We start from the raw sequence: 229,811 nt of genomic DNA, 5'->3' as shown, positions 1-229,811 counted from the left end.
TCATGCTTTAAATCTAAACTTGCTTCCACAGAAAATTCGCAAAGAAAAAGCCAGTGTACTTGCAGAAAAGCTCTGTTATGTAATCAATAAGAGGGTAAATATAAATTGGGACAATTTGCCAGATAGACCTGATGGGCAAGTCAATCAAAGTAGTGTAGGAAATAAATCTATTGCAGGAAAAGCACAGAAAAGTATTCGTTTTGGCTCTCTCAATTTAGAAGGAAGAACTATCTCTCTGCGTTTAGACCGTGTAAAAGTAAAAGATGAATCTCCTGTTTGGGTAATTTCTGCTAATACAGTTGAAAATATTGAACTTTTATATGATGCTAATGCTCCCTCTAAATTAAACCGTCTTATTCCAGAGTGGGGAGAGTTTGAGTTTTTGGGTATTCAAGTTTGGAAAATAATAGGGTTAATAATCTTTGCTATTGCTTGTTATTTTCTTGGAAAACTGATTGCTTATATTATAAACTGGTTTGTACGTAAATCTGACAAACATTGGGTAGATGAAATAGGAGATAAAATAGCTACTCCGATTGCTCTAGCGATAGGTGTTTTGACTTTTTACTTTGTAATGAATAAGTTTCTTTCTATTTCAGGTTCTTTCTCGCCCATTTTTTATGCAATCATGTTAGTTATTGTGATTGGTGCTTTTACTTGGCTTATTTTGAGAGTAATTGAATATGTAATAGATAGAATTGCAGAAACACAAGTAGGTGATATTTCAGAGGAAGAAAATTTGGATTCTAGACGTTATTTGACTCATATTTCAGTTGCTCGTAGGGTCTTTACTTTTATTATTATTATTGTAGGAGTAGGACTAGTTCTTTCTCAATTCGAATTTCTTCAAAATTTAGGTATTTCTCTAATGGCTTCTGCTGGTGTAGCTACTGTTGTTTTGGGTATTGCAGCACAGAGTACACTCGGGAATATTATTGCAGGAATGCAGATTGCTATTACAAAACCAGCCCGAATAGGAGATACTATTTATTTTGAAAATCAATATGGAACAGTAGAAGATATTCGTTTTACCTATCTAATTATTAAAACGTGGGACGAAAGAAGAGTAGTTGTTCCTTTAAAACACTTTATAACAGAACCTTTTGAAAATTGGTCTATGAATGATGCTCATCTTATGAAGCCAATAATGATTTATGCAGATTATAATATTAATGTAGAAAATATAAGAACAAAATTTTCAGAATTGCTGAAAGAGTCTGACAATTATGATGAAAAACAACCACCAAAATTACAAGTCGTTGGAAGTTCGAAAGAAGGAATTGAAATGCGTGCTTTATGTAGTGCAAAAGATCCTTCAACAGCTTGGGATTTGCATTGTGATATTCGTGAAAAGCTAATGAAATATATTGCAGAACTAGAAAATGGAATTTATTTATCTAAAGAAAGAATTCTTATTCAAGAAAATGACAACATTCAAGAGTCTAAAGATAAGTCTGAGGTAAATCCTAAAACGGCTACTAATGGAGTTTTGAAAAAAGATGAAGAAGAATTTGAAGAGAAAGAGGAAAAATAGGTTTATTTAAAAAGCTATTTTTTATAAAAAATTTAAAATAGCTTTTTTCCAAACATTTGGTTCTGCCATAACATAGGATTCGTGTCCTGCATTTATCCAAACTAATTCTTTTTTATCATTTTTAGTAGCTAGATTTTCATATATTTTATCTATTTCCCAGTTCTTTACTCGTAAATCATTTTTCCCTCCTATCAGTAAAGTTGGAGTAATTACTTTTTTAGAATAATGTTGGGGATTATGAGTAAATGCCCAAAAACCGTGTTGTAGTCCTCCCCAAAACATCAACCATTCAGCTAATCCTTTTGAAGGAACTCCCATCACTTCAAAACGACCTTTTACTGTTTGTTTCATCGTTGCAAACGGACATTCTAAAATTAATTTATTTGCTTTGAGCTGATAAACAGCTATTGCTCTCAAAATTGAAGCTGCTCCCATTGATGAACCATACAAAATAACATTTTCTGTATTTTGATTCTTTTTTATATAATCAAAGGTTGCTTTCACATCGTCGGCCTCGTGATAACCCAATGAAATTTCTTGTCCTTCTGAACCTCCGTGTCCTACAAAGTCTACTAGCAGCGTAGAATAACCGATTTGTCTGAAATAATCAGCTTCCAACTCATAAGATGACTTACAACCTCCATAACCATGAAAAAGAATGACTGTTCCTTTTGAATTTTCAACTTTATCATACCAACACTCTAAATTATATTCATTTTTTCGTGTGGGAACAAGAATAGTTTCTCTTGTAGAAGTAGTAAAAGGAGAAGTGATATTTTGAGATTTAGGCAAGGAAATTCCTCCTAAAAGTATTTTGAGTTTTTGAGAAAACGACAAACTCTCTGGAGAAAGTGAACGCTCACCATCTTTAACATGCGTAAAATGATAAGCATGTTTATAAACCATTACATTAGCAGCTACAAAGCCTCCCAAGAGCGTCCAAAAAATTGTCTTTTTAGTGTTTTTGTTCATCAAAATGAGTTCAAATAATTTATTTACCAATCAGAATAAAGGCAGCCCAATAGTAAGGAGCAGCAAATTTTTCACTTTCCAATAATGACAATTTAGCTTTTTGAAGAGACTTAGAATAATCTATTTTTTGAAAAGACGAAGTTGAAGATGTATTTGTTTTTAAATTTTCTAAATTACTTTCATAAAAAGCAGTAGCTAATTTGTTGGTAGCTTCATCACTTACTTGCCAAAGCGAAACGTTAAGGTTTTTAGCTCCTGCATAAAACCATGCTCTTGTAAGTCCTACAATTCCTTCTCCTTTCGAAGTTTTTCCTAAACCTGTCTCACAGGCTGACATCATCACCAACTCTGCACCTACTTCTAAAGCATAAATATCAGAAGCAAAAAGACTTCCTGTACTTCCATCAGCATTAGTTAGAAATATTTGAGATAAATCTGGATTTTCTTCATTTACCTTTCCGTGTGTAGCCAAATGAATGAATCGATAATTTTTTAAGGAGTCGGAAAATAAAATTGATTTATCAGCTTTTTCGTAAGTATGAAGGGAAGTAGAAATATTTTTTTGATTAAAAATAGAATTAATCTGTTTTATTTCCTCTGCTGTACCGTTCAAATTTGGAAGTGCATTGCTTTGAAAATTAATAGGAGCAAAAAGAAAAATTGATGGGTTGGTAGATTGATTAATTTCACTTTCTTCTATAAAAAGAGTTGCTGAATAGCTATAACTAACCTTATGCTTTTTGATAAGAAAAGGTAATTTAGAGTAATCTTCACTTTCTATATTTGTATTTTTGTCTGTAATTTGTTCTGTAAACAACGCTTCAAAAGGAATTTTGCCCATATTTCCTTCTGGAATAATAACTACTTTTTGAATCATGGAAGGAATATCAAAAAATAAAAGTTGATTACTTAGTAAAGAAGAAGACTCTATAAAATCGCCGTAGCTTTGGAATTCAATGCTATTTCTAAAATAAATCAAATCACTTTCTAAATCCTTTTCAGCAATTGTGTTTACTTCTAGTTTATTTTTGGTAATAAGAAAGGCATAAATTTGTGGATTGTTTCCTTGATTATAGGTTTGAGCATATAATAATAAAGCTGTTTTTTCATCTAGTTTTTCTTGAATTTTTGCAACATCAGCTATTTGTGTATTATATTTTAAAGAAAAATAATTTGGATATTGCTTTTCTAAAAGACTTGTAAATTCTTTGGCTTGGCTTTGATAATAAATAAGCTGTGAACGCAAATGAAGCAAAACAGAATCTTTAACTGTATTATCTGAGATAGGATAAGTTTGAATTTGCTGCTCAAAATAAGTGATTTGAGTCTGAATATCTTGTTCTTTTTCTAAAAGTGAATCTGGAATTCCTGCAAAATGTTTGGCTTTTGTATCAGCAATAGCAGCTAACAAAACAGAGGCTTTATTTCTTTCAGCAAAATAAAAAGCCTGTTCTTTATATTTTTGTTTTTGTAAAGGAAACTCGCTAATTGTATACGAAATTCGCAAACCTGTTTTATAAATTTCTGTTGCACGGTTTCCTAATGCAATTTTATCTTGTTTGTTGGTTCTAAGATTACGAATAGTCGAAATAAGTTCATCAGCTACTAATAAAGTTTCAATAGCATCTTTCAAATCATTTAATAAAAGTGTCTTTTCATTGTATTTTCGTTCTAAAGAGCGAGCTTTCAAAGAAAGAGAAAGCAATAAAACATCAGCATTTAGATAATCGGTTGGAAGAGGATTTTCATCTATTTTTTTTGATTGAAATTGTAATGTATTTGCTTGAATAGCTTTTTGATAAAAGTGTAATGCTTTTGAAAATTTTTCTTTGGCTTCATAAATTGTTCCTAATTGATTATAAACTGTAGCAATATCTGGATGTTTTTGTCCATAATTATTTTGATAAATTTTGAGTGCCTGCATTTCATAGTCCTCTGCTTGCTCAAAATAATTTTGCAAAAAAGAATTTTGACCTAAATTATTCATTACAAATGCTTTAGCAAGTTCATTATGAGAGTTTTCAAAAGAATTCAATGCTTTTTTAAAATAATCTTCTGCCAAAACATAACTTTCTTGTTCTCTCAAAATTATTCCCAAATTAATCCATGTATAGGCTAGTTTATTATTTAATTCTTTGCTGGTAGGATTTTCTTTTTGAAGTTTATCATAAATATACTGACTCATTTTGTAGTACTCTTTTGCATTTTCAGGAAGCTGGCTGGTAAGAATCAAACCAAAGTTATTGTAAGCATCTGCTACTTCTTCTGTATTTTCACCTATTCTATTTTGTGCTATCAGAACTGACTGTTCGGCAAAAGAACGTGCTCTCGTCAAATTCCCAGATTGCCAAAGTGCAATACTCATACTTTTATTAAGTTGTAGAGCTTGCTTTGCAGACAAACTCTCAGTATTATTTAATTTTTGAGAATTTGTATAGGCTTCTTCAAAAAATTCTAGCGCTTTACTTATATCTCCTTCATACAATGCAAATTCACCTTTTGTATGGGTGGCTTGAATAGCCAAAGTAGGTTGTTGTTGATAAACAGATTTTGGAATCTCATTTAACTTTGAGAGCCGTTTTTTAGCTTTATCAATATTTCCATTTTGAATATAAAAACGAACTAACTCAGCGTGTGTATCTAAAAATTCTTTCCAAGAATTGGACTCCTGATATGTTATTAGATTATTTTCCAGACTTGAAATTACGTTTTGTGTAGAATCTATTGTAGTAATTTGAGCAAAAAGGTTATTTGAAAATACTATTCCTGTTGAAAGGAGTAAAGAAAACACAAAAGAAAGAGCTAATTTCATAAGTTAAGTTATTTTTCAATTTATAATAATCTTTTTCTAAGATAAAAGTAATAATTTCTATACTAATTACTATTTACTCTAAATAAACAGAATAGTTTGTAAAACTAGCAAAATACTTTATTATTTTATTAAATTAATTATAAAAAAAGTCATTCAAATTAAATTGAATGACTTTTTGAAATTTTTAAATTATATTTTCTTATTCTTCTATTTCTTCCTCCATCACTTCCTCATTTTCATCATTGAGACCTTCTTCTGCTGCTGTATTTGGATCTTCTACCGAAATACTAGCAATTTCGTACTTGGAAGCAGGACTAAATGCTGGACTCAAAATAGCAGCTTTCTTGAGATTTTTAACAGATAAAGCATATTGTTTACCTCTATGTTGGAAAATACCCAACGCAAAAGCAGCCATAGCACGAGCGTTTCTATTAATTTGAGGTGTACTACTAATTGCCAAAAGCAATGATTCAGCTTCGACATCATCACCTACTTTTTGTAAGGCAAGAGCTTGATAGAATAAAACCAATGGGTTTTTAGGGTTAAAAGCAGAGTATTGACGAGAATATTCTAAAGCATCATCATAATTAGCAACTTCTAAATATGTTTTGGTAAGTTTGAAATACACCTCTAACTTTTGAGAAGTATTAAGCATGAATTTTCTTGGATCTTGATCTCCTTCTAACTTACCTGTACGTGCTTTTTCATCCATTTCTAAACGAAAATTTAGTTTTTGTATCAAAGTATCTTTTGCAGCTTTATCTTCGATATAAACTTTCAATTCTTGTGCATCTGGAAAAGGATCTTTCATCGCAATTACTTTTTCTAAAAGAATTTTTGCATCATTAAACTCATATACTTTTGAATAGCCATCAGCTACTTTCATCAAAAACTCTGGACTAAACTCTTTAGAACGAGCTGAAAACTGACTTCCTTTTGTAATTTTGCTAAAAGCTCTCTCTGCCTCGGCATAATTACCTAATTGAAAATGAGTATAACCTAATTCATAGAAATCTTTATCATAACCAATTCCTGTTTCACCTCCTGTAATATCCATGAGTTGACTCATTAGGTCAAGAGCTTTTTCATGATTACCTATTGTATTCTCATAACGAGCTTGTAAATAAAATAAATCAGGCATCCCTGGAAATAATTCGTTTGCACTTTTTATATATTTTCCTGCTCCTTCTATATTTCCTGTACGAAAAAGAAGATCAATAGTACGGAACTGATAAGCAAACTTTTCTCCGTCATCTTCTGCAAGAGCTATAATTTTCTCATACATACTAACTGCTTTATCATAATCCTTTTTTTGCTTATATGTATTAGCAAGCATTTCATAAGCAGGGATATAATTTTCTTTTCTCTCTAAAACAGATTGAAAACAAGTTTCGGCTGCTGGATAATTACGACCTTCATAATAACACATACATTTATTGTACAGATATTCTAAATTATTAGGTTCTTTAGCAATCGCTTTGTCATAGAAAGGAATCGCTTGTGGAAATTTTTGAGTCATACGCAATTGTTCGGCTACAACATACTCATCTAATCCTTCCCCTTTATTAGAACGAGGCAAAGTATGTGTTTCATCCACATCAGTAGTATCTGTTTCGTCTTGTGCTTCTACAACACTAACTGAAATAAAGAAAAAACTACATAAAATAGCTAAAAATAAACAGCCTTTTGACAGCTTGTTTGGGGTTTGTTTGAGTGTTTTCATAAAAGTTAAATTTGGTTTCTTTGATTTTTATATATCGTTTTATTTTGTACTACTTCATTTATATAAAAAATAGTCATTATTATAATGGTAATGAATTCTATACCAGTATAGACAAAAACTTTACCTAATTAGTTTACAGTGTGATTTAGTACAAACACATTTAAAAAAATTAATATACACAAATATAAGAAAAGGCTTTTCGAAAACATCGAAAAGCCTTTACAAAAGTATTTATTTATTCTTATTTTTCTTTTCTAGTATTTTTTATTCTTGTGGTTCGATTTTGACCACAAAAGGAGTAGAAAGTCTATTTTTATTATCTTTGAAGCGCACGTATAAAGTCTTTGTATTTGAGCGTAACTTTTCTTCTGTCATAAGTGCTGGCTCATAGGTGTTCCATTTGCTACCTTTAAATTCTTCTGTATCTGAAACCATATATTCTGTTGCACCTACTGCATAAATACGCATTTGTGCAGTACCTTCTTCTATTTTCGCAGGATTAACTGATACACCAACAGCAAGAGGCTGACGATCTAATGTATCTGTCATACTTGCCCAAGAATACATAACTAAATTATTTACCATAGAATAAGTAGCACTTTTAAGGTTTTCTCCTTTTTCCATAGTACGCAAATACTGAATGTAGTTTTCCACAGCATCTTCATGTTTGCCCAACACTTGATATACATCTCCTAATGTATATAAAATACTTGCTACTTCTGGGTTTTCTAACCCTACTGCTTCAATAGTTTGTAGAGATAGCTCTTCTGCCTCTACATAATTACCAATGTTTAGGTTGAGTTGAATCTGGCTTCCTAAGGCATCTAAATATTCTTTTGACTGAGTACCTTCTGCTTTTACTACTTGATCAATATACATATTCAAATATTTTTGAGCACTTTCATAATCATATTGTTGCTCATAATGTTTGGCCAAAAACTTTTGATATTTAGAGTCTCCTGCTTTGGCTTTTTTTGTAGCTTCTTCTAAGTTAGAAAGTAATACATTTTCAAAATATAAATCAGATTCACTACGGTCTCCTTCTTGAAGATTAATTACTTCTGTTCCTTCAGGAAGAGCTTCAAAAACTAAATGAAAATATTGTACACTCATCATTTTACATTGAATTACACCTGGTTCTGCTGCTGTAATTCTTAATAATGGATATTTTGTATCATCAACCATCATCTTAAAGGCATGAATAGACCCTTTTTCGTGTAAAGTATATTCTAAACCTTCATAACAAGTCAATTCCATCTGAAAGACAGTGCTATCTGATGAGGTTTCGATTTTAGAAATTGTAATATATTCGCTGTTTGTACCTGCAACAATAGGGGTTTCTATTGTTTTTTGTGCAGAAACAAAAGGCACTATTGCAGTAGTAGCAATGAGAGTAAAACTTAAGGCGAAATAGCGTAAAATATTATTCATAAAAAAGGCGTGTAAAATACTGTAAAAGTGTATTAGTTTTGAGAGAGTAGAATGATAATGTTTAACTTAGATTAAAATCTAATCATAAAACAAATATAAGATACTAAAATTTCAATTAAAAGTAATGTTTTGAGAATGGTTCTAATAAAGAGTAGAAAAGTTTTCTCGTTCAATTAACAAGATAATCGTTTAGTTGCAAATTGGCAAACATTAAGCCATTATTTATTTGCTAATTTGCTTTTATATAAAAGTAGTAGCGTCTTAGCAATTAAAAATGTAGTTTGGTTTTTATTATCTTTGTTAGATTTTGGGATTCAATTTCGAATCTAAGCTACTCTTAATCCCAACAGTTGTTTTGACTTTATCATTGTACAAAAAATAAATACAGAAAATCCGTTTATGTTTAATTTATTCTTAAAAGAAATACGCTCTTTTTTTAGCTCATTAATTGGCTACATTGTACTAATTATTTTTTTGGTAGCCATGGGACTTTTTGTGTGGGTTTTTCCTCAGACAAGTATTTTAGAATATGGCTTTGCTGATTTATATCCACTTTTTTCGGTTGCACCTTATATTTTTTTGTTTCTGATTCCTGCCATTACAATGCGCTGTTTTGCAGAAGAAAAACGTGCAGGAACAATGGAACTGCTCTTTACTCGTCCTATTTCTGACTGGGAAATTATCTTAGGAAAATATTTAGCTGCTTGGGTTTTGGTTTTGTTTGCACTTCTTCCTACATTGATTTATTATTATAGTGTTTATCAGCTTGGAAATCCTGTCGGAAACTTAGATAGTGCTGCTTTTGCAGGTTCTTTTATAGGACTTATTTTATTGGGTGCAGTTTTTACAGCAATTGGCGTTTTCGCTTCTTCGCTTACCGAAAATCAAATTGTAGCTTTTATTATTGCTGTATTTCTGTGTTTCTTTTTATATGAAGGTTTTACGTCGCTTTCTGGTCTGAATGTTTGGTCTGATACAGCTTATTTTATTAGTCAGTTGGGTATAGACTTTCATTATCAGTCACTTAGCAAAGGATTAATAGATTCTCGTAACTTGTTATATTTCTTTTCGTTGATTATCTTAATGCTTGGTTCTACACAACTAGTTTTGAGTAGCCGAAAATGGTAAAGTTCAGTTATCAGTAAGTAGTAATCAGTTACCAGTTTTATGAAAATGAAATAATCAGTGTAGGGAAAATGGCTTGCCTTTTCCTGTATTTGTTATGATTGATGATGAAAAAGTTAAATTAAAAAACCAAATTATGAGTTACGAAATTATTTTAATAAGTGATGAAGAAAAAATAGATTTCTGTAAATATTATCCTCAATTAAGATTAGATGAAGAACAAAACTTTTACATTTCAACTAGAAATAAATTTTTAAATATTTTTGCTGCTGATGCTAAAATAGAAGATTTTTATTCAAAAGAAGAATTGACTGCTGTGAAAAGTATTTTAAATAAAACGTATTATTATTTAATTGATAGCAACTCATTTGAATTAGTAAAAGTTTTTTTTGGAAGCATTCCTGAAAACTTAAACTTTATTATAGACAATGACCATGGAGGATTAATGAGAAGGGAAAGAATATTAAAATTAAAAAGTTTTCATGAGTTTATAGCAATAGAAGAAAATGAAATATCTGCCAGTTAAATAACCTTTAACTTTTGTCGGTATCCCACCAACGATTTTGTACTCTAAAAATCTTTTAACTCACCATTCATAATTCACCATTCAATAAATTATGCTCCGTTTCATTGATTACGTATTTTTTCTTACCACTTACAAAGAAGCAGGTTCTATCAACCGAGTTGAAGATGTGAGTTATGTTATTCAAGGTTATTTGATGGCAATGCAAGACGAAAAATTGAACGAATTTATGTTCAATTTTAGTTCTTTTATGTGTGCAAAACTAGGGATTGGCGATAGAATAGAATGGAGTAAAGTTATTCGTTTCAATGCCCATTCTGATATTCATTCTTTAGAGCTTTTTGAAAACTTTTTTAGAGATTATGTAAATAGTGTAAATTAAAAACACCAAATTAACTTTGAGAAGACAAACTCACCAAAAATAATATAATTTTTGTTACTAAATTGCGTATCTATTATTTTATAGAACAAAATCATACATTATATTTTTTACAATACAGACAAACAATCACTACAAAATCAATTATCATTTTATTATATCTTTATGCAAAATAAATCTATGAAAAAAATAATCTTCTTACTCTTAACAGTAAGTTTTATTTTACCTACTTATTCCCAAGCACAAAATAAAACAGGTTGGGAGTTTATACAACAAAATGACCATCAAAAAGCTCGTCAAGCCTTCCAACAGACACTAGAAAAAGATAGCACTGATGCAGAAGCCAACAAAGGAATGATTTTTCTTTCAGAAGTAGAAGGAGACACACAAGGATATTATTTGCACCTCAATAGATTGATGCGTCATCATTGGGATGAAAATTATTATGATGTTTTTAAAAGACAAATTTCAATTTCCTATTCTGATTTAAAGAAAAAAATGTATGATAAAAATGGAAATCAAAAAATGTCTTCTCGTTTTTATGTAAGTCCTTCACTTTTTGAAGCCTACAAAGAATTTACAAGAAGAGAATTTGAGAAAAGTAAAGCCTCTTTTGCCAAAATTCATAATCGTTTGTATTGGGCAACAATAAATGGCTTTCCAAATATAAATGGCTACGGCTACACAGTTGAATATCCTGTTGAAAAAGAAGCCTTTAACCCAAACGGTAGCTATAAAATCATTACAGATGAAAAACTATCATGGGAAATATTACCTTATTTTCAATATGATGGTGATATTTATCTTGACCAAACAGAAGGAGTACATTATGCCAATACTTTTTTTAGTGTAGACAAAGAACAAGAAATTGATTTTCGTATTACTCGTTCCTATCCAATCAAAATTTGGTTAGATGGAAAAGAAATTTTTGCTTCTCCAAAAACAATTTCAGCACATTATGATGCCGAACGCATTTCTATGAAATTACCTGCTGGAAATCACAGAATTTTGATAAAATATGCTGTAGCAAGATATTTTAAAGGAGGTTCAGGTTCTTCTGAATTAGACTTTGATGGCATGAAAAGTATAGATTACAACTATGAGGCAGAAGAGGAAGATGATAAAAACAAGAAAAGCACTATCGAAAGACTAGAAGAAGAAGAAGATAATTATTATCCATATTATCAAAGAAATCTTTTTATTCGTTTGACAGACAAAAATGGCATCGCTATTCCGTTACAGGCTTATAAAGACCCAGTTACCTATTCGGTAGCAACAAATTTTGAAAACTCTACAACAACAAGTTTAGAAACATTAGAATACTTCAAAAATTTAGTAACTAAAAATGATAGTGAAAATATAAATTCATTTTTTGATTATTATATGTTGATTCAGTCTCATTTATATTATTCAAGAGGAGAAGAGTTAGAAGAGTTTTTTGCTAAAAAAGTAGAGCAAAATCCAAATTCAGTTTATTTCAAATATTTGGCTGCAAAAGTCTATAATGAAAATAACAAGACGGAAAAGAGTTTTGATTTAATGGGAACATTTGACCAACAAAAAACACCTATTTTCACCCTTCTTTACAAAGATTTGAAAGAAATTGATGCAGAAAATCAAAGCGAAGAATACGAAGAAAAATTAGATCAACTAGACCAAATTAGTCGTTCTAACTTTGATGTCATTCAAAGAAAACTTCGTTTTTATGACCAAAAAGGACGTAAAGATGAGCGAATTGCGTATGCTAAAAAAATGGTAAAAGAATATCCTCTTTACTCTCAAAGTCTGCAAAGATACATTGATGATAAAGACAATCGTCCAGAAGATTATTATCAAAATCAGCAAAAAGACAAAAAAGATGATGACAAAGCTAAAGAGAAAGATTATAAAAAAGCTCTCAAAAAATACTTTGATGTAGGAACTTACAAAAAGCTAATTGCACTCTACAAAAAAGATAAAGAAGTAGAGAAAGTATTAGAGCTTTATGATGAAATGATTGTTGTTAAGCCTAATGAAAGTTGGTTGTTATATCAAAAAGCAAATTACTTGTACTCAAAGGAACGTTATGATGAGGCAATGACAACTATCAAACAAGCGATTCCGATTGACCCAAATTCAGGTGGAATTTATGAAATGATAGGCGATATTCATAGTGATAAAGGTGACAAACAAACTGCTCTTACCTATTATAAAAAAGCGCAACAATTATCAACTAGTCAAAATTCGTATGAATTAGATAATAAAATTGAAAAAATTGAAGGTGAAAAGCAGTATAAAAACAAATTCGAAACTCCTTCTTTTGACGAGTACAAAGCCAACTACGAAAAAGTATCTAAAACGGAGGCTTTCAAAAAAGAATACAAAGATGCCGAATCAATTATTTTAGGTTACAATCGTGATGTAATTTGGAACGATACTGCAAGAGCCACTTATTTTTATAGCAATATTATGATAAAAATATTGACTGAATCGGGTGCAAAACTTTGGACACAATCTAACTTTGACCTCTTAGGCAGAGTTACAAGTGCAAAAGTAATTCGTGAAAATGGCACAGAAACTCGTCCAGATGTACAAGGTTCATTTATTATCTTTAAAAACTTAAAAGTAGGCGATATTATTCAAGTAGAAGGAATGGCAAGTTGGAGTACAGTTTCCGAACTTGGAAATAATTTAGGAATTAGTAGCTACATTCCTTTCCCTGCTCCAATTTTATCAGCTAAATTAGAGTTTTTGATTCCTCAAAATAGAAATCTTTTTTATGAAAGTCATAAATTAGACGGAAAATTAAAAGTCAGTAATCGTGAAGATGGATTAGCTTCTTATCGTTGGGATTACGAAAACATTCCGATTCCGATAGCAGAAAATGCAATGGTTGATGATTTGGAATACTATCCTGTTTTGAGAGTTTCAACAACAGAAGACTGGGGAATTATTGTAGATTGGTACAAAGCCAAAACTTACCAAAAATTAGAATCAAATTATATCATTGATGATATTTTGAAAGATATTATTAAAGATGGAATGACTGACAAACAGAAAATTGAAACTATCTTCAATTACATTTCTCAAAACATCAATTATTCTTCTACAAGTCTTTTGCAGTCGGGTTATATTCCAAAAGATAGCGACCTTACGTGTTCTTCAAAAATTGGAGATTGTAAAGATGTGGCAACCATTATGATTACGATGCTTAGAAAAATAGGTATAGAATCATATTATGTTTTGGTAAAAGTAAACGAAAATACACAACCGTTTATGCCATTAGAAATGGAATTTAATCACGCTATTGTAGCCTATTATTTAGATGGAAAAATAAATTATTCTGACCCAACAACTGATTTTTATCCATACTATTCACTCAATGAAGGTGATACTGAAGCGTGGGCATTGCTTATAAAAGATGGTCAAAACAAAGCATTTCGTTTACCTCCTAATCATACCGATTCTACCAAAACATTTACACAGTATAATGTAACGGCAGCTTTAGATGAATTCAATACACTTGATTTGGAAGTAAAAACCACTTATACAGGTCTTGTAGCTGGAAGATGGCGTTCGACAATGGAATTAGAATCAAAGGATAATTTGCCAAATCATATCATTTCTAGTTTGGGAAGTAGTGCATTTAGAAATCTTGAATTAGATGAATATGATTTTGATAAAGTAGAGAATATTTCTGTTCCTTTAGAAGCAAATTATCAGTTTCATGCTAGAGAATTTACAGACGATGTAACAGGGATTTATTTTATGCGTTTGCCTTTTGTCAAAACGGTTGAAGCTGATGTAGCAATTTATGGAAGTGAGCGAACCAACGCAATGGATATAAAAACATTTACATTTGCACAACCTCATATTCAGCGCATTACTGTAAAAATGAACAAGAATTTTGCTGTCAAAAAATTACCTCAAAATGTAAATTATGATACAAAATTTGGAACTTATACACTCAAATTAAAGCAAACAGCAGAAGGATTATACATTGAGCGTTTTGTTCACTTCAAACAAACTCGTATTGAACCATCTGAATTTAAAGCCTTCAAAGAATTTTATTTGCAACTTTTGAAATACGATAATTTGAAAGTGCTTTTACAGCAAAAATAATTGATAGCGATTTGTCGGTGGTATCGCCATAGCTGTAAGGTTAAAAACTTAGGCTCTTCCGACAATTTAGCGAAATTATAAAAGGGTGTGCGTTCGTTTTAGCTTCGCTGAGGGTTACACCGTTCTCAAAAACAAACGAAATGCTTCCTCAGAAGCGTGATTTAAGCAATATCACGCTTCTGAGGAAGCGTTTTTTTCAGTTCTGAGGAACTGAACACACAATGTTTCGCTAAAAAATCGGAAGAGCCAATTATTTTAGTTTTGCAAAAGCCCAAATTCTAAATCATCTTTAAAAAGTCATCTTCACTAATTACAGCTACACCTGCTTTTTCGGCTTTTTCAATTTTAGAACTTCCTGCTTTGTCGCCAGCCAATAAATAATCTAATTTTTTAGAAACCGAACTTGAAATTTTTCCTCCCAAACCTTTGATTTTTTCTTTTAGTTCTTCTCGCTCAAAATTTTGAAAAGTACCAGAAACTACAAATGTTTTTCCACTCAAAATTCCGTCTGTAATGACTGCTTTTTTCTCTGCTTGCTCAAACTGCAAGCCTGCTTTTCTGAGCCTTTCTATAGTTTCTATATTTTTTGGTTCATCAAAATAGGCTTTTACAGCTTCGGCTATTCGTTCTCCAATTCCAAATACAGCAGATATTTCTTCTTTACTTGCTTTGATGATATTATCAATAGTTGAAAACTCATCAGTTAATATTTCCGAAACTCCTCTTCCAACATATTTAATTCCTAAAGAATACAATACATTTTTAAAAGGTCTTTTTTTAGAATTTTCTATTCCAATAAATACATTATTTACTGATTTTTCTTTAAAATTAGGTAAAGCCAGTAGCTTTTCTTTGTCTAACTCATACAAATCAGCAAATCCCTTAATTATATCAGCATTCAAAAATGTTTGGGCTGTTTTGCTTCCAATACTGTCTATATCCATTCCATTCTTTCCAACAAAATGCTCTATTTTTCCTAAAATCTGTGGAGGACAACCATCTTCATTTGGACAATAATAAGCAGCTTCGCCTTCTTCTCTCACTAATTTAGTTGCACATTCTGGACAGTTTTCTATAAAAATAATCGGTTTTGCATTTTTTTCTCTAAGCTCCAAAACTACTCTAGTTACTTTTGGAATAATCTCACCACTTTTTTCTACAAAAACCGTATCGCCTTCGTGCAAATCTAAACGTTTTATTTCTCCTTCGTTATGCAGAGTAGCACGTTTTACAGTTGTTCCAGAAAGCTGCACAGGCGTAAGATTTGCAACTGGCGTAATTGCTCCCGTTCTACCTACTTGAAACACTACACTTTTGAGTTTTGATTGTGCTTCTTCTGCTTTGTACTTATAGGCAATTGCCCAACGTGGACTTTTTGAGGTAAAACCAAGTTCTTCTCTTTGATTTAAATCATTGATTTTGATAACCACTCCGTCGGTTTCATACGGCAAAGTAAAGCGTTTTTCTTCCCATTCTTTTATAAACTCTAAAACTTCTTGAATTCCATTTGCTTTTTTGTGGAAAGGAGAAACGGCAAAATTCCATTTTTCTAAATTTTCTAAAATACTGGTATGTGAAGTAAAAGATGTTCCGTAGGCATCATACACAAAACAAGAAAGTTTGCGTTTTGCCATTTCCTTCGAATCCTTCATTTTGATTGCGCCAGAAGCTGCATTTCTTGGGTTTTTCAAGAGTAAATCAGGAATTTTTCCTTCCTCCACTTCTTTTTCTTTTGCTCTTTCTACAATTTCTTGATTAAGAACTTCAAATTGAGTTTTGCTCAAATATACTTCTCCTCGTAATTCAAAATCAGTTGGTAAGTCGTTTGAATTTTCTATTTTTAAAGGAATATCACGAATTGTTCTGACATTTGAAGTTACATCATCGCCTTGTGTTCCGTCCCCACGAGTAACGCCCTGCGTAAAAATTCCATTTTCATAACGCAGCGAAATAGCCACACCATCAAATTTGAGTTCACAAACATAAACAGGATTATCAACAGTTTTTCGGATTCGCTCATCAAAATCTAGAAGTTCTTCTTCACTATATGTGTTTGAAAGTGAAAGCATTGGATAGCGATGAACTACCGTTTCAAAATTACTTGTAATATCTCCACCCACACGCAAAGTAGGCGAATCTTGACGCTTAAATTGTGGATTTTCTTCTTCTAATTTTTTTAATTCTTCTAATAATTTATCAAATTCAAAATCAGAAATTTCTGAAATATCATTTTGATAATATTGAGTATTGTAATGATTGAGCTTTTCAACAAGGAAATTTATTCTGTCTTCTATAAGTAACAAATCCATATATTCTAGTGTAGGTATTTTTGGGAAATTTGGCAATAAATAGACAACGTAGGTCAAAACATACGTTATCATTGCTCACTCTAAAGAGTAAGACATATTTTCCCAAATTTACGATTTTTTTATTGCTTTTTTACTGATTTAGAAGCCATTTTTCGCCTTCTTCTAATTTTTTAAAAAAAGATATATGAATTGTTTTATAAATTTTCTGAACTGAAGAGGTGATGAGAGAAGTTGTCATTTTTTGAAATAAATTTTGAGATTCTAATAATGCCAAATAACATTCTCTTTCTTTGAGTTCTCTTCCATAACGAGGGACATAATTTGTTACAAACCAAGCTCTTGATTGAGGTGGGTCATATTCCAATTTTAAATAGTCAAAAATAGCGTGGCTATAATTTCCATCTTTGAACAATTCTAAATAGGTTTCGAAACCTTCTCTGTGTTCTTCAACAGTCAGTCGTCCGATTAGATAGAGTTTCAATACTTTTTGTTGTTTTGCTTCTTGACTTTCTGATGTAGTCTTGTCTGTTAGTATAACTTCTTCAATTAAAAATGTTTTGCGAGTATTTTGATAGAGCATAAATTTTGATTTAGAAAAGGGAAAAAGGGATATCTGATTTAAAACTTCTTTTTTTTGAAAAAGGTTTTATAACTCAATTATACTCTTTCAAAAACCAGTCTATTTCATTGATGTTTTGATATTCTTTTGGTAAAAAATCTAAGATTTCTCCTTGACTATGTTTAGGTAAATGAATTTCTTTTTTAGTGCGAATGAATTTTTTAAAATCACTTTCTTTCGTTCTGTAAATGTATTCTACTGTATCTAGTTTTGTTCCACTCCATTTATATTTATACAAACCTACTTCTGGAAAATAACCATATCCCAAACCACGAACTATTTTTTCTTTTGGGCTAAAAGTAGGATTGATAAAATTGTATTTTACAAAATTCTTGTCTTTATAAAGAAACACAATTTTGCTTTGTCTTGGACAGCAGCCAGAAGAAGGAGAATAAGGAATAACAAAGTCTATGTTTTCATCTCCATTAATTTCCATAAAAATAGGTTGTTCTCCATGATTAGTATATTCTTCTACTAGCAGTTTAAAACTATCAGATTCTTTCAAATATACTCTATAATATTTGTCATCAGATAGTTTATGGTACTCACAAGTTAAAATCAAAAACTTATCATTTTTATTGAAAAAAGCACCATAATCTATATTGACTTTTATAGAATTATAATTACCTTTTTCTAAATCATCTTCAAAATAATAAGTAAAGTGAGGTTTGTCTTTTTTTTGTTTTGCAAAATCTAAAGCTTTCTCAAAAGCTTTTTCTACTTCTTTTGGTAAGCCTGAATTTTGTTGTAAAGACTTAAAAGAAGCAATAAGCAGAAAAATAGAAAAGACTATTAAAAATGATAAGATATTTTTCATAAGGATAAATAAAATCAGAAGATTATTCAATCATACTACAATTTTAATTTTTAGGCAAACTATTTGCCTTTTTTGTCTAAAAAACATCTAAAATTCAAACTATATTCTATTATGAATCATCAAAATTTCAAGTTTTATTCTCTTTTTGCTTTTCTCTTATTTGGTGCTTTTGGCTGTCAAAATCAAGAGGAGGAAATAGCACCAAATCAAGATAATTTTAATGTAGATGCCCAAGAGCTAGTAAAACTAGTAAATGAATACAGAACACAGGGTTGTACGTGTGGAAATGAACAAATGCCACCTGTAGGAATAATTACTTGGAATGAAACACTTGCCAAAACGGCTTATCTTCATAGCAAAGATATGAATGATAAAAACTATTTTTCACACACAGGAAAAGATGGTTCAAGTGCAGGAGAAAGACTAGAAAGACAAGGTTATGATTGGAGAACTTATGGAGAAAATATTGCAGAAGGTTACACCACCGAAAAATCAGTTATTGAAGGATGGATAGATAGTGAAGGACATTGTAGAAATATCATGAATCCAAATTTTCAAGAAATGGGTTTGGGTAGAGAAAGCAATTATTGGACACAAGTTTTTGGAGCGCAATAATGATGATAGGATATGGAATTTAGGAAATGGAGATGATAAATTAGAAACAAATATAGAAATTACGCACTCTAATATTACGTAAGGTTTGTTTTGATAGTTTGATATGTGATTTTGTTTTTAAATTGATACCAATTTTTATATATTTTAGTTGTTACATATTCTTCTAGTGTTACTGTACCCTAATAGGGTTTTAACCCTGTTTTATAGATAGCTAAAAATGTAAATTTATTTTTTAGTCTTCTAAAAATAATCTATTTATGAAAAACCCACTTCTTATTTTTGATTTTAAGGAAAATGCTAATATTTCCAACTGGAAAATTGTTGATGATGTAGTAATGGGTGGTAATTCAAATGGAAATTTTTATCTTAATAAAGCAGGAAATGGTATTTTTGAGGGAAAAATTTCTTTAGAAAATAATGGAGGGTTTTCTTCGCTTCGTTATACATTTGATAGAGAAAAAATAGCAGGTTATAAAAAAGTAAATATTCATCTAAAAGGAGATAAAAAACGCTATCAGTTTAGAGTAAAATCTAATGGAAGCGAAAAATACTCGTATATTTCTTACTTTAAACCAACTGGAGAATGGGAAACTATTGTACTTGATTTATCAGATATGATTCCTGCTTTTAGAGGAAAACGACTTACAGAACTACCCAATTATCAAGCAGAAGAGTTAGCAGAAATCAGATTTCTGATTGGAAACAAAAAAGAACAAAATTTTAAGTTAGAAATAGATAAAATAGAATTGGTTGAGTAAAAAATGTTTTGCAACGATTTAGAAATAGATAACGTCTTGAATAAAAGGGTTAAAAAAACACAAAAAATAGATATAAATCTACATTTGAATTTTTAATCTTTCATTTCACTTTGCAAGTAACCAACTTTTATTTATCTAAAAATGAAAAATCCCATATTCTTTATCCATTTTATTCCACAAAAGATACTTCAATCAGTATTATTTGGAATGTTGCTTTTTAGCTTGACTAGCTGTTTTTATGTAGAAGAACCTTCACAACCTGTTTATGAAACAGAATATAGCCCTGTTTATATCAGTCGTCAAGACTTGAATAATTCTGTAAAATTTGAGAATGCACGTCCACTCAAAAAAACAGGCAAAATTTTTATGAAAGGCTCGTATGTATTTGTTGGAGAGCGTTATGAAGGAGTTCATGTTATTGATAATCGTAATCCTAGAGAACCTAAAAATGTTGGTTTTATTAAGATTGCAGGAAATGTAGATGTATCAACAAAAGGAAATGTTTTGTATGCTGATAATGCTGTTGATTTGGTAGCAATAGATATTTCAAATCTACCAGTTATTAAAATAGTGAAACGTATAGAAGGTGTTTTTTCAGAAGCAAACCAAGTTCTTCCACCCGACGGAGGAAACTTTGAATATGATGCCAGCAAAGGGTATATTATTAATTGGATAAAGAACGAATAATTGATAATTTACTTTTTTAGTATAAAAAATAATCTAATTTATAAAAAAATGAAAAATAATATATATATACTCTTTGCTTTTTTAGCACTTTCTCTTACTAGTTGTAATGAAGATAGTAATTTTTCTTCTGATGAATCAGCAGCAATTGGTAATGGAGGAAAAGGGGGTTCGTTAGCTCGTTTTACAGTGGTAGGAGACAAACTCTACACAATAAGTAATAATCAAATGCGAGTTTTTGATGTCCAAGACAACACAGATCCAACATTCGAACAAACAGTTGAATTGATAAATGGAGTCGAAACTGTTTTTCCTTATGGCGACTATCTGTACTTAGGAACTCAAACAGGAATGTTGATTTATGATATTTCAAATCCTTCAGCCCCTGCTTATACTTCTATGTACGAACATGTTCAGGCTTGTGATCCTGTTGTTGTGCAAGGAAACTATGCTTATGTAACTGTGCGTTCAGGAACTAGCTGTCGTAATACAACACAAATAGACCAACTGGAAGTAATTAATGTAAGTGATCCTACTCAACCTTTTGCAGTCAATCAATATTCATTAGAAAATCCGTATGGATTGGGAATAGATAATGATTTGCTTTTTGTATGTGATGGTAATTCAGGATTAAAGGTTTTTGATATTGCTTTTACGCCTGACCAAATTCAACTTTTACATGAATTTAAAGATATAAAAGCCAGAGATGTAATTCCTTTTAATGGTTTACTTTTACTTATTGCAGAGGAAGGTTTTTATCAGTATCAATACAAGCCTTCTGGAGAAATGGAGTTACTTAGTCTTATTGAAGTAGAGAAAGAATAAGATGTATTAGAAATTTATTTAAGTAATAATTATTTTCCATAATAGTAGATTTATAAATCTATTGTTATGGAAAATTTAGTTTATTATTAGTAGTATTTTTTGTACATTTAGGTTTATACTTTACATTGTTAAAGTTTGAATAATTTTATTTTCATCAAATTTACTATAACTATTTATGAGCCATTTTCAGTTTCCACTTCATCTTACTTTCAAAATTGCAACTTTTGCAAATGATTTTATTGCTACTGATGCAAACGGACAAACACTTGCCTATGTGCGCCAAAAAATATTTAAGCTAAAAGAAGAAGTCAATCTTTTTACAGATGATTCAAAATCTGAATTAAAATATTCTATTAAAGCAGACAGATGGTTAGACTTTTCAGCTTCTTACAGATTTGAAGACGCTAATGGTAAAAATCTAGGTCGTGTAGCTCGTAAAGGCTGGCGTTCTATTTGGAAAGCAAAATACGAAATATATGATATTGAAGACAATCAAGATTTGATTATCGAAGAAGCCAATGCTTGGATAAAAGTAGCTGATTCGGCTCTAGGAGAAGTCCCTGTTTTAAACATGCTAACAGGCTATTTTTTCAATCCTAGTTATAATGTTAGTCGTCCGAATGGAGAAATTGTAGCCAAACTCAAAAAAGAACCTTCTTTTTTTGGAAGACGATTTAAAGTAGAAAAATTAATGGAAATGGAAGAAATAGAAGAAGAAAGAATACTTTTAGGCTTAATGATGATGATTCTTTTGGAGCGTAGAAGAGGATAAAAAAGAATTGTGAATGGTAAATTTGATTCATTAACAATAAACCTTTTATAATTTGAAGTTTTTAAATTAGAAATAAGTAATTAAAACCTCGTTGAGCGTTGCATTTGAACCTCAATGAAGGTTTTTGTTTCAAAATTGTAAGAATATGAAATCAAAAATCTTAGTTTTATTTGTCTTGTTTGTTTGTAGTTCTTTTGCTAGACCTATCGTTTTTGATTTTCAGAATGAAATTAAGAATGCTAAAAAAATTGTGGAAGTAACTGTTTTAAGATATGAAAACAATACATTGACTTTTAGAAATAACGCAACAAGTATCATAGATTCTGCAAATGTTCGTTGTTGCAAACAACTTGAAAAAAGTGTGCAGGAAGTAGATATAATCAATAACAGTAATGGTAGAGGGCAATTTCTAACTATGTCAATTCCTGCAATTAATGAGAATGTTTTAATAATAATTGATAATCGAAATGAAGTAAGATTATTTGCTTATAAAAGAGATAAATATTATAGATTTTGGACACCAATATCTTCCAATAGTCTAACTTTATTCAAATATGAATTTCCTGCTTTACCTATTACTGACAAAAAAAGTTATAATGTAGGATATGGTTGCTTTGACGGCTGCTTATACCCAATAGACCAACTAGAATTAAGACAATAAAAAATAACATGAACGAAAAAATATTAGTATTCTCAACTCAAAAATATGCTTATTTTCAAGAAGCATTTATTAAAGAAAAAACTATTTTTGAAAAAGGAGAATTAGAATACAAACTTTTTCCAGATGGAGAATCGTATTACAGAATTTTATCAAAATTACAGTCAAAAGAAGCTGTTTTGATTGGTGGAACAGTTTCCGAACAAGACACTATGGAACTCTACGACCTTGCTTCTGGACTAGTAGATGAAGGTATAAAAAAACTAACAATTATTATTCCTTTTTATGGTTATTCCACTATGGAAAGAACTGTAAAGTCTGGCGAAATCGTTACTGCCAAAACTCGTGCAAGATTGCTTTCTGCTATTCCTCAATCCTATTCAGGAAACAGAATCATTATGGTAGATTTGCATGTTTCAGGTCTTCAATATTACTTTGAAAGAGGAGTTCATACTGTTCATCTGTATGCAAAACCCTTGATTTTGGAAGCTGCTAGAAAATTAGGAGGAAAGGATTTTGTGTTGGCTTCTGCTGATGCTGGTCGTGCAAAATGGGTAGAATCTTTAGCTTTTGATTTGGGAGTGGATGCAGCCTTTGTGTATAAGCGTCGTTCTTCTGGAAGTGATACAGAAATTACAGGAATAAATGCTGATGTGAGAGGAAAAAAAGTAGTTTTGTATGATGATATGATTAGGACGGGTGGTTCACTAGTCAATGCAGCTAAGGTTTATAAAGAAGCAGGCGCAGAACAAATTTTTGTGGTTGCTACCCATGGCGTTTTTCCAAATGGTAGCGTCAAAAGATTAGAAGAATCTAAATTGATAGAAAAAATTATTGTTACAGATACGCATCCAAATGCAAGAGCAGCAGCTCAAAAAACCGATTTTATAGAAATATCATCTATTTCAGACTTATTGATACAAGCTGTAACTTCATTTTAATACCTTTTTACCCACGAATTTATTCGTGGGTTTTATTATAGCTCTAATTTATTACTTCAAAAATTATCTTTGATAGTTCTGCAATAAGCGCATTATTTACATCATTGCTTTCATTCGAATTTTTAATAAAAATGGCTATTGCATAACTTTTTGTTGGTGTTACTACAATTCCAATATCATTTTCGGCTGCTTTAAGTCCAAACTCTTGCCCTTCTATTGGTTCTTTTCTAAATGAGCTTCCAGTTTTGTGTCCTAAAAGTATTTTTTGATTGTCTTGTGGCAAACCTGCTTTTATTTTATTTGCTCCTGTCTGAGTTTCTACCATTATCTTCCACAAAAAATCGTGGGTTTCTTTTTCTAGAATATTTTCTTGATAGAAATGTTTTAATAAAAGGACAGCATCAGTTGGAGTTGTTGTATTAAGATATTGATTATCAAAAGTTTCATGCATTTTTTCTTCACTGGCTGCGAGGGTTGTATATTTTAGACCTAATTTTTTGACAAATTTATTCGTTTTTTCTACTCCCTTTTGATTGTATTTTTGTCTAAGTTCTATGCTTTCAGATGCCGAAAGTTCATGCTTTGGCTTTTTTTCTTTGATTCTTTGCTCAGTTATATAGGCTTTTCCTCCTAAAAAACGAAACAGAATATCACAAACATTATTATCACTTTTCGAAACCATATAAGAAAGGAGTTCACTCAGTTTTATCGAAAAACCTATTTTTGTTTCATACTGTTCTGCATATTGTTTTTTCAAATCTTCTCGTAAAGGCGAATAGGTTTCTTCTAATAAATCCCATTTGGTAATAAATAATTCATCATTCAAATCAAATTTTCCTTTATCAACCTCTTTCAAAATAGCTAGAGCTAGATGAAATTTGTAAACACTCATTGTTGGGAATTTTTCTAAATTATTTCTATATAAATCATCTTCTGTTTTGTTATTTGAGTAAAAACTATACAATCCTTCTATATAATAATCTGAATGGCTCAAATCTACTACTGCAATTCCGATAGTCAGATTTAAGTTTTTCTCTTTTAAAATTGCATCAATAGAATCTTGATAACTACTAAACTGCTTAGTAATTATTTTATCATACTTTATTTTCTGCCCAAAACAAGCCTGAGAGCCAAATAAAAACAGCAAACAAAAAAATAACGCTTGAAAATACATCTTCATAATTGAAATCAAATAAAAAGGAAATAAATTTTAATACAATTTTACGGCTTTTTTTTAAAATACCAGTAAAATTAACTATCTTAACTATACCAAATTAAAAATCTACTCTTATGAAAAATACTTTACTCTTATTCTCTTTATTGAGTTTCAGTTGCTTTTCTTCTTTTGCTCAAATAGATTCTCTTCAAAGTGAACTTTACAAATTTTCTTTAGATGAGCTTACCGAAACCGAAGAGAACCAAACAGCTATCAGTGTTGCATCAAATGTTAGCACCGATGAAAACAAACAGCCTGCTGCTGTAACTACAATTACTCGTGAGCAATTGCAACTCAGTTCTGCTCGTACACTTGCTGAGGCTTTAATGCTTTTTGTCCCTGGATTTTTTCTTGTTGAAGATCAAGATGACATGATTATGGGTTTTCGTGGTCTTGCCCCTGATAATAACTCAAAGGTAATGCTTCTCATAAATGGACATAATGTAAATACAGAATTTTTTTGGGGTCCTGCTGATGCAATTCTTAATAATACAAACTATGATTACATAGAAAGAGTAGAAGTCATTCGTGGTGCTGGGTCGGTTACACTCGGACAGGGGGCACTTTTAGGGGTAATAAATATTGTAACCAAACAAGGTGAGTTTGGAAAAACAGAAGGTCTTGCAAGAGCAAATATGACGGCTGGTGTTGGTTTGAATGGATATTTGAATGGCAGCTTTGATGCTCAACTTCGCTCTGGAGATTTAAAAAGTTATTTTTATATTTCTACAAGTCGTTATCAAGGACAAGAACTTAGAGATGATGGTTGGGCAGCACAACAAGGAAATCAAGGTTTTGCAGGTGGGTCAGTAAAAGATGTTGGTCTTCGTCTTCGCAAATCAGAAAGTGTTTTGATGACTGGAAATATTGAGTATAAAAACTTCAAAATTGAAGCTACTTATACTGACCAAATACGTGATTTGTATAATTTTTATAGAGATAGAAATGTTTTTAATCAGACACTTACAACTATTACAGGTTCGTATAATTTTAATTTGAGCCAACACGCAGTTTTGAAAGCAGAAATGAGTTATGCTCAAGATAATTTTGCTCTTTTTTCTGTTATCGGAACGGCAATGGGAGGTACTCGTGAAGATCGTTTGGGAGGAAAACTACTTTTAAACCTCAATGAATTAGTTCCAAATAACAAATTAGCAATAGGAGTAGAAGCACGAGTTTTTCAGATGGGAAAAACTAATAATCAAAACAATAATTTTATAGCAAATAAAATTGGAGCTTTCGACCCAACAACAGCAAATCAAGTTTTGACAATGGGTTTTAGAAAAGACATACAAGTTTTTAGTTTTTTTGCAGAAGATTATTATACAGTTTCTGATAAACTAGAAGTCTTTGGAGCTTTTCGTTATGATAACCATCCTTTTTGGGGAAATAATATTTCACCTCGTGTAGGTGCTATTTATTCTCCTACTGAAAAATTTATTACTCGTCTTTCATATCAAACAGGTTTTAGAGGTGCAGTAGGTTTGCATTACACAGGAGGATATAATGGTGATGGATTTTTGCGTGCTGATAATTATGGTCGTGTAAATGGTGCAGATATTCCAGTTTTTGATGCTAATGGAAATCCAACAAGTGATACAGAGAGAAATATTCCAACTGTTTTACCTGAAAGAATAAATGGAATTGAGGGTTCATTTACGTTCCTTCCTTCCAAAAAATTAAAATTTAATGCTGTTGCTTTTTATAATAGCATTACCAATGTAATTGATGTAGGAGTAATTTATCGTGATCCTAATGATGTTATTTTAGATGAAATTGGCACAGACAAAGCAGGAGATTGGAATGGGTTTTGGTATTTCAAAAATACCCCAGGAAGTTTTAATCAAGTAGGTTTAGAAACTTCAATGACCTATTCGCAGGATATTTTTAACTTAATTTTGTCGCATTCATTAGTTAAAGTTTTGGGAGCAACTGATGAACAAAAACAAATTGCACAAGGAGGAAATAGTATGTATTTGGCAGATGATGGCAATGAAAATTTGCATTTTAAAGCCTATCCAGAAAGTGTATTTCGTACCAATTTTATTGTAACTCCTATTTCTTCATTTTCTATTGGAATGAATGCACTTTATTATAGCAAGTGGTATTCACCTATTGGAACAGTTGCAGATGGAGGATTGATTGTAAATCTTTCTACACAATGGAACATAACAAAAACAGTTCAATGGGGAGTTTCTATAAAGAATTTACTTAATGAAAAAAATCTTTCGCCTATGAATAGTAATGCAGGAGGAGAAGATATTTCATCTGGCACGCCAGCTTGGGAAACCACAACAGGTTGGACTACCATTCGTTTGAATTTTTAGAGAATTACTTTTTTTCTTAAAAAATATTGAAATAGATTGATAATATTTGTCTGTTGGAATAATCAAACTCTTACTTTTTTAGTTTAATAGTAGACCAATACAAAAAACATTTGCTTTTAAAACTGCTCTAATTTTAGTATCTTGCTAAGAATAAAAGCAGAGTTCTGTTTTTACTTTGTTTTAAAGAAAAAAATGAAACCTGTTTTGTTCAAGATTCTAAATTACCATGTTTTCAAAAACTTTTTCACATAGAAATAAAATTAAAATTTGTTAATAAAAAAATATCAAAATTTTATTCTGTTTCATTGTGTATCGTTTTAGAAATTCAATTTTGTATTACCCTATTTCACTAAATAAAAATCACAAAAATTTATACAAATATGCTCTCTACCGACACAAGTATTTATATTGATGTTCAGCCAACAGCACATTCACGCATTACAGAATTAGACCAAGATAATATTCCTTTTGGTCGTGTTTTTTCTGACCACATGTTTATTGCTGATTATAAAGATGGAGCTTGGACAGATTTTAAAATTGTGCCTTATGGTAACCTTTCATTGAGTCCAGCAGCTTCGACTCTTCATTATTCTCAAACTATTTTTGAAGGAATGAAAGCGTTCTATAATAAAAAAGATGAAGTTGTTCTTTTCCGTCCAGAAGAAAATTATGAGCGTTTAATGCGTTCTTGTGAGCGTATGTGTATTCCTAAAATGAACAAGGAAATTTTTATGCAAGGACTAAAAAAATTGATAGATGTAGATAGAAAATGGGTTCCTAAATCAGAAGGAAGTTCACTTTATATTCGTCCATTTATCTTTGCATCTGAAGGTTTTTTGGGAGTTCGTCCTGCCGAAGAGTATAAATTTATCATTTTTACATGTCCTGTGGGCGCATACTATACACAACCTGTACGTGTAAAAGTAGAAACTAAATTTGTTCGTGCTGCAAGTGGAGGCACAGGAAATGCCAAAACGGGAGGAAATTATGCAGCAGCTTTATATCCTGCCAAACTAGCACAACAAGAAGGGTATCATCAACTTATCTGGACAGATGCAAAAGAACACAAATACATTGAGGAGTCTGGAACAATGAATATTATGTTTGTCATTGACGATGGAAGCAAAGGAAAAATACTTACGCCACCCGTAGGAGATACTATTTTGAATGGAATTACTCGCAAAAGTTTGGTTCTCTTAGCAAAAGATTTGGGCTATGAAGTAGAAGAACGACCTGTGACTGTTGCAGAGATAGAAGGAGCTATGAAAAATGGTAACCTAACTGAAGCCTTTGGAGTAGGAACGGCAGCCGTAATTTCTCAAATTGCAGCCATTGGAATAGAAGGAACAGATTATGAACTCCCTGCCATAGAAACTCGTAAAATAAGTAATCATATTTTGAAAGAATTAAAAGCTATTCGTTCAGCAGAAAGTGAAGACCGTTTTGGGTGGATGGAAAAAGTTTAATCTGAAATTATGAATGGTAAATTGTGAACGCATTGTTTTATTAGTTTAATTCAATGCGTTTTTTTATTTGTTTCTAAAAATCACTTATCTTTAAAGCAATAACATTTGTTTACTACTTTATTTAGAAAGATATACGAAAGTTTTTTAAAATAATTGAACGCTATTGCGTTTATAAACAAGTTGCTGCCATTTTAGTAGAAATCATTCACAGAAAACTATGAACAAGTCTGACGACAACACATTATTTGAATTATTTTTTCATAAAAGCAAAGAATACTATATTGACAAATTGATAAGCTATCAAAAAGGTCAAAAATTTACCTTTAATGTTTTTGCATTTTTGTTCGGACTTTTTTGGTTTATATATAGGAAAATGTATCTACAAGCATTTGTGATTTTACTTATCGTAGTAGGAGAAGGTTTTTTAGAAGTATTGTTTTTCCCTGATATGGACGAATCTACTATTAACACTGTTAATGTTGTTATGACAATCTTAATAGCTACAATTACAGGGTTCATGGGAAATTATTTGTATATAAAACACGCAGAAAGAGTAATAACAAATGCTCAACAAAAATATAATGACACAGAACAAATACATAAAATAGTCAAGCGCAAAGGAGGCGTTAGTTACTTAGTTTTTATTATATTAGCAGGTATAATCGCTTTAATTTTCCTTTATAATAACTTTATCCCATAGAAAACCACACTAACCAATGAAAAAATTTTTCCAACTAATTTTTATTTTGATGACCTTGACCATTTTGTTGACAAGTTGTAATCAAACTAAATTTAACTCCGAAGAATGGAGAAATTGGGAAGAATCAGAAGTAGATTTGTCTTTACGTTGGGATATGACAGAAGACTTGATTGACGAATATGACTTAAAAGGAATGTCGATTGAACAAGTAATAAAACTGCTTGGTCAACCAGACAAAAAAACTAAAAAACAACTTGAGTACTTTCTTGGACATACTAGAGAAGGAATTAATATGGGTTATTTGATTTTAACAATTGAGAATAACACGATTACCGAGTATATAATCTATAACGGATAGAAAAAAAACTACCACTAACATCAGTTTAGCAAAAATAGACTTAATATTTTGACACAGACTTTTGAACATAAAATAAACTTTTAGAGGTTTAGCGAGGGAAGGAGCTAAGAAATCCCACTTTCGCCAAGCCATACCGTTGGCAAACATTAAAACGAACCTCTGTACTAAATCGAAAAATTGTAGTCAATAAAAAATGAACATTGAAAAAATATTAAATGAAATTGGAGAAATTTATTCACCAATATCCAATGAATGCCAGCAGGAATTTATTGCCAATTCAAAAATTAGCACGTTTAAAAAAGGAGAAATTGTGGTTCGTGAAGGACAATTTTCTAAAAAAGGATATCTAATTGTACAAGGCTGTTCTAGAGCCTATTACCTGAAAGACGGAAAGGACATTTCTGACTGGTTTACTTTTGAAAATCAGATTATGGCTTCTATAGTAAGTTTTTTCAGCAAAGAGCCGAGTCCTCATTATGTTGAGTTTATTGAAGATTCAACAGTTATTGAGTTTACAAAAGACACTGTAGATATACTTACTAATAAATATCACGATTTTGAACGCTTTATAAGCAAAGTGATAACCGAAACTATGTTAGGTTTGTGCGAAAGATTGTATACCATTCAATTCAATAAAGCGGAGGAACGGTACAAGCACCTTTTAACAATTTATCCTGACATAACAAACAGAATTCCGCTCACTCATATTGCTTCTTATTTGGGAATTACACTTGAAACTTTGAGTAGAATAAGAAACCCTAAAAACCGAATTTGATCTATATCAAATGATACCACTTCCATTAGTTTGACCTTTGTAATAAATAATTACAAATGGAATAACTAAAATTAATTACAAATGGAAGAACAAAATTTACAACTAAAATCAATTTGGGGAAAATGGTGGGAACCTATTAGAAAATGGTTTTATCCTGCTTGGCTTATCTACGAAACCACCGTTCGCTTTTATGACTATTCAGAAGTCATCTATCTTTTTTTTATCGCACAAAATTACTTGGGAGAACTTGGCTCACAAATCTTAGCTGTGCTTTGTAGCATTACTACTTTTGCAATTTGTAGCTTCTTTTTGACTGTTCCTACCACTTTCATACTCTATAAATTCTTCAAAATAGAAACTTTATCAGGAACACAATTTGAATCAAAAATCAAAAAATATTTCTAAGTAGATGAAGAAAATACTAATTATAAACGGACATCCTGACAAGGAAAGCTTCAGTTTTGGACTTTCAGAAGCCTATAAAATAGGTGCTGAAAAATCAAATGCTGAAATAAAAGAAATTAATATCCGAGAATTGAACTTCAACCCAAACCTAGAATTTGGATATAGAAAACGGACTGAACTAGAACCAGATTTACTAGCTGCACAGGATAAATTAAAATGGGCAGACCATATAGTTTGGGTATATCCTGTTTGGTGGAGCTCTGTCCCTGCAATGATGAAAGGCTTTTTAGACCGGATTTTACTTCCTGGATTTGCTTTTAATAAAAGAGAAAACTCATTGCTTTCGGATAAGTGCCTGACAGGTAAATCTGCCAGAATAATTTGCACAATGGATCAACCAACTTGGTTTTACAAATTTGTTTATAGAAGCCCTAGCCACAATGCAATGAAAAAAGGAACATTGCATTATATTGGTGTGAAAAAAGTGCGAATTACAGCCATTGGACCTATACGCCTTTCTACAGAAGAGTTTAGAGCTAAATGGTTGAATAAAGTTAAAAAATTGGGGCAGATGAATAAGTAATACCCACCTGTTCGTAATGTCCACTACGAACCTACAAATCTATTTAAGTGTCACGCTTTGTATTTCATACTAATACAAGCACACCACTAAGAACAACAATGAAAATAAAATTTTATCTACTGCTTTTTAGGATTTCTTTGTAACTTTGAGAGAACCTAAATTTATAATTATGAACAAATTGTTCCTAAGCCATATAAGTTGTGTGACATTTAATAAAAACTATTGAATTTTAAAAATGAAGAAAGATGTATTTCTAATTAAACAGGCTTTTATTATCCCTGTCTTAGCTGTAATAAATATAATACTTGGTCTATTTGTTTCTGGCTATGATGTTGCTTCACAAAGAATAAGTGAATTGGCTCTAGAAACTCCTTTTATTGCATACACTCACAGAATTTTAGATATAATTATTGGTATTTCTATGTGTATTTTTGCTGTGCAAGTTTTCAAGTTAGTAAAAGCTTATTTTTCATTATTAACCATTTTTGCCTTTGGTTTGACTTGGATTTTTGCAGGAGTATTTATATTAACTAGCCCATTACACGATATATATGGACTAACAAATGTTCTGATAATCATTCCTCTAATTTTTGTGATTGAATATAGAGAGGTTTTGAAATCTAAATATTTCGTGACCTATTCAATATTAACATCGCTTATACATATCATATTTTTTTGGTTTTTTGATTATGGCTTCTTTTCACAAGATTATGTGGGTATTACTCAACGCATTTGGGTATTTATAACATTAATTTGGTTTGGAATTGCAGCTCAAAATAGTATATTGATGATAAAAGAACAACCACACATGGACACAGACCTTTGAACAATTATAGGTTTACTAACGAATCATCTAATAAATCCTACTTTCTCTAAGCCACACACGTTAGTAGCAATATTAGTGTAGAGTAGAATAAAAATCTAGCAATGAACGAAATAGCAAAAAAATATTTACTTAAGTTTAATAGATTTAGTTCAGATGAAATTGACCTAATCATAAAAAACACATCCGTTGAAACCTTTAAAAAAGGAGATATTCTGATTCAAGAGGGGAATATTTGCAAGAAATGTTATTTTGTTCTAAAAGGTTGTCTTCGTCAATTTAAAGTTGTAGATGGAGTTGAAAAAACTACAGAATTTTTTCTTGATGGCGAACCTGTGGTTTTATATTCAAGTTATTTGAATGGTAAGCCATCTGAATACACTATTCAATTTATTGAAAATTCCACACTAATCAGTGGTACGAGAGAACAAGAGCTTGTAATGCATAATTCCAATCCATCCATTGAACATTTAACCCATAATCTTATGTTTGAGGATTATAAAAAAGCTGAAAATTACATCACACTTCTTAACTGTTTTAATGCCGAGAAAAGATATTTGATGTTAATGAAATCAAGACCTGAAATTTTAAATAGAATTCCACTTATATATATATCAAGTTACATTGGTGTAACTCCAGAATCGCTAAGTAGAATTAGAAAAAGGATTTTGAAAAATAGGGATTAGTATCAATACTATCAGTAAAAAATAATTCAAATATACCGAAGTCTAATAATTTAAAACCATAATAAGACTTCCTCTTTTTACATTTTTAAATCACTACTAGTCTTTTTTCTCAATCTATAATATACAATATAAGCTACAAGACCTATAGTGATTTCAGAGATAGTTACAATCACTAATGATTGGTTAGGAATGCCATCAACGATAATACCGTACACTCGTGATAAACCGTAAGACAAATAAAATAAAATAGCAAGGAAAAGTGCCGAACTACTTAGAGAATGTCTGAATGCACCCCAAAACATTATAATCCCTGCAATTAATAAAGTACCACCAGCAGCTCTTATTTCACTTAACAAACTAACTTCCCCTTCTACGTTTATACCAGCAGATGCTTCAAATGCAATAGGAAAAAACATTTGACCGATACCAACTGAAATACCAATAACACCTGCAAAAATTAGAATTGCTTTTAAATAAATTGACTGTTTCATAATAACTAAAATATTGATTTGTATTAAATTTGTAATGACACAAAGATAAATGAAGCAAATAACAGTCTACTTGACTTAAGATAAGAAATGAAATTATTACAAAAAAGTAAGAACTTTCGTTACCGATACTTCTTCTCAATATTACTGGATATATATACAAAAACATCTGTCTTACAGTAAGACTTCGCAAAAGAAGATTTAAAATATTTTTATTATTCCCAAGGATTGAAAAATATAGATTTAACACCTTTTCCATCTCTTTGTTTTGACCCAAGAAGAATGAAAATGTTTAAAATGGCTAATTCAAATAGACTTAAAAAGGCAAAAAATATTGGAATGAAACTAATTCAAGAAAATCCATTTGATTTAGGAACATTGATTTATCTTTCTATGTGTTTAGGTAAGTTAGAAGGCAATACTGAGAATAAGTATTACTTGCGTATGAAAGCAATTGTACAATCCATATTATATACTGGAGATGGAAATACTTCTGAGTCATCTATTAAAATCTCTAATATAGGAGATGATGGATTACTAGTTGGCTTTCTGGGATTCAATGGAAAACGAATAGAAGATTCGAATATTGATGGAAAAATGTTTTCTCTTTGGGAAAGCTCCTCAGGCAGAAAGTTGTATTTTGAGTATGTATTTATTTTCTTATAAAATAAAGGTTATCACGGTTATTTTTGTATAACAGTCTTCCAGACTGTTGAATTTGATAAAGTACTGTTTTTGATGTTCAGGCTGGAAGTCTGAAATACCTTAATACAAACCGTGATAAGGTTTAATGATTACTCTCCTCTTTTATACTCAAGATTAATCAGTTTTTGTTACTCCACCTAACGGTCTTAAAGATTCTTAGGATTTAAATAAGGAATTTTTTGAGTGAAAATTTAGTTATTATTTGTCGAAAACCAATTATGAATGAGTATATACAGAGAATGAAAAAAACTAAGCAAAAACATAAAATAACAAAAAAACACAAACATTTTATACAAACTTCCGTAAATCTAAACTTGTTGTGGAACTGTTGATTTCATTTTACGATTGATAGCCAACAACAAAAAGTGTTTTTTATTTCTATTTTACTTACTACACATTTGCTTATATGAAATTAATTAAACCAATACTTAAAATAGTATTATTCTTAATCATAATTGTAAGTTTAGTCATCGGTACTATGATATGGAGTTTATCATATATAGATGAAGATATTTTAACTGATACAGTTTCTGAAACTAAGATAAAATTTGGCGATTTTAAAGAAGGGGAAATATTAAAAAAGCAAAAGTTAGACGGATTTAAGTATTGGTTTTTAGAAACATCAGGTGTGTTTTTTTCTAAATTTAAGCCTTTAAAAAACACGATACACTATTCCATAGCCTACAAAAGTGATGGTTTGATTGTAACAGGTAGTATGGTAACACCCAAGAAAGAAGGAGTTTATCCATGTATTATCTTTAATAGAGGTGGAAATAAAGATTATGGAAGACTTAACTTTAGAATGGTTAATATATATATGACTGCATTAGCAGAACAAGGCTATGTAGTTATAGCTTCTAATTATAGAGGAAATAGTGGTAGTGAAGGAAAAGAAGAGTTTGGGGGGGCAGATGTAAATGATGTATTAAATTTAGTACCAGCACTTTCAGAAGAGCCTATGGCAAATACTTCTAAAATAGGTTTATATGGTCATAGTAGAGGGGGTATGATGACTTATAAAGCTCTGCAAAACTCAGAGATATTCAAAACAGCTGTTGTAATGGCAGGTTCTGCTAATGAGTTTACATCAATAAAAGATCGTCCAGCATTAGAAAAAAATGTACATGCTGAGTTAATTCCCAATTATTATGAAAATAAGGAGGAAGAATTAAAAGCTAGATCTGTATGTTTTTGGGCAGAAGAGCTTAGTAAAACTCCCTTACTTTTATTACATGGTATTGATGATAAGAGAGTTAATTATGATGAAGTAGTAGAATTGACCACTAAACTTGATAGTTTAAATTTTCCCTATCAATTACTATCTTTTACAAAAGGGGATCATACTCTATCTAAAAATAAGAAGCAAGCAAATGCAAGAATTATTAATTGGTTCAATAAATATTTACGAGAAGAGCAAAGCTACAATGAAACTCAAAATAAAGTAACTATACCACTTCTTTAAGCATACTTTGATTACGATTTATCAAAAAAATAATTCCTTGTTTTTGTTAAATGAAATTTTAAGCTACAAAATAAAAAGTTACTCTTGATTTGAGTTTTCTGCAATTTCATCTAAAAAATCTTCGGCTTGTTGTTCTGTGTTGAAGTGTTTGACAGAAAGCTCAGTACGATTGACAGTTCTCTGAACTTGCAAAACAGCAATATCATCTGCTGAAATAACTGAGGCTGAATACAAGAAACCATTCTCTAATTGATACTGTTGTAATTCTTCCATTATTTTTTGAAACTTATTAGGCATAGGTTGCATAAGTTTTAAATCTGCTAAGACAGTAAATTTTTTTTGCATACTATCTACTGCTTTTATCCAATCAGAGCGAAATTGTTCGAAAATCGCATCATTTCTCCATTTTGCTTTTAAGTGGATATAATAAATCCTGTTTTTAGAGTAATCTGCTGATAAGGAATAGAATTCTGTTACATTTATTTCTGTTTTCATTTATCTGAAATATAATAAACGTTGTAAGTAGTTTTAAGTAGTGATTTTTTATACGAATATAAAAAAAAATACGTTTCAAAACAACATACAAGAGAGTGTGCTTATTTAAATTGATAGTACTAAATCGTCGGTGAGGACACCGACAATGGCGATTGTTTTACGAAAAAGTGCTTTTTTTGCCGTTGTTGGTGTCCTACAAATTTAATTAAAGTCCAAATTACTTTTCAGATAGATAATTTTCAAACTTTTTCTTGTAAAAACTCTTTTCTTATTGTAGATTGCTATATAACAACGTCCTCAACGATGGCAAAGTCTCGTTGAGGATTTAAAAAACATTTTCTCGCCGTTGTTGGTCTGCTGACCAACAACACAAGCACCATTTATTTTATGCCAAAAAAAATTCTTATCATAGACGATGAAGCTGCCATTCGTCATACACTCCGAGATATTTTGGAGTACGAAAAGTACGAAATAGATGAAGCCAAAGACGGACAGCAAGGTCTTGATATGTTGCTTATTAATAATTATGATGTGGTTTTGTGTGATATCAAAATGCCAAAAATGGACGGCATAGAAGTACTACAAAAATCTACCGAGCTAGGTAGAGAAAACGCTTTTATCATGATTTCGGCACACGGAAACATCGAAACTGCTGTTGAATGTACTAAAAAAGGAGCATTTGATTTTATCGAAAAACCACCCGATTTGAATCGTCTTTTGGTTACAATTCGTAATGCAATGGAAAAAACCCAGCTCGTTACAGAAACCAAAACATTAAAGAAAAAAGTACCTAAAACGATTGATATTATTGGAGAATCACAAGCTATCCATGATGTAAAAGAAACTATCGAAAAAGTTGCGCCTACAGATGCTCGTGTTATGATTACAGGACCTAACGGTTCAGGTAAAGAGTTAGTTGCTAAGTGGTTACACGAAAAAAGTGAGCGTTCGGCGCATCTTTTAGTAGAGGTAAACTGTGCTGCTATTCCTTCTGAGCTTATAGAAAGTGAGCTTTTCGGACACGAAAAAGGCTCTTTTACATCAGCTATCAAACAACGTATTGGTAAGTTTGAATTGGCAGATAAAGGTACTTTATTTCTTGATGAAATTGGCGACATGAGTCTTTCGGCACAAGCAAAAGTTTTACGTGCTTTGCAAGAACACAAAATTACTCGTGTGGGTGGTGATAAAGAAATTAAAGTTGATGTTCGTGTAGTGGCTGCAACCAATAAAAATCTAAAAGAAGAAATAAAAAATGGAAATTTTAGAGAAGACTTGTACCATCGTTTGGGTGTTATTTTGATAAAAGTTCCTGCTCTCAATGATCGTAGAGATGATATTCCTCTTTTGGTGGAACATTTTTTAGATCAAATTGCTACTGAATATGGTGAGCCTAAAAAGAAAATTGATGCAGCAGCATTGAAAGAACTTCAAAAACACGACTGGACAGGAAATATTCGTGAACTCAGAAATGTAGTAGAAAGACTTATCATCATGAGTGGAAAAGCAATCACAGCTGATGATGTAAAAAAACATGCTTAGTTTGATAATCCTTATTTTCATTAAATGAAGAAAAACCCATTATATTAGTTTTCAAAACTTATACAATGGGTTTTTATCGGACTAAATTATGTCCAAAAATTAATTGAAATTAAATTTTTAAGTCAAAATTATCGTATATAATTGTTTTCCTACAAACTTCCCTCCCAAGAAAAATAATAAAGACAAGGAACAAGCCAAGATAAAACCCAAAATAGCAAAGCGATTTTTTTATAATTACTCCAAAAAACTAAATAATTGGTATTTAATTTATCCTTTACTAACGCAAAAATTAATTTATTTACTAGAAAAAGACCCACAAAAAATAGATTGAAGAAAAGTAAATAACCTACATAGTTATATTTCTGAAAGAAAATATCAAATAAACACAGATGAGAAGGCAAACCGTAAATATATTTTACAAAAAAGAATTTCAAAACATAAACACTCAAAACGATATACAAAATACCATCTATGAAAAGTAGAAAATTAGATAGGAAAGATGTATTCTTTGATTTATCTGATTTATTATTTTTGAATAGATTTCTAATTAAGTAAATTCCTAAAATACTTCCAGTAAAAATCCAAGCAAAAATTCCTTCATTGAGAAAACCTGAAGAGTTTAGAAAATTAGTAGCATCTATTTCTTGACTAAAAAAACTTACACTACAACAAGTCGCAATCAAATCAGGATTTATATTCCAAAAATAAAGAGACATCAATATAAGTTCGGTACTTACACATAAAAAAGCAGGAAAAACAAGATAGTATTTTTGAGGATTAAGAGGGTAAGTAGGTTCTTTTTTATCCAAAAAGTGTAAAAATAAAAAACTACTATAGACAAACAAACTTCCTATTTTAAAATATAAAAGAGGATAACCAAACTTATTTGCTTCAAGCGCACCTGTGGCACACATTGCTCCACGTAAAAGAGATGGAATATGTTCATTGATTGTAACCAAAAAAGCAATCAAGGAAAAACTCTGAAATAATAGCACCAATTCCAAAACTGCACCTACTAAAAAAGTACGCCTTTCAAGGTCAATTTGATTTTCATCATTACTAGAAATATTCCATTTTATGATAATCTTAAAAACGGTCTTTAAGACCATCAAAAGTAAGAAAAAACAACAGCTTTGAGCAAGAAGTTGAGCAATTATCCATGTATCAGTCATAATTTCAGTTATCAGTTACTATTTATCAATTATCAGGAAAGTCATTTTTTATCCTAATAGTTTACATAAAAAATATTATGCCGCATTATTTTTTTCTCCTACCAAAACAGCTACACCAAGAAGTGCAATAGTGAGCAGAATGCCTCCTAATTCGAAAAATAGAATGTAATCTGTTAGAAAAAGACGTGCAATCTGATCAAGTGTAGAAATATCTGTATTAGATAAAAACTCTTTTTTTGTACTACTAGTTGAAGCAAATTCTATTAAATTTCCTCTCAAAATCCAGCTTGAAATCAATAAAGTAAACAAAACTGAAAGCACAGTTCCAGAAAGTTTGTACTGTTTGTCAGATATAATTTTTTCATCTGAAATTTTATGCACAAACATAATCCCAAATAAAAGCAACACCACAACACCACCAACATAAATAGCCAAATGCGTTGCAGCCACAAAATCAGCACCTTCCAAAACAAAAAGGGCAGCCACTCCAAGCATGGTAGCCAAAAATGAAAAAGCTGATTTTATCACTTCTTTTTGATACCAAACATTCAATGCACTTAGAATAACGATTATTCCAAAGACAATCTGTAAAATTTTTATGTATTCCATTATATGACTTTTTCTAACTTTTTTAGATTCCTTCTTTTATTTTTTTAACTAAAATAGCATTTTAAACACCAAGTAGTTAAACAGAATTAGCGAGTGCTTTCACTTCACCGAGTTATCAGTTTTATCCATTACTATAATAGTCAGTTCTAGTCGTTTTTATTTTTTTGAAAATAATTTAATAAGAAACTTGAAAATCATAAGCTACGCCTCATAAACTAGATTTTTCTTGGTAAATTGCACACTAATTTTAAAATTAAAAACAAAGATAGTAAAGCACTCACAAATCACACTACCCAGATTTCATACTTTTTATTATCTACATAAACTTGAAATTTCTTTTGTCATAAAACTTTTTACAGAAAAATAGTGTTAAGGCGCAAGTCCATAAAAAAAATGTTTTACTATCAAATAAAACCTTCAAATCTGTATTTTTTGTGAAAATACAGATTTTATCAATTATGAAAAACGCAGAACAACAACTCACACACCTTCAAGAACTTTTACGCATAGAAAAACGAGAAGATGCAGCACAGTACCAACTCAAAATTGTACAAGCACCACTAGCCAAACGTCGAAAAGATGGATTGTGTTGGTTTCCTGTCGGAATAAATGACGAGTTTGTCGGTTTGGGAGGAAGATGGAATATTGATATTGAAAGAACAAATGATAAAGGACAACCTCATCAGCTCAATGTTGGAAGTATAGTTACTGTTTTTGAGCAAAAAAATGGCTTAGAAGGCGAGAAAGTAAATGGCGTTATTAGTAAAGTAGAGAATAACAAAATGCGTATTGCTCTTAGTAATGATGAACTTCCAGATTTTTTGGAAAATCAAAGTAATAGTATTGGTGTTTACTTGGCTTTTGATGATTCTACGTATCGTGAAATGAATTATACGATAGATAAAGTAAAAGATGCCAAAAATGATAGATTATCAGAGTTTAGAGAAGTTTTTTTAGGCGAAAAAGCTCCACGTTTTAATACAAAACTAAAAGAAAATGAATATGCACTTCAAGATTTAAACGAATCACAAAAAAATGCTGTTCAGAAAATTCTACAAGCTGAAGATATAGCCATCATCCATGGGCCTCCAGGAACAGGAAAAACAACTACTTTAGTTGCCTCAATTATTGAAACATTAAAAACAGAAAGACAAGTCTTGGTTTGCGCTCCAAGTAATACGGCTGTCGATTGGCTTACTGAAAAATTAAATGCAAAAGAGGTAAAAGTAACACGTTTAGGACACCCTGCACGAGTAAGTGATACATTAGAACACATAACTTTAGATGGGAAAATAGAAAACCATCCTGATTACAAGTATTATAAAAAGCTATTAAAACAGTCGGAGCAAATGCGAAAAAAAGCACTAAAGTTCAAACGAAATTTTGGAAAACAAGAGCGAAACGAACGTCAGAATATGCTTCGTGATGCAAAACGATTGAAACAAGATGCTTTAAAACTAGAAGAATATATTTCAAAACATATCTTAGAAAACTCACAGGTTCTGACTTGTACACTTGCTGGTTCGGCAGGATACATTCTCAAACATCGTACTTTTTCAACACTTTTTATAGACGAAGCTGCACAGGCTTTAGAAGGTGCAACTTGGATTCCGATTTTGAAAGCAAATCGTGTAGTTATGGCAGGTGATCATCAACAGCTACCACCAACAATAAAATCGTTTGAAGCTGCAAAATCAGGTTTAGAAAATACATTATTTGAGAAAATAATAAAAAAACATCCTCAATCAGCGCAAATGTTAAGTGTACAATATCGTATGAATGAACAGATTATGGAATTTTCTAATCAAAAATTTTATAAAGGAAATTTAAAGGCTTATGAGACAAATAAAAATCATATTCTTTATGAAAATCTAGCACCAGTAGAATTTGTCGATACAGCAGGCTGTGGTTTTTCAGAAGTTCAGGATGAAGAAACATTGAGTCGTTATAATCCAGAGGAAGCAAAGTTAGTAGTTTCTCATTTAGAACGACTTTTTGAGGAAATTCTACAAAAAATAGAAAGTAAAGAAATCAAAAATCCGAAAGAATTTATTGATATTTTTTCAGTTGGTGTTCTCTCCACTTATAAATCACAAGTTTATTTATTACGTGATTTGATTCGAAATAATGATTTGCTTGCTAACTACTCCAATCAAATTACAATTCATACTGTCGATGGTTTTCAAGGACAAGAAAGAGAAGTAATGTATATTTCTTTAGTTCGTTCGAATGAAAAAGGCGAAATTGGTTTTTTGAAAGATTTGCGTAGATTCAATGTGGCTATTACACGAGCTAAAAAAAGATTAGTAGTTTTTGGAGATTCAGCTACGTTGGGTTCTGATGAATTTTATAAAGACTTTTTAGATTATGCAGAATCTATTGAGGCTTACAAAAGCGCATGGGAATATATGGTTTAGTTTTTTAATTCTTTCCAAACATTGTTCTGGACAAACTAACCATGTCTAAAGATAAGATAATGCATTGAGACAAAGAGTAGGCAGATTTGTATGAAAAACATTATTTTTTTAAAAATCTTATTATAAGCATTTCTTCTTTACCTACTATTTTATCATCAACTATAATAACGATACTGAGAGAAAATATTTAAAATCATTCAAAATGTAACACTACCTATACTTTATATTTTATTTTTCGGTTCGAATTTTGCAAACTCATTAGAGTTAGATTAATTTTAGATAAATTATTTCTTAATGAAGTTTTTTATCAAAATTATACTCTTTAAAATAACTTAATTTCTCTTTCTATTATAATTATCAAACACAAAAATATGATTCGTATTACAAAAATTTTCGCTCTTATCTTCTGCATTGGTCTTTTATCTGCTTTTGTACCACAAGATAGTCCAAACGCTAAAGTATTAGGAAAATGGAAAACGATTGACGATGAAACTAAAAAAGAAAAGTCTATCATCCAAATCTATGAAGTAAATGGAAAAGTACATGGAAAAATCGTTGAACTTTTAAATGGTGTAAGTCAGGATAAAGTATGTACTGAATGTACAGGCAAACGCAAAGGACAAAAACTTGTAGGAATGGATATTATGTACGGACTAGAAAAAGATGGTGACAACGAATGGGAAGACGGCAAAATCTATGACCCATCTAAAGGAAAAGAATATAGCTGTGAAATCAAACTTGTTTCGGCTGACAAGCTAGAAGTAAGAGGATATGTAGGTTTCTCTTTCGTAGGACGTTCTCAAAACTGGTTTAGAGTCAAATAAGCATTCTTTGCTAGATGTAAAATTGGAAATGGATAATTCATGTTGAATGGGTTATCCATTTTTTTGTTATTTTGTGTATTATTATTTCAAATTTAAAAATATAAAGATGACAACAGAAGAAGAATGTAAACCACAAGAAAAATATTTATTTACAGCTGAATTATTTTCTGATGAATCTATTTCTATTTGGAAAAATGAATGTGTAGAAAGATGTGAAAATAGAGATGATAAAGGAGAAGAGTATGAAAGATATATAAATTGGAAACGAAAAGATAACGAAGTTGCTTTATTTATTTTATACGCCTATGCTGATATTAAAATCCCTAAACAATTTGATTGCATTTTTGAGTTAAAAAATCCTTCTAATTTCATAGTTACTAAGTTTACTTTAACACAAGCAATTTGGGAAGCATGGTTTCCTTTAGGTTCGCTTGACCACGGACACAAACATTTATGTGTATTTGAGTTTGAAGATGAGATTCCCCAAATACTTAAAAAATTACATATTATAAAGAATAAATTTTCAGATGCTCCTAGAGGGTCTTTACTATTAGGAATATGTCAAAGAAATAATTTTGAAGAAATAAAGACTGCGAGAGAATTAATTAACTCAAGAGGCTTTTAAAAAAAGATAATTTCTTTTCTCTAAAAAACAATCCACTACAAAACACTTCATTCACAGTTATTTAGTTATTCAAAAAAGAATAAATCCCTAATATTCTCTCTAATTTTGATTTCTGTCTTTTAAATGTTATTTTTTTGGTAAATTTGTAAAATGTAGCTTACTCTTCAGAGTGAGTAAAGTTGTACTGAATGCTTTAGCTTTCTGTTCAAACAAATACTACCCTATAAAACTAAAAACACTTCCGTTATTGGTGTCTCCACCAATGACTTATCAGACCTAACAAAAAATAACTCATAAAAAATATATCACTATGGCTAAAATAGAAATGGTAATGCCCAAAATGGGCGAAAGCGTAATGGAAGGCACAATCCTAACTTGGCTCAAAAGTGTAGGAGATACAATCGAACAAGATGAATCTGTTTTGGAAGTAGCTACTGATAAAGTAGATACAGAAGTTCCTGCAACACACGCAGGTACTCTTGTCGAAATATTGGCAGAAGAAGGTGATGTAGTACAAGTAGGTGCAACAATTGCCATTATAGAAACAGAAGTAGATGCAGAAGGTGGAAGCACTCCAAGTTCTCAAGCACCTGTTCAAGAAACAAAAGTAGAAGAAAAAGAACCAGTTTTGGAAACTGCATCTTCAAATGGTAGCAGTCATGTAAATGGAAACGTTCATCAGCAAAATGATTTTGCTACAGCTACTCGTTTTTATTCTCCTTTAGTGATGTCTATTGCAAAAGAAGAAAAAGTTTCTGTTTCTGAACTGGAAACTATCGAAGGAACAGGTTTGGAAGGACGTGTTACCAAAAATGACATGTTCAGTTTCCTTGAAAACAGAAAAAATAATAATGGAAATGGCTCTCAAACTGCTGTTGCTGCTCCTAAAATAGAAGTAAAAGAACAAAGACAACAATCAACTGCTCAATCAAATCAGAAAATAGAGCAATTACAACCTGTAAAATCATACAGCAATGATATTGAGGTGGTAGAAATGGACAGAATGCGTAAAATGATTGCCCAAAGAATGGTCGATTCAAAACGTATTTCTCCTCACGTAACTTCATTTATCGAAGCTGATGTTACTAACTTAGTAAATTGGAGAAACAAATGGAAAAGAGTAGTAAAAGACCGTGATGGTGTTGCACTTACTTTTACGCCTATTTTTGTAGAAGCTGTTGCAAAGGCAATTCAAGATTTCCCAAAAATCAACTGTTCAGTAGATGGCGACAAAATTTTGATGAAAAAAGGAATTCATGTAGGAATTGCTGTTGCTCTTTCAAATGATAATTTGATTGTTCCTGTCATCAAAAATACAAACGAACTCAACCTTTTAGGAATTACTAAAAAGGTATCAGAGCTTGTCGATAAAGCAAGAAATAACAAACTTTCTCCAGATGATTTGTCTGGTGGAACATATACGCTTTCAAATATTGGTTCTTTCGGAAATATGTTAGGAACACCAATCATTATGCAGCCACAAGTAGCAATTATGTCTGTCGGTGCGATTGTCAAAAAACCTGCTGTTGTGGAAACAGAACATGGTGATATGATTGGAATTCGTCACATGATGTATCTTTCTCACTCTTACGACCACAGAGTTGTAGATGGTGGACTAGGTGGTAAATTTGTAAGACGAGTAGCCGATTATTTAGAGAATTTTGATGTAAATACAACGATTTAGTGATAAGTTGTAAGTAATAAATTATAAGTGAAATAAAAACACATTTGACTTAGAAAATTAGAAAGGCATTGAATGAAATTTTATTCAATGCCTTTTTTTGCATAATTTCATGGAAAATCTAGTGTTTCAAATAGCAAAGTTTCATTCTAAAGACCAACAAGAACATACTCTTATTTTATAGTTACTCTATCAATAATTTATTCAAATCTTTTACAAAAAACACTTTATCTAAAGGATTTTTTAAGAAATTAAGAGGTAATTCATTTTCCAAAATTTCTCTAAATCCATTTTTTTTATAGAAAGTTTGAGCTGCTTTAAATTGGTTCATTGTTCCAAGATAGATTTTAGAAATTTGATTTTCCTTAGTCCATTCAATAACAGTTTCAAGCAATAGTTTTGAGAGTCCAAATTCTTTTCCACGAAACTCTTTTTTTAACATCATTTTTTTTAATACTCCAAACTCATTTTGTACAACAACGACTCCGACTGCTCCAACCACTTTTCCATTATGTAGTACAACCCAATATTTATCAGGAACTCTAGGAGTTTCAACTGTTATTTTTGGAAATATTTGTTCCTCAAATTCCACTGCAATTTCATTCATCATCTCATCAATTCCATTTTGATGAACGCTTTCATAAACAACAACTTTTGTCATGCGTTAGATTTTTAAGATTTCTTTCTACTCAAGTATTCTTCCTTATCTTCCAACTGAAAGACAGGAAACTTACCTATTTTCAAAGAAATTTCTAGTATTTTTTCCAAACTAAAATCATTGCCTTCTCCATTTAATAGTTGAGAAGCCTGTTTTTTGCTAATTTCTAAATCTACTGCTAATTGAGTTTTATTGAAGTTCTTTTCCTTCATATAAACTAAAATGGCATCGTATAGCATACCATTTATTTCATCAATCCAATAATCAGGTTGATTTAAAGTTTGTATTGGAACACCTGTTTTGTTTTTCATTTTGTTAGTTTTTGGTTATTGCTCATTTGTAGTGAGTGAGTAGTACATATTTCTAGTCTGATACTTCACAAACGTACCCAAACAAAATTACAAATCTAAAAAATGACCTCCAAAACAATCCAAGAAATATAAAATTTTGCTTGAATCTTTTCCTATTTTTAAAACTTATTTGTCCAGTAACAACAAATACAAAAACCACGGCTACAAGCCGAATACATATAAATCACTCGTTAAAAACGAGCGATAGCCATAAAAAAGCCGAGCTAGGGCTAGGGGATAACCATATAACTACTTATTTCTATGCCTTTGTATCTGATTTCTGAACCATTCCATCACTCTTGTAGGAAGTTTAAAAGAGTATCGTTCTATCGTAATTTCTAAAAGCATAAAAGTATCCCTATCATCCATATAAGCCCTTATAATATTCCTCAATCCTTCTATTTCCTTATTAGTTCCTAGAATATAGCTAGAGTTATCGAAACGATACCAAGAAGCTACATACTGTTTAATTTCATTTAATAAAAGCTCTTTACTTTTATTGTTTCCTTTGTAAGTAAATATATACATTTTATAATTAGACATAATTTTCTATTTTTTTTTAAAACTAACTTTAACGTGATCTTTCATTTCTAGAACTCTATTCTGCCATTTCCCATCCCAATCTAATGATATAGTAAATTCATCGTGTCTATTATTGTCATAGGAAATGAGATATGTTATTTCCAATTTAATTTCACTAGTATATTCAATATCATTTGTTAATTTAAGTTTAGGAGGAATAGTAGTATTACTTCTAGGGGCACTATCAAACTCATCATTTTCTTCCAATTCTTGAGAAGAAGCAATGGAAAATAGTGTAAAATGCCTACAACCTTTTATTGGAATTCTAGTTGATGTTTGGTTATTTTCCCAAACTAATGGAATATCATACTTTACAGTATTATCAGATACACGTTTAGTTGTAATGTTTTGCATAGAAATTTCTGCATTTTTTTCGGCAACATTTCCAGTATTTTTAAATTCTAATCTGCAAATATATTCTTTAACAACTGTATTATCTGTTTCTCCTTCAGTATCTGTTATTTCTGTTATCTTATTAGTTTCATCTATAAAAGATATGGATATATCATGTTTTTCTAGAAATATACGTCTTAGCTCGTCTCTGAATAAAGCTACAAAAGCTGACGTAAAAGTGGCTACGGCAGCTCCTGATTGTACCAATCTAGTTATTAAATCATTCACACTTAAATCTTTATTTATTAGGTGTGGTATAAATGATTTATGAACTGGAAAAAAAATTCCCGCAAGATAAGCTGGTATTAATAGTAAAACCAAAACAGTAATTATAAGATTTTTCTTCATGTTCACTTTTTTTAATAAAATTTTGAATATAAAATTATTACTATTCTAAACCCTCCTAAACCGTTTCTCATACGTTTCAATAACTTTCCAATAGACGACAGGAATTTCCTGTATCAAATCGGCTGCAATGGCAAAAAGAGAAGCGTCTTTTGAAAGTGTGATGCTGTATTGTCCTGCATTTTCTTCCCAGTTTTCGGCTGTCAGTATTTCGTTTGCACCAAAAAAATCGCCTTTTTGTAGGGTTTCTACTCGTGTTCCGTTTCGTTTTATGGTTACGCTGCCTTCTTCTATGATGTAGAGAATGTACTTTTGAGAAAGTTCTACTTCTTGCCCTTTGGTTTGAGTCATCGCCTTTGCTATGCGTGTAAGGATAGGAAAAGAAACCACCTCGCCAAAAAGCCACGTATTTTCTAAAAACAAAATGTTTTTTTCTACTCGTTTGAGTTCGCTATACAAATCATTGCGTTCTACAAAATCGTGATACGATTGTAAAGGAATTTGAATAACGGTAATATTACTAGCTGCTCGGTAGGTTTCAAGAGCTTTTCCACCCAAATAACCCGAATAAAAACCTATCAAAGAACCTGCTGGCAAAACGTGTTGATTGCCTCGCTGTGAATCTATAAACTCCACCGAACCTGTGATAAGCAAATAAACATACTCGCTATTTTGTCCTTTTTTGAATAAAATCGTTCCTGCATTGAAATGCCTAACCGAATGATTGAGCAAATAATTGACTTCGTGCTGTGGTGCGCTAGGAAAATAAAACTGTAAATACTTACTAGCAAAATCAAATAAATAATCATGACTGGCAGGAATAAGCGTATCAATCATTCCAAAAGCTGCCGAAGAACCAATTTCACGCTCTTTAAAAGTGAGTGGTTTGTGTGTGTGTGCCAAAACGATTTTCTTTGAGTCGTCTTTTCGGTAATCTTCTGCTTGTCCGTGAATCATTCCACCACCAATATCAATTTTTTTGAGGTTGGTAGGAATGAGATAATTCTGTGTGATTTTTTCGTACCATTCCTTCGAAACTTTCAAATCATCGCCTTCTTCTCGTTCAGTCATTTTTTTGAAGACATCAAAAGAAACTACATCGGCTAAATGTCCATACGTTTTGTAGGTATCATTCCATTTTGCTCTAAAATAAAATAAATTCGTTTCTACAGGATGAGGAGAATACAAAGGCATCACTTCCAGTCCGTCGACATCGTTCCATTCATCAAAATTAAGGTCGTGAATATCAAAAAAGTTAGAAAAATTATTTTCTGCAATAGACATCAAAGCACATAATTTTTTGGTAATGGCAGAACGAACCAAAGGCGTTGCATAATATTTAAAACGTCTATCTGTTCGGATAAGCGTAGTAAGTCCTGCAAAATGGTCGTCGTGAGCGTGTGTATGAAAAATACCTTCAATTTCATTGACACTAATTCCTAAATAATTTAGACTTGTAAGAATATTTGGCCCTGCATCCACTAAATAAATCTTTCCTTGAAAAATCAGAATACTAGCCATACAAGGACGGTTTATATCCCAACCATCGCCCTCGCCAGAATGAACGACAGCAAAATATTCTCTATTCAAATAATGATAACCGAGTTGATAGGGAGCTTCATAACGGTCTTCTGCACCTAAGTTTAGATTTACTTCTACACTTTCATCTTGATAACTAATCTCATAAACATTAAAATCTTTTCGTTCAATAAAAACACCATTTCGGATTTCTGTTTTTTTGTTTTCTGTTTCTATTTCATCATTATTTTCTGATTCTTCTATTACTCTTTTATCCAAAATTGCATCGGTAGGATTTATTTTTCCAAACGCAAAATTGAGTTTTATACGCATCATTTGTTCGGCAGTTTCGCCAGTTATTCCTGCTGCTGCGTACTCTTCTTTATTTATCAAACCATAATTTCCACGATAAAAATATTTCATCTGTGCTTCGATTTGCTCATCTGTTCCTATAATCATCGGACGAATTCCTGTATTATTCGGATGGTTTGGGATTCCCATTCCTTGCAAATAAAGCATTTGCATAGCAGGAAATTCTATCAAATTAGAAAAACTTCCGTTTTGCATCAAGACTTCGGAAAGTAGAATGCAGTTTGGACCCGATTCGTAGGAAACTATTTTTTTGTCTATTTTTTTATCGATAGTTTCGATAAGCCCACGTTTTTTCAAATGTTTGACAGCATCAGCAGGACAGCCACAAAGCATAAAAACATTTGCTTTTGGTACTTCTACCCAAAAAATTCCTGTACTGACACTCAATTTTTTTACCAACATATAATTGAAATTTATGCTCTAAATTATTCTGCTTTTCAACCGTCAACGAGGCTTTGCCGTCGTTGAGGATTATGTTTGAAACCTCGTTGACGGCAAAGCCTCAACGACGGTTATAAATATTTAACTGATAACTGTATTTACAAAGTACATATCAATTTCACCTTTATTTTTCGCTGTAATTTTTCCTCTATACTCACACTCAAAATCATTTTTGATATGATTGTACGTTGTTTCAGAAATATTTACTTTTCCTACTTGTCCACTAGATTCCATTCTTGCAGCCAAGTTTACAGCATCTCCCCAAATGTCATACGCAAACTTATTTTTACCAATAACGCCAGCTACAACAGAACCTGTATGAATCCCCAAACGAAGTTCGAAAGTTGGTTCTCCTAATTTTTCTTGATAATCTTTCCATTCTTTCATAAACTTTTGCATTTCTAATCCTGCTTTTACGGCATCTTTTGGGTTGGAAGTATTAGCAACAGGAACACCACCAGCACACATATAAGCATCGCCTATGGTTTTGATTTTTTCAAGGTTATTATTCTCACAAATCTTATCAAACTCGGTAAAGCAATATTCTAACTTCTTGACTAAATCTTCAGGTGATAGTTTTTCAGAAATTTGCGTAAAGCCTTTAAAATCTGTAAACATAACTGTCACAAGTTCGTAAGAATGTGGTTGTGCATGCCCTGTTTCTTTGAGTTCTTGTGCTGTTTCTTCTGGCAGGATATTGAGTAAAAGTGTATCTGATTTTTGACGCTCTAATTCAATTTCTTTGTTTTTAGAATTGAGTTTACGGTTACTATTAAACTTCTGTACAAAAGCAATTACAGAAAGAAGAAGAACAATTCCACCTCCAATCAGACCTATTAAAAATTGATTGTTTCTTGCTCGTTGAGTGGCAGCTTCTGCTTTTTGTTTTTCAGCTTCTGCTTTTTGTTCTTTTGCAATGGCTTCTTGTTTCTGACGGTCAGATTCTTTAATTTTTAAATCCAGGTTTTTAAGTTGAAGCTCCAAGCCTTGTTTTTCAATGACATATTTTTGCGAATCTATATCTAATGTTAGTTCTTTCTTTTGGGTACGTAAAAATTCCAATTCTCTTTGAGAAAGAAGCATTGGGTCAATCTGCATCGCCTCAGCTAACTCTCGTTTTTTATCTCTTGGGTCAGGTTTTTGGTTGCGTGCTTGTTCCCACATAAGTTCAAAGAGCTTTACTTTTTCTTCGCTTCCTTGTTTTGTATGTGCTTCCATCAGAACAGTAGAAAGATTTATTCTATCCTGACGAGTAACTTGAAATGTATCAGGTTTTGATAAAAGTAGCTCTGCTGTCGGAATTAGATTTTCATAATCTCTTTCTTTATGAGTGATTTTGACAATTTTTCGAAGAACATTTCCTTCTTTTTCAAATTCATTTATTTCATTATAAAGAGTTGCAGCTTCTTGATATTGACTATTCTTTTTGGTAAAATAATCAGGCATTTCATATTTATCCCCTAATTTTTCGTGACTTCTTGCTTCTAAGAGTTTGTCATTTTGCTTTTCGGCTGCATAAATTGCACGTTCGTAATAGCGCACCATCAAACCTGTTTGTTTGATAAGATGATAGCTTTCAGCAATTTGCCAACTCAAACTAATTGCTGTTTTGTAATCACCATTTTTTAAAGCTCGTTTTCGTTTCACCTCATAATCTCTAATTTTAGAAATTACTTGACGACGATTATAATTTTGTGCTTTTCCCCAGTCGTAAGGAACAAAAAGCAACAAAATAAGTGAAACAATAAGAATAAGGTACTTTTTTTTCATAATAAATGCTCTGTTTTTTGGATAGAATTTTCTTAAAAGTTCTTTTGAATGAATAGTTTTATTGAAACCGTCTAAATAAATTTTGTTTAAGAATTCAGTTTTGTTAGAATTTAGAAACGACAAAATACATATCTACTTCCCCTTTATTTTTAGCCTGAATTTTTCCACGATAGGAACAGAAAAAATAATCTCTAACAAGCGAATACGTATATTCTGAAATATTTACTCTGCCTATTTCTCCACTAGATTCCATTCGGGCAGCTAAATTAACTGTATCTCCCCAAATATCATAGGCAAAGCGTTTTTTACCCACAACACCAGCCACCACTGCACCTGTATGAATCCCCAAACGCATATCAAAATAAGGTTTTCCTTGCAAAATTTTCTTTTGTTTTAGTTGTTCGATGACTTCTTGCATTTCCATAGCAGCACTTACTGCATCTACAGGATTAGTATAGTTTGGAGTCGGAACACCACCAGCACACATATAAGCATCGCCAATTGTCTTGATTCGTTCCAAATTCCAACGTTCACAAATAGTATCAAATTCAGAAAAACATTCTGCAAGTTCATTAATAAGTTCTTCTGGGCTAAGCAACTCAGCAGCCTTTGTAAAACCTTTAAAATCGGTAAAAATAACAGTTACTTGGTCGTAAGAACGTGGTTTTAGCTCTACATTATGTTTGAGTTCTTCGGCTACTTCTCGTGGAAGGATGTTTAAGAGTAATGCTTCCGAACGTTCTTTTTCTCGCTCTATCATCTCTTTTTGCTGCTCAATTTCTTCATTTTTAGCTTCTAATTCGTGGTTTGCTGTAGCAAGTTCTTTATTTGCTTTTTTCTTTGCTCTTACTGTATTACTTTGGATAATGATAAAAACAATTAATAGAACAGCAATTAAAGCCACACCACTAACAATAAACATAAATAACTTTTCACCTGCTTTTTTTTCTGTTTCTAGTGCCTCAATGTGGGCAAAAACTTCTTTTAAACTGTCTGCCTTTATGGTGTTTTCTGCTAATAAGGCATCTATTTGTTCTTGGGTAATGAGTTTTTGTTTATTAGTAAGTACAGCAACTTCTTCCTTTTTTTGTTTTAATTCTGTAGGTGAGAAATTCAATGAATCTTCTAACACTTTATCTTTTTTCTCTTCTAAATTAATTACTTCTTCGGCAGGATTTCTAATTTTTTCAGTCAGATTTGCATATAGTTGAGCATTCGAATAATCTCCTTTTGCTCTATGTACTTTTGATAAATATTCAGTACTTTGTAAAATTAGTTTTGCATCATTTGCTTGTCTTGCAATACGTATCGTTTCTTCAAAATTGTAAATGGCTCTATTATATTGTTTTGTCTCAGCATACATAATCCCTCCTAAATAATAAGAACTGGCAACTTTCTTCTTGTCTCCTAACCTATCATAGACTTTTGATGCTTTTTCATAATTCTGAATAGCTAAATCATAATTTTTTTGACCTTTATAAACTCCCCCTAATAAAGAATACGTTTTACCCAAATTATCATAATCTTTTACAGAAGCTGAATATCTAACAGCCTCATTTAGATAATCAATAGCTTGTCTTGTATTTCCTTCTCTATAATAGCCTTGTGCTATTTGATAAGCTAGTTTTCCTGCTTTATTTGGACGTCCTTTATTAATAGCTGATTTGTACTGTGTTTCTAAATTTTGAGCAAAGCTATTTTGAGGAATAAAAAATAGACACACTATAAAGAGTAAGAAAATAAAAAACAGTTTATTTTGAGAGGTAAATTTTTTCATACATTTATTTTTGTTGTGCTTTTTCATTTTGAAAAATAGCTATAAAATGACCAAAGAAAGAGTAAAAAATAAAACACTTAAATTAGATTGATTCTAGTAGAAATACAAATTTTTTCAAAAAAAGTTAAATTTAAAAGCAAAAATAGGTATGCTAAATGGCAGAAGCAACCTATATATTTAATATTCTTCATTATCGACATAAGTTTCTAAATAAATTGTATCATTCTCCTTGACAGATGATGTCCAGCTCACATAGCCTTCTTTATAAAAATCTATCATATAATCGCTACAATAGTCGTGTGCAAGTTTGTAAATTCCATTTTTATCTGTAAAAATTGGAGTTTTTAGGCTGTCTTTATGAATCATTGATAAATAAATACTTACCTCTACATTTTCTAAAGGTTGTTTGGTTTGGCTATCCATCACAATTCCATTTGCCTCTGTATGACAATCACAACTACAAAAAATAAAAGCAAACAGAACAAAAAACAAACAAAACCAATAAGAGAATTCTTTTTGCATAAAGGTAGAGATTTAAAATAAAGTAATTTTGTATTTGATAGCCATAAGTATTGTTCTTTCTTAGTACCTTTGTGGATCAATTTACTAATTTATTTTGCTTTATGATTAGATAAAATAGTCAATCTCTACTTTTTCTCATTTATAAAATAGATTTTTAATACAATAAATCCTTTTATTACAAATTAATTATGTTGGTTCTACTAACTTTTAATTCGTAATTTTTAATTCGTAATTCGTAATTGGTTTAGCTATATGATAAAGTTTGTAAAATTTATTTGGATGCTCTCTATGCTTGCTGTGATGGGTGTTCTTTTATATGAAAATGTAATTCTTCAACCTCCTGTTACTATCAAAATTGATGATGTAGGAGGCGTTTTTAATCTTAGCAAAAATGGTTTTTTCTATCTTTTTTTAGCTGCCATTGTTGTTTTTAATGGAATTCTTCTGATTTTAGGAACTGTTATTCCTACCTTACCTGAAAAGTTTTTGCCAATTCCGAAACGTAATTTTTGGGCAAAAAATCAGACTACACGTCGTATGCTTCTAAATAATTTTAAACTTTGGATAAAAGGAGTAGGAATTTTTATCAATCTTTTCATAATGATTTATTTAGTGGCTATTCAGATTGAAAATGGCGCAACTCCTAAATTTCCTTTCGATGCTTCTATTTTATCCACTATAGTTTTGGTACTTTTAGTAGGTTGGTTACTCTTATTTTTTGCTTGGTTTGGAATGAATAAAACGGCTGCTGAAAAGGTAAGAGTAGAAAAACAAAATTAAAAGCGATAAAAGACTAGAATTAGATTTGATTTCGTTTTGGCACAATAATTTGATTATAGATTCCATATAATCAAATTATTTCCTATCAAAATCATTATTAAAATCAACTATGAAAATTAGAAACACTAAAACAATTAGAGAAAACGCATTAAAAACAACTTCATTTGCTTTCTTATTATTAATCATTTTTTCAGCATTCAATTTTGCAGGACAAATGCCTGATAAATACAAAAGAAAACGAATTGGCGAAGGTGTAACTCTTCTAATTCCTGATAATTTTGTAGAAATGTCTGATGAAGAAATTGCAACAAAATATTTTACTCCAAAGAGACCTTTAGCTATTTTTAGAAGTCCAGACCGAAAAGCTGAATTAGGTATCAACTCAAGTATTTTTGAGTGGGGAGAAGTAGGCTTGGAAAGTGAAATAAATATGGAACTTTTGAAAGGTTTTTATAAAGGAGCGATTGCAAATTCGTTTTATGAGAAAATAAAATTCTTAAACGAAGGTGAAATTATCAATATTGGAGACCGAGAAGGTGTTTTGTTTGAGTTTATTGGAGCAATTCCAGAAGACCCAAATGCTATTATTAACAAAGGTGGAAAATCTCGTTATCATCAAGTTTTGTACAGTGTTTATAACGGAAAAGTGCTTATCGTTAATTTTAGCGTTACTGGAACAGATTATACCTACTGGCAAGAACACGCTACAAAAATGGTAACTTCTGTGAAGATTTAATTTTCTAAATAATTTTGAATGAAGACCAATTTTAAAGCTGTTGCTGAAGAAATTTTAGGCAGAACAATTTCTACTGAGGAAGGTATAGAGATTTCAAAAATTGAAGCTCAAGAAAAAAACATTGAAATTTCTATTCCTTCCTCTCTAAAAGAATTTTATGCTACTTTAGGGAATATTCCTTTATTTGTAGATGGATATCAGCATTTTGCAACTATTGAAAAACTGTTTGTAAAAGATGATAAATTAGTTTTTTTGGAGGAACATCAGTCTGTTGTATATTGGGCTGTGGATTTGAAAAATGATTTTACTATTCTTCAAACAACAAATCAAGATTTTACAAAAGACATAGAATGGTTTGAAATGGATTTTGAACTAGATACATTTCTACTGATGAATCTTTTTTTTCAATGTGTTATGTCTGATGAAAGTTATCACATAAAAGCAAAAGGTGGATTTGAATATGCAGCTTCTTTAGATAGTGAAGAATATAATCGAAATAAAGTCTCTAAAAATTTCATTGATACTTTGAGTATTCATTGGGAAGAAGTTATTAATCAAGATAATATGACTATTTATTGGAATAAAAAGCTAAATGAAGAATCTATAATTATGTATTTTTCTAATTCTGAAAATAAAGAACTTGAAATAACTGCTTGTACAAAGAGTGAACATTTTTTAGATAAATTAATTGATGACTATGGATTTTATCAATTATAGAAATATAAAAAAATATTCTCTGATTCCTAATACTGTGTAACGAAAATTTGTTTGTATTCTCTTGTGTGTTCAGTTCCTCAGAACTGAACAGAACGCTTCCTCAGAAGCGTGATTCAAACAAACAAATCACGCTTCTGAGGAAGCATTTCATTCAACTCTGAGGAGTTAAACGCACAAAAAAACATTGCAAAACTTTTGAAGTAGTGTAATAATTTATAATCCAGAAAAAAATGACAAAACCTTTTTCAGTAGCCAGTATGCAAGAAGTGCTTTTAGCACAAGAAAGTCGAACTATTTTTCAAAATGTGAATTTGGAAGTAGCTAGTGGCGAATTTGTTTATTTAATAGGAAAAACAGGAAGTGGAAAATCTACTATTTTGAAGGCGTTGTATGCTGATTTGCCTGTCGAAAATGGAGAAATTGTAGTGGCTGGCTATCGTGTCAATCATTTAGAGTCTTCTGAAATTCCGTTTCTTAGACGAAAAATAGGAATTGTTTTTCAAGATTTTCAATTATTTACAGACCGTAGTGTTTTTGAAAATCTAGCATTTGTAATGCAGGCAACAGGTTGGACAGATAAAGTAGCCATTCAGCACCGAATAGACCAAATTTTGAAACAAGTAGGCATCGACGAACTTATGTACAAAATGCCTCATCAGCTTTCAGGAGGAGAACAGCAACGTGTTGCCATTGCTAGGGCATTACTCAACGACCCTTTAATTGTTTTGGCAGACGAACCCACAGGAAATCTTGACCCAACTATTGCAAATGATATTTTGAATGTTTTTGTTGAAATCAATAAAACAGGAACAGCCGTTCTTATGGCAACACATCATCACAATTTCTTAAAAAAACACCCTGCACGAGTTTTTTATTGCGAAGAAGGAGAAGTAAAAGATATTGATAAAAGTTTAGTTATCAAGAAAATGACCGATTAGAAGCTTTTTTTCGATAAACTCATTGTTTTCTTTCTCAAAAGTGAGTATTTTCAAAAAAAACAAAACTTACTTATGAGCAATATTACTCCTCCAACTACTTTAGATAAATTAGAAGATAGCCTAGATACTCGTTTTAATGATGTTTTTATTTCGTATGGAAGAGCCGAATCAAAGGCTTTTGCTACTAAATTATGCGAACAGCTTACTGAAAAGGGCTATAAAGTTTGGTTTGACCAAAATAACATTCCTTTAGGTGTAGATTTTCAACATCAAATCGATGAAGGTATAGAAACGGCTCACAACTTTATTTTTGTGATTGCTCCTCATGCTGTAAAATCTCCTTATTGCCGAAAAGAAATTGATTTGGCTCTAAAAAGAGGAAAACGAATTATTCCAATTCTTCATATCGAACCTACTACAAAAGAAGTTTGGGACAGGATGCACCCTGCTATTGGAAAAATAAATTGGGTGTATATGCGTCAAAAATGGGAAGAAAATAAAGACCAAACAGAATATGAAAACATTGATGATTTTGATACAGGTTTTAAAGGTGTGCTTTCTTTATTAGAGCAGGAAAAAGAATATGTACAAAGGCATACAGAAATTCTTTTTAGAGCCATTGAATGGGAAAAGAATCATCACAATTCGATGCACTTATTGGTAGCCAATGAAAGAAAACAAGCTGAAGAATGGCTATTTAATCGTTTTGATTCTACTCAACCTCCTTGTTTTCCTTCTGATTTACATGCTCGTTTTATTTCAGAAGCGAAAAAGAATGCAAATAACCTTCAAACGGATGTTTTTATTGCTTCTGCCGAAAAAGAAAAAGAAGGCAACAGCGTGACAAGAGGGCAAGTTATTTATATGCTTGCTTTGTATGGATATACCTCTTGGACACACGTAAACGACCTAAATTCAGGTGTTGATTTTCATAAAGCTATCAAAAAAGGAGTAGAAGGAGCTGATAATTTAATTTTTCTGATTACAAAAGAATCTTTGGAGTCAAAATATTGTATAGAAGAATTGGAATACGCTATTTCTTTGAATAAGAGAATTATTCCTTTACGTTTAGAAAAAATAGATGAAAGTGAGTTTCCTCTCATTTTGAAAGATATTCAATACATAGATTTGACAGATAATAGGGAGGGTATAACTCTTTCTAAAAATGAAAAAACTGATTTTGAAAAAGATATAGATGAACTTTTAGAAATTCTTGACAACGACAAAGAATATATAGAGCGTCATAAAATTTTGCTTACGCAGGCTTTAAAATGGGAGCGTCAAGATAAAAATGCTTCTATGCTTTTGCGTGGACATAACTTAGAACAAGCTAAAATATGGCTAAAGATTGGTCAAAAAAGAGAAACACAATTGCCTCTATCTATTCACGAAGATTTTATAAAGGAAAGTCAAGCCAAAAGTAGTTCTGAGCGAACAGATGTGTTTGTTTCATATTCCAGAACAGATGGAGATATTGCCAGAAAGATAAATGAGAGTTTACAGATTGCAGGAAAAACAACGTGGTTTGACCAAGAAAGTATTGCATCAGGAGCAGATTTTCAAAAAGAAATTTATGAAGGAATACAAAATGCTGATAACATAGTCTTTATTCTTTCGCCTGAATCTATTTTATCGCCTTATTGTGCTGACGAGGTAGAATATGCTCAAAAATTAGGAAAGCGTTTTGTCACTTTATTATATAGAGAAATAAATACGGACGAATTACATGGTGCACTTTCGGCTGTTCAATGGATAGATTTTAGAACAAATACTACAAAATTTGATAATCAGTTTACCGAAATTTTGCGCACCCTTGATACAGATAGAGAACACGTACAGGCGCATACAAAATGGCAAAATGAAGCAATGGAATGGGCTTATTTTGATAAAAACAATGATTTTTTATTGCGTGGAAATGAGCTGCTACTTGCAAATGAATGGATAGAAGGAGCAAAAGAAAATCAAAAAATTCCTTTAGTTACTCAACTGCAAGAAGAGTTTCTAAAAGAAAGCCTAAATCAAGAGGGAAAAGTTAAACGAGCTATTGAAAGAAACAAGCAAATTGCTATTGCAGCAGTAGCAATTATATTGGCTGTGGCAATGCTTGCAGGTTCTCAGTGGTACAAATCCTACAAACATCAACAAGAGTTAGCTATCAAAAATTTAGTTTTTGAGTCTAAGGATATGTTAGAAACTTCGCCTGATAGAGCCTTACAACTTGCCCATGAAGCCTATAAAGTAAATGAAAAAGTTTCATTAGTAGCAGTAAAAAACCTATATCATATAATAGAAGACGCAAATATTTTTCCTACTGATGAGCCTATTTTTACAGAACTAAAAGCAGAGGATTCTATACTATCAGTCGTTTGGGCTACAAATAAATCTCGTTTTATTACAGTGGGTCATGATGGGTTAAGTTTGTTTAATGGACAGGGACAGTTTATCAAAACTATTACAGATAATAAATCAAATGACTATCAAAGCAAAATCAATAATCTTTCTCTATTAAATGCAGAATTAGAGGGAGATTATACTCATCATCAAAATATTATAGAACCTTGTTTTGTAGCCATATCAGATGATGGAAATTATATCATAACTCATTCTGATGATGATAAAATTAGTTCTTTTGACAAAAACGGCAATAAAATCAGAACTATTCGAAAAGATAACATAACACAACAAGACATTAAGCTAAGTTTTATAGAATTGAATGATAGTCTTTTTAGTGTAGCAATAGAAGGAGGAATAAATACTTATTACCCAACAGGATTTACACTTTTCGATACATTAGGAAACAAAATCAGTTATTATAATGGAAATGATATTGATTGGGATTCTCAAGACAAACTCTATAAAAAGATAAAAAATATATGGCAACAAAAAAGAGGAATAAAGTACCTTGAGAAAACTATTATTGATAGAAAGACAAGTTTTATACTTGAAGAGCATGTTTTGATAAATGACGAAGATGATGCTTGGAGACTCGTAAAAGATAAAAAGAAGGATTCTACTATTATCACTTATGGCTTTCCTAAATACACTCGTTTTTCATACCTTGACTCTAATTATGCAGTAGCTTATAATTATAATACAGCCTATATTTTTGCTTTTCCTAGTAAAATACAATCTACTTTAGAAAAAATACCTCCCTTGTCTGCTGAAGAAAAAATACATTATCAAGTAGCTAAATTAGATGATTATAGACAAGTACCAGCAGAGGTAGCTGATATGATAGCTAAAGGAATTTTATTTTTGACTGTCTTTTTAATGAGTATTTTGGTATTAAACTATATGAATATGCTCTTTTTAGCGCAAAAATATTTCAAAATTATTATTTACTTATTTGTTGGTTTCTTTATTGGAGTAGGATGGTTTTTCTTTATTATGACGGATAATTATATTATTCCTGTGGCATTTTCTTCTGGAATTTCTTTAATTATTGCAGGAGCATTTTTTGGAATACAATATTTAAAAGGAAAACTCTACTTCAATGGCATTCTTTATACAATAGTAACTGTTTTTTTAGCTATATTTTTACTCTTACTATTTCATTATACAAATCGTGCTGAAGGCTTTACCAATACGCTTTCTAAGGCTTTTGGAGGAGTAAATATTTTTATATGGTTAGTGGTAGGTATTACGTGGTTTGCCACTGAAAAAGCAGCTAAAGAATTTTCTCAACGCAACTTCAACTATTTTGCTGATTGGATAGGAATTTTAGTTTCCACAATTTCATTTTTTATTGTTTTTTCTATAACAAAATTATCCTTTGAAAGTGATTTATCTACTTATTTTGTTTTATTAATTTTTCCGTTTATCTATCTTTTAAGAACTTTAATTCATCAATATGTATTATATACCTATCAAAAAGCCAAATATAGCCTAACTATTTTGAAAATGTACATTCCTGCTATTATCCTAGGAGGTTTCTTTTTGGTGGGAGTAGTTATAGAACTAAATGGAGGAACTGGAGGAGGTTCAAATTATTTCCTTATAATTTCTAGTTTTTTATTACTGTTTTATATCTTTATTTTATATATATTTACTATTTTTGTTGCATTTAAGCAAAAAGACAAATTAAATTTAATTACTAATTTCTTCTTTTGGTGGACGGTACTATTACTTATTTTTGTAGTGCCTTTCGGTGATTTAATAGACACACCTCTATTTTATATCTTGTTTTTTATTATTTGGCTTACTCCTCTTGTTTGGCAGTTATACAAATTTTTCAAAAATATAAACATCAAAAAGAAACAGTCATATTAGAATAAAAAGGCTATTTCACAAAGTATGATATTTTGTATCATGTTTTATTTTTTTGGTAAATTATCGTTGGGGAAAACACGGGGAGAACACCAAGAATGACAATACTTAGCTGTTGTCAGTGTCTCTGCCAACGACAAATAAACCTATCCTACTTTTTACAACACCACCAAAATAAATAATAAGATAATCTTAAAAATGAGCAAAGAAAGCAAAAACACCTACTGGAAAGACCTAAAAGAAGCCACTCAAACAACAGCAAAAGGTTTGAGTATGACATGGGAGCATTTTCAAAAATCTATACAAAGTTTAGCTAAAACAGAAAACAACACAAGTGGAAATGCAAATGCTGCCAAAAATCAACCTTTTGATGCTACTGATAGTTCAAATCTAGGAATTGTAACAAATTTGTATCCTCACGAGATGATGCCGATTCCTGATAACGGAAGATATAAACTGCATAATGAAATTGAGGATTGTATTGTCTGTAACAAATGTGTGGAAGTGTGTCCTGTAAATTGCATCGAAATTGATGCTATTCGTGGAACTGAGCAAGTGGGAAGAGCTTCTGATGGTTCGCCCATTCGTTTTTATGCTGCCAAGTTTGATATTGATATGGCAAAATGTTGTTTTTGTGGATTGTGTACAGTTGTTTGTCCGACAGAATGCCTAACCATGACCAAAGAATTTGATTTTAGTGAAACTGATATAACTAAGATGAATTATGAATTTGGAAATCTTACTCAAGAAGAAGCGACTCAAAAACAAAGAGAATGGGACGATTTTCAAGCTGAAAAGGCAATTAAAAAAGTAGTCAAAACAACTGTTTCTAAACCTGCTCAAAAAATAAAAATAACTCCAACAGTTCAGTCAGAAGAAGATAAAGCAATTAAAAAACCTACTATTAAAATTAAAAAAATTGCTGCACCATTAAAAACAGAACAACAAAAAGAAGAGAAAAACACAAGCGATAAAGCTAAGATAAAACCAATTAAGATAAAATTACCTATAAAAAAGCAATCCACAGAAAACCAAAATCTATCTTCTCAAAATGAAGCAAAAAAAGAAAAAGAGAAGCAAGAACCAAAAATTGAGCAAAAAAAAATAATCAAGATAAAAATTCCCAAATCTACAAATTCAAATAAGCCAACAAATGAAACTCAAAAGTCTTTGGAAAGCAAAAAAAACATCATAAAGATTAAATTACCCAAACAAAAATCTAAAAATCAAGTTACTAAAATAGATACAGAAAAAAAATTACCAAAATTAGAAGACCCTTCTGAAAACGGTAATAATTCTGATTTGGAAAAAGAATAAGACTTCATTTTTTATGTAAATTTGTCACAATTAAAATTTGCGTCAAAGCCTATACATTTATTACTTATATTAAATAATTATGCTTTTTAGTTATTATTTTTTTATAATATAAGTTAACAAATATTTTTTTTTCTAAATATATACCAATACAAACTATATTTATATACTCTATACATTATATCAAAACAGTTCGCTTTTAGAACAGTAACCTATAAAAGATATTGTACGTTATCAGAACTAAAATAGATGGCTCTTCCGACTTTTTAGCGAAACATTGTGTGTTCAGTTCCTCAGAACTAAAAAAAACGCTTCCTCAGAAGCGTTTCATTCGTTTTTGAGAACGGTGTAACCCTCAGCGAAGCTAAAACGAACGCACACCCTTTTATAATTTCGCTAAATTGTCGGAAGAGCCAAATAGATTTTATTATATATAATTGGTATGCTTTCTTTCTCTATCTATTTTTTTACTATCATTTTATTTCTATTATTTTATGAACACATCTACTATTTACAGGATTTATCTCCTCATTTTTTTTACTTTTTGTGTACATATTGACTTTTGTTATTCTCAAAACACATTCCAACAACCTGCTAGTGTAGTATCTGGAGGAGGAGAAGCAAGCAGTTCGGGTAACTTTCAAAACTTTGGTGTACTAGGTGAAGCAATTGTTTCTCCTCAAATTGGGAATGATACTTTTTCTGGTCAGTTAGGTTATATTTACATGACAGGTGCAAATGAGCCTTATTATATTGGCAGAAACGACTCGCTTATTTTAGTCGATATTTATACTAGAACTGGAGGAGATAATTGGTTTGTTTTGTGGGATTTGACTACTCCAGTTTCTACTTGGCAAGGTGTTGAGATAGCTTATGGTTCTGTTGTTACATTAAATTTAAATGATAATAATTTAACAGGAACACTTCCTAATTCAGTTCGTAATTTTTCTAGAATCAATGAATCTAATTTTCAGATGAATATTGGAAGTAATAGATTAGATTTTGGGTCAGCAGAAGGCTTTATCAATATAATTCCTTCCTTTATATATTCTCCTCAAGCAAAAATCTATGCTCCAAAAGACACTACTATTCTACAAGGTGAATCAGTTACATTTTATTCAGAAACTGCAGGGAATTTTAATCGCTATCAATGGTTTAAGGACAATACAATTTTAGCAGGACAAACAAACTCTACTCTAACAGTCACAAATGTAACTCCAAATGATGCAGGAGCATATTATTGTAGAATAACAAATACACAAGCTACACAACTGATTTTGCAACGTCATACAATTAGCCTAAATGTAGAAGGTTTTGTAGATATATTTGATTCATTAGCATTAGTAGAAATTCACGACCAAACAGGAGGAACAAATTGGATAAACCCTTGGAACTTAAATAATCCAGTTGCTACTTGGGAAGGTGTAACACTAAGAGGAAATAAAGTAAGAGAATTAGATTTATCGAAACGTAACCTTACAGGAAATCTCCCAGAGGTTTTTGATGCAAATTTATTTTCAGAACTACGCTACTTGAGCTTTTTTGATAATAAACTGGAGGGACAAATTCCTATCACAATAGGAGAACTTGCCCAACTTACTTATCTAGACCTAGATAAAAACAACTTTGAAGGTGCTGTTCCATCTTCTTTTGGCAAACTCACTACTCTTCAAGCTCTTTGGCTTTCAAGAAATAATTTAGATGCTTTACCTACTGAAATTGGTAATTTGTCTAGTCTACAAAATCTTTATATCAATGATAATAAATTTAGCTCACTTCCTATTACTTTAGGAAATTTGAGTGAATTATTAGTTCTTAATGTTAGTGATAATGACCTTTCAGAACTTCCAAACTCTATTACAAACCTTGTAAAACTGAGAGAATTGTATGCTAATCGTAATTTTATTGCTAATTTACCAATAGCAATGAATAATATGAGTGCTATTACTATTTTAGAAGTAAATACAAACCAACTAACATCTCTTCCTACTGAGATTACACAGTTATCTAATTTAGGTGTACTGCGTGTGTCTGAAAACAGCTTAGAATTTGATGATTTATTGCCTTACGCAAATCGTAATTTACAATTTTTTGATTATGCTCCTCAAGCTCTTATCAATGAAGAACAAGATATTTTAGCAACTGTCAATCAATCTATTTCTTTTAGTGTCCAGACATTAGGAAATGGAAATGAATATCAATGGTTAAAAGATGGACAAGATATTTCTACACTTCAAATGCTAACACTAAATAGAGTACAAATTTCAGATGCAGGAATTTATACTGCCTTTGTTACCAATCCAGCTCTACCAAAACTTACACTTCAAAGAAGAAAAGTTGTTTTGAATGTAGAATGTGTTGAAAATGCAACTTTTGAATTGAACCAACCTCAACAAACTGTTTTTTGTGAAGCTCAACCGTTTGGATTACAACTAGAAATTAATTCAGATTTTGCAGGAAGTCCAAAAATTCGTTGGAGAAAAGATGGTGTTATCTTAGCTTTTGCTAATGAAAAAAATTATACTGTAACCCAAGCAGGAAAATACACAGCGGAAGTTACAACAGCAGCAGGCTGTACAGCTCGTTCGAATGAAATAGAAATCATAACACTACCACAACCTATATTATCCATTGAATTAGTGGATAATACTTTCTTTACCAGCTCTGTAACAAGCACAGAATCAATAAGCTACCAATGGTTAAAAGATGGAGAAGCTATCGAAAATGCTTTTGAAGAAACATATAAACCAACAGAAGACGGAGAATATAGTCTTTTAGTTATTTCCGAAGTAGGTTGTAGTTCAATTTCTTCTAGTATAATTTTCAATCGACAAATTACTGCTATAGAAGAACCTATCGAACTTCGTAGTCTTACTTTATTTCCAAATCCCAATAATGGTATTTTCTTTGTAGATTTTGGAACTACTTATCCAAATGGAACGCCTAAATTTACATTAATTGATGCTATTGGAAGAGAAATTGATTTAAAAGTAGAATATATATCTTCTAGTCGTTATAAAATTTATGTAGATAAACTGACAGGAGGAATGTATCAGCTTAAAATAGAAACTGTAGATGGTGCAGCTTTAAGAAAATTTATTCTTTCTGAATAATTTTGACTAAAATTAGAAATATATAGGCTATAAAATAAGCCATTCTATCAAAAAGATAAAATGGCTTATTATAATTTCTCAGAGTCTAAAATGACAAGATTAGTGAGCCATTTCTTTCTCAAATACAGTATTTACATCTACATAAGGTAGCTCAAATGCTTCTGCTACACCTTCATATACTACATCGCCTTTAACGATATTAAGTCCTAATAATAATTCTTTATTTTCTTGACATGCTTTTACCCAGCCTTTATTTGCCAATTGAATAGCATAAGGGAAAGTTGCATTTGTAAGACCAACAGTAGAAGTATAAGGAACAGCACCAGGCATATTGGCTACACAATAATGAACTACATCATCAATAATATAAGTAGGGTCACGGTGTGTAGTTGCTTTAGTAGTTTCGAAACAACCACCTTGATCAACAGCTACATCTACAAGTACAGTTCCTGGACGCATAAGTTTAAGCATTTCACGAGTAACTAAGCGAGGAGCTTTTCTACCAGGAATCAAAACAGCACCAATAATCAAATCAGATTCTTGAACTGCTTGTTCGATATTATATTGATTTGACATGATAGTTGTTACATTCTCAGCCATAATATCATCAAGATGACGCATACGAGGCAAACTAACATCCATAATAGTAACACTTGCACCCAAACCAGCAGCCATTTTTGCAGCCTGTGTTCCTACAATTCCACCACCCAAAACGAGCACTTTTGCAGGCTGAACACCAGGTATTCCACCCAAAAGAATACCACGACCTTTAATTGGTTTCTCTAAATATTTTGCACCTTGTTGAACCGACATACGACCAGCTACTTCAGACATTGGAATAAGAAGAGGTAAAGAACGGTCAGCTTGTTCTACTGTTTCGTAAGCAATACAAACAGCCTTTGCTTCTATCATTGCTTTTGTAAGAGGTTCAGAAGAGGCAAAATGAAAATAAGTAAATACAACTTGATTCTCTTTAATCAGTTTGTATTCAGGCTCAATTGGCTCTTTTACCTTCATTATCATATCTGCAATTGCATATACTTCTTCGATAGTAGGCAATATTTTTCCACCTACACTCTCATACAAAGCATCAGGAAAACCACTTCCAATACCTGCCCCTTTTTGGATATAAACAGTATGTCCGTGATGAATAAGTTCGGCTACTCCACCGACAGTAAGAGCTACACGACTCTCGTCGGTCTTGATTTCCATTGGAACACCAATAATCATAATTTTGTGTGTTTTTATAAATGTGTTGTAATTAGTCTTTGAATCAGAGTTTGAATAAACAAAGGATTAAAAATTCGAATTACTAAAATAAATTTCAGGTTTTTTCTAACTTAGCACAAATATAATTTTTTGAAAGCAAATAATCCCTCTTTTTCTAAGTTGCTGTTTAAAAAAAATCAAAAAGATAATTTCTATAAATGATTTTATCGTTGAAGTGGTTTTTGAAATTGGTTAAGGATAGGCTTTTTACACATTTTTTTTGTTGGGGTCACTACGATAAAACACCAACAAAAGATCCGTATATGACAATTGCTACTACCAAGTTCACATTAATCTATCAAAGGCAAATTATTTCCTTTTGCAGAAACTACATATATTTTCGAATTTTCTATTTTTGCAATCATTATTTCTTTTCCAGATTCAATAAAACCACCATTGAGTGAACGCACTTCAAATATTTCTCCATCAATATTTACTCTTCCATTTGGACGCAAACTAGAAATTGTCTTTCCTATTTGTTCAGGGTAAAGTAATAGTTTTCTTTCTGTATCTTTATCATCATGTTTGCCTTCTATTGCTTGTTTTTGACTAAACTTTTCCCAAGATTTGGAACGAACACTATAGGCAATTGCACCAATATTAAAGATAGAAGCAATAAAAAGTGTCCAAACAGAAGCATCTATTCCAAAAAAGAAGTAGGTCAGTGCAGTCCCTAAAAGAGTCATAAAAAGACTGATTACCCCAAATTTTATAGTTCCCGAAAGAATTTCTATAGTAAGGGTAATCATTGCAACAAAAAATAGAAAGCCAATTAAAAATAGTTCCACTAGTAAATTGATGTTAGATTGAAGTTTTATTTCAAATACGAATAAAATCGTGCTTTTGTTAGTGTTACAGGTTCTTTTTTAGTTAAACAGTAGAAACACGAATATTAGAGTTGCCATTAGCAACCATTCTCTGAACGTGGTGCAGTGTATTTTCTTGATTAATTTCTATCTCTACTGAAATATTTTGCTTTTTAGATAAAGCATTAAGAGCAGGAAAAAGAATAGTTCCAGTTTGCAATATTTCACTATCTACATTAAATTTCATTGATGTATTGATGCCATTACTTTTATAATAAACCATACAATAACTATTTGAAGAAAGATTGTTTTTTTCGTAAAAAACGATATTTGTTATATTTTCTGCTGGTAAAATAAATTCTTCAAATCCATATCTACTTGCAAAACCGATTGTTTTTTTAGTAATGTAAAATGTATTATCTGTAAAATCTTTATAAGTAGATTTTACTCTTTGTCCATAGTACCAGTCATATAGTGGATAAATACCTAGTATAACAATAAAAGGAATATAAATTGCTAAAGCTTTAATAATTGCTGCTGATGCAAACAGGAATATACAAAGAGTAAACAAACAAAGACCTACAGGTATAAAAGGATTATAAACAGTAGGGTGGTTTTTTTGAGAAGCCTGAATCCAAGGGATTTTATTGGTTTCACTAGGAATATTGTCTTGTATTTCATCCAGTTTTGGATGTGAAGTATATTTTGGAAGTGAAGTATAAAACAAAATATCATTCTCTAGCTCTAATCGTATCGCTTTTTGGACAGGAAATTTAGATAATGTTTCATTCTGCTCACAATGTCTTTTTCCTAAATACTCCCACGTATCTTTTAAAAAAACAGATTTACAACCTACACAAAAAACCACTTCATCGCCTTCTAAAATAGAATCGCCTGTAATTGGGTCTTTTCTATTTTGGGCTAGGAAATTTTGATGTTCGGATAAGGTAGAATTTATTTTATGAATGTGCATTATTTCAATTATTTACCCTTTAAGATTATTTCAGATACGAATAAAATCGTGCTTTTGTTAGTGTCACAGGTTCTTTTTTGATTTCAGACAATACAAAATTATTTTGCTGTAAAGTCAATGGAAAAGTTTGGGTTTTGTCATGAATTTTTTCGTAAATCTCTATATCAATGGCTTGACGAAATTTTAGAGTAGAAAAAAGATTGAATTTTTCTATAATTTCTTTTGCACCTGATTGTAAGACACCCTCAAAAACCTTTGACTTTGAACCACTTCCATAGGCACAAAAACCTATTTTTTGATTTTCTAAATTATCTTTTTCATTCCCTTTGGATAATTTCATTTCCAAACAGCTCATCAAAGCCATAAAAATAGAAGCTGTGTACATATTTCCAATTTCGGAAGAAGCTAATTGACTATCAGCAATTTTTTGATTTACAAAATCTCTATATAAATCTGTTTTGGAAACAAGTTTGACCAATTGACTTAAATCTATATTTATATCTTCTTGACTCAGATTCAATCTTTCTAAAAACTCTTTTCTTGTTTCCTCATTATCTGCTAAAATTCTTTCTTCAGTAAAAAGCTGACTAAACATTCGCTTTCCATGAAAAGCATACGGTAAATGAAAAATCAAGCTATTCCATTGTTCGGAAAGAATATCGTTTTGAGTGTATAAATTTTCTTTAACAGCCTGTTTTTTGAACGAAAAATAAGCATCACGCAGACGATTTTGATAACAAGAATTCGAAAATTGTCCATCAAAAACAGGAGTTTCGCTAAAATCAGGCTTAAAAAAATCGTGTTCACTTTTTGTAGAAACTCCCCAAACATCATGAATGGCAAGTAACCTAGGAGATTGTTTAATCAACATAGCAACTGCGCCAGCTCCTTGTGTATACTCTCCACCTGAATGTTTTTCATACTTGGCATAATCTGTACAGACGACAATACCAATACGGTTTTTATTATTTCTACTCCAATCTAATGTATTTTGAAGCGCATCAACACCACCAATACAAGCAAAAGTCATATCTATGGCATCACAATTTTCAAAGAATTCTTCTTCTACATTATTCTCTTCTTGTAATTTTTTGGTAAGCATTCCCAAAACATAAGTAGCAATAGGTTTTGCGCCATCAAGTCCTGATTCTGTACCTACATAAAGTCTTCCAATATCTTTTGGATTTATCTTATAATCTGTTATCAATTTCAAAACGGCATTGGCTGCCATACTTGCAGCATCTTCATTGACATCTAGAAGAGCCATTTTCAAAACGCCTAGCCCTTTACTCAATTTATCATAATCAAGATTTCTTGAAGGAGCTAACGTTTTTAAATCTAAATAAATAGAAGGAACATAAAAAGACATGGCATCAATGCCAACTTGTACTGTATTTTGATTCATCAAAAAGTAAGATCATAAGTAAATAATATAAATAATTCTTTGTGTGTTTTTATTAGTTTATTTTGTCTGTTCACAAATCTATAAAAATATCATTAGAAAATGTTAGTATTACTTTTTGCATATTTATTTTGATTGGTCGTCGGTGGGACACCGACAATGGCTATAAGTTTCTTATTTTGACGAAATTGATGTGCATTAATCTTTAAATTTACTTCAATTCTAAAACGACCACATCTTTGTTAATCTCTTCAAAAGAATAGATTTTTTTGCCGTTATGTTCTTGCATAAAACTTTGGGCATCTTCTTGTTTAGAAAAAGGAACAAAATCCTTCCCCATTGGACTTGTTTTATCACTTCCTGTTACATAAAAAGCAGTTGTCCCATCTATCTTTTGAGTGGTATAATAGTCTGTAACTTCCATTTTTTCAATAGAAGTAGCCACATTATTTGAAGAATCAGCTAAGTGAATAAACATACAACGAGGTGCGCAAAAGGCTAAATTTTTAGAATTGGCTTTTAGCATTACCTGCCAATTTGGAAAGTCATTAGTAGGCATCCCACAATTTTGGCAGTCTGTCCACTCATATTTTTGCTCTGTTGATTCTATATTTTGCTCATCTTTCTTTGTAGTAGTTGTGCAAGAGTAAAAGAACATGCTTGCACTAATAAAAACAAAAAAAGTTAGTTTCAAAGATTTAAACATTTTTTTTAGATTTACTAGGTTATTTTCTTCCAATAAGAATACAATACTCTTCGGGTTTTTCGACACGAAATTGCAATATATTTTGTGATTCTAAATAATCACGGATGAGCTTTTGATTAAATTTTTCTGGAAAAGTAAGAATAATAAAGCGTTTAGTAACACGAGTTAGTTCGGGTAAGGCTTCCATTAATTCTTTTTCAGTTTCAAAACCATCTGTACTTGTAACCACATCAAACTGATTACTAGGATAGCCTTGAAGTTTTGGAAAAGGTAGATTTTCTTTTGTAGAAAGTGTAGTAAAGCCTCCTTTGTGTAAATTCTTGATTCTATCAACTTGCTTTTTGTCCATAGACAGTGCAATTGTAGGCAAATAATGAAACTCATCAACTAATTGCCAAACAAAATCGGTTTGTTTTTTTTCTAAATTAAGCACTTGGTCAGGCTGAACACCACGTAAGACTCCAAAAAGTTTGTCTAAATAAGGTGCAGGAGCTTCTTTTTTTAAGAAATCTAATTCTAGCTTTTTTTCTTCTCCTAATTTCACTAATTCATGGTTTTCTTCATGAATCAAATCTTCTAACGGTTTTTTGAAATAAGTTTGAGTAGCTGAAGGAGTGCTAAGTTTTCCACGAACAAAAGCAGCTGTTAGTTGAAGATAATAGGAAGACGGTATTTGGTCTGGAGTTGATGAAAACGGATTTTCCACGTAATACTATTGTTATGTAATTAATTCTAAAGGATAGGTAATATTAAGAAGTAGACTTATATTTTTATATTTATTCAGAATAAATTTATACTTCTTCTATAAAACAATAAAATAATTTTATCAATTTTGAGACAGGGCATTCTGAATTTAGTTGCTTCAAATATACTCTCTTTTTGTAAGTTGTCCTAATAAAAGATAAATCAAAGTAGAATATTTAGATTTAGAAATTAGTTGTAGACAAGATATATGTTTTGATATTATTAGGTTGTGATTAATAGTAATTATTTCTCTAAGACTTGATTATTAACTCGCTTAGATAAAAATAGTGTCTTCTAAAAAGCTTTATTTTACAGTTTTCAGAGCAGAATTACATCAAATTTATATGAACTTAATCTATTGACTGAATCAAGAAATTATAAATATCTGTATTTATTACTATCTAACTCTCAAAAGTTCATAAAAAGAATGTATTTTTGTGTCTTAATTAAAATTGGTCTAATTTTGCCTCTTTAAAATTGGTCTTTTTTCTATGTCTTATTATTCAGTTGTATTAATTTGACCATAAAAAAACTGAAAATTTATTTATTCTATCAATTTGATTATTGATAGTTATTACTGTTATTTAATGAGAAATACTATTGTTTTTTCAGCAAAAATCATTTTTTCTTTGCTCTTATTGTCTTCTTTATTTTCTTGTGCAGGCTATCAAAACAATATTCTTTTTCGTACAGGAGAAGATTTTGATAATAGTGCTTTCGATAAAGTAAAAGCAGAAGCAGAACAAAATTATAGACTTGCTCCTTTTGATTATATTACTATTCAGGTTTTTACCAATGATGGAGAAATTATGATTGATCCTTCTGGAGATTTTAGTGAAGAAGTAAAAGATGGAGGAGGTGTTGTAGTTGCCAATCCAAATCAGTTTGAAACAGATATATCTGGCATTCCTACTGGCAACTCTGGTACAGTAAATACAGGAGGAGGTGGAGGAAGAGGAGGTTTTTTGCGTAGATATTTAATACAAGAAACAGGAGCAATAGTTTTACCAATGATTGGACAAACTACATTGGCAGGACTTACCTTATATCAAGCTGATAGTTTACTAGCAAAAAAATTCAGTAAGTTTTATGAAGAGCCTTATATTATCACTCGTTATATCAATAAGCGAGTTATGATTATGGGTGCAATGGGTAATAAAGTCCTTACACTGACTAATGAAAATATGACTTTGTTAGAAGTACTAACTTTGGCTGGAAATTTTGACAATAATACTAGAGCAAACAAAATTCGTTTAATTCGTAATGCCAATACAGGAAATCCTGTTATGAAAAATATTGATTTGAGTACATGGGAAGGATTGAAAAATGCTGAGCTTATTATTCAACCTAATGATGTTGTGTATGTAGAACCTCGTCGTCGTGCAGGTTCAGAGTTTTTGGCAGATTTTGCACAAGTAGCATCTGCTATTGGTAGCTCAGTAACACTTATCCTTACCGTCCTTTTATTACAAGATAGATTTAGTGGCAATTAGAAAAACACTTTCGAATAAAAATTTCATAGACAAAGTTATATATAAATATTAAATGAGCGACTTCGAAGAAAATCCATTTATAAATCCTTCTCAAGCAGCAGAAATTTCTAATGAAGAAAATTTTTTAGCTGATTTTGATGTTTCTAAGCTGATTAGAGTATTCAAAAAGAAAGTTATTTATATTATACTTTTACTTATTATTTGTATAACAGGCTCTTGGATATTGTTACGCTATACAAAAAGGGTATATAGCTCTTCTTCTACTTTAAAATTAGAAGTAAAGGGAACTTCTGAAGTATTAGGTAGAGGTATTTTTTCAAGTGAGGAAAGTGTAACCAACTTTCTAGTAGGAGAAATTGAACTTATCCTTTCTCGTTCTGTATATCAAGAAGTTGCACAAAGACTTGATTTGAGTGTAAGTTATTTTGTAAAAGGTAGATGGTGGTTCAATTATTTCGAACGTTTTCAAGATAATCCTTTTGAAGTTAGTGAATATGAGGTTTATAATAATGAATTTTATAATCGTCCTTTAGATATACAAATTATTGATGAGGAAGAGTTTGTACTTTCTTATCAAACTCCTACTGGAGATAGTTTTAGTAAAATATATAAATTTAATACTCGCATAAAAAATCAATATTTTTCCCTTATTGTTTCTTTAACTAATAATTTTAATAAATTAAGGTCTCCTTCAGATAATTATTTTTTTACCATCAATAGTGAAGAATATCAGATAAACTATATAAAATCTTCCCTTAGATCTAATATATTAAATCCTAAGGCATATACTATACAAGTTGTATTTACAGACAATAATCCTTATAAAGCATCTATTATTACAAATACAGTAGTAGATATTTATTTTGAAAAAACATTAGAGAATAAAAACAAAGTCTACAAGCAAACCATAAATTACTTGGAAGACCAAGTCAGAGTAGTTCAAGATAGTTTAGAAACTATAGAAAAAAGTATTAATGATTATAGAAGAGAAAATGGAATTACAAATCAAAATCCTGATGAATATCAAAACTTAGTACAAAATATTTTCAATAGTATTAGAGATTTGCAAGAGAAAAGAATAAATATGGATAATGAGTTGAAGATATACAGGGAAATATCTACTCTTTTGGAGAATGACTCTACTCTTTTAGTTGCTCTTACTTACTCCAATCTTTTAAATAACCCTTCTTTGGAGACTAAGCTAGGAAAAGTATATGATGAAGAAAAGCAGAAAAAATTTATGCTTGATAGAGTGACCAAAGAAACAGGAGCTTATCAACAAAAGGAAAAAAGAATAGACTTTCTTAAAGACGAGATAGAAAAACTCATTACACTTAATCAACGTATTATTTACGAACAATTGAGCGAGCTGAATATAAATATTTACAAATTACAAAGCTCAATTCCCTCTTCTGCAAATGAAATAGATTTAGCCCTCAAAAAAATGCTACGCTATCAAGATTCTTATCAGAAAAATTATAATATTTTGTTAGGCAAACTTATAGAAACAAATATTACAATGTCTGGAACAGTTACTAACTATCAACGACTTTCCACAGCCGTTCCTAGTATTAAACCTATTTATCCAGAACCACAACTTTTTTATATTTATGGAGTAGGAGTTTGGCTATTTTTATCTTTTTCATTGCTAGGACTGACTTACATAAGACAAAATAAAATAGACTCTCTGCCCGAACTTGAGAAACTATCTAGTGTTCCTATTTTGGGTATGGTACCAAAGTATGATAAAACAATGGATTATTCGCAACTTGTTATCCATAAAAGACCTAAATCTGCCATCAGTGAATCATTCCGTTCGCTGCGTACTAATTTAGATTTCATGGGTAATATTTCCAATGATTCTATTATTTCTGTTACCTCAACAACTTCTGGAGAAGGAAAAACTTTCATTGCTGTTAATTTAGGTGGAATTATTGCTCTATCTCAAACAAAAGTTGTACTCTTAGATTTAGACCTCAGAAAGCCAAAGGTACATTTAGCTTTTGGAGTAGAAAATACAAGAGGAATAAGTACACTTTTAATAGGCAAAACCTCTATTGATGAAGCTATAAATCACAGTGAAATTCCTAACTTTGACTTTATTACAGCAGGTGCACAACCTCCAAACCCTTCAGAACTCATCATGAGTGATGAATTTGGTACATTAATAAAACAATTAAAGCAACGCTATGATGTAATTGTATTTGATATGCCTCCTGTAGGTTTAGTAACTGATGGAATTATAGCCATGCGATTGGCTGATTTGCCTATTTATGTAGTACGTGCCGAATATTCTCAACGTGGGTATATAAGAGGTATCAACCGTTTACATCAAGTACAAAATTTCAAAAAACTATCTATTATCCTCAATGCAGCAACTAAAAGTACAGGTGGTGGATATGGATATGGTTACGGATATGGTTATGGATACGGATACGATTATGGATATGGCTACTATGATGATGATGAAACAACAACTCCTTTTACTAAACTAAAAAACTGGTGGAGTAAGGCTAAAAGAAAATTGAAAAAAACATAAATCAGCAAAAAATGATTTCATTATTTAGAAAAAAAACTAAATCGTATGGCAATATACTGCCAATTACAGTTGATATGCACTCTCATCTTTTACCAGGAATAGATGATGGTTGTAAATCTTTTGAGGAGTCTATCGAACTCATTAAAGAATTAATTGATTTAGGATATAAAAAACTTATTTGTACACCTCATATTATGGGGGATTTTTATAGAAATACACCTGAAATCATTTTAGGAAAATTAGACCAACTAACTGATATTATTCAGCAACTAGGACTAAATATAGAATTAGGAGCAGCAGCAGAATATTATTTAGATGAATCTTTTATGGAACGAATAAACAAAGCAGAAAAACTACTCTGTTTTGGGAAAGAAAAATACCTCCTTTTCGAAACTTCATACATGAATGCCTCTCCTCATATAGAAAATGTCATTTTTATGTTGCAATCTTTAGGTTACACACCTGTACTTGCACATCCTGAACGTTATGTTTATCTTTTTGAAAACTATAATGAAAAATTACACGAATTACATGAAAAGGGAGTTTTATTTCAAGTAAATATTAATTCCCTTTCAGGTTACTATTCTCGTCCTTCCAAGAAAATAGCTGAATATTTGATTGATGAAGATTTAGTTAGTTTTTTAGGTACAGATATGCACGGAAAACGTCACTTTCAGTCTTTATTAAAAAGCAGAGAAACAAATCATTATAAAAAAGCTCTCTCCCAACAATTATTAAATAATAAGCTATTAGAAATATAAGTAATTGAGCTAAATTATTTACAGCTTATTTATTAAGCATCTTTTTTAGAATAGTTTCTGCTCCTCTTTTAAAATCTTGGGTTTTGTTATATGTAATTCTGTCCAATTACTTAAAACTAATATCTGCAAACTGATTTTACTCTTAATTTATTGTATTATGACTTATAAAAAATTAAATTTTGTAATTCATAATTCGTAATTCGTAATTCCTTTGTGTATATTTGTAACAAGCTGTATCTTTTTGTAAAAAAAGATTACTATCAAAAATTATTTCACACAATTATTTAAAATAGAACATTTTTTATGAGCGAAAATATCATAACCATCGAAAACGGCAAATTAAATGTACCTGAAAATCCTACTCTTCCTTTTATCGAAGGTGATGGAATTGGTGCAGATATTTGGAAAGCATCACAAGCTGTTTTTGATGCTGCTGTTGAGAAAGCCTATGATGGCAAAAGAAAAATAAACTGGAAAGAAGTATTAGCAGGAGAAAAAGCATTTAATGCAACAGGTAATTGGTTGCCTGCTGAAACATTGGAGGCATTTAGAAAATATTTAGTAGGAATCAAAGGTCCTTTGACTACTCCTGTAGGTGGTGGTATTCGTTCGCTTAATGTTGCCCTTCGTCAAGAATTAGATTTATATGCTTGTTTGCGCCCTGTTCGTTATTTTGATGGCGTTCCTTCTCCAGTAAAACAACCAGAACTTACAAACATGGTTATCTTCCGTGAAAATACAGAAGATATTTATGCAGGTATTGAGTATATGGCTGGAACAGCTGAGGCTGATAAAGTAAAAAAATTCTTGATAGAGGAAATGAAAACTAGTAATATTCGTTTTCCTGAATCTTCTTCTATTGGCATCAAACCAGTTTCTAAAGAAGGCACAGACCGTCTTGTTCGTGCAGCTATTAAATATGCAATCGCTCAAAAACTTCCTTCTGTAACACTTGTTCACAAAGGAAATATCATGAAATTTACCGAAGGTGCATTCAAAACTTGGGGTTACGAATTAGCTGAAAAAGAATTTGGTAACGAAACTTATACATGGGCACAATACGACCGTACAAAAGAAGAAAAAGGAACAGAGGCAGCAAATGCAGAACAAAAAGCAGCTTTAGACAGTGGAAAAATCTTAGTTAAAGACTCTATTGCTGATGCATTTTTACAACAAATTTTGCTTCGTCCATCTGAGTATTCAGTAGTTGCAACACTTAACCTTAATGGTGATTATATTTCTGATGCTTTGGCTGCTATCGTTGGGGGTATTGGTATTGCACCAGGAGCAAATATCAATTATGTAGAAGGTGCTGCAATATTTGAAGCAACTCATGGAACAGCTCCTAAATATGCAGGTTTGGATAAAGTAAATCCATCTTCTGTAATTCTTTCAGGTGTAATGATGTTTGAATATATGGGATGGCAAGAAGCTGCTGACCTTATTACACAAGGATTAGAGGGAGCTATCAACTCTAAACGTGTTACTTATGATTTTGAAAGACAAATGGAAGGAGCAACTCTTGTTTCTTGTTCTGGTTTTGGACAAGAAATCATCAAAAACATGAAACCTGTAACAGTATAAACAGAATCATTTTTATAATTCAGGAATTTGCTCAACATCTAATTTGAGAATTTTGATACAATTTCTGTAACTTTATAGCGATACATTTTACCAACTAATCTAATATTTTAGTAAACGGAAAATGTATCGCTATTTTTATATATTATTATAAATTAGTTGTGCTTCTTAATTACGACTGATAAATTTCAGTTCTATATTGGTTTTACTTCTAAATTCTGACTTCTAAATTCTAACTTTATTAAAATTATGCGTTTTTCATTTTTAAAGACTCTTGCTTTTACATTGCTTATTTGCCTTTTTTCTTGTAATTCTTCAACTAAAGACAGTGGCGAAACAAATGGAGATTCTACAACAGTAGAAAATACAACTTCTACATCAGCAGAAAATACAAATACAGAAACAACTGTTGAGTTTTCGCCTGATGATGCCAATAAAGAAGGTGGTTTTTTTAATGTTTCTTTAGGAGAAGAAAAATCAACAGTAAAAACAAATTTTGCTGATAATGGACTTTCAATGGATAAAGACAACGGTGTAACTTATATTATGGCTGGAAATACTGAAAACAATATCAGTATTGATTTGAAAGGTGGAACTTCTGGAGATTTTCCAATTGGTAGTGATGACAAACGTTCGGCAAATGTTGCTATTAATTTGACAACTACTTCTGGAACTATGGGTGGTTCACTCACTAAAGGAACAGTAACTATTACAGCACTAGATGAAGCAGCAGGAACAGCAGCAGGAGAATTTTCAGGAAATACAGCAGATGGAAAGGAAGCAAAAGGAGAATTTAAACTCAACCTTAAAAAAATGTAAAGTATAGGGGATGCAAACGCATCCCTTTAAAAATAAAATGCAGAGGACACTTTAGTTTGCTTTTTTTATTTCGGAAATTGCATTGTCAAACAGTGTAAAGAACCATGCTGACGAATGATAGGCAAACAATTTATTCCAATAATTTCTCTATCAGGAAAAGCTTTTTGAATTTGTGAAAGTGCTAAATTATCTAAATCTCTATTTTCATAAGTAGGTACTAAAATAGCTTTATTAATTATCAAAAAATTAGCATACGTAGCTGGCAAACGACGATTATCTTCATCGTGATAGGCAGCAGGTGCAAAAGGCAAAGGAATTAATTTATAGGAATTGTTATCTCTAGTTTTTAGGCTTTCTAATTCTTCTTCCATTTTTTTCATAGATTTATAATGAGAATCTGATTTATCTGTTGGAGGAGCAACATAACAAATTGTATCATTTGGACAAAGACGAGCTAACGTATCAATGTGTGCATCTGTGTCATCTCCTTCTAATGCACCGTGTTCTAACCACAAAATACGATTAGCACCAAAATAACTTTTGACTTTCGTTTCTATTTCTTCTCTTGAAAAATTAGGATTTCGCTCTTTTGAAAGCAAACATTCAGAAGTAGTCAAGATTGTACCTTCTCCATCAGATTCTATCGAACCTCCTTCTAATACAAAGTCTATCTGCTCTACTTTTCCTTTCAAATAATTTTCTTTTTTTAAGTTTTGAGTAATCAAATTATCTTTAGATGCTTCAAATTTATTTCCCCATCCATTGAAAGTAAAATCTAAATGGATTTTTTCACCATTTTGAAAAACAGTCATTGCGCCATGGTCTCTTGCCCATGTATCATCCGAATCTATTTCTACAAAAGTGATTTTTTCAAACTGTTTTTTATTTTCATTTAATAGTGAACTAAATAATTTTTCAGTTTCTGATTTATCTTGACAAACTAAAAGTACATTTTCAAAACGAGTAATTTGGGTTACGATTTCGATAAAAACAGGTATTACAAGTTCCAAATCATCTTTCCAATCTGAATTTTGATGTGGAAAAGTAAGTTGAACAAATGATTGTTCTTCCCATTCAGCAGGAAGACGACGAGAAATAGACGAATTTTCAGACATAATTTGTAGAAGTATAACAGACATCCCTGTCTGTTGGAAAGATATTTTTATTTTTTTGCACAGACTAAGAATTCTGTGATACTTGTACAAAATAACGCAATTTTTGGAACAAAATTGAACTAAATCAGATTCTATTGGATGTAAAATAATTTGTAATAAGCTTGATTCCTTATCTAGAAAAATAAAACACTTATTATGTTAAAATTAAAAATAGACAAAATTGATGTAAATAACGATTATGTGGAGATAGTAGGAGATATTATTCAGTCTGACCTTGACACGTGTTTTAAAACTTACTCTTATCTATGCTCTATAGATGATTTTGTTAAAGATTCTAATAGTTGGATTGGTAACAGTTATATTCACTTGAGTGCTTATCGTGGATTTATTTCAAAAAAGGGAATAACAAATATTTCTTTAAAATCTTTCATCGAAGATTGGTTGGATAATTTTTCTAGTGTAAAAGCTGGAAGTCTTTTCGAATATCAAATGAAATGTAGATTTTTTTTTCAATTTGACTCAGATTATAACTTCGGAATAGAAGAAACAGTTATTGATAAAAATGCTAAATTAATAAGTCTGAATAAGATAGAGTTTATGGCAGCAGAAGGATGTCTTTCTGACAAAAAACAATTAAGATTTGAGCCTTTTACTGAAACTTTCTGTCAAAGATATAGAACAACAAATGAGTTCGAAATAATACTAAAACTCAATTTTTGTTTTGATGATGGAAGTTCTCTTGTAGGATATACTACCATAATTACTGCACAAAAATTCAAACGAAGAATAAATAGATTATTTTTGGAAAGAGGGCAGGATATTATCCTTTCATTTTCACATATTCCAGTAGACAAGTTCTCGTATGAAGATATAATTTCAATTTTCACTCCAAAAGTATGGAAAAGAGAAGATAGATTTTTTAGATATGATGTGAAAGGCAAAAATATTGCTGAGATGGTAATTAAATTACTTCCTTATCTTGATATTGACAATCCAAACGAGTATTTATCAGATTTGATTGTTGAAAATAACGAAGTTTATACATTAGATATTGATCAAGCTAAACAGGAAATACAGAAATTTATAACTAATCAAATTTTATGATGGAATTTAGCACCATAAAAGATGTACTACAAAAAAACACTACATTTTTACTTTGTTAAAAAACTTCAAATCCAGATTTTCTTCAAAAAATGAGTAGGGGAACTCTTTTGATTTGTTCGTCATAGTTACAAATCAAATCACAAATTCAATTTCAAAATCAAATTTAACTATTTCAACTATGACACATTCTAAATTTTATACTTTATCTCTTTCTACCTTTATCTTATTTTTCTTTATTTCATTTTCATCCTTTTCACAAGATTCTACTTCACAAGTTATAAATGAGAAAAATACCAAAGAAAAAAATACTTCTGACCCAATTACTATTTTTGGAAAAAATTCTACACAAAGAAGTGGCTTTTTTATGGCGTGGGACACAAAAGCAACTAAGCTTATTGGCGAACCTGCTATTCTGACTGGTGGTAGAATTGGTTGGAATGTAAATGGAGTAATGAATATTGGATTTATGGGACAAGGACTTGTACCGACTGTACAAAAGACAATTTCTAGTGATGTATTTCAAAATCAAAATGCTCGTTTATTGATGGGATATGGTGGTGTTACTCTTGAACCTATCATTGGTTCTCGTTTGCCTATTCATGTTACTTTTCCGACTACGATTGGTGCTGGTTGGGTAGGTTATGTAAAAGATTGGAAACATGAAATAGCTTATACCAATCACGAAGACGATTTATTAGATGATGAAATTTTCTTTGTTCTTGAGCCAAGTGCAATGGTAGAGATGAATCTTACCAAAATTTTGAGAGTTTCGATGGGAGGAAGTTATCGTTTTACGGATGATGTCAAACTTTTAGAAACTTCAAAAAATGCTTTACAAGGATTTGCTTTTCAATTTTCAGTCAAATTAGGTAGATTTTAGTTTAACCTTTGTTTATTTTAAACTAAACAAAAAAATCTATTTTTTATACAAAAATCTTTTACAGTCTTTGCTAAAGGTTTTTTTTTTTGTTTTCAATTAAAAAAACTCTTTTATTGTTAATGTTTTTTGGAAAAATGTTAAACAATTTATACATTTGTAGAGTTAATAAGATATATTGAGAAATTAACCTACTTCTATGTATTTTTTCTTGTTTCAAATACAAAGAAGGCATTTTATAAAAACACAAATAGATTAAAGACATTAAAGATTCATTGTTTTCCTGATTGAATAGAAAAAGGCTCTTACATTTTGTAAGGGTCTTTTTGTTTTTGGAAGGAATCTATAAATTCTCTAATAATTTCAAAACAGCAATGAAGTAAAGATAAATTACTACTTCTGCAATCTGCTGAGTAGCTCCCAAACAGTCGCCTGTATATCCACCAATCCATTTTTTGAAATAATAACCTAGATAGAGTTTGAGTGCAAAAAGTGGCGCAATGACAAGCGCACCAACTGCCCAAGGAGAAAATAGAAAAATGGGTAAAAATCCAAAAACAGAACTTACTATAATTTCAGTAGCAGAAAGTTGTTTTGCAATCGGTTTTACTTTACTAGACAAATCCTCACGAGCATATTGGTGTGTATACACAAAAGTAAGAGCTGTAAAACGACTCAAACTATGTCCTATCAAAAAAATTATCCAAAAAGAATTTAGTGAACTAGCAGTCATAAACTCAAAAAGTGTCAGAAGAGCTGTATATTTCAAAAATAATAAAAGAGCTGTTCCAATCATTCCATACGCTCCAATCCTAGAATCTTTCATTATTTCCAGTATTTTTAGCTTTTCCCAACCTCCTCCAAAACCATCACAGACATCAGCAAAACCGTCTTCATGAAATGCTCCAGTCAGCAAAACAGTAGCAATCATACTCAATATAAGAGCTACATAATGAGAAAATAAAAATTCACTTCCCCAAAAAACAAGTGCTGCGATTCCACCCACTAACCAACCAATAAAAGGAAAATAAATAGATGATTTATTTAGCTGTTCATCGCTATAATCTACCCATTTTGGAACAGCAATACGTGTATAAAACATCAAAGCAGTCAAAAACAAACGTAACTGATAATGAAGAATAGGAAGTAGAGATTGGAAATTAGGTAGATAAAATTTCATAAAATAAAATTAAAAATCAGATTTTAGAAGTTAGAAAACAAAAACAAATATATTCAAAATGTATTTCATTCCTCTTTGTTCTCTGCAAACTCTTCAGACCTTATTTAAAATGCATTGAAAAATTCTAAAACTAACCCTAAAAATTCTCTTTCTGTCGAAAATATTCAAATGAGATTAAAAAAACAGTTCGTTTTTTCTTATTTTTACTTTCTTATAAACTGACCTAGCAAAAACGATATACACTTTCCGAAAAATATGGATTTCGAACTTACACCAGAAATAGAAGAAAAAATAAAATTATTAGCTGTCAAATATGATTCGATGGGACAAGATTTAGTCTCTTATTTAGATGGTTTGTTGTATGCAAATTATCTGACCTATTGGGATTATATTCACTTGGATACACTTTTGAGTCTTCAAGACCCAAAAACTGATTTCCCAGACGAGACTATTTTTATTACTTATCATCAAATAACAGAGCTTTATTTTAAGCTCATTCAGCACGAGCTAAACCAAGTAAGTTGGCTAAAAGATAGCAATGGAAAGGTGTTTTTGGAAAAAATAAGACGTGTAAATCGTTACTTCAGACATTTAGTCAATTCCTTTGAAATAATGGTGGAAGGAATGGATTACAACGAATTTTTGAAGTTTAGAATGTCTTTGCTTCCTGCTAGTGGTTTTCAATCAGCACAATACCGTCAAATAGAAATCCTATGTACTGATTTTCGTTTTTTGGTGGAGGCCAGTCAAAGAGATTTATTTGATGAACATTCTCGTATTGAAGAAATGTTTGGTTATGCCTATTGGAAAAGAGGTGCAATAGAAACAGAATCTGGACACAAAACGCTTACTCTAAGACAATTTGAAAGAAAGTATTCAGAAGATTTATTAAAACTCACTAAACGCTGCCGAACTCGTAATTTGTGGTTTATTTTTTCTAATCGTCTGCAAGAATCTAATCTAAAAGATAAAATAATAGAAGAACTCCGAACACTTGATGCTCTTGTAAATATAGATTGGCGACTTTCTCACTTTCAAGCTGCTGTCCGTTATCTCAATAAAGATACACAAGCCATTTCAGCTACAGGTGGAACAAACTGGCAAAAGTATCTTCCTCCTAGATTTCAAAAACAAGTTTTCTATCCTTCTCTTTGGAGTGAGGAAGAATTAGAAAACTGGGGGAAATCGTGGGTGATTCAGCATGTAGGTTCTCGTACTCGTGTAACGACTCCATCACCTTCCAAAGACTTTCATTCAGAAGGAAAACCAAATTCTTCTACCAAAAATGAAAATGGCGTAGCTGAGTAAAAAAATAGAATTACATCTTTTTATAAAAAAACGGATTTGGAATTAGTAACCTAAAAAATATTTTTGTTACCTTTGCAGCCTAAAATTTTATTCAAAAAGAGTAAATATTTTGAAATAATAAAGAAATAACAAACGAATTTTTGTTCTTTAAAACCCTTAGGGTATTAAAGACCCTTAGGGTTTATAAAATCAAACATAAAATCAAAATGGCAAAAACAACAGACAAAAAAACAGTAAAAGCGCAAGCTAAAGCAGGAGAAAAAACTGAAGTTCAGGATATAAACCCAGATATTGAAGCTGGAACAGAACAGTTTTACCAAGCTGTAGAAGCTGACCGTTTGCAACAAAGTATCTTAGAAGTAAGCGAAAACAAAGGATTAAGAACTGGTGTTTTTATAGCTTTAGGTGCAATTACTCTCGTCATAGTGGGTATTTTTGTTTATCAATTTTATGTAGAGAAAAAAGAAACAGAAGCTCAAAAAGAACTTTTTGCAGCTCAATTTTACTTTGAAAATGACTCACTGAATACAGCTCTTAAAGGTGATGCAACTACAACAGTAGGTACTGAGAAAATTGCTGATGAGTATTCTATGACTAAAGCTGGTGATTTAGCTGCTTTTTATTCAGGAACAGCCTTATTAAAAGAAGGAAAATTCAATGAAGCTATTGAAAGTTTAAAACAGTTTGATGCTGATGACTATTTAGTTCAGGCAAGAGCATATTCTTTAATAGGAGATGCTTATATGGAACTTGATAAGTTAGACGATGCAGTTACTTATTACAAAAAAGCTTCAAATCATTCTCCAAACGACTTTTTCACACCAGAATATTTGATGAAATTAGCTTTAGCTTACGAACTCAAAAATGATTATTCGATGGCTATACAGGCTTACGAAACAATTATTGAGCAACATAAAAAATCTGATATGGTAAGCAAAGCAAAAAGAGCTTTAGGTCGTGCAGAAAGCATGAAAGGTAAAAAAGCAGCTTAGGAATGATAAATTATTAATTGTGAATGATAAATGAATACAAACACAATTACAAATTATACAACTAGTAATTTATTTAATTTCAATTCCTTAGTACAGTGTAACATAAGTTTATTTGCGTTTTACTATCGTTGGTGGGGACACCAACAATGGTAAAATTATAAATTGAACAGGGTTTTAACCCTGTTTTACGCAAAATACACGATTTTAATTGTGACATAACAAACTCCTTTTAATAAAATTAGAAGGAGTTTTTTTGAGCTTAGTAAATACAATAGAAAATAATAATCAATGAATATTTTTAAAGACTTAAAAGTTATAGAATTGGCAAGTGTTTTGGCTGCTCCTTCGGTTGGGCAATTTTTTGCTGAATGTGGAGCAACAGTTATAAAAATAGAAAATCCTTTGACTTCTGGAGATGTTACACGTTCTTGGAAACTTCCTTCTGAAAACTCTTCAAATAGCGTATCAGCTTATTTTTCGTCTATCAATTGGGGTAAAACATCACTTGCTCTCAATATTTATGATGATGAAGATAAAAAAAAATTATATCAAGAGATAAAAGATGCTGATATTGTTTTGGCGAGTTATAAAAAAGGAGATGCCGAAAAATTAGGAGTAGATTATCAAACACTCAAAAAAATTAATCCAACACTTATTTACGGACATATTACAGGGTATGGAATAGAAAGTTCTAAGGTAGGTTATGATGCGCTTATTCAAGCAGAGACAGGTTTTGTATTTATGAATGGTGAAAAACAAGAAGTAAATAAAGATACAACCACAACAAGACAAAAAATAGAAGGAACAAAAATGCCTGTTGCTTTAGTCGATATTTTGGCAGCACACCAACTCAAAGAAGGGTTGTTAGTGGCTCTTCTAAAAAGAGAACAAGAAGGAAAAAGTAATTTTGAAGGAAGTTATGTAACTGTTTCTCTTTACGAATCTGCACTTTCATCATTAGCCAACCAAGCTACAAATTGGCTCAATGCAGGTCATTCTCCTCAAAAAATGGGGAGTGAACACCCAAATATTTTTCCGTATGGAACAATTTTTCAGACCAAAACAGATAGTCTAATGTTGGTTGTAGGAAGTGATAAACAATTCTCTGTTTTGTGTGAAATATTAAATATTGATTCTATTTCAGAAGATGAACGTTTCAAAACGAATGCAAACCGAGTTAGAAATAGAGAGATGTTACGTCCTATTTTAGAAAAAGCATTTTTAGAGACAGAGAGTAAAGAAATTTTACATATTTTAGAACAAAACAATGTTCCTGCTGGAAGTGTAAATGATATTCCAAAGGCTTTTGAAAATGAAGTCGCTCAAAATCTACTTTTTGAAGATAAAGAAACAGGACTAAGAGGTGTAAAAAACTTTATTGCTCGTTTTGATAATCAAAATCATAATTTAGATTTGAGTGCACCACCCAAATTCGATTAAATATGTAGTTAGTTTTTATCCAATCTGTTTATATTTAATAGAATAAAATCTTTTTTTTTAGAAAAAAGTTAAACTATATCGCTTACTTTGTAAAAATATAGCTACGATTTGAGTTTTCTGTCATTGATTGTGCCAAAAATCACATAAAGTTTATTTTTATGAAAATAGAGTATCTTTTGGCAATAGTTTTTCGTAGCTTGCAACAATTTGTAATCCTATTTTAATTATGGTATAGTTCTATTTTTTATTGAATAGTAGAATTAGTAAAAGCCATTAATAAAACCTTTTCTTTCTGTTAGTTATATGAATTTTGCTCTGCCTCAAAAAGGCTATAAAACAATATTGTTATTCCTTACGATGCTCTCGTGGGTTCTATTGACTGCTTATGGTATGATAGAACAATATTTGTTAGTGCAAGGCTATCAAGAAATTCAGCAAAACCTACCTATTTGGATTAAAGGACTTTTGTTCAATACTTTTCTTCTGTGTGCATTTTTTACTATTCGCAGGATTGATGTTCAGAAAGATGACAACGAAGATTTTTATGGCTTTCTTTGGAAAGCATTTGGATCAAGTATTGTTTCTGTTGCACTTTCTTTGATGCTAAATGTATTCATTAGTGTAGCATCCAACTATCTTTTGGAGCATACAATGCTTTATAACTTCATTTATCACGTAGATTTTGGGCTTTTTGTAGGCTTTTTACTGACAGCTTATCATAAATGGAAACACCTGATAACCTATCAGGCTAACAAATTTATGCGTACTTTGATGAAGAGTTTTGAATATACACTTTTCATAACCCTCTTCTTTCACTTTTTTGGCTTCCAATTTTTTTCTCCTTATTCTCAAATTATCCTGCTATTTTTGATATTGATGGCGTTTGTTTTGTCTGTCAATATTCGTTGGGTTGCCTATTTAGATTTTAATCAAAAGATTCGCTCTATTTTATTACTGTTGGTTATTCTAGGAGTTCAGATTTATTTTCTATTTGAATTTTTGCGTTATTATGATATTGCACAACTTCAAACGGAATCTCAACCTATTCGGAATTTAGTAATTGATTTACAAAAATCTGTTTTCTTTATGGCTACCTTTATTTTTACAGGAATATACTCGGTTACAAGCGCACTTCTTCTACTTTTCAATCTTCCTACTTCTTCGGTTTTTGAGAAAAAAATTGGAGAACTAGCTAGTTTTCAGAAACTTTCCGAATCTCTTTTAAGTGGAGATAATGAAAAAGAAGTTTATAAAGTTTTGTTAGAAAGTGCTATTCAAACACTTCATGCAGATGCTGCGTGGTTAGAAATATGGAACTCTCAACGAGATTTTATCACAAAAGACATTTCAAATAGTGAAGCCGTAAAACTCAAAAAAGTAATTTATGAAAGAGGATTAGATAGAAGTAAGCCTAGAAAATATTCAGCTATGCAGCTCTTTGAAAGAGAATATGAAGACCAAACTTATCAATCTGTTTTGTCTTTACCTTTGATTGCTAACAAAAGCTATTTGGGTTCACTTGTTTTGCTAAAAGAAGTCGATAATGCTTTTGATAATGTAGTCATGACAACACTTACATCCTTTGTAACACAGGCAAGTTTGGCTATTTATAATTTTAGACTAATCACAACAGCAGTAGAAACACAACGTTATCAGAATGAATTAAAGATTGCTCATAGGGTACAGGAAAGTCTTTTACCTAATATTATTGATGTAGATAATCAGTTTGAAATTTGTGTAAAAGCGGGTTCTGCTGACGAAGTAGGTGGAGATTATTATGATTATTTTCAAGTTGCTCCCCATCGTTTTGCTGTTATTATTGCAGATGTAGCAGGAAATGGAACTTCGGCTGCGTTTTATATGGCACAAATGAAGGGTATTTTTCATAGTTTGGTTCGGTTAGACTTAAGTCCTGACTTATTTATGGAATATGCCAACAATGCGCTTAGTTCGTGTTTAGAAGCTCGTCTTTTTATTACAGCTACTTATTTGATTATCGATACTGAAAAACGTAAAATTTACTCTTCTCGTGCTGGTCATTGTCCAACTTTATATTATAATGCAAGAGAAGAAAAGTCTGACTTTTTAGAAGAAAAAGGAATTGGTTTGGGAATCATTCGAAATGGCACTTATGGAAAACATACCCAAGTTTCTATTTTTGATTATGAAGAAGGAGATATATTTTTTCTTTATACAGATGGAATAAATGAAGCTCGTCACCCAGTTTCAAAGGAAGAGTATGGGTATGATAGAATCAAAAACTTTGTAGAAGAAAATGCTCATTGTAGCGTTTCTCAAATAGCTGAATTAATTATTGATGATATTTATCAATTTATAGAAGGAGATGATTTGAGAGATGATTATACTGTTATGGTGATGCGTTTTGACTAAATACAATTATGAACGATTAATTTTTAGTGATTAATGAATACAAATAAGATATTTAAAGTATTTCAAGATTACTGTTGAACCAAAAACTGCCGTTGGTTTTAGGATAACAATAACAAAAAAAGCCTTTTAGTTCAATAAGAACTAAAAGCCTTTTTTGAATTGAATTACATTAATAATTAATTGTTAAAAATTAATCATTAAAAAACTATATATTTCCTTCTTTAGAACGACGAGCGATAAGTTGAACTACTTTCATAGCCATTTCCATATCTCCGTTTACTTTTACTTTTCCAGTCATATAAGCTGCCATTAAGTTCAAAGAACCATCAATCATCTTGTTAGCATTTTCTTCTGAAATCTTAACTGTACAATCTGCATCTTTGTCTTCATGAGAAACTACATTTGGAACTTGAGTAGCATCTACATAAACAACCCCTTCGCCTTTAAGATCAAACTTAACTGATTTTCCTAGTCCACTATCTGTTCCGACTACTTTTTTTACACGCTCTGTGAAAGATTCTAAGCTCATAGTTTTATTTTACTTTTGGATGTGAGTAATTTAATAATGATTACGATTTTGAAATAATAAAATGAATATTCAGTGTAGTTAAATAATTCATTTATTATCTAATACAAAGTTATTTACTTCGGTATTTTTATACTGCAATTTAACACAAAAAACTCGGCTTGCAGCGTTTTTTATTAAGAATTAAACTAAAAAAATAGTAATTAGTTTTGAAGTTTTCTATATAAATCTGCGTGTGCTGGGTCAAGTTGAAGCAAAATCTCAGCAGCTTTGAGTTTTTCATCCTTTTCTGCGTTTGAAAAAAGCTGATAAAGTTCTTCTCCTTTTGCATCAAAGAGCGTTTGAATAAGCAAGGCATTTAATCGAATAGCACTTACTTCTTTCCACTTTTTCAATACTTCCATTGTTTTTTTACGAGCTTCTTCTGGTTTTTCTAGCATCACATCAAGCCCTAAACGATGATAATCATACAAACCTTTTCTCAAATCTATAAATTGAGGGCTGTTTAAGTTTTCTCCTAACCAATATCTTGAACGAATATCATTATTCTGCCATCCCGAATTTGCAACTCCTGTACTTTGTGCATTATTAATAATGTTTTGTGCTTTTTCGATATAGGGTGTTCCTCCCAAAGAAGAGAAAGAATCATAGTCTAATGCTAAAATAACATAAGAATAATAAGCCAACATCAAAGTCAGATTATTATTAGTGGAATTAGGAATATAAATTAAGGGTTCACTAGGTTTGTAAACGAAATCAAAGTTCTTATCAAAATAATTTAGAATTGGTGAAGTATAAACTGTTCCAAAAACAGGACGATTATATTGAATTTGAGCGTCTCCTGAATAAATTCCTTGAGAAAGGTCAGTATTTTTATCTAGCGTAATCAAGATATTACATTCTATACGCTCCCATTCTTCATAACGGTCTTCTGTCCATTGTGTCGTATTCATAAACTTTGTCAGAGCTTTGGTAAGTTGCCCCACAATTTGTTGATTTTGAGCTTCTACACGAGAATCATTAATAATTACATTACAACGAAACTCTTGTGCAAACACTTGGCTTGAAAATGATACAAAGAGAAGACTAAAAACTAAAAAAATATATTTCTTCATTGATGATTATTTTTATAAAATTCAAAAAAACGCTATAAAGAATTTATAATTTTTCTTTATAGCGTTCAATTTACTAAAAACTTATGATTTGAGAATTATTTTTTATAAATACTGATTAATCAAACCTGCAATTACTTGACCTGAACTAGGACGAGGTGCATCTGGATTAACTACTTTTCCTGTTTTGTCTACTAACATATAACGAGGAATTCCTGAAATTCCATATTGGGTAGAAACAGCTTGAGTTGCATCAGAAGCAGGATAAAAATGCACTCCTTTAATATCCATTTGCTCAATTCCGTTTTTCCATTTATCTTCAGCTCTATCAAAAGAAACATATAAAAACACTACATCTTTTCCTTCAAACTGACTGTGTAGCTTCTGAGAGCTAGGCATTTCACCACGACAAGGAGGACACCAAGAAGCCCAAAAATCAACATAAATAACTTTTCCTTTATATTCTGCTAATACATCTTCAAACATCTTTATACTGCCATCAGCATTAGTTTGACCGACAAAGATTTTTTCAGGTTCTTTGTCTTCTGTTGTTGTGCTTGTATTAGTAGAAGTATTGGATGTATTTGAAAAGCGATTCTGAGTAGAAGCAGTAACATTAGAATCATCTGTGGATGCACTAGCTTGTTTTTTTTCACTAGCACAAGAAGCTGCCGAAGCAATAAGAGCAATAAATAAGATGAATTTTTTCATAATAATTAAAATTAAGTGAGTTTGAATATTTTTTATAAAAATTGAAGTTGTATAATCTTTCCTTGAAATTTATTATTGATGTCGCTTAAAACATTAATAATAGAATAGCTTGAATTATTTCAGAATCAGAATAACAAAAATACTAATTTTTTTAGATTTTATTCCCTCTCAAAAACTCTTCAATTTTCATTCTTCGTTTTCCTTCAGGTTGTAATTCATTGATTTTGACATAACCATCTTGTGTCTTAACGTAAAGATAACTCTTTTGGTCTGTAAGTGGCTCTCCTATCAAAAGTTCATTTGTTTGCTCAAAATCAGCAATTTGCACATCAAAAACCTTATACATCTTATCATAAAGGGTCATTCTTGCAGCAGGATAAGGAGTAAGTCCACGTACAAAGTTTAGTATTTTTTCACTTTCCTTATTGAAGTTTATGAAGGTATCTTCTGTAAAAATTTTTGGCGCATGGGGTGTTTTTTCTTTCAAATTCTGTTTTTTGACAGCATAATCATTGTCTTGAATAGCTTTTACAGTTTTCAAAACAAGTTCTGCTCCTTTGTTTTTTAATCTTTCATAAAGCGTACCGACATTATCGTTGTCATAAATTCTTTCTTCTTCTTGAAAAAGAATATCTCCAGTATCAATTTTATGTTGTAGGAAAAAAGTTGTTACTCCTGTTTTCTCTTCTCCATTAATAATTGCCCAATTGATAGGAGCAGCACCACGATAATTAGGCAATAGTGAAGCGTGAAGATTAAAAGTTCCTATTTCTGGCATTTGCCAAACCACTTCTGGAAGCATTCGGAAAGCAACCACAATTTGAAGATTTGCATTATAACTTTTCAGTTCTTCTAAAAAACTCTCGTCTTTTAGATTTGTCGGTTGCAGGATAGGCAAACCGTGTTTCAATGCTGCTTTTTTCACATCAGATTCATTTATTTTCTGACCTCTTCCTGCTTTTTTATCAGGTGCAGTAACGACAGCGACTACATTATAGCCATTTTCTACTAAGATATCTAAAGAGGAAACGGCAAATTCAGGCGTTCCCATAAAAATAATACGTAACTCGGGCATATTTTATTTTCTAAGCTGCTCATAAGCAAAAGAACAGCACTATTTTTTAATTTTCAATTTAAAACTAAGACAAATGTACAAAATTTATTGTACTCATTTCTTAAGATTTAAATTACTATTTTTCATCTCTTTTTTGCATTAATTTTATTCTTAATAATTTATCAAAAAGACTAAACTGCGTAGTGAGTAAAGCAAGTGCTTGAATGATATGTAAAATCAGTAAAACAACTACAATAAAAAGAGAAAAAATAGAATCTGTACTTATCCAAAATAAAAATCCACTCACTAAAAACATTGGTATCCAGTAAATTAGATTTCTTACAAAAAGTAATAGAAAGTGAGCTTTCTCATTTGAATCAGTAGTTATAAAATAAAGACCTAGCCACTTTTTACCACAACTACCATCACCTAAAATACAATCTCTAAATATGATATACAATAATCCTATTCCTAAAGAATAATCAAAAATAGTTTGCTGTTCAAATTTAAAATAAGGCAAAAAAAGATAAACTAAGCCTCCTAAAACACCAGCAATAAATAAATCTAACAAGAAAGCAAGTGAATGGTCATCACTATTTGATTTTATATACACCGAATTATCAACTTTCTGAAAGAGTAAAGTAACTGCTGTTTTTGGAAAATCATTGAATGTTTTTCTTTGATTACAATGTTCTGAACCCATATATTCCCAACTCTCTTTCAAAAATGCCGATTTACATTCAGCACAAAAAATAATTTCATCTCCCAAAGAAAAACTATCACTAGTAATTGGGTCTTGACGGTTTTCTTGTAAAAAATGAGTTTGATTTTTAGTAAGGATTAGAGTATTTTTCATGTATTAGCATTTTGTTATAAAAACAAATACGTAATTTATTTTTTCTTAGATACTCTACTTTTCTAAAAAAACTGACTTTTAGAAATTATATTTTTCAGCATTTAGAAAGAAATGCTAGTATATATTTTCTTACATAAAAATTAAACTACTTTAAATAAAATCTAACAAAATTAGCAACATAAATTGTTTTTCTAGTTTAATTTGCTATTTTTGTAAAGCACTATCTTTTATAAACTATTGGAACAATCTGCCGAAAATACTACGAATACTAACACTGAAAATAATATAAGTTCAAATCAAGAACAAAATATAACTAGCACTCAAAATTCTAAAAAAGCAGTTGAAAAAACAGTTTTTGATACAAAAATAGAATTTCTGAAAGGTGTTGGGGGTTTGCGTGCCGAAGTTTTACAAAAAGAACTCAATATCAGAACTTTTGGTGATTTGCTGATGCACTTACCTTTTCGTTATGAAGACCGTACACAATTTCAAAAAATCGGATTTATTTCGGAAGAAGATACAGCCGTTCAACTCAAAGGAAGGCTACGAAATATTAATCTTTGGGGAGAAGGAAAAAAGAAGCGTTTAGAAGCCGTCTTGGAAGATTCATCAGGAGAAGTAAAACTGGTTTGGTTTCGTGGGGCAGGTTGGGTAGCCAAAAAGTTAAAAGACGGACAAGAATATATCGTTTATGGTCGTCCGAATATGTATGGTAGGAATTTTAGTATTGCACATCCAGAAATTGATTTGCATATTCCATTAGAAAAAGAAAAAAGTTATTTTCAGCCTGTCTATCACACAAGCGAAAAAATGAAGGCAAAAGGAATGGATAGCAGAGGGATTTCTAATCTCATGCAAACGCTTATTCGTCAGGTTCATAAAGAAATTGAGGAAACTTTGCCACCATCTATTATTGAAAAACAAGATTTATTAGATAGAAGAAGAGCCATTGTTCATATTCATTTTCCAAAGAATACAGAATGGTTAGAAATGGCAAGAAAACGACTAAAATTTGAAGAATTATTTTTTATTCAACTTCAACTCTTACAGTTAAAACTTGTCAGAACAGATAAAAATCAAGGTTTAATTTTTGAAAAAACACCTACTTTAACCAAATTTTATAAAGAACATTTGCCTTTCGAACTCACTGGCGCACAAAAACGAGTAATCAAAGAAATTCATCAAGATGTACAGTCAGGCAGTCAGATGAACCGACTTTTACAAGGAGATGTAGGAAGTGGAAAAACAATTGTTTCTTTTTTGATTATGCTCATGGGAATTGATTATGAGGCGCAAAGCTGCTTAATGGCTCCTACCGAGATTTTAGCGCAACAGCATTATGAAGGATTAAAAGGATTTTGTGATTTGTTGGGACTTCGAATCGATATTTTGACAGGCTCAACACGTACAAAGGCAAGGCGTGAAATGTTGGCAGACCTAAAAGATGGAAAAATTAATATTATTGTCGGAACACACGCACTTTTAGAAGATAGAGTTCAGTTTCAGAAATTAGGAATTTGTGTAATAGATGAACAACACCGTTTTGGAGTGGCACAACGAGCTAAATTGTGGCAAAAAAATGAAGGTTTCTTTCCTCATGTTTTGGTTATGACAGCAACGCCAATTCCTAGAACATTAGCCATGACTTTATATGGAGATTTGGATGTTTCGATAATTGATGAGCTGCCAGCAGGACGAAAACCTATCAAAACAGTTCATAAATTTGATGCTCATCGCTTGCGTGTTTTTGGTTTTATGCAAAGTCAGATTGATTTGGGAAGACAAATTTATTTGGTTTATCCATTGATTGAAGAATCAGAAACACTAGATTATAAAAATTTGGAAGATGGATATGAGAGTATTTGCAGAGCTTTTCCAAATGTTCCTGTCAGTATTTTGCATGGAAAAATGAAACCTAATGATAAGGATTTTGAAATGCAACGTTTTGCAAAAGGAGAAACCAAAATCTTGGTTGCCACAACAGTAATTGAAGTTGGAGTAAATGTTCCAAATGCTTCTGTTATGATTATCGAAAACTCTGAGCGTTTTGGTCTTTCACAGCTTCATCAGCTTCGTGGGCGTGTTGGACGTGGAAGTGAGCAATCCTATTGTATTTTGATGAGTGGCTATAAATTGAGTAAAGAAGGCAAAAAGAGACTTGAAGTAATGGTCAGAACAGTAAATGGTTTTGAAATTGCAGACGAAGATTTGAAATTGCGTGGTGCTGGAGATATTGCAGGAACACAACAAAGTGGCGCAGTAGATTTACGCATCGCAGACCTTGCACGAGATGGCGAAATTTTGAAAGTAGCTAGAGATGTAGCACAAGAACTTTTGAAAGAAGACCCAAAGTTAGAAAAAGAAGAAAATCTGCCTTTAGTAATTACTTTAGAAAAAATTCAAAAAGCACAGACTATTAATTGGAGTAGGATTTCTTAGGTTTATGATGTTGTTGGTGTTACACAAAGTATGATTTTTTTAAAGCGTTTTAGAATAGCAAAATCATGCAACTAAAAACTACCCACAATGCCGTTGTTAGTGTTTTAGCGAAGCGACACCAACAACCAAATAACCACCAAAAAATTTTAGAATTATGGAAGAAATAAAAATGAATGTTGTAGAAATATTTCATTTAAGTACTGGAGTTATAATTTTTGTTGGTAATCTGAATACAGAAAATGAAAAGATGTGCCACAGAATTAGCTGGAAATTGCTCAAAGATGGAAAATATATTGATGAAGTTATTAGTACAAATTTTCGTTTTAGTAGTGGGCTTAATGCAAAGAACTTGTTGGGATTAGAAGTTATCACTCCTATAAATAAAAACTCTTTAGACACTAAAACACATACTATTGAGTTGATAAAAATAGCAGAAATATAAGCCTATAAAAACAACTGTTCAATCATTTCTGTATCTAAAAGCATAAATATTTTCTTTCCATCAGGTGTATAATTTGGCTGCTGACAGGCAAAAAGCTCATCAATCAAACTTTGCATTTCTTCATTTGAGAAAAAAGTTTTGGCTTGCATAGAGGCACGTTTGGCAAAGGCACGCAAAATATTTTCTCGTTTCGGAATTTTGATAGTCGTTTGGTTATACTTAAACTGTTCTAAAAGTGCTTCTAAGATAGATTCTCCTTTTTCTTTAAGCAAGTCAGCAGGAAGACCAATCAAACGAACTTGTCCTTTTTTCTCTAATTCTTCATTGATTTCTATCGTAAAACCTAAGTTTTTGAGTTCTGGCAAAACCTCCTTCAAAAGCTCATAATCTACCACCGAAAAAGTAAGAGTAGGAGGAAAAAGAATTTGTTGAGAAGTGGCACTATTTGCTGTGCTTTTCGAAATTCTTTGCTCATAACGCTCATATAAAATACGCTCATGAGCTGCCGAAGCATCAATCAAAATCATTCCCGATTTAGTCGGACTTGCTACAAAACGACCTGCTACCCAAAAAACATGACGTTTGTCGGTGTTTTCTATTTTGGATTTAGATGATTTTATTTCAGCTTCCAATTCAGACTTAGAAAGATTATTCGCAGAACTTCTGAAAGTTACAGGATTTTGAGATTGAGAATTGACGATTGGAGAATTCTCATTTGTGTTTACTGACTCCTTTTTAGTGTCATGCTCTAATTCCAATTTCTGACTTCCTATTTCCTCTCTTTGCTCGTCATTCAGATAAATTCTTTCCCAATTTCGTTGGTTATTTTTTTCTCTTTCTGTTGGTTCTGGTCGTTCATATTTTTTTAACTCTTTATTTCTATTAAACGGCTCGCTAATATAACTTCCATACTTTCCTTTGTTTTCTTCTTTATTATATCTGCCAATAAAGTCTTTATTTTCAGCATTTTCATCAACATCATCATACTTTGAAAAGTCAGAAAAAAATGTTCTTGGTTGTTCTTCATTATCCTCATCTTCGACATGGTTGATATCTCCACCAACGACATTATTACGATAATTTGCAGGATTTAAAAAGTTTGCATCTGTATCAAAATCTAAAGGAGAAACGACCTGATGAACTCCCAAAGCTTGTTTGACAGCCGATTGAACAACTACATAAACTGTTCTTTCATCATCAAATTTTATTTCTGTTTTGGTGGGATGTACATTTATATCAATCTTTTTTGGATCAATTTCTATGAATAAAACATAAAAAGGATGTGCATCTTTTGGCAAAAGTCCTTCATAAGCCGTCATTACTGCATGGTGTAAATAACCACTTTTTATGAAACGATTATTTACAAAAAAATACTGATTTCCTTTTGTCTTTTTGGCTGCTTGTGGCTTTCCTACATATCCCAAAAGTTTAATTGTTTCTACGTCTTCTTGACATGTCAAAAGATTGGATTGATAGCTTTTTCCAAACATTGCTACAATTCTTCTAGCCAATTTTCCCTCTTTAAGATTATAAACCTCTTGTCCGTTGTGGTGCATAGAAAAATTTATATGAGGATTTGCCAGCGCAACACGTTCAAACTCCTGCGTAATATGACGTAGCTCAACCGAATTAGATTTCAAGAACTTTCGGCGTGCTGGTGTATTAAAAAATAAATTTTTTACAGCTAAAGAAGTTCCTTTTTGTGTCGCTGTTGGTTCGTGCTTTTTGACTTCTGAGCCTTCAATATAAATAAGTGTTCCTACTTCTTGGTCTTCTTGTCGTGTACGAAGTTCTACCTGTGCAACGGCAGCAACTGAAGCCATTGCCTCTCCTCTAAAACCAAATGTTAAAATATTATATAAATCATCAGGATGTGTTATTTTGGATGTTGCATGTCTTTCAAAGCACATTCTAGCATCTGTTTCAGACATTCCCTTTCCATTATCAATAACTTGAATAAGTATTTTTCCTGCATCCTGTAAAACGAGTTCAATACTTGTAGCTTCTGCATCCACCGAATTTTCTAACATTTCTTTTACCACAGAAGCAGGTCTTTGAACGACTTCTCCAGCAGCAATTTGATTGGCAAGTGATTCGGGCAGTAAACGGATGATGTCTAACATAAAAAATTACGAATTAGAAATTACGAACTGAAAGACGACGTAAGTCAATTACGAAAGTAGTTCGTAAGCAATTTATGGTTTTAAGAGGTTTAAATTATAAAAGTAAATGAATACCTTTAAATTAGATTTTTTTGATTTATCACTTACTCAAAGTTCGGCAAATTTGAGCGAGCAAACAAATGATACAACCAAACAACTAAAAATCATGGTATTTCGTTTTATAAAAAAAATACAAAATTTATTTCGTTCTTTTATTCTTATGCAAAATCAGAAATATATTCCCGTTGATTGTGGTTTTTATGACAATTTAGAAGCCTTTGCCACTACTAAAAAAACAGTAACAATCCATTATTTAGACTCAGATTATGACACAATTATTCATCAAAAAATTAAAGTTAAGGATTTAGAAACCAAAAACGGAGAGGAATTTATGATTTTTGAAGTAGAATCAACTAAAGAAAAAATTAAAATTCGTTTGGATAGATTAATTGATATTGATGGAATAACAGTTCCAAAAAATGGAGAATCTTGTTTTTTACAAACATTCCAAAAATGCTAACAAAGCCTTTTTTTCTTCTGAATTCAAATCTAGTTCAAGCGTCGACGCTTGAACTAGATTTGAACTTCCATCGTGCAAATAAGGAAATGTTTTGGAAATATGCCTTAAAGTAGGCGTTTTGAATTTTAAATAATCGTTAGGGTTTTCAGTAACTCGCTGTCTTCCTAATTCGTTTTTATCTGCATTTTTATTTATAGGATTTGTTATCGTATCTAAATGAGCAAAATGAAACTGATAATCTGAAAATAAAGGCGCAGTATGACAAGAGTTACAATGCTTGTTAAAAAGCTCTTGTCCTTTTAATTCTAACTTTGAAAAGGTAGCTTTATTTTGCTGAACACTATCCCATTTTGTTATAAAATTAAAATCAGAATTAGAAGAAGAAGGCGAAATAATAGTCCGTTGATATTGTGCTAATGCTCTAAAAATAAGCGCATTTGTAATATTGTCACTTCCAAAAGCATTTTTAAATAAAGCAGGATAACTTTTATCTTTTTGCAATAAAATTGGTAATTTTTTCAAATCCATTGCCATTTCGTCTGGGTGTTGAAGTGGCGCAGCAGGAAGTGACTCAAGGTTTTTTATGCCTCCGTCTAAAAAAAGTCCGTTTTCTGCATAAGCTATATTTATTAGCGTGGGTGTGTTGCGAGAAAGTTTCTTTTTAGTTGTTCCTAGATTGCTTTTTTCTAAAGTATCTGTAAAATAGAGTTCTGGATTATGACAAGTCGCACACGAAATGTTATTGTTTTTGGATAATTTTGTATCAAAGAAAAGAATTTTGCCCAAAATTATGCCTTCTTTTGTAGTCAGATTTTGAGAAGGTTCTTTTGGTATAGAAGGCATATAGGAAGCTAGAGTAATTTTATATTTCTCATTTTTAAAATCTCTCGTTTTATTTTCACAAGAAAAAGCAAGCAACAAAACAGCAATTAATATAGCTAAATAAAGAGAAAAATTATGTCTTATTCGGTTCATACATTAAATATAGAAAATCATTCCCACATAATCGGAAGGCAAGATGGAGTTACTGGTGATACGATAAAAGCAAATGATGAAATCGTTTTTTGCGCTGCTTGTTAGTCTGTTTTTTTGATGGATAGTTGGGAATATATGAAAAATCAGCATTGTGAGCAATCTGAAACACTTAATTTTGTTCCTTCTCCTATTTCAAAAATAACTGTTCGTAAAGGAGGAAGAAAAGAAAAAGTCCTTTTTGAAATTAAAAATAAATTTACAAATAAAATATATAGTTATCTAAAAGATTTTTTACCTTCACTATTCAAAATATCACCTCTTTTTTATGTGATTTGTTTAGTATTTTTGCTGTGGAATATCTTACCTAAAGACTATTTTGTGTCTGGAGAATATAACGGTATAGTAATTTGTTTCTGTTTTGTACTCTTGTTTTTCAGTATCATAATTGGAAAAAGATGGAGTGAAAAGAAAGAAATGAGTCTAAAAAATGCACGTTCAATTAATTACTCTTTTAGAGTTCTAGAAACAGGAATGACTATAAGAAACCAATTTTACTTTTATTTTGAAATAGAGAAAGTAAATTCATACAAAACTAAAGACGAACATAATTTAAGTATTCGATTAAGAAATAATCAAAACATAACACTAAACTTACCATTTAGGAATTATAAGCACACAAAGCCATTTTATTTAGCACTTGCTTGGACTGCACAGTTTGTAGAAGTTCATTTTCAAGCAGAAGATAGTAGAGAAAAGGAACTTTTGAGAAGTGTCGTGAAAAATTATGCAGGAAACCTTTTTTTAGTCGAACATCTTTCAAGTCTTGGTTCTAGTAATTAAATTTTTCAATACAAAATGAATATACATAAACTAGATATAGAAAATCATTCCCACATAATTGGAAGGCAAGATGGAATTACTGGGGATAGTATAAAAGCAAATGATGAAGTGGTTTTTTGTGCTGCCTGTCAGTCTGTTTTTTTAAAAGATAGTTGGAAGTATATGAGTGGAAAACATTGTGATCAGTTCAGAACACTTCGTTTTATGCCTGAACCTACTCCAAATTTGATTATTAGAAATGGAATCAAGATAACAGAAAATGTAATCTTTGAGTTTAAGAATGAATTTCTCTCTCAAATAAATGAGTTGATAAAATTAGTTGTTCCTTTTGCAATGCGAAATATTTTTTTACTTCTAGCTAGTGTAGTAATAGCCTTGATGTGGATTTTTATTCCAAATGATGCTTATAATGGGCAAAAAACTGAATATACTTTATTTCTATCAGTGATTATACTTTTTGTTAGTCATTACTTCAAACCAATGTGGACTGAAACTAGAAGCAAAGAAATAGAAAATTTAGACTTTATCAATACTAATTCAGGATTGAAAATCTTAGAAACAGGAATTATTCTTGGAAAGAATTTTCATAATTACGATCAAATAGAAAAAATTACTACTTCAAAATCAGAGAAAAAACATAAATTTACTATTGAACTAAAAGACAACTCAAAATTCACTAAAAATCTTTCTTTGAAAAATTACGAGCGAACCAAACCTTTTTATTTAGCACTTGCTTGGACTGCACAGTTTGTAGAAGTTCATTTTCAAGCAGAAGATAAAAGAGAACAAAGACTTTTGAGAAGAATAGAACAAAATTATGCAGGTAGAATTTTTATAGCAGAAAGCTCTGTTATCTCGTAAAGATTTTTTCAAAATAAAAAAGCAACTTCAAAAAAGTTGCTTTCATAAAATGGTTTCCATCTATTTTTTTTTAATTTGTGATTTTTTCTAAGTAGCTAATCTTTTAGATACTCTACAAATATTAGCCGAACCACTTCTCTCATACTGTATTTCGTCCATTATTTTTTTGACTAGAATAAGTCCGATTCCTCCACTTCTTTTATCTGCAATAATTTCTTGCATATCAGGTTCTTTATAAGAAAGTAAATCAAAACTTGGTGCGCTTTCATCTTTTATTTCAAATACAAATTGATTATCCTTTCTACTTACACTTACTTCTATATCTTCTTTCGGATTACACTTATGGGAATGAATAATCAGGTTGGCACAGAGTTCGTCTACTGCCAAAACCATCAGATTTATATCTATCGGCGAAATTGCATGCTGCTTGAGTGCTCCCTCAACAAAGTTGCGAACTCTGCTAAGGTTGTTTTTCAAACAAGAAATTCGAATGCTATGAATCATTTATTATTTATTACTTTATAGCTAGTGATTATTATGCTAATGAATTAGCTTTTTATTTAGCTCTACTTTTTGCTTCATCTTTTGTTTTTGTTATCGGAATTATTTCATCTAAACCTAAGATTCTAAAAACCTTTAGCACTTTATCATTCATCCCATATAAAACCAAACTGATATTTCTAGCTTCACATTCTTGCAAATGAGAAGTAAAAACGCCAATTCCAGGTGATGAAATATAATCTAAACGATTACAGTCTACCAAAATTGGATTACGATTTTCTCCAATGGCTTTGGCAAGCACTTTATCTAGCTTAATAGAAGAAGAGGCATCTAAATCTCCATCAATGCTAATAATATAGTTTTTGTCCTCTTCAGTAAATTTGACTTCCATTATATCTTACGAAAAATAATTGCAATAGGTTTGCTACGAGTAATAAATTATAATAAATAAAGTATAATTAGGAAGAAAGATAGATAATTCTAATTTAAGAATATCCTGTTTCTCTCAAAAAACTACTTTTATTTGAATTGACAAATTTACTATTCTTACCGAGAGTTTTCAAGTTTTTTTGAAAATAAATAAAAAAGATGCTATTTAATTAGATTATTATAAGAACGAAACCTATAATTAACTCGTTAATTAACATTTTATACTCACTTTAGTTTATTACTGATTATCAATCTATATAAATGACTTACCATTCTCACAAATTAGATTCAACTCACTCTCATATTATTGGAAGAACTGATCCAATTACAGGCGATACAATAAAAGAAGAGGATAAAGTAACTTTTTGTTTGACTTGTCACTCTTGTTTTTTAGAAGAAAGTTGGAATTATATGAATAATAGGCATTGTGAGCAAAACGAGACTTTAAAATTTATTCCCTTTCCACCTCCTCAACTTATTGCTAAGAAAAAAGAACAAAAACTGATTGCTGAATTGAAAGAATCAACAATTAATCCATTTCCGATTTTTATTCTAAGTTTTGTCTTTGGCTTTATTGGTTATTACATAGCTGAATCTGAAAAAATTGGTTTTCTTTTTATAGGTACTGCAATAGGCTTTTCTTTGGGCATTTTGATAGGATGGCTTAGCAAAACCCAAGTAATTAAAGAATTCATAGGACAAAAAAGCACAAGTTTTAGTATTTATGAAAGTTATATGGAAATAGAGAATGTAAAGTTTTATTGGAATGAAATAGAACAAATCAATTTTAGAAGAACTATGCTTGTAGAATTTGATGATAGATATGGAACTAAAAAAGCATCTTCTCATTATCCTTCATTAGAAATTTACTTAAACAATGGAGAGTTTTTAGAAAGAGAACTTCCCACTACAAATTATCCTAAAATAAAACCCTTTCTATTTGGTCTTGCGTGGGCATCACAATTTACTAGCATTTATTTTTATACTGAACACGAAAAAGAATATGGATTAGTCCAAAGTTTTGATAGAAATTATCAAGGAACTATAAAAATTGGAGTCCCAACACAATTAGCATATAATCCAGAAGAAAATTAAAATAACTATATGACTTACCATTCTCACAAATTAGATTCAACTCATTCTCATATTATTGGCAGAACCGATCCAATTACAGGCGATACAATAAAAGAAAATGATAAAGTTGTATTTTGTTTGGCTTGTCAATCTTGCTTTTTAGAGGAGAGTTGGAATTATATGAATAATAGACATTGTGAGCAAACTGATACCTTATTTTTTGCGCCTTATATTCCTTCCAAACTTGTCGCAAAGAGAAAGAAAGACCAAAACTCAGAACCTTTACTAAACAAAAACACAATAAGTATTCTTTTGATTTTACTTTTTTATGGAATATATAGTAGCTCAATCTATCTTTTAGTAGAAGATTTACTTCTCTTTACTAGAGATAGAATTTTGTACTCTGTTATAATTGGATTTTTTCCTGCTGTTCTTTCTGTAATGGGTCTTACAAGCGAAAAGTTTACAAACTTGATAGGAATAACAAAATCTAAAAAAACAGATATTCATATTCTTGAGGAAGGATTACAGATAGATGATATTCTTTTCGCTTGGTCTAATATAGAAAAAATAGAGTATCGACGAGCAGCAAAAGAAGAAAATAACCTTGTATCTCCACAAATTAAAATCTTTCTTCAAAATGGAAATACTATTCAAGAGAAATTTGAAACTAAAAATCCAGAACATCAAAAATCATTTTTACTCGCCTTAGCGTGGGCTTCTGAACAGACAAAAGTAGAGTTTTATACCAAAAGCCAACAAGAATATGCACTTTTGGTAAGTGTAGAAAAAAATTATAAAAACATGAAATTAGGAAATAGAAATAGAGAATAGAGAAAAACTACGTTTTTGTAATCTTTAGTATAAAACAATGCGTTTTTTAATAAAAAAAATTCGTAATTCGTAATTCGTAATTCGTAATTCGTAATTCGTAATTCGTAATTTAATATTTTTATTTGGAATTAATCTAAATAAAATCTACTTTTGTAAAACATTACAAACTCCTTTACCTCAACATCTTATTTTAAGTCATGCAAACTACATTCCCTGCATTTCCTTCAATTATTGGTTCTCAGACAAATTCTTTTTCTACTAATTTGAATAATGAAGACGAATCATTTTGTCAGTCATTTAGCTGTTGTAAAAAAGATAAGTGTTGTAAAAAATATAAGAAAAAAGGAACACATTGTAAAAAATGTCCGAAAATATAGAGTTTTTTTATTCTATTTTTCTAGCAGTTTTTGGATTTTCTGTCTATATGTTTGTCCAATCGGAACAACCGTATTTTCTAAAAAAATCTGATTTCCTTCAATCGTTTTTACTTTTTCTAAAGCCACAATAAACGATTTATGAACACGCAAAAAATATTTTCTAGATAAAATAACTTCTAAATCTGATATTTTTTCATTGCAAATAATCATTTCTTCTTCCAAAAATAGCTTTGAATAATTGCCATAGGCTTCCACATAAAGCAATTTTTCAGGATTAATCTGATGATATTTTTTATCACCTTTTACAAAAAAAGAATCACCTTTTGATTCTGTATTTTCTAAATTTGTAAGAAGAGGTAATACATTTTTGATAGAATTATTCTGAACAGAAATAGCTTTATTGACAGCCTTCACAAAACGCTCAAAACTAAATGGTTTTACCAAATAATCTACCACACCGAGTTCATAACCTTCCAAAGCAAATTCTTGATAGGCACTCGTTACAATTACTTTAGGCGAATTAGTAAGTGTTCGTAAAAGCTCAAATCCGTTAATTTTTGGCATATTTATATCCAAAAAAATAAGTTCTACATTATTTTGATGCAAAAATTCCATTGCCTGAAAAGCATCATAACAGTTTTTTTGTAATTGCAAATGAGGCAACATTCCACAAAACTTTTCTATAAGTTGATGTGCTAGAGGTTCGTCGTCTATGATAATGTAATTTGTCATTTTTTTTTATTTTAAATTACTAAACAGGGTTAAAACCCTGTCCAATGTATAATTCATATCCTATTTTTGAAACTATATCTTTGTAAAAAACACAAAAGGCAGTTTTTTAATTGAACAGGGTTTTAACCCTGTTTTTATAAATTGATTACTCAATCTGAATTTTCAATTTTGCACTATAAATGGTTTCTTTTTTCTCAATTTCTAAAGAATATTTTTGAGGATAAAGAAGTTCTAGTCTTCGTTTGAGATTTTGTAATCCAATTCCTTGCTCTGTCTTTTTTTCTTTTTGATTATTTTCTTCTGAATCAAAATTATTTTCTATCCAAAAAGTAAGTTCTTGTTGATTTTTATTTTGAATCAAATCTAGTTGAATAGTCAGAAAAGCATTTTCTCTCAATGTTTCCACGCCATGTTTGAAGGCATTTTCAAGCAAGATAATAAATAATAAAGGGGCAATTTGAGTAGTTTCTATATTGATATTTTGTCCAACTGAAAAGTTGATTTCTACACTTTTTTGATACCGAATTTTTTGAAGTTCTATATAATTTTTTAGATATTCTATTTCATCAAATAATGAAACAGTCTGTTTTTGTCCTTCATAAATTGTATAGCGCATCATATCAGAAAGTTGCAAAATCATTGTAGGAGCTTTTTCTGAATTTTGAACCGTCAAAGAATAAAGATTATTGAGTGTATTAAAGAAAAAATGAGGATTGATTTGAGTTTTCAAAAGTGCTAATTCGGCAGCCATTTTTTGTGCTTTTAAGTTTTGTAACCATTTCCATTGTTCATATATCCAAATCAGAAAAAAAACAGGAATAGGCAAAATAAAAAAACTAAGAGCTGTTTCTTTTTTCTGTAAATACATTTCCAATCCACCCGAAAACAACCGAACATACAAAAAATAAAGCGATGAAAATCCATAAATCCCCCAAATAATGATTTTATATTTTGCAAAAAAAGATGGAAAAGCAGCATAACAACCACCCATCCAAAATAAAATTAGAATCAAAATAATTATAGGATTATCAGTCATTCCCTGCATAAAAAGCCGTACAAAAGCCAAAACTCCAATCAATAAAAGAAGTCCTAGAAGTAGATATAGGTAGTTTCCTCTTTTTTTAAAATAGGTATAAATCATCAACGAAATAACAACTCCATAGAGCAACAGAAAAAAAGTATTCATAAAAAACTCCTTTTCATCTATCAAAATTAGTTTGCTGTACTGCAATAATTTTACAAAAATAAAAGTAAGTGGAAAGCCTATCAGAACAGCTTTATATTTTTTGAGAAGAGGAATAATTTGATTCATAAGATTTGAAATATAAATTTTCTACCTCAATGACGGTTTTAGTATACTGTTTAAAAAGTTTAGCAATATTTTTTGTGTGTTCAACTCCCCAGAGTTGAACGAAATGCTTCCTCAGAAGCGTGATTTATTTGCTTGAATTATGCTTCTGAGGAAGCGAAACATTCAGTTCTGAGGAACTGAATGCACAACAAAATATAGCCTCATTGACGTTTAAATATTTATACGAAAATACATCTTCTTTACTCTCATTCATAAAAATCATGACAAACCCAGTAAAAACAAGGTCAAACAAGGTATTTTTTGATTTAAAATGGTTTATCAGTCTTTTGAAAGTGTATAAAGTCAAAAAAAACGTGTTTGTCATTCTTATTAGATAGAGAAAAAATAGTGTTTTAGTTTTGGAATATAGAAAAAAACAGTCGTTGGTGAGACACCCACAACGACAGTAGAAAAAAATATTCTCATTTAACTCTACCAAAATGAACACACTCACTATTGAAAACCTTTCAAAAACATATCCCAACGGAACAGAAGCCTTACAATCTATTTCTTTACAACTCACAGACGGAATGTTTGGCTTATTAGGAGCAAATGGTGCAGGAAAATCGTCTCTTATGCGAACCCTTGCTACATTACAAGAACCCACTTTAGGAACTATTACTTTCAATAAAAATGACATTCTAAAAAATCCAGATGCAATTCGTCATACACTTGGTTATTTACCTCAAGAATTTGGTGTTTATCCCAAAATTTCAGCACAAGAAATGCTCAATTATTTAGGAATTTTGAAAGGGTTAGAAAATAAAAAAGAACGAAAAGAACAAGTAAACGCACTTTTACAACAAACAAATTTGTATCAGCAGCGCAAAAACTCAGTTGCTACTTTTTCAGGTGGAATGCGCCAACGTTTCGGAATTGCACAAGCATTATTGGGTAATCCAAAGTTGATTATTGTAGATGAACCCACAGCAGGACTTGACCCCACAGAACGCAATCGTTTTTTGAATCTTTTGAGTGAAATTGGAGAAAACCGAATTGTTATTTTATCGACGCATTTTGTGGAAGACATACGAGAACTCTGTACCAATATGGCAATTATGGGACAAGGAAAAATTATAACAAAAGGAAATCCTAATGAGCTTATTTCTACTCTAAAGGATTGTATTTGGACGAAAATGGTAGAAAAAAATGAAGTTTTACACCTCAAAAATAGGTTTCAAGTCATTTCTACAAAACTCATAGGAGGAAAAACACAACTTACTATTTTTTCAAAAACAGTTCCTAATGAAGGTTTTAAGCCTAAAATGGCAACTTTAGAAGATTTTTATTTTACAAAAAGCAACCTATAAAACAGAGTTTTAACTCTGTTTAGCAATAAAAACTACCACAAATCAAATAAAACACTTATGCTTTCTCAACTCATTTCTTTCGAATTTTCTTATCAAAGAAAACACTATTTTTTCTTTCTTGGAGCATTTATTTTCTTGCTTTTCGGATTACTTTTAGTCAAGCAAACATACGATATTGATTATAATTCTTCTTACAAAATAAGTTATCAAACGTCTTTGGTTAGTTTGGGAAGTGTTTTTATGATTATGTTTTTTGTGATTAGTGGCGTTTTGAGGGAGAGAAATTATGAAACTGAAAGTCTTGTTTTCACTACAAAATTATCCAAAGCTTCTTTTTTTGTGAGTCGTTTTTTAGGTGTTTTTGTGTTTAGTTCGTTGGCATTTAGCTTTCTGTTTTTGGGTTTGATACTCGGACTTTTTATACACGATTTGGATGCTGCACGAATTGCAGAATTCAACATTTTGATGTATTTATGGAGTTGGTTTATTTTTGCGTTGCCAAACGTATTTATTTGTTCTTCTATTATTTTTTCGGTGGCACTTTTGAGTAAAAATAGCTTGGCTGTTTATAGTAGTGCTGTTTTTATTTATGCGTTTTACTTTCTATGTTCCATGTTTTTTGAGTCGCCCTTAATGGCTTCTTCGGCTTCTACTTCAGCTGAAAATCTGCAACTTGCTGCCATTTTAGACCCTTTCGGAATTTCTGCTTTTTTCGAACAAACAACCTACTGGACAAATCAAGAAAAAAATACTTTATGGATTTCTTTTACAGACAATTTACTCATAAACAGAATTTTATGGATAGCAACAGGCATTTTTATTTTGGGATTTTCGTATAAATTATTTTCTTTTCGAAGTAGCAACACAAGCCTAAAAAAACAAAAAAATAGTACAGAAAAAGAGAATCATCATTTTATTTCTGCATCTACTTTTGATTCCATTGAACCCAATTACAAAACTTTCAAAATACATTGGAATAGTTATTTGATTCAAACCAAAATTAATCTACAACTCATTTTTAAAAGTTTGCCGTTTGTGGCTGTGCTTTTAGTTTTTATGATAATTGTTCTGATAGAAAGCTATACAAGAACTACAAATGGAGGTGCATATAATGAAAGTTTGTTTCCTGTTACATTTATTTTGATAGATTTTTTTAAAGATATTTTGAAGCCATTAGCTCTGTTTTTAATTGTTTTTTATAGTGGAGAAATTGTTTGGAAGGAACGAGAATTGAAATTTAATGGAATTTTGGAAGCTCTGCCAGTCAAAAATACAATTTTGTTTTTCTCAAAATTAACGGTACTGATTGCCTTACCTTTTATTCTGATTTTGGTAGGAATACTTTTATCTATTGGATTACAGATTTCGAAAAGTTACTTCAATTTTGAATTTGATTTATATGTCTCTGTATTCTATTATGAAGGTGTAAGGATGATTTTTTATAGCATTTTGGCTCTATTTATTCAAAGTCTTATAAAAAATAAATATTTAGGAATGCTGCTTTTAGGTTGTTTTATTCTGCTTTTTGGAACTTCTCTTTCTTTTGGAATTGGCATTGAACATCCTTTGCTGCGTTTTGGAAATTTGCCTACTATCAATTATTCAGATATGAATGGATATAATGTGGGAGGTTTTCATTATTTGGCTTTTCATTGGACTTTAATCGGACTTTTTATAGCTATTCTGACTTTCAAAATTTGGAAACGAGGAGAAAAAACAATTTCAATTTCTGAATTATTTACAGTCAAAAAATCAAATTTTACTTTAGGGATTGCTTTTATTTTGCCTTTATTTTCAGCTCTATTTATATTCTATCAAACCAATATTGAAACTGAATATTTGACACAAAATGAGCAATTAGACAGACAAGAACTCTATGAGCGAAAGTATAAATCGTATGAAAAGAATGAAAAATTAGTTCCTGTTTCTATTGCTATTGAGATGGATATTTTTCCAAATCAGCAAAAATACAAAGCTGTTGGAAAGTATATTTTGAGAAATAAAAGCAATGAAAAAATCTATAAATTATTCATCACAGAAAAAGAAAAATTATCAAATGTAATTCTTCAAGATGCAAAATTGATAGAACAAGATTCTAGTTTGGGAATTCTGATTTTTGAGTTTGAAAAACCTATTTTGCCCAATCAAGAAGTTTCTTTTTCGTATCAAATAAATAAAGAAGTAAAAGAATTTGAAAACTCAAAAAGTATTCTAAAAAATGGCTCTTATATTGGTTTGAGAGATTTTTCTCCTATTTTGAGTTATGCAAAAAGTTGGGAAATTACCAATTCACATGAAAGAGAATTGCGAAATTTACCCAAAAGAATAGAAGAAAAAGTTAATGATGATGACCTAAATAATGAGGATTATAATGGAATTGGAAGAATTAATTTTGAAGCGATTGTTTCTACTTCTTCTGAACAAATCGCCATTACTTCAGGAAATTTGATTAAAAAATGGACTAAAAATCAAAGAAACTATTACCATTACAAAACGCCTATTTTGATTTCGCCTGCTGTTTCTTTTTTCTCTGCAAATTATGTTGTTCAGAGAGAAAAATATAACGGAATTGTGATTGAACATTATTATCATCCTTCACATAACTTTAACAATCCACAGATTATAAAAAGCATCAAAACAACACTAGATTATTGTACTAAAAACTATGGAAAATATCCTTTTAAAGAATTACGTATTGCTGAAATCCCTGCTTATTGGAGTTTTGGAGGCTTTGCACATGCAGGAATGATTTCGATGGTAGAAGATAGATTGTACTTGATTGATAGAAGAAATGCCAATGATTTTGACTTATTAACCAAAAGAACCATCCATGAAGTGGCGCATCAATGGTGGGGACACGCTTTATCGCCTAAAAATATTGAAGGTTCAAGTTTGATTGTTGAAGGATTCACAAAGTATAATGAAGCTATGATTATGGAAAAAATGATTGGTAAAAAACATCTTTTTCAGCTCGGCAAAACGGCAAACAAACAATATTTTAAAGGCAAAACCTATACAAATGAAATAGAACCAGCTTTGTATTTGGCACGAGGAGAAAGTTATTTATCGTATGGAAAAAGTTATGCTGTGATGCTTGCATTAAAGGAGCTGATAGGAGAAGAAAAAGTAAATCAAGTTTTGAAAAACCTAGTAGAAAAACATCAAAATAAAAGCGAGTTTTCAGGAACTTCTTTAGATTTTTTGGAAGAAGTTTATAAAATCACACCTCAAAAACATTATTCTTTGATAAATGAGTGGTTTAAAAAGCGAATTATTTATGATTTAAAAATTGAAAGTGTAAGCTCAAAAAAACTCACTAACGATTCACGAGGAAACTACGAAATTACGCTACAAGTAAAAGCAAAACGCTTTGAAACTCTAGAAAATAAAGATAATACAAATGAAAAAATAGTTTCTATTTCTATTGATGAACCTATCACAATCGGACTTTTTTCTGTTTTACCTTCTCAAATTGATAAAGAAAAAGAAAGTGAGCAAATCATTTATTTAGATTCAAAAAATATCAATCAAGAACTAAACACATTTACTTTTTATGTCAATAAATTACCTATTTATGCTAGTATTGATCCATTTTTTACCCGTTTAGACAAAAATTTGGAAGATAATCTTATGGAAATTGGAGAGTGAAAAGCAAATATTTATAAAAAATAGGCTTTATCATAGTTTTCTACAAGTCATATAAATATAAATCCTCATTTAAAAAAAAGGATAGCTAAAGTTCGAAAAAGAAAATATTCGTAATTTTTAATTTTTAATTCATAATTACTTATGAAAGTATTGGTATTTTACGAATAGAAAGTTTAAATTTGCATATTCAGTAAAAAATATATAGTTTTATTAAAAAAATAGAATTGCAATAAAAATGCAATTCACAAAACTATTTTTTTATCTGTGAGTTAAGAGCAGTAGTGAGTTTAAATTTATAAATACATTATTTTTTAGATAAATTAAGTATGACGTAGATTTATCATTATTCAAAAACTCATTTTTTATATTCAAATTCTTCATTAAATAAGGAGGTATACAATCGCAAAAACATATAGAAGAGGTGGCAGACGACCTATCAGAAGAGAGGAAGATCCTCATCGTATAAATCGTCGTATCAGAGCAAAAGAAATTCGTATCGTAGGCGACGATGTGGAAAATGGAATTTATTCTACTGCTGATGCTTTAGAAATCGCTCAAAAACTGGGGCTTGATTTAGTAGAAATCGCTCCCAACGGTACACCACCTGTTTGTAAGATTATCGATTATTCGAAATTCAAATACGAACAGAAAAAGAAACAAAAAGAACTAAAAGCCAATGCTCATAAAGTAGTGGTGAAAGAAATTCGTTTTGGCCCTAATACCAACGAACACGATTTAGACTTCAAAACAAAACATGCTCAAAAGTTTCTTGAAGAAGGAAACAAAGTAAAAGCGTATGTTCAATTTGCAGGACGAACAATTGTCTTTAAAGATAGAGGAAGAGAAATATTAGACCGTTTTGCAGAATCATTAGAAGAATATGGTAAACCAGAAGGATATCCAAAAATGGAAGGTAAGCGTATGATTATTATGTTTACACCAAAAAATGTCCCTAAGCCTAAGAAAAAAGCAACAGATTCTTCTAAAAGTGAAAAACCAAAATCTAGCACTCCTTCTGTAAAAAGTAAGGACACAGAAACAAAAGATTCAGACAATAATAGTTCTGAAAATAAAGATTCTAAAAAAGAAGACAAAGCTTCTGTAAAAAAAGCTCCTATATCTAAAAAACCTTCTACCAAAAAAGATACGAATGAGGAAGAAGAGTAAATAGGAACTCATGTAATTTTATTCGAAATAAAAAAGTAGCTAAATTATTTTTTAGCTACTTTTTTTATTGCTATTATGTTTTGTCCTAACATAGCATTATATAACCAATTTAGGGCAAATTTGTAGTGATGAGTATCAAACTCTTTTAACTAAAAATCGTATTTATTGTAGTATAACAGAATGTTATGAATAAGAACCCATAAAAAAGAAAAATCAGACAATCTAAAGACTGTCTGACTTATATTTAATTTATCTAAAAACCTGCAACATTATTGCAGAAATAGACAAGAAGTTTTTTCTAAACCAATTTCTCTAAAATTCTACTCATAGAGCATTCATGAAGTAGTTTTGCCTTTAGTTCTGAAATTGGAATACGAATTTGTTCCATTGTATCACGATAACGAAGTGTAACTGTATTGTCTTCCAACGTATCATGGTCGACAGTAACACAAAATGGAGTTCCGACAACATCCTGACGAGCATAACGCTTTCCGATAGAAGCACTTTCTTCATAGAAAGTTTCTAAATCTAATTTCAAATCATTTACAATTTCCATTGCTTTTTCTGGCAAACCGTCTTTCTTAGTAAGAGGAAAAACAGCTACTTTTGTTGGCGCAAGTGGAGCAGGGAAAGAAAGAACAATACGTTTTTCTACATTTCCTTTATCGTTTGTAGATTCAATTTCTTGATATGCATTACTCATCACAGACAAAAACAGACGATCAAGACCAATAGACGTTTCGATAACATAAGGAATATAATTTTCCTTTGCTTGTGCATCATGAAAACGCAATTTTTTCTTAGAAAACTCTTCGTGTTGCTTTAAATCAAAGTCTGTACGAGAATGAATTCCTTCCATTTCTTTCCAACCAATTGGATAATTGAATTCTATATCTTCAGCTGCATCAGCATAATGAGCAAGTTTGTCGTGAACATGAAAACGAAGTTTGTCGGCAGGCGTTCCGATAGCTAAATGCCATTTATGACGGTTTTCTTTCCATTTTTCAAACCATTCTTTTTGTGTCCCTGGTTTAATAAAAAATTGCATTTCCATTTGTGTAAACTCACGCATACGCATGATAAACTGACGAGCTACAATTTCATTTCTAAATGCTTTTCCAACTTGTGCAATGCCAAATGGAGGCTGCAAACGGCTAGTTTTCTGAACATTTAAATAATTTACAAAAATACCTTGTGCTGTTTCTGGACGCAAATAAACTTCACTTGCTTCATTATCCACAGAGCCAATTTTGGTAGAAAACATCAAATTAAACTGACGTACTTCTGTCCAGTTTGCAGTTCCTGAAATCTCACAAACAATATTTTCTTCAATAATCAAATTACGAACCCCTTCTAAATCTTCTTTCTTCAAAAGGTCATTCATTTTATCTACTAAAGTAGTTGCTTTTTCTTTATCGCCTTCTTTTTCGTATTGTTCTGCTCTGTTTTCAATAATTTGGTCAGCACGATAACGCTTTTGAGAATCTTTGTTATCAATCATTGGGTCATTAAAACCTTCAATGTGTCCAGATGCTTGCCACGTCGTTGGGTGCATAAAAATAGCTGCATCAATCCCAACAATATTATCATTTAAACGTGTCATTGCCAACCACCAAGCCTGTTGAAGATTGTTGCGAAGCGCAGAACCATTTTGTCCGTAATCATAAACGGCTTGTAAACCATCATAGATTTCAGACGATTGAAATACAAAACCGTATTCTTTACAATGTGAAATTATTTTTTGAAAAACCTCATTTTCAGGGCTTCCTTTTTGTTTTTTATTTTTTTTTGCTGTGCTTTCCATGAAAGTCTTTTTAATATATGATTTGATAATTTTTTTTGATAGAATAAGCAAAGATAAGAATTCTATATGAAATGATTTTGGTAAAAGACATTAGTTCTTAAAACATGTCAAAAATATAAGAAAATAAAATTTTTAGTTTTCTTTTTATAATTTTACCTTTCACAAAACAACTCTATTTCAAGAATAGCTATATTCAAACTTTTACAACCAAAAAAACTCAAATTTTATCATAATGAAATATTTCTTTCTATTCCTTTTATCTAGTATTATTCTATTTTCTTGTCAAAACAAATCTGAAAACTCTACCCACTCCACAACTAAGCAAAAAGTAGATTTGATTGTCTACAATGCTCAAGTTTATACAGTGGATCAAACAACTCCAAAAGCTCAAGCATTTGCTGTAAAAGATGGAAAATTTATTGAAGTAGGAACAAATGAAGAAATTCAAAATAAATTTGAATCAACAGAAAAAGTAGATGCACAAGGCAAAACTATTTTACCTGGTTTAATCGATGCACATTGTCATTTTTATAATTTAGGAATGAAACTACAACAAGTAGATTTAGTAGGAACAACAAGCTATCAAGAGGTTTTGGATAGAATTGTTGCTTTTCAAAAAGAAAAAAATGCTCCTTTTATTGTTGGTAGAGGTTGGGATCAAAATGATTGGGAAGAAAAAGAATTTCCTACTAATAAAGAACTAACAGAGCTTTTTCCAGATACTCCTGTGGCTATCACACGCATAGATGGACACGCCATGATTGCAAATCAAAAGGCACTTGAACTCGCAAAAATCACTACTTCAACAAAAGTAGAAGGAGGAGAAATCATTCAAAAAAATGGTAAACTTACTGGTATTTTGGTAGATAATCCTATGGAACTAGTAAGAGAAGTAATTCCACAACCTAGCCGTCAATCACAAATAGAAGCTCTTTTGGAAGCTCAAAAAATCAATTTTAGTTATGGATTGACAACATTAGATGATGCAGGACTTTCTCCAGATATTATTTCTCTTATTGACAGTCTTCAAAAGACAAACCAACTTCAAATGAGAATGTATATCATGGTAAGTAACCGTCCTGAATATGTAGAAGAGTACCTCAAAAAAGGAACTTACAAAACCGAAAAACTCAATGTTTCTTCATTCAAAGTCTATGCAGATGGTGCTTTGGGTTCAAGAGGAGCAGCTTTGAAAGAACCTTATTCAGACAAAGAAAATCATCATGGTGCAATGCTTATTGGTTATGAAGACTTACAAACACTTGCAAAAAAACTGGCTAATTCTGATTTTCAGATGAATACACATGCTATCGGAGATTCTGCAAATGCTGTGATTATTCGCACTTATTATGATGCTTTGAAAGGACAAAAAGACCGTAGATGGAGAATAGAACACGCACAAGTAGTTGCTCCAGAAGAGTTTGAAATGTTAGATGATAACTTAATGATGAGTGTGCAGCCTACTCACGCCACAAGTGATATGTATTGGGCAGAAGACCGTTTGGGAGAAGAGCGCATAAAAGGAGCTTATGCTTACAAGCAACTTCTTGAAAAAACAGGAAAAGTAGCTTTAGGAACGGATTATCCCGTCGAACAAGTGAATCCATTTCATACATTTTATGCAGCAGTAGCACGTAAAGACTTAAAAAATTATCCTGATGGAGGTTTTCAAAAGCAAAATGCACTCACAAGAGAAGAAACGCTCAAAGGAATGACAATTTGGGCAGCATATAGCAATTTTGAAGAAAACGAAAAAGGAAGCATTTCGGCAGGAAAATATGCTGATTTTGTTATCTTAGACCAAGATATTATGACTGTAGAAGAAGATGCAATTCCAAATACAAAGGCAGTTTCTACCTATTTGGGGGGCTTGAAGGTTTATGGAGAGTAGATGCTAAAACTTATACTACTAGATATAAGTTAGACCATTAAAAAAAGGACAGAAGTAATTAATTTAGAGACATAAACCTAGAAAACTCTATTTCGTTACCTGTCCTTTTTTAAAGGAATTTATACTTTTAGGTAATAGAGAATACAGTTACAAAGTATAGTTTAACTATTGAAGTGAATAGTTTAAAAACACCCAAATTTTTTTTTTAAATTAGAATAATTTTGAAACTTGTATCGTATTTTTGCGTTAGTTATTGTAACTTTCATTTTAATTTGAAAGTTTTGAAACTAAGATTATTACTTGCTCTTTTTAATCAAGAGCAATATACATATAAAATATAACCAGTCGTGAAAAATCATTTAGCTATTTCCAAAATACTTTCTATTACAGATACAACTACATTTTTTGATACCAATAAAGAGAATGAAGGAGAAATTAAATTAAATTCTTTTCAATTTATCAAAAAAATGTGGTGTGCTGCCATTGCTCAAAACTTAGCTGTTTCATTATGGAGAGAACCCAATACAGATAATTTGCAGTTAGTTATAGATTTATCTCAAAAAACAAGGTTAGTGGAAGCCGATTTAGAAGATTTAGGAACAGGCTTTTTGATGCATAAGTTTGAAAAGGAATTTGATACTCATAAAGGAAAAAACAACTCAAAGGCTTATTTTTTAGAAGCACATCTCTATTTTGATTCTTCAAATGATTTTATTGTAGAAAATATCCCTTCTAAAGACAAAAAGAAATTTGAAAAATTAAATCAAACTAAAAAAGATTTTTTTCAGAAATTAAAGCAATTACAAAACAAAAAAGATTGTAAAACGCCTTATTTTTATCCACAAAGTATTCCAGCAGCAACTACAAAAGAAATATATGAAAAAGCTGTCGATAAAGCGATAAAAGCAATGCAAAATGATGAGTTTCAAAAAGTAGTTATTTCACGCAATAAATTTATTGATTTAGATAAAAATGGAAAAAATACGTTTGATGCTTTGGAAGCCTATCATAAATTAGAGCAGACTTACAAAACTGCTTTTGTGTCTTTGGTTTCGATTCCTCTTGTTGGTACATGGATGTGTGCAACGCCTGAGCTTTTGGTCAGTCAAGATAAAAATGGAATTTTTAGAACCATGGCATTGGCAGGAACACAGTCAGGAAAAGAAGTAAAAGAACTCAAAAATGCACTTTGGAGACAAAAAGAAATTGAAGAACAGGCTTTAGTCAGTCGTTATATTATAAATTGTTTTAAGAAAATTCGTTTGAGAGAATACGAAGAAATTGGTCCTAAAACGGTAAGGGCTGGAAACCTTTTGCATTTGAGAACGGAGTTTTTAGTCGATACAAAACAAGAGCGTTTCCCACAACTGGCAACGGTTATGTTAGAACTTTTACATCCAACTTCGGCAGTTTGTGGAATGCCAAAAGAAATTACGACACAGTTTATTTTGGAAAATGAAGGCTATAATAGAGGTTTTTATGCAGGATATTTAGGTGGAATTAATTTCAAAAATGGAAGTAGTCTTTATGTTCATCTTCGCTGTATGCAACTTTTAGAAAATCAAGCTATTTTGTATGCAGGAGGTGGAATTACGGCAGATTCGGATACTGACAAAGAATGGCTAGAAACCGAGATGAAATGTCAAACGATAGAAAGTGTGGTTTTTGAGTAATTTAGTTTACTTCTGTGTCTGTAAAAGTTTTTTTAATGTGTAACCTTACAGCATTTTATTTAAACAAAAAAACTTAATAGTAGTTGATTATAACAGTATTAAACTATAAATATGTTAAATACTCATTTTTTAAACTCAATATTCAGTCACATTTTTTAAACTCTCAATTTTTATGATTTCGATTAACTCATTATCAACAAACAAAAAAGAATCCCTAGAAAAGTTTGCCAAGTCAGGCTATTTTATGAAAGGAGTTGTTTATCTCCTGATTGGTGTACTTGCTACAATGACAGCCTTTGGTTTGGGAGGACAAGTAAGTGGTAAAACTGGTATTTTTCAATTTATTTTACAACAACCTTTCGGACGTATTTTATTAGGTATTGTTGCTGTTGGTCTTTTTGGTTATACAGCATGGCGATGGACACAGGCTTTTATCAATCCCGAGAATGATCAAAATGACACACAAAATAAATTTCGTCGCATAGGATTTTTTATTAGTGGTCTTTCTTATGGTACATTTGCTACTTTTGCAGCGAAAATGGCAATTAAAGGAGGAAGTTCTTCATCAGGTGGTGGTGGACGTACTACAGCTATCGCCAAAATTCTTGAAGTTCCTGCTGGTGAAGTGATTATTGGTATTTTAGCTCTTTTTATTATTGGAAAAGGAGTTTATGATATTTGGAAAGGATTTTCGAATAAACACATGAAAAAAGTAAGTGATTTAGGATTCAAAACAAAAGAAGTAGTCAGAAAAGCTGGGCAAGTAGGTTATATTTCAAGAGGAATTGTTTTATTAGTTGCTGGTTATATTACAGCACGTGCTGCTATTGAATCTAATGCGAGTAAAGCAGGTGGAACAGAAGGAGCATTCGAATTTATGTTTTCTTCCACTAGTGCTTGGCTAGTTGGGTTAGTAGCTCTTGGCTTGGCTCTCTATGGTCTTTTTATGATGATTAAAGCTAAAGAATTTTATATTCAGTAATAAATCTAAAAAATTTAATTGTACATAAAAACCTCAAATTATTCTAACATAATTTGAGGTTTTTTGTGTTTACTCAACTATAAAATTAGCTTTACCAATTTTAGAATCTGTCTTTTCAACTAGTTTCTATAAATCGTATTCTATTTTAACATTTACAATTCCATCACGAATAAAGTCTAATTCTCTTGCTCCTCTGCTAGTTACATCAATAATTCTACCTGTTACAAAAGGACCTCTATCATTTATTTTGACTCTTATTTTTTTTCCATTTTTAAGATTTGTAACAGTTACCATTGTACCAAAAGGAAGTGTTTTGTGTGCTGCTGTCAATAAATTTTGTCTAAATGTTTCGCCACTTGCAGTAGGTCTTCCTTCATACTTATCAGCATAATAAGATGCAATTCCTTCTTCTGTATACTCTCCTCCATTTGTAGAATCATCTTCTACAGGTGCAAATAATTCGTCACAAGAGGAAAGCGAAAAAATTAGAAACATAGAAAAGAAGAGAACGTTTGCTTTGACTTTCAAAATATTTTTAAATTTTATCGTAGGATTCATATTGTATAATATTGTTAGTGAATAAGTTAGGTTTTACAAAACCAGTAAAGAGTAAAAAATAGTATTTATTTTATATCTTTTATAATAGATTTTACAAAAGCCTTACCAAAAACAACACTATCAACAAGTTGGATATAATTTTTATTTGATTTAAGCAATTAGACAAAATAAAACATATCTAAAAAAGATTTAGAAAATGAAAATTTACAACTCTCAAAACTCCTTTCAGATGGCAGATAGATTTGCCTAATCTAATAAATAATTTTGCTCAGTCACTTATTCAAAAAACTAACTTATATTTGATTAAAAATTAGAATATCATTTTACAATTATTTTTTCAAATAAATTTTAGAAAGATTAGTATTTTGATTAATTTGAATGGATAAAAATTTGATTCTATTTTCATTGTAACTATTTTAAAGTATAAAAAAATACCAATTTTGACTATGACCAACAATAAAAAAATAACTATAAATAATTCACTTTTTTTGAAAGCTAATTTCATTTTACTTTTACTTATCGGAATATGCTTTTCTAGCTCAGCACAGATACAAGTCATTGATCACACCGAAATTACAACAAAGTCAGAAGAAGGCTCTGATTTTTCAGATTACACGGCTGTGCCTTTAGGAGAAAATGGTTTATTAGTTTCTCTAACTCATTATGTAAAAGGACAAAAAGAAATTTTAATAGCTAAATATGATACTACTTTTCAAAATATTTGGGAACAAAAACATGTGGTAAAAGGAGAAGATAAAATTGTTCATTATGTTGTTGCAGATAGTTTTATTTATTATTTGGTAGATAAACAACGTTATGATTATGAAATATTAAAAATAAACTTGCATAGTGGGATAATGAAAATTATTACTTATGAGAAAATATTAAAAGCTACTTATACAGAAATATGTGCAGCAGGAAATATAATTCTTTTGGGAGGAGAAGCAGAGAATAATCCAGTAGTTTTACATCTAAATATTAAAACAGGCAGACAGCAAATTTTACCTTCTTTAGTTCAGAAAAGCACTTACTTGGCAAATCTAAGTATAGATATTGAAAATGATGTAATTTTGGCTATTGTGGCAGGTAAATATAGTTCATATAAATATTCATTCTTTTATTTCTACAGTCTGGATGCTCAATTACGTTATAATGTAACTATTCCAGATAATAAAGAATATGATTTACAAACTTTTCGTCCTTTGATTACAGCAACAGATGAAATAATAGTATTTGGAACATACTCTTCTCCAAAATGGAAACGCTCACAAGGAATTTATAGTTTGAAGATAAAGGATAAAAAAGAAGACGGTTTTAGATTTTATGATTTTTCTTATTTGAATAATTTTTTTAATAATTTGAATGAGAAAAAGCGTGAAAAAATGGCTGTTAAAGTTAAAAGAGCAAGAAAAAAAGACTCTCCTGTACGCTACTCAAATGATTACTTCGTAAGTCCATTACGAATAGAAAAAGACCGAATTTATTTATCATTGGAAGGATATAACCCCGTTTATCAAAACGGAAACAATGTAGCTAACAATATGATAGGAAATCCTTATTTTGGTTCTGGAAACTCTCGGGTTTATAATAACAGAGGAGGGAACAGAAGTATGTGGCAAAATGGAGGAAATCCAAATCCAAATGTGACAGTGAGCTATAAATATGAACAAGGCATCGTTTGTAGTTTTGATAAAGAAGGAAAACTACTTTGGGATAACCAATTTGACTTTGATGAGTTTGAGTCACAAAAAATATTTCCTTTTTTCTCTTATAGCGTCAGAAATGATACATTAGCACTTTTTAGACTAGATGAAGAAGAATTATTTTACAAACAAACTGTAAAAAGTAAAGAGCAAGAATTAATCTCTGAATATGAAGTTCCAAGAAGAGATAGTTTGGATAATATAGTCAATCGTTCTGATGAAATTTTGATGCACTGGTACGATGACAATTATTTGGTATCAGGTTATCAAATTGTCAGAAATCAACTTTCTAGTCCTGCTCGTAGAAAAGTTTTTTATTTTACTCGTTTGCGTTATCCTTTTTCGGCTGTTGAGGTCGATAAAAAGGAAGAGAAAGAAGAGAAGTAATTTTTACTGACACAAGATTCTATCTTGTTTCTATTTATTCTGTCAATATATACTAACAAACTGAAAGTTAGTAAAGCTAAAAAGAGCATTCAAGTAAAATGCTTGAACAAGATATATTTTGGTATAAGTTTGATATAAACAAAAAAATAACGCTATGAATTTTCTTCATAGCGTTATTTTTATATAGATATTTCTTTATTCAATTAATGAACAACAAATAATTGCATAGCCATAAATACAGCAGCTCCAGCAACGTATCCAATAAGTGAAAGCCAAGCAATTTTTCTAAGATACCACATAAAGTTAATATGCTCCATTCCCATGGCAGCTACACCAGCAGCAGAACCGATAATAAGTGTACTTCCACCTGTTCCTGCACAGTAAGCAATAAACTCCCAAAACACATGGTCTGGAGGATATACACTCAAATCATACATACCCATAGAGGCAGCTACTAATGGTACATTATCTACAATCGCAGACATAAGTCCTAAAAGAAGACCGATAATATAAACGCCTCCCTCTCCTGTGAAAGTCGCATCTAAAAAGACAGCTAGTTTATTAAGTGTTCCCATAGACTGCAAACAACCTACGGCAAGCAAAATACCAAAGAAGAATAGTACACTAGGAACATCTACACGCTCTAAAATCGCTACAACAGAAAGTTTACCGTGTGCTCCATCTTCTGCTTTTTTGCGATTATGAAGTATTTCAGTAACCAGCCATACAATTCCTAAACTAAATGACATTCCCATAAAAGGAGGTAAATGTGTAATTGTTTTGAAGATAGGAACAAATAAAAGTCCTGCAAGACCAATTCCGAATACTAGGTTTCTATCAGCCTCTCTTACTTGAATAGGAGCATGTCCTCCATGTCCTCCAGAGTCTAAAGTGCCTTTTTTGTCTGGTTTCAAATCTCCCTTTAACATGAAAGTAATAACTGTAAGAGGAGCAAGTAAACATACAATACTAGGCAACATCAATTTTGTAATAATATTTACTGTTGTTACTTGTCCACCAATCCAAAGCATAGTAGTTGTAACATCACCAATAGGCGACCACGCACCACCAGCATTGGCAGCAATAACTACCATACTTACATATATCAAACGATCATTTTTGTCTGTAACCAATTTGCGAAGCATCGAAACCATTACAATAGTTGTTGCAAGATTGTCTAATGCTGCTGATAAGAAAAATGTTACCCAACTAATAATCCAAATAAGTTTTCTTTTATCTTGTGTGGTTATTCTTTTTGTAATTACTTCAAAGCCTTGATGAGCATCAATTACTTCAACAATCGTCATGGCACAAAGCAAAAAGAATAGAATCTGGGAGGTTTCGGCAAGATGTGTAAGAAGTCCTTGTTCATGTCCATGAACAATTTTATGAATCATATCTTCATCGTGAGGTAGTATTCCTTCTGAAACGATATAGACTGTCCAACACAGAACAGCAATTAGAAGCGCAGGCGCAGCTTTATCAACTTTAATATTATGTTCAAGGGCAATAGCCATGTAGCCCAAAACAAAAATTATAATAACGACAATCTCGTAAGACATAGATTTAAAAGTGGTTAGAAAATAGCCAAAAAGGATATAGATTATAGAATTAAGACAGATTACTTTTCTATCTTATTCTAATTTGCAGTTTATATTTATAATTAAAATAATTGATTTAGATGCTGCTTCTCAAATCTTAAAAGCTAAAATTAATCTAAAATAAAATTCGAATAATAATAATGTATAAATAATTTGGTTCAGAAATGCCTACATAATAAAGCAGGCTTAATAAACCTAGTGCAAAGTTAAGTTTCTAAAGTTAGGAAACAAGAAAAAATATAAAAGAATAGACAAACTTAATTAGAATTTAAAGCAAACGAGTTGTTTCTACTTTAAAAATCTGTCTTATAGTTTTATTTCATTCTATCTCCAAACTGTTACTACTACTTTTCGATCTTTTTGTTCTCCAACTCCTCTAGCTGTATCATCATTGCGAGCAAAAAATTCTCCGTGTGATTTGCGTAAAATTTTTTCATATTTTACACCAAACATCTGCAAAGCATAGCCCACCTGACTGATTCTATCTTTAGAGAGTTCTAAATTTACTTGCTCAGAACCTTTTGCATCTGTATAGCCCTCTACTAAAGCAGCCTTCCAACGTCTAGCACCAATAAAGTTTCGTAATTTAGCTTCTTCTTCTGAACTTAATTGACTTTGGTTAGCATCAAAATACAACGTAATTTGAGATTTTCTATTTGGGTGATGATGTTGCAAATTTATTCCTTCTTTTCCTTTAGGCACGCCATAAAATACTCTAAAAGTACGCACCTCACCCTTTCTTAACGTTTTTGTATTCCATCTCAAAAGAATTGCACTGTCATCTGTATAGTTTCCCACTTTTTGCTGTTCAAGTTGCAAAACATTTGTTAGATATGCCCATTGCCCTACATAAGCCAAGTCTGGACCAATTACATTTTTATGTTTAGTGACTAACTGTGCCTGCAAGCCACCATTAAAAAATGCAAAATGTAAAGGCATGTTTGCACTTTCAAACTTTACATCCATCCCAATATGCGAACCATCAGCCGAAAGTTTACAAATATCATCAGCATCAATCATAGGGTCTAACAAAAGTGTAAACTCTATGTCTCTTGGAGCATCAGATTGATTTTCTATTTCATATTCTATTTTATAATAATTTCCTTTAGACGTATTTTCTAAATCTTCTAAATCTGCATCAACAGGCACTAAAGTTTGGGTTATCAATAGATTATCATAGGTATAAATTACTTTTGAAGTAAACGTCATATCAGAATTTTCTTCCACTTCTGAAATAAGAACACCTTTTAATGCCTTCGTTTGAGAAAGCTCTGGGTTATTAGATGCATATTTTCCACTTGATTGTAAAACAAAATGAGAGGTAGAAAAAGAATAAGGATAACCAAATAAAATACTTTTATCGCCATAACCTATGGTAAAACGTCCGTCTATAAGTTGGTCATCTAACGGACGAGAAATCGACGAGAAAATACTTTTAGGTAAAAAACTAGTAGGAAGATAGCTAACTTTATTTTTTACAATATCCTTTGCATAAGGAATACCTTTCCAATTTTCATATAGAGTTGAAAAAGAGTGTTCAACTATCTTATTTATTGGGGAAAAGAAGGATGAAAACACCAACATTAGACAAATTGAAGCTAAGACTACTGTTTTTTTATTGTTTTTATAAAATTCTTTTTTTTTAGTTCTTTTTTTGCTCAATGGGAAATTTAGTAGTATTTTTCTATTCATTTTGATAAAAATAGTTGTGTAAGGTAGGATATTTTTGTGGCTAATAATTATTTTTTATAATTATTATATTTAAGGTAAGCAAAAAACGTTCTTTTTTAGTTTTTTTAGATTTATGCCTCGTTCTATTCCAAATATATGCACGTCAGATTGTTATTTGCTTTTACAAAAATGTTTAAAAAAAGTGGTTTTACAAAAAAACAAGTTTAGATTTACCAATAATAAAATTTGATTTATCAAATTATCACTCTAATTATCAAGCACTTTGCTTTATCTATCTTAAAAAAATGATAATTCTATCTATTCTACTTTTCTTAGGAATTATAGTAGTACATTATTTTCTCAATAAAAATGAAATTCTATCAAAAGTGTATGTAAAAGCTTTGATTTTCAAACTTTTTTGTGGATTATTATTATATCAACTTCATTTAAGTTTCAATATTCTTCCTGACCTTATTTTTTATGAGCAAGATATACTTAGATTGAGTGATTATTTTTGGAGTGATACTTTAGGGTATTTGATTTTTTTAGTAACAGGAAAACTAAATCCTGCTTGGATGTATACTTTTGCAACAGAAGGTGAAAGAGCATTTTTCTTTGTTCGATATTTGAGTTTTATGAATCTTTTAGCTGCAAAGAATATGTATTTGACTAATCTTTATAGCTCTCTTATGGCTTTTTTTGGACTTTGGGCGTGTGCAAATCGTTTAGCAAGGTGGTTTATAACCAAAAATGATTCTGATATAAAAATTAAAAAAATAAAATTAGCTCTTTGTATTGGTTTTTTCTTTACTCCTTCGGTTGCTTTTTGGGCATCATCGATGATGAAAGAGAGTTTTCTGTGGCTGATTATGGGATTTTTAATTGCTTTCTTTTTAGATATTTTGAAATTTTTTGAAAGTAAAAATTATAGAATCGTTGGTAAAAATTCTGATAATACAAAAATCAAAACAGAAATAAGTATTTTTACAGGAATTGTTATAAAAACAATTTTATTTTTTGTTCTTATTATTTGTTTGTTTTTACTCAAATACTATTACTTTGCGCTGCTTGTTCCCTTACTTTTTGCTTTTGGAATAAGTTTCTTTGCTAGAAATTATTTTAATAAATCTATTCGCTTTCAGTTTCTTTTATTTTTAGGAGGTTTTGTTTTTATTGTTGGTCTAGCTTCCAATCTTCATCCAAATTTATGGTTTTCTCGGCTAACAGAAGCTATTTTTATTAACCAACAAAATATTTTAGCTACCTCTGACTTTGAGAGTCAAATAAATTTTACATATAGTTATGATTTTGAACCTACTTATCATAATTATCAAAATGGAGAGTATAAAAACTTCCCCACTTATCTTCAGTTATTTGAGCAAAGTCCAAAAGCACTTTTGGCAGGTTTGTTTTTCCCTTTGGAGATTGATTTTTCTACTTTTGGAGCACCTAAATTTAATTTTTATAGATTAGCTTCTGTTATCGAAAACTGGATTATTTTATTTTTCTTCATTCATACTATTTCTATCAAGAAGTTATTTCATCAAATTCGTTCTTTGGTTTTTCCTCAAAAATCTACTTCTAAAAATAATTCTTTAGCTATTTTATGGCTTCTTGGAATATTTTTTTGTTTGGGAATGGCCACGCTTTTAGCCTTATCTGCTCCTAATTTGGGTGCGCTTGTTCGGTATAAAATAGGATTTCTTCCTTTTTTTATTTTCGGTATTTTTATGCGTTTAGATTAATTTTTTATTAATTTGCCATACCAAAATTAATAGTTAATTATAAATGACTAATTATAAATTAAAAAATACTACTCACACACAATAGTTAATGGTTTATGAATAATTATAAATTTCATCTTTTATAAAAAAATTAAAATTAATATAATTCATTTATCACTTACCATTAATAATTAACAATTCTCTATGTCCACTAACTCAAAAACGCCTACACCTACTCTCTTTCAGTCGCTCATTCCTATTCTTGGCTTAATCGTTTTATTAGTATTTAATGTTCTTATTTTTGGTGATAATGCTACTTCTGGTGCAAATCAAGTAGCTTTACTTTTGGCTGGTGCAATAGCAGGTCTAGTAGCTTGGTATCTCAAAATGAGCTGGACACAAGTAATGGATGGTGTTTTGGAAAGTATTAATTCAGCTATGTCTGCTGTTTTGATTTTATTAATGATTGGCGCATTGGCTGGTACTTGGATGCTTAGTGGAATTGTTCCTGCTCTTATTTATTATGGTTTACAAGTTTTGACACCTACTTTTTTCTTAGTGGCTTCTTGTATTGTTTGTGCTTTAGTATCTCTAGGAACGGGAAGTTCTTGGTCGACGATTGCAACAGTGGGGATTGCTCTTCTAGGGATTGGTGCAGCTCTTGGTTTTGATGAAGGTTTGGTAGCAGGTGCAATTATTTCAGGTGCTTACTTTGGAGATAAAATGTCACCTTTATCAGATACAACAAATCTTGCTCCTGCGATGGCTGGCACTGACCTTTTTACGCATATTCGTTATATGCTTTACACTACTGTACCCTCTTTCTCAATTACATTGATTTTATTTTTGATAATTGGATTAATGAGTGAAAATACAGCTTCTGCAAGCAATGTAAACGAAATTATGAGTGCCATTGAAAATAAATTTTCTATAAGTCCTTTTCTTTTTGCTGTTCCTGTTGCTGTTATTGCATTGATTGTAAGTAAAGTACCTGCTTTACCTTCACTTCTAATTGGAAGTGTTTTGGGAGGTATTTTTGCTATTATTTTTCAACCAGAAATCATTGAACAAGTAGCCAATGTAGCTCCTACTTTGGAAAATCTGAATAAAGAACCAGAAACGGCTTATAGAAATATGCGAATATTTGCTTTAGAAAATTTTGGAGGTTATACGGCTGTTATGATGGCAATGTTTGGCGATGTAAGCCTTATTACAGACAGTGAAACAGTAAACGGACTTTTATCTAGTAGTGGAATGAAAGGAATGTTGGGAACAATTTGGTTAATTTTGTGTGCTATGATTTTTGGTGGTGTCATGGATGCTGCTGGAATGCTTGCACGTATTAGCAATGCTGTTATTTCATTGGCTCACTCTACGGGTTCGATGATTGCAGCTACTGTCGGAACTTGTATTGTATTTAACTTAACAGCTTCTGACCAATATTTGGCAGTTGTAGTTCCAGGAAAGATGTATGCAAATGCTTTTCGTAAAAAAGGACTTGCACCTGAAAACCTAAGCCGAACACTAGAAGATTCAGGAACAGTTACATCGGTTTTGATTCCTTGGAATACATGTGGAGCAACACAAGCAGGAGTTTTGAAAGTTGCCACTCTAGATTATGCACCTTATTGTTTCTTTAATATTATTAGCCCTTTTATGAGTATTATTTTTGGTTATGTTGGAATAAAAATCAAAAAAATTAATCCCGAAACAGGAAAAGCTATTAACTAATTTGGAATAAATCATTAAAAGAATTGTCTTTAAATTTTTAAATAAATTCTCAAAACTATTCTCTTTACTAACTTGTTTTTAAAATTCAATATAGAATTTATAGAATTATCATATTTTTTGACTTTCTTTGTTAAAACAAACTCAAAATTCTATATCTTTCAGTTAGTTTTATATCGGCATTTAGCAACGTACTATCCATAAAAAACAATCTATCAATTTAAATAATGAATCAGCTCTGTAATCAGTAGATTTAAACAAATAGCTTCTTCAACTCGCTTTTTGTATAATAATTTTGATTCAAAAGCATATTCAATACCTTAACAAACGCTTTCTCATTTAGTGTTTGCAGTCAGTAATTTTATGAACGAATATATATTTTTCGCACTCTTTACCGTCTTTATCGTCCTTATTCTTTTAGTTGATTTAGGTGTTTTTTCTAAGGAAAATCATATCATATCATTCAAAGAAGCTGCCATTTGGAGTGTATTTTGGATATGTTTGGCTCTAGGTTTTTGGGGCTTTTTAGATTATTATGGCGATTTAATTCATGGTGTAAATAACTATGAAGACGTAGTACAGATTGTAGAAAAATATATTCCCATAGAAGACAGAGCTGGAATTTTGGTAGAAGGTAACTTCGAACAAAGTGTTCAAAATTACAGGGATAGAATGTCTTTAGATTTCATAACAGGCTATTTATTAGAATATTCACTCTCTGTTGATAATATTTTTGTAATTATTTTGATTTTTAGTTCCTTTGGTGTTGCTGAGAAATATTTCAAAAAAGTGCTATTTTGGGGTATTTTAGGAGCAATATTGATGCGTTTTCTATTTATTTTCTTAGGTGCTACTATTATTCAGCATGCTCATTGGGTTTTATATGTCTTTGGAGCTTTCTTGATTTTTACTGGTGGCAAAATGTTTTATGAATTTATAAAAGGTGAGGAAGAAGAAGAAATTGATACGAATGATAGTTGGATAGTAAAATGGACTTCTAAAGTCTTTAATGTTTATCCTCGTTATGTAGGTTCACATTTTTTCATTCCACTTCCTACCTATGAAGAAGGATTATTGACTAAAAGTATCAATAATAAAAAATTAAAAACTAATGAAAACAGAAAACGTAAAAAGAAAATAACTTGGGCTGTTACTCCACTTTTTATTGTTGTTTTGGTTATCGAATTTACAGATTTGATTTTTGCTGTTGATTCTATTCCTGCTATTTTTGCTGTTACACAAGACCCTTATGTAGTCTTTTTCTCCAATATATTTGCTATTTTAGGTTTGCGTTCAATGTTCTTTTTCTTATCAAATATTATGCACCTTTTCCACTATCTCAAACTCGGTTTAGCTTTCCTACTTACTTATATTGGTCTGAAAATGCTTGCAGGAACTTGGCTCAAAACATTTGGTTTTACTAATGAACATTCCATTTTTATTATCTTGGGAATACTTGCTATTAGTATTTTAGCTTCTATAATTTTTCCTCAAAAGGAAGTTACCACTCCTAGTTCTAAAACAGAAGATAAAAGAAATATGAAAAATGTTAGTTAGATAAAAATATATTCGTTTGTAGTCTGCATTTTTTTAGCATTTAATCAATAAGAAATAGAATAATAAAATATTTTAATATTTATTAATTGGTTCTATTGCTCCTTACATATTCTTGCAATAGATTTTTTTGTACATTTGAAAAACTCAAATTAAAACATTCTATTCTCATTTTATGCGACACGAACCTATAAAAAGTAACCTTTTCGTAAAAAATCGTAAAAAATTTACAAAAGGCTTACTCTCCAATTCAATTGCTATTTTTAACTCAAATGATATTATGCCAACTAGTGCTGATGGCACTATGCCTTTTGTGCAGCATTCAGATATTTATTATTTGACAGGAATTGACCAAGAAGAAACCATTTTAGTTCTTTTTCCAGATGCAAAAGAGGAAAAATATAGAGAAGTTCTTTTTGTTAAAGAGACCAATGACCATATTAAAGTTTGGGAAGGAGAAAAGCTCACTAAAGAAGCAGCCACCAAACAATCAGGTATACAAACAGTATTTTGGACAAGTCAATTTTGGTCTATTTTGCAGCAGTTTTTGATTTTCCCTGCTCAAAATGTCTATCTAACCACCAACGAACATACTAGACAAAGTGTTGAAGTAGAAACTCGTGATGACCGTTTTCGTAAAGAAATACAGCATCGCTTTCCTTTGCATACCTATCAAAGAAGCGCACCTATTTTACAAAACATTCGTGCTATAAAGGAAAAAACTGAAATAGAATTGATGCGTCATGCCTGTAGTATTACTGAAAAAGGTTTCCGTCGTTTGCTTTCTTTTGTAAAACCAAATGTGATGGAATATGAGATTGAAGCCGAACTTTTACATGAATTTGTAAGAAATCGTTCTAAAGGTTTTGCTTATGAGCCAATTATTGCAGCAGGAGAAAACTCTTGTGTTTTGCACTATGTTCAGAATGATAATATCTGTAAAAAAGGAGACATTATTTTGTTAGACATTGGTGCAGAATATGCAGGTTATGCGTCGGATATGTCACGAACAATTCCTGTAAGTGGAAAGTACACAAAACGTCAAAAAGAGGTTTATAATGCTGTTTTGCGTGTTCAGCGTGCTGCCATGAAACTTCTTAATCCTTCAAATACATTAAATGAATACCACAAAGAAGTGGGAAATTTGATGGAAAAAGAATTGATTGGATTAGGGCTTTTAGATAAAAAAGAAGTTAAAAATCAAGACCCAAATAATCCATTGTATAAGCAATATTTTATGCACGGAACAACACATCATTTAGGAATTAATGTTCACGATTATGGTGCTTTTGATAGAAAAATAGAAGCTGGAATGGTCTTTACTGTTGAACCTGGTATCTATATTCCTAAAGAAAAAATTGGTATTCGTCTTGAAAATGATATTGTCATTACAAAAAATGGTTATGATGACTTAATGGGCAATATTCCTATTGAAGTAGAAGAAATTGAAGATTTGATGAATAAAAAATAAGAAAAATAAAAAGAGTTAGATAATTTTTTGTCTAACTCTTTTTTTTGAAGTTAATGTGTCGTCCTAACATAGCATTACACAACCAATTTTATTATGGTACATTTATGTTAAAGCCAAACTTTCCCATAACTTTAGTTATGGGTTTCATTGTTAATACTTTAATTAATTTCTATTCCTTAGTTAAGTTCATCCATGAAAATTAATTATTTTAATTCATTAATAATCAATAGGTTAGACTCACACCTTATAAAAAATCAATAAAAAACACTTTTTTTTCAAAGAAAAATTTGTCTATATCAAAAGAAGATACTACCTTTGTATCACCAAAGAAAAACAAGCCTTCTTAGCTCAGCTGGTAGAGCAATTGATTTGTAATCAATAGGTCAACGGTTCGATCCCGTTAGAAGGCTCAGAAAAACCTTTCAATAAATTTGAAAGGTTTTTTTATGTTTTTTTTATGAATCATTGTAAAAACAGTCCTATAAATAAAAAGCCTAAAGCTTCAGTGATAAACTGAAGTTTTAGGCTTTTTCTATGCTATAAAGAAATATTTTATTGCTTACTAATACCTTCTAAGCAAATTACTAATACCTGCCAAGAGATCATTTATTTCTACACCTATTCCGTCCAAAACAAGAACAATATAAGAAAAAACATCCATTACTAGAGGCATAAGCAATGATTTTTCTCTGATTTCAGCTTCTTGAAAAAGACCAATATCTATACAAAGAACCATTACAAGACCAATTACAAAACAATATTTGACGAGACTAAAAATAGCTCCTATAAATGAATCAGCAGAACCGAAAAGCGTAAATCGTAGAAATTTTCTACCCAAATTTCCTAAAAATTCCATCAGAAGAGCTAACAGAATAGTAACAATAAGAAAGGTTAGAAAAGGAGTCGTTGTTTTGGAAAATTTTCCTACTACATCACTTTCTTGCAGAGAGTTAAAACCCAAATATGTACCTGTCATTACCCAATAGACAATAAAAATAAGTATAAATAAAGATAACAGTTCTACAATAATTCCTTTTAGATAGCCTTGATATGCACCAAAACCAAGAAGCAAAAGTAAGATTACGTCTCCAATTTTGAAGGAATAATCCCAAAATGATTTGTCTGCTGCACCGATTTCTAAGAGAAGATTTAACATAGGTAATTGATTATGCTGTAATTAATACTATAATTTTTGTTTTATATAAAGTTACTACAACGAAAAATATAAAATTAAAGTCAAAAAATGCTTACTAAATAGTTTGAAAATTGTGATACACTCGTAAATCTATTGAAAGATAAGCAATTTTACAATAAAAAAGCTAACTAAGTTTTCTAAAAAATAGGTTCAGGTATAGTTTTGTTAGCCTTTTTATGATTTATTTCAGTTTAATGCTATTTATCAAAACAAGTTTTAGAAAAAAAAATACAATTGTAATCCATTTTTCTATATTTTTCTAATGTTGAAAATTTGCACTATAAAAAGTTTTTTGTATCTTTATTAAAGCTGTTATATTTCACATCTTATCGCAACTTTTTAATAAAAGTAGATTATCCTTCCTAATTTCTATACTCCTTATAAAATGAAACTACTATGACAACAATTTTGGAAAAAACAAATCTCTTGGAAAGAATAAAGCAAGATTTAAAACAAACAAATGTAGATATCAGCAATCTGAAACGTAGTATTGAAAATAATACGAGTAAAGATAATCTAAACGACTTTGAGGACATTATGCCTCCAACTGATGATGTAAATGTCAGAGTAGCACAGATGTACCGTGTTCTGTCTTTTTATGGAAATAATGGAAATGAAAAGCCAATTTGGAATGAGTTAAGAAATTGCTTCACTCCTTCTGCTATTATGACAAATAATACATTTGGTGAGCCTATTCGTTTGTCTGTTGATAGATTTATCAGTTTGTTTCGTTCACAAATTCAACAAAATGACTTTCCTCCCTTTTATGTTCGTGAACTCAATTATAAAATTGAACAGTTTGGCAATATTGCACAGCGTTTTGGTGGTTTTGAAATCTGTTATTATGATTCAAATATTGAAAATAAAAAAGGAATGGCAAGCATTGAACTGTTATTTATAAAAGGAGATTGGAAAATTAATTCTATGATTTGGCAAGAAGAAACCGAATATTTTAAATTACCTATTCGTTTTATTCTATAAAAAAAATTATTGGTTATCTTACAATATTCATGAGATATGTTAAAAACTATCGATAAGACACCAACAACTTTCAAGAGGAAAATGACTAGATAGAATAATTAATGTCTTTTAAAAATACTCTACTTCCATCTATCCACAAGATTTTACTTTTCATCAAAATAATTTCTTGTGGTTTTTTTATATTTTCACTTATCAAAAAATGAGTTTTCAGATTTCCTTCTTTATCTGTACAAAGTAAATAATTTTCATTTTGCTGTTTTTCATTTTCTACTAAATAACTACAAATCAAATAACTTTCATTTTCTGTATAAAGAATAGAGTTTTGAATATTTTGATTTGTCTTCTTAAACACAAAATTTGAAATATCCTTATAATTTGGATGACTTATTAGATACTCATCAGTAGAATAAAAATACTGTTTTACTTTGGATTTCAGATTATAATATTCTTCTTCAATGGCTTCTATTTGTTCTTTATCTGTATAAATTTCTATTTCTAAATTAGGTTTTAGAGGAACAGAGTAGTAATTGGATTGTAGAGAAAAGGCTACTTTGGTTTCATTCTGATTATCTTCTTCTATAACTCCGTAATAACTTACTTCTTCCAATTCCCAGATTGTTTCAAAATCTGTATTTAGAGCCTTCAAGCCCTTTGCAAGTGGCATTTCATGTTGAAAATCAATTTCTGATAATAAAATAGTTTCATCAAAAAAAGTAAGAAGTGTTTGAGTAGCTTCCATTTCAGCCATTGCTACAATTTCTTTTTTGTAGTTGTGCAAGATAAGAAGTTGAGATATATTTTTTTGTTCTTGCTTTTCTCTGATTTCTAAAACTATTAAATCACTTTTTGGATCAGGAAAAACACGCCAAATTTTTTGATTTACTGCTTTTGGTTTAAAAGAATATAATCTATTATTTTCATCATATTCTATTTCAACATTTACCATTTATAATTCATCATTTGCAATTCATAATTCATTTTCTAGTTGTCTAATTGTAACCCAAAACGTCGCATAGCTTCATTTATTAGAGGAAACTCTTTCACCAAAACGTCTAGCTTTTCTTGTTCTGATAATGCTTTTACAGGTATTTGTTTTTCTATATGTTGGTCTATAATTTCTATTTGCACAAAATCATTATCCAAATTATTGGCTAAATGAGGATTTAGTGCAATTCTGATAGTAGAAAATTCGGAACGCAACGCAATATTATTGAGTAATTCTACTTTAATAATTGGTGATTTTTCTACTACTAATTTTGCATTGATTAGACTTCCTGCAAAAGCTGAAGGACTTGATTTGAAAAACTCTTTCCAAACTTTTTGAGCTTTTGCTGTATCAAAACTAGAATTTCGGTCAGCTTGTGAATTGACTCCTTTCTTTTCTTCTACTTTACTTTCAACAACTACTTTCTTTTGAATTTTGACATTTGTTGTAACCTTTGGTGTTTTCTTCCAAGGTATATCTTCTGTATTTTTTGCTAGAGCTGGATTTTGATATGAAGTAGTTGTCTTTGATATAGAATTTTGTTCTTCTGATGAATTTTGAGATTTAGCTAGTCTTTTTTTTTTAAATCTTCCACCAGTTGAGGAATAGAAAGTGCAGCCATTACATGAGAAAGTTTTAAAAGTGTCATTTCTACATGAAGACGCTGATTTTTGCTATTTTTATATCCCAACTCACAGGCAGAAGCTAAATTAAGAGCTGACATCAAAAACGAAAAAGAAGATGCAGCAGCTTGAGATTTATATTTTTCTTTTATCGATTCTGAAAGTTCTAGTAAAGAAACTGTTGCAGCATCTTTTGAAACGAGCAAATCACGTAAATGCTCACAAAGACCAACTACAAAATTATGTCCGTCAAACCCTTTTTTCAATATTTCATCAAAAATAAGTAAGGCTTCAGTATGGTTTCTACTCAAAAAGGCATCTGTCAATTTAAAGTAATAATCATAATCCAAGACATGCAAATTATCGATAGCACGAACATAAGTTAGTTTTCTGTCAGGTGAAAACGTAACTAACATATCAAAAATAGAAAGAGCATCACGCAAAGCACCGTCAGCTTTTCTTCCGATAAGCTGTAAAGCCTCTTCTTCTGCTTCTACATTTTCTTTGATAGCAATTTTTTCCAAATGACGAGCTACATCATTGGGCTGAATTCTATTAAAATCAAAAATCTGACAACGAGAAAGAATAGTAGGAATGATTTTGTGTTTTTCTGTCGTTGCCAAAATAAAGATAGCATACGAAGGTGGCTCTTCCAAAGTCTTCAAAAAAGCATTAAAGGCTTGATTGGAAAGCATGTGAACCTCATCAATAATATAGACTTTCTTTTTTCCAGCCTGAGGAGGATAACGCACTTGCTCAATTAGATTACGAATATCTTCAACTGAGTTATTCGAAGCTGCATCTAGTTCACTAATATTAAGCGAATTACCACTATTAAAAGATTTACATGACGTACACTCATCGCAAGGTTCTGTTTCTGGCGTAATATTCAAACAATTGATTGTCTTTGCCAAAATACGAGAACAAGTTGTTTTACCAACACCACGAGGGCCACAAAACAAAAAAGCCTGTGCAAGTTGGCTTGAGCGAATTGCATTTTTGAGAGTATCCGTAATGTGAGATTGTCCGACGACAGCATCAAAAGTATCTGGGCGATACTTACGTGCCGAAACTACATAATTTTCCATTCCACGAAGTTACGAAGAAATTTATGTTTTTGATAGTTATTTTTTACTAATTTGGTTAGAAGCTGGTAACTAAAATAGATTTTGATTTTAAAAATTGCTAGTCTTTAGTATTTTTGAGATTGTTATACTAAAATGTAAATAAAATTTAATTCTTTCTCAAAAATTTCTGAACTTTACAGATTAAACACATTGTTACAAAAATAATTTACTGATAACTGTTTACTGGTAACTGATAACTGAACAAATGAAAGAACTTAGCAACACCTACCAACCCACCGAGATAGAAGACAAGTGGTATGAATACTGGCTTGAAAATGGATTTTTTGAAGCTCAAGTAAATCCTGAAAAAGAATCTTATACTGTCGTTATTCCTCCACCAAATGTTACAGGTGTCCTTCACATGGGACACATGCTCAACAATACCATTCAAGATATTTTGGTGCGTCGTGCCAGAATGCAGGGATTTGAGGCTCTTTGGGTACCAGGGACTGACCACGCATCTATCGCTACGGAGGCTAAAGTAGTTCGTTTGCTTCGTGAACAAGGAATCAAAAAATCTGACCTTAGCCGAGAAGAATTTTTGAATCATGCTTATGAGTGGAAAGATAAATACGGTGGAATCATTCTTGAGCAGCTCAAAAAACTAGGGGCTAGTTGTGATTGGAATCGTACAGGTTTTACAATGGATGAAGGTTATTATAAAGCCGTTATTCGTGTTTTTGTTGATATGTATAAAAAAGGCTATATCTATCGTAGCCTGAGAATGGTAAACTGGGATTGTGAAGCTCAGACAACTATTTCAAATGAAGAAATAATCTATAAAGAAGAAGGCGAAAGAGCATTTTTATATCATACAAAATATGAATTAGAAGACGGAGGAACAATCACAATAGCAACACAAAGACCTGAAACAATTATGGGTGATGTTGCCATTGCTGTAAATCCAACCGATGAGCGTTTCAAACATTTAATAGGTAAAAATGCAATTGTTCCTTTTATTGGTCGTAAAATTCCAATTATTGGAGATGAGTATGTAGAAATAGATTTTGGAACAGGATTATTGAAAGTTACGCCTGCACACGATCCAAATGACTACGAAATCGGACAAAGACATAATTTACCAGTTATTGATACAATTAATGACGATGGAACTTTAAACGATAAATGTGAAATGCCAGAAATGGTAGGAAAAGACCGTTTTGAGGTTCGTAAATTGATTACAAAGAAATTAGAAGAAGCAGGTTTATTAGTAGAAAAAGAAGAAGTTGTTTCAAGAATCGGTCGTTCTGAACGCACAGGAAGCGTTGTTGAGCCAAAATTATCGTTGCAATGGTTTATCAAAATGAAAGAAATTTCTGCGACGGCTTTAGAAGTTGTTGAGAAAGATGAAATCATTTTACACCCTGCAAAATTCAAAAATACATACCGTCATTGGATGGAAAATGTAAGAGATTGGTGTATTTCTCGTCAGCTTTGGTGGGGACATCAAATTCCTGCTTATTTCTACGGAGATGGAGATGATGATTTTGTTGTAGCTGAAACTAAGGAAGAAGCTCTGCAATTAATCAAAGAAAAAACTGGAAAAGAAGTAACTGAAAATGACATTCGTCAAGACGACGATGTTTTGGATACGTGGGCTTCTTCGTGGCTTTGGCCTATCGCTGTTTTTGATGGATTTAATGATGAATGTTTTGACAAAGAAACAGGAAAAATTGATTTATCTAAAAATAAAGAATTAGACTTTTTCTATCCTACACAAGTTTTGGTAACTGCTCCAGAGATTTTATTCTTTTGGGTAGCCCGAATGATAATTGCAGGTTACGAATATACAGGCAAACGTCCGTTTAAAGATGTTTATTTGACAGGAATTGTACGAGATAAGCAAGGTAGAAAAATGTCTAAGTCATTAGGAAATTCGCCTGACCCATTAGATTTAATCAAACAGTATGGTGCTGATGGTGTTCGTGTAGGAATGCTTTTCTCTTCTCCAGCAGGAAATGATTTGCCTTTTGATGAGAAATTATGCTTTCAAGGAAGTAAATTTTCTAATAAAATATGGAATGCTTTCTTACTTTTGAAGTCCCTTGAACAAACAAGTGATGCTATTCCACAAGGAAATCAAGTGGCAATAAATTGGTTTGAAGCAAAATTAAATCAGTCTTTGACAGAAATTGAGAATCATTATAAAGAATATCGTATTTCTGATGCGCTTTTGGGGGTTTATAAATTGATTTGGGACGAATTCTGCTCTAATTATTTAGAAATGATAAAGCCTGCCTACGGTTCTCCAATTGATAAAGGAACATACAATAAAACAATTGAGTTTTTCGAAACACTCATGAAAATTTTACATCCTTTTATGCCATTTATCACAGAAGAGCTTTGGCATTTATTAAACGAAAGAGGAGAAAAAGAAGCGATTATAGTTGCAGAATATCCAAAGGTAAAAGAATTTGATGCTTCTATTTTAGAGAAAACAGAACAGATTTTTGAAATAGTTTCTCAGGTTGGAAAGGTTAGAAATGCTAAAAGTATTCCTCCAAAAGAAAAATTAGATTTATTTGTCAAGGTTGCAAATACTACTTCTGATTCTAGTTTTTATGATGAGTATCTTTCTCTGATTCAGAAATTAGCAGGAGTTGATAAAATCAATTTTACAGACGAAAAGCCAAATCCAGCTATGAGTTTTGTAGTAAAAGGAGATGAGTTTTCTGTTCCAGTTCAAATCAATGTAGAAGAAGAACGTCAGAACTTAGAGAAAGAAATCAAATATACAAAAGGCTTTTTGGTAAGTGTTGATAAAAAACTTTCAAATGAGCGTTTTGTAAATAATGCCAAACCTGATATTATTGAAAAAGAACGTCAAAAGAAAGCTGACGCAGAAGCCAAAATTAAAGCTTTGGAAGAAGCTTTATTAAGTTTGGTTAATTGATTAATAATATATACGAACAGTTTATAAAACGAATAAACTGTTCGTATAAACCAAACACAATTTATTTATGTTAGCATTCAGTTTATATGGATTATATAGCTTATTTTATGAATTATTTGTTCTACTTTTACCATTTTATGGCATAGGAGTTATTTTTTCTATCATATCTCTAATTGATATTTTGAAAAATAAATTTGAAGATAATGAGAAATTAATTTGGGTTATTGTGGTGTTAGGGAGTAATTTTTTATTTGTTTTTAATATCATTTCAAATATTTTGTATTATGAAATAGGACGTAAACAAAAAATAGAATAATTTCTTTTCTACTTTTTATTTCTCCAAAAGCCATTCCAACATTCCTTCAAAAGCCTTTTCTCTAACTATTTTTGAAGATAAAAATATATCGTGCATCGCATTTTCTACTTCTAATAAAGTAACTTTATCACCTAGTTTTGCACCTCTTTCTTTTATATCTTCTACATCTAAAACAATATCTTTTCGCATAGCTTCTTCTGAAAATTTGGAAAGTTTGGTAGAAGCAGAAGAGTGCATAACCAAAACGGGAACTTGAATAGCTGAGTGTTTTTGTAATCTTTCGTGTGCCTCATCAATTGCCAAAACCCATTTGAAATAAGTAGGAAAGCCTTTTGTATATTTCCATTTCAAATTAAAATCCCATTCTCCCTTAAAATCTTTGTGAATACTTTGCACATAAACAGGCGAAAGCATATTATTGATATAGGTATAATCTGAAAATAAAGTAAGCATATTACAAGCAGCTAAAGTAGCATTCTTTTTAAACTCAGAATCATAGAAATCTAAAAAGGGAGAGTTTAGGATAAGCCCACTTATTTTACTTTTTTCTTCTCCAAAATTAGCATAACTAGATGCTGTAAGTCCTCCAGTAGAATGTCCAAATAGATAAATAGGCGACTGACTTTTTTCATAAATCTGATTAATTGCCATCGTTATTTCCTCAAAATATTCTGTAATAGATTTACAATAGTTTTCTCTTTGATGAGGAAGCCACGAACGCCCATATTTACGAAGGTCTAGCGCATAAAAATCAAATCCATTTTCAATAAACTGTTCAGCTACATGAGGATGAAAAAAATAATCGATGTAACCATGAATATAAATTATACTTTTTCTATTTCCTGTGTTGGCATTACAAGAAACAAGTGTAGCAATTACTTTTCCTTCGTAATCATCTTTTAAATTTAGAATTTGGGTAGTAAAGTCTTTTTCTAAGTTCATTTTTTTATAGCTAATTGTTTTTTTTTGTTTTTTTTTGCAAAATACAAAAAAGATTGATTTAAGTGTATCGTTTTAAATTTTGACTTTATAGGACAATAAGAATTATTATATTTGTCCTTCAAACCAATTTTTAATACTAAAACACACCATGAAAAAATTAAGAATCGCTTTAGATTGGACTCCAAACATCAATCATATCGGAATTTTTGTAGCAAAAGAACTAGGATTTTACAAAGAATTGGAGATAGAAACAACCATTATAAATCCTTTAGAGGATAATTATGCTCTTACTCCTGGTAAAAAATTAGAGCTAAATGAAACTGATTTTGCTATTGCACCTTTCGAAACTGTGATTAGTCTAAACAACAAAAAAAATGTAGTTGATGCTATTGCTGTTTTCGCCATTTTGCAAGAAGATATTAGCAGTATTGTAACATTAAAATCTTCAAAAATAGATAGACCTCAACTTTTAGATGGAAAAATTTATGCTTCTTATAAAGCACGTTATGAAGACTATATTGTGAAAGAAATGGTAAAAAATGATGGAGGAACTGGAGATATTGAATTAGTATATCCTGAAAAGCTAGGAATTTGGAATATTTTATTAGAAAACAAAGCTGATGCAACATGGATATTCAATAATTGGGAAGGTATAGAAGCTGAATCCAAGAATGTAGAACTCAATAAATTTTCTTTAGGTAACTTTGATATTCCTTATTGTTATTCTCCTGTCATTATTACAAAAAATAGTAATTTGAACAAACAAAAAGAGGAATATTCAAATTTTATAAAAGCCACTCAAAAAGGATATTTATACGCCATAGAAAATAAATTAGAAGCTATAAAAATCCTAGAAAAACACCTAACAGAATACGATAAGCAAAATGTTGATTTAGAAAAGTCAATTAATTTTACGGCTCCATATTTTAAAACTGATTCAGAATGTGGTTCTATGAAACCCAAAAGAGTAAATTCATTCTTGAATTGGCTTGTTGATAACAAACTAGAAAATGAGCGAATTCTTCATCAAGATTTATTTACAAATGAATTTCTAAAACTAGAAAAACAATTTTCTTAGCATAACGTTATCGGAGTAATTTTATGTTTATAAAAAGATAGAATTACTTTTTTTATGTAACACTTTTTAATCTAGTTAGAATGAAAACCGACATTAAATTTAAAGAAAACACATTTGTAGTAAAGGGTTATGGAGCAAAAGATAATTTGCTTAACAAATTAACAGACCATAGGCTATCAGAAATGGATGTAGAACGTCCTATGATTAATGATAACCAAGTTATTGTAGAGGTATTATATAGTGGCGTTTGTCATAGTGATATTCATCAAGTAAACGATGATTGGAAAAATACTCGTTATCCATGTGTACCAGGGCATGAGATTATTGGAAAAATAGCAAAAGTCGGTAACAAAGTAACAAAATTTAGTGAAGGAGATTTAGTAGGAGTTGGTTGTATGATAGATAGTTGCCAGACCTGCAAACCTTGCCAAGATAATGAAGAACAGTTTTGTGCAGGACCTCACGGCCCTACAATGACTTATAACGGTTATTTTAATGACCCAGCATCTGATTTTAATACTTTTGGAGGTTATTCTAGTCATGTAGTCTCAAGCGAAGAGTTTTTGTTACGTATTCCTGAAAAGCTAGATATAAAGAAAGCAGCACCTATTTTGTGCGCAGGAATAACAACTTATTTACCACTCAAACAATGGAACATCAAACAAGGAGATAAAGTAGCTATTGTTGGAATAGGAGGACTTGGACACATGGCTGTGCAACTAGCAAAAGCAATGGGCGCAGAAGTAACAGCAATTACTACACAAGAAGCCAAAAGAAAAGAAGCCTTAGAATTAGGTGCTGACCACGTTCTGATTTCAGAAAATGATGAGGAAATGAAAAAAAACGCTATGAATTTTAATTATATACTGATTACAATTCCTTATGCTTTTGATGTCAATCCTTATGTTAAGCTACTCGCTATTCGTGGTAGTTTGGTAACAGTTGGTCTTTTGGGAGAGTATAAAGAACCTCTTAATAATATGGAAGTGGCAAAACTAGCTCGTCAAGTAGGTGGTTCGGTAATAGGGGGAGTAAAAGATACACAAGAAGTTCTTGATTTCTGTGCAGAACATAATATTCATCCAGAAGTACAGATGATGAAAATAGAAGATATTAATGATGCCTTCGAAAAGATAAAGAAGGAAAAAGTACGTTTTAGATATGTAATTGATATGAAAGCCTAAAGAACTATTATCTCATTTTTTAAGATTAGCACAAGACCAAAATCTTGTGCTTTTTCCTATCTACTTTGTCTTTCTTCTAACTCTGACCGTATAAGTAACAAGATATTTATTATCAATTTTTATATGAACATCATAATGACCTAACTTTTCAAACGTATATTTTAATTCTAAAAATCCTTCTTTGGTTCTATTAATGATAGGTTTTTTAGAATATTTAGAAGAACCTGAACCTAGTTCTAGTTGAATAGCTTCTGGGTTGAGTGAATCGGGAGCTTCAAATAAAAAACTAATTGTTTCATTTTTCCCTATCTCTATTTTCATTTTTTGAGGCTCTACTGGAATAAGCTGATAATTGAAAGCATATTTATAAATCAATGGTGCATTTAGGAATTGAGAAAGAGTAGGTTTATTTTCCAATAACATCCATTTTTTATCTAAAGGATAATGATTTTTGATAAATAACTTAGGTTCAGCCAAAAAATAACCGTCATTATATTCTGAAACAAACTCATTTTTATCTACATCAAAAAATCCACTTGACCAAGTTGCATCACAGAGATACCATTTGTTATCCAGTTCTACTACATTCCATGAGTGATTTGGAATGCTGTTTTCCTCATCCATATTACTACTTGCAGTCTTTCCATAACCGTTCACAATTTCGCACTTTATATCAGATATATCTGCTAATTCCTTTATCAAAAAGGCATAGCCTGTACAAAGCGTTTTTTGTTCTTTGATTAATTTCTCAGCTACTTTTGGTAAATATGATTTATTCCAATTACGTAAAGCCAAACTATCATTTTGAAACTGTTTGCGTTTTTGTTTATTTTTGACATATCCCCAATAATCATTTTCAATATTGGTACTTACCCAAGTATATATCGCTCTAAATTTTTCTACTTGAGAAGGTAAAGAGTTTGTCAAATTATAAGAAAGTAAAGGCAAGTTTTTTAAGCTCTCGCCCTTGTAATGATTTGCAACACTATCAGCTTTACGAAAATCTACATTTCCAAAATCGCTGAGCTGTGCTTTAGCTATTCCAGTAATGAAAAAGAATAAAATACAGAAAAATCGAATCATCTAAATAAACCTTTAAATTTTTGCCAAACTGTTTGTTTTGATTGATAAACTTCATTGACACTTACTTCTCCCAAAAGTTCGTAATCATGTAATTGTAATGTCAAATTTTGTGAAGTGTTTTCTGTTACTATTTCTTCTCTTGCTTCATATCCAACAAAACGTGCTACAATAATAATTTCATCTGCAAAAGGAACTGTAAAACTAAAATTTCCCTCCATATCTGTAGTAGTTCCTCTAGTAGTCCCTTTTAGTTGAATAGTTGCTCCTGGTAAAGCACCATATTCTGGACAGTAAGAGGGGCATAACAATAGTTACAGTTTAATAATATTTGGGGTTTTTGAAAAAATGGCTTTTAAATGTGTTTTAAAGGCTATTTTTATGTAAAATAGCGAAATGACGATAAAAAACGAAAACTACACTTTTATACTTATTAACACATTTACTAATCTTTTAACAGGCACGTGTACGTGTTCTACAAGACAGGGGTGTACAAAACGAAAACTACACTTTTACAGATACATAAGGGCGTGTATGCGTAAAGTAAACAAAACCTACTCAAATACTACTTACTTGAAATAGTGGCTTGTAATTGCTTATATAGCGTTATTTGCTCCTGTAATGATACGATGAGCGTATCTTTAGTAGATAGCTCCTTACGAGCTGCTGATAACTCCACTTCTAAGATTTTGACTCGGTTTTCTAATTCTGAAATTTCCAATACTTTTTTTTGATTTTCCTCTAAATCTTGTGAAAGGTTGCTCGAAAGGTTGCTCGAAAGGTTGCTCGAAACTTTTTTAGTTTTGCCTTTTTTGTTGGCATTTTTCATATCAAGAAATAATAATTCTGTTATATCTTCTTGGAAGTAATCAGCCAATCTGCACAAGTCTTTTATTGTTGGCATACTTTGGTCAATTTCCCAATTAGAGACAGCAGAGCGATTATATCCAATATCTTCTGCAAACTGCTCTTGAGTCATTTTTTTCTCTTTTCTCAAGAATCTAATATTATCACCTAAAAAAAAAATCATTTCTTTTGCCATATTATTTGGTAATGCCATAATATTTGTCTAAATTTGGTTCATAATCAAAACTAAAGTTTCACAAAGCTAACAAAATTATGCAAATGATAGCACAACAAGAAAGCGTAGTAAATTATGAAAATATACTGCAAAATGGAGATAAAGAGAGACTTGCTCGTTTAGCTGATTGCTCTCCTCAATATGTAGGTAGAATTGCTCGTAAACTACATAGTGACGAAAATTACGAAGCAAGAACACTTACACAAGTAAAGGTAGTTTTATTACTTGAACTTACGAAAAAACACTACGAAGCACTATTAGAAGCTGTAAGTACAGTTTCATTCAATATTCCAACTTATAAATCTGTAAGCTAATGATATTATCAAATGAAATATCATTTGTTAATAAAACGGTTGTCGTTTCTTACGATTTTCTAAGAAAATTCTATACAGAATCTGCTGTAAAATCAAGTACATCAAGACTTTGGCAAAAAGCAGAAAAAGGTTGGATAGTTTGGCAATCTGTTTTAGAAGCAAATGAAAAAGCAAAAAGAGAACAGGATAGAAAAAAACTACCTAGTTTAAAAGAGTTACAAAGTGTAGCCTTATCTGAACAACTAGAAAACATAGTTTTAGAACAGTTTTACTCAAGTTCTGAAGCACAAGATTTAGTAGTTCATTATGGTTACGAACTGGCAAAAGATTATAGTGAAGCATCGGCTTGGTTGAGAATGCTGACAGAACTTGGCAAAGACAAACAAGCAATAAGACGTTTGACTGGCTATAATACAAAGACTAATCTTCGTAAAGCTGCTGCAAATATCTTGAAATTCAAAAACTTGAAAGGATTAGCAATTACAAATGCAGCTTCTTTGAGAGTAAAGGAGCATCATTATAACAATCTAGGAGTAGAATGTATCATTTCTGGCAAGTTTGGCAATAAAAACGCTGCAAAAACAGAAGTAAAAGACTTCCACGACATCACTTTAGTAGGTTTATATATGAACATTGACAAACCTCAAATCTATCATATTGATAGCAAATACGGTGTTTATGCACAATATTTAGACAAATGCGATGCACATGGTAAGGAAGCAATGTCGGTTTCTTGGGTTAAACAGCATTTTTCTTGTGAAAGGGTACAGGCTATTATCTCAAAACAGAGATACGGTAAGAAACATCAAAAAGCTCATTTCATGAATAAAATTAGATCCGAAAAAGTGAAGTATTCTAACTCTAGAATAGCACTTGATGGTATTCCAATCGGAGCTACATTTATGTATAAAGGCGAATTGAAATGGCAATATAATCTCTTTCCAATTTTTGATGTTGCTTCTGGTGCAGTGATAGGCTTTTCTCACGGCTTTAATGAAAATACTGCAATGTTTAAAGAAGCTATGCGCCAAGCAATACATACAGCGAATTATAAAAAATTCAAAGAAGTAGTTTCTGATGGATTTTTGAAAAAGAATATACAGGCAAATGATATTTTAGCTTTTGCTTGTGAAAAATACAATCCTGTTGTACAAAATCCACAGGAAAACGAAGCTGAGAATATGGGTTTTATACTCCAAGAAAGATTTAGAAAGTACCCTTGGTGGACTGGTTTGGGAATTACGACAAATAAAAAAGAAAGTCGTCCAAATCGTGATTTTTTCAAAGTCAAAGAAGCTCCAGCATATTCTGTTTTTCTAAAAACGATATTCAAAGAAGTAGCTCTCTATAATGCAGAAATTCAAGAAAATGGAAATTCAAGAATAGGGAATTACAATCAAAATTTTAGAAAACAATCTGAATTTATACATCCAAGCGTACTAAGAAGAATGTTTGGCGATTGGACAACTCGTAAAATTGTAGCTGGAATGTTAGAGGTGCAAGTTGGTAAAAAAACTTACAAATATGCTGTTCCAGAATACGCTGACTGGCTAGGTAATGACCAAGAGTTCTCTAAAAATCAAGCTCGTGTTAGGGTTTATTTTGACAAAAACGATATGTCACAAGTGGATATTTGCAATATAGTTGATAAAGATGATTTGAGTAAAGACAAATTCAAATCTACTCTAAATGAACTTGAATTGACTTCTAAAACATTCTCAGAGCATACAGAAAAAACAAAAAGCGCACTCGGTACTCAACTCAAAAATAGAAAATCTACTAAAGACTTTTTGGATAAAGAGGAAGAGGAATACAAGAAAGCACAAAAGGAGCTTACGATGCAAGAAATGGTTAATTCTGAATTGAAAGTACCATTCACGAACGATAGAAATGGAAAGTATAAAGAACAGTATAATTTGGCAGAGGCTAAATACTTCGAAGATTACTTTTCATTTGGAGAAAGTGGAATGATGCAAAAAGCTGCTGGAGATGGAATTGATTATTCAGAAGAACTAGAACAGGAGCAAAAAACAGAATCAAAAACAATCAAAATACCTAAACGCTGGTAACAGCATATTTTTTTAACCCCAAAAAACCAACAAAATGGAAACTATCGAAAAGAGCGAACAAAGGCAAACAATGGAAAAATTCCTCATTAAAAATGGATACAGATCGTTTTATAATAATGAAGATGATATAGATTCATTTGTAAGAGAAATTAGCAACGAAGTATCAATAAATGCAAATTTTTACTATCAAGGAGAGTTTGAACAAATTACACTTGAGGCAGGAAATCAACAACCACTATCTAATGAACCATCATTTTTTATCAATACTTGTATGTGGGTAAACTATGATGTAGCAATGGATAAACTAAAAGAAATTGAGCAGCATCTTATTAACTGTATTTCTAAATCATTTTAACTAAATAATTTTTTCACAAAAAAAACTCCTTAAAGAGGGCATCAATAAGGAGTTCATAATTTTTCAACAAACTGAAAGACACAATATTATGGAAATTACAACAAAAAAACAAATCTCAGCAGCTTTAAATCAGCATTTACAACTGATTTATGAGCGTGATGGTTCAACGCAAACAGACTTTTACAAGCAACATAACCTCAACGATGGCTATGTATCTTCTGTAAAAAATGGAAAAGTAGAAGGTAAATACCCTGCTGATTCATTTTATGTAGAATTAGCCACTATCATAGGCTTTTCTCTACAAAAAACATATTGGAAGCACATTGATACTACTTTATATAAAAGTATCATCAAAACAGCCGAAACGGCTCGTGTTCAAAAGAAACTAATTGGAGTTGATGGAAATACAGGAGCTGGCAAATCTCATTCAGTAGAACGAATCGCAAGTGAACGCCCTGGAACAACTGCTCTTATAGTAGCTGATGCAACGCTTTATGTAACAAAAGCAACGCATAATTTTATCCAACAAATCTATAATGCTTGTGGGTATAAAGAGGAAATGAAAATTTCAAATATGCGTAAAAAGATTTTTGATAAAGCTCGTAACACTCCAAATTTCTTATTCATTTTTGACGAAACTGAATATTTGAATAAGCAATGTTGGGACATTATCAAAGGAATTTATAGAGAGCTTGACTCTCAATGTGGATTTTTAGTGTGTGGATTAGGAATACAAAAATATGTAGAAAACCGTGCAGCTTCTAAATGGGGAGGGCGTGGATGGCAGCAAATAGCCAGCAGAATGAAACCAAACTGGAATATTCTACCAGACATGGGAGCGGGCGTACAGGGTTGGAATACAGAATGCGAACGTGTTTTGAAACAAGTATCAAAATTCTTTACAAAAAGTGCAATTAGTTGGTTTGCTACCAACTGTCAAGACTACAGAGACATCATGCACTATGCAAGTGAGATTTTATTAGTAGCTGATGAGGAAAAATGGAATAAAATAGAGGCTAATATTTTAGATGGTTATTTTTTCAATCAATCAAATTCAAATCCTTATTCTGAATAAAGAAAAGTCAAGGCGTGTAGTTTAACTGGTCAGAACAAAAGTGTAGCTACATAAAAATACTTTGATGAGAGTTCGAATCTCTCCACGCCTTCATAACGCAGCCAGCAAGTCCAAGTTACGGACACTTTAGGCAAATCAGAAGAGAGCCGAAAGGCAGCAACAGGAGCAAGCAAAGAAGACTTGCTCCTTTAAAGAAAGTCAATTATCAAATTTATTTATCACTTAAAATTCAAAACAACATGGCTTACAAAAAAGGCATTGAGAAAAAAGATATTTCAAGAGAGGAAACCGAAAAGGCTCTCTCACAATATAGACTTGCTGAAGGTAACTTCAATGAATTGAAAGGAGAGCTGGATCAGAAAATTTCTGAATTACAAGCTGCTTACTCTCCAAAACTTGAGGAATTGCAAAAGGAAATGGATAAGCAGAATGAGTTATTAGAGTTTTCTTGTGAACTCAATGACTGCAAAAAACTTTCTTTTGAAGGAATTGGAGAGATTGGTTTCAGAAAAAAGCCAACTACTGTTCGTTTCAAAAAAACTCTGACAGATGAGGATGTTCACGGATTGATAAACACTTTTGTAGAAGAGTCTTTACGTAAAAGTATGTATAAGGAATCTGTAAAAGTTGATAAAACAAGTATCAAAAAAATGATTGAATTGGAGCAAGTAACAATAGATACTTTGAATAAATGTGGACTTGTTGTAGAAACGGATCAATACAAATTCTATGTAAAAACATACGATTTGCAGCGATAAAAATACTTCGTGCTTAAGATAGGATTAAGAAACTCGCCAGTTCTGCTGGCGAACTTCTTTTTTTTCTCTTTTCAAAATTAAAACACTCAAAATTTACTTTTATGAGAATCAAGCGCACTAATAAAGGTCAGTTGCAAATATCTGAAATGACTGCTGATAACTATTCTGTCATTAAGGAGCAACTTAGAAAAGTCAGTATGGCTAAAGTAATTCTAAATGCTCCAAATGCACTTGCAATAGTTACTCTACAGGAACTATACAGAGAGAAATTTAGTAACGAATATCCTTCTTACAACAATCAAGGATTAGTTACAATGACGTGGAGGGCATCTGATGCAATGGCTTTTAGGTTAGTTCCTACAATTTACTTGGGTACAAATCCAAATCATAGAGATTTTATTGACATGACAATGGAATGTTTAAGAGATAAACTATCTGAAGAGATTGGTCAGTTCAATAATATAATTATGGAGTCTATCAATACACTTCGCTTAGAAAATGGCATACACGAGTAAGGAACATACACCTCAACGGTACTTCAAAAATGAAGAACCAACTACTATCCAAAATTTAGCTTTAAACGAACTAAATAAACTGAAAATGGCAAGACCAAACACACTAAAAGACTTGCTAGATCCAAATCATTTTGAGATTTACGCAAACAATGGAAGATACTGGATAAAACCAGTTGATCCGAACGATGGCGATGAGCAGGAACTTGTAATGATGGTTTACATATACTTTACAGAAAGTATTTTTATAACAACTATAAAGGATATGTTAGATGCTCAACACAAGTACTTCAAATCTAAACTATCATTTGGGCATCCAGATAAGCAAAAGTTATTAGAAACTAGCAAAGCTATTGAAACAAAAGCTAGAAAGATGCTTGCTAAACTATCTGAATTTACACAAACTAAACTCTACTGATATGAAAATCACAGATAAGAAAGGAGTAGAGGTAAATATTCTAAATAATACTTGGTTATCGTATTTAGGTTGGGAATCAAAGTATAGAATTTGGAAATCAGACGGCTGTAAAAAATTACTTTTTACAGATAATAAATATTACTTATTTAATGAATACTTAACTGATTTAATGAGTAATATGGATTTAATGACTACTGTATGTAGGCAAGTAAATGGTATTTATGCTACCGATGCAGATATTCAATATCGATCCTATATAGTGATTCGCCAGAATCAAAATTATTTGGATGAGTTGCTAAATGATTATCGCAACTGCTTTTGGGATGAGCATAGAATATATCATTCTGAACAGTACAAATATTTGTATAGAGAGTATATAAAAGCCGTTTTAAGAAATACAAAGGCAAGTAAAAAGGCTTTTAATGAGTTACAAGACTTTGAAAAATACTCTTTACAGATGGCAAAGGATTTTAGGAGACGTAAAGTTTCTTTTCGAATAAAAGATATGAGAATCTACAATTCACAAAAACAACTTTTCTTATGAAGAACAATACCTCAAAACACAGTTGCTCGTATCAAAACACTACTTTCTTTAGTAGAATTTGATGAGCAGGAAGAGCTGGCAATTATTAGAGAAGCTAGTGAGCAGCGCACCATCAGTGTAAAGGAACTCGGTTTTAAAGAAGCAATCAATTTACAACACTTAATTGTAAAAACTGACAAATGGAAAGCTGTTGTTCAAATGCGTTTGAAAGTTATTGCTCTTCGTGGAGATTTGGCTCGTATTGCTCCCAAGTATTTTGAAGACAATGACCAGCATTTCAATAACTACTTAGCAACCAACAAACGATTATTCAAAAATCGTAAATCTTTAAAAAATTATCCACATTCAGAATTAGTAAAACTGATTAGTCAATTACAAGCGATGAGTAATAATCTTACTCGTGCTAACAGAAAAAAAATGACAGTTTCTTATAATTCACAATCAAAATAAATTATGCTTAGAATATTTAGATATAATATTTCTGCTCAAGGTAGGTATGAAAACTCACATATTTTCAGTTTTGAGTGGGCAGATTCACAGGAACTTGCTATCAGGTATTTTCAAAAAAGATATTTTGATAATGAAGGATATTACCCAAAAGTAGTAAAAGTATCGTGTGTTGATGTACTAACATTCAATCATTCTCTTTTTGAAGTAGCTACAGAATTGAGAAAATCCGAAAAAGCTCTTTTTGCAGCTATCAAAACACAGGATCATACTTGGATTGGTAAATGTCGTCATCTTGTAAAAGAAGTTCATACCAAGATTGATAAAATTCTTTTTCCTAAAACTCATAAACAACAAAACGAAAATGAAAATAGACTACATCAATAGAAGGACTGATTTAGCTGAATTGATTATAGCTTTAATGCACTTGTATTCACATTCTGAAGAGGAAGATAGGAGCATAGATTTTGACAATAAAGTAGCTTTTGTACAAAGAGAATTTAGCAAAATAAAGGAAAGCAAATCACATGAAAGTTATGATAAATGCTTGGCATCTGCTAAAGAATATATGAGTACTTATGATGATATCAGAAAGGGAATATTATTATTGACTCAAATCTTATCATTTTCTATGTATCAAGATAATTATTCAGATAAAGAACATACTATGATTTACGCTTTCATAGTGGCTCTCAAGGAAACAAAATAAATTTTCAAACAACTAACAAACTGAAAAAATGACACTACCATTTTCAACTCATTGGGCTGATAAAACTCCAAATTATTTTGTAGGTAAAATTTGGTGTTCTATCCTTAAAGGGCTATGCGATAATAAAACTCAAGAACTTAGAAAAAAGTTATATGAGCAATCCTACTTTACTTTGTCTGGAAAATATATTGAAAGAACAATAAAAGAACATCAAAATGATTTTTTTGGACACTTTGGAATTGAGATAGATTATCCAACTGATTTACACCCAAAACTTCACACTCTAAGGGAAGACAAAAAAGATAGATGGCAAGCTGGTAAAAAAATACATCCTGTCATTCACAACCGAACAAAAAACAGGTTTCAATTCGCTCCTACTATGGAGTGTAAGGGTATTCAGAGAGTTACAATTATAAACTTTTTTGTTGCAGGATATTTTAAGAGAGAAGTATATATAGACTCAAAATTATTCTACATATTATATAGTCAATATCCAGCAAAAACATTTCTAAAGGATGTAAATGAAAAAATGCTCCAGTTTGTCAAAAATGACGGCTTCGGTGATATTGATAGTTTCTTTAAATTCTTTTTCCCTAAAGGTTCAGAAGGAACAAAAGAACTTAAATTAATTCACTGGACTGATTTAACCTACTAATTATGGAAAAAACAAGAGAAAACCCACTTTTGAGAGCCATCAATGTTGAGCTAAAAAAGCTAGAGAAAAAAGAAAAGAATCTAAAAGAACAAATCAACTACAATCCTTTACAGATTTTTATAGATGCTAGAAATGAATTTAGAGAACAAAATGCTGAACACATAAATGACGATGGAACGTTTAAAAAATCCTTTTGGGAAAAGGAACGCTTATCAGAAGAACTAAAAGTGCTATCAGAATTAGAATCTAAAGCATTTAAGTATAAATCTAAAGAGAATCTATTCACTAAATTAGCTATTGTTCAACTTGATATTGGGGACTTAACTCAAGAAAAGTTTTGGACTACACAAAGAGCAAATAAATGAAAAAACATATTTATTACCTAAAACAAAAAAAAATCGGTAGCATAATAAGAATTGATTTTGTTAATGGAAAGGCAGAAAACCTCAAATTAATGAAAAAAGACTTATATCCTACCGATTTTTTAATGTCCATTGATTTGCTTTCAGAAGGCTTAAAAACAATGGAAGGAGCTAAACGTAAAGCACTTGTAAACGACTTCTACATTACCCATACAGTTCGTGTAAAGGCGAACAAAAGTAAGGAAATAGGGCAAGTTTGCCAGTTGTGGAGAACTCTCTATAAAGAAGTTTTACAAACGGATTACAAACTAACTGATACGGATGCTGCCAAGCTCTCCACGCTTGAGCCTGTACCAACTGAAAGCCGAATAAGAGAGTTTTTGGCAAAATGGAAAATTCGTACTATTGGTAATTTTTGTAAAAGTGATACTCAAAACTCTATTACTTTAAATTTGAATACTCAAAAACACGAAGTAAAAGAAAAGAATTTTCCAGATGCACCAGATATGAAGTTTTACGAACGATTATCTTCAGAAGATAAAAAACTTTGTGTAAAGTATTGGAAATCAAATGGATTTGTACCAATTCAAAAAATACAAGATGGAAATATGTTTTACATTTGGAAAAAAACACAAAAAAGCTAATAATTTTAGCTAATAATTCTTATATTTATTCGTTATCAAGAAAAAAAAACCTTTCCTTACTTTTTTTACTAAAAATATTATCAAAAACAGATAGAAATGCAACAACCTATTGAAAAAGTATTACTCGCAGATGGAACTATATCTACAAACTCTATAAAAGAAACTTTAGTGCGAACAGTATTTTTACATGCACAAAATAGTACAGGAGAGAAAAACTACTTTACTGACCTTCAAAATTTAAAAAATTTGTATTTGTATATTTCTGATTATCAAAGTTCATAAGATGAGCAGTAGTTAAGTTGTGTAAGGTAAAAACCTCTACTTTTTTGAAGTAGAGGTTTTTTTTCGATTTATTTTATTTCCTTTTCCAGCTTTACTAATAAATCTTCATACTCTCTTAAAGTATTTAGAATTTGATTTTTACCAGCTCTTCTATCTTCGTTATGATTTGGATTTAAAATAGCAAATTTGTTATTTATTTCTCTCAATTCATTTACGGTATTGTTAAGAGATTTGATAGTTAATTCTAATTCTTTTTGAGTCAAATGTGATAAGTACATAATGTAAAATTTAGTTTGTTTAGTTAATTTACATTGGTGTACACGACACGTCCACGCAATGGTTACGAGTGTTCGCAAAGAATTTGAATTATTTTTTATATCTTTATAACTATGAAAAAATACCTAACTATTTCGCTTATTAAATCTTAGAATTGTATGAAAGATGTAAACAAAAAAGACCTTTTAGATTTGGTGTCATGTTCTTGGGCAGAATATGAAGAGGCTAATATAAAAGCAAATACTATTTTACCTGATATTTTTATACATCAAGGAAATCATAAAGTAGAAGATAATTCAAATTTTGGATGTCTTAGAACTGTTAGATATTTGAATGAAGAAGAAGCAATAAAAAAAGGTCTAAGATTATACAAGAGTATGTTGCTTTTACAGAGTATGAATAAATCTATTTAAAACAGAAAACCCACACATTACAATCTTGGACGAGCGTTAGTGGGGTTTTCACATAACCGTTTAAAATTATGCAAAACAAATTTAAGCAAAATACAGATGCCTTACAACAAAATAGCACTGTAAAAGAATCGTTTTTAGATAACATTCCAGAGTTTCAAAATCCAGACTTGATGGAAATGAAGGATAAAGTAGAAAAATTATCTGGTGATATGATTGATACGTTAGATAGGTTTTCTTTAAAAAACTCATTTATGTTAGCATTTTTTGAATATGCTAGACATTGTACTGGAGATATTCACTATCAAAAGAATATAGATAATCTTCAAATTATTTTTCACACTCTATAAACTAAATAAAATGACAGTAGATCAGCAGCTTACTTTAATACAATGTATTAGAGAGTTTCAATATAGCTCCCAAGATGATGACATTGTGAAAATGTTTGTAGAAATGGTAGAGCATTTGAAAGATAAAGAAAATGGTTATCAACTAGAAATAGAGAAACAATTAGATGTTATTTATAGATTAGTTGATGAAGAACCTCCAAATGTAACCTTAATAGAACAAAAAATAAAGGAAACAGGATTACAAGAACACCCAGAAATACTTCGTATTAGAACAATGGTTCATTTTATGGAAGATTAAAAACCAAAAAAAAGCCTTCAATTAATTTTGAAGGCTTTTTTTATGGTCTTAATTGTATAATGTAAATTCTAAATCAAATGCAAATTCGGTTCTGTTATTTGCTTTCTTTATAAGGTTGCTATTTTCATAGTCTTCTTTATTATCAAAAAGTCTGTTTTCAATAATTTGATAGTTATTTTTGTATAAGAATATAACTACATCTACTAAAGTAATAGTTCTGAATTTTTCCGTATCATACGGATTGTAATGCGTATCTAATCGCATCATTAACTCATCATAAGCCTCTTTATGTTCTACTAAAATAGTTTCATATCTCAAATCTTCGTGTATAAAAGTTATTGCAGTTGTGTGCATTTTTTGTCGTGTTTAGATTAAATAAATAGTTCGTGTCTTTAAAACACTACTGTACACGACACGTCCACGCAATGGTTACGAAGGTTTTACACTTTTTTTGAGAAAGATTTTTTATTTATAAGAATCTTTTTTGTTTCTTTGTTGAAACTATTGTATCACAAACGAAACTACTATTATATGAAAAAGTCTTTTTTTATAGTCTTATTTATAAGCCTTTTTATTTTCTCCTGTAATGATAGTTCAAATAAGAAAGAATACAAAAGTGATAATATGTTTGAGCTTTATTTAAGAGATGCTGATAGTCTATCAAAAGAAGGTTTGTTTATAGAGGCGCAAATGAAGTTAGAAAGTATAGTTGATGTTTTTCCAGAAAAAAAAGATACACTAAATAGCTTAGCAAGTTATTATAGTGATTTGTATATAAAACAACGTGATTCTTTAGATAATCAAAAAGAAATAGCAAAAAAGGAAGCTGATAAATTACTTTCTAATTTGAGAGTAAGTAAAGATGATATGAAGGATTTATCATTTTATGAAAGTAAACTAACTCCAAAATACATAGATGTAAACAACTTGTATTGTTATATTGTGGAACACAAAACAGGAGAACCAACTTTAAGACTGAAAATTCAGTATGCTGCTGATGACTGGCTTTTTGTGAAAAGTTACCTAATAAAAATAGATGAGCAAAAATTTAATTTTATTCCTAATGAAGTTAAAAGAGATAATTCTGGAGGCAAAATTTGGGAATGGAGTGACGACTTAATAAAAGAAGATAAAATAGAAATTATAAAGGCTATTTCAGAAGCTAAAAGCGTAAAAATACGTTATATAGGAAGTGATTATTATCATGACAGAAATTTGTCATCAAAAGAAATAAAAGCTGTAAAGGAAATATTGACTGTTTATAATTTACTAACAATCGCTCAATAAATCACACACATGAGCCAAAAAAGTGAGCTTATGCACAAAGTGCGTTTTGTCTTCCAAAAATAACTCTTCTTTATTTATCTCCAAACGAAAATAGCCACAACCAGAAGAAAAATTGTGCAGCTCTCTTTTGACTTTATCTCTAAATTCAAAATCTAGCCAAGCACTATCTTTACTTTTTGAGGTTTCTAAAGTGGTATGTTGTGCGCTGGCAGCATTCGTAATTGAAGTATAAACTTCTAAAGTCATCACGCCTGTACGGTCATTCTCATCTAAGATACCGTATTGTGGACGTTCTTTGTCTTCTTCAGCTTTTTGCCATTCAATTTGATTAAAACGAACCAATACAGATTCATGTATTTGTTGGTAGTTTTCGTCATCAAATTGATTTTCATAATGTCTATCTACATTTTGAGTTATGTTTTTTTCTATCAGTAAAGCTGAAATGGCATCAAAAATAGTCTGTTCTAAAGTCATTGTAAAGTAGTTTTAAAAGGCTTGTAAATGAGATATACAACTGTATATCTGTACTATATAGAGGCTTTTTTAAGATGATTATTAATAGCTTTTTTGATAATAGAATCTAATTTTTTTGAACGACCTAAAAACATACGTTGAGGAATAGTAGTATTCATTTTTCGTTTATGGCTACTCACTTTATGTGCTTTTCGCTTTTTGCCTTTACGAGTAAACGAACTTACCGTAACACTTCCTGTCAGTTTTGCACCTTGGTTGTGAGCTGGAGCATAAGGAACATTTGAACCAACAATTACAAAATTACTTCCTTTTTTACGAATGCGAATACTTCTTCTTAGTCTGCCAGTATCTACCAAGAGCGCACGTTTAGAATTACGTTTGGCAGATGGTTTACGAGCTTTCCATGCATCACCGTCCCAACCTTGTTTTTTGAAGGCATCTAAAGAATAATTGACAACTTCATTACCTACTATCGTAGGAATGTCTTCTATCTTTTTCGCTAGACTCTTTATGTATTGTTCTATGTTCATGTTTTAGATATTCTACGATATGTATTCCTATTCCAAGTCCAATCATAAAAACGATTGCTAGTATTATTAAGTAAAGCATAATTTTAAGTTTTTAAAGGTGTATCCATTTTAGATTGTAAAACCATAATTGCTGCATACGTATCTTTTTCAATTTGTGTTTGTTTTTCCATGTTAGTACGCATCTCTTCCAATGTTGTTTGTGTTACTTGTTTAAAGTCCATCAACTTAGCTACTTTAGTGTGTAAACCAACAACATAAATAATTAGAGGAATTACAATGGCTGTAAGCAACGTCAGCATAATTCCTATGATGACGAAAATGAGATTTAGAAAATTATAATCAATAGTAAGAAGCATTTTAGTTATTAAAATAAGGGTGATTAGAAGGAAAGATTATTCCAGTCTTTCCAATATTAGTTTCAAATTGACTTCCAAAATCTGGAATTTCAATTTTAGAAATGTCCGTTTCTTTTCCATCAGCAAGACTACGAACCGTACATCTATCATTCCAGCCATTCGGTGGATAATTCTTGTCCCAAAAAGCATCGTCGAATTTACGAATGATACCTTCCAATTTTGCATGTGATTTTCGTACTCTACCATCGCCAGCCGTTTCGTATTGTAGATAAGGAAGAGCTTCACTTGAGTTTTCAATATCACGCCATTTACGAGCCATTTGTGCAGAACCAATACTATGATTATATTCTGTACGAAGCCAAGCAACATTATAAGTATCATGAATTTTGAGAGCATCAGCTTTAAATTTTGAGAATGTTTTTAAAATTCCATCCTCATCTAAAAGTAGATTTGTCATTTCACGAAGTTCAGATTCCGTTTTGGCTGCTGAGAAAACATTTACATTTTCAGTAAGTGTTTCGTAAAAGTCCTCATCATTTGTATCAAAATCTCCAAAACCTTCACTTACTCCAGAACTTAGTTTTTCAGAATAAGAAGCTATCAAGTCTTTTACTTCGTCAGAGTCAAAGTCTGGTGCATCTTGATCCCTATAAATAATTTCTATAAGTGAGTTAATCAAGTCTTCAGTGTCTGGAGCATCAAAACCCTCATTTGTAGGAACAGCCGAACAACAGCTACTATATAAAGAGTTTACAGCATTAACAATGTTTGGCTTTACCCAAGTATTTTTTTGTTTTTCCTTTTCCTTTTCTACAACAGGAATAGGAGCTGCTGGAGGTAAAGAAATTTGAGAACTTGGCATTTGCTCAATTTCTACATTGTAAGTACGTTCTATGTACTCTTTAGTAAAGATGTAACCAGCTTGTAAAAGAGGTGTATCAATCAAAATTTTATCTTCTGGATACATATTTCGTTCGTCATCCCAAACAAAATATTCTCCTTCCAGAATCTGAAAATTAAAGGCTTTACGTAAAAATGGAAAAAGAGTATCATTGATAAAATCTTTACTATTCTCTTTATCATTTTCACGGACTTCATTTTGCTCATCTGCATGTGTTTCGGATTGACTTCGTGAAGAGCCGTTGTCGGTTGTCATTGTCTGACCAAGATAAAGTTTTGAAATTAGCTCATTAGCTAACTTAATTTTCATCATAGGAACATTATGAAAATCTTGCCTTGAGGTTTCATGTAAAGTCAATTTTGATTCTGAAGGCAAAACAGCATAAGCAGCCGAACCCATCTCTTCTAAAAACTGACCTAATAAATTTCTAGTTTCTGGATCTTTAAAACCAGCCGTTTCTACTACTCTAATAAAAGTAGTCATTAACTGTTCGCCTTCGTCCCAAGCTGCCCACGAGTGTCGTGATAAAATATCTAGCATTGCTACTAAATCTAGCAAACCAAATTCATCAGCATCATCACAGATATTTAAAACATTGACACCAGCTTCTTGTAACGAATCAATGGCAATTCCTTCTGTATCGTAAGTAGAAAGTACAATCTGCTCAACTTCTGGTCTTATATGCCTTCTATCTATATTTTCAATTTTGAATGTTCCTTCTTTTTTAGGATTAGGAAAAAATTGAATAACAGAATATCCATAACTTATACCTTCAGTATAGAACTTCAAAAATCTACGAAACCAAGAGTGTTGCAAAAGTTTCGTTTTTTCTATTATCTCATCTCCATTTTTATCAACTACTTTAAAAGGATGATTAGATAAAAAGAAAGCTCGTTTTTGCATAACAGTTTTCAAGTGAGCATTATTCGAAACGATATTACTATATACTTCCTGTAATCTATCACGACGAGGAAACCACACATCAAGTGCAGACCGACGAGCAGAAAGAACATCTGGAATTTCTTTACGAGCAACTGATTCTGTCATTCTCTGTAATTCAGATTTGACAGATTTACTCTGTTTTGAGTTTTTAGCTAAAAAACGGTTTTGAATGTAGTCTAAACTTTTAGCAAAAAAACCTTTTTTAAGCGTTTGTTTTTTTATTCTATACATACAGTTATAAAAATATATTTCGTTTAATGTCAGACTTTTACGATACACGTAATAAAGTCTTGCTGGTTAGATTAGAAACGGCTATCGTATTTAGTTTGACTTTTGCCTAAAAACTTAGCAGAAAGTTCAATTCCTTCTACTGTTTTGATAGGAAGATTGGTAAATAATGCTTCTGGCTCGTCATCTGGCAAACTAACTCTTTCTAAAAATTCCTTTGCTTCGTTATAGTCATCCACAACAAAATTTGGAACTCGTGAAGGAGCTTCTAATTTCCACGCTTTATATGCTATGATAGAAACTAAGTGAGTTACTAATTCGGCATCACGTTCGTTTCCAGTTTTCGAAAAGATTTGATACAAATCAAATTTTCTACCTAACCTACCTTTTGCCATTTGCACGGCTGACATTTCAAGTGTTTCTAAAGAATAGTCATCTAAGATTAAACTTTTAATCCTTTCATTGAAGGATTCGTCAAAATCGTCATTATTAAGAAAAATCATAATTTTTTGATTTTTTGGTAATTCTACTCCTTATACATGTATATATAAGGAGTAGAAAAAAATTAAGCTGCCAAACTAGCTTTAATAGCTGTTCTAAGAAAAGTTTTTGGAACTTCCAATAAATAAGGAAATTCGTTATTTTTCCAAAACAAATCTAAAGTACCCTGTCTTTCGGCTTGGTCTCCAGCATACATCACATCAATTTCTAAAGATGCTTCATGTCCTAAGTCGTGATCCAAAATCACATAACAAGCCAAATCTCTAAAAACGATAATTACACCGTAATTGTCTGGATTGTTTTTTAGTTCTTGCATTACGATTCCATAATTACCATCTGGATTAGGGAAACGACTTGTCAAAGAATGTGACATATCAACCATTTTTTGAGATTTACCACCGTAACCATCAATTTTATTTCCAGTAGGTTGATTTAGAGTACCACGAACAGGAATAACATCTAAGCTACCAGCCGTTTGTGCAGTTGCCCATTCAGCATCATCTGTATCATCTGTAAATACATAATCCCTTTCTATTGGAATGATTGCAGCGATGTCACTCGGTTGATAACGCTTACAAGCTGTCAATGCAGCTTGAGCTAAGTACCCAAGTCCAGGCGCACAAGCTCTCTGAACTAAAGAAGGAAAAGAAGCCATAAGTAAAATAATTTAAAAATTAAGAAATAAGACGACTTGAGCCTTTTACGACTTCAGCCAACTTGTTAAATTGAAACTCCTCTCTACGAAGATTATTCGTAAAAGAAGTGTCGGTATAATCAATACTGACATCAATGTTTATTGTGCCAATATCAAGTGTTCTTGTTTGCTCTCTAGTGAGCTTTACAAGTAATTTGTGAGTTATGGTAGCATCTACTTCACAAAGTAAATAGCCTCCAATACCCACTAAATCACTTGCAAATTTGAATTTGTCGTGTCTGCCTAACCTTACAGTTGCATATATTCTTTCAATATTTGCATCTGTCAAATCTACAAACTGAGTTTCTTTATTGGTAACAATGACTTCTAAAGTCGTATCTGTTCCTTGTGCAATTTCTAGCATATATAAAATAAGTTTAAAAGCCTTTTATACTTCTTTTTTTAATAACAGAAGTGTTTTTTAATTCGCTTGCATCAACAGCGATAATTTCTTGAATGATATTTATAGCACCGTGAACAGAGTCGGGACCATCAACAGATGCTGTTGTATTTTTTTCAAAAGTTAAAAATTGACTAATTAGAGTTTTTTGATCTAAGTTGTCTTTAAGAGCTTCATTAAAATAAAATTGACTATTTTTGAAAAGTGGAGCAATGGAAGCAATACGATTCCACTTATTCCCTTTTTGTCTTAAATCCCAATTCACATTTATAAAACGGTAAGTTTTGAGTAACTCCTTCGTATTGAAAAATAATTTGTAATGCGCTTTTTGACTTGCGTTTCCCTCTATCCAAAGTATAGGATAAGCTCCTTTTCCTTGTATATATTGTTTATCAAACTGATAATAACAAGCGATAACCTCTCCCAGTTCTTCACGCAATCCGTTCCAAATGTGGTGAAACTCGCCTGTAAATTTGTCGTACCCTAAGCAAGAAATGTTCTTAGTACATCCAGCATCTTCATAGGCTAAATCTCCATACGCAATCAAACATTCATATTCATGTAATGGAAGCATTTTTTTATGTTGCATCCATTCAGCTTTAAATTCCTTACCAACCTCAACTGGATTGTTATAGTATTGTCGTTGTACTTCAGATTCGGTAAAACGTTCTAACAGCTTTTTTACTTTTTCTATTGTAAAACGCTCTTTCCAGTTTGGTTCTCCTTTTTTGTTTGTAATATCTACTTGAAAGATATTAGTGGCTGGCTTTCCTTTTAAAGCTTCTATGATTTTAGCAGTAATTCCAGCTCTATGAAACAAGTTATTATTCACTATAAGTCTTGCACGCTCTTGTTTCATACCAGCCTTAATTGTACCCATTACTCTATGTAGCATTTTCTTAACTATCACAGGGTTTTCGGCTGTATCTCTTTCGTCAATGTCATCTATCACAACATAATCTGGTCTGTACTGGCGATTACGCATACCTTGAGCAGGTTGTTTTATACCAATACCTCTAAAGAGAGTACCGTTTGTTGCACGAAACTCTCCTTCTGCCCAGTCTCCACTTACGACTTGTTTCCCAAAATCTTCAATGATTTTTTGATTGTATTCTAATTCGGCTTGTAAGTCAGAAAGTAGAGTTCTACCAGCTACTTCATTGATACCAACCACTACCATAAAATCAATTTGTCTCTCACTTGTAAGACCTAATTTTTTCTTTTTCGCTTCTGGCAGCCTATGAATATTCATTAATAGAACAGGAAGAGCAACGACAAACTCTGTAGATTTTGCAGCTTCACGATACCAAATATTCACTTGGTCAATTACTTCATTTTTGACAACATCATTTGCAGCCTTAACGTGATACCAAGCACACGGAAATTCAGCATAATGACTAAAATAGTATTGAAAAAATTCAGCATAGTTTTGAGGATCAAGAAGTCTTTGAATACGAGCTTCTTTCTCTTCTGGCGTTTCGACAAGCAAATCTTCTTTAGTTACTTCACGTAACCAAGCGCAATGCTTATGATACTCTTCTATACGTTTTTTTAACTTTATACTAATTTTGTCCATTTGTAGTCTTTGTCAATTCTGAAATATATTCTGTTTGATAAATTGATACTTTTTTAGAAAACTCTAAATCTCTATGTGCTAACCAAACTGCAAAATCTTCACAAACATCAATCGTATTCAAAACACGTCGTTCTGGATCAGATAAGGTTTTTAGAACAGCATTCATTTTAGAAAGTGCATCAGCTTTTTTAATAGCTTTAGTTTGTTCCTCTTCTGTTAATTCGTCATCTAAGAGTCTATTCATATTCTCTTGAATTTTTCGTTCAATTTGTCGTGGAGTTCTCCTAGCTACTTTACGTAGCTTTTCCCAATCTCCACGAGCAGCCCACTTATTTATAGTTCCACGAGTAACGCCAACTAATTGAGCAACATCCTCTTGAGTGAGCTTTTTATTTTCTAAATAGTCTTTTCTAGCCTTTGCTTCAGCAGTAGAGTAGTCTAAACCAGTCTTTGTAGTGCGTTTTTTTGCCATTGTAATTAGCTAAAAATCAAGTATTTCAATTATTTTTATCAAAAATACGAAAAAAGTTAGACTAATCTAACTTTTTTTGTTAGATTTGTCTAACTTATTAAAGTTAGACTAAATCTAATACCGAAATGGACATTTTATTTGAAGGCTATATAGGCTATAATTTGACAGCATCTTATATAAGAGAGCAGTTTTCAAAGGCTACTACAAGTAATCCAACACTATTAATCAATAGCGTTGGAGGTTATATAAATGCTGGAAATGCAATCATAAATGAAATGCAACGCTCTGGAAAGAGTATTACAGGACTTGTAACTGGTATGGCAGCAAGTTTTGCTGGAGTTATTTTACAAAAATGCGATAAGCGTGTAATGTATAAAAACTCAAGTATGATGCTTCATAGAGTAGGCTCTGGAGGTTATGGCAATGCTGATCAAATACAAGCTAGTGCAGACAATGCAAGAGATTTGGAAAATCAAATTATTGAAGCGTTTGCTACTCGTTCTGGCAAAACTGAAAAGTACATTAAGGACAAATACTTTAATGGAGCTGACAACTGGCTAACAGCCGAAAAAGCTCTCAAAGAAGGATTTATCGATGAGATTATTGAGGACAAGTTTGCAGTAAAACTACCTTCTAATTTTGCAAAACAGGATTTATCTGACCGTATGAATTTTTACGCTGTTAATATGGCAGCTAATTATAATCAAACCAATTTTCCACAAAACCAATCTATTGAAATGGATTACAAAGAAAACTACGAAAAGGAAAAGGCAAAAGTAGAGGACTTACAAAAAGCTCTCAATGCTGCCAATTCTGAAAAAGCAACGGTTTTGGTAGAGGCTGCCATTAATGCAGGAAAAATTCCAGCTTCCCAAAAACCAATTTACATTTTGAGTGCTACCAACGACTTTGAAAACACAAAAAAAGCTCTTGATGAGATTGTAGTTGAGACACCTTCAAATGCCCAAAACGTTGCGCCTGTTCAAACTCAACCTGCTCAACAAGTTTCTGTACAAGAGTTGATTAAACAAAATCAAGCTGCAAATGCTGCAAATCGTCAAACTGCACCTACTCAAGAACCAGAAAAGGATTTTGAATGGTATCAAAAAAATGACTGGAAAGCACTTGAGAAAATGGAAGCTGAGAATAATGTAGAGTTTGAAAAATTACGAAATGCTCACGCTGCAAAAGTTCGCCAGAAAAGAGGCGATACAATAAAATACTAAAACAGCTTTACAACTGATTTAGAAGTCTTTTAAAACTGTTTTATACACCAAATTTACTTATAAAATTTTTATACAATTATGGCTGGATTAAGAAAAGAAGTCTGGACAGATGTGCTTTTAGAGCAGTACGATGAGGAGGTTAATTTCCTTGATAGTACAACCGACCTAAGTGCATTTGTAGAAAACGATAAAATTAACTTGGCAGAAGCGGGTATTGATCCTACTGTCTTGATTAATAATACAACCTATCCTGTGGCTGTTAATGAGCGAACAGATATTGCACATGGATTGGAATTAGATTATTATGATACTGAAAATACACTTCTTCGTAATGCTGAAAAGATAGAACTTGCTTATAATAAAATGCAATCTATCACACGAAGACACGCTCAAGCTCTTAAAAACAAACAAGCTCAACGTAGCACATTTAATTTTGCACCTACATCTAATAGTGCCTTCACTCCTGTAATCCCAACAACAGGAACAACAAATGGAGCTGGAGAAAAACTTATTACTGAAGATGATATTTCTATTATGGCAGCCATTTTTGATACGATGAGTGCACCAGATGGGAATCGTCATCTTGTGTTGCATACCACACATTGGAATGAGCTTGTAAGAACTTCACAAACTTTGAAGGAACAAAGATACCGTTCAAAGGAAGGTGTTATGAATAGAGTTGCCTTTGAATTATTTGGATTCCAAATCCACAAATACAAAAATGATCCTCTTTATATAAAAGCAACTGGAGTAAAGGCAGCTTATGGAACTACTTATGTACCAGCTACTCACGGTATTGCTTCTGTAGCATTTGTTGGGAACGAAGCATTCAAAGCAGTTGGTAGTATTGATATGTTTGATGACCTTAAAAACCCTCGTGAGCGTGGAGATATTATTGGCTTCCAACAAAGATTCCTTGCTGGTATGATGCGTAACAAATACTTTGGTGCGATTCGTACCGTGGACGTATAACCTCTTTTTTATTTAAAAACTAGCTTCATTTTACAATTATGAAATTATTTGAATTTGCATTTATCATTCGTGGTTTTTTCAAGATTTGGACACCAAGTTCCATTTTAGCGAAAAAACAAAAAATCAATTTGTTACTAAAACGTATGGCTCAAGATGAGAATGAAAATGATATTCCTTCTACTGATTTAACTGATGAGTGGATACAAGATTTTGGACAACTTATGTTGTTTCAAAAACGCATTGGAGGTGTAGGCAAATTCAAAGATTTTATGACTGAAGTAAGTGAAGCTGGTTTTTTAGATAACGTGGAAACGTCAGAGAACGAAAAAAGTAAGTAAGCCTAACTGCCTTACAAATTTGATTAATTAATCTATTTCAATCACCAAATTTATTTATTCGTAATTATGAAAAATTTAAAATTTGTATTTGCAATTTTATTGCTTGCGCTAGTAGGTTTTGCTTGCACTCCTTCACAGGAGCAGCACTCTATTAAAGTAGAAGCAACCGAATATCCTTCTGTAAAATCTCAAATTGAAAATGAGTTAGAAGTGAGTATCGATACTGTTCAAAGTGAAACGATTTTAGAACAGGAAGCTAAAAACGAACATTCTGAAAAACCTTCTGGAATTATGTTTTTGTTTTTTGCGATGGCAGTTGGAGGTTTTAGCTTTTGGGATGTATTCAAGTTTAGACAATACTTTTGGGTAATTGAATTACTCTTTAAAATGTTTAAAGGCATTGATTTGAAAAATAAGCCTTTAAAACAGTTAGGAAATAAGTTTGTCGAAATTTTTGGAGAAGTAAATCTAACTGATGAGAATATTCAAAAAACAGTTGAAGTACTTCCTTTAGCAAAAAAAGCTGGTGGAATTGATAGTATTCACGAAATATATACTTCAATGGAAAGTGAAGGAATGTTAGAACAACTGCCAGATTTGAAAGAAAAAGTAGAAAGTTTGGGAGGTTGGAAAGCACTTTACGAAATGAGTACAGCAATGGTAGAGGCGAATGATTCTGAAAAAAAAAAGAATCAGTAGTCGTTAGTGAACCAGAAGAACCAAAAGAAAATAATAGTGTCGGTTCTGAAGAACAAGATGCAAACGGCTCTTATGAATTTGAAGAACCTACACTTATTATAAAGCTGCATAGAATACAGCAAACACCAAAAACTACTTTAGGACAGATTAGTATAGAAGGAATCAAAAAAACGTGGTGGACTTTAGAAGATACACTTCGTATCACTAAAATCAAAAAAGAGACTGCAATTCCGACTGGAGTTTATGAAATTCTACTTCGTAAGGCAGGTAGAATACACCAAAATTACTTAGCTAAGTTTGGTGCTAAATTTCACAAAGGCACTCTACACCTACAAAATGTACCAAACTTTCAATGGATTTTACTTCACATTGGAAATAATAAAACACATACAGAAGGCTGTCCATTAATAGGTAATAGAAAAGATAAAGCTCCAAACGGAGATTTTGTTCTTTGGAATTCTACTGATGCTTATAAGGAGTTTTATCCAATAGTAGCAACTGCACTTGAGGAAGGAAAACGAGTTTTCATTGAAATAACGAACGACTCGGATTTAGTTTATTTTGATTAATCAAACCCATTTCAGCTATGAATTTTAAACCAGAAACGATACAAGCACTTGAAAAGGCTTTTTCTGTCAATTCAGATTACAAACTTTTAGTAGTTACTGATCCACGAACAAAAAAAGAGTTCGTTTGGCAAATCAAGCATAAACAACTTGCTCGTGGACAATACAACACTCAAGAGGTTACTAGAGAGCAGTTTTTAGAACATACAAAAGTAGTTACCTTAAAAATCAATGAAGATTTTGATTTAGCAAAAGCAATTGAAAAAGCTGCTGAATTAGAAACTTCAAAAGAGGAAAATCAACTTGTTCCAACTGAACCTGTAAAAGAAGAGGAAACAACTACCGAAGTAGTAGAAGCTCCAAAAGAGGAAGCTCAACCAGCTCAAGCAAAACCAACTAAAAAAACAACCAAAAAAGATGTTTAAAAGACTTTTAAAACGCTTTTATGGTAGTTCTACAAAGTACAAACACCCTGCACCTATTGAAAGGGTACAGGGTGTTTTTTTTGAAGAAAAACCATTATTTAAGTTCAAAAACCCAAAAGATATTCCTTTGGATCGTGTTCGTTTATTCCAACACTATTATCCAGAATACCTTTATGGTATTTCGCCAAATTATATCCAAGAGATTTTAGATAGTGCATTGGAAGCAATGGATTTGGGAGAGCAGTCAGAAGCTGCTTTCCGAATAAAATCTTTACAGTCTGTTTTGGGAAATACAATGCCTGTTGATTGTATTTATGGTATGTCAGCACTTTACTTATTTACAGAAGATGAGAATACAGAAAGTATTGATGTAACCACAACAGAACGAAAAATATATGCTTTCAAAAAAATGAACAATCCTCAGTTTTTTTTTGGTCTTCAAAAAGAGAGTTGGTCAGCACTTGGACTCAAATCGTTGAGCGATGTGGAGAGCTTTTTACAGAACGGACAGAAGAGAATGACACTATTTCGCCAAGTTCTTTTGAGGAAAAAAGAAAACAAAGAAGTGAAAATTTAGAACGTGTTATCTATGCTCTTAGCAATGGAAACGCTTCTGAAATGCAAAGACTAAAAAAACTCTCTTGGTGGAATTTTTACGAATACTGGAATACACACTCTATAATTACTAGAGAACAAAACGAGCGAAACGAAAATCTAAAACGAGCATCTCAAAAATCAAATTCTTATGGTTACTGAAAGTTTTAAATATGAAGTAAAAGGACTTGATGAGTTACTTTCTGAACTCAAGAAAGTTGCTAAACAAAGCAACATGACAGAGAAGGAAATTGATGAGATGTTTTCTAGTGTCGAAAAAGGAAGTAAAAAAACGAGTAAGGAAACCAAAAATGTTGGTGGAGGTTTTAATGGATTAAGTGCAATTGCTGGAAAGGCAGGTGCAGCGATGGTAGCTGCCTTTGCAGTAGAAAAAATAATTGAGTATGGAAAAAAATTAATAGATATTGAAAGAAAATACTACAATTTAGAAAAACAAATAAGCCGTTTTTCTGGACTTTCTGGAACTGCATTGGATAAAGCTACTTCAAAAGTAGAGGCTTTATCTATTGTATATAAAAAGGATTTGAATGAAACACTACTCAAATCTCAATATCTTTCTACTCAACTAGGTACTGACTTAACAGGATCTTTGTCATTGATTGAAAAGGGTTTTCTAGCTGGTGCAGATTCACAAGGAAAATTCTTTTCTTTTTTAGACTCTGAATATCCTAAACTTTTGCAACAGGCTGGTTTGGTAGAAGATCAAATATTACAAATTGCCATCAAAAGCAATGAGTTTTATGGAGATAAATTTGAAGATGGACTTAAGGAAGCCATAATTGCAATTAGTCAATTTGAAAAGGCTCAACGTGATGCGCTTGCTCCACTTGGACAAGGTTTTACAAATAAATTATATGAAGATATTGCTACAAAAGCAATCACACCAATAGAGGCTTTAAAGCGTATTGATGAACAGTCTCAAAAAGTAAATTTGACTACTCAAGAACATGAAAAAATTACGGCTGACGTTTTCAAAGCTGCTGGAGAAGACATTGGAGGTTATCAAAATGTGCTAAAAGGATTGCGTGAAGCAATGGAAATTAATCTTGATGTAACCAATGAATATACTGAAGCTGAGAAAGAAGAACTAAAAGTAGCAACTGAACTTGCTGACGAAAAACAAAGACTTGCTGAAAATGTAGAAGGATTATCTAAGAATTTTGATACACTGACTAGCAAAATAACAACTCAAGTTATAAGTGCTTTCAATAATCTATATGAGTCTATTTTTAAGACAGAAACTCTTATAAAGCGATTAAATAAAGAAACTGATGATATTGGAGTTGGTAAAAACTTTTCTGAATTAACGGTTTTGATTGCAGAATCAGAAGAAAAATTAAAAGGTTTTATTAAAGAATATGAAAGAGTAAAAGCCGTTGATCCAGAATTAGACAGAACAAGAGAGGATCTTCTTATCCAAGGCGAAAAGGATAAATTAAAAAAACTTAGAAAGTTGCTTATTGAGGCAGAAAAACAACAAGAAGCTGATACTATTGCAGCGAATGAAGCTGCATTTAAAGAAAAGGAAAAGTATGTGAAAAAACTAACTGATGCTGAGAAAAAGGCAAATGAGGAACGTTTGAAAAAACAAAAAGAAATTGCTCTTCGTGAATTAAAAGCTAGTAGAGAGCTGTCTATTTCTAAGTTAGAAGCTGAGATAGAATATAATGAGCGTTCTATTGAAAACAACAAAAATAAGTTCGAAAAGCAATTAATTTTGAATGTAGAAAATAAGGATAAAGCTCTTGAAATTCTTACTCTTCAGTATCAAAATGAGATTGAAGGAGCAGACTTGACTAAAACTGAAAAACTCGTTATTGATGAGGAATACAAGCAAAAACGCAATGATATTTTGAGAGAAAGTACAGAATATCAGTTAGAGTTATGGGAAAAAGAACTTACAGCAAATAAGGAAAAGTCCGAAAAAATGGCTGCTGACCAACGTCAGTACCAAATTGAAGAACTACAAATGAATTACGACATGGCAAATGCTATGTTGGTAGATTCGCTCTTAAAAGGAGAAGTAACCGAAAAGGATTTTTACAAAAAACGTAAGACTTTAGCTCGTGAAAACACACAAGCTGAGATTGATTTGCTTTATGAGCAATTCAAAGAAGTAGAGTTAAATTCAGATGAGGAAACTCGTATTCTTGAGGAAATAAACGAAAAAAGAAAAGAGCTTCGTGAAGAAGATTTAGAAGACTTTTTGGATAAAGAAGCTCAAAAAAAGGAAATTATTGATGCTTCCATTGAAGCTGCTATTTCGGTTGCAAATTCCTTATTTGAAATTTCTACTTCATTTAGAGAACAGGAGATTGAACAAATCGAAAGGCAAAAGGAATATGAGCTTCATGCTGCTGGAGAAAATGCAGAAGCCAAAAAACGTATTGAGGAAAAGTATAATCGTGAAATTGCTCAACAAAAACGTAAACAGGCGCAAAATGATAAATTGGCAGCTATTTTTAATGTTGGGGTTAGTACAGCAGAAGCTATAATGAAAGTATCATCACAATTAGGTGCTTTTGCTGTACCTATGCAAATTTTAATAGGTATACAAGGAGCAGCACAAATTGCAGCGATTGCAGCTCAACCTATTCCTAAGTTTAATAAAGGAACTGAGTATGTGCCAGGGGTTGGAAATACCGATACTGTTCCAGCTCTTTTGACACCAGGGGAAAGAATTTTCACAAAAGAACAAAATGCAGCGATAGGAGGGATTCCAAATACAGAAGCTGTTGATTTAATTAACTTTGGTCTTACTATGAAAAACCTTGGTTTTAATGGAAGTGGAATAAATGAGCATGTTCTTAGTGCAGCTATTGAAAAAGCTGTAAAAGAAGGTTTCTCAAGCCAAACTATCTATAATACTAACTGGACAGAAAAAGGAGTTCAACGTTCGGTTACAAAAGGTATGCAAACTACAATCATCTTAAATTCTGAAAATAAATAATGGCAAAACAAGATAGATTATATCGTTATACACTAAAACACTTTGTTTTGGGCGAAAAAACAGCAACCTACGATCCTGCAAATTGGGAAAATGCGTCGGTTGATATTGTTCGTTCAAAGGAATATCATGGTGTTTTTTATGAGCGTTCTGAACGCTTGGGTTTTGTCGGTGTCTTTCAAGAATTTATACACGAAGTTTTAGCTAAGTTCGGATTAGAAGCTGAGTTAAAGATTATAGTTGAGGCGATTGATGAGTATGGAAACTGGCAATCTTTTTTTGAAGGAAAAGTAAATTTAGCTCGTGGAGAGTGGAAAAAGTTAGTTATTAATGTTCCAACTCCTTTTGGAGATGTTGGACGTTTTTTGACTTACGAAGCGCCTTGTGAAGATAATGGACTAGCTACTTTATTGAATAGAAGAGAAAAGGATAAATTTGAACTTACTAAAACAAAGTCTTTAGATAATAGAGATTTGTCGGATTTGCAGCCGTTTACTTTGCCTTTACATAGTAGAGAGATTATAATTGGTAGTTTGTTTTATGCTTTTACTTCTGTTTTTCAAAACTCTACTTCTTTGGCTGTAGATTCTTATTCTGCCATCAATCCATTTGAAATTGCTTATGATGAGAATGAAGGTTTACAGCCTATAACAAGCACAACAGATACTGATCCATTAGCTCTTGACTATGTATTTGTTGCTCCAAGAGCAGGTAAATACAGGTTTAAATTTACAGGAGAGTTAGAAATAACATATACTTCTGAACTAGGAATAGGAACTTATTCAGTTCTTTTTGTTCGTACAGATTTTGATTCACCTCCAAATGCTATTTTTACAAATATTGATAGTGTTAATTTACAGGATTTATATGCTGAACCAGAACAATCAGCTACAATTACAAAACAAATCAATTTTGAAGTAGAATTTTATTTGATAGAAGGAGAGCCTATTTGGTTAGTAGATTCGTTAAGCTGGACTCCATTTAGTATGCCTATTGATACACCAATTTTCAGCATTGGTGCAAACAATGGCATTAATAATATAACTGTAGAAATTACACAAGTATCTACTTTTCCAGCTTCTCAAGCAAAAGCGTTTATGATTTACGAAGCTCTTAATAAGACTTTAGAAAATGCAGTTTCTATAAAAAGAGTATTATTAAGTAAATTTTTTGGTAGAACAGATTCTCAACCACGTTCTTATCCTAAAAAAGGGCAAGGCTCTTGGTTAGCCTTAACCTCTGGTTTATGGATTAGAGACTTTAAAGAAGGTAAAAACGCAACTGTAAGTTTTGAGGATATGTGGAGGTCCTTAAATGCTGTTTTCAATATTGGAATGGGAGTAGAGCGTATCTCTGACGAAGATTATTTTGTAGTTGAGGAAGTAGAGTATTTTTACCAAGACAAGGTTTGGAAAGAGTTCAAAAATATTAAAGATATTGATATTGAGGTTGCTGATGACTTGCGATACAATGGTTATTCGTATGGATTTGAGAAATACGAAAATGAGGCGTTCAACTCTTTAGATGAGTTTTTGACAAAACATTCACGTTCAAATGACAATAAAACTACTTCAAATATGTATAGCAAAGTGTCAAAATACATAATGAGTGGATATGCTATTGAGGTTACTCGTCGTAAACAGTTTGAAAAAACAGCTACTACGAGCAGTGAGTATGATGACGACAATTTTTTAATTTCTTTATCTGATAAGGAAGTTCATACGATTGTCGGTGTAGATTTAGATGGTGGAAATAACTATTTGATTATTACTGGAGGGTTTGTTAATCTTACTTATTCAAATGTTATTATAGAAAACTCTGGATTTTTGAATGGTTCGTATCAAGTTATTGAGTTCATTCAAGAAAATGATTTATATAAGATAGAGTTGAATTATACTCTTCCTGTAGATAGTTCTACTCAAATAAATTCAGATAGTAGAATTTTGATGTTTGTAAAATTTATTCCAGAAAAAAATGAAAATTTTTCTTTGTTAGAAAATGTTTTATCTCCTTCTACAATTTATAATGCTAGATACTCTCCAACTCGTAATTTTTTACGACATACGAATTTGCTTACTGGCGAGTCTGTTAATGCTACTACACCTTATTGGACTGTAAAAGCGAACGATACACAGGTTATGCAATTTCGTGAAGGAGAAGGAAACTATGAATTGAATTCTCAACTAAGTTCTGGTTTGGGAGACGATATTTTAACAAATCCTGTAATTGAAAAACTTGAGCCTCAAATAGGTATTCGTACCTATGCAAAAAAGCCTTTATTTTTGCCGTATAGAATAAAGTTTACTGCACCTATTTCTCTACTTGAATATTTAGATTTAAGAAAAAGAGGTAGTGATAATACTCCAAATAAATACAAAAAAATTGGAGTAGCTGTTGATGAGACTAATTTTGTTTACGGATTTATAGAATCCGTAAAAATGAAAAGAAATAGGGATAAAATGGAAGCTGATTTTATTTTGTTAATGACTGAAGCTCCAGCAGCTCCTGTTCCTCCAGAAGAGAGTTTGATTTATAAAATGGGAATGGCTAATAATCTACGTGCAGGAACTTTTAACGAAGGCTCTTTATACGTAAATGACATTAATGACATTCCTAACTTTGTTATGGAAGTTGGACATACAATAGAAGTTCAATATTTTAGAACTTCTTGGTTTACTGATGTAAGAACAGTAAATCAAGTACAAAATGGAGGGCAAGGAATATTTGTCTCTTCTCCTTGGAGCGGGATAACTTTATCAAATACGATTGGAGTGCCTTTACACGGTCGTTTTCGAAACATTACTTTGAATGGTCCTTATGTAGAGTTTGGACAACAATCACCAAACCAATATCCTTAAATTATGGTAATCGCACCTTCAAATCCAATAAGGTTTTATCCAACGACAAATACTTGGCTTCCAAGTCCAAGTAAACGTGAAGATTTACCTTTTCAAAAAGACTATCTACCTTCACAGGCTAATGAAAAATGTTATCATCAGCCTGTAGATTTTGATGATGTAAGCACTTTACAAATTCAGTCAGCAACATTACCAACCGTTACGGTTCATAATGCTGCTGGTACTCAAATTGGTACGGTTACTATGAATTTGGATAGTACACAAAATGGAGAGAATCTTTATAATGCTGTTATTGAATGGAATGTTGATTTTCCAACAATAGCAAAAGGTTGCTTTTTGCGAGCGAATGATGGTACTCATTATGCACAATCAGAACGCCTTTACAAGCCTTCTACACCTCTTTTAAAACTCACGTACAGCAACAATAATCAACACGATTTATTTGGTAATTATCAAAAGTGTTTTGAACACGTTTTGTATTTGCCAGCCGAATTGATAGAAGTTCAATTTCCTACAGAAAAAGTAGGTTATGAATCTAGTAATGGTAGATTTTTGGAACAGCTTACTGCTTGGCAAGAAACTGTTTTATTGCAAAGTGAACACGTTCCTGTTTTCCTTTCAAGAACTTTGATGTATGCGATTCACTCTAAATCTCTTCATATTGAGGAAAGAGTGAATGGATATTTTGTTGGGGAATATTATAAGGTATTTGATAAAGGAATGGAAATTGGTCATCAAGATAGATATGTACTTCATTCTTTATCAGTTACTTTGCGAAAAGTAGAAGGATTTGTACAGAAGTTATATGTACAAGATGACGTTGCTTTAGCTCAAAATTCAGTTGATTTATTACCAGAAACAAATATATCAGCAACTAGCTTTACAGCAAACTGGTCAATACCTGTAGCTCCAGATGAGTTTGATTATCAATTAAGCAGAAACGAAGATTTTACAGATTTAGTCGTAAATACGACTTTAAATGGAAATGTAACGGCTTATGTAAATACAGGTCTTACACAATGCGAACGCTATTATTATAGAGTTCGTGCAAGGTCGTGTGGAGAAACTACAGATTGGGTTTCAAATCAAAATTTCAAACAACAGTCAATACATTTCCAAGGATTGTTTAACCAAACCCAAAAAGGATTTCAAGAACGTATTCAGAATTTCTCTGTAAAAAATGTCTTTAATTGGTGTGCTGGGTTTACACTCAAATTTGCTCCTGTACGAAATGACCAAATAGGAGGCAGTGATTGGGATATTTATCCTGCGCTTTCAGAAGCTCAAATACAACAAGAAATAGATATTCTTACAGATTTTGAAATATCTGAAGGCTTTACTATCTATTTTGAATGTACAGGATATAGCCAAATACATCAACATTCTACTTTACTGTTAGAGTACGATACACCAAGTTTTTATATTACTGTAGGTTGTACAAATTATTATTTTCCAGAATTTTCTCAATTTGTATTAATTGCTATGTCTGGAGATGCTAAATACAACTTAGACTCTATTCAAAGTCAAACTATTCCTACTAGCATTTATAGTTACGATTTACTTACTTCAGCAGCTGACGTTCCTATACGTGCGCCTTTGACATTAGCTCAATTGAATGATGCTATAAATGCACATACAGGCGATTGCATTGTTTTGGTTAATGCTCGTTATCAAGGCACAAACGATCACGACAATACTATTTTTTCATTTTCTTATCAAAATTAAATTTTACTTATTATGGCAGGTTTTTTAGAAGATATACATGGCGATGGTTCGTTTGGGAGCGATTGGCAGCATAGGGATGTTGGGAATTGCAAACAATATACAACAACAGACTGTGATTTGATAACTGATTTCATTCCTCAGAACATTGATAAAGCAGAAACTTGGTTTGTTATGTCTGAAGGTGTTTTTTTGTTATCTAATCGCAATCAAAATGGAGGATCAAATGCGAATGGTCATTTTTCCCTTATTTGTGGCACAGGAATGCAAGTAGAATATAGTACAGACTCGGTAAACAAACTCTATTTTCGTTCTGCAAATTTCCCTGTTACTACAAAACGCAACATTTTTACTATAAGAAAAAGAGAAGGAGTAGGAGCAAATTGCGTAGATTTTTTTGTGAATGGGATAATAATAGAACTTCCTTATAGTTTTTTTATTTTGCCAACAACAAACAAAGTAAATCGTACTGTAAATGATCCTATGTATATAAATAGGTATAACGTAAATAATAATCCAAAAGATGGACAAAACACAAATATAGCTAAAATGTCTTGTGTAAATTATGCTCAAAGCGATTTAGAAATAGTTAGAGATGCTGCAAACGAAAAGCAAACTGCAAATAATCCAAATCAATTTTTATTAAATGTAGATTTTAATAAAAGCACTGGAGATAACCTTACAGATATAAGTCCAAATAATTACACAATTACAAGTGTAGGAAATAAAAATTTTGCTAATTTTTACTCTTAGAATGCAAATAATATTAATTTACTTTTCTTACGAAACTCTATAAGATAGTTTTATGTATGCCTATTATACATAATCCTATCTTATTTTTTTTATTGCTATGTTAGAAAACGAAAAGCCAAAACCTCATAAAAGATACCCTTTTGGGTATTATGGAGGTAAAAATCAGATGTTGAAATACATCAAACCAAATATACCCAGTCATACTCTTTACTGTGAAGCGTTTGTGGGTGGTGGAGCTGTATTTTGGGCAAAGCCACCCTCAAAAATAGAAATCATAAATGATAAAAATAATCTTATATCTAACTTCTATGAAGTTGTAAAGACAGATTTTCAAGCATTAAGAGATAAAGTTTCTATTACCTTACACTCTCAAGATGCCTATCGTACTGCTAAATTGATTTATAATACGCCAATGGTTTATTCTAAATTAGAGAGAGCTTGGGCAGTTTGGACACTTTGTAATATGAGTTATGGAAGCATTCCAGGGGCTGGGTTTGCTTTCCAACGCAAAACCAAAAACTCTTGTGCAATGAAAGTCCATAACAAAAGATTATTGTTTGAAAACAGTGATTTTCTACTTGATAGACTGAGTACAGTTACTGTAGAGAATAATGATGCTTGTTTCGTTATAAAACGTTATGATTCTAAAGATAGCTTTTTCTATCTTGATCCACCTTATATCAATAGCGCACAAGGACACTATTCTGGATATACAGAAGAGAACTACAGAGAGCTATTATCACTAGTAGAAACTATAAAAGGAAAGTTCCTTTTGAGTAGCTATCCTTCAGATATTTTAGATGAGTTTGTCAAACGCAATGGTTGGTATCAAATCAAAATAGAGAAGGCAATGTCAATGGTAAATAACACTCGTAAAAAGATTGAAGTATTGACAGCAAACTATCCTATAAAAGTGTAGTTTTTGTTTTAAAAAACTGTAATTTTGGTTTTGCCGTCTTTAACAGCTAACATTTCCTGTTATGGTAATTGTTTTATCTGTAGTAGAATTTATCTCTTCATTACTATTTTCTTTCTTTTCAGATGCTTCTGTAATCACAGTTGGATTAGTCTGTTGGGCTTGACTTTTACTAATTGTCAAAAGAGAAAGAAGAGAAAAACTCATTAAACCAATTCCTATTTTTTTCAAGCTATACATTCTTTTTGAAGGAGTAACGGTAGAATAGGTTTTGAGTTGAGATTCATTAAAACGACCACAAGATTTTTTTTGATTATTTTGGAAATAGGCTATAATCTCTTTATCAGTCATTTGGGTAAAATCTATGACTTCTTTTTGACAAGATCCACAAAAACCACCTGCTTTTGTAGCTTTAAAATTCTCAAACTTTTTTGAACATGGCTTATTAATACCAAGAGTAATATTTGGTTTCATGTTTTTTCTTTAGTTTCTTAAAAATTTATAATACGCTCACAATACGTTCAGTAGGGTGTGAAGTGTTGCAGTAGAAAAGAAAAAATAAGCACAAAAAAAGAGAAATAACAGTTTAAAAAACTATCATTTCTCTTTTACAACATATTTAGGAAAAGGCAAGCCGTTTTCCCTACAATAAAATAATGACTAAAATTACTTTCTAATCAAAGCACCTACTTCTTGTTCGTAAGCAGCAATAAGTCTTTGCATCGTTTTTTCGATTGTTTTTTCATCTAGTGTTTTGTTTTTGTCTTGCAATGAGAATGCAACAGAATACGATTTTTTGCCTTCTTCAATTTTGTCTCCTTCGTAAATATCAAAAACAGAAACATTTTGTAAAATTTTTCGCTCTGTTTTTTGAGCTACTTTTTCAAGTTCAGCAAAAGAAACTTTTTTATCCAAAACGATAGACAAATCACGACGCACAACAGGGAATTTTGAAAGCGCAGAAAACTCTCTTGGTTTTATTTTTTGATTTAATAAAGCTTCCCAACGAATTTGAGCATAAAAAACTTCTGCATTTGTTTCTGTCAGTTTACACAGTTTTTTCTTTACCAATCCCATTTTTAAAATTTGCTCAAAAGAATCTTTTCCTGTTCTTTTAGTAAGTTCGATGCCGTATTGAAGTTCCTTATCTTCACTCAATTTATTTTGGTCAAAATCAGAAATATCAAATCCTACAGCTTTTAAAATTCGTTGAACGACACTAGAAAGCTGAAAATAATCAACTGGAGTAGCTTTTTTATTCCAAGAAGTAGGCGTAGAACCAACTAAGAAAATACCTAATTGCCATTCTTCAAAGTATTTGTGTTCGTCGTCTTTAGGTTCTGCTATTTTATGATATACTTTTCCAAACTCAAATCCTTTTATGAGTTCTTCTTGTCTATTCAAATTTCTTGTAATGCTTTCCAAACCACCAAAAAGCAAACTCTGACGCATTACGTCCAAATCTTCACTAAGTGGATTGAGCATTTTTACACTTGTAGCTTCTATTTCTAAAGCCTTTGCGTAATTTGACGAAGTAAGCGAATTATTCATCATTTCTGAAAAGCCCATTCCTACCAAAATATCAGCCGTTTTCTTACGAATTTCTTGGTCTTTCGAAATGGAAGGCGCAATATAATCTGTTGCTGCCGTCTGTGGAAAATCAATATTATTTAATCCATAAATACGCAAAACTTCTTCAGCAATATCAGCAGGTTGAAGTACATCGACACGATAAGTTGGAACTGAAACAGTTATTTTATCATCATTCTCGTTCGTATTTTCTTTTACTACTTCAATATCTAAATCAGTCAAAATACGTTTTACCATTTCCTTTGGAATATCATTTCCTATAAGTGTATTTAGGTAATTGTATGAAACTTCAAAAGTCGGATTTTCAATTTTTTGAGGATACAAATTGGTAACTTCACTAAAAATTGTTTCTTCTGTTCCTGCAATTTCTTGAATTAATAAAGCTGCGTATTTGAGTGGATAAAGAACATTATTTGGGTCAGTTCCACGAGCAAAACGGAAAGAAGCATCTGTAAAAAGGTCGTGAATTTTGGAAGTTTTACGAACAAAATCAGGCGAAAAATAAGCTGATTCTAAAAATATATTCGTCGTAGTATCAGAAACACCTGAATCCAGACCACCAAAAACACCAGCAATACAAAGAGGATTTAGCTCAGAATCACAAATCATCAAATCACTTTCTGCCAATTTATACGTTTCTTTGTCTAAGGCTACAAATTCTGTTTTCTCCTTTAAAGTTGAAACTACAATTTTATTTCCTTTAATTTTATCAGCATCAAAAGCGTGTAAAGGCTGACCAAAAGAATGCAAAACATAGTTTGTAATATCTACTACATTATTGATTGATTTCTGACCAATACTTTCTAAAGCCATTTTGAGCCACGCTGGAGAATCAGCAACCCTTACATTTTTGATTGTTACGCCTGCATATCTTGGACAGGCTTCTGTATTTTTTATTTCTACTTGAACAGCTTCTTCGCTACTAATTTCTTTCTTTAAAGAATCAAACTCTTCAATACTAGGCTTAGAAATTTCACGCTTCAAACGAGCTTTCAAATCTCTAGCCGTTCCATAATGTGAAGCTGCATCTACTCGGTTTGGAGTAAGACCAATTTCTAAAACTATATCATTTTGTAAATCAAAAACTTGACTTGCAGGAGTTCCATTTTTGGCTTGTGCTTTTTCGCCTTCTAAGACCAAAATTCCGTCGTGTCCTTTTCCTAACCCCATCTCGTCTTCGGCACAAATCATTCCTTCCGAAACTTCTCCCCTGATTTTTCCTTTTTTGATTTTGAATGGTTCGCCTTCCTCTGGATAAAGCATTGTTCCAATTGTAGCAACGATTACTTTTTGTCCTTTGGCTACATTGGAAGCACCACAAACGATTGATAAAACTTCTTCTGCTCCAATATTTACCGTTGTGCAGTTCAAATGGTCAGAATTTGAGTGTGGCTCACACGTCATTACTTCACCCACTACAAAACCTTCTAAACCACCTTTTATTTGTTCGAAAGTTTCAATTCCTTCTACTTCTAGTCCTGTTTCGGTAAGGTATTCTGCTATTTTTTCGGCAGATTCTTCAAGTTGAATGTATTTTTTGAGCCAGCTAAGTGAAATGTTCATAGTATAAGTTCTAGGTCGTGGGTGAGGGCACCAACAACGGCGATTTTAATTTCTTGATGTATATTTTTTATAGATGCGAAGGTAAGAAGTTTTTTGGAAATTATCTATACGGGAGTTTGTCGTTATTCTGTATTTACATCCTACAAACGACTATTTTTCAAAATAGTTATTACTTCTTCGTCTGTTGTATCTCCAAAAACACCATAAAAATCTTCGACATCTCTGAAAGATTGAAAAGGTAAAAAACTAATTATTTCATCTACTTCTTTTTCTAAATAGTCTTTTCCGTTCAGACTTGATATAGGTACTGCCAAAATTATTTTTTTGGGTTGTGCTTTTTGTAAGCTCATAATTGTAGCCTTCAATGTTACTCCCATAGCTATTCCATCATCAACTACTATCACCGTTTTTCCTTTGATAGTTTGCTCTTTTTGATACTCTCTAAATTTATTTTTTCGTCTTTGCAATTCATCCAATTCTTCCTCTATAATTTCTTTAAAATCATCTGCAATTAATCCTTGTTTTGTCAAAACAGTTTCTTTAATACTACTTCTCCCATTTGTGTTATTGCTCCTGCGCCCAATTCTCTATTATTTGGACAGCCTATTTTTCTAACAACAATAAAATCTAAGGGTAATTCTAAAATTTTTGCGACCTCACTAGCTACCACTAAACCACCTCTTACGACACCAATAACGATAGTATCACTACTTTTTTGATAGTCGATAAGTTTATGAGCTAATTTTTGACCTGCATCTGTTCTGTCTTGAAAGTCTGGCATTTTTATTTAGGTTTATTGAAATTATAGGGTGTGTTCATAAAAACTTTGTCAGTAGTTTTTTTGGTAATCCAAAATAACTCTGACAATAGTTTGATGCAAAAGTGCTTGTTTTTTAACTATTGACAGCCTTGTAAAAGAACTATCAAAGTTAAAAGTTTTCAATCTAAAATCTAAGCAGAAACTCCCTCTCCCTTAATCTCCAAAATGGCATTATAAACCCTTTCAATCATTTCTTTAGAAATATCCAAATGTGTAACAATTCTGAGCCATTCTTTTCCAAAATTAGAAACTAAAACACCTTTTTTAGCTAGTTCATTTTTGAACTTTTCAGATGTGTAATTTGATTCTATTCTAAACAAAACAATATTTGTTCCTTCAAAAATTACTTCTTCTACTAGCTTATTTTGTTTTAAAGATTCAGTAATTTTACCAGCATTCTGATTGTCTTCTTTTAGTTTTTCTATATTGTTATCCAAGGCATAAATTCCTGCTGCTGCCAAAAAACCAGACTGACGCATTCCTCCACCCAAAACTTTTCGCACTCGTTTTGCTTGATGAATAAGTTCTTTGTTTGCCACCAAAACCGAACCCACAGGCGCACCCAATCCCTTCGAAAGACAAACCGAAATGGTATCAAAATACTGTCCTAGTTCTTTTGCAGATTGATTTCTATAAACTAAAGCATTAAAGATTCTAGCTCCGTCTAAGTGAAGTTTCAAATTATTCTTTTTACATAATTCTGAAATGGCTTTTATTTCTTCCAATTTATACGAACTTCCACCTGCTTTATTGACTGTATTTTCTAACGCCACTACTCTTGAACGAGGAAAATGAATATCATCAGGCATAATAACTTCTTCAATCATTTTGGGAGTCAGAATTCCTTTTTCGCCTTGTAAAAGTCTGACGGAACAAAGTGAGTTATACGCAATTCCTCCTCCTTCATACTGATAAATATGTGAACGGATATCACAAATAATATCATCTTGAGGCTGGGTTAAGATTTTAAGAGCAATCTGATTGGTCATTGTTCCCGAAGGACAAAAAAGAGCTGCTTCATGTCCAAATAAATCGGCTGCTTTTGCCTCTAATTCTTTCACAGTTGGATCTTCATCCCAAACATCATCGCCTACTTTTGCATTCATCATGGCTTCTTTCATTTCTAACGAAGGAAGTGTAAAAGTATCACTTCGAAGGTCTATATTTTTATTATTCATAATAATTTAAAAAGGTATTATAAAAAAGTATGCTTAATTTTTGATTTAAAATTTTTGTCCTAAAACAGTAACTAAAGGTGCATTTTTGAGACGTTCTTTAATAAAATCAATGTCTTTACAATAAATTGTATTATGATTTCCAAGTGATTCTATTTTTTTGAGTTCTCTTTTTATAGGGTCGTAAGAATAAGGTTTATACCCCCAATTTTCTAATTTTTGATGAATTTTTGCTTCATCATATCCATATCTATCTCCAGAACCATTGAGTTCGATAATAATTGCTTTTTGTAAAGGAGATGAAAAAATAGTTTCTCCTCCATTTATAACTTCAGTTTCAAATCCTTCTACATCAATTTTTACCAAAATAGGAATCCTTGTAGCTACATCATCCACTTTTTCAATCGGAACATCAATTCTTTGGTCTTGTGGGGTTTCTTCTGTCGCTACATGATTTATGGTATCTAAAGACTTTGTAAATTGTAAAACACCTTTTTTACTTCCCAAACCAATATTTAAAGCTGTTGCTTTATTTGCTAAGTTATTTACTTGAATATTTTTTTGAAGTTTTTGATAAGTCGTCGGAATAGGTTCTATACTTGTTGTTTGCGTTCCGATTACTCCTGCTGCCAAAACGGTATAACTACCAATATTTGCCCCAATGTCCATAAAATAATCCCCATTTTCATCTTTTGTGTTTCTGAGAAAATGAAGCAAAAACCCCATATCATTAAACTCGTGCAGTCCTGTATAAATATTTCCTGTTGCACCCGTCATTCCATTTTGAGCAGCTAATTTTGTATTTTCTACAAAAGGTACAATATGAATCCCTTTATCTAATCTTGATTGAAATTGCCACTTGAAATACCTAAAAATAGCTGATAGTTTTTGATTTTGGGTAAGTGGGTGTGAGGTAATATGTTTTAGGGTAATAGATAATGACATAATAAGGGGTATTGATAAAATCCAGTAAGGAATATATGTTTTTATAAAACTGTTAGTCAAAACAACTTGTTAAGCAAAGATACTAGAAAGCTATTAATTTAATCTAAAGGAACTTAAAGTAAATTATGAGTTTTGCTAAATTTTTAATCAATTCACTAAAAACACTCGTTTTACTATGAAATTTGCTACTAAAGCCATACACGCAGGCATAGAACCAGACCCGAGCACAGGAGCTATCATGACTCCCATTTTTCAAACTTCTACTTTTGCACAACCTACCGTTGGTCAGAATAAAGGCTTTGAGTATGCACGCTCATCAAATCCTACTCGTCAAACGTTAGAAAAATCATTTGCAGCCTTAGAAGAAGCCAAACATGGTTTTGCTTTTTCTTCTGGGATGGCTGCCATAGATACAGTTATGAAACTTTTAAAACCTAATGATGAAGTTATCTGTGGACAAGATATTTATGGTGGTTCGTACCGTTTGTTTGTAAAAGTTTATGAAGAAATTGGAATCAAATTTCATTTTATAGATATGCAAGATGAAGAAGTAGTAAAAAATACCTTGAATTCCCAAACTAAGATGATTTGGATAGAAACGCCTTCAAACCCACTCTTGCAAATCGTCGATATCGAAAAAATGATTACCATAGCAAAAGAAAATAATCTTATTTCAGTAGTTGATAATACATTTGCTACACCTTACTTACAAAATCCAATAATTATGGGGGCAGATATTGCTATGCACTCAGCAACAAAATATTTGGGTGGGCATTCCGACGTTGTGATGGGAGCTTTGATGCTCAATGATGATAAACTGGCAGAACGCATTTATTTTATTCAAAAATCGTGTGGTGCTGTTCCTTCACCTTTTGATTGTTTTTTGGTTCTTCGTGGTATCAAAACGCTTCATTTGCGAGTAGATGCAAGCTGTCGAAACGCTACAAAAATTGCTGATTTTTTGGTAAATCACGAAAAAGTTGAGAATGTATATTTTGCAGGATTAAAAACTCACAAAGGACACGAACTTGCAAAAAAACAAATGCGTCAGTTTGGAGGAATGATTTCATTTGATTTAAAAAACGACACACAAGAAAATGCGTCTATTTTTTTAGAAAATACGAAGATTTTTGTTTTAGCTGAGTCATTAGGAGGCGTTGAATCCTTGGCTTGTTATCCTGCTATGATGACCCATGCTAGCATTCCTGTCGAAAAAAGACACGAAATTGGCATTACAGATTCACTAATTCGTTTGAGTGTGGGTTGTGAAGATGTAGACGATTTGATTGAAGATTTGGAAGAGGCACTAACTAAAGTAACACTTCAAAAATAAAAGCATAAAAAAACCGTTTTTATAATTTAATATAAAAACGGTTATCAGTATAAAACCGAACACTTGCAGAGAAAGAGGGATTCGAACCCCCGGTACCTCACGGTACAATGGTTTTCAAGACCACCGCATTCGACCACTCTGCCATTTCTCTAAATGAAGAAGTCTTACAAATTAATATAAAACTCTTGTGGTGTTTCTCTCAATGAGGATACAAATGTACAACACTTTTTTTTATTATGCAACTATTTTTTTTTGTATTTGGTGTTTTTTTCATTTTTATTGCTCTCTAAATTTGTATCTATGTTGTGATACAGAACAACAATTTACTTTTTACATTCTGTCTGTAATTATCAAACTATAAACATAAAAAAAGCTGTTTTTATAAATTAATATAAAAACAGCTTTAACACTTGCAGAGAAAGAGGGATTCGAACCCCCGGTACCTCACGGTACAATGGTTTTCAAGACCACCGCATTCGACCACTCTGCCATTTCTCTAAATGAAGAAGTCTTACAAATTAATATAAAACTCTTGTGGTGTTGCCCTTAAGACGATACAAATGTACCACCCTTTTTTTTATTATACAACACAGTAACTAAAGTTTTTTCAAAAAAGTTCGCCTCCTTTCTCTTTTTTAAATAAAATCAATTGACTTTCAACATGTTACTTATTTATTTTTTTTCTTAAAAAAATATCTTTTTTTAAATATGCTTCTGCATTCTTGATATTCGACTATTATAAAACCTTTCTTTATTAAAAAATCATTAATTAAATTTATCCTAAAATTGCCTTCACAGATTAAATTCTTATCTTTGAAGTACAAGAATTCAATTCTCATTTCTATTTCATCTAAACAAGTCATCTTTTAGTTAGATTATGTTTAGAAGACAAAACTTATTTTGAATTCCATTCTAAAGAAATTTTAGTAATTTATAAATTACGCAAGTTAAAAATAAAAACACAAAAGCAAACCACATAAAATAATACGTTCTTATGGCTGAAATCCTTATTATGCCACGCCTTACCGATACGATGGAAGAAGGCGTTGTAGCAAGCATACTCGTAAAAGAAGGCGACACAATAAAGTCAGGCGACCTTTTGGCAGAAATTGAAACTGATAAAGCAACGATGGAATGGGAAAGCTTCGTCGATGGTGAAGTTTTATATATTGGCGTAAATGAAGGCGATGGTGTTCCTGTAAATGACCCCGTTTTGATTTTAGGCAAAAAAGGAGAAGACATTTCAGACTTAAAAGCAAAGTTTGGACAAAGTGGAGAAAATAAAAACGATTCTTCTGAATCTAAAAAAGAAGAAACGAAAGAAGAGCCAAAACAGGAAGCAAAACAATCCGAATCTAAAAAAGAAGTAGAACAACCAAAACAACAAAAATCTACTACTAAAAAAGTAGATACTTCTTCTATTAAAGCTGTTGTACTTCGCATGCGAAAAATGACAGACACCATGGAAGAAGGTGTGTTGGCTTCTTGGCTTGTAAAAGTAGGCGACAAACTCAAATCGGGTGATGTTATAGCTGAAGTAGAAACAGATAAAGCAACCATGGACTTTGATATTTATGATGATGGTGAAGTTCTTTATTTAGCAGCAGAAGAAGGTGATAGCGTACCAATTGATGCACCTATTGCCGTTATTGGAGAAAAAGGAGCAGATTACCAAGCACTTTTAGATGCTGAAAGTGGATCAAGTAGTTCGGATTCTAATAATGAAAAAGAAGAAGAAAAAGCAGAAACAAAAGAAGAAGAAAAATCGGCTTCTATGTCTTCTGCAAGTAATAATAATTCTTCAAATGGAAGTTCAGAAGGACGTATCTTTATTTCTCCTTTAGCTAAAAAAATGGCAGAAGAAAATGGATATGATATTAACCAAATAGAAGGAAGTGGAGAAAATGGTAGAATTACCAAAAAAGATATAGAAAACTTTACTCCTCAAAAAGCTACAAAAACAGAAACAAAACAAGTTTCTGAAACGCAGTCTAGTCAATCTAATGGACAACAAGCTCAAAAAGCAGCTCCAGCTTTTGCACAAGAAGGCACACAAGACGAGAAAGTTTCACAAATGCGTAAAGCAATTGCAAAGAGTCTTTCGGCTAGTAAATTTACAGCTCCTCATTTTTATCTGACTATTGCTGTAAATATGGATAAAGCCATCGAAACACGCAAAATGTTGAATGGGCTTTCTGATACAAAAATTTCGTTTAATGATATTGTTATCAAATCAACAGCCTTAGCACTCAAAAAACATCCAGCTATCAATGCCTCTTGGCAAGGTGATACAATTCGTTATTATGATAATGTTCATATGGGCGTTGCTGTGGCAGTAGATGAAGGTTTGTTAGTTCCTGTGGTTCGTTTTGCAGAAATGAAAACACTTTCTCAAATCAATACAGAAGTAAAAGATTTTGCAGGAAAAGCAAAAGACAAAAAATTACAACCTTCAGATTGGGAAGGAAGTACATTTACAATTTCTAATTTGGGAATGTTTGGAATTGAAGAATTTACAGCTATCATCAATGCGCCAAATGCGTGTATTTTGGCTGTCGGTGCAATTACTCAACAACCTATTGTTAAAGATGGTGAAATTGTAGTTGGAAATATCATGAAGATGACACTTTCTTGTGATCATAGAGTTGTAGATGGTGCAGTTGGTGCAGCATTTTTACAAACCCTAAAGGAATTTATGGAAAATCCTTTGAAAATGTTAGTATAATGTTTTGAAAAATTATTCTTCATCAAAAATGAAAAAATAATAGAAAAGCCTTTACAGATTTTTGTAAAGGCTTTTTTTGTAGTTGAATATTATTTTATCTCTAATAATTCTATCAAATTGATATGATTATTTTTTATCTTTATAAAATTCTCGTTTATCATTTTTTACACTTCCTTCATAAATTTCAAAACGCATAAAACGGCATTCTAATGAGCCATTAAACATTTTTAATTTTGGTTTGGATGAAAGACCAATATGTTTTGCAGCATCCATATTTGAAGTAATAATCCACGCTGTATAACCTGCCCAGTTTTGTTTTAGGGTATCTCCAATTTCGGCATAAAAAGCATTTATATCTTCATCTTTGTCCATTCGTTCTCCATAAGGAGGGTTTATGATGATTACACCTTTATCTGCTTTTCGTCTTTTAAACCACGATTTTCCTTGTTCCTTTTCTTCTTCTTGTTTTTCTTCTTCCGTTTTAATTGTTTCTTCTTTCTCTTCTATTGGTGGTGGCATCAAATCTTGAAAAGCAATATCTTTTAGATGAATATATTTTTTTAGATTGGCTTCAGCGATATTTGCAGCAGCTTTACGAGCTACATTTTTCGAAATTTCTCCTGCCAAAATATAAGGCATATTTTCAGTATTTACTTTTTCCATTTCTTCATCAAATACTTCTTCCCACAAATCAGCATCAAAATTTGACCATTTCTCAAACCCAAAAAGAGGACGGAAAGAACCTGCTGGAATATTGGCTGCCATTAACGCAGCTTCGATAGAAAGTGTTGCCGAACCACACATAGGATCTACAAAATCACTTTTTTTATCCCATTTGGAAAGCATAATAAGTCCTGCTGCCAAAACTTCATTCATTGGGGCAAGATTAGTTTTGTCTCTGTAACCACGCTTATAAAGTGGGTCTCCAGAACTATTGAGCATTACCATACAAACATTATTTTTGATATAGACCTGAATTCTCAAATCAGGATTCATAATATCAACCGACGGACGTTTGTCGTATTTTTCTCTAAATTTATCTACAATAGCATCTTTTGTTTTTTGTTCGATATAGCGAGAATGCGTAAATATATTTGTACTGAGTGTACAATTAATAGCTAATGTTTCTTCAATAGACAAATACTTTTCCCAGTCTATATTTTTTATCTTGTCATATAAATCATGTTCGTCTTTGACTTCAAACTCTGCAATTGGAACAAGCACACGCAGAGCAGTTCTGAGACACAAATTTGCCTTATACATCATTCTCAAATCGCCTTCAAAACTTACAGCACGATTATTTAATTGGACATTTTTTGCACCTAAATCTTTTATTTCTTGAAATAAAATTTCATCTAATCCAAACATAGTTTGGGCTGTCATTTGGAAGGTCTTGTTGAGCATTTTTTTATATTTTATGTCATTGGTTAGGACACCAACAACGGCGAAAAAGCGATATTTAGCAAATCATTTTAATAAATAAAATTCAAAGATAAAGTCTTTTTTTGAACGGAACTAAAAAATGCCCTAAAAACTTGCTTTCTAAGGCGTTTTTACTTTTATGAAATATTGAAAGATTAATCTTTAAAAGTAATTCTGATAAACTGATATTTCTTTTTTCGTTTGGCAAACAAAATCATTTCATTTTTTGAAACCTGTACAGACACTTTTGGACGTACAATTTCTTCTTTTTTAGGTGTATTTAATAAACTTATTCGATTTTGTTTTCCATTACTATCTACTGTATTTAGAGCTACAGCAAGATTTTTATAACTAAACGAATATACTTTTCCTTCTTTGAGGCTTTTGTCATAAATATTTCTAGCGTTATCATTAAAAACAAAATGAAGTTTGTCTCCTACAATAGCTAATGTATAAGAAGAATAATATCCTCCATCATTTACTGTTGTTTGTCTTTTAGGAACTTTGTGCGCCCAGTCTATTTCTCCAGCAGGCGAAATACTGATAACAATAATATCGTGATAATTGTAGTAATAATTAGTTCTAGAGCTTACCTGTCCATTTGCGCCAGTAGTTCGGATGGTAGATTCACGAATATAAAATTGCTCTCCTACAAGTACAGCTCCTCCATCCTCTTTCAGGATAATGTTATTCAAATCATATTCATAGAGTTCGACATCTTTTCCTTTGTCTGCTTTTTTCTTTGTTTTCTTCTTTTGTTTTTCGCTCATATCTTGAGTGATAAAGTCAAGCCCAAACTCTTTAAAACTCTTTGTTTTGATTTGTTTGCTTTCACTATCTATTGTTAGAAAATAACTTCCCTCAATACTGAAAGTTCCTACATTAGAATAAAAACCAGCACAAATTAAATTAGAATTATCAGCAATAGCAAGTTGCATATCAGTCAAAAACTTATCTTTTACAACTACATCATATTCTTTTAATGTTTTTCCTTCGTCTGTATAGCTCAAAATTTTATACGAATAATTTGGCTTTCCTGCTCGTTTTGTTCTAGCTTTTTCTTTATAAAGAATACTCAAAAGATGTACATTTCCTTTTTTGTCAATCTTATAATCTGTTACTCCCAATAGCTTATCTTCGTAAGGAAGTATAACATTTTTTGACCAAAGTAGATTCATATCATTATCAAATACATGAAAACCAAACTTTTCATTTTCTTTTTTCTCATAAGGAAGTTGATAATAAACCAATATTTTGGAGGTATCTCTAGCTACTGAAAAACTAAACGAACCACTATTTCGACTTCTATTTCCTTCAAAAGAAATTTGAGCAATTTGCTTTTTTTGCCCTTTAAATTTCAAACTTTTACTGTCTATTTGTTGAACAAAAAGCGTTTTTTCTTTTGTTTTTTTATCTAGAAGCTGTGAGAATAGATATAAATTTCCATTCAATTGACTAATCCTAACCAATGTATAATCGTCTTCTAATTCTAATTTTTCAGACTTAATTTGATTGAGATTAATATCATAATGTTCAAGATAATTGTCAGTTCTAAAAAGACTTTTTGTTTCAAATTTTAGCAAATAGAATCCCGTTTTATCATAACCTATAATCGAACCTATTTCCCCTCTACGAGAAATAGAATATTCTTTTCCCATTTGCACACTTGCATACGCATTATTGTTGATTTGTCCAAAAACAGACAAGACACTAAAAGCAATAAGGAAAATACTGAGAATAAAACTAATCGAATATGTTTTCATTTTTTTTTGATAAAATAACTTGAAATAAGATAGAAAATAAATAATTTTAATTTAAAATAATCTAACAACAAAAATACCCTAAAAAAGCAACTTTTTAGGGTATTTCTTCATATAAAATATAATTTTTAATACTGCACCAATTTCTTTAATTTCTCAACAAAACGCTCATACGGCAAGAAATTTTTCTCTAATTCTGCACTAAATGGAACGGCTGTATCCAAACTTCCTTCACGCATAATTGGTGCATCAAGGTTTGTAAAGTGATGTTCTGCAATCCAAGCTGAAATTTCGCCACCAATTCCACCTGTTAGGCAGTCTTCGTGTAGAATAATTACTTTTCCTGTTTTCTTAACCGTTTCTGAAACAGCTTCTTTATCCCAAGGAAGTAATGTTCTTAAATCTAAAATTTCTAAAGAATAACTATCACCTAGTTCTTCGGCTGCTTTTCTAGCCCAATGAACTCCCATTCCGTAGGTAATGATACTTACATCTTCGCCTTCTGAAACTAGAGCAGCTTTTCCAATTGGAAGAGTATAATAATCATCATAAATATCTTCCGAAATAGCACGATAAAGAGCTTTATGTTCGAAGAAAATAACTGGGTTTGGATCTTCAATAGAAGCATTCAGAAGTCCTTTTGCATCATAAGGAGAAGATGGATAAACTACTTTTAATCCTGGGGTATGAGCAAACCACGCTTCATTTGACTGGGAATGAAAAGGTCCTGCTGCCACGCCTGCGCCAGTTGGCATACGAACCACCACATCAGCATTTTGTCCCCAACGATAATGCGATTTAGCTAAATTATTAATGATTTGATTGAATCCACAGGTAACAAAATCGGCAAACTGCATTTCCATGACGGCTTTCCAACCACGAATAGAAAGCCCCAAACTTGCTCCTACAATAGCAGACTCACAAAGAGGTGTATTTCTGACACGTTGCTTTCCAAACTGCTCAACAAAACCATCTGTAATTTTGAAAACTCCTCCATAATCAGCTACATCTTGCCCCATAATTGTCATTTTTGGATAGCGTTCCATACTCTGACGCAATGAATCCGAAATAGCATCGATTAAGCGTTTTTGAGTTTGGCTACTACTGATTGGTGCAATAAGTTCCTGTTCGTGAGGTGCATACATATCTGCTACTTCATCTTCAGTATTTGGAACAACTTTAGGCAATTCTAAGGCTGTATCTAATGCATTTTTTATGTTTTCAAAAAATTCTTCTCTTATTTCTTTTGTATTTTCTTCTGTCAGAATATTATTTTCTACTAAGAATTTTTCATAATTGGTAACTGGGTCTTTTTTCTCCCAAACCTCAAAAAGTTCTTTAGGAACATATTTTGTTCCTGATGCTTCTTCGTGTCCACGCATACGGAAAGTTATCATTTCTAATAAAACTGGATGTGGATTTTCACGCATCTCTTTAGCTAATGCCCTTACTGTTGAATAAACTTCTAAAATATTATTTCCATCTACCTGAACAGCTTTCATTCCATACCCAATTCCTTTATCGATAAATTGCTTACAACGAAACTGCTCATGACTTGGTGTAGAGAGTCCATACCCATTATTCTCTACAACAAAAATGGTAGGCAAATCCCAAACGGCTGCTACATTTAGAGCTTCATGAAAATCACCTTGCGAAGTACCACCATCACCTGTAAAAGTAACTGTAATACGCTTTTTGTTTTCCAAAACATCAGCTAAAGCAATTCCATTGGCAACTGTCAATTGAGGACCTAAATGCGAAATCATTCCGACAATATGATGTTCATTTGTTCCAAAATGGAAAGACCTATCTCTCCCTTTGGTAAAACCTTCTTTTTTTCCTTGAAACTGAGCAAAAAGTTTTTCTAGTTCTATTTTACGAGACGTAAAAAGACCTAAATTTCTGTGAAGTGGTAACAAATATTCATCTGTTTGTATGGCTTCTGCAATCCCTACAGAAATGGCTTCTTGTCCATACCCTGAAAACCATTTTGAAATTTTGCCTTGGCGAAGCGCAATTAGCATTCTATCCTCAATCAAACGAGGTTTTAAGAGGGCTTTATAAATATGAATAAGCTGCTCATCAGAAATATCTGTTCTATCAAAAATCATTTCTTCTTCTGAATATGATTTTCTGATTTCTGTTTTTTCGTCTTGAGAAACAGTAGGTTTTTCTTCTTCAATTTCTTGTTCGAAAATGGCTTCTGTTTTGATTTGTTCTTTGGTATCATTTACTGAATCTGTCAGTAACTCTACCTCAATTTCTTTTTTGTTTGTTGTGTGTTGTGGCGTTTGCATGTCTTCCTTTTCTATTGAATCTTGGTTTGAATCCTTTAAATAAGTATTTTCCAACAACTCAGTTTCCATTTCTAATTCTTGTTGAATAGAACTGATTTTGTCTTCTAAGGACAAAGATATATCATTTAATTCTGTTTCGCTTGTAGTTTTTGGACTTCGTTCTTTTTCTTTATTTTCTTCCAAATTATTTTTTTCTTTTTTAGCGAATCCATTCAAGTGAGTTTTTGGCTTTGGCAAATCTTCTGAAAACTCTATATTTTTGAAAAAGTCTGTTTCTGTATCTTCTAATTCAATTTCTAGTTCTATTTCTTCTTTTATTTGTTTTATTTTTTCTTCTTTTGGCTCATTTTGTTTGTGCAGATTTTCCAACTCTTCTCTAAGGGCATTCATTTCATCTTCTGAAAAAGCATCATTTCTATCTAAAGGACTAGCAAAATCATTTGAATTTTTCTTGTTTTTTATTTCCTCTTGTTTTTCTTCTTTTGGCTCTTCTTCTTCAAGAATCATATCCAAAGGATTATTTGCCTTTTTGGTAGGAGTAGTATTGTGAGTTTCTATGATTTTGTTTTCTTTGTTTTCTTCCACCTTTTTTTCTGCTTTATTTTCTTCTACTTTATTTTCGTCAAAAAGCATATCTAAAGGACTAGATGTTTTTTTCTGAACAGTAGTTTTTTCTGTCTTAATTTCTTCTTCTTTTTGCTCTTCTTCTTCCAAAACCATATCCAAAGGGCTAAATGCTTTTTTCACAACAACTTTTTGATTCTCTTCTTGCTTTGCATCATTATCTTTATCTTTTTTTTCTTGCTCTTTTTTAGCTTTTGCTTCCTGTTCGGCTTTTAGTGCTAGTTCTAGTGGATTCATAGTCAGTTTTATTGAAAAGTGAGTTATTTGCTTGTGTTTCTTAGGACGGAAAAATAATTGACAATTTTATAAATTGACAATACATATTTTTTTTGGATACAATATTCATAGACAAAATTAAGTATAAAGTCACTCTAAATTTCAATGAATTTGTAGTCTATATTCTAAAATACGGATTTTTTTTGAAAAAAGTGTTTTGAAGGAGATAGATTTTCGATAAATATGCTTTAATACTATCTTTGATGGAATATTACAACGATAAAATTACAATCAAAATTTATTATTCTGATGTAAACTCGGAATTGAAAGCAACCTTTTTATTTGTTTATAGTCACTTTAAAAATGAACATTACTTAAATTAACCGTGATAACCTTTAATATTCCTTATTATTTACAAAAATGCCGTTGAGAGTATCGAAGGCAATCAAATAATAATCAAAGACAAGCAAATAGCAATCAGTAGAAAAAATACGCAAAAAATTATTAATGAAGTGACTCAAAATAGATTTTTGAAAAAATAAAAATAAGGAAACTATTGGCTTTCAAGTACACTAAAAGCGAATCAAGATAGATTAAAATTTATTGAATTATTTTTCCGATACTTAACTCTTGGTCATTAGGTATTTTGTATTCTTTACATTTTTGCTTTATAGTTTCGTATTCTTGAATAGAAATATCTATCCAATTTTGTGTTCCCAATAAATCATTAAAATAACGTTCGTCTATATTTTTCAAGAAAAATGCTTTTACTTCAAAATAAGAGCCATAGAGTGTATCTTGAGTAATTGTATCTATAGTTTGGGTTTGTATAAACTGTTTTTCAAAATAGTGCATATAAATTGTATCCTTGCAAAAGATAATATGTTTAGGCTCTTGGTCTTTTTTACCTTTCCATATTATTTCATCCTCTTTTAGATTGATTTTATATTTAAAGCTTTGTGTTGTGCCATAATTATGTTTTGTAAGCAAACCTATATGAGTAGTTTCTTTATTTGTCTTCTCTACTTCTAAGTATTTTCCGTTGTCTAAGGTTGTACTTTCTACTTTTATGCTTTCTTCAGAACGCTGCTCACAACTTACCAAAAATACAGCAACCATTATAAAAACTATACTACTTTTCATTTTCAGAAATTTATTTTTGCCATTAAACTTAAATACAAATTTAATCAAAAATAGCCTTAGAATTACTTTTTGTAATACTAAAGGCTATTTTGATAGAATGAATGTAGTTTTTGAAATACAAAACCACAGCTAAAAGCCAACTACATATTTTAATTTAGATTGGTAAGCTAAAGCAAGGATTAAATTTAAGACGTAATTATTTATACCATTTGATAGTAATACTTATTCTTTTTTTGTTCTATAATACAAATTCCAAGTTCCAGAATTTGATTCTACAATATCTGGAAGTCCATCATTATTTACATCTCCTATTTCAATATTGTAAGTGTCTTCTTTTAAATCTTCTCTCAAACCAATTTCTATAAATGTTCCATCTTTCTGTCCTAAATAAACATAGTTTCGTTCTTCTGAATTTCCCTCCACAATATCCAAATATCCATCTTGGTTCAAATCAGCTACTTTAATTGATGAAGTCAAATGTTCAGGTGTAAAATCAAAAACTCTATTAAAACTTAACTCTTTATTACCAAAATAAATACTATTTTTCAAACCTAAATTTCCTGTTACAATATCCAAAAAGCCATCTTTATCAAAATCACCAATATCAATAGAACGAGTTTCCTCTTCAGTAGTGCCAAACTCTATTATTTTTGCAAAATTCTGTTTCCCATCATTTAGGAAAATTTTGTTTTTTGACCCTCTCTCAGCAGTAATAATATCCCAAAATCCGTCTTTGTTTATATCAACTATTTTTGTTTGGATGGTTTGGTCAGATGAATCACCAAACGTTATTATTTTTGCAAAATTCCCTTTTCCATCATTAAGGCAAATTTCATTTTCAGATTTTCTATTTGATAGAATTAGATCAAAATCTCCATCCTTATCAATATCCACTACTTCAAGGTTTCTTGAGGGAGATATTGAACCAAATGTGGCTTCTTTATCAAAATTTTGATTTGCTGAACCAAAATATATTTTATTGGCAACATTATCATTGGCAACAGCAATATCCATAAATCCATCATTGTTGAAATCAGCACTTTTTACAGAATAAGAAGCATCAAGAAATCTTCCAATAGGTTGAGCTACTTTAAACCCACCACGTCCGTCATTATAGTAAATATAATTTTGTTCTGCCCAGTGTCTTCCATTGGCTACAAGTGCATCTAAATCTCCATCCTTGTCAATATCAAACAAAGTTATTGAAGCTGTTCGCTGTGATTGTGTACCGATTGAAAAAAATCCGTCACCATTAAAAAATGAGACATCTTGAGCAAGTCCGTTGAATGAGATTGCCAAAAAAGCAAACACTAGTATATGGATTGATTTATTTTTCATAATTAGTAAATAACAGTTTTAGATTTGGAGATGTGTCTAAATTCAAATTCATAAAACTTACAGTAAAATAGAAGAGTAATAAAGGTTTAGATTAGTATCACAAATGTAATTATTTTTATATATTATCCCACAAAAAAGAGTATTCTGTAAAAAAATAGCCTTAGAATTGCTAAATAGTAATTCTAAGGCTATTTTGATAGAAAAGTAATTTGTTCTTAATAGAATAATTGGTTGTCTGACAATTTTTGTGATTATGGAGGTATTTATTGCAAATTCTTTTTTTTTTGCTGTTGTCGGTATCTCACCAACAACCTCCATAAAAATTGTCAAACAACTAAATAATTTTGCATTATTTATAAGTGACTAAAATATCAGATATCTTTTGTAAATTTGGAGCTACTATTTCAGTTTCAGGTGCTAATGGAAATAATTGCTGTCCAGGTCTGCTAATAAAAGCAGCTCTCCATCCAGCCCATAATGCTCCTGCTACATCCCAACCATGAGCAGCAATTAACATTGCTTCGTTAGACTTAATACCCATTTTTCTAGCTCCCCATTCATAAGTATCTCTAAAAGGTTTAAATTTTCCAACATCTTCGACACTCAATCGCTCATCGAAATATTCTGTTAGACCTGCACTTTCAAATTGTTTTTTGACTCCTGCATTAGACAAGTTTGTGAATGATACTAATTTATAACCATCTTTTTTGAGTTGTGCTAACGCTTCTTTTACTTCAGGATGAGCAGGTAAACCTCTTAAAGCATTAACAATAACTTCTCTGGCTTCACTTTCTGAAATAGTAATATTGTTATTTGCCCCCACCATTTGCAGAGCAGCTGCACCAATATTTCCAAAATGTTCATATTGTCCACTAGCTGTAGTTACCAAAGAATATTGCAACATTGTAGTAAACCACAGGGAGAGTAAATCTTGTCTTCCATTTAAGGCTTCTCCAACCTGTTTTTTCATTTGTGTAAGGTCTAATAGTGTTTCATTTACATCAAAAAATAACACTTTAGGTCTTGATAATTGTTTTGGTTTCATAGTTTCTGTATTTGTTATGCCGTGAACAGTAGATGGTAAAACAAGTCCTGATATACCCATTAACCCTACATTTTTTATAAAGTTTCTTCTTGAATTGCTCATTTTAATTAAGTTAAATTTAGTGTTTTTAATTTTTTATTAAAAATCATCAAATTGATGGCAGATGAGATGACAATACCAAGAGCAATGAATACAAGTAGCCATTTTGGCTCCACTCTCAAAGCAAACTCTGCGATTAACGCCCCTACCATTGTAAGTAGTCCAAGTGTATGAGCAAAGATTCCAAATACATAGTAATTTATACGATGACTTAAAAATTCTTTATCCTGAAAGAAAGTATAAATGGCAGTAATTAAATAAGATATAAAAACAACCAAAATTAATACTCCAGTAAAGATTCTAAAAAATGTTGGGTCAATTCCCAAAGGTTTAGCCATTTCAATAAATGCTTTAACCGAAATTTCCCACCCTGTTAGTTTTGAAATAGCAAATCGGCTAAGTATAAGACCACTTAACAAACTAGAAATAGTAATGTATATTTTACTTGATTTTTTCATGAATTGAATAGAATTAAAAAAAGATGTTAAAAATTATTTTCAACATCTTTATAGTTATTGATTATTATTTATTCCAAGAATAAGCCTCAAATCCTTTATCTAAAGGTGTTTCAGCAATATGATTTGTATAATTACTGATTACTTTTTGAGATAGACCAAGAATAATTTCTAATAATTGTCTTTGATTAAATCCTGCACTATAAAATGCTTGAACATCATCTTTTGATATATTTCCTCTATTTCTTACCATAGATAATGTCATTGTTCTTAATGCTTCCAATCTTGGAGTAGGAAGTTCCGTTTTATTACGTAATGCTTCACTTATCGCATCATCTACTTTCATTACTTTAGCAATGGCAGTATGTGCAGGTACACAATAATGACATTCGTGTTCTACATTAATAGTTTGCCATACTACAGTAAGTTCATCATTATTGAAAGATGAGTTTGCAAATAACTCATGAATATTTTGATAGGCTTCTAATAAACCTGGTGCTCCTGCTAACACTCCATGTAAATTTGGAACATAACCATAAGCTTTGGTAGAGTTTTCAAGTAATACTTTACTATTATCTGGTGCTGTTTCGATAGTGTGAATCTGTAATGTTTCACCTGTTTGAGTAGTGCTCATAATTTTAAATTAGATGTTATAGTTTATATAACTAACCAATCGGTTAGTTTAAGATTAAAAAAAATGTTATACGTTTTTGAAAATATTTTCGATGTAGTTTTTTAGTTGTAATTCATTGAATACTCGTGTTGCTGATGACAAACCAAACATTGAGATAAGCAAATAATCTGCTTGTTGCTCAATAGTATTGTTATCTTTTGTCTTATCTTGCTTCAAAACTTCGGCAAATACAGTTCTTACATGTTCTGTAAAGCTGAATAAAGATGTTTTAATTTGTTCATCTGCATCTTGTCCAATTTCATTGGCAGTATTAGTTATCAAACAGCCTTTTCCACATTCATTTTCCTTTGAAAACGCTATAAAATCGTAGAAATATTCCTTTAAGCCATTAGTGCCTTTATTAGAAGTTTTTAGCTTATTGATAAGCTCATTTAACTTCTCTTTGTAGCATTTTATGCTTTCCAAAAAAACTCCATTCTTACTGCCAAAACTTGAATAGATAGAAAATTTATTAATTCCCATTTCCTTTTCAAGCATTTGCATAGAAGTTGTTTCATAACCATTGCGCCAGAATAAATTCATAGCTTTTTCGATTACTTCTTGTTCGTTATATTTCTTTGTTCTTGCCATTTTCTATTTTGTTATACGACAAAACTAAACAATCGTTTAGATATAATAAATATTTTAACACTTTTTCTAAAATATAGGCTTTTTTTACCCTATTTGGAAGGTTTTTAGTTATACTTTTTGTCTCGTCCTAACATAGTGTTACACAACCAATTTTATTATGGAACGTACCTATGTAAAACGTACACAGAAAGACTATACCATGCAGTTCAAACTTCAAGTAGTTAAGGAAATAGAACAAGGTCTTTTTACAATAACTCAAGCACAACGGAATTATGGTATTCAATGTCGTCATACTGTTGTGAACTGGTTAAAAAAATACGGTAATTTTGATCATTCTTATAAAGTAATTCGTCCTATGAAAACAGCAGAACAACGTTTAATGGAACAAGAGCAGGAAATTCGTCTTCTTAAAAAACAAAATGCCACTCTACAAGAAGAATTATCTACCTTAGATAAGAAAGCCATTTTGTTTGACATGATGATTGACTTAGCCGAAAAAGAATATAAAATTTCTATACGAAAAAACTCCAACCCCAAGTAGTTAGTTCATTTAGTGAACAGCCTGCAACCAGTATTGAAAAGACCTGTAAATTGCTTGGGATATCTAGACGGGTATATTATTATTCTTTATTTCGGACAGATAAATACAAAGAATTAGCTCAAAAAGTAGTTGATTTAGTCAAAGAAGTTAGACATCGAATGCCACGAGTGGGTACTCGTAAACTTTACCACATTTTAAAAATTCCTTTAAAGGCTTTAAAAGTGGGACGAGATAAACTATTTCGTATTTTGGAAGCTAATCATCTTCTTATTTTACCTAAACGGAGGTATCATGTTACTACAGACTCCTTTCATCGTTTCAAAAAGCATAAAAATTTAATTGCAAACTTGAAGGTAGATGGAGCAGAACAAGTTTGGGTAAGTGATATTACCTATATTGGAACACGAGAAAATCCGATGTATTTGGCATTGGTTACTGATGCGTATTCAAAGAAAATAGTTGGTTTTGATGTTTCTAATAGCTTAGAGACTGTTGGTTGTTCAAATGCTTTAAAAATGGCATTGAAAAACAGAAATTATCCGTTACGAGAATTGATTCATCATTCAGATAGAGGTGTCCAATATTGTAGTGATGAATATCAGACGATTTTAACTAAAAATCGTATTCGTTGTAGTATGACAGAATGTTATGACCCTTACGAAAATGCAGTAGCAGAACGTGTCAATGGTATTCTCAAACAAGATATTCTCAAACAAGAGTTTTTACTAGAAACTCAACAATCGTATTTGACTTGGATGAAACAATTAGTACAACAAAGTGTACAAATATATAATCAAGAAAGACCTCATTTTTCTTTATATATGCAAACACCAGAGCAAACACATCAAAAGGAAAATATTGAAATAAGAACCTATAAAAAAGAAAAATCAGACAATCTTAAGACTGCCTGATATATATTTAATCTATCTAAAAAACTGTAACACTATTTCAGGACTAGACATTTTCATTTTTTGATACTACTTCAATAATTTGTTTGGCTGCATAACGAGCTGTTTTGCCAACACCATAAATTGTCGCAGAAGCAAATCCTGTCCAATTTCCATAGCCAATAAGCCATAAATTAGGTTCTTTGACTGAGCGAGTAGTTACAGTTTCTATTCTTTTGTCTTCAAAAATATCTAAAGATTCTAAGTGTTTTAAATTAGACCTAAAGCCTGTACACCAAATGACTACATCAAATTCTTCTTTTGTCCCACCTTCCCAAATAACTCCATTTTCATAAAATTCTTTGAAAGGTCGGACGGCATTTAATACATTTTTATCTCGTGCTTCTCTAACACTTTCAATCATCACAATATTGGACAAAGAAATACTAAAACCTCCAGTAGATTTTTCATCTGAATTGCCTAAAAATTTTTGGGTTGCTTCATTAAAAAGATAACGACCATCAATATCATCAGGAAGAAATTGAGGTTCTTTTAAAGTAACCCATTTTGTATGTGCCACTTTAGAAACTTCAGCTAAAACCTGCGCTCCAGAGTTTCCACCTCCAACAATAAGCACATTTTTATTTTTTAAATCACCTGAATTTTTATAATTCACAGAGTGAATTTGCTCTCCCAAAAAACTATTTTGATTTGGATATTTTGGAATAAATGGATTACCAGCCGTTCCTGTTGCACTTACTAAAGTCTTGGAATAAAAAGTATCTTTGTTTGTTTCTATCTTGAAAAGTTCGTTTTCTTTTACCACTTTCAAAACTTCAGTTTGTCTTTCTATTGCAAAATCATAACGTTTTTCATAAGCAGATAAGTAACTTATAAACTCGGTTTTGGTAGGATATTCCTCTTCCGTTTTGGGCATTCCCCAACCTGACAAAGAACTGAACTCGGAAGGCGAGAATAATTTTAAACTATCCCAAGTCTGTAACCAAGAACCTCCTGTTTGTTCTTGATTATCTAAAATTAAATAGTCTAATTTACTTCTTCTTAAAAAATAGGCTATAGACAACCCTGCTTGTCCACCTCCAATTATTAGTACATCATATATTTTCATCTCACTAAGGTACAAAAAAAATAGCCACAAGTTCCTAGAGACAAAAAACACAAAGTATGAAGTTAAAGTACATCAATAAATTTTTAGTGGGACACTAATTAAAAGAAGTTTATATACACTCAAACTTGATAAAGCCATATTTTTTATAAAAAACCCTTCTATAATTTACATTATAAATTCTTTTTTGTACATTTAAAACTAATAAATAAAATAGATTATTGAATTTGTGAGAGTGTTTTTTTTCACATATTAAATAAAAAACATTCTTATATTATATTTTTTCACATAAAAAATCACCACCATGAAAAAAAAGTTTTTATTTGCTATCTTCTTTATTCTAGGAGCTAGTACTTTCGTCAAAGCACAGAGTGTTACAGTTAAAGCCCATGATAGATTTAGTCTTTCCTATAATCTAAATGAAAAAGCTGGTAATAAAAATTATAGTGATGTGCAAGGTAGTCCTTATACAACTATAGAATTTCAAGAAGCTACTTGCTCAGAAATAGATGAAGTAATATTTGTGCGTTATGATGCCTATAAACAGATTCTTCTGTTTAAAGACCAAAATGGAAATTTGAAAGCTATGAGTCCACTAAGCAAATATCGTATTGATTTGGCAGGTAAAGATTATTCTTATGTTGTGGCAAATTTTCCTGAAGATGGATTAGGTTATGGATTATTATTATGGGAAAATAGTAATGGTATGCGTTTAATAAAAAAACAAGTTATTAAGTACAATGAAGGTCAAGAGCCTGATGGAGGTTACACAGCAGCCATTCCAGCTTCATTTGGAAATGTAGTTGAAACATTCTTTATTCAATTGAAGGAAAATGGACCTATAGTAGAAGTACCTTCTCAAAAAAAGAAGGCTTTTAAGCTTTTAGGTAATGATTTCGAAAATAATGCAAAGAAAAATAAGCTAAATATAAAAGACGAAGAAGAATTTATAAAATTACTTAAACTAACATTTAGCGATCCAAAATAAGTTGAATCAACCTCGTTTTAAAGTTGAAGATAGTTGTATTTCAGTTTACTATAAAAGAAAAAATAGCCTTTAGTATTACAAAGAGTAATCGTAAGGCTATTTTGATAAAAGAAAATAATATGAATTTTTAATTTTAGTAAATCGTTTGAGACTGATTCATTGGACGGTTATTTAGACTTATAAACACTATCTGTTACTGACTCCATCCAATCTACAATACCCTTTTCTGTATTGGGAACAATGTAAAGTTGTTGTAAACCTTCGTCAGGACTTGCCCCGTGCCAGTGCCTGACATTTGGGGGACACTTTATAACATCTCCTTTTTTTATGGTTTTGATAGGTTGCCCTTCAATTTGGTGGTAACCAACTCCATCTGTAATAATCAGTATTTGACCAGATGGGTGTGAGTGCCAATTGCTTCTTGCACTAGGTTCAAAATAAACGTTTCCAACTGCTGTATTGTAAATAGAATTCGCATTTACCAAACCTATATTAAAAGCATTTCCTGTAAAGTATTCCTCTGAGCCTTTTTCACCTTTTGGAAAAATGGCATTCAATTCAGTTTTATCTGTCTTCATATTTTTTTGTTTTTCAATTTTTGTATTGCAGCTTGCAACAAATATTGTTGCAATTAAAAAAGTAGTTATTTGTTTTATAATAATCATTTAATATTTTACATTTTGTAAATTATATTATTTTTTTTAATTAAATTGTGGTAGCGTCAATTACATAACGGTAGCGTGCTTCTTTATTAACTACTTTATCCCAAGCAGTATTGATTTCTTTTGCTTTAATGATTTCAATTTGAGGATAAATTTTATTTTTAGCACAATAGTCCATTACTTCTTGGGTTTTGGGTATTCCACCAATTAAAGACCCATTAAAGTTAACACGGTTAAATATCATATTAAAATTATTAATCTCTAGTTGACCATTAATTGGTTGTCCTACTTGGGTAAAAGAACCATAAGGCTTAACACAATCAATGTAAGGTGACATGTCGATTGCTTATATTATAAAAATAGGTTTCAATGAATGGAAAAGAAGAAAAGTATCCACGTATTATTATATTGGAATTGTCAAACAAACAGGATTTTCCGAACAACTTTCAATTAAACTATCATACACATCTATTTTGCCATTGTGGTAGTCTCTCTTTTTTGTTCAACGACACAAAACTAAAATGTAAGAGCAATGAATTTGTATTTTGGTTTGCTAATAGTAAAGTAGAAGATTTAGAATTTTCAAAAGGCTTTAGAGCAACAGTTCTGCTCGTAGAAAATCAATTTTTGAATGATAATATACCTGACCAAAATTGGGGAATTGACGCTACATTGCATTCTCGCCAATATCCCTTAAAAAAGATAAATGATAAAAATGACAAGCAAAGAATACTATCAAACTTTCAACTGTTATATGACAAATTTCAGGACAAGGAACATCGTTTCTATAAAGAAGCTTTAAAATTGCAAATGCGACTTTTTATTCTTGAAATGTGGCATATATTTGCGAATGAGTATGAACGTAGAAAACGCACCTTGCAAATCGGAACGTTATACGAAAGGTTTATACATCTAGTTCAAGAATATTGTATGAAAGAACGTGAAGTACAGTTTTATGGCAATAAACTTAATATTACTGCTAAATATTTGAATTCCATTTGCAAACAAAATTCAGGTATTACTGCTTCGGAATGGATTCAGCGAAATACAAAAGAACGTATTGTACTACTTTTAGAAAACCCAAATTTGAATATAGCAGAAATTGCCGATGAAATGGAATTTTCAAGTCGGTCATTTTTTACTCGTTACACAAAAAAAGTTTTAGGTGTTACACCAAGTGAATATCGCAATCGGATGAAGTAGAAAAGGCAAAATTTATCTCTAAAACTTCCTTTTATTGGTCATCGTAACGGCTGTCAAAAGTAAAGACTCAACAACAGCAGTTTGAATGTTCAAAAATTAGAAGACAATACTTAAAACAAAAAAAATAAACGTGCTAATTTGTAAAACAAAAAACTACTTACCTCACATCACTTTAGAAACGGACAAGAGCCTATAAAAATAACCAATAAAAAAAGGAAAAGCATAAATTGAGCAGTTACGATTTAAAATGTTTTTCTAAAAACTGAAGTGCATTCGAACTCATTACTCTTGAAATAACTTCACTAGGTAGTATTTTATTTTCTTTATCTAACGGACAGTTAGGATTTTTAAAATAGTTTTCAGCATGTCTTTCAAGATAACTAGCTAGCAAATCCATTTCTGAGGCTGTCCAAAAACCATTTAGAGGATCTATAATGCCATCATAATCACTACCTATAGCTATACTATTCCAAGCAGGAAGATTATGTTTGTCAAGAACTTCTGCTATATGTTGTATTTGATTCCACACAATTTCTGAACGATAATGTAATAGCATGTGTCTTCGCATAGACCGTTTTACATTTTTAAGTGCTTCTCTACTTATTAATCTTCTTTCATCCATCTGTAAACCCATAATTCCACCACTCTGTGCTACCTCTACCATTTCACTATCATAAAAGTTAATATCTTCCTTATAAAAAAGTCTTCCTGTTTTGATAGAGGATAAGCTAGGATTAGTAGGTGAAGTCAGTCCATTCATTGCTCCATGACTAATAATAATAGGAATATTTTCTGAAGCATATTCTTCCTTTAAGATTTGATAATATTCTTCTCTAGCCTTAACACTCATGTGTTTGATATCTATCAGAATACGTTTTCCATTCTTATTTTCCAATAATTGATGCAGGATTATTTTTCCTTTTTCTGTAAATCCTTCTCCTATTCCGTATTCTTGATTCGTAACACAATCAGCTATTCCGACTAGGCTTTTGGCGTGTCCACACAACTCATTCCAAAAATGATGTGCAAGTGTTACAAAGAAAGGAGAGTGCTGCCAATTTTTGATTTTATCTACATTCTCTTTCAATAAATTAATATCTGAGTTGCTATTAGCTCCATACAATCCACAATCTAATACGTGCATACCTTCAATACTTAGGAGAAGACATATAGTAATTACATCACTATCTGGGTTTGTATCTACATACGATAAAATTTCATCGTAACTTCTTACTATTTTATAACGAACTTTATGCTGATTATCTACCTTTACTACAACTCCATCTAATTGTTGATAAAATTGATACTCTTCTTCTAAATCTTTAAAATAACTATCCAAATTTTGAAGATAATCAATTCTTTTATCTCCAATACCTGTTAGAAGATTCAGAGGTATATCTGAAATCATATTCTGACCTAACTTATTTTTAACAAAACCTTTCTCAAGAGGATATAAAGAGGCACAAACCACGTGTACTCCTCCTTTAAAAAGAGTAGTACAATCAGATTGTGTAAATTTTGTCAAAGAGCCTAATGTATTAATAATCTTCTTGAAAATATTAGGAGTTTGCTGATGCCAAATGCTGCTTTTATCACTAAGTTTTGTGCTATTTTCCCTATTTGTTTTATTAAAGCTTTTTCCAAAAGGCTTCATAGCTGGGTGACAATGCAAATCGACATAAAAATCATATTGACTCATACTTAAAAATATTTAGCTAATTCTTTATTTGATGGATTATGACCTAAGATACAAAAAAAATAGCCTTAGAATTACTTTTTGTAATGATAAGGCTATTTTCGATAGAAAGGAAAGCAAACTATTACTTTGTCCAATTTAGAATTTCTAAGCCATCAATATTTTCATAATCTTTTTCATTATTGGTACAAATAGCTAAATTGTTTGCCATTGCAATCGCTGCATTGAGGACATCAAAATTTCCACTATGTCGTTCCTTTTTTGTACAGCTCTGCAAAAATAGAACTTGCTAGTTGAGCAACCTCTTTTGAAGTATCTAAAATTTGAAAAGATGAAATAAAATTTTCAAAAAACTCTAATTGCTTAGAAGCTGATTTTACTTTCAATCCTCCCATAATTTCTATCACTGTAATACGACTAATAAAAACTTGATGATGTTCTGCTAAATAGTTTTCAAAATTTGCAACTACAACAGGATTTTTCTTTAAATAATACGATAAAATATCTGTATCTAACAGCACTTTTTTAGTTCCCATAAATAATTATTCGTTTATAAAATTATCCATTCGCTTAAAAAACTGTTGATTGTCTTCTTTTCTACGTTTCATAATTTCATCAGATAACTCTTCCCAATCAAAAGTTTCTGCATCTTCTTTTACCTCACTTGTATCAGAAGGTAAATTTTGACGAAAAGCCTGAACAACACCAAAAACAACCTTCAGATATTCTTTTGGAATTTGTTCTAATTCTTGTAAAATACTCAAAAACAACTGTTTTTCTTGTTGATTTATATTCTCATTTTGCATAGTTCAATTATTTATTTTTTATCTTTTTAAAATCATACTACTAAGATACAAAAATCACGGCTGGAAGCCGAATGCATAGTCCTAACATTACGTATAGCTATTGTTAATGTTTATTTCATTCATTTCTTTTTTGTCAACCACCCCATATAAATTGACGATTGAAAAAAGCGAAGTGGTGGTTCAAATCCTGCTTCTTGCAATAATTCTGACAATCTTTCTTCCGAAACTGCAAAAAGTTTGTTTTCTATTCTGTTCAGCCGATTATTTATTTCTTCTTTATCTATACTGTTTGGTAAAAGAAGTTTGAGAACTTGTAGGTTTTGTCTGATTTGGTTTTTGTCTCCTGTTATGTCCAACATTACAAATGTTGCACCCGAAACTAATCTGTCAGCAATGTCTTTCAGTAAGTTTAGTTTGTCGCCATTGTCGTTCAAAAAGTGCAAAACCAACAAAAGTGTTGCAGAACTATATTTTTTCTCAATGTCAAGGTCAGCTACTAAACCGTCAATTAAAGTTACGTTATCATAATTTTGAAGTTTTTCACTTGCCTGTTTAATCATTTCAGACGAAGGGTCAATGCCTGTTATTGTCCAATGTTCAGGTGCTTGGACAAATCTTTCTATTTCGTTTCCTGTTCCACAACCAACTACCAACAATTCTTTTGAGTTTGTTTCACTTAATAGTTTTGGCAAACGGTCTAAAAAATAGTGATAGTTTGGTATCCAAGTTTCTACAAACTGATTGTAGCCTGTCGCTCTTTCATTTTCAAATATTTCTACGTTGTTCATTTCGTTTTTCATTTGTGCGATGTTTCTTTTCAATGATCACCAACTTGTTTATACACACAACTACGTTCAATTTAAATAGTTTCGCTTATATTCGCTCTATCTGAACTATGTTTTCCTAACATAATAAATTTATCAGCTATAATTTCAGTAACATATTTTTTGTTTCCATCTTTATCATCGTAACTACGTGTTTTGATTTTACTCCCGAATACATAGTTCTAACTCGTAAAGCGTGACGCTTGAATGCATTATAGATTCTTAGTGGGACACTACGAACAGGTGGGGAGCAGGAGGTAATTATTTTATCAAAATCTTTTCAGAATACATTTTACCTCCTTTTGTCAATTGAACAAAATATATTCCCTTTGAAAGTTGATTCATATTTATAGTTACTCTTTGAGTTGTTTTATTTAATTGAACAGTTTGATTTCTACCCAAAACATCTACTACATTTATCTGTATCTCTTCTGATATAGGTATCATAAATTGTATAGTAAAAATGCCATCATTAGGATTTGGGTATAGTTCAAATAATGTGTTTTTTACATCTTCAATTCCTGTAACAGTATCTTCACCTTTAGTAGTGCGTACTTTTAAATAAGCTGGAGTTGATTGTATAGTTTCTGTACCAATATTATTTATCGCAACTACTTTGACAAGATAGTTTGTTTCTTCATCAAGATTACTGAACTGATAAGTTGTCTGTTGTGATGATATTGTACCCACTAACAACTCATCTTTATATATTTTATAATTTGTAGCATTGTCAGTAGAATTCCACGAAATACTAATTTTTTTAGCTAAAACTTCAATAGTAGATAATCCTGTAGGTGCTGGAGGTACACTACCAGTTAACGGAGGAGAAACAAACTTTCTTATGAAAGTAGTATTCTCGTAAATTCCACCTTGTGAATAAAGAATGTATGGTTCTGATGTAATAGGATGAAACTTAACTGATTGATAGTTGCTACTATAACTGCCATCTATCGTTTTGCTTCCTACATATTGCCAATAGCTATCACTAAACTTGAGAATTGAAGACTTAAAATATTCATTAGGGTCAGAACAAATAAAGTATGGTTCTGCTGTTACAGGATGGAAGGACAAATCTGAATCTTGTCCACTAGGATAAAGTCTATCAGGAAGTGGTAATTCTACCCAGTTTGTACCATCAAATCTAGAGATTTTAAATCTAGGTGCAGGTTCAAAAAAACCATCATCATATTCCTCTTGATAAACCATATGAGGTTCTCCACTAATAGGATTAAATGCCATGTCTTCAAAATAGGTTTTTTCTTCTGATACCAATTCTCCTCCTAATAAAACCCACTCATTTCCATCAAAATGTCTAATAGTTAATTTATCTTCTTCACTCTTAGTATATACTACATAAACCTCTTTGGTTACTTTATTGTATCTTGTAGTACCATATATCCCTTCAGGTAAAGACTCTCCCAGTTGCTCCCAACGTCTTCCAGTAAAACTCATAACTGACAGACGAGAGGGGGCATCACGTATATCAGTATTTATACTTACATAAGAAATAAAACATTTGTCAGTAAATGGCTCAATAAACATATTCAAACCTAATTCATAAATTACAGACGTGTAAGAATTTGATATAGGTGGGGTTATCTCTGTCCATACATTTCCTTCAAGTCTTCTAATACTTATATTTGTTTTTTCATTTGTATTGTTTAAGGATGCAATGTATGCTTGCCCCACAGAAGTAAAATCAATTTTCATAGCCACTTCACTTGATAGTGAAAAGTTTTCTTGTCCTACTATTACCCATCTTTCTCCATCAAAACGTTTTACTACTAATTTACTAGGTTCGTAGCGATCACTTATATCAGTATAGAATACATAGGGTTCATTAGTAATTGGATTAAATGCAAAATCAACGGTAAATATACTACCATCTGTAGCATTCCCCCCACCTACTGATTCCCATTCTTGAGAATATGTAAATAAAGGTATAAGAGTAAAAGTGAAGAATAATAAACAATTCTTTAATATTAGCAAATATTTTTTCATATCAAATGTGTTTTTTGGTTATTTTTTTATGTGAAAATAAGAAATTCCCTCAAAAGCAAAAAGCCTTCAAGGGAATTTTCAGTATAAAAACAAAAGAAATCTACTTTTTGTCTTTTTTAATATCAGGAAGTCCATATTTAGCAATTATTTCCTGTGCTTTCGCTAATTTCTCTGGAAATAAATTTTTGTCATTATACTTATCTAATCGCTCGTCAAAAATGATTTCTGGATTTCTTACGTCGTTTAAATTTTTCTTCTTCATAATTTTAGATATTTTCTTTTTTGGTGATAAAAAATGCTACTGTACCCTACTATTTTTTTGAAATTATAAGTTGCAGAGCAACGAAATGTTTGTAGAAAAAATCAAAACATAAAGTTCAAAAGTTGCAGCGCAACGTAATATAATTTTCAGTATTTATATTTAAAATGTCAATATTGCGTTGCGCTGCAACTTTTAAAGAAAGATATACATTATTCTACTACAAATATAACGTTGCTCTGCAACTAAAAACCACTTTTTAAAAATAGTAGGCTACAGTACAAAAATGCTTCATAGTCTTCTTCAAATACAAAAAAATTCCCTAAAAAGCAAAAAGCCTTTAAGGGAATTTTCAGTATAAAGAAATTGCAATTTAATTCACAATTAACCATTTATCATTCACAATTATTTTGTGGCTTCTAACATTTCTTTAACAGCTCCTTCCAACTGCTCATCTTTTCCTTCGCTTTGTGGCGTAGGATTATTTTTGATTTCAATATCTGGAATAAGCTCTGTGTTTTCCATATATTTTCCGTCGGTACGAATAATTCCTACTTGTGGAATACCAAAAACAATAGTTGGGTCAATCAAACGCTCCCACCAAACAGCCGTTCCTGTTCCTGCAACTGGCATACCGATAAGTTTTCCAATACCTAAATGTTGATAGACATAAGGGAAAATATTAGCATCTGAATAATTGCCTTCATTCATCAAAACAGTAGAAGGTTTGTTCCATTTATACATCGGTTCTGTACCTATTTTTTCTCCTCTTGGCACGATTTCAAAATACTGTTTTCCACTAAGGAAAGTAGCCAAGTCGTCGTGTAACCAACCACCACCATTAAAACGAGTATCTACAATCAAGGCTTTTTTGTTGCCATGACGACCCAAAGCCTCCGAAAATAACTCTCTGAAACTATCGCTATTCATTCCTCTTACGTGAACATAACCAACTTTTCCATCAGATAATTTTTCGGTTTCTTCTCTACGAGTGTTTACCCAACGCTCATACAAAAGCTGACGTTCTTCCCAAGTTTGGATAGGCAAAACAATGACTTCTTTTGTAGCATTTGTTTTTGCATCCAAAATAGTAAGAAGTGTTCTTTCATCTGCCTTACGGTTCAATAGAAAATGATAATTCATTGTAGGCGTGATTTCTACACCATCAATTTTTTGAATAATGTCGCCTGCTGCAATATCTTTATTTGCTTTTTGCAATGGACTTTTATTCAAAACTTCAGTTATTTTCAATCCGTTTCCTTTGTACGAATCATCATAAAAAGCACCTAAAACGGCTGTCATATCTCCATTTGGGTCAGAATGACGATAACGAGTTCCTGTATGTGAAGCATTGAGTTCTCCCAAAAGTTCGCTTCCCATTTCGGCAAAATCATAATTATTGTTGATATGAGGTAAGAAACGAGCGTATTCTTTTTTATAAAAATCCCAATCTACACCATGAATATCTGTAACATAGAATTTTTCACGTACTTGTCTCCACATGTGTTCAAACATATATTCACGCTCTGCTGCTGCATTGAGTTGCATTTTGGCATCAATAGAAACTGGTTTTGGAGTGTTTGTAGCCAAATCAATAACTTTTATACTTCCATTTGCCAACAAATAAAGGTTTTTACCTTCTTTATCCATTACCAAACTTCCACCTCTTACGCCAAGTTTCAAGACTAATTTAGTTTCTTTTTCTCTCAAATCTTCTACCCAAAGGTCTGCCCCTTTTTCGAAAGAAGTCAGATAGTAAAGTTTGTCGCCTTTCGGACTTAAAGCAGCATCACTCATTTGTGAAGCGTGGCTAGTCAGACGTTCTTTTCGGTCTTCGAAGCCTGTCCAATCAAAAGTCAAAGGTTCTACTTTTTCTTCTTTTTTGTCGTCGTCTTTCTTATCCTTCTTGTCATCTTCTTTGTCTTCGTCTTTGTCTTTTCCGTTTAGTTCTTCCCAAAGTGTATATTCTTCTTTTGACATTGTGAATTTTTTCCACTCATCTTCTTCAAAAAATTGAATATAGGCATCGTATTCAGAACCCCAACTTCCATGAGAGCGCAAACCTTCTTTATCAGATAACCAATAAAAAGCCTTACCATTCATTGCAAAACGAGGAGCAGCATCATTATAACCACTTTGAGTAAGATTTTTGATAGCCTCTTTTCCTGTTGCAGCAATTAAACCCACTTGAGGAATCCACGCTTTATTTGGTTCATAAGTAATCAAAAACCACTTTGAATCTGGAGACCACGCATAATATTGGTCGCCATCAGAATACGAATACGAAAGTTTGTCAGTAACAGTACGCACTTCTTTTGAAGCTAAATTAATTACTTTGAGTGCCTTACGGTCTTCTATATAAGCAACTTCTTTTCCGTCTGGAGAAAATAAAGGCTGAAAAGATTCATTTTTATTGTTGGTAAGTTGTGTTTCATTCAAAACTGTACTTGCATAAAAATATTTCTCTTCTTCTCTTCCTAATTTAGCTTGATAAACATTCCAACTTCCATTTCTTTCTGCCGAATAAATCAACGATTTTCCATCAGGAGAAAAATCTACATTGCGTTCTTGTTCTGCTGTATTTGTGATTTGTTTGGTATAACCATTTTCGACTGCTGTTACGAAAACTTCGCCACGCACAATAAAAGCGATTTCTTTTCCAGTGCTAGAAACTGCCATATCTGTAATTCCACCTTTCAAGTTTTTATATTCGATAGCATTGTAACGATTATCTTGAGCAATTTGAATAGCAATTTTTTTAGGCTCTGAACCATCTTTCATGGTATAAATTTCGCCATTATAGCCAAAACACAACGTTTTATCATTTGAGGAAGAAAGAAAACGAACAGGATGATTTTCTAAGTTTGTAACCTTTGTTTGTACACTTGGATTAGCAGCAGACATTTTAAAGATATTCATAGAAACTTTATCATTATCAACGCCTCCTTTTTCACTCAAAAAATAAACATCATCACCTACCCAAACAGGATTACGGTCTTCTTCTAAATTTCTTGTAAGTTGAGTATGTTTTTTAGTAGCCATATCATAGACCCAAATATCTCTTGCAACGCTTGAAACGTGGTGTTTTCTCCATTCATTTTCATAGCCTTTACGGTCTTCATAAACGAGTTTGTTACCTGCTGCATTCAGATTTCCTTTTTGAGTAACTTCATTGATAACCATTTCTGGACGTGTTTTTCCATCAATAGCTACTTTATAAAGCTGTTCGAAACCACCAAACGGAAAAGCGACATCACTTTTTGTAGGCATACGGTACGCATTGAAATAAACAAATTTTCCATCAGGTGAAAAAGCCACAGGCGTATCATCAGAAGAATGAATTGTAAGACGTTTTGGCTCTCCTCCGTCTGCACTCATCAAGAAAATATCTTTATTTCCGAAACGGTCAGAAGCAAATGCCATCATTTTGCCATCTGGCGACCAAACAGGATTTACATCATAGGCTTCATGCAAAGTAAGCAAAGAAGCACGTCCTCCATTTACATCTACTTTATAAATATCACCTTTGTAGCAAAAAGCAATATTTTGTCCGTTGGGAGAAATAGCTGAATAACGCATCCAAAGAGGATTGTCATTATCTGTTGTTGTTTGCGTATTCTGTGTGTCAGCCTGTGCCAAAACAGGAAAAGTCAGCAGCAAAGCAAAAGCTGCCAAAATCCATTTTGACGACTTGGTAAGTGTGTTCATAAAAAAATAAATTGTGTGTATGAAATATTAGATCCTAATAGTTTTTAAAATCCTTAGGGTCTAAAGTATAAAAACAGTAAGTAACAAATATACTTTCAGACTTACAAATTGTGCTTTATTAAGATAGAAATTAACTTTTTTTGTGTAACAATTTTAAATCCCTTTGAATGTTCATTTCCCCCATTCGTTTTTTATCCAAATAATAAATCTTATTACGGTTTGTATTAAGGTAGTTAAGACTTCCAGTCTGAACATCAAAAACAGTATTTTACCAAATTCAACAGTCTTCCAAAACTTTGAGTTACTAAACAAAATACACAATGAGCTATTTTAGATAGTACAATTTGTTAGCTAACATAGAGGTTGCGACTTTTTTTAATGCAATTTATTTTTAAAACTAAAAAAGATAAAAATTAGATATAATTAAAAATAGGACTTTAGTAATTAACATTTTATCAATAATGTAGTGCAATTTTTACCTACAGTTTTTGTTTTTGATATTTTTCTACTTAAAAAAGTAGTGAAAATATTATTCATTTATCATAAACAACTGTTAATCAGTAAATAAATAATTTTATTTTCTTTTGAAATTATTTTTTCAAAAATTCAAACAAAGTACACCCAAATTTCATTTTACTTCAATATTTGAGTATATTTAATACAAACTCTCTCCTTTGCTGTTTTTTATAAATAGTTGTTTTTCATTTTTTACAATTAATTTTTTTCTAACTATGTTACGACATTTAACAAAAATCAAATCAATATCTTCAAAAAGTCCTTTTAAATACTTAAAATGGAAATTTCTAAGTGTAATAATCCTCTTATTTTTTAGTTCAACAGCCATTTTTGCCCAAAACCGTTATGTAGCCACTACAGGTAGTAATGCAGGTGCTAATGATTGTACAACACTTGGTTCTCCCTGTCAGACAATTGCTTATGCAATAACTCAAGCAAATACTGGTGATCAAATAAATGTGGCAGCAGGAACATATACAGCAAATAATACCGTTATTACTAAAGAAGTTTCTATAGTAGGCACAGGAAATGGAACAAATCCTGCCATAGATGTAATCATTGATCCTGCTAATAATTCAAGTACTGGTTTTAATGTACAAGCCTCTAATGTAACCATTCGCAATATGCGTATTCAAGGTGCAGGCTATGGAATACAAATAAGTGATGTAACTGTAAGCGATATTCTTTTAGAAGATTTAGCTGTTACTAATCATAATAACATCGGGATTTTTGTTCAATCCCAAGCTACTGGTGGAATAGGTATTGATAATGTAACAATAAATAACTCTACTTTTTCAGCAAATGGAACAGGAGATCCAGGAAATGGAGATATTTCTTTCTTTAAATTTAATAGAAATGCTAGTCTTTCTAATATCACAGTAACTGATGGAACAGGACATATAGGACTTCAAATAAGAGGTTGGGACAATGGAAGTGCAAACCCTATTTTGCGTTACGCAAGTTTTTTACCTGCTGGAAGCGTTATTCTAAATAATGTCAGTATAGAAGGAAGTTATAAACGACTTTCTTCTCCTACAACAATTGCTGGAGCTCCTATGTATATTTCAGGTTATTCTTCTGATTTGGATAATATCTCCTTCACAGATGTAGAACTTACTTCAGTAGCTTCAGATAATACCTATTTAAGAGCCTGTCTGTATGTTTCAGAGATGATTGCAACACAAAATCTTAATTTAGGAAATACTAAATTTACTTTAAAAGGGATTACACCATTTGCTCCTACTACCAATAATGGATATATATTTAATAACACTCAAGTAATTTATATTAATGCCACAGTTTCTCCTTTTTATTTTGAACTTCTTTTATTAGATAAAAATGATTTTGCTCAAGCCTTTTTTATAGAAGATTATATTCTTCATGGAACAGATGCAAATTATATAACTGATGCAAACCCATTTTCTTCTTTGGGTGGTTTTGTAGAGTTTAATATAGGACATGCATATACTACTCTTAATTCTTTTGCTATAGGACTAAATACTGAACCAAATATTGGTCGTGCTGTTGAGTGTGTTCAAGATGGTTTTACTATTGTAATTCAAAAAAATGGACTCAATGCTCTAGGAAATCCATACGATGAATATGCACTTCCTTTTACTGTAAACAAAACACTTACTTTTCAAACAGATGCAGCCAATTATAAAGAAACAACTATCAAAGATATTACAATGGATGGAACAGGGAAAACGCTTACTTTTGAAGGTAATTTTGGTATTTCTGAAAAATTATCTATGCAAGATGGAGATGTAGTTGTGCCAGTAGGAGCTAATTTTGCGCTTCGCTCAACTGCTACTAATACAGCATTGATATTTAATGCTTCACCTATCAATACTGTTCAAGGTAATGTAATTGCAGAAAGATACATTCCTCAATCTTCGACTATTCCTAGCTTTGGAGGTGGTGGATATGACGCTCAAGCATATCATTTGTTTTCTTCGCCCTTTTCCGATGCAACTATTTCACAGTTTGGAGATGATATGAGTTTGGTTTTAAATACAGCTTATAATACAGCTCCAGAACCTGCTTTTGTACGTCCTTTTCCTAACTTTTTTCAGTTTGAAGAAACAAACAACAACGTAATAACTAGTGCGTATTACAATGCTTTTATTTCTAATTATAAAGTTCCTACCACTCCGAACTTGTTACCTGCAAAAGGTTATCAAGCTAATATTGCTACTCAACAAATTATTGATTTGAATGGAACATTGAATAATGGAACTCAATCTATTGGGGTTACAAATAGTGGTGGACAAGGTTATAATTTGATTGGAAATCCTTATCCTTCTCCTATTTCTTGGACTGCTTTATACAATTTGAATAATACGCTCTTGAGTTCTGAGGTACAGTTTGATATTCCTGTTAGTCAGTACAACGGAAATTTTGCAAGTTATACAGCTAGTGGAGTAAGCAATAATGGAGGTACAAATGAAATTGCTTCTATGCAAGGATTTTTTGTAAGAGCAAACACAGCAGGAACGGTAAATATAGATAATTCGATTCGTTTAACAACAGATGCTCGTTTCTATAAAACTACAGGTATAGAAAACACTAAACAAGGTTTGATTCGTTTAGCGATTGAAAAAGGAGGAATGGCAGATGAAACAACTATTTACTTTCAAGAAGGAGCTACACCAAATTACGATAATGGATTTGATGCAGGTAAACTTCATAAAATGAACAGTAAATTTTCTACCCTTTATTCGTATAATGAAAATGAAGAACAAACAGAGTATTTTTCTATTAACGGTTTAGGTAATTTTGATAAGGAACAAAAACTTCCTTTAGCCATGAATATTGTAGTGGAAGGAGAATATCAAATTTCTCTGCGTACCTTAAAATATTTTCATTCTAGCCATGAAGTTTATTTATATGATTCACTTACCAATACTTTACACAATTTGCGTCAAGATGGAAATTATAAATTTAGTGCAAAAGCAGGAACAGAAATAAAACGTTTTGTTCTTTTATTTAAAGCAGATGCAAGTAAAGACTTCTTCAAAAATGAAAAAGTAGTAGTTTATCCAAATCCAACTTCAAATGAGTTTTCGTATAGCCTAAAAACAGAAAGAGAAGGAAACTGTACTGTTCGTTTGTTTGATGCAACAGGAAAACTAATTATTGAAGAAAACAAAACCAAAGAAGGAGCATTTTTGGAAGGAACAATAAACTTACAAAATCAACCTCTAGGATTGTATTTACTTCAGGTTTCTGATTCTGAAAAGACAAGTACTGTACGTATTGTTAAAGAATAAGCCAACCAAAGCAATCTTGTAATAAAATAAGACTCTTACCTATTATTGGACTGATAATATAATACCTTTGTATTTATCTTCTATGAGGTTGTAAAAGGAGGTAAAAAGTTTTGTGTAGAGCTTTTTGCCTCTTTTTTGATTATGTATCCATTCAAAACAAATTACATAAAAGGGGAATTTTTCTTTTAACTAACTTCTCCATAAAGACGAAATTCTTGTGTATTACTAACTTCACAAAATTCATCTGTATAAATCAAAAATCCCAATTGAATAGAAGAATTCTGTTTATATTTTGTAATATCGTTGGTGTATTAGTACAGCGTTTCAAAGGTTTTACAATATTTTTTGTGCAACTCCTCAGAGTTGAACGAAACACTTCCTCAGAAGCATGATTCAAGCAAATAAATCAGTCCAAAATCTGATAAATTGTATTTTATGTTTACACTTTTCAATGATTTAGACTGTTTTGCATTTCTTCAACTAATTTATCTAAACACTCTTCAGCTTCTTCCAATGAAGAGAGTTTAATAACTGGAAGTTGCGAACGTTCTGTAATTCTATTTGCTTGTAGATTTGCAATGTCATTGATAGGCATAATTTCAGCTACTTTAAAAAGTCCATTATCAATTAAATATTTTTGAGTTTCTTCATGGAGCTTTTCCACACTAACTGCATGAGGTAACATAGTAAGAGTATCTGAAATAATTGTAAAATTAGGCTGTAAATAAGAAATAGCTTCTTTCCAATCTAACAGATAATTTGTTAGAAGAGTATTTTTGTCCCAATGCCCACGGATACAAAAATAAACTCTATTTTTTGCAATATCAATTTCCAAAGAATAAGCATCTGTATTAACTATCTGTTTGCGTTCTTGTTTCATTTTATTTGTTGTAATAATTCCTCTTTATAATATAGAAACACTAAATCTATTGGCTTGTCTTAAACAAAAATACATAAGAATAAGCTATCCATCATCATATTGTTTAATAATTTTAACAAAAAAATACACAAATTAAGCACTAAAACTAAACATCTATCTTTTTATAAAAAAAGAAACCTGATTGTTCAAGTTTCTTTTTTTTTAAGTAAGAAATATTAAATCTTAAAATTCCATTTTATCAGCAGCTTTCATAATTAAAAGAGGACTTTCTGCATGATGTGCCATTTTTTTGGTAACACTATGACCAAAAATACGCTGTACAAAATCACGCTCACGACGAAGCATTACCAATAGAGTAAGAGGATTTTCTTCTATATAGTCTAATAACGTATTTTCTACTCTATCTTTATCGCTTTTAGAGACAACTTTAAATTCTACTTGCTGATTTTCTGTACTTTCATTTTTATATTCTTGTGCAAAACTTTCGAACTTTGAGTTTGTTTCACCATCTTTTTCTATATGGATACATTGTAGTTTTGCTTTGAAATCTGTAGCTAATCCTTTCAAATAATTTAAAACTCCTCTATCATCTGCAATAAGAGAAGTGGCATAAACTATTCTTTCGTATGTTCCTTTTTGACTTTCTTCTGGAACAATAACTACAGGACAAGACGCATCATTAATAATTTTACCAGCAACACTACCCAAAAACACTTCATTTAATCCACTAGCACCTTTTGTTCCCATAACAATCAAATCAGATTCATATTTTTCTGAATAGAAAAGAATACGCTGCATAGGGTCACCATCAACCACCAAATGTTCGAAATCTAAATTAGGTTCATTTTCTTTTATGCGCATCACTACTTTATACATATTATCTTCAGCTTCTTGTTTTCCAAGAGTAACCAATTTTTTTCTACCTGTAAAACTTCCACCACCCATTTGAGGAGGTTGATAAGAGTGAAAAACAATAATTTGTGATTCTGATGTTTTGGCTAGTTCGATAGCATGACGAAGAGCCTGTAATGAGTTTTCTGAAAAGTCTAAGGGAACAAATATAGTTTGCATGAAATAAAATTAGAGTTTGAAAGGTAGATGATAGAACTTATCAAAAATCTACACTTTTGCTGATAAGGTTATAAAAAATATAACACAAAGTTACTAATAATATCACTTTTTTAACTGTAAAAATTTATATTCAGAAGCATTTTCTATAAGAAGATTTTTTTCTCCATTTTCAAGGTTTATCTTTGCTCTTCATTTTTGAAATTTATATTATATCAAAAAACAAAATTTGCTTTGGAACAACTCCTAGAATCTTTTCTGACCTATTTTTTTTCTCACAAACTAGAGCTTTTTGCTTCTCTTACAGGGCTTGTCTGTGTTTGGCTCAATACTAGAAATAATCATTGGGGTTGGTTTTTTGGTATTCTGAGTGTTGTTCCGTATATCTATATTTTTCTTGAGGCTGGTTTGTATGGAGATTCTATTTTAAGTGCCTTTTATTTTGTAGTTAGCATTTGGGGTTGGTATCATTGGCTTTTTGGTGGAAAAGGGAAAGTAAAAAAGTCTACTAATTTATCCTCAGAATCTTCAATTTTAGATAAAGATGTTGTAACAGAAGAACTAAATGCTAAAAACTTCTATGATACACAAAGAAAAGAAGAAAGTAGAGAGCTTCCCATTACTTATATGCCTATCAAATTTTGGATAATTAGTATGATAGTTGGTATTGCAGGAGTTTTTGGTTTTGGAGCTTGGTTTTCAACTTTACCCAATGCTTCTGTGCCTTACCTAGATGCTTTTACTACTTCTTTTAGTGTAGTAGCACAATTTCATCTTGCCAAACGTTGGATAGAAAATTGGATTTTTTGGTTTGTTATTGATGCCTTTTGTGTAGGGATTTATTATTACAAAGGACTTTATTTTACAACAGGATTATATGCTGTATTTTTAATTTTGGCTACTTTAGGATATTTTGAATGGAAAAAACAAATGACTAAATAATTTGCAAAGTATTCTTAGGAATATAAAATGAATAAATTTACACTTTGAAAAATTCACGCATTAATAAACAGGGTTAAAAATGTAAATATTTTTTTTTAGTCTTCCTTAAAAGAAAAATCTATAACTATAAAAATGATTCTTATTTTAAGAATTTGGTTTTGATTATCTAGTATCAAATTTACTTTTTTATTACAAAATGAAATAAATATAGTAATTTAGTTTTTAAGTAATTTTGAAATTAGATTAACATTCATCTTAAATCTATCCCAAAACAATGAATACAGTTTTTAGTCTTACAAACAACTCTTCCATTGCTCATTATTTTATGAGTAATTTGAGAGATACAAACCTACAAGCTCACAAAGGAAACTTTCGTCAAAACCTAAAAAAAATAGGTTATTTACTTGCTTACGAAATTTCAAAAAAACTTTCTTATCAAGAGATAAATTTAAAAACAGGATTAGGCGAAAAACAAACTAAAAAACTAACAGAGTTTCCTGTCTTGATTCCAATTTTACGTGCTGGTTTGCCTCTTTATGAAGGTTTTGCAGAATTTTTTGAGCAATCTGATAGTGGTTTTGTAGGAGCTTATAGAGGAGAGTATAAACAAGACTTGCAAAACAAACTCAATCAATACGATTTTGATATAGACTTGCTCTATACAGCTTGTCCTAATTTGGAAAACAAAACAGTTATTCTGATTGATCCAATGCTTGCCACAGGAAAATCTCTAATCAAAACCTATCAAGAGCTTTCTAAGCAAAAAGGAATGCCAAAGCAATTGCATATTGCTTCTGTAATTGCAAGCGAAGAAGGTATAAAAAATGTACAAACAGAATTACCAAAAGCTAACTTATGGATAGGAGATATTGATGAAAAACTAGACAAAAAATCCTACATCATACCAGGTTTGGGAGATGCAGGAGATTTATCTTTTGGAGAGAAGGTATAACTATTTTTACTTAATCTATTATTCCTTCATAACGAACAGCAACCAAAACATTTTGCTCAAAAGTAAAAAAATAATAATTTGTTTCGTCTTCATCCATCACCACAACAACAACATCTTGTTTCATTCCTTCTTCTGTTTCTGAAAAACAACGCATAAAATCGCCTTTGTTCATTCCCATAGAAAGACCTTTTCCGATGGACAAAGGTTCAAAACTTACTTTTGCCTCTAGCAAAAGGTCTTTTTGGTCTGCACGATAAAAACGTAAATGTGTTTTTTCTGTCTTAACTTCAATTACTGTATCTGTTTTTGAAGTATTATGAACGTTTTCAATAGGTGTGCGCTCAATTTTGGCATCTGGATAATAAGTCAGCCATTCGTCAGCAGTACGTTGATGAAAGACCCAACTTGGAGAAATTAGTTCATCTATAAGTGCAACAGTATCAATAGAAACAGGAGGAGGTGTATTTTCTTGTGTACTTTGTTTGTTGGTAGAAGTAAACTCAGTAGAGTTTTGATTATTTTCATCAAAATTCATCTGTGAAACACGAGCCTGCACAGAAGTAACTGTTGCGTAGGCAAACAGCACAAAAAAAAGTCTGACAGTCAGTAGATTAGACATAATAGAATTATAAGAGTAGAATAGGTTTGTTTTTAAATTAATACGTTAAAAACTTGCAAAGCGTTGCCTTTTTCTACATTAGTTCGAAAATATTATTTTTATTCTGACTGTGATTCCATTTTAGTTTTTACTAGAAATTGCTTTTTTTAAATCTTCTGGTGTATCAATTCCTATGCTTTCGAAAGGTGTAATAGCTATTTGAATAGAAAAATTATTTTCTATCCATCTCAATTGTTCTAAAGACTCTGCTAGTTCTAGTTTTGAGGGTTGTAGCTTTGTAATTTGTTGTAAAACCTCTTTTTGATAAGCATACATTCCTATATGACGATAAAATGTATGTGTTGAAAGCCAAGCATCTTTTTGATTTTTGTCTTCATTTCTTACAAAAGGAATAGGATTTCTACTAAAATAGATAGCTTTATGATTTACATCAAAAATTGCCTTCACTACATTTGTATCAAAAAGCGTTTCAGCGTCTTTTATTTGACTTACTAGAGTTGCCAATTGTACAGCATTATTTTCTATCAAAATTTCAGCTAAACTATCTATTTGTTTTGGTTGAATAAAAGGCTCATCACCTTGAATATTAATGATAAAATCAAACTCTACTTTGTTTTTTTCTAAAAGGAGTGCAGCTTCTGCAATTCTGTCTGTTCCTGAAATATGATTTGAATCTGTCATCAAAACATTTTGAGTAAACTCTTTCACTTTATCAAAAACAAGTTGGTTATCAGTAGCAATAAAAACATCATTGAGTTTTGTAGCCTTTTTAGCTTGATTAAAAACACGTTCAATCATTGTTTTTCCATTGATATCAGCCAAAACTTTAGCAGGAAAACGACTAGAAGCATAACGAGCAGGAATAATAGCAATAATTTTCATAGCAATAATTTATTTTTGAAGTTTATAAAATTATTGTAAAATTATTAATTTTGTTTCAAACTGTTGCCTACTTTTTAAAATAGATGATTGTCTACAAGTGATTAGCTTTAGTTTTTTTTAAATATTCAATTATTGATAAACAGATTCCAATTATTAAAGGTTATCAAGATTATTTTTGTATAACAGTCTTCCAGACTGTTGAATTTAATAAGGTTTATTTAGCTATTCTCTCAATAATAATTTAAATCTCTAATAAGAAAACTAAAATTTTAAAGCTATTTTTGCAAATAATTAAAAGACTACACTAGGAAAAGGCAAGCCTTTTAGCTTCGCTGACTTAAAAATTCCCTACAAACATATTTAACTTCTTACTAGTAATTTGCTGGTAACTGGTCACTGATAACTGATAACTGCAATGCTTTCGACTCCCGACGCTCCCAAAAAATTATTTCTCTTAGATGCAATGGCTCTCATTTATAGAGCGCATTTTGCCTTTAGTAAAAATCCTAGAATGACTTCTACAGGAATTGATACAGGCGCAATTTTAGGATTTACAAATTCTATTTGGGATATTCTTCAAAATGAAAAACCTACTCATATTGGCATTGCTTTCGATACTTCGAAGCCTACTTTTCGCCACGAACAGTTTGAAGCCTACAAAGCACACCGAGAAAAACAACCAGAAGCCATTACACTTTCTAAGCCTTTTATTAATCGTTTGTTGGAAGGTTTGAATATTCCTATTTTAAAAATGGATGGGTTTGAAGCTGATGATATTGTCGGAACGCTTGCAAAAAAGGCAGCTAGAGAAGGCTTTGAAGTATATATGGTTACGATTGATAAAGATTATGCACAGCTTGTTGAGGAAAAAATATTCTTCTATAAAGTAGCTTATGCTGGTCGTAATCCTGCCGAAATTTGGGGAATAAAAGAAGTTTGTGACCGTTGGGAATTAGAAAACCCAATGCAACTGACAGATATTTTGGGATTACAAGGAGATGCTTCTGATAATATTCCAGGGATTCCAGGGATTGGAGAAAAAACGGCTATCAAACTTTTGAAATTATACAATAGTGTAGAAGGAATTATCGAAAATGTAGATAAGCTAAAAGGAAAACAAAAAGAAAATGTTATTAATTTTGCTCAGCAAGGTATTTTATCAAAAGAATTAGCGACAATAAAAATTGATGTTCCGATAGAGTTTGATGCAAAGGCATTGGAATATGACGACGTAAAAGATATTACAGAAAAAAACAAAGGACTTTTATCAGCTCTTTTTGATGAATTAGAATTCAGAACATTGAAACGAAAAATTCTGAATGAAGAATCTGCAAAATCATTTTCTCCAAAAACAGGTGCAAAAGTAGGTTCATCTTCACTCAGCAAGACAATAAGCGAAAACAAAAAAGCAGCAACTGACCAAATGGATTTGTTTGGAAGTCCAAAAAATAATGAGCAACTAGTTCAAAAAGTTGCAAAAAAATCAAATCTAACTCCAGAAGAAGCAAAAGCTGCTTTAGAACAATTGCCTTTTATTTTTACAGAAAAAGAATTAGATAAAGCAGAAAATACAACTGCAAAACCGTCTCAAATTGCTCAAGAATTAGAAATTCAAGAAGCTACTTCTGTAAAATTAGATACACTCTTTACAGTCAAACACGATTATCACTTAATTGATACTAAAGAAAAACGAGAACATTTAATCGAATTTCTTTTACTTCAAGATGAAATTTCTGTCGATACAGAAACTGATAATTTGGATGTCATTGAAGCAAATATTGTTGGTTTTTCAGTGGCTTATAAAGCATTTGAAGCCTTTTATATTCCTGTTTTGGGAAGTGATGAAGACCGAAAAGAAATTTTGAATGAATTTAGAAGCATTTTAGAAAATCCTAAAATCATAAAAATAGGACAAAATATAAAGTATGATTATCAGATTTTTTATAAATATGGAATTAAGCTAAAAGGGCAATTTTTTGACACCATGTTGGCGCATTATTTATTAGAGCCTGAACTTCGTCATAATATGGATTATTTGGCGCAAACTATCCTTAATTACAAAACTATTTCTTATGATGAAATTGTAGGAACTGGCAAAAAAGCCAAAACAATGGCAGAATTTGAGCCAAAAGAAATTCTGAATTATGCAGCCGAGGATGCAGATATTACACTCAGACTTAAAGAAAAACTACATTTCGAACTAGAAAAAGAAGAAAATAAAGGTCTAAAATCTGTTTTTTACGATATAGAAACTCCATTAATTTCTGTTTTGGCAAAAATTGAAATGAACGGAATGAACATTGATACAGAAGCATTAAGTGAGTTTTCAACAGAGCTAGGAAAAGAAGTTGAGGTTTTAGAAAAAGAAATCTATGCAATAGCAGGAGAAGAGTTTAATATTGCATCTCCAAAACAATTAGGAGAAATTTTATTTGATGAAGGAAAATTAAATCTTACTCCAAAACCAAAACTAACAGCAAAAAGTAAACAGTACAAAACGGACGAAAGTATTTTGGTAAAACTTGCCGAAAAGTATCCTATTGCTGCCAAAATTGTAGATTATCGCCAGCTTCAAAAACTCAAATCTACTTACGTTGATGCTTTGCCTTTGCTGCTTTCACCAAAAGACAATAAAGTTCACACTTCATTTAATCAAGCTGTTACAGTTACAGGAAGGCTTAGTTCGACAAATCCAAACCTTCAAAATATTCCTATCCGAACAGAAAGAGGACGAGAAGTAAGAAAAGCATTTGTTGCTTCTGATGAAAATCATGTTCTTTTAGCTATTGATTATTCTCAAATCGAACTTAGATTAATGGCTTCTTTTGCAGAAGACCCAACAATGATTGAGGCTTTTAGAAATCAAAGAGATATTCATACAGCCACAGCAGCCAAAATTTTTAAAGTGGGAATAGATGAAGTAACTTCTGAAATGCGTCGTTCTGCCAAAACTGCCAATTTTGGAATTATTTATGGAGTTTCAGCAATGGGATTAGGTCAGCGTTTGAATATCAAAACCACAGAAGCAAAGAAACTAATTGATTCTTATTTTGCAGAATTTTCTTCTATCAAAAACTATATGGATAAAATTATCAATGAAGCTAGAGATAATGAATCTGTACAGACACTTTTGGGTAGAAAACGTCCACTTCGTGATATAAATTCAAGAAATATGACACAGCGAGGTTTTGCAGAACGAAATGCTGTAAATATGCCAATACAAGGAACAGCAGCCGATATTATCAAATTAGCTATGGTAAAAGTACAGGAATATTTGGAAGAAAATAACCTTCAAACAAAGATGATTTTGCAAGTGCATGACGAACTTGTTTTTGATGTTCCAAAGTCAGAATTAGAAACTGTCAAGCCAAAAATTATGGAAATAATGAGCAAAACCTATCAAATTGATGTTCCTTTGGATGTAGAGGCTGGAATCGGTCAGAATTGGCTAGAAGCGCATTAAAGTAATGGTCTTTGTTTTTATTTTTGTTGGTAGTCAATGAAGAGTTCCTTCAATTCTTCATTGACTTTGGATGTCAGTTTTATAAAATATAAATTAGTATAAAAATAGGTATTTTGTTTTAGCAATCTCAAGACTTGTTTTTGCCAAAATTCAAAACTCTTTAGTAGTTTTGTGTAAAATAGTGTATGCGCTTTAGCGTGTAAAAACATATTGCCTTTTTAGGTGCGAAAAAAATAGAAATGCTAAAAAAAATAGTTGTACAACCCACAGGAGGACTTTGTAATCGCCTTCGTGCCATAGAATCAGTTCTAGATTTATTAAAAACAACAGATAAAACAGATTATATTACAGTTGTTTGGGAAAATAATCACGAGTTAGGGACAAGATATAAAAGTTTGTTTCAATCAAATGATAAAATAAAAGTTATTGAAACCTTGCCTTTTACTGGAAAAAGTGTATTTAATCCTGTTAAAATGGCAAAAGTGTGGAATGTAATTGCACCTACAGAAAAAAACTATCAAAAATCATATAAATTTCGTCAGCTTTTGGGAAAAGAAAAAAGCTTCGATAAAATTATCTATCAAGATGAAATGTTTGACTTAGTAAAAAATAAGTTTGATTTTAATACATTAAAAGAACATAACTCTTTATATATCGCTTCTTGCTTTGATTTTAAAATTGATTTTAATGATAAAAATAAAGAACCTGATTTACCTTTTTCTGATTTTGTAGTTCATACTTCTGTTAAAGATAAAATTAATCAGATTACAAAAGATTATTCAACTTCTTCAATTGGTTTGCATATTCGTAGAACTGACCATGCAGGAGCAATAGAAAACAGTCCGTTGTCACTTTTTATAGAAAAAATGAATGAAGAAATAGCTTTAAATGATAAAACTGATTTTTTCTTGGCAACTGACGACAAAGAAACTGAAAAAGAACTAATCAAACTATTCTCAAAAAGAATAATAATAAATCAAAATAAAGCATTTGACAGAGATTCAGAAAAAGGCGTTCAAGATGCTTATATCGATGTAGCTTGTCTAGCTAAAACTTCAAAAATATATGGTTCTCATGCAAGTTCTTTTTCAGAAACGGCTGCAAAAATGGGAGGAATTGAACTTATTATTTGTGAAAGATAGAGGTTATTCTGTCTTGTTGTAAACACAAAACATGTATACTCAAACTTATTGAGATTTAGAATTGATAAATCAGCAAATCTAAAATTAAACTTATCAGTCCTCAGATAACTAGGATAAGTTACTTATAATCAAATAAAAAAACCTATTCCCTTTTTATAGAGAATAGGTTTTTTGAGTTTCAATCCAAACAGTCTTTATCAAAATGATATTTTTCAAAAAATTCTGCAAAAATAAAAGAGCAGAACATAAACGATTTACGTTGTAAAATATTATTTCATTTTGTTTCAATAAACAGAATTATATTTCTTGAAATAATATTTTTTATTGTTTTTATTTGCATATTGAGACTTAAATCAATATAATTGCAAACAACCCCTTATTTGTAAATACATACTTCCCCCTTTACTTGATACAAAAATCAAGGTGGGAATGCTATGTCTAATTTTTCTACAAAAAGGGAAATTTGATAAGCTAAAAGTTTTGAGTTACAGATAAGAAATAAAAAAAATTAGTCTTTCACTCTCAAAATTCTAGTTGCTTATGCGAATGCTTGTCAATCTCACTCCCAATACTCGCCCTGTTCCTTTTGAATACCCTCAACGACTTTTGGGTCGAATTCATAAATGGCTCGGCGAAAATAATTATCACGATGAAATTTCTCTCTATTCTTTTTCTTGGTTGCAAGGAAGTAGAAAAAAGGGCGAATTTTTAGATTTTAAATATGGTGCAAAATGGTTTATTAGTGCCTTTGATATGCCTTTTGTACAGGAATTGGTACGAGGTGTTTTTCAGAATAGCCATGTAGAATATGGAATGGAAGTAAAAGATATTTCTCTTGTCGAAACGCCTCAGTTCGGCACAAAAGCGCAGTTTTGGTTGGGAAGTCCCGTTTTTTTGAAACGAAATGAAATTGATGAAGCAGGAAAAGAATTTCAAAAATATTATCTCTATAACGACGAAATCACAAACGAACTTCTCACTCAAAGCCTACAAACCAAACTGCAAATAGCAGGAATTTCAGACCCCAATTTGAAGGTTTATTTTGACACGAGTTATGACAAAGCAAAAACGAAAATGATGCGTATCAAAAACAAAAATTATCGTGCTTCTATGTGTCCTGTGATTATCGAAGGAAAATCTGAATCCCTTGCTTTTGCTTGGAATGTAGGTGTAGGGAATAATACTGGGATGGGATTTGGGGCTTTGAGGTAGTGTTTTTATTAACCGTCGTTGAGGTCTGAACCGTCAATGAGGTTTTGAAATACCTCAACGACGGCTTTATGTCTCATTAACGATTGAAATAATAGTAAAATTAGAAAAAATTAAATCACAAATTTTATGATAAAAGAAATTGTACAGTTTACTGAAAAACTCTCTGATGATGTACGGCAGCGAGGAATAAAACCAAAAGAAGGTTTGCATATTCTGCTGAAACTAACTGAAAAAGAAGATACATTTTTTCTTGATTTGGATAACTACCAA

At 31.3% G+C, this 229,811-nt stretch carries 207 protein-coding genes and 4 tRNA genes (2 of these 211 running past the window's edge); 117 read left to right on the top strand and 94 right to left on the bottom strand.

Annotation, left to right across the window (positions count from 1 at the left end; translation table 11 throughout):
• Positions 1-1,534: the 3' portion of a mechanosensitive ion channel domain-containing protein gene (locus tag V9L05_RS19555; protein WP_338813587.1), read on the top strand. Its footprint begins 359 nt before the window's first position; 1,534 of the gene's 1,893 nt are visible here — the last part of the coding sequence; its start codon lies off the left edge, out of view; it ends in the stop codon at positions 1,532-1,534.
• 21 nt (positions 1,535-1,555) lie between these two features.
• On the opposite strand, the gene V9L05_RS19550 is transcribed toward V9L05_RS19555, so the two are convergent.
• From V9L05_RS19550 to V9L05_RS19535, 4 genes are all read right to left on the bottom strand, one after another.
• Entirely contained in the window at positions 1,556-2,506 is a 951-nt protein-coding gene (locus V9L05_RS19550; protein WP_338813585.1) for an alpha/beta fold hydrolase, read from the bottom strand.
• Positions 2,507-2,525: 19 nt separating this feature from the next.
• Positions 2,526-5,318, bottom strand: coding sequence for a CHAT domain-containing tetratricopeptide repeat protein (locus V9L05_RS19545; protein ID WP_338813584.1), 2,793 nt, complete (start codon positions 5,316-5,318; stop codon positions 2,526-2,528).
• A 199-nt stretch (positions 5,319-5,517) separates the two neighbouring features.
• Positions 5,518-7,041, bottom strand: coding sequence for a tetratricopeptide repeat protein (locus tag V9L05_RS19540; protein WP_338791753.1), 1,524 nt, complete (start codon positions 7,039-7,041; stop codon positions 5,518-5,520).
• Positions 7,042-7,305: 264 nt separating this feature from the next.
• Positions 7,306-8,472 carry a tetratricopeptide repeat protein gene (locus V9L05_RS19535; RefSeq protein WP_338813583.1) on the bottom strand — a complete coding sequence of 389 codons (1,167 nt, stop codon included), beginning with the start codon at positions 8,470-8,472 and terminating at the stop codon, positions 7,306-7,308.
• 399 nt (positions 8,473-8,871) lie between these two features.
• Here V9L05_RS19535 and gldF point away from each other — a divergent pair, with 399 nt between their 5' ends.
• The 4 genes from gldF to V9L05_RS19515 all read left to right on the top strand — a co-directional run bounded on the left by gldF (position 8,872) and on the right by V9L05_RS19515 (position 14,600).
• Positions 8,872-9,600 carry a gliding motility-associated ABC transporter permease subunit GldF gene (gldF, locus tag V9L05_RS19530; protein ID WP_338813582.1) on the top strand — a complete coding sequence of 243 codons (729 nt, stop codon included), beginning with the start codon at positions 8,872-8,874 and terminating at the stop codon, positions 9,598-9,600.
• Between the two features lie 94 nt (positions 9,601-9,694).
• Positions 9,695-10,123 (top strand): hypothetical protein, encoded by a 429-nt coding sequence (locus V9L05_RS19525; RefSeq protein ID WP_338813580.1) that lies wholly within the window; start codon positions 9,695-9,697, stop codon positions 10,121-10,123.
• 91 nt (positions 10,124-10,214) lie between these two features.
• Positions 10,215-10,502 carry a hypothetical protein gene (locus V9L05_RS19520; protein WP_338791757.1) on the top strand — a complete coding sequence of 96 codons (288 nt, stop codon included), beginning with the start codon at positions 10,215-10,217 and terminating at the stop codon, positions 10,500-10,502.
• 177 nt (positions 10,503-10,679) lie between these two features.
• Positions 10,680-14,600, top strand: a complete 3,921-nt coding sequence (locus V9L05_RS19515; RefSeq protein ID WP_338813579.1) for a transglutaminase domain-containing protein — start codon at positions 10,680-10,682, stop codon at positions 14,598-14,600.
• A 278-nt stretch (positions 14,601-14,878) separates the two neighbouring features.
• Here the strand turns inward: V9L05_RS19515 and ligA are convergent, their stop codons facing one another.
• The 3 genes from ligA to V9L05_RS19500 form a co-directional block, all read right to left on the bottom strand.
• Positions 14,879-16,945, bottom strand: coding sequence for an NAD-dependent DNA ligase LigA (ligA, locus tag V9L05_RS19510; protein ID WP_338813577.1), 2,067 nt, complete (start codon positions 16,943-16,945; stop codon positions 14,879-14,881).
• A gap of 94 nt (positions 16,946-17,039) precedes the next feature.
• Entirely contained in the window at positions 17,040-17,489 is a 450-nt protein-coding gene (locus V9L05_RS19505; protein WP_338813576.1) for a hypothetical protein, read from the bottom strand.
• 73 nt (positions 17,490-17,562) lie between these two features.
• The gene (locus V9L05_RS19500; RefSeq protein WP_338813575.1) at positions 17,563-18,345 is read right to left on the bottom strand and encodes a hypothetical protein; all 783 of its coding nucleotides are present in this window, start codon (positions 18,343-18,345) and stop codon (positions 17,563-17,565) included.
• A 111-nt stretch (positions 18,346-18,456) separates the two neighbouring features.
• Between V9L05_RS19500 and V9L05_RS19495 the strand changes: the two genes are divergently transcribed.
• The 7 genes from V9L05_RS19495 (at position 18,457) to prs (ending at position 23,598) form a co-directional block, all read left to right on the top strand.
• Positions 18,457-18,960, top strand: coding sequence for a CAP domain-containing protein (locus V9L05_RS19495; protein WP_338813573.1), 504 nt, complete (start codon positions 18,457-18,459; stop codon positions 18,958-18,960).
• Positions 18,961-19,217: 257 nt separating this feature from the next.
• The gene (locus V9L05_RS19490; protein WP_338813572.1) at positions 19,218-19,718 is read left to right on the top strand and encodes a CIA30 family protein; all 501 of its coding nucleotides are present in this window, start codon (positions 19,218-19,220) and stop codon (positions 19,716-19,718) included.
• Between the two features lie 141 nt (positions 19,719-19,859).
• Complete coding sequence (locus V9L05_RS19485; protein ID WP_338791763.1) at positions 19,860-20,405, top strand: hypothetical protein; 546 nt, start codon at positions 19,860-19,862, stop codon at positions 20,403-20,405.
• A 48-nt stretch (positions 20,406-20,453) separates the two neighbouring features.
• Positions 20,454-21,227 carry a hypothetical protein gene (locus V9L05_RS19480; protein WP_338813571.1) on the top strand — a complete coding sequence of 258 codons (774 nt, stop codon included), beginning with the start codon at positions 20,454-20,456 and terminating at the stop codon, positions 21,225-21,227.
• A gap of 175 nt (positions 21,228-21,402) precedes the next feature.
• A complete protein-coding gene (locus V9L05_RS19475) occupies positions 21,403-21,999 on the top strand; it encodes a hypothetical protein (protein ID WP_338791765.1) in 597 nt (198 codons plus the stop codon).
• 145 nt (positions 22,000-22,144) lie between these two features.
• Positions 22,145-22,660, top strand: coding sequence for a hypothetical protein (locus V9L05_RS19470; RefSeq protein WP_338813569.1), 516 nt, complete (start codon positions 22,145-22,147; stop codon positions 22,658-22,660).
• A gap of 8 nt (positions 22,661-22,668) precedes the next feature.
• Positions 22,669-23,598: a ribose-phosphate diphosphokinase gene (gene prs, locus V9L05_RS19465; RefSeq protein ID WP_338813568.1), complete on the top strand. Its 930-nt coding sequence runs from the start codon at positions 22,669-22,671 to the stop codon at positions 23,596-23,598.
• Positions 23,599-23,641: 43 nt separating this feature from the next.
• On the opposite strand, the gene V9L05_RS19460 is transcribed toward prs, so the two are convergent.
• The gene (locus tag V9L05_RS19460) at positions 23,642-24,772 is read right to left on the bottom strand and encodes a serine hydrolase (RefSeq protein ID WP_338813567.1); all 1,131 of its coding nucleotides are present in this window, start codon (positions 24,770-24,772) and stop codon (positions 23,642-23,644) included.
• 116 nt (positions 24,773-24,888) lie between these two features.
• Between V9L05_RS19460 and V9L05_RS19455 the strand changes: the two genes are divergently transcribed.
• The 9 genes from V9L05_RS19455 (at position 24,889) to V9L05_RS19415 (ending at position 32,937) form a co-directional block, all read left to right on the top strand.
• Positions 24,889-27,141, top strand: a complete 2,253-nt coding sequence (locus tag V9L05_RS19455) for a TonB-dependent receptor (RefSeq protein WP_338813566.1) — start codon at positions 24,889-24,891, stop codon at positions 27,139-27,141.
• A 380-nt stretch (positions 27,142-27,521) separates the two neighbouring features.
• Entirely contained in the window at positions 27,522-28,607 is a 1,086-nt protein-coding gene (locus V9L05_RS19450; RefSeq protein WP_338813565.1) for a branched-chain amino acid aminotransferase, read from the top strand.
• Positions 28,608-28,824: 217 nt separating this feature from the next.
• A complete protein-coding gene (locus V9L05_RS19445) occupies positions 28,825-29,307 on the top strand; it encodes a DUF2628 domain-containing protein (RefSeq protein ID WP_338813563.1) in 483 nt (160 codons plus the stop codon).
• Between the two features lie 16 nt (positions 29,308-29,323).
• The gene (locus tag V9L05_RS19440; RefSeq protein WP_338813562.1) at positions 29,324-29,665 is read left to right on the top strand and encodes a hypothetical protein; all 342 of its coding nucleotides are present in this window, start codon (positions 29,324-29,326) and stop codon (positions 29,663-29,665) included.
• A 193-nt stretch (positions 29,666-29,858) separates the two neighbouring features.
• Positions 29,859-30,440: a Crp/Fnr family transcriptional regulator gene (locus tag V9L05_RS19435; RefSeq protein WP_338813561.1), complete on the top strand. Its 582-nt coding sequence runs from the start codon at positions 29,859-29,861 to the stop codon at positions 30,438-30,440.
• 81 nt (positions 30,441-30,521) lie between these two features.
• Positions 30,522-30,845 (top strand): hypothetical protein, encoded by a 324-nt coding sequence (locus V9L05_RS19430; RefSeq protein WP_338791774.1) that lies wholly within the window; start codon positions 30,522-30,524, stop codon positions 30,843-30,845.
• Positions 30,846-30,849: 4 nt separating this feature from the next.
• Complete coding sequence (locus tag V9L05_RS19425) at positions 30,850-31,428, top strand: NAD(P)H-dependent oxidoreductase (protein ID WP_338813560.1); 579 nt, start codon at positions 30,850-30,852, stop codon at positions 31,426-31,428.
• 235 nt (positions 31,429-31,663) lie between these two features.
• Entirely contained in the window at positions 31,664-32,254 is a 591-nt protein-coding gene (locus V9L05_RS19420; RefSeq protein ID WP_338813558.1) for a DUF998 domain-containing protein, read from the top strand.
• Positions 32,255-32,355: 101 nt separating this feature from the next.
• A complete protein-coding gene (locus V9L05_RS19415; RefSeq protein ID WP_338813557.1) occupies positions 32,356-32,937 on the top strand; it encodes a Crp/Fnr family transcriptional regulator in 582 nt (193 codons plus the stop codon).
• 77 nt (positions 32,938-33,014) lie between these two features.
• On the opposite strand, the gene V9L05_RS19410 is transcribed toward V9L05_RS19415, so the two are convergent.
• Positions 33,015-33,428: a DUF4345 domain-containing protein gene (locus tag V9L05_RS19410; RefSeq protein ID WP_338813555.1), complete on the bottom strand. Its 414-nt coding sequence runs from the start codon at positions 33,426-33,428 to the stop codon at positions 33,015-33,017.
• A gap of 225 nt (positions 33,429-33,653) precedes the next feature.
• On the opposite strand from V9L05_RS19410, the gene V9L05_RS19405 reads away from it, so the two are divergent.
• On the top strand, positions 33,654-34,091 hold the full coding sequence (locus V9L05_RS19405; RefSeq protein WP_338813554.1) for a DUF4919 domain-containing protein: 438 nt from the start codon (positions 33,654-33,656) through the stop codon (positions 34,089-34,091).
• A 445-nt stretch (positions 34,092-34,536) separates the two neighbouring features.
• Positions 34,537-35,592, top strand: coding sequence for a prolyl oligopeptidase family serine peptidase (locus V9L05_RS19400; protein ID WP_338791780.1), 1,056 nt, complete (start codon positions 34,537-34,539; stop codon positions 35,590-35,592).
• Positions 35,593-35,670: 78 nt separating this feature from the next.
• Here the strand turns inward: V9L05_RS19400 and V9L05_RS19395 are convergent, their stop codons facing one another.
• The gene (locus V9L05_RS19395; protein ID WP_338813553.1) at positions 35,671-36,087 is read right to left on the bottom strand and encodes a hypothetical protein; all 417 of its coding nucleotides are present in this window, start codon (positions 36,085-36,087) and stop codon (positions 35,671-35,673) included.
• Positions 36,088-36,474: 387 nt separating this feature from the next.
• Between V9L05_RS19395 and V9L05_RS19390 the strand changes: the two genes are divergently transcribed.
• Complete coding sequence (locus V9L05_RS19390) at positions 36,475-37,629, top strand: sigma-54 dependent transcriptional regulator (RefSeq protein ID WP_338791782.1); 1,155 nt, start codon at positions 36,475-36,477, stop codon at positions 37,627-37,629.
• 149 nt (positions 37,630-37,778) lie between these two features.
• Here the strand turns inward: V9L05_RS19390 and V9L05_RS19385 are convergent, their stop codons facing one another.
• Together V9L05_RS19385 and V9L05_RS19380 are read right to left on the bottom strand one after the other, a co-directional pair.
• Positions 37,779-38,801 carry a hypothetical protein gene (locus V9L05_RS19385; RefSeq protein WP_338813552.1) on the bottom strand — a complete coding sequence of 341 codons (1,023 nt, stop codon included), beginning with the start codon at positions 38,799-38,801 and terminating at the stop codon, positions 37,779-37,781.
• Between the two features lie 75 nt (positions 38,802-38,876).
• On the bottom strand, positions 38,877-39,410 hold the full coding sequence (locus tag V9L05_RS19380; RefSeq protein ID WP_338813551.1) for an NADH-quinone oxidoreductase subunit J: 534 nt from the start codon (positions 39,408-39,410) through the stop codon (positions 38,877-38,879).
• Positions 39,411-39,868: 458 nt separating this feature from the next.
• Here V9L05_RS19380 and V9L05_RS19375 point away from each other — a divergent pair, with 458 nt between their 5' ends.
• The 4 genes from V9L05_RS19375 (at position 39,869) to V9L05_RS19360 (ending at position 44,960) form a co-directional block, all read left to right on the top strand.
• Entirely contained in the window at positions 39,869-41,827 is a 1,959-nt protein-coding gene (locus tag V9L05_RS19375; protein ID WP_338813550.1) for an AAA domain-containing protein, read from the top strand.
• Positions 41,828-42,198: 371 nt separating this feature from the next.
• Positions 42,199-42,651, top strand: coding sequence for a DUF2147 domain-containing protein (locus V9L05_RS19370; protein ID WP_338813549.1), 453 nt, complete (start codon positions 42,199-42,201; stop codon positions 42,649-42,651).
• 106 nt (positions 42,652-42,757) lie between these two features.
• The gene (locus V9L05_RS19365) at positions 42,758-43,276 is read left to right on the top strand and encodes a hypothetical protein (RefSeq protein ID WP_338813548.1); all 519 of its coding nucleotides are present in this window, start codon (positions 42,758-42,760) and stop codon (positions 43,274-43,276) included.
• Positions 43,277-43,586: 310 nt separating this feature from the next.
• The gene (locus tag V9L05_RS19360; protein WP_338813547.1) at positions 43,587-44,960 is read left to right on the top strand and encodes a dihydrolipoamide acetyltransferase family protein; all 1,374 of its coding nucleotides are present in this window, start codon (positions 43,587-43,589) and stop codon (positions 44,958-44,960) included.
• Positions 44,961-45,141: 181 nt separating this feature from the next.
• On the opposite strand, the gene V9L05_RS19355 is transcribed toward V9L05_RS19360, so the two are convergent.
• From V9L05_RS19355 to V9L05_RS19320, 8 genes are all read right to left on the bottom strand, one after another.
• Complete coding sequence (locus V9L05_RS19355) at positions 45,142-45,618, bottom strand: GNAT family N-acetyltransferase (RefSeq protein ID WP_338813546.1); 477 nt, start codon at positions 45,616-45,618, stop codon at positions 45,142-45,144.
• 11 nt (positions 45,619-45,629) lie between these two features.
• The gene (locus V9L05_RS19350) at positions 45,630-45,926 is read right to left on the bottom strand and encodes a helix-turn-helix domain-containing protein (protein ID WP_338813545.1); all 297 of its coding nucleotides are present in this window, start codon (positions 45,924-45,926) and stop codon (positions 45,630-45,632) included.
• Positions 45,927-46,214: 288 nt separating this feature from the next.
• Entirely contained in the window at positions 46,215-46,508 is a 294-nt protein-coding gene (locus V9L05_RS19345) for a hypothetical protein (protein ID WP_338813544.1), read from the bottom strand.
• 6 nt (positions 46,509-46,514) lie between these two features.
• Positions 46,515-47,288, bottom strand: coding sequence for a hypothetical protein (locus tag V9L05_RS19340; protein WP_338813543.1), 774 nt, complete (start codon positions 47,286-47,288; stop codon positions 46,515-46,517).
• Between the two features lie 45 nt (positions 47,289-47,333).
• Positions 47,334-49,577: a cyclic nucleotide-binding domain-containing protein gene (locus V9L05_RS19335; RefSeq protein WP_338813542.1), complete on the bottom strand. Its 2,244-nt coding sequence runs from the start codon at positions 49,575-49,577 to the stop codon at positions 47,334-47,336.
• A 120-nt stretch (positions 49,578-49,697) separates the two neighbouring features.
• Positions 49,698-51,386, bottom strand: a complete 1,689-nt coding sequence (locus V9L05_RS19330; RefSeq protein ID WP_338813541.1) for an adenylate/guanylate cyclase domain-containing protein — start codon at positions 51,384-51,386, stop codon at positions 49,698-49,700.
• 103 nt (positions 51,387-51,489) lie between these two features.
• Positions 51,490-53,163: an adenylate/guanylate cyclase domain-containing protein gene (locus V9L05_RS19325; RefSeq protein WP_338791801.1), complete on the bottom strand. Its 1,674-nt coding sequence runs from the start codon at positions 53,161-53,163 to the stop codon at positions 51,490-51,492.
• Between the two features lie 177 nt (positions 53,164-53,340).
• Positions 53,341-53,685 (bottom strand): hypothetical protein, encoded by a 345-nt coding sequence (locus V9L05_RS19320; RefSeq protein ID WP_338813540.1) that lies wholly within the window; start codon positions 53,683-53,685, stop codon positions 53,341-53,343.
• Positions 53,686-53,937: 252 nt separating this feature from the next.
• Here V9L05_RS19320 and V9L05_RS19315 point away from each other — a divergent pair, with 252 nt between their 5' ends.
• The 7 genes from V9L05_RS19315 (at position 53,938) to V9L05_RS19285 (ending at position 65,549) form a co-directional block, all read left to right on the top strand.
• The gene (locus V9L05_RS19315; RefSeq protein ID WP_338813539.1) at positions 53,938-54,465 is read left to right on the top strand and encodes a hypothetical protein; all 528 of its coding nucleotides are present in this window, start codon (positions 53,938-53,940) and stop codon (positions 54,463-54,465) included.
• 109 nt (positions 54,466-54,574) lie between these two features.
• Positions 54,575-55,201, top strand: a complete 627-nt coding sequence (locus V9L05_RS19310; RefSeq protein WP_338813537.1) for a hypothetical protein — start codon at positions 54,575-54,577, stop codon at positions 55,199-55,201.
• A gap of 18 nt (positions 55,202-55,219) precedes the next feature.
• Entirely contained in the window at positions 55,220-55,918 is a 699-nt protein-coding gene (locus V9L05_RS19305) for a hypothetical protein (protein ID WP_338813535.1), read from the top strand.
• 230 nt (positions 55,919-56,148) lie between these two features.
• Positions 56,149-56,856: an ATP-binding cassette domain-containing protein gene (locus tag V9L05_RS19300; protein ID WP_338791805.1), complete on the top strand. Its 708-nt coding sequence runs from the start codon at positions 56,149-56,151 to the stop codon at positions 56,854-56,856.
• A gap of 72 nt (positions 56,857-56,928) precedes the next feature.
• Entirely contained in the window at positions 56,929-61,125 is a 4,197-nt protein-coding gene (locus V9L05_RS19295) for a TIR domain-containing protein (protein WP_338813534.1), read from the top strand.
• A 195-nt stretch (positions 61,126-61,320) separates the two neighbouring features.
• Positions 61,321-62,439: a 4Fe-4S dicluster domain-containing protein gene (locus V9L05_RS19290; RefSeq protein ID WP_338813533.1), complete on the top strand. Its 1,119-nt coding sequence runs from the start codon at positions 61,321-61,323 to the stop codon at positions 62,437-62,439.
• Positions 62,440-62,930: 491 nt separating this feature from the next.
• Complete coding sequence (locus tag V9L05_RS19285) at positions 62,931-65,549, top strand: immunoglobulin domain-containing protein (protein ID WP_338813532.1); 2,619 nt, start codon at positions 62,931-62,933, stop codon at positions 65,547-65,549.
• Between the two features lie 99 nt (positions 65,550-65,648).
• Here V9L05_RS19285 and ald read toward each other — a convergent pair whose 3' ends face one another.
• The 6 genes from ald to V9L05_RS19255 form a co-directional block, all read right to left on the bottom strand.
• Positions 65,649-66,779: an alanine dehydrogenase gene (ald, locus tag V9L05_RS19280; protein ID WP_338791809.1), complete on the bottom strand. Its 1,131-nt coding sequence runs from the start codon at positions 66,777-66,779 to the stop codon at positions 65,649-65,651.
• A 329-nt stretch (positions 66,780-67,108) separates the two neighbouring features.
• The gene (locus tag V9L05_RS19275) at positions 67,109-67,606 is read right to left on the bottom strand and encodes an NfeD family protein (protein ID WP_338813531.1); all 498 of its coding nucleotides are present in this window, start codon (positions 67,604-67,606) and stop codon (positions 67,109-67,111) included.
• An 82-nt stretch (positions 67,607-67,688) separates the two neighbouring features.
• Entirely contained in the window at positions 67,689-68,597 is a 909-nt protein-coding gene (locus tag V9L05_RS19270; protein WP_338813530.1) for a hypothetical protein, read from the bottom strand.
• 25 nt (positions 68,598-68,622) lie between these two features.
• Positions 68,623-70,002 carry a hydroxymethylglutaryl-CoA synthase gene (locus V9L05_RS19265; RefSeq protein WP_338813529.1) on the bottom strand — a complete coding sequence of 460 codons (1,380 nt, stop codon included), beginning with the start codon at positions 70,000-70,002 and terminating at the stop codon, positions 68,623-68,625.
• 208 nt (positions 70,003-70,210) lie between these two features.
• Positions 70,211-70,705: a nitrous oxide reductase accessory protein NosL gene (locus V9L05_RS19260; protein ID WP_338813527.1), complete on the bottom strand. Its 495-nt coding sequence runs from the start codon at positions 70,703-70,705 to the stop codon at positions 70,211-70,213.
• A 19-nt stretch (positions 70,706-70,724) separates the two neighbouring features.
• On the bottom strand, positions 70,725-71,411 hold the full coding sequence (locus V9L05_RS19255; protein WP_338791814.1) for a hypothetical protein: 687 nt from the start codon (positions 71,409-71,411) through the stop codon (positions 70,725-70,727).
• A gap of 625 nt (positions 71,412-72,036) precedes the next feature.
• On the opposite strand from V9L05_RS19255, the gene V9L05_RS19250 reads away from it, so the two are divergent.
• From V9L05_RS19250 to V9L05_RS19230, 5 genes are all read left to right on the top strand, one after another.
• Positions 72,037-72,942 (top strand): polysaccharide biosynthesis/export family protein, encoded by a 906-nt coding sequence (locus V9L05_RS19250; RefSeq protein WP_338813525.1) that lies wholly within the window; start codon positions 72,037-72,039, stop codon positions 72,940-72,942.
• A 52-nt stretch (positions 72,943-72,994) separates the two neighbouring features.
• The gene (locus tag V9L05_RS19245; RefSeq protein ID WP_338813524.1) at positions 72,995-75,481 is read left to right on the top strand and encodes a polysaccharide biosynthesis tyrosine autokinase; all 2,487 of its coding nucleotides are present in this window, start codon (positions 72,995-72,997) and stop codon (positions 75,479-75,481) included.
• Between the two features lie 11 nt (positions 75,482-75,492).
• Positions 75,493-76,242, top strand: a complete 750-nt coding sequence (locus V9L05_RS19240) for a CpsB/CapC family capsule biosynthesis tyrosine phosphatase (RefSeq protein WP_338791817.1) — start codon at positions 75,493-75,495, stop codon at positions 76,240-76,242.
• 303 nt (positions 76,243-76,545) lie between these two features.
• Positions 76,546-77,826, top strand: coding sequence for an NADP-dependent isocitrate dehydrogenase (icd, locus tag V9L05_RS19235; protein ID WP_338791818.1), 1,281 nt, complete (start codon positions 76,546-76,548; stop codon positions 77,824-77,826).
• A 246-nt stretch (positions 77,827-78,072) separates the two neighbouring features.
• Entirely contained in the window at positions 78,073-78,642 is a 570-nt protein-coding gene (locus tag V9L05_RS19230; protein WP_338813523.1) for a hypothetical protein, read from the top strand.
• A 65-nt stretch (positions 78,643-78,707) separates the two neighbouring features.
• Here the strand turns inward: V9L05_RS19230 and V9L05_RS19225 are convergent, their stop codons facing one another.
• Positions 78,708-79,781, bottom strand: a complete 1,074-nt coding sequence (locus V9L05_RS19225) for an agmatine deiminase family protein (RefSeq protein ID WP_338813521.1) — start codon at positions 79,779-79,781, stop codon at positions 78,708-78,710.
• 171 nt (positions 79,782-79,952) lie between these two features.
• Between V9L05_RS19225 and V9L05_RS19220 the strand changes: the two genes are divergently transcribed.
• Together V9L05_RS19220 and V9L05_RS19215 are read left to right on the top strand one after the other, a co-directional pair.
• Positions 79,953-80,861: a hypothetical protein gene (locus V9L05_RS19220; RefSeq protein WP_338813519.1), complete on the top strand. Its 909-nt coding sequence runs from the start codon at positions 79,953-79,955 to the stop codon at positions 80,859-80,861.
• 178 nt (positions 80,862-81,039) lie between these two features.
• Entirely contained in the window at positions 81,040-81,741 is a 702-nt protein-coding gene (locus V9L05_RS19215; protein WP_338813518.1) for a hypothetical protein, read from the top strand.
• Positions 81,742-82,081: 340 nt separating this feature from the next.
• Here the strand turns inward: V9L05_RS19215 and V9L05_RS19210 are convergent, their stop codons facing one another.
• Positions 82,082-82,918 carry an adenosylcobinamide-GDP ribazoletransferase gene (locus tag V9L05_RS19210; protein ID WP_338813517.1) on the bottom strand — a complete coding sequence of 279 codons (837 nt, stop codon included), beginning with the start codon at positions 82,916-82,918 and terminating at the stop codon, positions 82,082-82,084.
• Between the two features lie 255 nt (positions 82,919-83,173).
• On the opposite strand from V9L05_RS19210, the gene V9L05_RS19205 reads away from it, so the two are divergent.
• The 4 genes from V9L05_RS19205 to V9L05_RS19190 all read left to right on the top strand — a co-directional run bounded on the left by V9L05_RS19205 (position 83,174) and on the right by V9L05_RS19190 (position 89,049).
• The gene (locus V9L05_RS19205; RefSeq protein WP_338813515.1) at positions 83,174-84,226 is read left to right on the top strand and encodes a tryptophan 2,3-dioxygenase family protein; all 1,053 of its coding nucleotides are present in this window, start codon (positions 83,174-83,176) and stop codon (positions 84,224-84,226) included.
• A 206-nt stretch (positions 84,227-84,432) separates the two neighbouring features.
• Positions 84,433-85,218, top strand: coding sequence for a tetratricopeptide repeat protein (locus tag V9L05_RS19200; RefSeq protein ID WP_338791824.1), 786 nt, complete (start codon positions 84,433-84,435; stop codon positions 85,216-85,218).
• A gap of 288 nt (positions 85,219-85,506) precedes the next feature.
• Positions 85,507-86,658, top strand: coding sequence for a CaiB/BaiF CoA-transferase family protein (locus V9L05_RS19195; RefSeq protein WP_338813514.1), 1,152 nt, complete (start codon positions 85,507-85,509; stop codon positions 86,656-86,658).
• A 303-nt stretch (positions 86,659-86,961) separates the two neighbouring features.
• Positions 86,962-89,049, top strand: a complete 2,088-nt coding sequence (locus V9L05_RS19190) for a PP2C family protein-serine/threonine phosphatase (protein ID WP_338791826.1) — start codon at positions 86,962-86,964, stop codon at positions 89,047-89,049.
• 205 nt (positions 89,050-89,254) lie between these two features.
• Here V9L05_RS19190 and V9L05_RS19185 read toward each other — a convergent pair whose 3' ends face one another.
• From V9L05_RS19185 to V9L05_RS19165, 5 genes are all read right to left on the bottom strand, one after another.
• A complete protein-coding gene (locus tag V9L05_RS19185) occupies positions 89,255-89,578 on the bottom strand; it encodes an SCP2 sterol-binding domain-containing protein (protein ID WP_338791827.1) in 324 nt (107 codons plus the stop codon).
• A 200-nt stretch (positions 89,579-89,778) separates the two neighbouring features.
• Positions 89,779-90,690 (bottom strand): DUF4835 family protein, encoded by a 912-nt coding sequence (locus V9L05_RS19180; protein ID WP_338813513.1) that lies wholly within the window; start codon positions 90,688-90,690, stop codon positions 89,779-89,781.
• Positions 90,691-90,792: 102 nt separating this feature from the next.
• Positions 90,793-91,398 (bottom strand): TlpA disulfide reductase family protein, encoded by a 606-nt coding sequence (locus V9L05_RS19175; protein ID WP_338813512.1) that lies wholly within the window; start codon positions 91,396-91,398, stop codon positions 90,793-90,795.
• Positions 91,399-91,549: 151 nt separating this feature from the next.
• Positions 91,550-92,473: a methionyl-tRNA formyltransferase gene (gene fmt, locus V9L05_RS19170; protein ID WP_338813511.1), complete on the bottom strand. Its 924-nt coding sequence runs from the start codon at positions 92,471-92,473 to the stop codon at positions 91,550-91,552.
• 115 nt (positions 92,474-92,588) lie between these two features.
• A complete protein-coding gene (locus tag V9L05_RS19165) occupies positions 92,589-93,308 on the bottom strand; it encodes a hypothetical protein (RefSeq protein ID WP_338813510.1) in 720 nt (239 codons plus the stop codon).
• Between the two features lie 237 nt (positions 93,309-93,545).
• On the opposite strand from V9L05_RS19165, the gene recG reads away from it, so the two are divergent.
• On the top strand, positions 93,546-95,747 hold the full coding sequence (gene recG / locus V9L05_RS19160; protein ID WP_338813508.1) for an ATP-dependent DNA helicase RecG: 2,202 nt from the start codon (positions 93,546-93,548) through the stop codon (positions 95,745-95,747).
• A gap of 154 nt (positions 95,748-95,901) precedes the next feature.
• The gene (locus V9L05_RS19155; protein ID WP_338813506.1) at positions 95,902-96,189 is read left to right on the top strand and encodes a hypothetical protein; all 288 of its coding nucleotides are present in this window, start codon (positions 95,902-95,904) and stop codon (positions 96,187-96,189) included.
• A 2-nt stretch (positions 96,190-96,191) separates the two neighbouring features.
• On the opposite strand, the gene mutL is transcribed toward V9L05_RS19155, so the two are convergent.
• The gene (mutL, locus tag V9L05_RS19150; RefSeq protein WP_338813504.1) at positions 96,192-98,312 is read right to left on the bottom strand and encodes a DNA mismatch repair endonuclease MutL; all 2,121 of its coding nucleotides are present in this window, start codon (positions 98,310-98,312) and stop codon (positions 96,192-96,194) included.
• Positions 98,313-98,418: 106 nt separating this feature from the next.
• On the opposite strand from mutL, the gene V9L05_RS19145 reads away from it, so the two are divergent.
• On the top strand, positions 98,419-98,871 hold the full coding sequence (locus V9L05_RS19145; RefSeq protein ID WP_338813502.1) for a hypothetical protein: 453 nt from the start codon (positions 98,419-98,421) through the stop codon (positions 98,869-98,871).
• Here the strand turns inward: V9L05_RS19145 and V9L05_RS19140 are convergent.
• A complete protein-coding gene (locus V9L05_RS19140) occupies positions 98,848-99,846 on the bottom strand; it encodes a cytochrome-c peroxidase (protein WP_338813501.1) in 999 nt (332 codons plus the stop codon). The genes V9L05_RS19145 and V9L05_RS19140 overlap by 24 nt on opposite strands.
• Here V9L05_RS19140 and V9L05_RS19135 point away from each other — a divergent pair.
• Genes V9L05_RS19135 through V9L05_RS19125 form a run of 3 tightly spaced genes read left to right on the top strand, consistent with a single transcriptional unit; the run spans position 99,829 to position 101,547 of the window.
• Positions 99,829-99,951, top strand: a complete 123-nt coding sequence (locus V9L05_RS19135; RefSeq protein WP_338813500.1) for a hypothetical protein — start codon at positions 99,829-99,831, stop codon at positions 99,949-99,951. The two genes, V9L05_RS19140 and V9L05_RS19135, sit on opposite strands and share 18 nt — an antisense overlap.
• Positions 99,952-99,981: 30 nt before the next feature.
• Complete coding sequence (locus V9L05_RS19130) at positions 99,982-100,686, top strand: hypothetical protein (protein WP_338813499.1); 705 nt, start codon at positions 99,982-99,984, stop codon at positions 100,684-100,686.
• A 15-nt stretch (positions 100,687-100,701) separates the two neighbouring features.
• The gene (locus tag V9L05_RS19125) at positions 100,702-101,547 is read left to right on the top strand and encodes a hypothetical protein (protein WP_338813498.1); all 846 of its coding nucleotides are present in this window, start codon (positions 100,702-100,704) and stop codon (positions 101,545-101,547) included.
• A gap of 87 nt (positions 101,548-101,634) precedes the next feature.
• On the opposite strand, the gene V9L05_RS19120 is transcribed toward V9L05_RS19125, so the two are convergent.
• Positions 101,635-102,051, bottom strand: coding sequence for an ATP-binding protein (locus V9L05_RS19120; protein ID WP_338791840.1), 417 nt, complete (start codon positions 102,049-102,051; stop codon positions 101,635-101,637).
• A gap of 52 nt (positions 102,052-102,103) precedes the next feature.
• On the bottom strand, positions 102,104-102,439 hold the full coding sequence (locus tag V9L05_RS19115; protein ID WP_338791841.1) for an STAS domain-containing protein: 336 nt from the start codon (positions 102,437-102,439) through the stop codon (positions 102,104-102,106).
• Positions 102,440-102,738: 299 nt separating this feature from the next.
• Between V9L05_RS19115 and V9L05_RS19110 the strand changes: the two genes are divergently transcribed.
• The 3 genes from V9L05_RS19110 to V9L05_RS19100 all read left to right on the top strand — a co-directional run bounded on the left by V9L05_RS19110 (position 102,739) and on the right by V9L05_RS19100 (position 104,762).
• On the top strand, positions 102,739-103,572 hold the full coding sequence (locus tag V9L05_RS19110) for a hypothetical protein (protein ID WP_338813497.1): 834 nt from the start codon (positions 102,739-102,741) through the stop codon (positions 103,570-103,572).
• A gap of 9 nt (positions 103,573-103,581) precedes the next feature.
• Positions 103,582-104,385: a hypothetical protein gene (locus V9L05_RS19105; RefSeq protein WP_338813496.1), complete on the top strand. Its 804-nt coding sequence runs from the start codon at positions 103,582-103,584 to the stop codon at positions 104,383-104,385.
• A gap of 197 nt (positions 104,386-104,582) precedes the next feature.
• Positions 104,583-104,762, top strand: coding sequence for a hypothetical protein (locus V9L05_RS19100; protein ID WP_338813495.1), 180 nt, complete (start codon positions 104,583-104,585; stop codon positions 104,760-104,762).
• A 12-nt stretch (positions 104,763-104,774) separates the two neighbouring features.
• Here the strand turns inward: V9L05_RS19100 and V9L05_RS19095 are convergent, their stop codons facing one another.
• Together V9L05_RS19095 and V9L05_RS19090 are read right to left on the bottom strand one after the other, a co-directional pair.
• Positions 104,775-105,494 carry a response regulator transcription factor gene (locus V9L05_RS19095; RefSeq protein WP_338813494.1) on the bottom strand — a complete coding sequence of 240 codons (720 nt, stop codon included), beginning with the start codon at positions 105,492-105,494 and terminating at the stop codon, positions 104,775-104,777.
• A gap of 145 nt (positions 105,495-105,639) precedes the next feature.
• A complete protein-coding gene (locus V9L05_RS19090; protein WP_338813493.1) occupies positions 105,640-106,806 on the bottom strand; it encodes a histidine kinase in 1,167 nt (388 codons plus the stop codon).
• Positions 106,807-107,285: 479 nt separating this feature from the next.
• Between V9L05_RS19090 and V9L05_RS19085 the strand changes: the two genes are divergently transcribed.
• The 3 genes from V9L05_RS19085 to infC all read left to right on the top strand — a co-directional run bounded on the left by V9L05_RS19085 (position 107,286) and on the right by infC (position 112,970).
• On the top strand, positions 107,286-108,155 hold the full coding sequence (locus V9L05_RS19085; protein WP_338813492.1) for an ABC transporter ATP-binding protein: 870 nt from the start codon (positions 107,286-107,288) through the stop codon (positions 108,153-108,155).
• Between the two features lie 57 nt (positions 108,156-108,212).
• Positions 108,213-111,803, top strand: coding sequence for a M1 family aminopeptidase (locus V9L05_RS19080; RefSeq protein WP_338813491.1), 3,591 nt, complete (start codon positions 108,213-108,215; stop codon positions 111,801-111,803).
• Between the two features lie 384 nt (positions 111,804-112,187).
• A complete protein-coding gene (gene infC / locus V9L05_RS19075; protein WP_338815427.1) occupies positions 112,188-112,970 on the top strand; it encodes a translation initiation factor IF-3 in 783 nt (260 codons plus the stop codon).
• A 298-nt stretch (positions 112,971-113,268) separates the two neighbouring features.
• Here the strand turns inward: infC and V9L05_RS19070 are convergent, their stop codons facing one another.
• Positions 113,269-114,774: a glycine--tRNA ligase gene (locus V9L05_RS19070; protein WP_338813490.1), complete on the bottom strand. Its 1,506-nt coding sequence runs from the start codon at positions 114,772-114,774 to the stop codon at positions 113,269-113,271.
• Positions 114,775-115,006: 232 nt separating this feature from the next.
• Here V9L05_RS19070 and V9L05_RS19065 point away from each other — a divergent pair, with 232 nt between their 5' ends.
• The 3 genes from V9L05_RS19065 to V9L05_RS19055 all read left to right on the top strand — a co-directional run bounded on the left by V9L05_RS19065 (position 115,007) and on the right by V9L05_RS19055 (position 119,320).
• Positions 115,007-116,665 (top strand): amidohydrolase, encoded by a 1,659-nt coding sequence (locus V9L05_RS19065; RefSeq protein ID WP_338813489.1) that lies wholly within the window; start codon positions 115,007-115,009, stop codon positions 116,663-116,665.
• A gap of 347 nt (positions 116,666-117,012) precedes the next feature.
• Positions 117,013-118,338 carry a chorismate-binding protein gene (locus V9L05_RS19060; protein ID WP_338813488.1) on the top strand — a complete coding sequence of 442 codons (1,326 nt, stop codon included), beginning with the start codon at positions 117,013-117,015 and terminating at the stop codon, positions 118,336-118,338.
• 172 nt (positions 118,339-118,510) lie between these two features.
• Positions 118,511-119,320, top strand: coding sequence for a DUF1206 domain-containing protein (locus V9L05_RS19055; RefSeq protein WP_338813487.1), 810 nt, complete (start codon positions 118,511-118,513; stop codon positions 119,318-119,320).
• Between the two features lie 126 nt (positions 119,321-119,446).
• Here V9L05_RS19055 and V9L05_RS19050 read toward each other — a convergent pair whose 3' ends face one another.
• Positions 119,447-119,878, bottom strand: coding sequence for a septal ring lytic transglycosylase RlpA family protein (locus V9L05_RS19050; protein WP_338813486.1), 432 nt, complete (start codon positions 119,876-119,878; stop codon positions 119,447-119,449).
• Positions 119,879-120,324: 446 nt separating this feature from the next.
• Between V9L05_RS19050 and V9L05_RS19045 the strand changes: the two genes are divergently transcribed.
• Positions 120,325-121,968 carry a hypothetical protein gene (locus V9L05_RS19045; protein ID WP_338813484.1) on the top strand — a complete coding sequence of 548 codons (1,644 nt, stop codon included), beginning with the start codon at positions 120,325-120,327 and terminating at the stop codon, positions 121,966-121,968.
• A gap of 203 nt (positions 121,969-122,171) precedes the next feature.
• Here V9L05_RS19045 and nhaD read toward each other — a convergent pair whose 3' ends face one another.
• Positions 122,172-123,530 carry a sodium:proton antiporter NhaD gene (gene nhaD, locus V9L05_RS19040; RefSeq protein ID WP_338813482.1) on the bottom strand — a complete coding sequence of 453 codons (1,359 nt, stop codon included), beginning with the start codon at positions 123,528-123,530 and terminating at the stop codon, positions 122,172-122,174.
• 363 nt (positions 123,531-123,893) lie between these two features.
• Positions 123,894-125,261, bottom strand: coding sequence for an OmpA family protein (locus tag V9L05_RS19035; protein WP_338813481.1), 1,368 nt, complete (start codon positions 125,259-125,261; stop codon positions 123,894-123,896).
• Positions 125,262-125,545: 284 nt separating this feature from the next.
• Here V9L05_RS19035 and V9L05_RS19030 point away from each other — a divergent pair, with 284 nt between their 5' ends.
• The 5 genes from V9L05_RS19030 to V9L05_RS19010 all read left to right on the top strand — a co-directional run bounded on the left by V9L05_RS19030 (position 125,546) and on the right by V9L05_RS19010 (position 132,127).
• Complete coding sequence (locus V9L05_RS19030) at positions 125,546-126,985, top strand: hypothetical protein (protein WP_338813480.1); 1,440 nt, start codon at positions 125,546-125,548, stop codon at positions 126,983-126,985.
• Between the two features lie 183 nt (positions 126,986-127,168).
• On the top strand, positions 127,169-128,695 hold the full coding sequence (gene nhaC, locus V9L05_RS19025; protein WP_338813479.1) for a Na+/H+ antiporter NhaC: 1,527 nt from the start codon (positions 127,169-127,171) through the stop codon (positions 128,693-128,695).
• A 360-nt stretch (positions 128,696-129,055) separates the two neighbouring features.
• Positions 129,056-130,249 carry a TerC/Alx family metal homeostasis membrane protein gene (locus V9L05_RS19020; RefSeq protein ID WP_338813477.1) on the top strand — a complete coding sequence of 398 codons (1,194 nt, stop codon included), beginning with the start codon at positions 129,056-129,058 and terminating at the stop codon, positions 130,247-130,249.
• A gap of 172 nt (positions 130,250-130,421) precedes the next feature.
• A complete protein-coding gene (locus tag V9L05_RS19015; RefSeq protein ID WP_338813476.1) occupies positions 130,422-131,717 on the top strand; it encodes an aminopeptidase P family protein in 1,296 nt (431 codons plus the stop codon).
• Positions 131,718-132,054: 337 nt separating this feature from the next.
• A tRNA-Thr gene (locus tag V9L05_RS19010) sits at positions 132,055-132,127 on the top strand.
• Between the two features lie 152 nt (positions 132,128-132,279).
• On the opposite strand, the gene V9L05_RS19005 is transcribed toward V9L05_RS19010, so the two are convergent.
• The gene (locus tag V9L05_RS19005; RefSeq protein ID WP_338813475.1) at positions 132,280-132,873 is read right to left on the bottom strand and encodes a CvpA family protein; all 594 of its coding nucleotides are present in this window, start codon (positions 132,871-132,873) and stop codon (positions 132,280-132,282) included.
• A 435-nt stretch (positions 132,874-133,308) separates the two neighbouring features.
• Here V9L05_RS19005 and V9L05_RS19000 point away from each other — a divergent pair, with 435 nt between their 5' ends.
• Positions 133,309-133,893 carry a hypothetical protein gene (locus V9L05_RS19000; RefSeq protein ID WP_338791865.1) on the top strand — a complete coding sequence of 195 codons (585 nt, stop codon included), beginning with the start codon at positions 133,309-133,311 and terminating at the stop codon, positions 133,891-133,893.
• Positions 133,894-133,978: 85 nt separating this feature from the next.
• Here the strand turns inward: V9L05_RS19000 and V9L05_RS18995 are convergent, their stop codons facing one another.
• From V9L05_RS18995 to V9L05_RS18985, 3 genes are all read right to left on the bottom strand, one after another.
• Positions 133,979-134,839 carry a hypothetical protein gene (locus V9L05_RS18995; protein WP_338813474.1) on the bottom strand — a complete coding sequence of 287 codons (861 nt, stop codon included), beginning with the start codon at positions 134,837-134,839 and terminating at the stop codon, positions 133,979-133,981.
• A 35-nt stretch (positions 134,840-134,874) separates the two neighbouring features.
• The gene (locus tag V9L05_RS18990) at positions 134,875-135,093 is read right to left on the bottom strand and encodes a hypothetical protein (RefSeq protein ID WP_338791867.1); all 219 of its coding nucleotides are present in this window, start codon (positions 135,091-135,093) and stop codon (positions 134,875-134,877) included.
• A 353-nt stretch (positions 135,094-135,446) separates the two neighbouring features.
• Complete coding sequence (locus tag V9L05_RS18985) at positions 135,447-136,589, bottom strand: DNA polymerase III subunit gamma/tau (protein ID WP_338791868.1); 1,143 nt, start codon at positions 136,587-136,589, stop codon at positions 135,447-135,449.
• A 244-nt stretch (positions 136,590-136,833) separates the two neighbouring features.
• Between V9L05_RS18985 and V9L05_RS18980 the strand changes: the two genes are divergently transcribed.
• Both V9L05_RS18980 and V9L05_RS18975 read left to right on the top strand, forming a co-directional pair.
• The gene (locus V9L05_RS18980; protein ID WP_338813473.1) at positions 136,834-139,521 is read left to right on the top strand and encodes a valine--tRNA ligase; all 2,688 of its coding nucleotides are present in this window, start codon (positions 136,834-136,836) and stop codon (positions 139,519-139,521) included.
• Positions 139,522-139,588: 67 nt separating this feature from the next.
• On the top strand, positions 139,589-139,837 hold the full coding sequence (locus tag V9L05_RS18975; protein ID WP_338813472.1) for a hypothetical protein: 249 nt from the start codon (positions 139,589-139,591) through the stop codon (positions 139,835-139,837).
• A 15-nt stretch (positions 139,838-139,852) separates the two neighbouring features.
• Here V9L05_RS18975 and V9L05_RS18970 read toward each other — a convergent pair whose 3' ends face one another.
• Entirely contained in the window at positions 139,853-140,779 is a 927-nt protein-coding gene (locus tag V9L05_RS18970) for an alpha/beta hydrolase (protein ID WP_338813471.1), read from the bottom strand.
• A 148-nt stretch (positions 140,780-140,927) separates the two neighbouring features.
• On the opposite strand from V9L05_RS18970, the gene V9L05_RS18965 reads away from it, so the two are divergent.
• Both V9L05_RS18965 and V9L05_RS18960 read left to right on the top strand, forming a co-directional pair.
• The gene (locus V9L05_RS18965) at positions 140,928-141,857 is read left to right on the top strand and encodes an ABC transporter substrate-binding protein (RefSeq protein WP_338813470.1); all 930 of its coding nucleotides are present in this window, start codon (positions 140,928-140,930) and stop codon (positions 141,855-141,857) included.
• Between the two features lie 80 nt (positions 141,858-141,937).
• Positions 141,938-143,041 carry an NAD(P)-dependent alcohol dehydrogenase gene (locus V9L05_RS18960; protein ID WP_338813469.1) on the top strand — a complete coding sequence of 368 codons (1,104 nt, stop codon included), beginning with the start codon at positions 141,938-141,940 and terminating at the stop codon, positions 143,039-143,041.
• 60 nt (positions 143,042-143,101) lie between these two features.
• Here the strand turns inward: V9L05_RS18960 and V9L05_RS18955 are convergent, their stop codons facing one another.
• From V9L05_RS18955 to V9L05_RS18945, 3 genes are all read right to left on the bottom strand, one after another.
• The gene (locus tag V9L05_RS18955; protein WP_338813468.1) at positions 143,102-144,124 is read right to left on the bottom strand and encodes a transglutaminase domain-containing protein; all 1,023 of its coding nucleotides are present in this window, start codon (positions 144,122-144,124) and stop codon (positions 143,102-143,104) included.
• Complete coding sequence (locus V9L05_RS18950; protein ID WP_338813467.1) at positions 144,121-144,432, bottom strand: carboxypeptidase-like regulatory domain-containing protein; 312 nt, start codon at positions 144,430-144,432, stop codon at positions 144,121-144,123. The genes V9L05_RS18955 and V9L05_RS18950 overlap by 4 nt, the downstream gene beginning before the upstream one ends.
• A 254-nt stretch (positions 144,433-144,686) precedes the next feature.
• A complete protein-coding gene (locus V9L05_RS18945) occupies positions 144,687-145,181 on the bottom strand; it encodes a helix-turn-helix domain-containing protein (protein ID WP_338813466.1) in 495 nt (164 codons plus the stop codon).
• A 59-nt stretch (positions 145,182-145,240) separates the two neighbouring features.
• Here V9L05_RS18945 and V9L05_RS18940 point away from each other — a divergent pair, with 59 nt between their 5' ends.
• The 16 genes from V9L05_RS18940 to V9L05_RS18865 all read left to right on the top strand — a co-directional run bounded on the left by V9L05_RS18940 (position 145,241) and on the right by V9L05_RS18865 (position 154,346).
• The gene (locus V9L05_RS18940) at positions 145,241-145,516 is read left to right on the top strand and encodes a hypothetical protein (protein ID WP_338813465.1); all 276 of its coding nucleotides are present in this window, start codon (positions 145,241-145,243) and stop codon (positions 145,514-145,516) included.
• The gene (locus tag V9L05_RS18935) at positions 145,516-147,585 is read left to right on the top strand and encodes a hypothetical protein (RefSeq protein WP_338813464.1); all 2,070 of its coding nucleotides are present in this window, start codon (positions 145,516-145,518) and stop codon (positions 147,583-147,585) included. The genes V9L05_RS18940 and V9L05_RS18935 overlap by 1 nt, the downstream gene beginning before the upstream one ends.
• Positions 147,586-147,619: 34 nt before the next feature.
• A complete protein-coding gene (locus V9L05_RS18930) occupies positions 147,620-147,940 on the top strand; it encodes a hypothetical protein (protein WP_338813463.1) in 321 nt (106 codons plus the stop codon).
• An 88-nt stretch (positions 147,941-148,028) separates the two neighbouring features.
• Positions 148,029-149,015: an ATP-binding protein gene (locus V9L05_RS18925; RefSeq protein WP_338813462.1), complete on the top strand. Its 987-nt coding sequence runs from the start codon at positions 148,029-148,031 to the stop codon at positions 149,013-149,015.
• A gap of 10 nt (positions 149,016-149,025) precedes the next feature.
• Positions 149,026-149,106, top strand: a tRNA-OTHER gene (locus V9L05_RS18920).
• Positions 149,107-149,254: 148 nt separating this feature from the next.
• Positions 149,255-149,773: a host-nuclease inhibitor Gam family protein gene (locus V9L05_RS18915; protein WP_338813461.1), complete on the top strand. Its 519-nt coding sequence runs from the start codon at positions 149,255-149,257 to the stop codon at positions 149,771-149,773.
• Positions 149,774-149,874: 101 nt separating this feature from the next.
• Positions 149,875-150,288, top strand: a complete 414-nt coding sequence (locus V9L05_RS18910; protein ID WP_338813459.1) for a hypothetical protein — start codon at positions 149,875-149,877, stop codon at positions 150,286-150,288.
• Positions 150,272-150,703 (top strand): hypothetical protein, encoded by a 432-nt coding sequence (locus V9L05_RS18905; protein WP_338813458.1) that lies wholly within the window; start codon positions 150,272-150,274, stop codon positions 150,701-150,703. Before V9L05_RS18910 ends, V9L05_RS18905 begins: the two co-directional genes overlap by 17 nt.
• A gap of 1 nt (position 150,704) precedes the next feature.
• Positions 150,705-151,247, top strand: coding sequence for a hypothetical protein (locus tag V9L05_RS18900; RefSeq protein ID WP_338813457.1), 543 nt, complete (start codon positions 150,705-150,707; stop codon positions 151,245-151,247).
• Between the two features lie 198 nt (positions 151,248-151,445).
• The gene (locus V9L05_RS18895) at positions 151,446-151,697 is read left to right on the top strand and encodes a hypothetical protein (protein ID WP_338813456.1); all 252 of its coding nucleotides are present in this window, start codon (positions 151,446-151,448) and stop codon (positions 151,695-151,697) included.
• 3 nt (positions 151,698-151,700) lie between these two features.
• A complete protein-coding gene (locus V9L05_RS18890) occupies positions 151,701-152,081 on the top strand; it encodes a hypothetical protein (protein WP_338813455.1) in 381 nt (126 codons plus the stop codon).
• Complete coding sequence (locus V9L05_RS18885) at positions 152,059-152,403, top strand: hypothetical protein (RefSeq protein WP_338813454.1); 345 nt, start codon at positions 152,059-152,061, stop codon at positions 152,401-152,403. Before V9L05_RS18890 ends, V9L05_RS18885 begins: the two co-directional genes overlap by 23 nt.
• Before the next feature lie 28 nt (positions 152,404-152,431).
• Positions 152,432-153,058, top strand: coding sequence for a hypothetical protein (locus tag V9L05_RS18880; RefSeq protein ID WP_338813453.1), 627 nt, complete (start codon positions 152,432-152,434; stop codon positions 153,056-153,058).
• Between the two features lie 2 nt (positions 153,059-153,060).
• The gene (locus V9L05_RS18875) at positions 153,061-153,423 is read left to right on the top strand and encodes a hypothetical protein (protein ID WP_338813452.1); all 363 of its coding nucleotides are present in this window, start codon (positions 153,061-153,063) and stop codon (positions 153,421-153,423) included.
• Positions 153,420-154,064 carry a hypothetical protein gene (locus tag V9L05_RS18870; protein ID WP_338813451.1) on the top strand — a complete coding sequence of 215 codons (645 nt, stop codon included), beginning with the start codon at positions 153,420-153,422 and terminating at the stop codon, positions 154,062-154,064. Before V9L05_RS18875 ends, V9L05_RS18870 begins: the two co-directional genes overlap by 4 nt.
• A 96-nt stretch (positions 154,065-154,160) precedes the next feature.
• Positions 154,161-154,346, top strand: a complete 186-nt coding sequence (locus tag V9L05_RS18865) for a hypothetical protein (RefSeq protein WP_338813450.1) — start codon at positions 154,161-154,163, stop codon at positions 154,344-154,346.
• Between the two features lie 68 nt (positions 154,347-154,414).
• Here the strand turns inward: V9L05_RS18865 and V9L05_RS18860 are convergent, their stop codons facing one another.
• On the bottom strand, positions 154,415-154,624 hold the full coding sequence (locus V9L05_RS18860) for a hypothetical protein (RefSeq protein ID WP_338813449.1): 210 nt from the start codon (positions 154,622-154,624) through the stop codon (positions 154,415-154,417).
• A 156-nt stretch (positions 154,625-154,780) separates the two neighbouring features.
• Between V9L05_RS18860 and V9L05_RS18855 the strand changes: the two genes are divergently transcribed.
• From V9L05_RS18855 to V9L05_RS18845, 3 genes are all read left to right on the top strand, one after another.
• Entirely contained in the window at positions 154,781-155,035 is a 255-nt protein-coding gene (locus V9L05_RS18855) for a hypothetical protein (protein WP_338813448.1), read from the top strand.
• A 68-nt stretch (positions 155,036-155,103) separates the two neighbouring features.
• Positions 155,104-155,382 carry a hypothetical protein gene (locus tag V9L05_RS18850; RefSeq protein WP_338813447.1) on the top strand — a complete coding sequence of 93 codons (279 nt, stop codon included), beginning with the start codon at positions 155,104-155,106 and terminating at the stop codon, positions 155,380-155,382.
• A 10-nt stretch (positions 155,383-155,392) separates the two neighbouring features.
• The gene (locus V9L05_RS18845) at positions 155,393-155,680 is read left to right on the top strand and encodes a hypothetical protein (RefSeq protein WP_338813446.1); all 288 of its coding nucleotides are present in this window, start codon (positions 155,393-155,395) and stop codon (positions 155,678-155,680) included.
• A 48-nt stretch (positions 155,681-155,728) separates the two neighbouring features.
• Here V9L05_RS18845 and V9L05_RS18840 read toward each other — a convergent pair whose 3' ends face one another.
• Positions 155,729-156,034: a hypothetical protein gene (locus tag V9L05_RS18840; RefSeq protein WP_338813445.1), complete on the bottom strand. Its 306-nt coding sequence runs from the start codon at positions 156,032-156,034 to the stop codon at positions 155,729-155,731.
• 177 nt (positions 156,035-156,211) lie between these two features.
• On the opposite strand from V9L05_RS18840, the gene V9L05_RS18835 reads away from it, so the two are divergent.
• Positions 156,212-156,967: a hypothetical protein gene (locus V9L05_RS18835; protein WP_338813444.1), complete on the top strand. Its 756-nt coding sequence runs from the start codon at positions 156,212-156,214 to the stop codon at positions 156,965-156,967.
• Here the strand turns inward: V9L05_RS18835 and V9L05_RS18830 are convergent.
• From V9L05_RS18830 to V9L05_RS18790, 9 genes are all read right to left on the bottom strand, one after another.
• Entirely contained in the window at positions 156,950-157,441 is a 492-nt protein-coding gene (locus tag V9L05_RS18830; protein WP_338813443.1) for a hypothetical protein, read from the bottom strand. The two genes, V9L05_RS18835 and V9L05_RS18830, sit on opposite strands and share 18 nt — an antisense overlap.
• Positions 157,442-157,494: 53 nt before the next feature.
• Positions 157,495-157,971, bottom strand: a complete 477-nt coding sequence (locus V9L05_RS18825; RefSeq protein ID WP_338813442.1) for a phage virion morphogenesis protein — start codon at positions 157,969-157,971, stop codon at positions 157,495-157,497.
• An 83-nt stretch (positions 157,972-158,054) separates the two neighbouring features.
• Positions 158,055-158,327, bottom strand: a complete 273-nt coding sequence (locus tag V9L05_RS18820; RefSeq protein ID WP_338813441.1) for a hypothetical protein — start codon at positions 158,325-158,327, stop codon at positions 158,055-158,057.
• A gap of 1 nt (position 158,328) precedes the next feature.
• On the bottom strand, positions 158,329-160,401 hold the full coding sequence (locus V9L05_RS18815; protein WP_338813439.1) for a DUF935 family protein: 2,073 nt from the start codon (positions 160,399-160,401) through the stop codon (positions 158,329-158,331).
• A gap of 71 nt (positions 160,402-160,472) precedes the next feature.
• Positions 160,473-160,901, bottom strand: a complete 429-nt coding sequence (locus V9L05_RS18810; protein WP_338813437.1) for a hypothetical protein — start codon at positions 160,899-160,901, stop codon at positions 160,473-160,475.
• Positions 160,902-160,963: 62 nt separating this feature from the next.
• Entirely contained in the window at positions 160,964-161,554 is a 591-nt protein-coding gene (locus V9L05_RS18805; protein WP_338813436.1) for a hypothetical protein, read from the bottom strand.
• A gap of 19 nt (positions 161,555-161,573) precedes the next feature.
• The gene (locus V9L05_RS18800) at positions 161,574-161,957 is read right to left on the bottom strand and encodes a hypothetical protein (RefSeq protein ID WP_338813435.1); all 384 of its coding nucleotides are present in this window, start codon (positions 161,955-161,957) and stop codon (positions 161,574-161,576) included.
• 13 nt (positions 161,958-161,970) lie between these two features.
• Positions 161,971-163,569: a hypothetical protein gene (locus V9L05_RS18795; protein ID WP_338813433.1), complete on the bottom strand. Its 1,599-nt coding sequence runs from the start codon at positions 163,567-163,569 to the stop codon at positions 161,971-161,973.
• Positions 163,556-164,041: a helix-turn-helix domain-containing protein gene (locus V9L05_RS18790; RefSeq protein ID WP_338813431.1), complete on the bottom strand. Its 486-nt coding sequence runs from the start codon at positions 164,039-164,041 to the stop codon at positions 163,556-163,558. The genes V9L05_RS18795 and V9L05_RS18790 overlap by 14 nt, the downstream gene beginning before the upstream one ends.
• 125 nt (positions 164,042-164,166) lie before the next feature.
• Between V9L05_RS18790 and V9L05_RS18785 the strand changes: the two genes are divergently transcribed.
• From V9L05_RS18785 to V9L05_RS18730, 12 genes are all read left to right on the top strand, one after another.
• On the top strand, positions 164,167-165,267 hold the full coding sequence (locus tag V9L05_RS18785; RefSeq protein ID WP_338813429.1) for a Clp protease ClpP: 1,101 nt from the start codon (positions 164,167-164,169) through the stop codon (positions 165,265-165,267).
• A gap of 78 nt (positions 165,268-165,345) precedes the next feature.
• The gene (locus V9L05_RS18780) at positions 165,346-166,239 is read left to right on the top strand and encodes a hypothetical protein (RefSeq protein ID WP_338813428.1); all 894 of its coding nucleotides are present in this window, start codon (positions 165,346-165,348) and stop codon (positions 166,237-166,239) included.
• A 38-nt stretch (positions 166,240-166,277) separates the two neighbouring features.
• Positions 166,278-166,577 carry a hypothetical protein gene (locus V9L05_RS18775; RefSeq protein WP_338813426.1) on the top strand — a complete coding sequence of 100 codons (300 nt, stop codon included), beginning with the start codon at positions 166,278-166,280 and terminating at the stop codon, positions 166,575-166,577.
• A gap of 66 nt (positions 166,578-166,643) precedes the next feature.
• Positions 166,644-167,276 carry a hypothetical protein gene (locus V9L05_RS18770; protein WP_338813424.1) on the top strand — a complete coding sequence of 211 codons (633 nt, stop codon included), beginning with the start codon at positions 166,644-166,646 and terminating at the stop codon, positions 167,274-167,276.
• A gap of 586 nt (positions 167,277-167,862) precedes the next feature.
• Positions 167,863-168,267 carry a hypothetical protein gene (locus V9L05_RS18765; RefSeq protein WP_338813422.1) on the top strand — a complete coding sequence of 135 codons (405 nt, stop codon included), beginning with the start codon at positions 167,863-167,865 and terminating at the stop codon, positions 168,265-168,267.
• Positions 168,260-168,844: a hypothetical protein gene (locus tag V9L05_RS18760; RefSeq protein WP_338813421.1), complete on the top strand. Its 585-nt coding sequence runs from the start codon at positions 168,260-168,262 to the stop codon at positions 168,842-168,844. Before V9L05_RS18765 ends, V9L05_RS18760 begins: the two co-directional genes overlap by 8 nt.
• A gap of 41 nt (positions 168,845-168,885) precedes the next feature.
• The gene (locus V9L05_RS18755) at positions 168,886-169,023 is read left to right on the top strand and encodes a hypothetical protein (RefSeq protein WP_338813420.1); all 138 of its coding nucleotides are present in this window, start codon (positions 168,886-168,888) and stop codon (positions 169,021-169,023) included.
• Positions 169,013-171,832, top strand: a complete 2,820-nt coding sequence (locus V9L05_RS18750; RefSeq protein ID WP_338813419.1) for a hypothetical protein — start codon at positions 169,013-169,015, stop codon at positions 171,830-171,832. The genes V9L05_RS18755 and V9L05_RS18750 overlap by 11 nt, the downstream gene beginning before the upstream one ends.
• Positions 171,832-174,687 (top strand): hypothetical protein, encoded by a 2,856-nt coding sequence (locus V9L05_RS18745; RefSeq protein WP_338813418.1) that lies wholly within the window; start codon positions 171,832-171,834, stop codon positions 174,685-174,687. The genes V9L05_RS18750 and V9L05_RS18745 overlap by 1 nt, the downstream gene beginning before the upstream one ends.
• Positions 174,688-174,690: 3 nt before the next feature.
• Positions 174,691-176,412: a fibronectin type III domain-containing protein gene (locus V9L05_RS18740; RefSeq protein WP_338813417.1), complete on the top strand. Its 1,722-nt coding sequence runs from the start codon at positions 174,691-174,693 to the stop codon at positions 176,410-176,412.
• Between the two features lie 12 nt (positions 176,413-176,424).
• Positions 176,425-177,162: a hypothetical protein gene (locus tag V9L05_RS18735; protein ID WP_338813416.1), complete on the top strand. Its 738-nt coding sequence runs from the start codon at positions 176,425-176,427 to the stop codon at positions 177,160-177,162.
• 97 nt (positions 177,163-177,259) lie between these two features.
• Positions 177,260-178,081 (top strand): DNA adenine methylase, encoded by an 822-nt coding sequence (locus V9L05_RS18730; RefSeq protein WP_338813414.1) that lies wholly within the window; start codon positions 177,260-177,262, stop codon positions 178,079-178,081.
• A 39-nt stretch (positions 178,082-178,120) separates the two neighbouring features.
• On the opposite strand, the gene V9L05_RS18725 is transcribed toward V9L05_RS18730, so the two are convergent.
• From V9L05_RS18725 to V9L05_RS18700, 6 genes are all read right to left on the bottom strand, one after another.
• Positions 178,121-178,552 (bottom strand): hypothetical protein, encoded by a 432-nt coding sequence (locus V9L05_RS18725; protein WP_338813413.1) that lies wholly within the window; start codon positions 178,550-178,552, stop codon positions 178,121-178,123.
• 192 nt (positions 178,553-178,744) lie between these two features.
• Positions 178,745-181,231 carry a phenylalanine--tRNA ligase subunit beta gene (gene pheT, locus V9L05_RS18720; protein WP_338813412.1) on the bottom strand — a complete coding sequence of 829 codons (2,487 nt, stop codon included), beginning with the start codon at positions 181,229-181,231 and terminating at the stop codon, positions 178,745-178,747.
• A 140-nt stretch (positions 181,232-181,371) separates the two neighbouring features.
• On the bottom strand, positions 181,372-181,761 hold the full coding sequence (locus V9L05_RS18715; protein WP_338813411.1) for a phosphoribosyltransferase family protein: 390 nt from the start codon (positions 181,759-181,761) through the stop codon (positions 181,372-181,374).
• Positions 181,758-182,012, bottom strand: a complete 255-nt coding sequence (locus V9L05_RS18710) for a phosphoribosyltransferase family protein (protein ID WP_338813410.1) — start codon at positions 182,010-182,012, stop codon at positions 181,758-181,760. The genes V9L05_RS18715 and V9L05_RS18710 overlap by 4 nt, the downstream gene beginning before the upstream one ends.
• 170 nt (positions 182,013-182,182) lie before the next feature.
• Positions 182,183-183,229, bottom strand: a complete 1,047-nt coding sequence (locus V9L05_RS18705; protein ID WP_338813409.1) for a GntG family PLP-dependent aldolase — start codon at positions 183,227-183,229, stop codon at positions 182,183-182,185.
• 45 nt (positions 183,230-183,274) lie between these two features.
• Entirely contained in the window at positions 183,275-184,171 is an 897-nt protein-coding gene (locus tag V9L05_RS18700) for an FkbM family methyltransferase (protein ID WP_338813408.1), read from the bottom strand.
• A gap of 175 nt (positions 184,172-184,346) precedes the next feature.
• Between V9L05_RS18700 and V9L05_RS18695 the strand changes: the two genes are divergently transcribed.
• Positions 184,347-185,504 carry a cystathionine gamma-synthase gene (locus tag V9L05_RS18695; RefSeq protein ID WP_338813407.1) on the top strand — a complete coding sequence of 386 codons (1,158 nt, stop codon included), beginning with the start codon at positions 184,347-184,349 and terminating at the stop codon, positions 185,502-185,504.
• 66 nt (positions 185,505-185,570) lie between these two features.
• On the opposite strand, the gene V9L05_RS18690 is transcribed toward V9L05_RS18695, so the two are convergent.
• Positions 185,571-185,655 (bottom strand) — tRNA-Ser (locus tag V9L05_RS18690).
• Positions 185,656-185,917: 262 nt separating this feature from the next.
• Positions 185,918-186,002 (bottom strand) — tRNA-Ser (locus V9L05_RS18685).
• Positions 186,003-186,498: 496 nt separating this feature from the next.
• On the opposite strand from V9L05_RS18685, the gene V9L05_RS18680 reads away from it, so the two are divergent.
• On the top strand, positions 186,499-188,229 hold the full coding sequence (locus V9L05_RS18680) for a pyruvate dehydrogenase complex dihydrolipoamide acetyltransferase (protein WP_338813405.1): 1,731 nt from the start codon (positions 186,499-186,501) through the stop codon (positions 188,227-188,229).
• A 126-nt stretch (positions 188,230-188,355) separates the two neighbouring features.
• Here V9L05_RS18680 and V9L05_RS18675 read toward each other — a convergent pair whose 3' ends face one another.
• From V9L05_RS18675 to V9L05_RS18635, 9 genes are all read right to left on the bottom strand, one after another.
• On the bottom strand, positions 188,356-189,633 hold the full coding sequence (locus V9L05_RS18675) for a THUMP domain-containing protein (RefSeq protein WP_338813403.1): 1,278 nt from the start codon (positions 189,631-189,633) through the stop codon (positions 188,356-188,358).
• A 173-nt stretch (positions 189,634-189,806) separates the two neighbouring features.
• Positions 189,807-191,414, bottom strand: a complete 1,608-nt coding sequence (locus V9L05_RS18670; protein ID WP_338813401.1) for a hypothetical protein — start codon at positions 191,412-191,414, stop codon at positions 189,807-189,809.
• 125 nt (positions 191,415-191,539) lie between these two features.
• Positions 191,540-193,522 carry a dehydrogenase E1 component subunit alpha/beta gene (locus V9L05_RS18665; RefSeq protein ID WP_338794221.1) on the bottom strand — a complete coding sequence of 661 codons (1,983 nt, stop codon included), beginning with the start codon at positions 193,520-193,522 and terminating at the stop codon, positions 191,540-191,542.
• Between the two features lie 1,626 nt (positions 193,523-195,148).
• Positions 195,149-195,691 (bottom strand): hypothetical protein, encoded by a 543-nt coding sequence (locus tag V9L05_RS18660; protein WP_338813400.1) that lies wholly within the window; start codon positions 195,689-195,691, stop codon positions 195,149-195,151.
• A gap of 222 nt (positions 195,692-195,913) precedes the next feature.
• Positions 195,914-197,029, bottom strand: coding sequence for a VCBS repeat-containing protein (locus tag V9L05_RS18655; protein ID WP_338813398.1), 1,116 nt, complete (start codon positions 197,027-197,029; stop codon positions 195,914-195,916).
• A 349-nt stretch (positions 197,030-197,378) separates the two neighbouring features.
• Positions 197,379-198,176: a haloacid dehalogenase type II gene (locus tag V9L05_RS18650; protein WP_338813397.1), complete on the bottom strand. Its 798-nt coding sequence runs from the start codon at positions 198,174-198,176 to the stop codon at positions 197,379-197,381.
• Between the two features lie 5 nt (positions 198,177-198,181).
• A complete protein-coding gene (locus V9L05_RS18645; RefSeq protein ID WP_338813396.1) occupies positions 198,182-198,631 on the bottom strand; it encodes a hypothetical protein in 450 nt (149 codons plus the stop codon).
• 64 nt (positions 198,632-198,695) lie between these two features.
• Positions 198,696-199,262 carry a carboxymuconolactone decarboxylase family protein gene (locus V9L05_RS18640; RefSeq protein ID WP_338813394.1) on the bottom strand — a complete coding sequence of 189 codons (567 nt, stop codon included), beginning with the start codon at positions 199,260-199,262 and terminating at the stop codon, positions 198,696-198,698.
• Positions 199,263-199,328: 66 nt separating this feature from the next.
• Complete coding sequence (locus V9L05_RS18635; protein WP_338813393.1) at positions 199,329-199,892, bottom strand: TetR/AcrR family transcriptional regulator; 564 nt, start codon at positions 199,890-199,892, stop codon at positions 199,329-199,331.
• Between the two features lie 157 nt (positions 199,893-200,049).
• On the opposite strand from V9L05_RS18635, the gene V9L05_RS18630 reads away from it, so the two are divergent.
• Positions 200,050-200,433 carry a transposase gene (locus tag V9L05_RS18630; protein ID WP_338811880.1) on the top strand — a complete coding sequence of 128 codons (384 nt, stop codon included), beginning with the start codon at positions 200,050-200,052 and terminating at the stop codon, positions 200,431-200,433.
• Positions 200,434-200,483: 50 nt separating this feature from the next.
• Positions 200,484-201,344 carry an IS3 family transposase gene (locus V9L05_RS18625; RefSeq protein ID WP_338813392.1) on the top strand — a complete coding sequence of 287 codons (861 nt, stop codon included), beginning with the start codon at positions 200,484-200,486 and terminating at the stop codon, positions 201,342-201,344.
• A 43-nt stretch (positions 201,345-201,387) separates the two neighbouring features.
• Here V9L05_RS18625 and V9L05_RS18620 read toward each other — a convergent pair whose 3' ends face one another.
• Positions 201,388-202,449, bottom strand: coding sequence for an ArsO family NAD(P)H-dependent flavin-containing monooxygenase (locus tag V9L05_RS18620; RefSeq protein WP_338813391.1), 1,062 nt, complete (start codon positions 202,447-202,449; stop codon positions 201,388-201,390).
• A gap of 301 nt (positions 202,450-202,750) precedes the next feature.
• On the opposite strand from V9L05_RS18620, the gene V9L05_RS18615 reads away from it, so the two are divergent.
• Positions 202,751-203,434, top strand: a complete 684-nt coding sequence (locus V9L05_RS18615) for a hypothetical protein (RefSeq protein ID WP_338813390.1) — start codon at positions 202,751-202,753, stop codon at positions 203,432-203,434.
• A 167-nt stretch (positions 203,435-203,601) separates the two neighbouring features.
• Here V9L05_RS18615 and V9L05_RS18610 read toward each other — a convergent pair whose 3' ends face one another.
• Complete coding sequence (locus V9L05_RS18610; RefSeq protein WP_338791890.1) at positions 203,602-204,012, bottom strand: cupin domain-containing protein; 411 nt, start codon at positions 204,010-204,012, stop codon at positions 203,602-203,604.
• 127 nt (positions 204,013-204,139) lie between these two features.
• A complete protein-coding gene (locus V9L05_RS18605) occupies positions 204,140-204,433 on the bottom strand; it encodes a hypothetical protein (protein WP_338813389.1) in 294 nt (97 codons plus the stop codon).
• Between the two features lie 32 nt (positions 204,434-204,465).
• Between V9L05_RS18605 and V9L05_RS18600 the strand changes: the two genes are divergently transcribed.
• Positions 204,466-205,299, top strand: coding sequence for a helix-turn-helix domain-containing protein (locus V9L05_RS18600; protein ID WP_338791894.1), 834 nt, complete (start codon positions 204,466-204,468; stop codon positions 205,297-205,299).
• A gap of 235 nt (positions 205,300-205,534) precedes the next feature.
• On the opposite strand, the gene V9L05_RS18595 is transcribed toward V9L05_RS18600, so the two are convergent.
• The 8 genes from V9L05_RS18595 to V9L05_RS18560 form a co-directional block, all read right to left on the bottom strand.
• Complete coding sequence (locus V9L05_RS18595) at positions 205,535-206,998, bottom strand: membrane dipeptidase (RefSeq protein WP_338813387.1); 1,464 nt, start codon at positions 206,996-206,998, stop codon at positions 205,535-205,537.
• Positions 206,999-207,119: 121 nt separating this feature from the next.
• Positions 207,120-207,272 carry a hypothetical protein gene (locus tag V9L05_RS18590; protein ID WP_338813386.1) on the bottom strand — a complete coding sequence of 51 codons (153 nt, stop codon included), beginning with the start codon at positions 207,270-207,272 and terminating at the stop codon, positions 207,120-207,122.
• Entirely contained in the window at positions 207,241-207,531 is a 291-nt protein-coding gene (locus V9L05_RS18585; protein WP_338813385.1) for a PIN domain-containing protein, read from the bottom strand. The genes V9L05_RS18590 and V9L05_RS18585 overlap by 32 nt, the downstream gene beginning before the upstream one ends.
• 6 nt (positions 207,532-207,537) lie before the next feature.
• Positions 207,538-207,801 (bottom strand): hypothetical protein, encoded by a 264-nt coding sequence (locus tag V9L05_RS18580; protein ID WP_338813384.1) that lies wholly within the window; start codon positions 207,799-207,801, stop codon positions 207,538-207,540.
• A gap of 119 nt (positions 207,802-207,920) precedes the next feature.
• A complete protein-coding gene (locus V9L05_RS18575; protein WP_338813383.1) occupies positions 207,921-208,601 on the bottom strand; it encodes a class I SAM-dependent methyltransferase in 681 nt (226 codons plus the stop codon).
• Positions 208,602-208,886: 285 nt separating this feature from the next.
• Positions 208,887-210,626, bottom strand: coding sequence for a T9SS type A sorting domain-containing protein (locus tag V9L05_RS18570; protein WP_338813381.1), 1,740 nt, complete (start codon positions 210,624-210,626; stop codon positions 208,887-208,889).
• 100 nt (positions 210,627-210,726) lie between these two features.
• On the bottom strand, positions 210,727-210,888 hold the full coding sequence (locus V9L05_RS18565; protein ID WP_338813379.1) for a hypothetical protein: 162 nt from the start codon (positions 210,886-210,888) through the stop codon (positions 210,727-210,729).
• Between the two features lie 402 nt (positions 210,889-211,290).
• Positions 211,291-214,593 (bottom strand): S41 family peptidase, encoded by a 3,303-nt coding sequence (locus V9L05_RS18560; protein WP_338813377.1) that lies wholly within the window; start codon positions 214,591-214,593, stop codon positions 211,291-211,293.
• 731 nt (positions 214,594-215,324) lie between these two features.
• Here V9L05_RS18560 and V9L05_RS18555 point away from each other — a divergent pair.
• Positions 215,325-218,381, top strand: coding sequence for a T9SS type A sorting domain-containing protein (locus V9L05_RS18555; protein WP_338813375.1), 3,057 nt, complete (start codon positions 215,325-215,327; stop codon positions 218,379-218,381).
• Positions 218,382-218,829: 448 nt separating this feature from the next.
• On the opposite strand, the gene V9L05_RS18550 is transcribed toward V9L05_RS18555, so the two are convergent.
• Entirely contained in the window at positions 218,830-219,261 is a 432-nt protein-coding gene (locus tag V9L05_RS18550; protein WP_338791906.1) for a hypothetical protein, read from the bottom strand.
• 222 nt (positions 219,262-219,483) lie between these two features.
• Positions 219,484-220,332, bottom strand: coding sequence for a universal stress protein (locus tag V9L05_RS18545; protein WP_338791907.1), 849 nt, complete (start codon positions 220,330-220,332; stop codon positions 219,484-219,486).
• 231 nt (positions 220,333-220,563) lie between these two features.
• Between V9L05_RS18545 and pnuC the strand changes: the two genes are divergently transcribed.
• Positions 220,564-221,271, top strand: coding sequence for a nicotinamide riboside transporter PnuC (gene pnuC, locus V9L05_RS18540; protein WP_338813373.1), 708 nt, complete (start codon positions 220,564-220,566; stop codon positions 221,269-221,271).
• A gap of 274 nt (positions 221,272-221,545) precedes the next feature.
• Complete coding sequence (upp, locus tag V9L05_RS18535; RefSeq protein ID WP_338813372.1) at positions 221,546-222,223, top strand: uracil phosphoribosyltransferase; 678 nt, start codon at positions 221,546-221,548, stop codon at positions 222,221-222,223.
• 10 nt (positions 222,224-222,233) lie between these two features.
• On the opposite strand, the gene V9L05_RS18530 is transcribed toward upp, so the two are convergent.
• A complete protein-coding gene (locus V9L05_RS18530) occupies positions 222,234-222,842 on the bottom strand; it encodes a hypothetical protein (RefSeq protein ID WP_338813371.1) in 609 nt (202 codons plus the stop codon).
• Positions 222,843-222,962: 120 nt separating this feature from the next.
• Entirely contained in the window at positions 222,963-223,724 is a 762-nt protein-coding gene (gene kdsB, locus V9L05_RS18525; protein ID WP_338813370.1) for a 3-deoxy-manno-octulosonate cytidylyltransferase, read from the bottom strand.
• 415 nt (positions 223,725-224,139) lie between these two features.
• Here kdsB and polA point away from each other — a divergent pair, with 415 nt between their 5' ends.
• The 4 genes from polA to V9L05_RS18505 form a co-directional block, all read left to right on the top strand.
• Entirely contained in the window at positions 224,140-227,187 is a 3,048-nt protein-coding gene (gene polA, locus V9L05_RS18520) for a DNA polymerase I (protein WP_338813369.1), read from the top strand.
• 239 nt (positions 227,188-227,426) lie between these two features.
• Complete coding sequence (locus tag V9L05_RS18515; RefSeq protein WP_338813368.1) at positions 227,427-228,329, top strand: hypothetical protein; 903 nt, start codon at positions 227,427-227,429, stop codon at positions 228,327-228,329.
• 546 nt (positions 228,330-228,875) lie between these two features.
• On the top strand, positions 228,876-229,541 hold the full coding sequence (gene cas6, locus V9L05_RS18510; protein WP_338813367.1) for a CRISPR-associated endoribonuclease Cas6: 666 nt from the start codon (positions 228,876-228,878) through the stop codon (positions 229,539-229,541).
• 126 nt (positions 229,542-229,667) lie between these two features.
• Positions 229,668-229,811, top strand: the start of a protein-coding gene (locus V9L05_RS18505; RefSeq protein WP_338813366.1) for a hypothetical protein. The gene runs 345 nt beyond the window's last position; the window shows 144 of its 489 coding nt (coding positions 1-144); the start codon lies at positions 229,668-229,670; the stop codon falls past the right edge of the window.

It is taken from the genome of Bernardetia sp. Wsw4-3y2 (genome assembly GCF_037126295.1).
Classification (GTDB): Bacteria; Bacteroidota; Bacteroidia; order Cytophagales; family Bernardetiaceae; genus Bernardetia.
The sequence above is the reverse complement of the archived record's forward strand: the minus strand, read 5'-3'. Positions and strand labels throughout refer to the sequence as shown.

Bases quoted from the DNA above. Each gene is read 5' to 3' on its own strand.
- V9L05_RS18670 (WP_338813401.1), bottom strand. From the start codon at position 191,414: ATGAAAACATATTCGATTAGTTTTATTCTCAGTATTTTCCTTATTGCT.
- V9L05_RS19480 (WP_338813571.1), top strand. From the start codon at position 20,454: ATGAAAAATAATATATATATACTCTTTGCTTTTTTAGCACTTTCTCTT.
- V9L05_RS18565 (WP_338813379.1), bottom strand. From the start codon at position 210,888: ATGAAGAAGAAAAATTTAAACGACGTAAGAAATCCAGAAATCATTTTT.
- V9L05_RS18900 (WP_338813457.1), top strand. From the start codon at position 150,705: ATGAAAATCACAGATAAGAAAGGAGTAGAGGTAAATATTCTAAATAAT.
- V9L05_RS18515 (WP_338813368.1), top strand. From the start codon at position 227,427: ATGCTAAAAAAAATAGTTGTACAACCCACAGGAGGACTTTGTAATCGC.
- V9L05_RS19505 (WP_338813576.1), bottom strand. From the start codon at position 17,489: ATGCTCTATCAAAATACTCGCAAAACATTTTTAATTGAAGAAGTTATA.
- V9L05_RS19220 (WP_338813519.1), top strand. From the start codon at position 79,953: ATGTTAAAATTAAAAATAGACAAAATTGATGTAAATAACGATTATGTG.
- V9L05_RS18555 (WP_338813375.1), top strand. From the start codon at position 215,325: ATGTTACGACATTTAACAAAAATCAAATCAATATCTTCAAAAAGTCCT.
- kdsB (WP_338813370.1), bottom strand. From the start codon at position 223,724: ATGAAAATTATTGCTATTATTCCTGCTCGTTATGCTTCTAGTCGTTTT.
- V9L05_RS19325 (WP_338791801.1), bottom strand. From the start codon at position 53,163: ATGAAAAAATTTACCTCTCAAAATAAACTGTTTTTTATTTTCTTACTC.
- V9L05_RS19525 (WP_338813580.1), top strand. From the start codon at position 9,695: ATGATTGATGATGAAAAAGTTAAATTAAAAAACCAAATTATGAGTTAC.
- V9L05_RS19050 (WP_338813486.1), bottom strand. From the start codon at position 119,878: ATGAATCCTACGATAAAATTTAAAAATATTTTGAAAGTCAAAGCAAAC.
- V9L05_RS18935 (WP_338813464.1), top strand. From the start codon at position 145,516: ATGATATTATCAAATGAAATATCATTTGTTAATAAAACGGTTGTCGTT.
- V9L05_RS18570 (WP_338813381.1), bottom strand. From the start codon at position 210,626: ATGAAAAAATATTTGCTAATATTAAAGAATTGTTTATTATTCTTCACT.
- V9L05_RS18580 (WP_338813384.1), bottom strand. From the start codon at position 207,801: ATGCAAAATGAGAATATAAATCAACAAGAAAAACAGTTGTTTTTGAGT.
- V9L05_RS18740 (WP_338813417.1), top strand. From the start codon at position 174,691: ATGGTAATCGCACCTTCAAATCCAATAAGGTTTTATCCAACGACAAAT.
- V9L05_RS18860 (WP_338813449.1), bottom strand. From the start codon at position 154,624: ATGTACTTATCACATTTGACTCAAAAAGAATTAGAATTAACTATCAAA.
- V9L05_RS19540 (WP_338791753.1), bottom strand. From the start codon at position 7,041: ATGAAAACACTCAAACAAACCCCAAACAAGCTGTCAAAAGGCTGTTTA.
- V9L05_RS19445 (WP_338813563.1), top strand. From the start codon at position 28,825: ATGAACAAGTCTGACGACAACACATTATTTGAATTATTTTTTCATAAA.
- V9L05_RS18760 (WP_338813421.1), top strand. From the start codon at position 168,260: ATGTTTAAAAGACTTTTAAAACGCTTTTATGGTAGTTCTACAAAGTAC.
- V9L05_RS18550 (WP_338791906.1), bottom strand. From the start codon at position 219,261: ATGAAACAAGAACGCAAACAGATAGTTAATACAGATGCTTATTCTTTG.
- V9L05_RS18795 (WP_338813433.1), bottom strand. From the start codon at position 163,569: ATGGACAAAATTAGTATAAAGTTAAAAAAACGTATAGAAGAGTATCAT.
- V9L05_RS18840 (WP_338813445.1), bottom strand. From the start codon at position 156,034: ATGCACACAACTGCAATAACTTTTATACACGAAGATTTGAGATATGAA.
- V9L05_RS18595 (WP_338813387.1), bottom strand. From the start codon at position 206,998: ATGAGTCAATATGATTTTTATGTCGATTTGCATTGTCACCCAGCTATG.
- prs (WP_338813568.1), top strand. From the start codon at position 22,669: ATGAACGAAAAAATATTAGTATTCTCAACTCAAAAATATGCTTATTTT.
- V9L05_RS19425 (WP_338813560.1), top strand. From the start codon at position 30,850: ATGAAGAAAATACTAATTATAAACGGACATCCTGACAAGGAAAGCTTC.
- V9L05_RS18575 (WP_338813383.1), bottom strand. From the start codon at position 208,601: ATGAAAAACGAAATGAACAACGTAGAAATATTTGAAAATGAAAGAGCG.
- V9L05_RS19155 (WP_338813506.1), top strand. From the start codon at position 95,902: ATGGAAGAAATAAAAATGAATGTTGTAGAAATATTTCATTTAAGTACT.
- V9L05_RS18545 (WP_338791907.1), bottom strand. From the start codon at position 220,332: ATGCAAACTATATTTGTTCCCTTAGACTTTTCAGAAAACTCATTACAG.
- V9L05_RS18985 (WP_338791868.1), bottom strand. From the start codon at position 136,589: ATGGAAAATTATGTAGTTTCGGCACGTAAGTATCGCCCAGATACTTTT.
- polA (WP_338813369.1), top strand. From the start codon at position 224,140: ATGCTTTCGACTCCCGACGCTCCCAAAAAATTATTTCTCTTAGATGCA.
- V9L05_RS18980 (WP_338813473.1), top strand. From the start codon at position 136,834: ATGAAAGAACTTAGCAACACCTACCAACCCACCGAGATAGAAGACAAG.
- icd (WP_338791818.1), top strand. From the start codon at position 76,546: ATGAGCGAAAATATCATAACCATCGAAAACGGCAAATTAAATGTACCT.
- pheT (WP_338813412.1), bottom strand. From the start codon at position 181,231: ATGAACATTTCACTTAGCTGGCTCAAAAAATACATTCAACTTGAAGAA.
- cas6 (WP_338813367.1), top strand. From the start codon at position 228,876: ATGCTTGTCAATCTCACTCCCAATACTCGCCCTGTTCCTTTTGAATAC.
- V9L05_RS18910 (WP_338813459.1), top strand. From the start codon at position 149,875: ATGAGAATCAAGCGCACTAATAAAGGTCAGTTGCAAATATCTGAAATG.
- V9L05_RS19490 (WP_338813572.1), top strand. From the start codon at position 19,218: ATGAAAAACCCACTTCTTATTTTTGATTTTAAGGAAAATGCTAATATT.
- V9L05_RS18850 (WP_338813447.1), top strand. From the start codon at position 155,104: ATGCAAAACAAATTTAAGCAAAATACAGATGCCTTACAACAAAATAGC.
- V9L05_RS18700 (WP_338813408.1), bottom strand. From the start codon at position 184,171: ATGTCATTATCTATTACCCTAAAACATATTACCTCACACCCACTTACC.
- V9L05_RS19430 (WP_338791774.1), top strand. From the start codon at position 30,522: ATGGAAGAACAAAATTTACAACTAAAATCAATTTGGGGAAAATGGTGG.
- V9L05_RS18610 (WP_338791890.1), bottom strand. From the start codon at position 204,012: ATGAAGACAGATAAAACTGAATTGAATGCCATTTTTCCAAAAGGTGAA.
- upp (WP_338813372.1), top strand. From the start codon at position 221,546: ATGAATACAGTTTTTAGTCTTACAAACAACTCTTCCATTGCTCATTAT.
- V9L05_RS19245 (WP_338813524.1), top strand. From the start codon at position 72,995: ATGAGCGACTTCGAAGAAAATCCATTTATAAATCCTTCTCAAGCAGCA.
- V9L05_RS18800 (WP_338813435.1), bottom strand. From the start codon at position 161,957: ATGCTAGAAATTGCACAAGGAACAGATACGACTTTAGAAGTCATTGTT.
- V9L05_RS18620 (WP_338813391.1), bottom strand. From the start codon at position 202,449: ATGAAAATATATGATGTACTAATAATTGGAGGTGGACAAGCAGGGTTG.
- V9L05_RS18845 (WP_338813446.1), top strand. From the start codon at position 155,393: ATGACAGTAGATCAGCAGCTTACTTTAATACAATGTATTAGAGAGTTT.
- V9L05_RS19055 (WP_338813487.1), top strand. From the start codon at position 118,511: ATGATTTCGATTAACTCATTATCAACAAACAAAAAAGAATCCCTAGAA.
- V9L05_RS19210 (WP_338813517.1), bottom strand. From the start codon at position 82,918: ATGAAATTTTATCTACCTAATTTCCAATCTCTACTTCCTATTCTTCAT.
- V9L05_RS18735 (WP_338813416.1), top strand. From the start codon at position 176,425: ATGGCAGGTTTTTTAGAAGATATACATGGCGATGGTTCGTTTGGGAGC.
- V9L05_RS18605 (WP_338813389.1), bottom strand. From the start codon at position 204,433: ATGTCACCTTACATTGATTGTGTTAAGCCTTATGGTTCTTTTACCCAA.
- V9L05_RS19395 (WP_338813553.1), bottom strand. From the start codon at position 36,087: ATGAAAACAGAAATAAATGTAACAGAATTCTATTCCTTATCAGCAGAT.
- V9L05_RS18975 (WP_338813472.1), top strand. From the start codon at position 139,589: ATGTTAGCATTCAGTTTATATGGATTATATAGCTTATTTTATGAATTA.
- V9L05_RS18725 (WP_338813413.1), bottom strand. From the start codon at position 178,552: ATGAAACCAAATATTACTCTTGGTATTAATAAGCCATGTTCAAAAAAG.
- V9L05_RS18790 (WP_338813431.1), bottom strand. From the start codon at position 164,041: ATGGCAAAAAAACGCACTACAAAGACTGGTTTAGACTACTCTACTGCT.
- V9L05_RS18945 (WP_338813466.1), bottom strand. From the start codon at position 145,181: ATGGCATTACCAAATAATATGGCAAAAGAAATGATTTTTTTTTTAGGT.
- V9L05_RS19290 (WP_338813533.1), top strand. From the start codon at position 61,321: ATGAGCAAAGAAAGCAAAAACACCTACTGGAAAGACCTAAAAGAAGCC.
- V9L05_RS18645 (WP_338813396.1), bottom strand. From the start codon at position 198,631: ATGAAAAAATCAAGTAAAATATACATTACTATTTCTAGTTTGTTAAGT.
- V9L05_RS18650 (WP_338813397.1), bottom strand. From the start codon at position 198,176: ATGAGCAATTCAAGAAGAAACTTTATAAAAAATGTAGGGTTAATGGGT.
- V9L05_RS19360 (WP_338813547.1), top strand. From the start codon at position 43,587: ATGGCTAAAATAGAAATGGTAATGCCCAAAATGGGCGAAAGCGTAATG.
- V9L05_RS19410 (WP_338813555.1), bottom strand. From the start codon at position 33,428: ATGAAACAGTCAATTTATTTAAAAGCAATTCTAATTTTTGCAGGTGTT.
- V9L05_RS19120 (WP_338791840.1), bottom strand. From the start codon at position 102,051: ATGATTCATAGCATTCGAATTTCTTGTTTGAAAAACAACCTTAGCAGA.
- V9L05_RS19455 (WP_338813566.1), top strand. From the start codon at position 24,889: ATGAAAAATACTTTACTCTTATTCTCTTTATTGAGTTTCAGTTGCTTT.
- V9L05_RS18615 (WP_338813390.1), top strand. From the start codon at position 202,751: ATGAAAAAAAAGTTTTTATTTGCTATCTTCTTTATTCTAGGAGCTAGT.
- V9L05_RS18930 (WP_338813463.1), top strand. From the start codon at position 147,620: ATGGAAACTATCGAAAAGAGCGAACAAAGGCAAACAATGGAAAAATTC.
- V9L05_RS18750 (WP_338813419.1), top strand. From the start codon at position 169,013: ATGGTTACTGAAAGTTTTAAATATGAAGTAAAAGGACTTGATGAGTTA.
- V9L05_RS18640 (WP_338813394.1), bottom strand. From the start codon at position 199,262: ATGAGCACTACTCAAACAGGTGAAACATTACAGATTCACACTATCGAA.
- V9L05_RS18805 (WP_338813436.1), bottom strand. From the start codon at position 161,554: ATGGCTTCTTTTCCTTCTTTAGTTCAGAGAGCTTGTGCGCCTGGACTT.
- V9L05_RS19345 (WP_338813544.1), bottom strand. From the start codon at position 46,508: ATGTCTAATTATAAAATGTATATATTTACTTACAAAGGAAACAATAAA.
- V9L05_RS19015 (WP_338813476.1), top strand. From the start codon at position 130,422: ATGCGACACGAACCTATAAAAAGTAACCTTTTCGTAAAAAATCGTAAA.
- V9L05_RS19460 (WP_338813567.1), bottom strand. From the start codon at position 24,772: ATGTATTTTCAAGCGTTATTTTTTTGTTTGCTGTTTTTATTTGGCTCT.
- V9L05_RS19500 (WP_338813575.1), bottom strand. From the start codon at position 18,345: ATGAAAAATATCTTATCATTTTTAATAGTCTTTTCTATTTTTCTGCTT.
- V9L05_RS18780 (WP_338813428.1), top strand. From the start codon at position 165,346: ATGGCTGGATTAAGAAAAGAAGTCTGGACAGATGTGCTTTTAGAGCAG.
- V9L05_RS18875 (WP_338813452.1), top strand. From the start codon at position 153,061: ATGGAAAAAACAAGAGAAAACCCACTTTTGAGAGCCATCAATGTTGAG.
- V9L05_RS19110 (WP_338813497.1), top strand. From the start codon at position 102,739: ATGACTTACCATTCTCACAAATTAGATTCAACTCACTCTCATATTATT.
- V9L05_RS18660 (WP_338813400.1), bottom strand. From the start codon at position 195,691: ATGAAAAGTAGTATAGTTTTTATAATGGTTGCTGTATTTTTGGTAAGT.
- V9L05_RS19000 (WP_338791865.1), top strand. From the start codon at position 133,309: ATGACAACAATTTTGGAAAAAACAAATCTCTTGGAAAGAATAAAGCAA.
- V9L05_RS19240 (WP_338791817.1), top strand. From the start codon at position 75,493: ATGATTTCATTATTTAGAAAAAAAACTAAATCGTATGGCAATATACTG.
- V9L05_RS19470 (WP_338813569.1), top strand. From the start codon at position 22,145: ATGAAATCAAAAATCTTAGTTTTATTTGTCTTGTTTGTTTGTAGTTCT.
- V9L05_RS18665 (WP_338794221.1), bottom strand. From the start codon at position 193,522: ATGATTTTTGATAGAACAGATATTTCTGATGAGCAGCTTATTCATATT.
- V9L05_RS19185 (WP_338791827.1), bottom strand. From the start codon at position 89,578: ATGAGCTTAGAATCTTTCACAGAGCGTGTAAAAAAAGTAGTCGGAACA.
- V9L05_RS19320 (WP_338813540.1), bottom strand. From the start codon at position 53,685: ATGCAAAAAGAATTCTCTTATTGGTTTTGTTTGTTTTTTGTTCTGTTT.
- V9L05_RS19020 (WP_338813477.1), top strand. From the start codon at position 129,056: ATGAACGAATATATATTTTTCGCACTCTTTACCGTCTTTATCGTCCTT.
- V9L05_RS19135 (WP_338813500.1), top strand. From the start codon at position 99,829: ATGTCTTATTCGGTTCATACATTAAATATAGAAAATCATTCCCACATA.
- V9L05_RS18940 (WP_338813465.1), top strand. From the start codon at position 145,241: ATGCAAATGATAGCACAACAAGAAAGCGTAGTAAATTATGAAAATATA.
- V9L05_RS18730 (WP_338813414.1), top strand. From the start codon at position 177,260: ATGTTAGAAAACGAAAAGCCAAAACCTCATAAAAGATACCCTTTTGGG.
- V9L05_RS19180 (WP_338813513.1), bottom strand. From the start codon at position 90,690: ATGAAGAAATATATTTTTTTAGTTTTTAGTCTTCTCTTTGTATCATTT.
- V9L05_RS18775 (WP_338813426.1), top strand. From the start codon at position 166,278: ATGAAATTATTTGAATTTGCATTTATCATTCGTGGTTTTTTCAAGATT.
- V9L05_RS19090 (WP_338813493.1), bottom strand. From the start codon at position 106,806: ATGAATCAAATTATTCCTCTTCTCAAAAAATATAAAGCTGTTCTGATA.
- V9L05_RS18960 (WP_338813469.1), top strand. From the start codon at position 141,938: ATGAAAACCGACATTAAATTTAAAGAAAACACATTTGTAGTAAAGGGT.
- V9L05_RS19315 (WP_338813539.1), top strand. From the start codon at position 53,938: ATGATAAAGTTTGTAAAATTTATTTGGATGCTCTCTATGCTTGCTGTG.
- V9L05_RS18755 (WP_338813420.1), top strand. From the start codon at position 168,886: ATGCAAAGACTAAAAAAACTCTCTTGGTGGAATTTTTACGAATACTGG.
- V9L05_RS18635 (WP_338813393.1), bottom strand. From the start codon at position 199,892: ATGGCAAGAACAAAGAAATATAACGAACAAGAAGTAATCGAAAAAGCT.
- V9L05_RS19475 (WP_338791765.1), top strand. From the start codon at position 21,403: ATGAGCCATTTTCAGTTTCCACTTCATCTTACTTTCAAAATTGCAACT.
- V9L05_RS19390 (WP_338791782.1), top strand. From the start codon at position 36,475: ATGCCAAAAAAAATTCTTATCATAGACGATGAAGCTGCCATTCGTCAT.
- V9L05_RS19305 (WP_338813535.1), top strand. From the start codon at position 55,220: ATGAAGACCAATTTTAAAGCTGTTGCTGAAGAAATTTTAGGCAGAACA.
- V9L05_RS19415 (WP_338813557.1), top strand. From the start codon at position 32,356: ATGAACGAAATAGCAAAAAAATATTTACTTAAGTTTAATAGATTTAGT.
- V9L05_RS19285 (WP_338813532.1), top strand. From the start codon at position 62,931: ATGAACACATCTACTATTTACAGGATTTATCTCCTCATTTTTTTTACT.
- V9L05_RS19105 (WP_338813496.1), top strand. From the start codon at position 103,582: ATGACTTACCATTCTCACAAATTAGATTCAACTCATTCTCATATTATT.
- V9L05_RS18630 (WP_338811880.1), top strand. From the start codon at position 200,050: ATGGAACGTACCTATGTAAAACGTACACAGAAAGACTATACCATGCAG.
- fmt (WP_338813511.1), bottom strand. From the start codon at position 92,473: ATGCCCGAGTTACGTATTATTTTTATGGGAACGCCTGAATTTGCCGTT.
- V9L05_RS19495 (WP_338813573.1), top strand. From the start codon at position 18,457: ATGAATCATCAAAATTTCAAGTTTTATTCTCTTTTTGCTTTTCTCTTA.
- V9L05_RS18905 (WP_338813458.1), top strand. From the start codon at position 150,272: ATGGCATACACGAGTAAGGAACATACACCTCAACGGTACTTCAAAAAT.
- V9L05_RS19095 (WP_338813494.1), bottom strand. From the start codon at position 105,494: ATGACAAATTACATTATCATAGACGACGAACCTCTAGCACATCAACTT.
- V9L05_RS18695 (WP_338813407.1), top strand. From the start codon at position 184,347: ATGAAATTTGCTACTAAAGCCATACACGCAGGCATAGAACCAGACCCG.
- V9L05_RS19355 (WP_338813546.1), bottom strand. From the start codon at position 45,618: ATGACAAAAGTTGTTGTTTATGAAAGCGTTCATCAAAATGGAATTGAT.
- V9L05_RS18820 (WP_338813441.1), bottom strand. From the start codon at position 158,327: ATGCTTCTTACTATTGATTATAATTTTCTAAATCTCATTTTCGTCATC.
- V9L05_RS19225 (WP_338813521.1), bottom strand. From the start codon at position 79,781: ATGTCTGTTATACTTCTACAAATTATGTCTGAAAATTCGTCTATTTCT.
- V9L05_RS18965 (WP_338813470.1), top strand. From the start codon at position 140,928: ATGAAAAAATTAAGAATCGCTTTAGATTGGACTCCAAACATCAATCAT.
- V9L05_RS19145 (WP_338813502.1), top strand. From the start codon at position 98,419: ATGAATACCTTTAAATTAGATTTTTTTGATTTATCACTTACTCAAAGT.
- V9L05_RS19330 (WP_338813541.1), bottom strand. From the start codon at position 51,386: ATGAAAAAAAAGTACCTTATTCTTATTGTTTCACTTATTTTGTTGCTT.
- V9L05_RS19545 (WP_338813584.1), bottom strand. From the start codon at position 5,318: ATGAAATTAGCTCTTTCTTTTGTGTTTTCTTTACTCCTTTCAACAGGA.
- V9L05_RS18815 (WP_338813439.1), bottom strand. From the start codon at position 160,401: ATGTATAGAATAAAAAAACAAACGCTTAAAAAAGGTTTTTTTGCTAAA.
- V9L05_RS18865 (WP_338813450.1), top strand. From the start codon at position 154,161: ATGCAACAACCTATTGAAAAAGTATTACTCGCAGATGGAACTATATCT.
- V9L05_RS19230 (WP_338813523.1), top strand. From the start codon at position 78,073: ATGCGTTTTTCATTTTTAAAGACTCTTGCTTTTACATTGCTTATTTGC.
- gldF (WP_338813582.1), top strand. From the start codon at position 8,872: ATGTTTAATTTATTCTTAAAAGAAATACGCTCTTTTTTTAGCTCATTA.
- V9L05_RS19310 (WP_338813537.1), top strand. From the start codon at position 54,575: ATGAAAATTAGAAACACTAAAACAATTAGAGAAAACGCATTAAAAACA.
- V9L05_RS19130 (WP_338813499.1), top strand. From the start codon at position 99,982: ATGAAAAATCAGCATTGTGAGCAATCTGAAACACTTAATTTTGTTCCT.
- V9L05_RS19260 (WP_338813527.1), bottom strand. From the start codon at position 70,705: ATGTTTAAATCTTTGAAACTAACTTTTTTTGTTTTTATTAGTGCAAGC.
- nhaC (WP_338813479.1), top strand. From the start codon at position 127,169: ATGTCCACTAACTCAAAAACGCCTACACCTACTCTCTTTCAGTCGCTC.
- V9L05_RS18600 (WP_338791894.1), top strand. From the start codon at position 204,466: ATGAATGGAAAAGAAGAAAAGTATCCACGTATTATTATATTGGAATTG.
- V9L05_RS19535 (WP_338813583.1), bottom strand. From the start codon at position 8,472: ATGAATAATATTTTACGCTATTTCGCCTTAAGTTTTACTCTCATTGCT.
- V9L05_RS19375 (WP_338813550.1), top strand. From the start codon at position 39,869: ATGAAAAACGCAGAACAACAACTCACACACCTTCAAGAACTTTTACGC.
- V9L05_RS19195 (WP_338813514.1), top strand. From the start codon at position 85,507: ATGAATATTTTTAAAGACTTAAAAGTTATAGAATTGGCAAGTGTTTTG.
- V9L05_RS18785 (WP_338813429.1), top strand. From the start codon at position 164,167: ATGGACATTTTATTTGAAGGCTATATAGGCTATAATTTGACAGCATCT.
- V9L05_RS19215 (WP_338813518.1), top strand. From the start codon at position 81,040: ATGACACATTCTAAATTTTATACTTTATCTCTTTCTACCTTTATCTTA.
- V9L05_RS19205 (WP_338813515.1), top strand. From the start codon at position 83,174: ATGGATTTCGAACTTACACCAGAAATAGAAGAAAAAATAAAATTATTA.
- V9L05_RS18675 (WP_338813403.1), bottom strand. From the start codon at position 189,633: ATGCTCAACAAGACCTTCCAAATGACAGCCCAAACTATGTTTGGATTA.
- V9L05_RS18745 (WP_338813418.1), top strand. From the start codon at position 171,832: ATGGCAAAACAAGATAGATTATATCGTTATACACTAAAACACTTTGTT.
- V9L05_RS18765 (WP_338813422.1), top strand. From the start codon at position 167,863: ATGAATTTTAAACCAGAAACGATACAAGCACTTGAAAAGGCTTTTTCT.
- mutL (WP_338813504.1), bottom strand. From the start codon at position 98,312: ATGTTAGACATCATCCGTTTACTGCCCGAATCACTTGCCAATCAAATT.
- V9L05_RS18560 (WP_338813377.1), bottom strand. From the start codon at position 214,593: ATGAACACACTTACCAAGTCGTCAAAATGGATTTTGGCAGCTTTTGCT.
- V9L05_RS19140 (WP_338813501.1), bottom strand. From the start codon at position 99,846: ATGAACCGAATAAGACATAATTTTTCTCTTTATTTAGCTATATTAATT.
- V9L05_RS18890 (WP_338813455.1), top strand. From the start codon at position 151,701: ATGCTTAGAATATTTAGATATAATATTTCTGCTCAAGGTAGGTATGAA.
- V9L05_RS19295 (WP_338813534.1), top strand. From the start codon at position 56,929: ATGAGCAATATTACTCCTCCAACTACTTTAGATAAATTAGAAGATAGC.
- V9L05_RS19085 (WP_338813492.1), top strand. From the start codon at position 107,286: ATGAACACACTCACTATTGAAAACCTTTCAAAAACATATCCCAACGGA.
- V9L05_RS19265 (WP_338813529.1), bottom strand. From the start codon at position 70,002: ATGAATCAAAATACAGTACAAGTTGGCATTGATGCCATGTCTTTTTAT.
- V9L05_RS18925 (WP_338813462.1), top strand. From the start codon at position 148,029: ATGGAAATTACAACAAAAAAACAAATCTCAGCAGCTTTAAATCAGCAT.
- V9L05_RS19175 (WP_338813512.1), bottom strand. From the start codon at position 91,398: ATGAAAAAATTCATCTTATTTATTGCTCTTATTGCTTCGGCAGCTTCT.
- V9L05_RS18915 (WP_338813461.1), top strand. From the start codon at position 149,255: ATGGCTTACAAAAAAGGCATTGAGAAAAAAGATATTTCAAGAGAGGAA.
- V9L05_RS18585 (WP_338813385.1), bottom strand. From the start codon at position 207,531: ATGGGAACTAAAAAAGTGCTGTTAGATACAGATATTTTATCGTATTAT.
- V9L05_RS19520 (WP_338791757.1), top strand. From the start codon at position 10,215: ATGCTCCGTTTCATTGATTACGTATTTTTTCTTACCACTTACAAAGAA.
- V9L05_RS18770 (WP_338813424.1), top strand. From the start codon at position 166,644: ATGAAAAATTTAAAATTTGTATTTGCAATTTTATTGCTTGCGCTAGTA.
- V9L05_RS19485 (WP_338791763.1), top strand. From the start codon at position 19,860: ATGAAAAATCCCATATTCTTTATCCATTTTATTCCACAAAAGATACTT.
- V9L05_RS19045 (WP_338813484.1), top strand. From the start codon at position 120,325: ATGACCAACAATAAAAAAATAACTATAAATAATTCACTTTTTTTGAAA.
- V9L05_RS18955 (WP_338813468.1), bottom strand. From the start codon at position 144,124: ATGATTCGATTTTTCTGTATTTTATTCTTTTTCATTACTGGAATAGCT.
- V9L05_RS18810 (WP_338813437.1), bottom strand. From the start codon at position 160,901: ATGATTTTTCTTAATAATGACGATTTTGACGAATCCTTCAATGAAAGG.
- V9L05_RS19035 (WP_338813481.1), bottom strand. From the start codon at position 125,261: ATGAATAGAAAAATACTACTAAATTTCCCATTGAGCAAAAAAAGAACT.
- V9L05_RS18830 (WP_338813443.1), bottom strand. From the start codon at position 157,441: ATGACTTTAGAACAGACTATTTTTGATGCCATTTCAGCTTTACTGATA.
- V9L05_RS18530 (WP_338813371.1), bottom strand. From the start codon at position 222,842: ATGTCTAATCTACTGACTGTCAGACTTTTTTTTGTGCTGTTTGCCTAC.
- V9L05_RS18710 (WP_338813410.1), bottom strand. From the start codon at position 182,012: ATGCCAGACTTTCAAGACAGAACAGATGCAGGTCAAAAATTAGCTCAT.
- V9L05_RS19250 (WP_338813525.1), top strand. From the start codon at position 72,037: ATGAGAAATACTATTGTTTTTTCAGCAAAAATCATTTTTTCTTTGCTC.
- V9L05_RS19420 (WP_338813558.1), top strand. From the start codon at position 31,664: ATGAAGAAAGATGTATTTCTAATTAAACAGGCTTTTATTATCCCTGTC.
- V9L05_RS19270 (WP_338813530.1), bottom strand. From the start codon at position 68,597: ATGCACATTCATAAAATAAATTCTACCTTATCCGAACATCAAAATTTC.
- V9L05_RS19070 (WP_338813490.1), bottom strand. From the start codon at position 114,774: ATGGAAAGCACAGCAAAAAAAAATAAAAAACAAAAAGGAAGCCCTGAA.
- V9L05_RS18825 (WP_338813442.1), bottom strand. From the start codon at position 157,971: ATGAACATAGAACAATACATAAAGAGTCTAGCGAAAAAGATAGAAGAC.
- V9L05_RS19030 (WP_338813480.1), top strand. From the start codon at position 125,546: ATGATAATTCTATCTATTCTACTTTTCTTAGGAATTATAGTAGTACAT.
- V9L05_RS19065 (WP_338813489.1), top strand. From the start codon at position 115,007: ATGAAATATTTCTTTCTATTCCTTTTATCTAGTATTATTCTATTTTCT.
- V9L05_RS18895 (WP_338813456.1), top strand. From the start codon at position 151,446: ATGCGTTTGAAAGTTATTGCTCTTCGTGGAGATTTGGCTCGTATTGCT.
- V9L05_RS19450 (WP_338813565.1), top strand. From the start codon at position 27,522: ATGCTCTCTACCGACACAAGTATTTATATTGATGTTCAGCCAACAGCA.
- V9L05_RS19080 (WP_338813491.1), top strand. From the start codon at position 108,213: ATGCTTTCTCAACTCATTTCTTTCGAATTTTCTTATCAAAGAAAACAC.
- V9L05_RS18970 (WP_338813471.1), bottom strand. From the start codon at position 140,779: ATGAACTTAGAAAAAGACTTTACTACCCAAATTCTAAATTTAAAAGAT.
- V9L05_RS19365 (WP_338813548.1), top strand. From the start codon at position 42,758: ATGACAACAGAAGAAGAATGTAAACCACAAGAAAAATATTTATTTACA.
- V9L05_RS18680 (WP_338813405.1), top strand. From the start codon at position 186,499: ATGGCTGAAATCCTTATTATGCCACGCCTTACCGATACGATGGAAGAA.
- V9L05_RS19115 (WP_338791841.1), bottom strand. From the start codon at position 102,439: ATGGAAGTCAAATTTACTGAAGAGGACAAAAACTATATTATTAGCATT.
- V9L05_RS19515 (WP_338813579.1), top strand. From the start codon at position 10,680: ATGAAAAAAATAATCTTCTTACTCTTAACAGTAAGTTTTATTTTACCT.
- V9L05_RS18705 (WP_338813409.1), bottom strand. From the start codon at position 183,229: ATGAATAATAAAAATATAGACCTTCGAAGTGATACTTTTACACTTCCT.
- V9L05_RS19300 (WP_338791805.1), top strand. From the start codon at position 56,149: ATGACAAAACCTTTTTCAGTAGCCAGTATGCAAGAAGTGCTTTTAGCA.
- V9L05_RS19440 (WP_338813562.1), top strand. From the start codon at position 29,324: ATGAAAAAATTTTTCCAACTAATTTTTATTTTGATGACCTTGACCATT.
- V9L05_RS19165 (WP_338813510.1), bottom strand. From the start codon at position 93,308: ATGAAAAATACTCTAATCCTTACTAAAAATCAAACTCATTTTTTACAA.
- V9L05_RS19400 (WP_338791780.1), top strand. From the start codon at position 34,537: ATGAAATTAATTAAACCAATACTTAAAATAGTATTATTCTTAATCATA.
- V9L05_RS18995 (WP_338813474.1), bottom strand. From the start codon at position 134,839: ATGGTAAATGTTGAAATAGAATATGATGAAAATAATAGATTATATTCT.
- V9L05_RS19340 (WP_338813543.1), bottom strand. From the start codon at position 47,288: ATGAAGAAAAATCTTATAATTACTGTTTTGGTTTTACTATTAATACCA.
- nhaD (WP_338813482.1), bottom strand. From the start codon at position 123,530: ATGTCTTACGAGATTGTCGTTATTATAATTTTTGTTTTGGGCTACATG.
- V9L05_RS19370 (WP_338813549.1), top strand. From the start codon at position 42,199: ATGATTCGTATTACAAAAATTTTCGCTCTTATCTTCTGCATTGGTCTT.
- V9L05_RS19100 (WP_338813495.1), top strand. From the start codon at position 104,583: ATGCAAACTACATTCCCTGCATTTCCTTCAATTATTGGTTCTCAGACA.
- V9L05_RS18855 (WP_338813448.1), top strand. From the start codon at position 154,781: ATGAAAGATGTAAACAAAAAAGACCTTTTAGATTTGGTGTCATGTTCT.
- V9L05_RS18885 (WP_338813454.1), top strand. From the start codon at position 152,059: ATGAAAATAGACTACATCAATAGAAGGACTGATTTAGCTGAATTGATT.
- V9L05_RS19200 (WP_338791824.1), top strand. From the start codon at position 84,433: ATGGCAAAAACAACAGACAAAAAAACAGTAAAAGCGCAAGCTAAAGCA.
- V9L05_RS19435 (WP_338813561.1), top strand. From the start codon at position 29,859: ATGAACATTGAAAAAATATTAAATGAAATTGGAGAAATTTATTCACCA.
- V9L05_RS19335 (WP_338813542.1), bottom strand. From the start codon at position 49,577: ATGTTGGTAAAAAAATTGAGTGTCAGTACAGGAATTTTTTGGGTAGAA.
- V9L05_RS19350 (WP_338813545.1), bottom strand. From the start codon at position 45,926: ATGAAAAACAAAACAGGTGTTCCAATACAAACTTTAAATCAACCTGAT.
- V9L05_RS18655 (WP_338813398.1), bottom strand. From the start codon at position 197,029: ATGAAAAATAAATCAATCCATATACTAGTGTTTGCTTTTTTGGCAATC.
- V9L05_RS18870 (WP_338813451.1), top strand. From the start codon at position 153,420: ATGAAAAAACATATTTATTACCTAAAACAAAAAAAAATCGGTAGCATA.
- V9L05_RS19125 (WP_338813498.1), top strand. From the start codon at position 100,702: ATGAATATACATAAACTAGATATAGAAAATCATTCCCACATAATTGGA.
- V9L05_RS18880 (WP_338813453.1), top strand. From the start codon at position 152,432: ATGACACTACCATTTTCAACTCATTGGGCTGATAAAACTCCAAATTAT.
- ald (WP_338791809.1), bottom strand. From the start codon at position 66,779: ATGATTATTGGTGTTCCAATGGAAATCAAGACCGACGAGAGTCGTGTA.
- V9L05_RS19385 (WP_338813552.1), bottom strand. From the start codon at position 38,801: ATGACTGATACATGGATAATTGCTCAACTTCTTGCTCAAAGCTGTTGT.
- V9L05_RS18835 (WP_338813444.1), top strand. From the start codon at position 156,212: ATGAAAAAGTCTTTTTTTATAGTCTTATTTATAAGCCTTTTTATTTTC.
- V9L05_RS19550 (WP_338813585.1), bottom strand. From the start codon at position 2,506: ATGAACAAAAACACTAAAAAGACAATTTTTTGGACGCTCTTGGGAGGC.
- V9L05_RS19190 (WP_338791826.1), top strand. From the start codon at position 86,962: ATGAATTTTGCTCTGCCTCAAAAAGGCTATAAAACAATATTGTTATTC.
- V9L05_RS19005 (WP_338813475.1), bottom strand. From the start codon at position 132,873: ATGTTAAATCTTCTCTTAGAAATCGGTGCAGCAGACAAATCATTTTGG.
- V9L05_RS19380 (WP_338813551.1), bottom strand. From the start codon at position 39,410: ATGGAATACATAAAAATTTTACAGATTGTCTTTGGAATAATCGTTATT.